At 63.8% G+C, this 228937-nt stretch carries 188 protein-coding genes, 4 tRNA genes, 5 pseudogenes and 1 riboswitch; of the genes and pseudogenes, 83 read left to right on the top strand and 114 right to left on the bottom strand.

Annotated elements, in window-relative coordinates:
• Nucleotides 1-78: 78 nt before the first annotated feature.
• Nucleotides 79-277, bottom strand: a riboswitch (cobalamin riboswitch).
• A gap of 45 nt (nucleotides 278-322) precedes the next feature.
• On the bottom strand, nucleotides 323-1204 hold the full coding sequence (locus ACNFHO_RS13555; protein ID WP_054893919.1) for a LysR substrate-binding domain-containing protein: 882 nt from the start codon (nucleotides 1202-1204) through the stop codon (nucleotides 323-325).
• Nucleotides 1205-1367: 163 nt separating this feature from the next.
• On the opposite strand from ACNFHO_RS13555, the gene ACNFHO_RS13550 reads away from it, so the two are divergent.
• Nucleotides 1368-2015, top strand: a complete 648-nt coding sequence (locus ACNFHO_RS13550) for an ankyrin repeat domain-containing protein (protein ID WP_125930169.1) — start codon at nucleotides 1368-1370, stop codon at nucleotides 2013-2015.
• 206 nt (nucleotides 2016-2221) lie between these two features.
• On the opposite strand, the gene pobA is transcribed toward ACNFHO_RS13550, so the two are convergent.
• Nucleotides 2222-3406 carry a 4-hydroxybenzoate 3-monooxygenase gene (gene pobA / locus ACNFHO_RS13545; RefSeq protein WP_416766648.1) on the bottom strand — a complete coding sequence of 395 codons (1185 nt, stop codon included), beginning with the start codon at nucleotides 3404-3406 and terminating at the stop codon, nucleotides 2222-2224.
• Between the two features lie 165 nt (nucleotides 3407-3571).
• On the opposite strand from pobA, the gene ACNFHO_RS13540 reads away from it, so the two are divergent.
• The 5 genes from ACNFHO_RS13540 to ACNFHO_RS13520 all read left to right on the top strand — a co-directional run bounded on the left by ACNFHO_RS13540 (nucleotide 3572) and on the right by ACNFHO_RS13520 (nucleotide 7781).
• On the top strand, nucleotides 3572-4456 hold the full coding sequence (locus tag ACNFHO_RS13540; RefSeq protein ID WP_063544460.1) for a helix-turn-helix domain-containing protein: 885 nt from the start codon (nucleotides 3572-3574) through the stop codon (nucleotides 4454-4456).
• Between the two features lie 53 nt (nucleotides 4457-4509).
• Nucleotides 4510-4902 carry a MerR family transcriptional regulator gene (locus ACNFHO_RS13535; protein ID WP_054893249.1) on the top strand — a complete coding sequence of 131 codons (393 nt, stop codon included), beginning with the start codon at nucleotides 4510-4512 and terminating at the stop codon, nucleotides 4900-4902.
• A gap of 20 nt (nucleotides 4903-4922) precedes the next feature.
• Nucleotides 4923-5822: a hydroxymethylglutaryl-CoA lyase gene (locus ACNFHO_RS13530; protein ID WP_416766647.1), complete on the top strand. Its 900-nt coding sequence runs from the start codon at nucleotides 4923-4925 to the stop codon at nucleotides 5820-5822.
• A gap of 120 nt (nucleotides 5823-5942) precedes the next feature.
• Nucleotides 5943-6842, top strand: coding sequence for a LysR family transcriptional regulator (locus tag ACNFHO_RS13525; RefSeq protein WP_125930170.1), 900 nt, complete (start codon nucleotides 5943-5945; stop codon nucleotides 6840-6842).
• Between the two features lie 144 nt (nucleotides 6843-6986).
• A complete protein-coding gene (locus ACNFHO_RS13520) occupies nucleotides 6987-7781 on the top strand; it encodes a class II aldolase/adducin family protein (protein WP_416766646.1) in 795 nt (264 codons plus the stop codon).
• 39 nt (nucleotides 7782-7820) lie between these two features.
• Here the strand turns inward: ACNFHO_RS13520 and ACNFHO_RS13515 are convergent, their stop codons facing one another.
• Together ACNFHO_RS13515 and ACNFHO_RS13510 are read right to left on the bottom strand one after the other, a co-directional pair.
• Nucleotides 7821-9281, bottom strand: a complete 1461-nt coding sequence (locus tag ACNFHO_RS13515; RefSeq protein WP_065863457.1) for an aspartate/glutamate racemase family protein — start codon at nucleotides 9279-9281, stop codon at nucleotides 7821-7823.
• A 13-nt stretch (nucleotides 9282-9294) separates the two neighbouring features.
• The gene (locus ACNFHO_RS13510; protein ID WP_112898000.1) at nucleotides 9295-10578 is read right to left on the bottom strand and encodes a dicarboxylate/amino acid:cation symporter; all 1284 of its coding nucleotides are present in this window, start codon (nucleotides 10576-10578) and stop codon (nucleotides 9295-9297) included.
• A gap of 181 nt (nucleotides 10579-10759) precedes the next feature.
• On the opposite strand from ACNFHO_RS13510, the gene ACNFHO_RS13505 reads away from it, so the two are divergent.
• Complete coding sequence (locus ACNFHO_RS13505; RefSeq protein WP_416766645.1) at nucleotides 10760-11662, top strand: LysR substrate-binding domain-containing protein; 903 nt, start codon at nucleotides 10760-10762, stop codon at nucleotides 11660-11662.
• Between the two features lie 50 nt (nucleotides 11663-11712).
• Here ACNFHO_RS13505 and ACNFHO_RS13500 read toward each other — a convergent pair whose 3' ends face one another.
• From ACNFHO_RS13500 to ACNFHO_RS13475, 6 genes are read right to left on the bottom strand one after another with little or no spacing between them, the layout of a single operon-like run.
• The gene (locus tag ACNFHO_RS13500; RefSeq protein ID WP_416766644.1) at nucleotides 11713-14691 is read right to left on the bottom strand and encodes an autotransporter outer membrane beta-barrel domain-containing protein; all 2979 of its coding nucleotides are present in this window, start codon (nucleotides 14689-14691) and stop codon (nucleotides 11713-11715) included.
• 45 nt (nucleotides 14692-14736) lie between these two features.
• The gene (locus ACNFHO_RS13495; RefSeq protein ID WP_416766643.1) at nucleotides 14737-15723 is read right to left on the bottom strand and encodes an alpha/beta hydrolase; all 987 of its coding nucleotides are present in this window, start codon (nucleotides 15721-15723) and stop codon (nucleotides 14737-14739) included.
• 60 nt (nucleotides 15724-15783) lie between these two features.
• Nucleotides 15784-24381: an amino acid adenylation domain-containing protein gene (locus ACNFHO_RS13490; RefSeq protein ID WP_416766642.1), complete on the bottom strand. Its 8598-nt coding sequence runs from the start codon at nucleotides 24379-24381 to the stop codon at nucleotides 15784-15786.
• A 12-nt stretch (nucleotides 24382-24393) separates the two neighbouring features.
• Nucleotides 24394-36786, bottom strand: coding sequence for a non-ribosomal peptide synthase/polyketide synthase (locus ACNFHO_RS13485; RefSeq protein ID WP_416766641.1), 12393 nt, complete (start codon nucleotides 36784-36786; stop codon nucleotides 24394-24396).
• Nucleotides 36786-47789: an amino acid adenylation domain-containing protein gene (locus ACNFHO_RS13480; RefSeq protein WP_416766640.1), complete on the bottom strand. Its 11004-nt coding sequence runs from the start codon at nucleotides 47787-47789 to the stop codon at nucleotides 36786-36788. The genes ACNFHO_RS13485 and ACNFHO_RS13480 overlap by 1 nt, the downstream gene beginning before the upstream one ends.
• Before the next feature lies 1 nt (nucleotide 47790).
• The gene (locus ACNFHO_RS13475; protein ID WP_416766639.1) at nucleotides 47791-63273 is read right to left on the bottom strand and encodes a non-ribosomal peptide synthetase; all 15483 of its coding nucleotides are present in this window, start codon (nucleotides 63271-63273) and stop codon (nucleotides 47791-47793) included.
• A 576-nt stretch (nucleotides 63274-63849) separates the two neighbouring features.
• Between ACNFHO_RS13475 and ACNFHO_RS13470 the strand changes: the two genes are divergently transcribed.
• The 8 genes from ACNFHO_RS13470 to ACNFHO_RS13435 are packed head-to-tail and all read left to right on the top strand — an operon-like array spanning nucleotide 63850 to nucleotide 69931.
• On the top strand, nucleotides 63850-65046 hold the full coding sequence (locus tag ACNFHO_RS13470) for a PepSY-associated TM helix domain-containing protein (protein ID WP_054893236.1): 1197 nt from the start codon (nucleotides 63850-63852) through the stop codon (nucleotides 65044-65046).
• Nucleotides 65043-65585: a hypothetical protein gene (locus tag ACNFHO_RS13465; RefSeq protein ID WP_054893235.1), complete on the top strand. Its 543-nt coding sequence runs from the start codon at nucleotides 65043-65045 to the stop codon at nucleotides 65583-65585. The genes ACNFHO_RS13470 and ACNFHO_RS13465 overlap by 4 nt, the downstream gene beginning before the upstream one ends.
• The gene (locus tag ACNFHO_RS13460; protein WP_054893234.1) at nucleotides 65585-65905 is read left to right on the top strand and encodes a hypothetical protein; all 321 of its coding nucleotides are present in this window, start codon (nucleotides 65585-65587) and stop codon (nucleotides 65903-65905) included. Before ACNFHO_RS13465 ends, ACNFHO_RS13460 begins: the two co-directional genes overlap by 1 nt.
• Nucleotides 65902-66471, top strand: coding sequence for a DUF6162 family protein (locus ACNFHO_RS13455; protein WP_063544435.1), 570 nt, complete (start codon nucleotides 65902-65904; stop codon nucleotides 66469-66471). The genes ACNFHO_RS13460 and ACNFHO_RS13455 overlap by 4 nt, the downstream gene beginning before the upstream one ends.
• Before the next feature lie 16 nt (nucleotides 66472-66487).
• Nucleotides 66488-67390 (top strand): metal ABC transporter substrate-binding protein, encoded by a 903-nt coding sequence (locus ACNFHO_RS13450; RefSeq protein WP_416766638.1) that lies wholly within the window; start codon nucleotides 66488-66490, stop codon nucleotides 67388-67390.
• A complete protein-coding gene (locus tag ACNFHO_RS13445) occupies nucleotides 67387-68133 on the top strand; it encodes a metal ABC transporter ATP-binding protein (protein ID WP_063544434.1) in 747 nt (248 codons plus the stop codon). Before ACNFHO_RS13450 ends, ACNFHO_RS13445 begins: the two co-directional genes overlap by 4 nt.
• Nucleotides 68133-69032, top strand: coding sequence for a metal ABC transporter permease (locus ACNFHO_RS13440; RefSeq protein WP_054893230.1), 900 nt, complete (start codon nucleotides 68133-68135; stop codon nucleotides 69030-69032). Before ACNFHO_RS13445 ends, ACNFHO_RS13440 begins: the two co-directional genes overlap by 1 nt.
• Entirely contained in the window at nucleotides 69029-69931 is a 903-nt protein-coding gene (locus tag ACNFHO_RS13435; RefSeq protein ID WP_054893229.1) for a metal ABC transporter substrate-binding protein, read from the top strand. The genes ACNFHO_RS13440 and ACNFHO_RS13435 overlap by 4 nt, the downstream gene beginning before the upstream one ends.
• A gap of 100 nt (nucleotides 69932-70031) precedes the next feature.
• Here ACNFHO_RS13435 and ACNFHO_RS13430 read toward each other — a convergent pair whose 3' ends face one another.
• Nucleotides 70032-70949 carry an AraC family transcriptional regulator gene (locus tag ACNFHO_RS13430; RefSeq protein WP_112897990.1) on the bottom strand — a complete coding sequence of 306 codons (918 nt, stop codon included), beginning with the start codon at nucleotides 70947-70949 and terminating at the stop codon, nucleotides 70032-70034.
• Nucleotides 70950-71283: 334 nt separating this feature from the next.
• Here ACNFHO_RS13430 and ACNFHO_RS13425 point away from each other — a divergent pair, with 334 nt between their 5' ends.
• Nucleotides 71284-72018 carry an SDR family oxidoreductase gene (locus ACNFHO_RS13425; RefSeq protein ID WP_054893227.1) on the top strand — a complete coding sequence of 245 codons (735 nt, stop codon included), beginning with the start codon at nucleotides 71284-71286 and terminating at the stop codon, nucleotides 72016-72018.
• 96 nt (nucleotides 72019-72114) lie between these two features.
• Here ACNFHO_RS13425 and ACNFHO_RS13420 read toward each other — a convergent pair whose 3' ends face one another.
• From ACNFHO_RS13420 to nikR, 3 genes are all read right to left on the bottom strand, one after another.
• A complete protein-coding gene (locus tag ACNFHO_RS13420; RefSeq protein WP_416766637.1) occupies nucleotides 72115-72666 on the bottom strand; it encodes an AAA family ATPase in 552 nt (183 codons plus the stop codon).
• 64 nt (nucleotides 72667-72730) lie between these two features.
• Nucleotides 72731-73282, bottom strand: coding sequence for a GNAT family N-acetyltransferase (locus ACNFHO_RS13415; RefSeq protein ID WP_416766636.1), 552 nt, complete (start codon nucleotides 73280-73282; stop codon nucleotides 72731-72733).
• Between the two features lie 96 nt (nucleotides 73283-73378).
• Nucleotides 73379-73798 (bottom strand): nickel-responsive transcriptional regulator NikR, encoded by a 420-nt coding sequence (nikR, locus tag ACNFHO_RS13410; RefSeq protein ID WP_063544420.1) that lies wholly within the window; start codon nucleotides 73796-73798, stop codon nucleotides 73379-73381.
• A 142-nt stretch (nucleotides 73799-73940) separates the two neighbouring features.
• On the opposite strand from nikR, the gene nikA reads away from it, so the two are divergent.
• From nikA to nikE, 5 genes are read left to right on the top strand one after another with little or no spacing between them, the layout of a single operon-like run.
• Nucleotides 73941-75458, top strand: coding sequence for a nickel ABC transporter substrate-binding protein (nikA, locus tag ACNFHO_RS13405; RefSeq protein WP_416766635.1), 1518 nt, complete (start codon nucleotides 73941-73943; stop codon nucleotides 75456-75458).
• Between the two features lies 1 nt (nucleotide 75459).
• On the top strand, nucleotides 75460-76401 hold the full coding sequence (nikB, locus tag ACNFHO_RS13400) for a nickel ABC transporter permease subunit NikB (RefSeq protein WP_416766634.1): 942 nt from the start codon (nucleotides 75460-75462) through the stop codon (nucleotides 76399-76401).
• A complete protein-coding gene (gene nikC, locus ACNFHO_RS13395) occupies nucleotides 76398-77243 on the top strand; it encodes a nickel ABC transporter permease subunit NikC (protein WP_416766633.1) in 846 nt (281 codons plus the stop codon). The genes nikB and nikC overlap by 4 nt, the downstream gene beginning before the upstream one ends.
• Nucleotides 77244-78014: a nickel import ATP-binding protein NikD gene (gene nikD / locus ACNFHO_RS13390; protein WP_416766632.1), complete on the top strand. Its 771-nt coding sequence runs from the start codon at nucleotides 77244-77246 to the stop codon at nucleotides 78012-78014.
• Nucleotides 78011-78826, top strand: coding sequence for a nickel import ATP-binding protein NikE (nikE, locus tag ACNFHO_RS13385; RefSeq protein WP_416766631.1), 816 nt, complete (start codon nucleotides 78011-78013; stop codon nucleotides 78824-78826). Before nikD ends, nikE begins: the two co-directional genes overlap by 4 nt.
• 54 nt (nucleotides 78827-78880) lie before the next feature.
• Here the strand turns inward: nikE and ACNFHO_RS13380 are convergent, their stop codons facing one another.
• The 3 genes from ACNFHO_RS13380 to ACNFHO_RS13370 all read right to left on the bottom strand — a co-directional run bounded on the left by ACNFHO_RS13380 (nucleotide 78881) and on the right by ACNFHO_RS13370 (nucleotide 82849).
• The gene (locus ACNFHO_RS13380) at nucleotides 78881-81292 is read right to left on the bottom strand and encodes a TonB-dependent siderophore receptor (RefSeq protein ID WP_416766630.1); all 2412 of its coding nucleotides are present in this window, start codon (nucleotides 81290-81292) and stop codon (nucleotides 78881-78883) included.
• A 124-nt stretch (nucleotides 81293-81416) separates the two neighbouring features.
• Entirely contained in the window at nucleotides 81417-82337 is a 921-nt protein-coding gene (locus ACNFHO_RS13375; RefSeq protein ID WP_414155284.1) for a FecR domain-containing protein, read from the bottom strand.
• Complete coding sequence (locus ACNFHO_RS13370; RefSeq protein ID WP_112897982.1) at nucleotides 82334-82849, bottom strand: sigma-70 family RNA polymerase sigma factor; 516 nt, start codon at nucleotides 82847-82849, stop codon at nucleotides 82334-82336. The genes ACNFHO_RS13375 and ACNFHO_RS13370 overlap by 4 nt, the downstream gene beginning before the upstream one ends.
• Before the next feature lie 239 nt (nucleotides 82850-83088).
• On the opposite strand from ACNFHO_RS13370, the gene ACNFHO_RS13365 reads away from it, so the two are divergent.
• A complete protein-coding gene (locus ACNFHO_RS13365) occupies nucleotides 83089-84315 on the top strand; it encodes an MFS transporter (protein ID WP_063544401.1) in 1227 nt (408 codons plus the stop codon).
• A 42-nt stretch (nucleotides 84316-84357) separates the two neighbouring features.
• Here ACNFHO_RS13365 and ACNFHO_RS13360 read toward each other — a convergent pair whose 3' ends face one another.
• The 7 genes from ACNFHO_RS13360 to ACNFHO_RS13330 all read right to left on the bottom strand — a co-directional run bounded on the left by ACNFHO_RS13360 (nucleotide 84358) and on the right by ACNFHO_RS13330 (nucleotide 90173).
• On the bottom strand, nucleotides 84358-85410 hold the full coding sequence (locus tag ACNFHO_RS13360; RefSeq protein WP_416766629.1) for a DUF1615 domain-containing protein: 1053 nt from the start codon (nucleotides 85408-85410) through the stop codon (nucleotides 84358-84360).
• A gap of 26 nt (nucleotides 85411-85436) precedes the next feature.
• Complete coding sequence (locus ACNFHO_RS13355) at nucleotides 85437-85988, bottom strand: hydrolase (protein WP_416766628.1); 552 nt, start codon at nucleotides 85986-85988, stop codon at nucleotides 85437-85439.
• Nucleotides 85989-86049: 61 nt separating this feature from the next.
• Nucleotides 86050-86769: a thioesterase II family protein gene (locus ACNFHO_RS13350; RefSeq protein WP_054893212.1), complete on the bottom strand. Its 720-nt coding sequence runs from the start codon at nucleotides 86767-86769 to the stop codon at nucleotides 86050-86052.
• A gap of 3 nt (nucleotides 86770-86772) precedes the next feature.
• Nucleotides 86773-86994, bottom strand: coding sequence for an MbtH family protein (locus ACNFHO_RS13345; protein WP_054893211.1), 222 nt, complete (start codon nucleotides 86992-86994; stop codon nucleotides 86773-86775).
• A 182-nt stretch (nucleotides 86995-87176) separates the two neighbouring features.
• Entirely contained in the window at nucleotides 87177-88595 is a 1419-nt protein-coding gene (locus tag ACNFHO_RS13340; protein ID WP_054893210.1) for a short-chain fatty acid transporter, read from the bottom strand.
• Between the two features lie 188 nt (nucleotides 88596-88783).
• On the bottom strand, nucleotides 88784-89440 hold the full coding sequence (locus ACNFHO_RS13335) for a CoA transferase subunit B (RefSeq protein WP_054893209.1): 657 nt from the start codon (nucleotides 89438-89440) through the stop codon (nucleotides 88784-88786).
• A 34-nt stretch (nucleotides 89441-89474) separates the two neighbouring features.
• The gene (locus tag ACNFHO_RS13330) at nucleotides 89475-90173 is read right to left on the bottom strand and encodes a CoA transferase subunit A (protein ID WP_054893208.1); all 699 of its coding nucleotides are present in this window, start codon (nucleotides 90171-90173) and stop codon (nucleotides 89475-89477) included.
• A gap of 121 nt (nucleotides 90174-90294) precedes the next feature.
• Here ACNFHO_RS13330 and ACNFHO_RS13325 point away from each other — a divergent pair, with 121 nt between their 5' ends.
• Nucleotides 90295-91206 carry a LysR family transcriptional regulator gene (locus ACNFHO_RS13325; protein WP_054893207.1) on the top strand — a complete coding sequence of 304 codons (912 nt, stop codon included), beginning with the start codon at nucleotides 90295-90297 and terminating at the stop codon, nucleotides 91204-91206.
• A gap of 310 nt (nucleotides 91207-91516) precedes the next feature.
• On the opposite strand, the gene argE is transcribed toward ACNFHO_RS13325, so the two are convergent.
• Together argE and ACNFHO_RS13315 are read right to left on the bottom strand one after the other, a co-directional pair.
• The gene (gene argE, locus ACNFHO_RS13320; RefSeq protein ID WP_416766627.1) at nucleotides 91517-92677 is read right to left on the bottom strand and encodes an acetylornithine deacetylase; all 1161 of its coding nucleotides are present in this window, start codon (nucleotides 92675-92677) and stop codon (nucleotides 91517-91519) included.
• Nucleotides 92670-93347, bottom strand: a complete 678-nt coding sequence (locus ACNFHO_RS13315) for a DUF1028 domain-containing protein (protein WP_054892748.1) — start codon at nucleotides 93345-93347, stop codon at nucleotides 92670-92672. The genes argE and ACNFHO_RS13315 overlap by 8 nt, the downstream gene beginning before the upstream one ends.
• 281 nt (nucleotides 93348-93628) lie before the next feature.
• Between ACNFHO_RS13315 and ACNFHO_RS13310 the strand changes: the two genes are divergently transcribed.
• Both ACNFHO_RS13310 and ACNFHO_RS13305 read left to right on the top strand, forming a co-directional pair.
• The gene (locus ACNFHO_RS13310) at nucleotides 93629-94948 is read left to right on the top strand and encodes a flavin-containing monooxygenase (RefSeq protein WP_416766626.1); all 1320 of its coding nucleotides are present in this window, start codon (nucleotides 93629-93631) and stop codon (nucleotides 94946-94948) included.
• Nucleotides 94948-95364 (top strand): RidA family protein, encoded by a 417-nt coding sequence (locus ACNFHO_RS13305; RefSeq protein ID WP_063544388.1) that lies wholly within the window; start codon nucleotides 94948-94950, stop codon nucleotides 95362-95364. The genes ACNFHO_RS13310 and ACNFHO_RS13305 overlap by 1 nt, the downstream gene beginning before the upstream one ends.
• 64 nt (nucleotides 95365-95428) lie before the next feature.
• Here the strand turns inward: ACNFHO_RS13305 and ACNFHO_RS13300 are convergent, their stop codons facing one another.
• The 4 genes from ACNFHO_RS13300 to ACNFHO_RS13285 form a co-directional block, all read right to left on the bottom strand.
• On the bottom strand, nucleotides 95429-96334 hold the full coding sequence (locus tag ACNFHO_RS13300) for a LysR family transcriptional regulator (RefSeq protein ID WP_416766625.1): 906 nt from the start codon (nucleotides 96332-96334) through the stop codon (nucleotides 95429-95431).
• A 152-nt stretch (nucleotides 96335-96486) separates the two neighbouring features.
• Nucleotides 96487-98880 carry a TonB-dependent siderophore receptor gene (locus tag ACNFHO_RS13295; RefSeq protein ID WP_416766624.1) on the bottom strand — a complete coding sequence of 798 codons (2394 nt, stop codon included), beginning with the start codon at nucleotides 98878-98880 and terminating at the stop codon, nucleotides 96487-96489.
• 67 nt (nucleotides 98881-98947) lie between these two features.
• Nucleotides 98948-99895 (bottom strand): FecR domain-containing protein, encoded by a 948-nt coding sequence (locus ACNFHO_RS13290; RefSeq protein ID WP_416766623.1) that lies wholly within the window; start codon nucleotides 99893-99895, stop codon nucleotides 98948-98950.
• Nucleotides 99892-100407 (bottom strand): sigma-70 family RNA polymerase sigma factor, encoded by a 516-nt coding sequence (locus ACNFHO_RS13285; RefSeq protein ID WP_416766622.1) that lies wholly within the window; start codon nucleotides 100405-100407, stop codon nucleotides 99892-99894. The genes ACNFHO_RS13290 and ACNFHO_RS13285 overlap by 4 nt, the downstream gene beginning before the upstream one ends.
• Before the next feature lie 212 nt (nucleotides 100408-100619).
• On the opposite strand from ACNFHO_RS13285, the gene ACNFHO_RS13280 reads away from it, so the two are divergent.
• The gene (locus ACNFHO_RS13280) at nucleotides 100620-101741 is read left to right on the top strand and encodes a mechanosensitive ion channel family protein (RefSeq protein WP_151923966.1); all 1122 of its coding nucleotides are present in this window, start codon (nucleotides 100620-100622) and stop codon (nucleotides 101739-101741) included.
• 15 nt (nucleotides 101742-101756) lie between these two features.
• Here the strand turns inward: ACNFHO_RS13280 and ACNFHO_RS13275 are convergent, their stop codons facing one another.
• The 3 genes from ACNFHO_RS13275 to ACNFHO_RS13265 form a co-directional block, all read right to left on the bottom strand.
• The gene (locus ACNFHO_RS13275; RefSeq protein ID WP_416766621.1) at nucleotides 101757-102770 is read right to left on the bottom strand and encodes a hypothetical protein; all 1014 of its coding nucleotides are present in this window, start codon (nucleotides 102768-102770) and stop codon (nucleotides 101757-101759) included.
• On the bottom strand, nucleotides 102767-103384 hold the full coding sequence (locus ACNFHO_RS13270; RefSeq protein WP_416766620.1) for an FMN-dependent NADH-azoreductase: 618 nt from the start codon (nucleotides 103382-103384) through the stop codon (nucleotides 102767-102769). Before ACNFHO_RS13270 ends, ACNFHO_RS13275 begins: the two co-directional genes overlap by 4 nt.
• Nucleotides 103385-103473: 89 nt before the next feature.
• On the bottom strand, nucleotides 103474-103905 hold the full coding sequence (locus tag ACNFHO_RS13265) for a GNAT family N-acetyltransferase (protein WP_063544377.1): 432 nt from the start codon (nucleotides 103903-103905) through the stop codon (nucleotides 103474-103476).
• A gap of 93 nt (nucleotides 103906-103998) precedes the next feature.
• Between ACNFHO_RS13265 and ACNFHO_RS13260 the strand changes: the two genes are divergently transcribed.
• The 3 genes from ACNFHO_RS13260 (at nucleotide 103999) to ACNFHO_RS13250 (ending at nucleotide 106850) form a co-directional block, all read left to right on the top strand.
• Nucleotides 103999-105456: a PLP-dependent aminotransferase family protein gene (locus ACNFHO_RS13260; RefSeq protein ID WP_416766619.1), complete on the top strand. Its 1458-nt coding sequence runs from the start codon at nucleotides 103999-104001 to the stop codon at nucleotides 105454-105456.
• 150 nt (nucleotides 105457-105606) lie between these two features.
• Nucleotides 105607-106095, top strand: coding sequence for a DUF1097 domain-containing protein (locus ACNFHO_RS13255; protein WP_112897971.1), 489 nt, complete (start codon nucleotides 105607-105609; stop codon nucleotides 106093-106095).
• Nucleotides 106096-106364: 269 nt separating this feature from the next.
• A complete protein-coding gene (locus tag ACNFHO_RS13250; protein WP_416766618.1) occupies nucleotides 106365-106850 on the top strand; it encodes an autoinducer binding domain-containing protein in 486 nt (161 codons plus the stop codon).
• 182 nt (nucleotides 106851-107032) lie between these two features.
• On the opposite strand, the gene ACNFHO_RS13245 is transcribed toward ACNFHO_RS13250, so the two are convergent.
• The 14 genes from ACNFHO_RS13245 to ACNFHO_RS13180 all read right to left on the bottom strand — a co-directional run bounded on the left by ACNFHO_RS13245 (nucleotide 107033) and on the right by ACNFHO_RS13180 (nucleotide 116364).
• Nucleotides 107033-107108, bottom strand: a tRNA-Gly gene (locus ACNFHO_RS13245).
• Between the two features lie 4 nt (nucleotides 107109-107112).
• Nucleotides 107113-107188: transfer RNA gene (locus tag ACNFHO_RS13240), tRNA-Glu, on the bottom strand.
• A gap of 92 nt (nucleotides 107189-107280) precedes the next feature.
• Nucleotides 107281-107356: transfer RNA gene (locus ACNFHO_RS13235), tRNA-Gly, on the bottom strand.
• A gap of 64 nt (nucleotides 107357-107420) precedes the next feature.
• Nucleotides 107421-107981 carry a CDP-diacylglycerol--glycerol-3-phosphate 3-phosphatidyltransferase gene (gene pgsA / locus ACNFHO_RS13230; RefSeq protein ID WP_054892720.1) on the bottom strand — a complete coding sequence of 187 codons (561 nt, stop codon included), beginning with the start codon at nucleotides 107979-107981 and terminating at the stop codon, nucleotides 107421-107423.
• 33 nt (nucleotides 107982-108014) lie between these two features.
• Complete coding sequence (gene uvrC / locus ACNFHO_RS13225) at nucleotides 108015-109838, bottom strand: excinuclease ABC subunit UvrC (protein ID WP_054892719.1); 1824 nt, start codon at nucleotides 109836-109838, stop codon at nucleotides 108015-108017.
• A gap of 6 nt (nucleotides 109839-109844) precedes the next feature.
• Nucleotides 109845-110483 (bottom strand): UvrY/SirA/GacA family response regulator transcription factor, encoded by a 639-nt coding sequence (uvrY, locus tag ACNFHO_RS13220; RefSeq protein WP_054892718.1) that lies wholly within the window; start codon nucleotides 110481-110483, stop codon nucleotides 109845-109847.
• A 63-nt stretch (nucleotides 110484-110546) separates the two neighbouring features.
• Entirely contained in the window at nucleotides 110547-110936 is a 390-nt protein-coding gene (locus ACNFHO_RS13215; protein WP_416766617.1) for a helix-turn-helix domain-containing protein, read from the bottom strand.
• A gap of 143 nt (nucleotides 110937-111079) precedes the next feature.
• The gene (locus ACNFHO_RS13210; protein ID WP_063546703.1) at nucleotides 111080-111529 is read right to left on the bottom strand and encodes a GNAT family N-acetyltransferase; all 450 of its coding nucleotides are present in this window, start codon (nucleotides 111527-111529) and stop codon (nucleotides 111080-111082) included.
• A 16-nt stretch (nucleotides 111530-111545) separates the two neighbouring features.
• Nucleotides 111546-111944, bottom strand: a complete 399-nt coding sequence (locus tag ACNFHO_RS13205; protein ID WP_063544348.1) for a DUF488 domain-containing protein — start codon at nucleotides 111942-111944, stop codon at nucleotides 111546-111548.
• Between the two features lie 145 nt (nucleotides 111945-112089).
• Nucleotides 112090-112785, bottom strand: coding sequence for a glutathione S-transferase N-terminal domain-containing protein (locus ACNFHO_RS13200; protein WP_063546701.1), 696 nt, complete (start codon nucleotides 112783-112785; stop codon nucleotides 112090-112092).
• 114 nt (nucleotides 112786-112899) lie between these two features.
• Nucleotides 112900-113673 (bottom strand): OmpA family protein, encoded by a 774-nt coding sequence (locus ACNFHO_RS13195; RefSeq protein WP_416766616.1) that lies wholly within the window; start codon nucleotides 113671-113673, stop codon nucleotides 112900-112902.
• Nucleotides 113674-113684: 11 nt separating this feature from the next.
• Entirely contained in the window at nucleotides 113685-114074 is a 390-nt protein-coding gene (locus ACNFHO_RS13190; protein WP_416766615.1) for a DUF4398 domain-containing protein, read from the bottom strand.
• Between the two features lie 299 nt (nucleotides 114075-114373).
• Nucleotides 114374-114871 carry a PaaI family thioesterase gene (locus ACNFHO_RS13185; RefSeq protein ID WP_063544342.1) on the bottom strand — a complete coding sequence of 166 codons (498 nt, stop codon included), beginning with the start codon at nucleotides 114869-114871 and terminating at the stop codon, nucleotides 114374-114376.
• Nucleotides 114872-114978: 107 nt separating this feature from the next.
• The gene (locus ACNFHO_RS13180) at nucleotides 114979-116364 is read right to left on the bottom strand and encodes an amino acid permease (RefSeq protein WP_112897967.1); all 1386 of its coding nucleotides are present in this window, start codon (nucleotides 116362-116364) and stop codon (nucleotides 114979-114981) included.
• A 289-nt stretch (nucleotides 116365-116653) separates the two neighbouring features.
• On the opposite strand from ACNFHO_RS13180, the gene gcvA reads away from it, so the two are divergent.
• Together gcvA and ACNFHO_RS13170 are read left to right on the top strand one after the other, a co-directional pair.
• Nucleotides 116654-117550 carry a transcriptional regulator GcvA gene (gene gcvA, locus ACNFHO_RS13175; RefSeq protein WP_063544338.1) on the top strand — a complete coding sequence of 299 codons (897 nt, stop codon included), beginning with the start codon at nucleotides 116654-116656 and terminating at the stop codon, nucleotides 117548-117550.
• Nucleotides 117551-117660: 110 nt separating this feature from the next.
• On the top strand, nucleotides 117661-118911 hold the full coding sequence (locus tag ACNFHO_RS13170; RefSeq protein ID WP_416766614.1) for an aspartate aminotransferase family protein: 1251 nt from the start codon (nucleotides 117661-117663) through the stop codon (nucleotides 118909-118911).
• A 3-nt stretch (nucleotides 118912-118914) separates the two neighbouring features.
• On the opposite strand, the gene ACNFHO_RS13165 is transcribed toward ACNFHO_RS13170, so the two are convergent.
• Nucleotides 118915-119217: a hypothetical protein gene (locus tag ACNFHO_RS13165; RefSeq protein ID WP_063544334.1), complete on the bottom strand. Its 303-nt coding sequence runs from the start codon at nucleotides 119215-119217 to the stop codon at nucleotides 118915-118917.
• 220 nt (nucleotides 119218-119437) lie between these two features.
• On the opposite strand from ACNFHO_RS13165, the gene ACNFHO_RS13160 reads away from it, so the two are divergent.
• From ACNFHO_RS13160 to fusA, 3 genes are all read left to right on the top strand, one after another.
• Nucleotides 119438-119797, top strand: coding sequence for a DUF3757 domain-containing protein (locus tag ACNFHO_RS13160; RefSeq protein WP_063544332.1), 360 nt, complete (start codon nucleotides 119438-119440; stop codon nucleotides 119795-119797).
• Nucleotides 119798-119873: 76 nt separating this feature from the next.
• A complete protein-coding gene (locus tag ACNFHO_RS13155; protein ID WP_063544330.1) occupies nucleotides 119874-120302 on the top strand; it encodes a hypothetical protein in 429 nt (142 codons plus the stop codon).
• A gap of 71 nt (nucleotides 120303-120373) precedes the next feature.
• Complete coding sequence (gene fusA / locus ACNFHO_RS13150; RefSeq protein ID WP_416766613.1) at nucleotides 120374-122485, top strand: elongation factor G; 2112 nt, start codon at nucleotides 120374-120376, stop codon at nucleotides 122483-122485.
• Between the two features lie 67 nt (nucleotides 122486-122552).
• Here the strand turns inward: fusA and ACNFHO_RS13145 are convergent, their stop codons facing one another.
• Together ACNFHO_RS13145 and ACNFHO_RS13140 are read right to left on the bottom strand one after the other, a co-directional pair.
• Nucleotides 122553-123995: a SulP family inorganic anion transporter gene (locus tag ACNFHO_RS13145; RefSeq protein WP_416766612.1), complete on the bottom strand. Its 1443-nt coding sequence runs from the start codon at nucleotides 123993-123995 to the stop codon at nucleotides 122553-122555.
• 133 nt (nucleotides 123996-124128) lie between these two features.
• The gene (locus ACNFHO_RS13140; protein ID WP_416766611.1) at nucleotides 124129-125838 is read right to left on the bottom strand and encodes a S8/S53 family peptidase; all 1710 of its coding nucleotides are present in this window, start codon (nucleotides 125836-125838) and stop codon (nucleotides 124129-124131) included.
• A 181-nt stretch (nucleotides 125839-126019) separates the two neighbouring features.
• Between ACNFHO_RS13140 and ACNFHO_RS13135 the strand changes: the two genes are divergently transcribed.
• From ACNFHO_RS13135 to nuoN, 15 genes are all read left to right on the top strand, one after another.
• Nucleotides 126020-126754, top strand: coding sequence for a secretin N-terminal domain-containing protein (locus ACNFHO_RS13135; protein WP_416766610.1), 735 nt, complete (start codon nucleotides 126020-126022; stop codon nucleotides 126752-126754).
• A 495-nt stretch (nucleotides 126755-127249) separates the two neighbouring features.
• Nucleotides 127250-128575 (top strand): isocitrate lyase, encoded by a 1326-nt coding sequence (gene aceA / locus ACNFHO_RS13130; protein WP_065864346.1) that lies wholly within the window; start codon nucleotides 127250-127252, stop codon nucleotides 128573-128575.
• Between the two features lie 708 nt (nucleotides 128576-129283).
• The gene (locus tag ACNFHO_RS13125; RefSeq protein WP_003251427.1) at nucleotides 129284-129697 is read left to right on the top strand and encodes an NADH-quinone oxidoreductase subunit A; all 414 of its coding nucleotides are present in this window, start codon (nucleotides 129284-129286) and stop codon (nucleotides 129695-129697) included.
• Nucleotides 129698-129707: 10 nt separating this feature from the next.
• Complete coding sequence (locus ACNFHO_RS13120; RefSeq protein WP_029614113.1) at nucleotides 129708-130385, top strand: NuoB/complex I 20 kDa subunit family protein; 678 nt, start codon at nucleotides 129708-129710, stop codon at nucleotides 130383-130385.
• Between the two features lie 79 nt (nucleotides 130386-130464).
• Complete coding sequence (gene nuoC, locus ACNFHO_RS13115) at nucleotides 130465-132246, top strand: NADH-quinone oxidoreductase subunit C/D (RefSeq protein WP_054892703.1); 1782 nt, start codon at nucleotides 130465-130467, stop codon at nucleotides 132244-132246.
• A gap of 2 nt (nucleotides 132247-132248) precedes the next feature.
• Nucleotides 132249-132746, top strand: coding sequence for an NADH-quinone oxidoreductase subunit NuoE (nuoE, locus tag ACNFHO_RS13110; RefSeq protein ID WP_416766609.1), 498 nt, complete (start codon nucleotides 132249-132251; stop codon nucleotides 132744-132746).
• Complete coding sequence (nuoF, locus tag ACNFHO_RS13105; protein ID WP_416766608.1) at nucleotides 132743-134107, top strand: NADH-quinone oxidoreductase subunit NuoF; 1365 nt, start codon at nucleotides 132743-132745, stop codon at nucleotides 134105-134107. Before nuoE ends, nuoF begins: the two co-directional genes overlap by 4 nt.
• 132 nt (nucleotides 134108-134239) lie before the next feature.
• Complete coding sequence (gene nuoG, locus ACNFHO_RS13100; RefSeq protein WP_416766607.1) at nucleotides 134240-136954, top strand: NADH-quinone oxidoreductase subunit NuoG; 2715 nt, start codon at nucleotides 134240-134242, stop codon at nucleotides 136952-136954.
• Nucleotides 136951-137958 carry an NADH-quinone oxidoreductase subunit NuoH gene (gene nuoH, locus ACNFHO_RS13095; RefSeq protein WP_016488222.1) on the top strand — a complete coding sequence of 336 codons (1008 nt, stop codon included), beginning with the start codon at nucleotides 136951-136953 and terminating at the stop codon, nucleotides 137956-137958. The genes nuoG and nuoH overlap by 4 nt, the downstream gene beginning before the upstream one ends.
• Nucleotides 137959-137969: 11 nt before the next feature.
• Nucleotides 137970-138518 (top strand): NADH-quinone oxidoreductase subunit NuoI, encoded by a 549-nt coding sequence (nuoI, locus tag ACNFHO_RS13090; protein WP_011534620.1) that lies wholly within the window; start codon nucleotides 137970-137972, stop codon nucleotides 138516-138518.
• Nucleotides 138519-138528: 10 nt separating this feature from the next.
• On the top strand, nucleotides 138529-139029 hold the full coding sequence (nuoJ, locus tag ACNFHO_RS13085) for an NADH-quinone oxidoreductase subunit J (protein ID WP_054892700.1): 501 nt from the start codon (nucleotides 138529-138531) through the stop codon (nucleotides 139027-139029).
• 3 nt (nucleotides 139030-139032) lie between these two features.
• Nucleotides 139033-139341 (top strand): NADH-quinone oxidoreductase subunit NuoK, encoded by a 309-nt coding sequence (gene nuoK, locus ACNFHO_RS13080; RefSeq protein ID WP_023631349.1) that lies wholly within the window; start codon nucleotides 139033-139035, stop codon nucleotides 139339-139341.
• Complete coding sequence (gene nuoL / locus ACNFHO_RS13075) at nucleotides 139338-141191, top strand: NADH-quinone oxidoreductase subunit L (protein WP_054892699.1); 1854 nt, start codon at nucleotides 139338-139340, stop codon at nucleotides 141189-141191. The genes nuoK and nuoL overlap by 4 nt, the downstream gene beginning before the upstream one ends.
• Nucleotides 141192-141249: 58 nt before the next feature.
• A complete protein-coding gene (gene nuoM / locus ACNFHO_RS13070; protein WP_054892698.1) occupies nucleotides 141250-142782 on the top strand; it encodes an NADH-quinone oxidoreductase subunit M in 1533 nt (510 codons plus the stop codon).
• A 7-nt stretch (nucleotides 142783-142789) separates the two neighbouring features.
• Entirely contained in the window at nucleotides 142790-144259 is a 1470-nt protein-coding gene (gene nuoN, locus ACNFHO_RS13065; RefSeq protein WP_054892697.1) for an NADH-quinone oxidoreductase subunit NuoN, read from the top strand.
• Nucleotides 144260-144337: 78 nt separating this feature from the next.
• On the opposite strand, the gene ACNFHO_RS13060 is transcribed toward nuoN, so the two are convergent.
• Nucleotides 144338-146134, bottom strand: a complete 1797-nt coding sequence (locus ACNFHO_RS13060) for a glycoside hydrolase family 15 protein (protein ID WP_416766606.1) — start codon at nucleotides 146132-146134, stop codon at nucleotides 144338-144340.
• 162 nt (nucleotides 146135-146296) lie between these two features.
• Between ACNFHO_RS13060 and ACNFHO_RS13055 the strand changes: the two genes are divergently transcribed.
• Entirely contained in the window at nucleotides 146297-148129 is a 1833-nt protein-coding gene (locus ACNFHO_RS13055) for an SLC13 family permease (RefSeq protein ID WP_416766605.1), read from the top strand.
• Between the two features lie 146 nt (nucleotides 148130-148275).
• On the top strand, nucleotides 148276-149694 hold the full coding sequence (locus ACNFHO_RS13050; protein WP_416766604.1) for a diguanylate cyclase: 1419 nt from the start codon (nucleotides 148276-148278) through the stop codon (nucleotides 149692-149694).
• Nucleotide 149695: 1 nt separating this feature from the next.
• Here the strand turns inward: ACNFHO_RS13050 and ACNFHO_RS13045 are convergent, their stop codons facing one another.
• Nucleotides 149696-150454 (bottom strand): sulfite exporter TauE/SafE family protein, encoded by a 759-nt coding sequence (locus tag ACNFHO_RS13045; protein WP_054892693.1) that lies wholly within the window; start codon nucleotides 150452-150454, stop codon nucleotides 149696-149698.
• Between the two features lie 100 nt (nucleotides 150455-150554).
• Here ACNFHO_RS13045 and ACNFHO_RS13040 point away from each other — a divergent pair, with 100 nt between their 5' ends.
• Nucleotides 150555-151454, top strand: a complete 900-nt coding sequence (locus tag ACNFHO_RS13040; RefSeq protein ID WP_153773024.1) for a LysR family transcriptional regulator — start codon at nucleotides 150555-150557, stop codon at nucleotides 151452-151454.
• A gap of 126 nt (nucleotides 151455-151580) precedes the next feature.
• Here the strand turns inward: ACNFHO_RS13040 and ACNFHO_RS13035 are convergent, their stop codons facing one another.
• The 3 genes from ACNFHO_RS13035 to ACNFHO_RS13025 all read right to left on the bottom strand — a co-directional run bounded on the left by ACNFHO_RS13035 (nucleotide 151581) and on the right by ACNFHO_RS13025 (nucleotide 153142).
• A complete protein-coding gene (locus ACNFHO_RS13035) occupies nucleotides 151581-151775 on the bottom strand; it encodes a hypothetical protein (RefSeq protein ID WP_151923991.1) in 195 nt (64 codons plus the stop codon).
• Between the two features lie 479 nt (nucleotides 151776-152254).
• Nucleotides 152255-152608, bottom strand: coding sequence for an SH3 domain-containing protein (locus tag ACNFHO_RS13030; RefSeq protein WP_054892690.1), 354 nt, complete (start codon nucleotides 152606-152608; stop codon nucleotides 152255-152257).
• 42 nt (nucleotides 152609-152650) lie between these two features.
• Entirely contained in the window at nucleotides 152651-153142 is a 492-nt protein-coding gene (locus ACNFHO_RS13025) for a GNAT family N-acetyltransferase (protein WP_112897956.1), read from the bottom strand.
• A gap of 251 nt (nucleotides 153143-153393) precedes the next feature.
• On the opposite strand from ACNFHO_RS13025, the gene ACNFHO_RS13020 reads away from it, so the two are divergent.
• The 8 genes and pseudogenes from ACNFHO_RS13020 to ACNFHO_RS12985 all read left to right on the top strand — a co-directional run.
• Nucleotides 153394-154425, top strand: a complete 1032-nt coding sequence (locus ACNFHO_RS13020; RefSeq protein ID WP_416766603.1) for an alpha/beta fold hydrolase — start codon at nucleotides 153394-153396, stop codon at nucleotides 154423-154425.
• Between the two features lie 155 nt (nucleotides 154426-154580).
• Nucleotides 154581-154733: a hypothetical protein gene (locus ACNFHO_RS13015; RefSeq protein WP_193217453.1), complete on the top strand. Its 153-nt coding sequence runs from the start codon at nucleotides 154581-154583 to the stop codon at nucleotides 154731-154733.
• A 117-nt stretch (nucleotides 154734-154850) separates the two neighbouring features.
• Nucleotides 154851-156164, top strand: coding sequence for an EAL domain-containing protein (locus tag ACNFHO_RS13010; RefSeq protein WP_416766602.1), 1314 nt, complete (start codon nucleotides 154851-154853; stop codon nucleotides 156162-156164).
• 162 nt (nucleotides 156165-156326) lie between these two features.
• Complete coding sequence (locus ACNFHO_RS13005) at nucleotides 156327-156971, top strand: response regulator (protein WP_416766601.1); 645 nt, start codon at nucleotides 156327-156329, stop codon at nucleotides 156969-156971.
• A 2-nt stretch (nucleotides 156972-156973) separates the two neighbouring features.
• Nucleotides 156974-159430 (top strand): ATP-binding protein, encoded by a 2457-nt coding sequence (locus ACNFHO_RS13000; RefSeq protein WP_416766600.1) that lies wholly within the window; start codon nucleotides 156974-156976, stop codon nucleotides 159428-159430.
• 53 nt (nucleotides 159431-159483) lie between these two features.
• Entirely contained in the window at nucleotides 159484-159726 is a 243-nt protein-coding gene (locus ACNFHO_RS12995) for a hypothetical protein (protein ID WP_151923995.1), read from the top strand.
• Nucleotides 159723-159956 carry a hypothetical protein gene (locus ACNFHO_RS12990; protein ID WP_151923996.1) on the top strand — a complete coding sequence of 78 codons (234 nt, stop codon included), beginning with the start codon at nucleotides 159723-159725 and terminating at the stop codon, nucleotides 159954-159956. Before ACNFHO_RS12995 ends, ACNFHO_RS12990 begins: the two co-directional genes overlap by 4 nt.
• Before the next feature lie 76 nt (nucleotides 159957-160032).
• A pseudogene (locus ACNFHO_RS12985) lies at nucleotides 160033-160197 on the top strand (integrase); the annotation flags it as partial.
• Nucleotides 160198-160546: 349 nt separating this feature from the next.
• On the opposite strand, the gene ACNFHO_RS12980 reads toward ACNFHO_RS12985, so the two are convergent.
• Both ACNFHO_RS12980 and ACNFHO_RS12975 read right to left on the bottom strand, forming a co-directional pair.
• Nucleotides 160547-165706: a YadA-like family protein gene (locus ACNFHO_RS12980; RefSeq protein ID WP_416766599.1), complete on the bottom strand. Its 5160-nt coding sequence runs from the start codon at nucleotides 165704-165706 to the stop codon at nucleotides 160547-160549.
• Nucleotides 165707-166219: 513 nt separating this feature from the next.
• Nucleotides 166220-171346 (bottom strand): YadA-like family protein, encoded by a 5127-nt coding sequence (locus ACNFHO_RS12975; protein ID WP_416766598.1) that lies wholly within the window; start codon nucleotides 171344-171346, stop codon nucleotides 166220-166222.
• 510 nt (nucleotides 171347-171856) lie between these two features.
• Here ACNFHO_RS12975 and ACNFHO_RS12970 point away from each other — a divergent pair.
• The gene (locus ACNFHO_RS12970; protein ID WP_416766597.1) at nucleotides 171857-172054 is read left to right on the top strand and encodes a hypothetical protein; all 198 of its coding nucleotides are present in this window, start codon (nucleotides 171857-171859) and stop codon (nucleotides 172052-172054) included.
• A gap of 138 nt (nucleotides 172055-172192) precedes the next feature.
• Nucleotides 172193-172378 carry an Arm DNA-binding domain-containing protein gene (locus ACNFHO_RS12965; RefSeq protein ID WP_414155255.1) on the top strand — a complete coding sequence of 62 codons (186 nt, stop codon included), beginning with the start codon at nucleotides 172193-172195 and terminating at the stop codon, nucleotides 172376-172378.
• Here the strand turns inward: ACNFHO_RS12965 and ACNFHO_RS12960 are convergent.
• Together ACNFHO_RS12960 and ACNFHO_RS12955 are read right to left on the bottom strand one after the other, a co-directional pair.
• Nucleotides 172355-172868 (bottom strand): annotated as a pseudogene (locus ACNFHO_RS12960) (ABC transporter ATP-binding protein); the annotation flags it as partial. The gene ACNFHO_RS12965 and the pseudogene ACNFHO_RS12960 sit on opposite strands and share 24 nt — an antisense overlap.
• 175 nt (nucleotides 172869-173043) lie before the next feature.
• Nucleotides 173044-173985, bottom strand: coding sequence for a helix-turn-helix domain-containing protein (locus tag ACNFHO_RS12955; RefSeq protein WP_063544297.1), 942 nt, complete (start codon nucleotides 173983-173985; stop codon nucleotides 173044-173046).
• Nucleotides 173986-174324: 339 nt separating this feature from the next.
• Between ACNFHO_RS12955 and ACNFHO_RS12950 the strand changes: the two genes are divergently transcribed.
• The 10 genes and pseudogenes from ACNFHO_RS12950 to ACNFHO_RS12905 form a co-directional block, all read left to right on the top strand.
• Nucleotides 174325-174507, top strand: a complete 183-nt coding sequence (locus tag ACNFHO_RS12950) for a hypothetical protein (protein WP_063544295.1) — start codon at nucleotides 174325-174327, stop codon at nucleotides 174505-174507.
• Nucleotides 174507-175565 (top strand): phenylacetaldoxime dehydratase family protein, encoded by a 1059-nt coding sequence (locus tag ACNFHO_RS12945; RefSeq protein WP_063544293.1) that lies wholly within the window; start codon nucleotides 174507-174509, stop codon nucleotides 175563-175565. The genes ACNFHO_RS12950 and ACNFHO_RS12945 overlap by 1 nt, the downstream gene beginning before the upstream one ends.
• 92 nt (nucleotides 175566-175657) lie before the next feature.
• Nucleotides 175658-176524, top strand: coding sequence for a transporter (locus tag ACNFHO_RS12940; protein ID WP_063544291.1), 867 nt, complete (start codon nucleotides 175658-175660; stop codon nucleotides 176522-176524).
• 36 nt (nucleotides 176525-176560) lie between these two features.
• The gene (locus ACNFHO_RS12935; protein WP_063544289.1) at nucleotides 176561-177085 is read left to right on the top strand and encodes a group I truncated hemoglobin; all 525 of its coding nucleotides are present in this window, start codon (nucleotides 176561-176563) and stop codon (nucleotides 177083-177085) included.
• Between the two features lie 189 nt (nucleotides 177086-177274).
• Entirely contained in the window at nucleotides 177275-178789 is a 1515-nt protein-coding gene (locus ACNFHO_RS12930) for an amidase (protein WP_063544287.1), read from the top strand.
• Between the two features lie 87 nt (nucleotides 178790-178876).
• The gene (gene nthA / locus ACNFHO_RS12925) at nucleotides 178877-179458 is read left to right on the top strand and encodes a nitrile hydratase subunit alpha (protein WP_063544285.1); all 582 of its coding nucleotides are present in this window, start codon (nucleotides 178877-178879) and stop codon (nucleotides 179456-179458) included.
• Between the two features lie 39 nt (nucleotides 179459-179497).
• Nucleotides 179498-180160, top strand: a complete 663-nt coding sequence (gene nthB / locus ACNFHO_RS12920; protein WP_063544283.1) for a nitrile hydratase subunit beta — start codon at nucleotides 179498-179500, stop codon at nucleotides 180158-180160.
• Nucleotides 180157-181413, top strand: coding sequence for a GTP-binding protein (locus tag ACNFHO_RS12915; protein WP_416766596.1), 1257 nt, complete (start codon nucleotides 180157-180159; stop codon nucleotides 181411-181413). The genes nthB and ACNFHO_RS12915 overlap by 4 nt, the downstream gene beginning before the upstream one ends.
• 14 nt (nucleotides 181414-181427) lie before the next feature.
• Nucleotides 181428-182441 (top strand): annotated as a pseudogene (locus ACNFHO_RS12910) (PAS domain-containing protein); the annotation flags it as partial.
• Nucleotides 182421-182711, top strand: a pseudogene (locus tag ACNFHO_RS12905) (methyl-accepting chemotaxis protein); the annotation flags it as partial. The pseudogenes ACNFHO_RS12910 and ACNFHO_RS12905, both read left to right, overlap by 21 nt.
• 729 nt (nucleotides 182712-183440) lie before the next feature.
• On the opposite strand, the gene ACNFHO_RS12900 reads toward ACNFHO_RS12905, so the two are convergent.
• Nucleotides 183441-183680: a hypothetical protein gene (locus ACNFHO_RS12900; RefSeq protein ID WP_416766595.1), complete on the bottom strand. Its 240-nt coding sequence runs from the start codon at nucleotides 183678-183680 to the stop codon at nucleotides 183441-183443.
• On the bottom strand, nucleotides 183649-183942 hold the full coding sequence (locus ACNFHO_RS12895; RefSeq protein WP_416766594.1) for a hypothetical protein: 294 nt from the start codon (nucleotides 183940-183942) through the stop codon (nucleotides 183649-183651). The genes ACNFHO_RS12900 and ACNFHO_RS12895 overlap by 32 nt, the downstream gene beginning before the upstream one ends.
• Before the next feature lie 104 nt (nucleotides 183943-184046).
• Here ACNFHO_RS12895 and ACNFHO_RS12890 point away from each other — a divergent pair, with 104 nt between their 5' ends.
• A complete protein-coding gene (locus ACNFHO_RS12890) occupies nucleotides 184047-184709 on the top strand; it encodes an SOS response-associated peptidase (protein ID WP_416766692.1) in 663 nt (220 codons plus the stop codon).
• Here the strand turns inward: ACNFHO_RS12890 and ACNFHO_RS12885 are convergent.
• The gene (locus ACNFHO_RS12885; RefSeq protein ID WP_186669005.1) at nucleotides 184703-184909 is read right to left on the bottom strand and encodes a hypothetical protein; all 207 of its coding nucleotides are present in this window, start codon (nucleotides 184907-184909) and stop codon (nucleotides 184703-184705) included. The genes ACNFHO_RS12890 and ACNFHO_RS12885 overlap by 7 nt on opposite strands.
• A gap of 29 nt (nucleotides 184910-184938) precedes the next feature.
• Here ACNFHO_RS12885 and ACNFHO_RS12880 point away from each other — a divergent pair, with 29 nt between their 5' ends.
• Complete coding sequence (locus ACNFHO_RS12880) at nucleotides 184939-185061, top strand: hypothetical protein (RefSeq protein ID WP_416766593.1); 123 nt, start codon at nucleotides 184939-184941, stop codon at nucleotides 185059-185061.
• A gap of 149 nt (nucleotides 185062-185210) precedes the next feature.
• Here ACNFHO_RS12880 and ACNFHO_RS12875 read toward each other — a convergent pair whose 3' ends face one another.
• From ACNFHO_RS12875 to ACNFHO_RS12825, 11 genes are all read right to left on the bottom strand, one after another.
• Nucleotides 185211-185570: a hypothetical protein gene (locus tag ACNFHO_RS12875; RefSeq protein ID WP_416766592.1), complete on the bottom strand. Its 360-nt coding sequence runs from the start codon at nucleotides 185568-185570 to the stop codon at nucleotides 185211-185213.
• Between the two features lie 66 nt (nucleotides 185571-185636).
• On the bottom strand, nucleotides 185637-185882 hold the full coding sequence (locus ACNFHO_RS12870) for a hypothetical protein (RefSeq protein ID WP_416766591.1): 246 nt from the start codon (nucleotides 185880-185882) through the stop codon (nucleotides 185637-185639).
• A 92-nt stretch (nucleotides 185883-185974) separates the two neighbouring features.
• On the bottom strand, nucleotides 185975-186337 hold the full coding sequence (locus ACNFHO_RS12865) for a hypothetical protein (protein ID WP_416766590.1): 363 nt from the start codon (nucleotides 186335-186337) through the stop codon (nucleotides 185975-185977).
• Entirely contained in the window at nucleotides 186334-186981 is a 648-nt protein-coding gene (locus ACNFHO_RS12860; protein WP_416766589.1) for a glycoside hydrolase family 19 protein, read from the bottom strand. The genes ACNFHO_RS12865 and ACNFHO_RS12860 overlap by 4 nt, the downstream gene beginning before the upstream one ends.
• A 59-nt stretch (nucleotides 186982-187040) precedes the next feature.
• The gene (locus ACNFHO_RS12855; RefSeq protein ID WP_416766588.1) at nucleotides 187041-187319 is read right to left on the bottom strand and encodes a tail fiber assembly protein; all 279 of its coding nucleotides are present in this window, start codon (nucleotides 187317-187319) and stop codon (nucleotides 187041-187043) included.
• The gene (locus tag ACNFHO_RS12850) at nucleotides 187316-187672 is read right to left on the bottom strand and encodes a hypothetical protein (RefSeq protein ID WP_416766587.1); all 357 of its coding nucleotides are present in this window, start codon (nucleotides 187670-187672) and stop codon (nucleotides 187316-187318) included. The genes ACNFHO_RS12855 and ACNFHO_RS12850 overlap by 4 nt, the downstream gene beginning before the upstream one ends.
• On the bottom strand, nucleotides 187672-188439 hold the full coding sequence (locus ACNFHO_RS12845; protein ID WP_416766586.1) for a hypothetical protein: 768 nt from the start codon (nucleotides 188437-188439) through the stop codon (nucleotides 187672-187674). The genes ACNFHO_RS12850 and ACNFHO_RS12845 overlap by 1 nt, the downstream gene beginning before the upstream one ends.
• Nucleotides 188440-189449: 1010 nt before the next feature.
• Nucleotides 189450-193079: a phage tail tip fiber protein gene (locus tag ACNFHO_RS12840; protein ID WP_416766585.1), complete on the bottom strand. Its 3630-nt coding sequence runs from the start codon at nucleotides 193077-193079 to the stop codon at nucleotides 189450-189452.
• A gap of 60 nt (nucleotides 193080-193139) precedes the next feature.
• The gene (locus tag ACNFHO_RS12835; RefSeq protein WP_416766584.1) at nucleotides 193140-193742 is read right to left on the bottom strand and encodes a tail assembly protein; all 603 of its coding nucleotides are present in this window, start codon (nucleotides 193740-193742) and stop codon (nucleotides 193140-193142) included.
• Nucleotides 193743-194251: 509 nt separating this feature from the next.
• Complete coding sequence (locus ACNFHO_RS12830; protein ID WP_416766583.1) at nucleotides 194252-194461, bottom strand: hypothetical protein; 210 nt, start codon at nucleotides 194459-194461, stop codon at nucleotides 194252-194254.
• A 129-nt stretch (nucleotides 194462-194590) separates the two neighbouring features.
• Entirely contained in the window at nucleotides 194591-194845 is a 255-nt protein-coding gene (locus ACNFHO_RS12825; RefSeq protein ID WP_416766582.1) for a DUF2513 domain-containing protein, read from the bottom strand.
• Between the two features lie 262 nt (nucleotides 194846-195107).
• Between ACNFHO_RS12825 and ACNFHO_RS12820 the strand changes: the two genes are divergently transcribed.
• Nucleotides 195108-195407: a hypothetical protein gene (locus ACNFHO_RS12820; protein WP_416766581.1), complete on the top strand. Its 300-nt coding sequence runs from the start codon at nucleotides 195108-195110 to the stop codon at nucleotides 195405-195407.
• A gap of 43 nt (nucleotides 195408-195450) precedes the next feature.
• Here the strand turns inward: ACNFHO_RS12820 and ACNFHO_RS12815 are convergent, their stop codons facing one another.
• The 24 genes from ACNFHO_RS12815 to ACNFHO_RS12700 form a co-directional block, all read right to left on the bottom strand.
• Nucleotides 195451-196083, bottom strand: coding sequence for a hypothetical protein (locus ACNFHO_RS12815; RefSeq protein ID WP_416766580.1), 633 nt, complete (start codon nucleotides 196081-196083; stop codon nucleotides 195451-195453).
• A 100-nt stretch (nucleotides 196084-196183) separates the two neighbouring features.
• The gene (locus tag ACNFHO_RS12810; RefSeq protein WP_416766578.1) at nucleotides 196184-196372 is read right to left on the bottom strand and encodes a hypothetical protein; all 189 of its coding nucleotides are present in this window, start codon (nucleotides 196370-196372) and stop codon (nucleotides 196184-196186) included.
• A gap of 785 nt (nucleotides 196373-197157) precedes the next feature.
• Nucleotides 197158-197427 (bottom strand): hypothetical protein, encoded by a 270-nt coding sequence (locus ACNFHO_RS12805; RefSeq protein ID WP_416766577.1) that lies wholly within the window; start codon nucleotides 197425-197427, stop codon nucleotides 197158-197160.
• A 25-nt stretch (nucleotides 197428-197452) separates the two neighbouring features.
• A complete protein-coding gene (locus ACNFHO_RS12800; protein ID WP_416766576.1) occupies nucleotides 197453-198208 on the bottom strand; it encodes a C40 family peptidase in 756 nt (251 codons plus the stop codon).
• 2 nt (nucleotides 198209-198210) lie between these two features.
• Nucleotides 198211-198960, bottom strand: coding sequence for a phage minor tail protein L (locus tag ACNFHO_RS12795; protein ID WP_416766575.1), 750 nt, complete (start codon nucleotides 198958-198960; stop codon nucleotides 198211-198213).
• Complete coding sequence (locus tag ACNFHO_RS12790) at nucleotides 198957-199295, bottom strand: phage tail protein (protein WP_416766574.1); 339 nt, start codon at nucleotides 199293-199295, stop codon at nucleotides 198957-198959. Before ACNFHO_RS12790 ends, ACNFHO_RS12795 begins: the two co-directional genes overlap by 4 nt.
• Nucleotides 199295-202750: a phage tail tape measure protein gene (locus tag ACNFHO_RS12785; protein ID WP_416766572.1), complete on the bottom strand. Its 3456-nt coding sequence runs from the start codon at nucleotides 202748-202750 to the stop codon at nucleotides 199295-199297. Before ACNFHO_RS12785 ends, ACNFHO_RS12790 begins: the two co-directional genes overlap by 1 nt.
• 3 nt (nucleotides 202751-202753) lie before the next feature.
• Nucleotides 202754-203005 carry a DUF1799 domain-containing protein gene (locus ACNFHO_RS12780; RefSeq protein WP_416766691.1) on the bottom strand — a complete coding sequence of 84 codons (252 nt, stop codon included), beginning with the start codon at nucleotides 203003-203005 and terminating at the stop codon, nucleotides 202754-202756.
• A gap of 62 nt (nucleotides 203006-203067) precedes the next feature.
• Nucleotides 203068-203451 carry a phage tail assembly chaperone gene (locus ACNFHO_RS12775; RefSeq protein ID WP_112898612.1) on the bottom strand — a complete coding sequence of 128 codons (384 nt, stop codon included), beginning with the start codon at nucleotides 203449-203451 and terminating at the stop codon, nucleotides 203068-203070.
• A 9-nt stretch (nucleotides 203452-203460) separates the two neighbouring features.
• Entirely contained in the window at nucleotides 203461-204120 is a 660-nt protein-coding gene (locus ACNFHO_RS12770; protein WP_112898613.1) for a phage tail protein, read from the bottom strand.
• A gap of 97 nt (nucleotides 204121-204217) precedes the next feature.
• Complete coding sequence (locus ACNFHO_RS12765) at nucleotides 204218-204841, bottom strand: hypothetical protein (RefSeq protein ID WP_416766571.1); 624 nt, start codon at nucleotides 204839-204841, stop codon at nucleotides 204218-204220.
• A 195-nt stretch (nucleotides 204842-205036) separates the two neighbouring features.
• The gene (locus tag ACNFHO_RS12760) at nucleotides 205037-205474 is read right to left on the bottom strand and encodes a phage tail terminator-like protein (protein ID WP_112898615.1); all 438 of its coding nucleotides are present in this window, start codon (nucleotides 205472-205474) and stop codon (nucleotides 205037-205039) included.
• Complete coding sequence (locus ACNFHO_RS12755; protein ID WP_416766570.1) at nucleotides 205471-206145, bottom strand: hypothetical protein; 675 nt, start codon at nucleotides 206143-206145, stop codon at nucleotides 205471-205473. Before ACNFHO_RS12755 ends, ACNFHO_RS12760 begins: the two co-directional genes overlap by 4 nt.
• A 2-nt stretch (nucleotides 206146-206147) precedes the next feature.
• The gene (locus ACNFHO_RS12750; protein WP_416766569.1) at nucleotides 206148-206540 is read right to left on the bottom strand and encodes a hypothetical protein; all 393 of its coding nucleotides are present in this window, start codon (nucleotides 206538-206540) and stop codon (nucleotides 206148-206150) included.
• A 3-nt stretch (nucleotides 206541-206543) separates the two neighbouring features.
• Nucleotides 206544-206921, bottom strand: coding sequence for a hypothetical protein (locus tag ACNFHO_RS12745; protein WP_416766568.1), 378 nt, complete (start codon nucleotides 206919-206921; stop codon nucleotides 206544-206546).
• A gap of 3 nt (nucleotides 206922-206924) precedes the next feature.
• The gene (locus ACNFHO_RS12740) at nucleotides 206925-207365 is read right to left on the bottom strand and encodes a HeH/LEM domain-containing protein (RefSeq protein WP_416766567.1); all 441 of its coding nucleotides are present in this window, start codon (nucleotides 207363-207365) and stop codon (nucleotides 206925-206927) included.
• Between the two features lie 47 nt (nucleotides 207366-207412).
• Entirely contained in the window at nucleotides 207413-208390 is a 978-nt protein-coding gene (locus ACNFHO_RS12735) for a major capsid protein (RefSeq protein WP_416766566.1), read from the bottom strand.
• A 3-nt stretch (nucleotides 208391-208393) separates the two neighbouring features.
• A complete protein-coding gene (locus tag ACNFHO_RS12730) occupies nucleotides 208394-209167 on the bottom strand; it encodes a hypothetical protein (RefSeq protein WP_416766565.1) in 774 nt (257 codons plus the stop codon).
• Between the two features lie 101 nt (nucleotides 209168-209268).
• Complete coding sequence (locus ACNFHO_RS12725) at nucleotides 209269-209859, bottom strand: hypothetical protein (RefSeq protein WP_416766564.1); 591 nt, start codon at nucleotides 209857-209859, stop codon at nucleotides 209269-209271.
• Nucleotides 209860-209882: 23 nt separating this feature from the next.
• Nucleotides 209883-210977: a minor capsid protein gene (locus tag ACNFHO_RS12720; protein ID WP_416766563.1), complete on the bottom strand. Its 1095-nt coding sequence runs from the start codon at nucleotides 210975-210977 to the stop codon at nucleotides 209883-209885.
• Nucleotides 210904-212355: a DUF4055 domain-containing protein gene (locus tag ACNFHO_RS12715; protein WP_416766562.1), complete on the bottom strand. Its 1452-nt coding sequence runs from the start codon at nucleotides 212353-212355 to the stop codon at nucleotides 210904-210906. Before ACNFHO_RS12715 ends, ACNFHO_RS12720 begins: the two co-directional genes overlap by 74 nt.
• A complete protein-coding gene (locus ACNFHO_RS12710) occupies nucleotides 212355-213650 on the bottom strand; it encodes a terminase (protein WP_416766561.1) in 1296 nt (431 codons plus the stop codon). The genes ACNFHO_RS12715 and ACNFHO_RS12710 overlap by 1 nt, the downstream gene beginning before the upstream one ends.
• A gap of 7 nt (nucleotides 213651-213657) precedes the next feature.
• The gene (locus ACNFHO_RS12705; protein ID WP_416766560.1) at nucleotides 213658-214134 is read right to left on the bottom strand and encodes a DUF2280 domain-containing protein; all 477 of its coding nucleotides are present in this window, start codon (nucleotides 214132-214134) and stop codon (nucleotides 213658-213660) included.
• Between the two features lie 31 nt (nucleotides 214135-214165).
• On the bottom strand, nucleotides 214166-214789 hold the full coding sequence (locus tag ACNFHO_RS12700) for a putative metallopeptidase (protein ID WP_416766559.1): 624 nt from the start codon (nucleotides 214787-214789) through the stop codon (nucleotides 214166-214168).
• A 375-nt stretch (nucleotides 214790-215164) separates the two neighbouring features.
• On the opposite strand from ACNFHO_RS12700, the gene ACNFHO_RS12695 reads away from it, so the two are divergent.
• Nucleotides 215165-215623, top strand: coding sequence for a hypothetical protein (locus ACNFHO_RS12695; protein WP_416766558.1), 459 nt, complete (start codon nucleotides 215165-215167; stop codon nucleotides 215621-215623).
• Nucleotides 215624-215861: 238 nt separating this feature from the next.
• On the opposite strand, the gene ACNFHO_RS12690 is transcribed toward ACNFHO_RS12695, so the two are convergent.
• The 16 genes from ACNFHO_RS12690 to ACNFHO_RS12615 form a co-directional block, all read right to left on the bottom strand.
• A complete protein-coding gene (locus ACNFHO_RS12690) occupies nucleotides 215862-216053 on the bottom strand; it encodes a hypothetical protein (protein ID WP_416766557.1) in 192 nt (63 codons plus the stop codon).
• Entirely contained in the window at nucleotides 216050-216175 is a 126-nt protein-coding gene (locus ACNFHO_RS12685; protein ID WP_416766556.1) for a hypothetical protein, read from the bottom strand. The genes ACNFHO_RS12690 and ACNFHO_RS12685 overlap by 4 nt, the downstream gene beginning before the upstream one ends.
• Before the next feature lie 56 nt (nucleotides 216176-216231).
• Nucleotides 216232-216495 carry a hypothetical protein gene (locus tag ACNFHO_RS12680; protein ID WP_416766554.1) on the bottom strand — a complete coding sequence of 88 codons (264 nt, stop codon included), beginning with the start codon at nucleotides 216493-216495 and terminating at the stop codon, nucleotides 216232-216234.
• A gap of 1 nt (nucleotide 216496) precedes the next feature.
• Complete coding sequence (locus ACNFHO_RS12675) at nucleotides 216497-216820, bottom strand: peptidase M48, Ste24p (protein ID WP_100413161.1); 324 nt, start codon at nucleotides 216818-216820, stop codon at nucleotides 216497-216499.
• An 81-nt stretch (nucleotides 216821-216901) separates the two neighbouring features.
• Nucleotides 216902-216975 (bottom strand) — tRNA-Ser (locus tag ACNFHO_RS12670).
• A 91-nt stretch (nucleotides 216976-217066) separates the two neighbouring features.
• Nucleotides 217067-217324 carry a hypothetical protein gene (locus ACNFHO_RS12665; RefSeq protein ID WP_416766552.1) on the bottom strand — a complete coding sequence of 86 codons (258 nt, stop codon included), beginning with the start codon at nucleotides 217322-217324 and terminating at the stop codon, nucleotides 217067-217069.
• A 109-nt stretch (nucleotides 217325-217433) separates the two neighbouring features.
• On the bottom strand, nucleotides 217434-217697 hold the full coding sequence (locus ACNFHO_RS12660) for a hypothetical protein (RefSeq protein WP_416766550.1): 264 nt from the start codon (nucleotides 217695-217697) through the stop codon (nucleotides 217434-217436).
• Between the two features lie 124 nt (nucleotides 217698-217821).
• Complete coding sequence (locus ACNFHO_RS12655) at nucleotides 217822-218508, bottom strand: hypothetical protein (RefSeq protein ID WP_416766548.1); 687 nt, start codon at nucleotides 218506-218508, stop codon at nucleotides 217822-217824.
• Nucleotides 218505-219107 (bottom strand): recombination protein NinG, encoded by a 603-nt coding sequence (locus ACNFHO_RS12650; RefSeq protein WP_416766546.1) that lies wholly within the window; start codon nucleotides 219105-219107, stop codon nucleotides 218505-218507. The genes ACNFHO_RS12655 and ACNFHO_RS12650 overlap by 4 nt, the downstream gene beginning before the upstream one ends.
• Nucleotides 219098-219412, bottom strand: a complete 315-nt coding sequence (locus ACNFHO_RS12645; protein ID WP_416766544.1) for a hypothetical protein — start codon at nucleotides 219410-219412, stop codon at nucleotides 219098-219100. The genes ACNFHO_RS12650 and ACNFHO_RS12645 overlap by 10 nt, the downstream gene beginning before the upstream one ends.
• The gene (locus tag ACNFHO_RS12640) at nucleotides 219412-219810 is read right to left on the bottom strand and encodes a recombination protein NinB (protein WP_416766542.1); all 399 of its coding nucleotides are present in this window, start codon (nucleotides 219808-219810) and stop codon (nucleotides 219412-219414) included. The genes ACNFHO_RS12645 and ACNFHO_RS12640 overlap by 1 nt, the downstream gene beginning before the upstream one ends.
• A complete protein-coding gene (locus ACNFHO_RS12635; protein WP_416766540.1) occupies nucleotides 219803-220024 on the bottom strand; it encodes a hypothetical protein in 222 nt (73 codons plus the stop codon). The genes ACNFHO_RS12640 and ACNFHO_RS12635 overlap by 8 nt, the downstream gene beginning before the upstream one ends.
• 169 nt (nucleotides 220025-220193) lie before the next feature.
• The gene (locus ACNFHO_RS12630) at nucleotides 220194-220997 is read right to left on the bottom strand and encodes a hypothetical protein (RefSeq protein WP_416766538.1); all 804 of its coding nucleotides are present in this window, start codon (nucleotides 220995-220997) and stop codon (nucleotides 220194-220196) included.
• Nucleotides 220987-221970, bottom strand: coding sequence for a phage replication protein (locus ACNFHO_RS12625; protein ID WP_416766536.1), 984 nt, complete (start codon nucleotides 221968-221970; stop codon nucleotides 220987-220989). The genes ACNFHO_RS12630 and ACNFHO_RS12625 overlap by 11 nt, the downstream gene beginning before the upstream one ends.
• 1 nt (nucleotide 221971) lies before the next feature.
• The gene (locus tag ACNFHO_RS12620; protein WP_140174336.1) at nucleotides 221972-222283 is read right to left on the bottom strand and encodes a transposase family protein; all 312 of its coding nucleotides are present in this window, start codon (nucleotides 222281-222283) and stop codon (nucleotides 221972-221974) included.
• A 2-nt stretch (nucleotides 222284-222285) separates the two neighbouring features.
• Nucleotides 222286-222498 carry a YdaS family helix-turn-helix protein gene (locus ACNFHO_RS12615; protein ID WP_201212899.1) on the bottom strand — a complete coding sequence of 71 codons (213 nt, stop codon included), beginning with the start codon at nucleotides 222496-222498 and terminating at the stop codon, nucleotides 222286-222288.
• Nucleotides 222499-222585: 87 nt separating this feature from the next.
• On the opposite strand from ACNFHO_RS12615, the gene ACNFHO_RS12610 reads away from it, so the two are divergent.
• The 5 genes and pseudogenes from ACNFHO_RS12610 (at nucleotide 222586) to ACNFHO_RS12590 (ending at nucleotide 225964) form a co-directional block, all read left to right on the top strand.
• Nucleotides 222586-223326, top strand: coding sequence for a LexA family transcriptional regulator (locus tag ACNFHO_RS12610; RefSeq protein WP_416766533.1), 741 nt, complete (start codon nucleotides 222586-222588; stop codon nucleotides 223324-223326).
• Between the two features lie 2 nt (nucleotides 223327-223328).
• Nucleotides 223329-223563, top strand: a pseudogene (locus tag ACNFHO_RS12605) (hypothetical protein).
• Nucleotides 223564-223811: 248 nt separating this feature from the next.
• The gene (locus ACNFHO_RS12600; RefSeq protein ID WP_416766531.1) at nucleotides 223812-224780 is read left to right on the top strand and encodes a hypothetical protein; all 969 of its coding nucleotides are present in this window, start codon (nucleotides 223812-223814) and stop codon (nucleotides 224778-224780) included.
• Nucleotides 224781-224786: 6 nt separating this feature from the next.
• Nucleotides 224787-225374: a hypothetical protein gene (locus ACNFHO_RS12595; protein ID WP_416766529.1), complete on the top strand. Its 588-nt coding sequence runs from the start codon at nucleotides 224787-224789 to the stop codon at nucleotides 225372-225374.
• Between the two features lie 161 nt (nucleotides 225375-225535).
• Nucleotides 225536-225964, top strand: a complete 429-nt coding sequence (locus tag ACNFHO_RS12590; protein WP_125929521.1) for a hypothetical protein — start codon at nucleotides 225536-225538, stop codon at nucleotides 225962-225964.
• Nucleotides 225965-226008: 44 nt separating this feature from the next.
• Here the strand turns inward: ACNFHO_RS12590 and ACNFHO_RS12585 are convergent, their stop codons facing one another.
• Entirely contained in the window at nucleotides 226009-226836 is an 828-nt protein-coding gene (locus tag ACNFHO_RS12585) for a hypothetical protein (protein ID WP_416766527.1), read from the bottom strand.
• 494 nt (nucleotides 226837-227330) lie between these two features.
• Between ACNFHO_RS12585 and ACNFHO_RS12580 the strand changes: the two genes are divergently transcribed.
• Both ACNFHO_RS12580 and ACNFHO_RS12575 read left to right on the top strand, forming a co-directional pair.
• Nucleotides 227331-227516 (top strand): hypothetical protein, encoded by a 186-nt coding sequence (locus ACNFHO_RS12580; protein WP_416766525.1) that lies wholly within the window; start codon nucleotides 227331-227333, stop codon nucleotides 227514-227516.
• Nucleotides 227517-227683: 167 nt separating this feature from the next.
• Nucleotides 227684-228358: a polysaccharide lyase family 7 protein gene (locus ACNFHO_RS12575; RefSeq protein WP_416766523.1), complete on the top strand. Its 675-nt coding sequence runs from the start codon at nucleotides 227684-227686 to the stop codon at nucleotides 228356-228358.
• Nucleotides 228359-228937: the final 579 nt, after the last annotated feature.

Raw genomic sequence — 228937 nt, 5'->3', positions numbered from 1 at the left:
AATGGTGCGGGCATGCGGGACGAAAGCCGCGGCCGACCGGCCGGACTCGCTCGCCACCGGATCACCCCGCCCGGTTGAAAGTCGAAAACGTTGCGAGGCAGGTCTCCTGGCTTGCACTGCACGACGTCCAGCCGTCAGGGCGACGCCTTCCCGCGCGTGGGCGCAGTGGCTATGTCGAACCTGTTCAGTGCTTACAGTTGCGGGGGCAGCCGCGGCTTGTACCGCGTTCCCGTCTTAGCTCCGGCAGCGCCGGAGAACCTCGAAGCGGCAAGGCTACGCAGTGGTGCGCAGGTGGTCAACCGTCTGACGCTGATCGGAGCCTTCAGATGCCATCCCCGGCCAGCAGCTCGGTCAGCACCTGCGCCAGGGCCTTGACCATCACGTCGGCCGTTGGCCGGTGGACGATGACAATCTCGTAGCTGTCCACCTCCGGCAAACCTTGCGCCGCCCCCAGCACCCGGTGCTCGGCGGTGGCCGCACGCGGCGGCAGCAGGCTCACGCCCATGCCGTCGGCCACCGCGGCCTGGATCCCGGACAGGCTGGAGCTGGTGAAGCTGATTCGCCAACGGCGGCCCATGCCTTCGATGGCATGGATCATGTCTTCGCGGTACAGCCCGCGCGGCGGAAAGGTGACCAAGGGTACCGGGTCAAGCTCGAAGGCCGGCATGCGTACGCTGTCGATCCATTGCAGGCGCTCGGGCCAGCAGGACACGCCCTCGCGGCTGTTGCGCCGCTGCTTGAGCAGCACCAGGTCGAGTTCGCCATTGTCGTAGGCCTGGCTCAGGTCGCGGCACAGACCGCTGGTGACTTCCAGCTTGACCTGCGGGTGCAGGCGGCTGAACGCCGACAGCGCATTGGTGGTTCGCCCGCCGACGAAATCTTCGGGCACGCCAAGGCGCACGGTCACACCAACCATGGCCCCGGCCAGGGCCTCGAGCATCTGGTCGTTCAGCGCCAGCATGTGCCTGGCATAGCCAAGCAGCGTCTGCCCGGCGTCGGTGGGCAGCACGTCGCGATTGCCACGCACCAGCAGGCGATGGCCGACCATCTCCTCGAGGCGTCGCACCTTCTGGCTGATGGTCGACTGGGTCGAATGCAGGCGCGCTGCAGCCGTGGTGAAGCTGCCGCAATCGGCGACCACGACGATGGCGCGCAACAGGTCGAGGTCGAACAGAGCCCTATTTGGTTTTACGCTGATGGACATGAGGGTATTCGGTTTTCAAATGACGAGCCTGACTTCTAGCATGGCCCTTCACGGCGGGCAACGTTGATGCATTCGGAAATCCACTACCGGTCATCCAGATAATTCGTTTCAGTCGCCGGCAACTTTTTCCCTAGGATGAGGTTTTGCCTCAGGAGCCCCACGCATGCGCCACACCCTCGCCGCCTGCCTGCTGGCCTTCACCTGCCTTGCCGCCCACGCCGAGACCACCTCCATGGATACCCGCCTGCTTTATGCCGCCCAGCGCGGCGATGCACCTGCCATCCGTCGCTTGCTCAAGGAACCGCTGGCGCTCGACAGCCGCGATGGCCAAGGGCGCACGCCCCTGCTGGCGGCCACCCACGGCAACCATATCGACGCGGCCAAAGTGCTGATCGAAGCCGGCGCCGATGTCAACGCCAAGGACAACATCCACGACAGCCCCTACCTGTATGCCGGTGCCCGCGGCCTGAACGAGATCCTGCGCCTGACCCTGGCCCACGGCGCCGACCTCGCCAGCACCAACCGCTACGGCGGCACCGCGCTGATCCCGGCGGCCGAGCGTGGTCATGTGGAAACGGTGCAGATACTGATCGACGCGGGCGTGGACGTGAACCACCTCAACCGGTTGCACTGGACCGCCTTGCTGGAGGCAGTGATCCTTGGCGACGGCGGCCCACGCCATGTGGACATCGTGCGTCGGCTGCTGGCGGCAGGCGCGGACCCTGCGATTGCCGACAAGGACGGCGTGACGGCGCTGGAGCATGCGCGGGCACGCGGGTATGCCGAGATGGTGGCGTTGCTGGAGCGTTGATGAAGCGCTGGTCGGTGGTAGGTGAAAGACAGTTGGCTCCCACAGGTAACACCACCGTATTCAGACGCTATGGGGCCTCTTGTGGGAGCGGGCTTGCCTGCGAAAAATACTCCGCGCTGCCTGGCACGGGCTACGCCCGTGTTCGCGGGCAAGCCCGCTCCCACAGGGGGATTGGGCTGGACTTTAGATTTTGAGGGGGGCAGTTGCTACACCTCCTCGTACGGCAAGCCCACATAATTCTCGGCAATGTTCACCAGGCCTGCCTCGGACGACAGGAAGTACTCCCGGTCGGCCTCCTGCATCTTCTGGTCCCAGGCATCCTTGTGCTCGCCAAAATCATGCAGCAGCTGGGTCATGAACCAACTGAAACGCTCGCCCTTCCAGACCCGCCGCAGCGCCAGCGGTGAGTAGCGCTCCAGCAGGTCGGTGCGACCTTCGCGGTAGACCTTGACCAGGATGCGATACAGATAGTTGACGTCCGAGGCTGCCAGGTTCAGGCCCTTGGCCCCGGTCGGTGGCACGATATGCGCCGCATCCCCCACCAGGAACAGGTGCCCGTACTGCATCGGCTCGACCACCAGGCTGCGCAGCGGCGCGATGCTCTTTTCCAGCGCGGGGCCGGTGACCAGGCGCGCGGCGACGTCCTCGGGCAGACGCGCCCTGAGTTCGTCCCAGAAACGCGCATCGGGCCAGTTCTCCACCCGCTCGTCCAGCGGCACCTGCAGGTAGTATCGGCTGCGGGTTGTGGAGCGCTGGCTGCACAACACGAAACCACGATCATGATGCGCATAGATCAGCTCGTGGTTGACCGGCGGGGTATCGGCCAGCAACCCCAGCCAACCAAACGGATAGACCCGCTCGTACTGCTTGAGCACGCCCTGTGGAATGCTCTGGCGCGAAACGCCATGAGAACCGTCGCAACCCGCGATGTAATCGCACTCGACGCGGTGCAACTGGCCGTCCTTCTCGTAGGTCACGTAGGGCCGCTCGTCCTTGAGCCCGTGCGGCTGCACGTTGCTGGCACCGTACACGATCGGCGCCCCGCTCTGCTCGCGGGCCTGCATGAGGTCGCGGGTGACTTCGGTCTGGCCGTACACCATCACCGTCTTGCCGCCGGTCAGGGCCTTGAGGTCCAGGCGTTGGCGGCGCCCTGCCACCAGCAGTTCGACACCCTCGTGCACCAGCCCTTCACGGTCCATGCGCGCCGACACCCCGGCTTCGCGCAGCAGGTCAACGGTGCCCTGCTCCAGCACACCGGCGCGGATACGGCCAAGCACGTACTCAGGGGTCTGGCGTTCGAGAATGAGCGTGTCGATGCCCGCCTTGTGCAGCAGTTGACCAAGCAGCAGGCCAGAAGGGCCGGCGCCAATTATTGCAACCTGGGTTTTCATTGTTGTTGTCTCGCCTTGTCGATGCCGTACTGGCGGCAGCCGGCATACGTTATTCGGGTTAGCCCCTGCATTTTTACTGGCGCAAAAAGCTGAAAAGGTGTCATATCCGATGGAAAATCTGCACTTTTCAAAATTCCGTGCGATCAGCGCACAGGTGTCCCGACCATGAAATCCTCCCTTCCCGGCGTACCGCTGTTTCAGCTCTATGGCGAGAACCACGCCTGGCCCGGCACCGATCTGCTGCACTGCGAATCGATCCCCGCACGCAGCCGCCTGCACCACTGGGAGATCAAGCCGCACCAGCATGCGGAACTGTTCCAGTTGCTCTACGTGCAGCGCGGGCACGCGCTGGTGGAAATAGAAGGTCGACGCAGCGAGATCCACGAGGCGGCGATCCAGGTAGTGCCACCGCTGACGGTGCATGGCTTTCGCTTCAGCGCCGACATCCAGGGCCATGTACTGACCTTCGGTACGGCGCTGGTGGCCGACCTCGAGCAACGCCTGGGAGCACCACTGGCGGTGCTGGCATCGGCGGCCTGCTACCCGCTGGGCCGCGACCGCACGCGCCTGCGCGGGCTGATCGACACCTTGCAGCAGGAATACCAGGGCAGCGCACCCGCTCGCGCCGCCATGCTGCAGGCGCTGGTGACCGCCCTGATGGTGTGGATCAGCCGCCGCCAGCAACTGGGCCAGGCACCGCGTAATCGCGACGAGCGCGACCGCCACCTGCTCGGGCACTACCTGCGCCTGGTCGAAGCGCATTACCGCCAGCACCTGTCGGTCGATGAGTTCGCTGCACGCCTGGGCATCACCAGCCTGCAGCTCAACCAGCTGTGCCGCGCGCTGAGCGGGCAGACCGCGCTGCAGGTGATCCACCAGCGCCTGCTGCTCGAAGCGCGGCGCAACCTGACCTACACACGCATGAGCATCGGCCAGTTGTCCGACAGCCTGGGTTTCAGCGATCCCACCTACTTCGCACGCTTCTTCAAGCGCCTCAGCGGCCAGACGCCCAATGCCTACCGACGCAGCGGCACTGCGCAATCACCTTGACGTATACGTCAACCTGCCTTTAGCTTACTCACATTCCACCCCCGAGCCCGAGCATGAGCAGCCAGACCTACAGCATCTCCGACCTGTCCCGCGAGCTGGACATCACCACCCGCGCCATCCGCTTCTACGAGGAGCAGGGTCTGCTGAGCCCCGAGCGTCGCGGCCTGGAGCGTATCTATTCGGCGCGTGACAAGGTGACCCTCAAGCTGATCCTGCGCGGCAAGCGCATCGGCTTCTCGCTGGCCGAATGCCGCGAGCTGATCGAGCTGTACGACCCCAGCGGCGGCAACCTCAAGCAGCTCACCAGCATGCTGGCCAAGATCGCCGAACGCCGCGCGCAACTGGAGCAGCAGATGCTCGATATCCAGCAGATGCACCTGGAGCTGGACACCGCCCAGGAGCGCTGCGAGCAGGCGCTGGCCGCCACCCTGAACAATAACCGCTGATTCGCCACAGGAACCCCGCCATGTCATTGCCCGCACACGTGCGCCTGGTCGAAGTCGGCCCGCGCGACGGCTTGCAGAACGAAGCCCAACCCATCAGCGTCGCCGACAAGGTGCGGCTGGTGGACGACCTCACCGACGCCGGGCTCTCCTACATCGAGGTGGGCAGTTTCGTCTCGCCCAAGTGGGTGCCGCAAATGGCTGGATCGGCCGAGGTGTTTGCCGGTATCCGCCAGCGTGCCGGGGTGACCTACGCAGCCCTGGCGCCGAACTTGCGCGGTTTCGAGGATGCACTGGCAGCCGGGGTGAAGGAGGTGGCGGTGTTCGCCGCGGCGTCCGAGGCGTTCTCCCAGCGCAACATCAACTGCTCGATCAGCGAGAGCCTGCAACGCTTCGAACCGATCATGGACGCCGCGCACGAGCACGGTATCCGGGTCCGCGGCTATGTATCCTGCGTGCTCGGCTGCCCTTATGAAGGCAAGGTCAGCGCCGAGCAGGTCGCCCCGGTCGCCCGGGCCCTGCACGACATGGGCTGCTACGAAGTGTCGCTGGGCGACACCATCGGCACCGGCACCGCCGGCGATACCCGACGCCTGTTCGAGGTGGTCTCGGCGCAGGTGCCGCGCGAGCAGCTTGCCGGCCACTTCCACGACACCTACGGCCAGGCCCTGGCCAATGTCTATGCCAGCCTGCTCGAAGGGATCAGCGTGTTCGACAGCTCGGTGGCCGGGCTCGGCGGCTGCCCCTACGCCAAGGGCGCCACAGGCAACATCGCCACCGAAGACGTGCTGTACCTGCTGCAAGGGCTCGGCATCGAGACCGGTATCGACCTGGACAAACTGGTCGCCGCCGGCCAGCGCATCAGCGACGTGCTGGGGCGTGCCAACGGCTCGCGGGTGGCACGGGCGCGCAACGCCCGCTGACGCTCGCCACGGGCGGCGAAGGCCGCCCTGCTTGCCTCGCTCGTCGAACTGTGACAATCCCGACCATCAGGATTATGCTCTGCGGGTATGTCCTCCAGTCTCAATATGTGAGCGCCGAATATGAAAATCGATGACATGGACGCCTTCGTGGCCGTCATCCGTTGCCAGTCGACCAACCTTGCCGCCGAAGCGCTGCAACTGACGCAGCCGGCCATCACCCGGCGCGTGCAGAACTTCGAGGAAGACCTCGGCGCCACCTTGCTCGACCGTAACACCAAGCCACTCAAGCCCACGCCCATGGGCCTGCGCGTGTACGAGCAGTGCAAGGCCATCCTGCGTGAAATCGACGCCCTGCGCGAACTGGTGGCCAACGATGGCGCGCCGTCCGGCACCCTGCGCCTGGGCGTGCCGCAGACACTGGGCGACGTGGTGCTGCTCGAGGCCCTGGCGCAGATCCGCCAGGCCTACCCAGAGCTGCGCACCCAGGTCACCAGCGGCTGGGGCAGCAGCCTGATCGCACGCATGGAAAACGGCGAGCTGGATGCCGCTGCGGCCCTCTTCCCACCGGGCAAGATCTTCCCCGAGGGCATCGCCAGCCATTCCATCACGCGTATGCCGTTGCGGGTGGTCGCGGCCAAGGGCAGCGCCGGCAAGCGCAGCTACAAGTTGCGCGACTGCTATACCCGCGGCTGGGTGCTCAACCCCGATGGTTGCGGCTTTCGCGCCGGGCTGCAGCGCGCATTGAGCGAACAGGGGTTGTCACTGTCGATCAACCTCGAAACCTTCGGCACCGAGTTGCAACTGGGGCTGGTCGCCAACGGCCAGGGCCTGGGCCTGGTGCCCGAACCGCTGTTGCTTGCCAGTCGCCATCGAGACCTGCTGGATATCGTCAACGTCAGCGATTTCAAGCCGCAAGTCGACCTGTGGCTGTTCCATCCACGCTACCTGGGCAATCTCCAGGAGCCGGTGGAGCTGTTCGGCGCCGTGGCAGGCACCCGCCTGAACAGCGCAGCGAGCTGACCCGGCTAAATGATCACCCTGCATAAAAACAAAAAAGATAATTCTTAAAACGAATAATTAGCATAGAACCAAAAAGACTTTTACAGCGTTGCGCCAGACGCCTACGGTCCTGTTCACACCGTACTGCTTGCACTGGAGCACCGCATGAGTTCACTGTCCGTCGTACCTCCCAGCCAGGAGGCCGTGCGCCTACGGGTCAGCGCCGAGGAATGGGAGGTGCGGGTCAAGCTCGCCGCCGCCTATCGCCTGGCGGCCCTGTTCCGCTGGACCGACCACATCTACACGCATTTCTCGGCACGGGTTCCCGGCCCGGACGAGCACTTCCTGATCAACGCCTTCGGCCTGCTGTTCGACGAAATCACCGCGTCGAACCTGGTCAAGGTGGATGTCGACGGCACGATCATCGACGACCCGCTGGGCCTGGGCATCAACCAGGCCGGCTACGTCATCCACAGCGCCATCCACCGCGCCCGCCCCGACCTCAAGGCCGTACTGCACACCCACACCCGCGATGGCGCGGCGGTCTCTGCCCAGCGTGACGGCCTGTTGCCGGTCTCCCAGCATGCCCTGGCCTATTACAGCCGCCTGGTCTATCACGACTACGAAGGCGTCGCGCTGGACCTGGATGAACAGCAGCGCCTGGTGGCCAACCTGGGGCAAAGCAATATCCTGATCCTGCGCAATCATGGCCTGCTCACCGGCGGCATCAGCGTCGAGCATGCCTTCCGTGAGCTGCACGGCCTGGAGCGCGCCTGCAACATCCAGATCGCCGCACAGGCGGGTGGCAACGACCAACTGCAGTACGCCTCCCCGGCGGCGATTGCCAAGGTGCATGAGCAGTCGAAGCGCTTTTCCGACGGGCTTGGCGAGGGAATCCAGCGGCACTGGGATGCGTTGATCCGGCAACTGGATCGCGAGGGGCGCGATTACCAAAGCTGACCACAGCCCCTCCTGCGGCAGCGGGCATGCCCGCTGCGCTTACCTCAGCCCTCGCGCCAACGCCACGCAGCGGCGCGCCAGCACGTCGGTCGGGTCCACCAGTGCCACCTGCACCCCGTCGATGGGGAAGCCATCGGCCTGGGCCAGAATCAACGGCAATTCGGTACAACCCAGGATCAACACCCGCGCGCCCTGCCCGACCAGTTGCCCGGCGCCGGCCAGCAGGTCATCCCGACACTGCCCTTCGGTAAATCCCGCCTTGACGCCTTCCTCACCATAGATCGCACGCATCACCCGCGCCTGCGCCGCATCGTCCGGCACCAGCAACGACAGGCCGACGCGTTCGGCCGCCGCGTGATAGACCCCACTCTGCAACGTGCCCGAGGTCGCCAGCAGCCCCACCCGCACCTCACGACCATAGCGGTGCAGAATGAAATCGATGGTCTCGCTCAGCATGTTGACGATCGGCACCGCCAGATGCTCCTGGATCCGCTCGACATAGGCATGCGCGGTGTTGCACGGGATCGCGATGGCATCGGCGCCCTCCTCTTCCAGGCGGCGACAGGTCGAGTACATCGCCACGGTCGGGTCGGCCTCCTGGCGCAGCAGGTTGGCGGTGCGATCGGGAATCTGCGGGTTCTGTTCGACCACCATCCTGATATGGTCCTGGTCACGCCCGGCCGGGGTGTTCTTCACTACCTTGCCCATGAAATCCACGGTCGCCGCCGGCCCCACGCCACCGACGATCCCCAGCTTGAACGGTGCAAGGCTGGGCACCGAATCGGTGGCGCTGGCGAAGTCGGCATACACCTGGTTGGCATCGACGCAGTGAATGCCACGGCGCATCAGCTCCGGCGCCAGCAACGACAGCTCGGTCATGCCCGGCAGCAACAGCGTCGCGCCCTGGCCCTCGAGCTCCAGGCAAACCTGATGCAGCAGCTCCAGCGCCACCCCATCCAGATGTCCGGCCTTGATGCCTGCAGGCCCGTACACCGCCTCCATCAACGCCGCCTGCTGCACCGGCGAGGGATGGATCAGCTCGTAGTCGTCGGCAAGATGCCGCTCGAACAACCCCGAAGCGCGCACATAGTCCGAAGCCAGCACGCCCAGGCGCGCACCGGGCGGGGCGATGTGCGCCACATGGGCCTTGAGCGCCGCCATCAGGTCGACGATGGCGATCTGCAGCTCGGCGCGCAGTTCGTCGATGAAGGTATGGCTGGCGAAGCACGGCACCAGCACGGCGTCGGCACCGCTGTCGGCATAGCCCTGGCAGACCTGGAACACGTAGAGCTTGCGCGAGGTCATGCTCGCGCCCGCGCTGAGCGGCAACGCCAGGTCCTTGAACGGGTGCTGCTCGAACAGCAGGTGGTAGCGGCCCTGTTCGGCCAGCAGGGGCTGGCTCTTGAGCAGCTTGAGGAAAAGATCGCCACCGGCCAGCGAGCCGAGGCCACCGATGATGCCGAGGGTGCGCGCGTTGGCGGTCTTGCGTGGGCTTTTCATGGGACGGTCCGGATCAGGCGTGGGTGGCAGGTTTCAGCGCAGGTTCGACAGGCGTCGGGGCATCCTCATGGCGCCGTTCGAGGTCGGCGATCACCGCCGTGGCGATGCTGTTGCCCACCACGTTGGTCGCGGTACGGCCCATGTCGAGGAACTGGTCGATCGCCAGGATCAGCAACAGCCCGGCCTCGGGCAGGTGGAACATCGGCAGCGTGGCCGCGACCACCACCACCGAGGCCCGCGCCACCCCGGCCATGCCCTTGCTGGTGACCATCAGGGTCAACAGGATCAGCACTTGCTGGGTGAAGCTCAGCTCGATGTTGTAGGCCTGGGCGATGAACATGATCGCGAAGGCCTGGTACATCATCGAGCCGTCGAGGTTGAAGGAGTAGCCCAGCGGCAGGACGAAGCTCGACACGCGCTTGGGTGCACCGAATTTCTCCAGCGCATCGATGGTCTTGGGGTAGGCCGATTCGCTGCTCGCAGTGGAGAACGCCAGCAGCACCGGCTCGCGGATCAGCTTGCCCAAGGTGAACACCGGGCGCCCGAGGAAACCGTAGCCCACCGCGAACAGCGCCAGCCACAGCAGCAGGATGCCCAGGTAGAACTGGCCGATCAGCTTGCCATAGTCGAACAGCAGGCCGATGCCCTGGGTGGTGACGGCAGCGGCCAGCGCGGCGAAGACGCCGACCGGAGCGAACATCATCACGTAGTCGGTGATGCGGAACATCACCTTGGCCAGCTCGTCCACCAGCTCGCCGATGCGGGTGTTGCCACGTTGCTTGACGAACGCCAGCGCCAGCCCGAAGAACAGCGAGAACACCACGATCTGCAGGATCTCGTTGTTGGCCATGGCTTCGGCGATGCTGCGCGGGAACACATGGCTGATGAAGGTCTTGAGGCTGAAGTCCCCGGCATTGACCGCCACCGCGCTCACTGCCTGGCCCGACTCCACGCTCAGGTTCAGGTGGGCGCCAGGCTGGAACAGGTTCACCAGCAGCATGCCCAGGGCCAGGGAGAACACCGAGGCGCTGACGAACCAGATCATCGAGCGCAGGCCGATGCGCCCCACCGAACCGGAATTGCCCAGGCTGCTGATCCCTGCGACCAGGGTGGCGAACACCAGCGGGGCGATGATCATCTTGATCATGCGCAGGAAGATATCGGTGACCAGGCTGAAGTAACCGGCAATCTGCTTGGCGGCGTCGGCGGAGCCTGCGTAGGTGTTGCACAGCCAGCCGACGACGATGCCGAGCAGGATCGCCACGGCGATGTAACGGGGTAGTTTCTTGTTATTCATCTCGACCTCTGTCTGTCGAATGCGGGAGGGACAGCAACAGGCTACGACGCACGGCCGGGGCAGTTGATGAGGATGCGCGATGGGTTCATGCGTAATTCGCATAGTTGTCGAATGGCGGTGAATTCGCGGCGAAGCGAGGATAAAATCCGGCATTGAACCGCGCCCCCACAGGCCCACCACCATGCAGACCAAATGGATCGATGACCTGCTGGCCATCGCCGAAACCAAGAGCTTTTCCCGCGCGGCCGAGATCCGCTGCATCACCCAGTCCGCGCTGTCGCGACGCATTCGCTCGCTGGAGGAATGGGTCGGCGTCGAGCTGGTCGACCGCAGCACCTATCCGGTGCAACTGACCGCCGCCGGCAAGACCTTCTGCGACGAAGGCCGAGACGCGCTGTCGATCTTCCATGACCTGCGCTCGGCGCTGCGCCGCGGCGAGCGCATGCCCGGGCGCTCGATCCAGGTGGTGGCCGGGCACACCCTGTCGATGACCTTCCTGCCCACCTGGTTCGCCGGTTTCCAGCGGCGCTACGGCTACTTCAATGCGCGGGTGCTGGCCGCCAACGTGCAGGAGGCGGTCATCGCTCTGGCCGAAGGCAGCTGCGACCTGATGATCGGCTACAGCCACCCGCGTGCACCGATCATCCTCGACCCCGACAAGTTCGTCGGTCTGCGCCTGGGCAGCGATGCCTTCTTCCCGGTGTCGGCGCCCGACGCAGATGGGCGCCCGCTGTTCGCCCTGCCGGGGGCAGCGGGCAAGCCCATCCCCTACCTCGCCTACACCTCTACCTCGTTTCTCGGGCGGGTGGTGGATGTGCTGCTGCAGGGCAACGCGCAACCTCACCTCAAGCGCTTCTACGAAGCCGACATGGCCATGCACCTGATGCGCATGGCCCGCGAAGGCTATGGCATCGCCTGGCTGCCGGAGTCGGCGGTCGAGGAGGAACTGGCCAGCGGTCGGCTGGTGCGCGCAGGCGGGGACGAGTGGAGCGCGGAACTGGAAATCTGGTCATTCCGCTCGATCGGCAACAGCAACCCGACCATGCTCGAGCTGTGGAAGTCGCTGGAACACGACCTGCGCTGAAACGCTGCCGGGGCCTTTGCGGCCCCGGCTTCAGGTGTATCGACGGGCGATCAGAACGTCAACTGCCATTGCCCCATCACGGCGTGGTTGCGCGCATTGCTGCCCAACTCGCCGTTGTAGCCCAGGCCCACACTCTGCCGTGCACTGAGCCCCAGCTCCAGCCCGGCCTCGACGATCAGGCTGTCACGGTCCAGCGCACTGCCCTGGACGCTGAACGCATCGCCGCCGGCCAGGAACGCCTGGCGCGTGCGGGTGTCGAGGTTGCCATAGGTGTGGCGCCAGCCCAGGCTGGCGCGGGGCGTCAGGCTCATGCCGTTGTCCAGTTGCCCCAGGTGTGCGATGCGCACGCCGAAGGTACTGGTGACGTTGTCCTGCGTGTCGGCATCCACCGCCAACGCAGCATCGCCGCCCTTCTCGCGGTAGCTGTCGCGGTGATAGCGCTGGTAGCCCAGGTTGGCGAAAGGCTCGGCGCTCAAGCGCCCACTGCCCAGGGCATAACCCAGCTCGGCGAAGGCCTGCTGGCTGTCGGCATCGTAGTTGCCCTTCAGCCGCTCATCGAAGCCATCGAAGGCCACGCTGCGCTTGCTGTCGCCGTCATGGCTGCTGTACGCCGCGCCCAGGCGCAGGGCCAGCGGGCCACTCTGGCGTTGGGCGTAGAGGCCGGCATGCCAGCTGCGCACCTTGCCGTCCAGGCCGCTGGCGTCCAGGCGGGTGCGCGAGTAGCCGCCCAGCACGCCCAGGCGCCAGTCGCTGCCCACCGCCCAGTCCAGGCCCATCACCGCGCCGCCGGTGCGCTGTTCCAGGCTGCTGGCGCCGTGGCTGCCATCGACCTTGCCGTAGCTGCCCAGCGCCTGGCCCCACACTCGCCCCTGGGCGTTCGGGTCGTTGAGGTTGCGCACGCCCTGGGGCAGGCCGGTGGCGGCGAGCACCGGGGTGTCCTGCTGATCCAGGCCCACCAGCAACCCGGCATTGCTGCCCATCGATTGCAAGGCGCCGAGCATGGTGCTGCCCACCTGGGCGCTACCGGCCAGGGTGGCCGCAGCGAGGCTGGCGGTGTTGCTGCCCGACAGTTGTTCGATGGCATTGCCCGCGCTGGCGTTCGAGGTATTGAGCAGCGCACTGTACAGCGCACTGCCGCTGCCCAGGCTCGCCAGGCTGCGCGCCGCAGCGCCAGCGTTGGCGCTGCGGGCGAACTGGTCGAAGGCGACGTCGTTGCGGGTGTAGGTCAGGCCTACCGACTGGCTGCTGTAGCTCAGTTTCGGGGTGAGGAAGGCGTAGTCGCTGGTGACCTGGCCAAAGGTGCCGTTGATCGCACCGGCGTTGAGCACGGTGTACTGGCTTTGCCAGGGGTACTGGCCAGGCGTCGGCTGGATGCGCAGGGTGGCACCGCCCAGATTGGCGGTACCGGTGACGGTGATCGGCGCGCTGCTGCCGTCGGCGTTGACGCCATAGACCAGGCTGGCGCCCGAATCGAACTTCAGGTCGCCCTTGACCGTGGCCACGCCCAGCCCGGTGTTGGTCAGCATCGTGCCCCTGACGTCGAGGCCACCGACCACACCACCGCCCGCGTAGGTCGCCCCCCGGTCTACCCGCAAACTGCCGAGCACGCGGCCCTGGTTGACCAGCGCCGCGCCCTGGGTGATCTCGCCACCCTGGCTGAAATCGTTGACGCTGCTCAGCGTCCAGGTGCCCCCGGAGACCAACAGCTTCTCGAAGTTGGCGCTGTTGCCGAACTGGCCACTGCCCTCGAGCTGCAGCGTATCGACGCCATCGCCCGCATCCACCAGGCCATTGAACACCCCACCGGTACGCACGATCAGACGATCGTCGCCACCGCCCATGCTCAATGCCAGGCCGTTGCCGCCGCTGATGGTGCCGCTGTTGATCACGGTGTCATCGAAGTTGCCGACCAGCTTGATGCCGAAGCCGCGCTCGCCACGAATGGTGCCAGCGTTGTCGATGGTGGTGGCGCCGACACCCGAGCCTTCGGCACCGTCGTCCACCAGGATGCCGTTGTCGACGCTGCGGATCAGGCCGGTGCTGATGTTGGTGACCGTACCGCCACCCATGGCGATGCCTTCGCTGCCGTTGGGCCGCCCGCCGCTGTCCACGCCCTTGGCGCCCAGGCCCTGGATGGTGCCGGCGTTGTAGACGTGGCCGATGAAGTCGATATCGACGCCGTCGCCATCGCCATTGATCTTGCCGTCGGCGATGGCACCGGTGATGGTGCCCCAGTTGTACACGGTGCCGGTACCGTCGGAGCCGAAGCCCGAGCCGTTGCGCCCGGTGACGCTGGCACCGGCATAGTTGTAGAGGGTGGCATCGGTCTTGAGGTCGACGCCGTGACGGTCGGCACTGATGCTGCCGTAGTTGTACACGGTGACGCCGGTCGAAGTGCCGATCTTGATGCCGTCGTATTTCTGGTCCAGGCCCTTGGCATCCTGGGGCGCGGTGTCGGTGTAGATACGCCCGTAGTTGGTGATGGTGGCGTTGGAGCCGGTCTTGATCGCGTCGTTGCCCACGGCGTGGATCACGCCGCTCGCCTCGTTCACCAGGGTGGTGCTGAAGCCTGGGTTGTTGAGGGCCTCAAGATCGATGGCCTGGCCATCGTTGATGGACTCGATGGTCCCGGCGTTGCTGATCTTGAGGCTGCCGCCCGCGCTGGGGTTGGTCTGGAAACGGATACCGTCGTTGGTACCCTGGATCAGCGCCCCGGCGCGGTTGGTGATGACGAAGAAGCTCTGGTCGGTGCCGCCATCCTTGGTGTCGATACCACGGGCCACGGTGGAGCGAATGATCCCGGCATTGTCGACGCTGACCGTGGTGCCGCTGGTCTGCTTGGGCAGGATCACCCCGTCGTCGGCACCCGAGACGATGCTGCCAGTCGGCGTCACCTTGAGCGTGTCGCCCTTCTTGAGTTCCAGCGTGCTGGTACTGGCATTGCCAACCTGGTAATCGGTGGCATTGGCGGCCAGGGCAGCACTGGCCAGGGCGACACACAGGGCCAGACGGTGCGGCGTGAAATGCATGTTGGGGCGACCATTGTGATTGTTGATGGCCGGCCAATATGGCTATCAGATATTACCGTTTGATTGACAACCCGCGCCGACCGCCTTCAACCAGCGCCCCACTTCGGCATAAATCCCCTCCACGGCCTCGACCATCCCCTGCATCCGCAGGAAATCGTGGGTCAGTGCCTCTTCCACCCGCCACTGCAGCGGCACGCCGGCCTTTTCCAGGGCGTGCGCCCAGGCAACACCTTCATCGAGCAACGGATCATGCCCGGCCAGGGCCATCCAGGTGGGCGCCAGCCCTTCGAGCGCCGTCAGGTGCAACGGCGACACCCGCCAATCGAGGCGCTGCGATGGGTCACGCACGTAGTGCCGGTAGAACCATTCCAGGGTTTCGCTCTCGAGCAGGTAACCCTCGGCAAATTTCCCATGGGACGGCCGCTGGCAACTGATATCGGTGACCGGATAAAACAGCAACTGCGCCAACGGACGCAACGCCGCCTTCTCCGGCTGCTGCGCGGCCACGGCGGCGACGACGATGGCCAGGCTGGCCCCGGCGCTGTCGCCACTGACCACCACCCGGCGGGCATCCAGGCGCTGTGCCTCGCCGTGTTCCACCAGCCAGCGGGCACTGGCCAGGGCATCGTCCGCAGCCGCCGGGAAGGGTGCTTCCGGCGCCAGGCGGTAGGCTGGCGCGAGGACCGCAAAATCGCTGCATATCGCCAGGCGGCGACATACCGCATCGTGGGAGTCCAGGCTGCCGACCACATAGCCGCCACCGTGAAAATACAACAGCACCGGCTGCAGACCGTCCACCGGCGACTGCCGACGGTACAACCGTGCCGACAGCGGTTGGCCGTCACCATCCACCATCTGCAGGTGCTCGACCTGCAGGTCATCAGGCGGGCTGGGGTCGAGCACCTGGGAGCTGCGCTCGAATTCGGCACGGGCCTGCTCGACGCTCATCTGGTGCATGGGTTGGCTGGCACCGGTCAGTCGGCCCAGTTCGACCAGTTCGAGAAAACCGGCCAGGTCAGGATGCAGAGACATTGGGAAAATCCTCGGAAGACGCGATACGGGCGCCCGCCTGTGCGGCGGGCGCCCGAGGTTTCAATGACTGAACGTCGGGGCTAGGCTGTCGCGGATATCCGCCAGTACGCTGGGGTGCTGCAGCAATTCGAAGTGCCCTGCCGCCACCACCGCACTGGCCTGGCACTGCCCGAGCGCCGCCTCGAAACTGGCACGCTCGCGGCTGCCGACGCCTTCGCCCCACCAGCAGCGCGCTTCGGCCGCCACCGCAGGCAGGCTATGCAAGGCCTCACCCAGGGCTTTCAGGCGCATGGCCACGACGAAGGTGTGGGCCAGGTCCTGTGCCTCGATCCGGGCATACACCTCAGAGGTACTGCCCTGCTCGCGCAGTTGCCCGATCTGCACCGCCAACGCATCGGCGTCCAGTTGCGTCAGCGTTGCGGGGTCGAGCGCCGCTGCGGGCGCATCGCCCAGGGTGACCGCCACGAAACCGTGGAAGTCGTCACGCCAGTCGCCGCCCGGTGCGGCCAGCCCCGGCAGGTAACTGTCCACCAACCCCAGCAGGCTGACTTCGCGGCCGAGGCGGATCAGCTCGGCGGCCACCAGCACCGCCAACGGCCCACCCAGCGACCAGCCCAACAGCCGCAGCGGCCCTTCGGGCTGCTTGCGCAGCACGACCTGGGCGTAGTCGCCGGCCATTGCCGCCAACGAGCTGTCCTGCCACTCGCGGTCCAGCAGCATGCGGCATTGCAGGCCATAGACCGTGCATTGCCCATCCAGGTGGCGGGCCAGTGGCTCGTAGTCGAACACCGTGCCGAAGCCGGCATGCAGGCAGAACAGCGGCGAGCTGCCGTCGACGATACGGTTGAGCGCCAACAGCGGATCCGGCGCCTGCGGCTTGCGTTCGCTGCCGCACAGTTGGGCGATGGTCGGTTTGCTCATGATGTCGCGCAGCTTCAGGCTCAGGCCCAGCTCAGGTGCCGCGCGGACCTTGCCCAGCACCTTAAGCACGCGCAGCGAGTCGCCGCCCAGTTCGAAGAAGTTGTCGGTGATCCCCACCTGGTCGAGCTCCAGCACCTCCTGCCAGATACGCACCAGCGCCTGTTCCTGCGGCGTACTGGCCGGCACGTGCTCACGCGCCTTGAACTGCGGGTCAGGCAGGGCCTTGCGGTCGAGCTTGCCATTGGCGCTCAGCGGCAGCGCTGCGAGCAGTATGATCTGCGCCGGGACCATGTAGTCCGGCAGTTCATCGGCCAGGTGCGCACGCAGGCTTTCGGCCAGGTTGTCACCCGCCTCGGCCACCACGTAGGCGACCAGTTGCTTGCTGCCATTGACCTCCCGCGCGACCACCACGGCATCGCGTACCTCGGCCCGCCCACGCAGGCGCGCCTCGATCTCGCCCAGCTCGATACGGAAACCGCGGACCTTGACCTGGTTGTCGAGGCGGCCGAGGTAGTCGAACACGCCATCGGCGCGACGGCGCACCAGGTCGCCAGTGCGGTACAGACGCCCGCCCGCCTGCCCGAACGGGTCACAGACGAAACGTTCGGCCGTCACGTCCGGACGTTGATGGTAGCCGCGCGCCAGACCCTCACCGCCGATGTAGAGCTCACCGGCAACCCCGTCCGGCACCGGATTGAGTGCAGCGTCCAGCACATACAAGGTGCGCTCGCCGACGCGGGTGCCGATCGGTGCGTACACCGCCTCGCACGGTTGGTTGGCCGCAACGCGCCAGAGCAGCGGCGTGACCACGGTTTCGGTCGGGCCGTAGCCATTGGTCAGCGCCTGCGGGCGCAGGTTGCGGCGCACCAGGTCGTAGTTGGCCTGCGCCACCGCATCGCCACCGAAGCAGTAGATGCGCACTGCCGGCGGCTCGCGGCCTTCGGCGTACTCGGCCAGTTGTTGCAGGTAGGCCGGCGGGAAGCAGGCGATGTCGATGCGCTCGGCATGCAACGCTCGCCAGGTCTGTTCGGGCGTCCACAGTTCGCCCGGACGGATCACCAGGCAACCGCCATTGCTCAGGGTCGACAGCCAGCGCTCCTGGGCGCCATCGAAGGCGAACGACATGAACAGCAGCTCGCGGGTGCGCGCGTCCATTTCGTAGCGCTCGGCGATCGCCGCGCAATGCATGGCCAGTGGGCCATGGGTGACCGCCACGCCCTTGGGCTTGCCGGTCGAACCCGAGGTGTAGATCAGGTAGGCCAGGTTGTCGGGCGACACCGTCGCGGCGCCACGGGTGATGCCCGCAACGTCGAGGTCAAGGCTGTCGAGGGTCAGCCAGTTCACCCCCTCGCGTTGCGGCAGGCGCGCCTGCACGCTGTGCTCGGTGAGGATCAAGGCAGCGTTGCTGTCCTGGAGGATCCAGTCCAGGCGCTCGCGGGGGTAGTCGATGTCCAGCGGCACATAGGCGCCACCGGCCTTCATCACGGCGTAGAACGCCACCACCATGTCCACCGAGCGCTGCAGGGCCACGCCCACCCGCACTTCCGGGCCGACACCCTGCGCCACCAGCAGCTCGGCCAGGCGGCTGGCCCGCTGTTCGAGTTGGGCGTAGGTCAACTGGCGACCGGCACACACCAGCGCAACCTGCGTCGGGCGCTCGCGGCTGTGGCGGGCGATCTGCTCGCCCAGCAGCGCCGTCGGCGCCTGCCCACCCAGGCGGTTGGCTTCGACCAACTGCCGCTGCCCGGCCTGATCGAGCAGGCCGAGATTGCCAAGCCGAGCCTGCGGCTGGTCGAGCATCGCCTGCAGCAAGGTCTCGAAGCTGGCGAGGATCTGCTCGACGCTGGCCGGCGTGAAACGCCCGACCAGATAGAGGAACTCGATCTTCAGGGTCGCGCCCAGGTGCACCGCGAGGTCCATGGCGTAGTTGGTCACGTCACGCGTGCTCACCTGGCCGAACTGCAACTGTTGGTCCTGGGCCTGGGCGAGGCGCTCGTCCACCGGATAGTTCTCGAACACGATGATGCTGTCGAACAGGCCACCGGCGCCCTGCCCGGCCCAGCGCTGGATATCGGCCAGCGCCGTGTGCTCATGGTCGCGCACCTCCAGGTTCCAGGCCTGCAGGGCCTGCAGCCATTGGTCCAGCGGCTGCTGATCGGACAGGGTCTGGACGATCGGCAAGGTGTTGATGAACAGGCCTAGCATTTCACCCGAACCTGCCAGCTCCGCCGGGCGCCCGGCCACCGTGGCGCCGAAGCACACTGTCTGCTGCCCGGTATGGCGCTGCAACAGCAGCAGCCAGGCCGCCTGCACCAGCGTGTTGGGGGTCACCCGCAATTGCTGGGCGACCTCGCGCAGGCGTTGGGTGCGTGCGCCATCCCAGTCCAGGTACAGCGCCGCATGGCCTTCAGCCTGCGCATCGGCCGGCAACGGCAGGCTGCTGCTGAGGCTGGTCGGCCCCTCCAGCCCTGCCAGGCGCTCGCGCCAGAAGGCTTCCTGACGCGCTGCCGGCTGCGCGCGCAACCAACCGATATAGTCGCGGAAATGCCCGCGCTTGGTGGGCAGCGGATGCCCGGCATAGCACTCGAAGACCTCGCCCATCAGGCGCGAATTGGACCAGCCGTCCATGAGGATATGGTGGCTGGTCCAGATCAATTGGGTGGTGTCGTCATCCAGGCGCACCACGCTCAGGCGTGCCAGCGGCGCCTCGAGCAGCTCGAAGCCACGTGCACAATCCTCATCGGCCAGCGCCTGCAAGGCGCCTGGCTCGACGGTGCGCTCGCGCCAGTCCAGGCAGCGCGCCGGCAGGCTGCCCTGGCGGTAGACCACCTGCAGCGGCTCGGCCAGGTGGCTGGCGGTCCAGAAGCCGGTACGCAGGATCTCGTGGCGCGCCACCACCTGCGCCCAGGCGGCGATGAACGCCTCGGCGTCGAGACCCTTGACCTCGATGCTGGTCTGGTTGATGTACAGGTTGGCCGCCGATTCCTGGGTGTGGAACAGCATGCCCAGCTGGGTCGGCGATAGCGGGTAGATGTCCTCGACCTGCTCCAGCAGGCCTGGGAAGCGCTCGAGCTGGGCCTGATCGAGCCCGCACAGCGGGAAATCCGAAGGCGTCGCGCCGCGCACCGGCAGTTCCACGCAGTGGCGCACCAACGCGCCAAGCTGCTCGATGTAGCGCTCGGCCAGGGTCTGAATCTCGTCGGAGGCGAACTGCGCACGGCTGAAGATCCAGTTCAGGCTCAGTTCGCCGCCATACAGCTGGCCATTGACCGTCAGCCAGTTGCCCAGCGGTGCATCCTCGCCCTGCTCCGCCCCGGCAGACTCGTTTGCCGGGGTGAACAGCGCACCATCGTCCACGGCGAAACTGCCATCGAACTGGCCCAGGTAGTTGAAGGTCACCCGCGGCTGCGGCAACGCCGCGAGCAGCGCACGCACCTGCGGCTCGCCGTAGTAACGCAGCGCCCCGAAACCGACGCCGCGATGCGGAATGGCGCGCAGTTGCTCCTTGACCTGCTTGATCGAGGCCCCCAGCTCGGCAGCCGGCGTCAGGCACACGCTGAACATCGAACTGAACCAACCGACCGTACGGGTCAGGTCGATGTCGTCGAACAAGGCTTCGCGCCCGTGCCCTTCCAGTTGCACCAGGGCGTGCTCGTCACCGGTCCAGGCCACCAGGGTGCGCGCCAGGGCCGTCATCAACAGGTCGTTGATCTGTGTACGATAGGCCGCAGGCGCCTGCTGCAGCAATTGTCGGGTCAGGGCCGCGTCCAGCCGCACCTGCACCGTGGCGGCGTCGCGATTGAGCAGAGGTTGCGTCGGCGCGGCTACAGGCCAGTGCACCTGCACCTCGCGCAGACGCTCCCAGTACGCAAGCTCCGCCTGGCCCTGCTCGCTGTGCGCATAGCTTTCCAGGCGCTCGGCCCAGGCCTTGACCGAGCTGGTGCGTGGCCCGAGGTCCGGTGCCTGGCCAGCCAGGCTCTGCTGGTAGGCGCTTTGCAGGTCGTCGAACAACACCCGCCACGACACGCCATCGACCACCAGGTGGTGGATCACCAGCAACAGGCGCTGGCTGTCGTCGCCAAGGGTGACCAGCACGGCGCGGACCAGCGGGCCGTTGGCCAGGTCGAGGCTGCGCTGCACCCGCTCACCCAGGGCTTGCAGGGCGTCGGGCTGTACCCCCTCGACCCGCTCCAGCAACGTACCGACCGTGGTCACCTCACGGAATTGTGCCTGCCAATTCCCGTCCACCTCGGTGAAGCCCAGACGCAGCGCGTCATGCTGCACCAGCAGCGCCTGCAAGGCGCGCTCCAGGGCATCGGCGTCCAGCGCCCGGGTCGGCTGCAGCAACACCGATTGGTTCCAGTGTGCGCGCTGCGCCAGCGGCAAGGCGAAGAACGCCTGCTGGATCGGCAGCAGCCCCGCCCGGCCGGTCACCGGCCCCTGCTCGGCCTCCTGGCCCCCGGCCTCGATGCGCACTGCACCGGCCAGGCCCTGGATGGTCTGGTGGCGGAACAGGTCCTTGGGCGTGAAGCGGATACCGGCCTGCCGCGCGCGGCTGACCACCTGGATGGAGATGATCGAGTCGCCACCCAGTTCGAAGAAGTTGTCGTTGACCCCGACCTGCTCCAACTTGAGCACGTCCTGCCAGATCCCGGCGAGGGTCTTTTCCACGGCGCTCTGCGCCGCGACATAGGCCTGTTTCGACTGGCCGACCGCAGGGTGCGGCAGCGCACGACGTTCCAGCTTGCCGTTGGGGCTTAGTGGCAATTGATCGAGCAGCAGCAGGTGCACCGGCACCATGTAGTCCGGCAGCACCGCACCCAGGCGCTCGCGCAGGGTGACGCGCAAGGCTTCGGCCGCCGCGTCGTCCGCCACTGGCGTGCTCGGCACCAGATAACCGGCCAGTTGCAGGCCACCGGCACCCGGCACCGCCAGCACCACGGCTTCGCGCACTTCGTCCTGCTCCATCAGCCGAGCTTCGATCTCGCCCAGCTCGATGCGCAGCCCGCGAATCTTCACCTGATGGTCGATACGCCCCATGTACTCGATCACCCCGTCGGCGCGGTAGCGCGCCAGGTCGCCGGTGCGGTACAGCCGCTCGCCGTCGCCGAAGGGGCTGGCGACGAAGCGTTCGGCGGTCAGCCCCGGACGACGGTGATAACCCCGCGCCAGGCCGGTGCCGCCCAGGTACAGCTCGCCTACCACACCCACCGCCACCGGACCGAGGCCGGCATCCAGCACGTAGGTCTGCAAGTTGGCGATCGGCTCGCCGATCGGCACGCTGTCGCGGCCTTCTTCGCGGCAGGTCCAGTGGGTCACGTCGATGGCCGCTTCGGTCGGGCCATACAGGTTGTACAGCCCGGCATTCGGCAGCTTGTCGAACACTTGGCGCTGGGCATCCACCGGCAGCGCCTCGCCGCTGCAAACGATACGGGTCAGGCTGGCGCAGCCCGCCACCGCCGGGTCGGCGACGAAGGCCTGCAGCATCGACGGCACGAAGTGCAGCGTGGTGATGCGCTCGCGGCGAATCAGCTCGATCAGTTGCGCCGGGTCGCGGTGCAGCCCCGGCGCGGCGACTACCAGGCAAGCGCCGGTCATCAGCGGCCAGAAGAACTCCCACACCGACACGTCGAAACTGAACGGGGTTTTCTGCAACACCCGGTCCCCGGCAGTCAGGCCATAAGCCTGTTGCATCCAACACAAACGGTTGGTCAGCGCACGATGGCGGTTGCCCGCGCCCTTGGGCTTGCCGGTGGAGCCGGAGGTGTAGATGACGTAGGCCAGGTTCTCGCCAGTGACCTCGATCACCGGCGCCTGCTCGGCATAACCGCTCAGCGGCTGGTCGAGCAACAGGCACTCCAGGCCCTGCGGCAGCGGCAACTGCTCGCGCAGGTGCGACTGGGTCAGCAGCAATTCGATGCCGCTGTCCTCGATCATGTAGGCCAGGCGCTCGCGCGGGTATTCCGGGTCCAGCGGCACGTAGGCGCCACCGGCCTTGATCACCGCCAGCAGCGCCACGACCATTTCCACGCTGCGCTCGGCCGCCACGCCCACCAGCACGTCCGGGCCCACGCCCGCCGCCTGCAGGCGGTGCGCCCACTGGTTGGCCAGGGCATCGAGCTGGCGGTAGCTGAGCTGACGTTCGCCGAACACCAGCGCCGTGGCGTCCGGCGTGGCCTCGACCTGACGCTGGATCAGCGCCTGGACGCTGTGCTCCAGCGGGTACTCGACCGCCGTGGCGTTCCAGCGCGCCAGGGTGTCGCGCACTTCGTCGGCAGCGATCAGCGGCAGGTCGTCCAGCGTGCAGTCGAGGTTGGCGACCATCGCCTGCAGCAGGTTCTGCCAGTGCCGGGCCAGGCGCTGCGCGGTCGCCGGCTCGAACAGGTCCAGGGCGTAGGTGAACTGCGCATCCAGCGCATCGCCCTGCTCCAGAATGTTCAGGGTCAGGTCGAACTGGGCGGTATGGCCCTCGCTCTTGAGGTTTTCGATACGCAGGCCGGACGCCTGGGCGCCGTCACCGCCAGCGCCCAGCGCCGCGCCACCCTGGTGATTGAACATCACCTGGAACAGCGGGCTGTGGCTGAGGGTACGCTGCGGGCGCAGTGCTTCGACCAGTTGCTCGAACGGCAGGTCCTGGTGCGCCTGCGCGCCCAGGGCATCGGCCTTGACCTGCTGGAGAAACGCCCGCACGGTCGTCTGCCCCGAGATCTCGACGCGCTGCACCAGGGTGTTGACGAAGAAGCCGACCAGTCGCTCGGTCTCCATGCGATTACGGTTGGCCACCGGCACGCCGATGCGCAGGTCGCGCTGGCCACTGTAGCGGTACAGCAAGACCTGATACGACGCCAGCAACAGCATGAACAGGGTGACGCCCTGCGCCTGCGCCACACTGCGCAGTTCACGGCACAGCTGCGCCTCGAGCTTCACCTCCAGGCTTGCGCCGCGCAGGCTCTGCTCCGCCGGGCGCGGATGGTCGAACGGCAGCTCGAGCACCGGATGCTCGCTGCCCAGGCGTTCGGTCCAGTAGGCCAACTGACGCTCCTGCTCACCGGCCTCCATCCACTGGCGCTGCCACAAGGCGTAATCGGCGTACTGCACCGGCAGCGCCGGCAGTTGCACGGTCCGCCCTTCGCACGCGGCGGCGTACAGCTGGACCAGCTCGTCGATCATCACCTGCATCGACCAGCCATCGGTGACGATGTGGTGTTGGGTGAGCACCAGCACATGCTCCTGCTCGCCGAGCCGCAACAGCTTGACCCGCAACAGCGGGCCGGCCTGCAGGTCGAAGCGGCGCTGGATCTCCTCCTCGACACACGCCTGCAACTGCGCCTGGCGTCGTTGCGGCGCGTCGTCGAGGGCCAGGGTCTGCTGCTCGATCCCGGCCCAGTTCGGCGCATCGATCACCTGCAGCACCTGCTCGTCATCCTGGACGAAGCGGGTGCGCAAGCTTTCATGACGGGCCACCAGCGCGGCAAAGCTGGCATCGAGCGCAGCGATGTCGAGCGCGCCCTGCAACTTCAGGGCGGCACTGATGTGATAAGCACTGCTCTCGGGGCTCATCTGCCAGAGGAACCACTGCCGCTCCTGGGCATAGGACAGCAGTTGTGGTTCCTCGGGCTGACGCTTGAACACCGGCGCGACGCTGAACAGATTGATGTTCTTGTGCTTGAGCATCACCGCCAAGGCCTTGCGTTCCTTCGGCGACAGCTCGCCCACCCTTTCAATCAACGCTTTCACACCGGTTCCCCTTCACTCAGAAATTAGCTTCTCAAGCTCATCTCCTGTTAAACGTTCCAGGGCCTCCAAGGATTTAGCCAGTTCATCCATCAAAGGATCGTTGCCCACATCCAGTGCTTGCACCGAAGCACTGAACTCGCCCAGGTGCCGCGCGTTGAACAGGGTCTTGAGCGGGACCTCGATGCCCAGGTGCTCGCGAATCCGCACGATCACCTGGGTCGCCAGCAGCGAATGTCCACCGAGGGCGAAGAAGTCATCGTCCAGACCCACCTGCGGTACTTGCAGCACGTCCTTCCAGATCTGCGCCAGTTGTTGTTCGCGCTCGCTGCGCGGTGCCACGTAGCGGGCCTGGGCCAGCTCCGGAGACGGCAGCGCACGACGTTCCAGCTTGCCGTTGGGGCTCAGCGGCAATTGATCGAGCAGCAGCAGGTGCACCGGCACCATGTAGTCCGGCAGCACCGCCCCCAGGCGTTCGCGCAGAGTGGCGCGCAAGGCTTCGGCCGCCGCGTCGTCCGCCACTGGCGTGCTCGGCACCAGATAGCCCGCCAGTTGCAGGCCACCGGCACCCGGCACCGCCAGCACCACCGCTTCGCGCACTTCGTCCTGCTCCATCAGCCGAGCTTCGATCTCGCCCAGCTCGATGCGCAGGCCGCGAATCTTCACCTGATGGTCGATACGCCCCATGTACTCGATCACCCCGTCGGCACGGTAGCGCGCCAGATCACCGGTGCGGTACAACCGCTCGCCGTCACCGAAGGGGCTGGCGACGAAGCGTTCGGCGGTCAGTCCCGGACGACGGTGATAACCGCGCGCCAGGCCGGTGCCGCCCAGGTACAGCTCGCCTACCACGCCCACCGCCACCGGACCGAGACCGGCGTCCAGCACGTAGGTTTGCAAGTTGGCGATCGGCTCGCCGATCGGCACGCTGTCGCGACCCTCTTCCCGGCAGGTCCAATGGGTCACGTCGATGGCCGCTTCGGTCGGGCCATACAGGTTGTACAGCCCGGCATTCGGCAGTTTGTCGAACACCTGGCGCTGGGCATCCACCGGTAGCGCCTCGCCGCTGCAAACGATACGGGTCAGGCTGTCGCAGCCGGCCACCGCCGGGTCGGCAACGAAGGCCTGCAGCATCGACGGCACGAAGTGCAGCGTGGTGATGCGTTCGCGGCGAATCAGCTCGATCAGTTGCGCCGGGTCGCGGTGCAGCCCCGGCGCGGCGACCACCAGGCAAGCGCCGGTCATCAGCGGCCAGAAGAATTCCCACACCGACACGTCGAAGCTGAACGGGGTTTTCTGCAACACCCGGTCCCCAGCAGTCAGGCCATAGGCCTGTTGCATCCAGCACAAGCGGTTGGTCAGCGCACGGTGGCGGTTGCCCGCGCCCTTGGGCTTGCCGGTGGAGCCGGAGGTGTAGATCACGTAGGCCAGGTTCTCGCCAGTGACCTCGATCTCCGGCGCCTGCTCGGCATAACCGCTCAGTGGCTGGTCGAGCAGCAGGCACTCCAGACCCTGCGGCAGCGGCAACTGCTCGCGCAGGTGCGATTGGGTCAGCAGCAGTTCGATGCCGCTGTCCTCGATCATGTAGGCCAGGCGCTCGCGCGGGTATTCCGGGTCCAGCGGCACGTAGGCGCCACCGGCCTTGATCACCGCCAGCAGGGCCACGACCATTTCCACGCTGCGCTCGGCCGCCACGCCCACCAGCACATCCGAGCCCACGCCCGCCGCCTGAAGGCGGTGCGCCCACTGGTTGGCCAGGGCATCGAGCTGGCGGTAGCTGAGCTGACGTTCGCCGAACACCAGCGCCGTGGCGTCCGGCGTGGCCTCGACCTGACGCTGGATCAGCGCCTGGACGCTGTGCTCCAGCGGGTACTCGACTGCGGTGGCGTTCCACACTTCCAACGGCAAGGCACGCTCATGGGCGTCGAGCATCGACACCTCGCCCAAGGCCCGTGTGGCCGACACGGCCAGGCCTTCCAGCAGCAGGCCCAGGTGCGCGGCCAGGCGCTCGATGGTCGCCGCCTCGAAGCTGTCGCCGTCGTAGCTGTAGTGCAGCAGCAGGCTCGCCCCCTGGTTGACCGCCAGGGTCAGCGGGTAGCTGGTCTGCTCGTGGTTGCTCACCGCGTCGAAACGCAGCGCCTCGGGCGCAGCCTGCTCCAGCACTTCGGAGACCGGGAAGTTCTCGAACACCAGCAGCGTGTCGAACAGGGCGCCACCGCCCTGCCCGGCCAGGCGCTGGATCTCGTACAACGGCGCATGCTCGAACTCGCGCAGCGCCAGGTTGCGCGCCTGCACGGCCTGCAGCCAGTCGGCCACGGTCTGTTGCGGGGTCGGCGTGGCGACCACTGGCAAGGTGTTGATGAACAGCCCCATCTGCTGCTCCATGCCCGGCAACTCCGCCGGGCGCCCGGCCACCGTCGCGCCGAAGCACACGCTCGCCTGGCCGGTGTAGCGCTGCAACAGCAACAGCCAGGCCGCCTGTACCAGGGTGTTGAGGGTGACTTTCTGCTCACGGGCAAAGTTCGCCAGGCGCGCAGTGACGGCCTCGTCCACGGCGATACGGTAGTCGCCATGGGCGGCGCCGGCCGCGCGGGGCTCCTGGCGGATGGCACGGGCCAGGTGGGTCGGCTCGTCGAGCTCCGCCAGTTGCTGGCGCCAGAACGCCTCGCACGCCTCGGCGTCCTGCGCCTGCAACCAGGCGATGTAGTCGCGGTAGCGCCCGACAGGCGCGGCGACCGCCTCACCGGCGTAGCGCGCCAGGACTTCGCCGAGCAGCTGCGAATGGCTCCAGCCATCCATCAGGATGTGATGGTGGGTCAACAACAGGTGATGACGGCCCGGCGCCGTGGCGATCAGTTGCACTCGCAGCAGCGGCGCCTGCTCCAGGTCGAAGCCCTGGGCACGCTCGGCCAATGCCAGTGCATCCAGTGCGCCAGCCTGGTCGGCGCGGCCCTGCCAGTCGTGCAGCGCGAACGGCACTTCGACCTGGCGTGCCACCACCTGCAGCGGCTGGCTGAGCCCACCTTGCCAGAGGAAACCGGTACGCAGAATGTCATGGTTGAGCAGCGTAGCCTGCCAGGCATCGCGGAAACGCATCGGCTCCAGCCCGTCGATGTCCACACGCATCTGGTTGACGTAGTCGCCGCTGGCCTGCTCGTAGAGGCTGTGGAACAGCATGCCCTGTTGCATCGGCGACAGCGGATAGAGGTCCTGAATGGTCTGCGCCGCCACTGGCAAGGCGTCCAGCTGGGCCTGGGACAAGCGGGCCAGTGGCACGTCCGAAGGGGTCAGGCCGCCCGCCTGCGGTTGGCAGCAGTGCTCGATCAAGGCCAGCAACGCCTGGGTATAGGCATCGGCCAGGGCCTGGATGGTGTGGCTGTCGAAACGTGCGTCGCTGAAGGTCCAGCCCAGGCTCAACTCGCCATCGAACACCTGGCCGTTGACGCTCAGCGCGTTGGCCAAGGGCGCGTCGGGGTGTTGCTCGGCGCCACGGGCCTCGTCGCAGGGCAGCCAGAACGCCGCCTCGCCGCTGGCGAAACTGGCATCGAACTGGCCCAGGTAGTTGAAGGTGATCGACGGGGTCGGCAGGCCGGCCAATCGCTCGCGCACCTGCGGCGCGGCAAGCTGCGACAGCACGCCAAAGCCCAGGCCTTTGTCAGGGACCGCGCGCAATTGCTCCTTGATCTGCTTGAGCGAGTCGCCCAGGCCTGTGGCCGGGGTCAGGCGCAGTGGGAATACACTGGTGAACCAGCCGACGCTGCGGGTCAGGTCAAGGTGCTCGAACAGGTCTTCGCGGCCATGGCCTTCCAGCTGCACCAGCGCATGGGCCTGGCCGGTCCAGGCGCAGACGACCTGGGCCAGGGCGGTCAGCAGCAGGTCATTGACCTGGGTGCGATAGGCGGCCGGTGCATCCTGCAGCAAGCGGCGGGTCTGCTGCTTGTCCAGTCGCGAGTAGAGCGTGCTGCCGTCGCGATTGCGCTGGCCGCCATCGGCACGGTCCCAGGGCAATTCGGCGCTCAGTTCGCGGCCCTGGGCCTGCCAGTACTCCAGTTGTTCCAGCGCATTCGTGCCGGCGTGCTGGCGCAGTTGCTCGACCCAGTCACGCTGCGAGCTGGTCTTGCCGGGCAGAGCCAGGGGCTTGCCGCTGCTCAGTTGCTCGAAGGCCAGTTGCAGGTCTTCGAACAGGATGCGCCACGACACCCCATCCACCGCCAGGTGGTGGATCACCAGCAACAGGCGCTGGCTGCCGTCCGGCAGGTCCGCCAGTACGGCGCGCAGCAGCGGGCCATCGCCCAGCGACAGGCTGCGCTGGGCCGATTCGGCCAGGGCTTCCAGTTCGTCGGCAGTGTTCAGGGTACGCTGCCAGAGCAGTTCGGTCGGCTGCTCGCCGAGCGGGCGGTAATGCGCCTGCCAGCCGGCCTCGCTTTCGGTGAAGCTCAGGCGCAGCGCATCGTGGTGCGCGACCAGCGCCTGCAATGCCTGCTCCAGGTAACCCGCGTGCAGCGGCTGGGCAGGCTTGAGCAACACCGACTGGTTCCAGTGATGACGCTCGGGGATATCGGTGTCGAAGAACGCTTGCTGGATCGGCAGCAGCGGCATCTCGCCAGTCAAAGGGCCCTGCTCGATCAGTTGCGCACCCTCGCCTTCCTGGGCAACGGTCGCCAGCCCTTGGACGGTCTGGTGCTGGAACAGCGCCTTGGGCGTGAAGCGGATACCCGCCTGACGCGCCCGGCTGACCACCTGGATCGAGATGATCGAATCGCCGCCCAGTTCGAAGAAGTTGTCGGTCACGCCAATCGGCGAAACCTTCAAGACTTCCTCCCAGATCACCACCAGGCGTTTTTCCAGCACGCTGCGCGGCGCTACCTGGCGCGTCGGGGCAGTTGCCTGCGGCGCGGGCAGCGCCTTGCGGTCAAGCTTGCCGTTGGGGGTCAGCGGCAGACGTTCGAGGAACAACCAGTGGGTCGGCACCATGTAGTCCGGCAGGGTCTGTTGCAGGTTGGCTTTCAACACACTGCGCAATTCGCTTTCGTCGGCGCCAAGGTCATTCGCCACCACGTAGGCGACCAGTTGCTGAACGCCATTGAGCTCGACGGCCAACACCGCCGATTCGCGCAACAGGCCCTGGGCCTGCAAACGCGCTTCGATTTCACCCAGCTCGATACGCAGGCCGCGTACCTTCACCTGATGGTCCACACGCCCGGCGTACTCCAGCACGCCGTCTTCGCGGTAGCGCGCCAGGTCGCCGGTGCGGTATAGCCGCGAGCCGTCCGCCGCGAACGGGTCCGGCAGGTATTTCTCGGCGGTCAGCCCCGGACGCAACAGGTAGCCCCGGGTGATGCCCTCGCCTGCCAGGTACAGCTCCGCCGTCGCCCCGACCGGCACCGATTGCAGCTCGCCGTCCAGCAGGTAGCTGGCGGTGTTGTGCAACGGGCGGCCGATGTTGGCCTGCCCGCCCGCTTCGCGGCGGGTCCAGGTCGAATAGGTGGTGTCTTCCGAAGGGCCGTAGAGATCGTAGACATGCTGGATGTGCTCCAGCGCGTAGAGCGCCTCCACCACCGACTGCTTCAGCGGCTCACCCGCCAGGTTGACGATGCGCACGCTCGCCGGTATCTGCCCGGCACGCAGCAGCGCGCTGGCCGCCGACGGCACGCTGTTGATCAGGCGCACCCGATCCCGCGCTGCCAGTTCAGGCAGCTCCAGGGCATTGCGCGCCCCCACGATGAAACCGCCACCGGCCAGGGTCACGAACAGCTCCCACACCGACAGGTCGAAGCAGATCGAGGTGCTGGCCAGCACGCCTTGGATGTCCGCCTGGCTGTAGACCTGCTGCGACCAGGCCACCAGTGCGGCGACGTTGCGATGAGCAATGGCCACGCCTTTCGGGCGGCCAGTGGAGCCGGAGGTGTAGATCACGTAGGCCAGGTTATCGGCCACGGCGCGGGCTGGCAGGTCACTGTCGTCGCCGTCCAGATTCAGCTCATCGAGCAGCACGCTCGCGAACGCGCCATCGACCGCCAGTGCATCGAGCACCGCGCGTTCACTGATCAGTACGCGGGCAGCGCTGTCGTCGAGCATGTAACTGACGCGCTCGGCCGGATAGTCCGGGTCCAGCGGCACATAAGCACCACCGGCCTTGAGCACCGCCAGCAGCGCCACCAGCATCGACATGCCGCGCGGCAAGGCCACGCCGACCCGCACTTCGGGGGCGACACCCAGGCTCACCAGGTGGCGGGCCAGGCGGTTGGCGCGGGCATTGAGGGTGGCGTAGTCCAGTTGCTCATCGCCCCAGATCGCGGCCAACGCCTGCGGCGTGCGACCCACCTGGGCTTCGATCAGGCGATGGATGCACTGGCTGCGGTCGAAGTCCAGGCCATTGGCGTTCCACTGCCGTTCGATACGGGTCCGTTCACGGCCCTCCAGCAAGGTCAACTGGTGCAACGGTGCCTGAGCGTCGGCACAGAACTGCTCCAGCAGGTGCAGCAGGTGACGCGCCACGCCCTCGACGGCGCTGTCGCGCAACTGCGTGCGGTCGTAGTTGAAATGCAGCGTCAGCTCCCGCCCAGCGGCCACCGCCAGGGTCAGCGGGTAGTTGCTTTGCTCGTGGGCACGTACCGCGCTGAAGCGCAGGCTCTGGTCGCCGCCCTGCTCCAGGGCCTCGGCGATGGGGTAGTTCTCGAACACCAACAAGGTGTCGAACAGGCCCTGGCTACCCTGCTCGGCCCACCGCTGGATTTCGAACAACGGTGTGTGCTCGTGCTCGCGCAGGGCCAGGTTGATGCCCTGGACCGTCTGCAACCACTGCGCCAGCGTTTCCTGTGGATCGGGCCCGGCGATCACCGGCAGGGTATTGATGAACAGACCGATCTGCTGCTCGATGCCCTTGAGCTCGGCCGGGCGACCCGCCACGGTGGCGCCGAAGCACACGCTGCGCTGCCCGGTATAGCGCTGCAACAGCAACAGCCAGGCGGCCTGCACCAGCGTGTTGACGGTGACCTTGTGCTGGCGCGCCAGCACGCCGAGGCGCGTCATGGCCTGGGCATCGAGGCTCGCATGATGGTCGGCATAACCGCCCTGCCCGCCAGGCTGCGGTGCCGGCAAGGCACGCGACAGCCAGGTCGGGGCCTGCAGGCCGTCCAGTTGCTGGCGCCAGAACGCCTCGCGGGCCTGCGCCGGCTGCCGCTGCAGCCAGCCGATGTAGTCGCGGTAGTGCCCGGACGGCGCCGCGATGGCCTGGCCGGCATAGCGCTGCAGAACTTCGCCCAGCAATTGCGCGGTGCTCCAGCCGTCCATCAGGATGTGATGGCTGGTGAAGATCAGGTGATGGCTGTTGGCACCGTTGCCCACCAGCAACAGACGCAGCAACGGCGCCTGCTCCAGGTCGAAACCTTGCTCACGGGCTTCGCGTGCCAAGGCATCGAGCCGTGCACTGTCCGGCACTTGACCATCCCAGCGCACCTCGGTGAACGGCACCTGCACCTGACGCTGCACCACCTGCAGCGGCCGGGTCAGCTCGCCCTGCCAGCGCAAGCCGGTGCGCAGGATCGCGTGGGCCTCGATGGTGGCCTGCCAGGCGGCCCGGAAGCGCACCACATCCAAGCCCTGCACATCGGCGCGCATCTGGTTGATGTAGTCACCGCCCGCCTGGTCATAGAGCGAGTGGAACAACATGCCGTGCTGCATCGGCGACAACGGGTAGATGTCCTCGACGGTGCTGGCGTCCAGTTGCAGCGCATCCAGGCCGGCCTGGTCCAGCTCGGCCAGCGGCACATCGGACGGGGTCAGCCCGGCGTGGCCGGCCTCGGTGCAGTGCTCGACCAGGGCGCTGAGTGCCTCGCGGTAGGCATCGGCCAGGCCTTGCACAGTGGCGACTTCGAGCATCTGCGGACTGAAGGTCCAGCTCAGGCTCAACTGGCCGTCGTACACCTGGCCATTGAGGGTCAGCCAGTTGCCCAGTTGCGCAGCATCGCCCTGCTCGCGGCCACGGGCCTCGCCACTGGGGCGCAGCACTGCCTGTTGCGGGTCGAAGCTGGCGTCGAACTGGCCAAGGTAGTTGAAGGTGATACGCGGCTGCGGCAGCGCCTGCAGCGCCGCACGATCATCGGCGCTGCCAAGGTAACGCAGCACGCCGAAGCCCAAGCCCTTGTCGGGCACTGCGCGCAGTTGCTCCTTGACGCGCTTGATCGCGCTGTCCAGGTCGGCGCAGTGATCCAGGCGCACCGGGAACAGGCTGGTGAACCAGCCAACGGTACGGGTCAGGTCGATGTCGTCGAACAGCTCCTCGCGGCCATGGCCTTCAAGCTGTACCAAGGCACTGTCGCTCCCGCACCAGGGCGCCACGACCCGTGCCAGGGCGGTCAGCAGCAGGTCGTTGACCTGGGTGCGATAGGCCGCCGGTGCCTCTTGCAGCAGGCGCCGGGTGGTCTCGGCATCCAGCCGGGTGTGCACGGTGTGGGCCAGGGCGTTGGCCAGCGAGCCCTGCGGGTCGTTCACCGGCAAGTCGCGCGGTGCGCCGGCCAGTGCCGTCTGCCAATAGGCCATCTGCCCGCGCATATCGCCCTCGGCCGCAGCCGCCAGGCGCTCGGCCCAGGCCTTGAGCGAGCTGGTCTTGGCCGGCAGCACGCACGGCTGGCCAGCGTCCAGTTGCGTCAGCGCCTGTTGCAGGTCATCGAACAGGATGCGCCAGGAAATACCATCGACCACCAGGTGGTGGATGACCAGCAGCAGACGTTGGCTGCCGTCGGCGAGCTGCGCCAGCACCGCGCGCAGCAGCGAACCGTCCTCCAGCGCCAGGCTGCCCTGCGCGCGGTCGGCCAGGGCCTCCAGCGCAGCGTCGTCCTCGGCCTCGGCCTGCCACAGCAAGGCCGACTGCTGGTAGAGCGCCTGCATCGCCTCTGGGGTTCGGAAGTAGGCGCCCTGGGCGCCGAACGACAGGCGCAGGGCATCGTGGTGGTTCACCAGTTGGCTCAGGGCTGCGGTCAGCGTCTCGACCGACAAGGCGCGGGCGGGCTTGAGCCAGACCGACTGGTTCCAGCGCGCAGGTTCTTCAGGCAACGCGGCGAAAAACGCCTGCTGGGCCGGCAGCAGCGGCAGGCTGCCGTGCACCGGGGCCTGGTCGATGACCAGCCCCTGCCCGCCCAGCTCGGCGACCTGGGCCAGGGCGCGGATGGTCTGGTGCTGGAACAGTTGTTTGGGGGTGAAGCGAATACCCGCCTGCCGCGCACGGCTGACCAGCTGGATGGAGACGATCGAGTCGCCGCCCAGTTCGAAGAAGTTGTCGGTCACACCCAGCGCCTGGCACTTCAGCACGTCCTGCCACAGCGCGTGCAGGCGCAGTTCCAGGTCGTTGGCCGGTGCGACCTGCTCGCTGCCCGCGTTGGCTTCAGGCAGCGGCAACGCCTTGCGGTCGAGCTTGCCGTTGCTGGTCAGCGGGAACGCGTCCAGCAGCAACAGGTGGTTGGGCACCATGTAGGCAGGCAGCTGCCCTTGCAGCGCCTCGCGCAGGGCCACCGCCAATGGCTCGTCCTGGCCCGGTTCGGGCACCACGTAGGCCAGCAACTGCTGCTCACGCGCCAGCACCAGCGCCTGTCGGACACCCGGCAGCGCGACCAGGCGCGCCTCGATCTCGCCCAGCTCGATGCGCAGGCCGCGGATCTTCACCTGATGGTCGATACGCCCGAGGTAGTCGATCACCCCGTCGTCGGCCTGGCGCACCAGGTCGCCACTGCGGTACAGGCGCGCGCCGGGTCGGCTGGAGAACGGATCGGGGACGAAACGCTCGGCGGTCAGCGCCGGGCGCTGGTGGTAACCGCGCGCCAGGCCTTCGCCACCGATGCACAGCTCGCCGGCGGCGCCCGCCGGACACACCTGCAACGCCTCGCCCAGCACGTAGGCGCTGGCATTGTCGATCGGCATGCCCAGCGGCACTACCGCCCCTGACAGCACGGCCGGGACTTCGCACGCGGTGCTGTCGATGGTCGCCTCGGTCGGGCCATAGAGGTTGACCAGGCGCCCTTGCCAGCGCTCGCGCAGCTGTGCACACAACTGCGCACTCAGGGCCTCGCCGCCGCACAGCACGGTGCGCAGGCTGGCCAATTGCTCAGGGCGCGCCTGCGGCAGCATCGCCTGCAACAGCGACGGCGCCGATTGCAGCACGGTGATGCCGTGCGCCTGAACTTGCTCCCAAAGTTGCGCCAGCGACTCATCCTGCCCCGGCGCCGCCAGTACCAGGCGCGCGCCGCAGATCAGCGGCAACCAGAACTCCCACACCGACGCATCGAAGCTGATCGCGGTCTTCTGCAGCACGCGGTCCTCGGCCGTCAGCGGCAAGCACTCGCGCATCCATGCCATGTGGTTGCCAAGGCCGGCATGCCGCACCGCCACGCCCTTGGGCTGGCCGGTGGAGCCGGAGGTGTAGATCAGGTAGGCCAGGTGCTCGCCATCCACCGCAACCTGCGGCGCGATGAAATCGCCATCCTGCACCGCGCTCGCAGGCGCGAGCGCCAGCACGTCCAGGCCCTGCGGCAGTGGCAGTTGCGTCAGCAGGGCTGGCTGGGCGAGCAGCAGGCCGATGCCGCTGTCGTCGAACATGTAGGCCAGGCGCTCGGCAGGATAGGCCGGGTCGAACGGCACATAGGCCGCACCGGCCTTGAGCACGGCCAACAGCGCCACCACCAGCTCCAGGCTGCGTTCGGCAGCGATGCCCACTCGCACCTCGGGACCGACGCCACGGGCGATCAGCTCACGTGCCAGACGATTGGCCCGCGCGTCGAGTTCGGCATAACTGTACTGCTGCCCGGCGCAGACCACGGCGACGGCCTGCGGCGTGCGCTCGGCCTGGGCCTGCACTTGCAGGTGCACCGGGCGGGCATCGGCATGCACCACCTGCGGCCCCTGGGCACGCAAGCGCACCTGCTCGGTTTCGGCGGCGCTCATCAGCGCCAGCTCGGCGCAACGCTGGTCAGGCTCGGCGACGATGGCCGCGAGCAGCGTTTGCCAGTGAGCGACCAGGCGCTGCACGGTGCCGCGCTCGAACAGGTCGGTGGCATAGGTGAAGGCGGCGATCAGCGCGTCGTCGGACTCATGGGTTTCCAGGGTCAGGTCGAACTGCGCGGTGGGGTTGTCCCAGGCCACCCCTTCGACGCGCAGGTCACTGCCAGGTGCGGCCTGGGCCTGGCCGCGCGCCGGGGCACTGCGCTGGTGGTTGAACATGACCTGGAACAGCGGCGCATGGCTGAGGCTGCGTTGCGGTTGCAGGGCTTCGACCAGTTGCTCGAACGGCAGGTCCTGATGCTCCTGGGCGCGCAACGCGGTGTGCTTGACCTGCTCGAGGAAGGCGCGGAACGGCTGCTGCCCGTCGATCTCGGCGCGCAGCACCTGGGTGTTGACGAAGAAGCCGAGCAACCCCTCGGTTTCCGGGCGGTTGCGGTTGGCCACCGGCACCCCGACACGGATGTCGTGCTGACCGCTGTAGCGGTGCAGGAACAGTTGGAAGCTTGCCAGCAACAGCATGAACAGGGTCGCGCCCTGCCCCTGGGCCAGGCTGCGCAGTTGACGGCTGAGGTCGGCATCGAGGCTCACCTCCAGGCGCTCGCCACGCAGGCTCTGCACTGCCGGTCGCGGACGGTCGCCCGGCAGCGCCAGCAGTGGCTGCTCGCCACCCAGTTGCTCACGCCAGTAGTGCAACTGGCGCTCGCGCTCGCCGGCTTCCATCCAGTGCCGCTGCCAGATCGCATAGTCGGCGTACTGGATCGGCAGCGCCGCTGCCACTGGGACCTGCCCCTGGCTGAATGCACCGTAGGCCCGCACCAGTTCGCCGATCATGATCTGGATCGAGGCGCCGTCGGCGATGATGTGGTGCTGGACGATGGCCAGCACATGGTCGTGCTCACCCACCTTCAGCAGGCTGGCACGCACCAGCGCGCCGTCGAACAGGTCGAACACCTGCTGGGTCAGGGCTTCGACCCGGGCCTTGATGCAGGCATCCAGCGCCGCATCGCCCGGGGTGCCGGAAACCAGTTGCTCATGCGCCAGGGGTAGCCCCGCGGGCGGCAGGATACGCTGGCTCAGGCGCCCGTCCTGCTCGGCAAAGCGGGTGCGCAGGCTTTCATGGCGCTGCTCCAGCCAGTCGAGGCTGCGCTGCAGGGCGTCGATGTCCAAGTGGCCGCGCAGACGCAGCACGGTCGCCAGGTTATAGGCGGTGCTGCCAGGGTCCATCTGCCAGAGGAACCATTGACGCTCCTGGGCGTAGGACACCGGCAGCGTGTCGAAGGCTGACTGCACCTGCGGGATCGGCAGGTTGGCCGGGGACACCCCCTCCGCCAGCATCTTCTCCAGGTACAGGCGGCGCTTTTCCAGCGGCAGGGTAATGAAGCGCTGCGCGATTCTCAGGGCTGCTTGGGTTTCCATCAAACTTCCTCCATTTCGTCAAGCAGCCATTCGAGCTTGCTCAATTTCGATTCATCCACCACCTGCCCACCTGCCTGGCCCAGCGCCTCGGCGAACTGCTCCAGCACCGGCGCCTGGAACACCAGCTGCGGCGACAGCTTCAGGCCCAGCGCCAATTGCAGGCGCGAGACCACGCTGACGGCCAGCAACGAATGCCCGCCCAACTCGAAGAAGTGGTCGTGCACCCCGACCTGCTCCAGTTGCAGCACCTGCTGCCAGACCTCGGCGACCTGGCGTTCCAGGTCGGTACGTGGCGCCTGGTATACCTGGCGTGAAGCGCTGGCGTCGACGGCCGGCAAGGCCTTGCGGTCGAGCTTGCCGTTGGGGGTCAACGGCATGCGTTCAAGCACCTGGATATGCGCCGGCACCATGTAGACCGGCAGCCGCTCGGTCAGGCACTGGCGCAGCGCCTCGCGCAGACCGTCGCTGCCCGCCTCGGCGGCCTCCAGCGGCACCACGTAGCCCACCAGCTGTGCGCCGCCCGCGCCGTCGCGGGCAATCACCACGGCCTCGCGGACCTGCGGATGGTCCTGCATCAGGGCCTGGATCTCGCCCAGCTCGATGCGGAAGCCGCGGATCTTCACCTGATGATCCAGGCGTGCGAGGTACTCCAGGGTGCCATCGGCCAGGTGGCGCACCAGGTCGCCCGTGCGGTACAGCCGCGAGCCATCGTCGGCGAACGGATGTGGCACGAAGCGCTCGGCGCTCAGTGCCGCGCGGCCGTGGTAGCCGCGGGCCAGGCCCTCGCCACCGATCAGCAGCTCACCGGCCACGCCCGGCGCCACCGGTTGCAGATCGGGGCCGACGACGAACAAGGTGGTATTGCCGATGGCCTCGCCCAGCAGCGGTGCCGGCTGTGTGGCATCCAGGCGTCGCCGTGCCGACCAGATGGTGGTCTCGGTGGGGCCATACAGGTTCCACACTTCGCCCCCTAGGGCGAGCATGCGCAGGCTCAGTTCCGGTGCCAGCGCCTCGCCCCCGCAGAGCATGCGGCAACCGCGCAGCAGCTCGGCCTGCGGGTTGTCGAGCAGCATGCGCCAGGTCGACGGCGTGGCCTGTACCACGTTCACGGCCTGCTCGCGCACCACCTCCAGCAGTTGCTCGGGATCGCGTGCAGCCTGGCGATCCACCAGCACCACACGTGCGCCGCGCACCAGCGGCAGGAAGATTTCCAGGCCGAAGATATCGAACGAGAAGGTGGTCAGCGACAGCACCCGGTCTTGCGCCTGCAACCCTGGCGCTGCCGCCATGCTGTCGAGGAAGTTGCCAAGCCCCCGGTGCGGGACCATCACCCCCTTGGGCCGCCCGGTGGAGCCGGAGGTGTAGATCACGTAGGCCAGGTGGTCGTCAGCCACCGCTACCTGCGGGTCATGTGCCGCCAGCGCGTCCAGCGCATCCGACTCCGCTGCCAGCAGCATCTGTTGTACGCCCTGAGGCAGGGTGCGCCGTTCGGCCAGGTGGGGCTGGGTCAGCAGCAGGCCGATACCGCTGTCCTGGATCATGTAGTCCAGGCGCTCTTCGGGGAAGTCCGGGTCCAGTGGCACGTAGGCGCCACCGGCCTTGAGCACGGCCAGCAGTGCGACCAGCATTTCCAGGCCGCGGTCCAGGCACAGCCCCACCAGGCGGTCTGGCCCCACGCCCCGGGCGATCAGCCCATGGGCCAGGCGATTGGCGCGCAGGTTGAGCTCGGCATAGCTGATCGATTCAGCGCCATGAACTGCGGCGATAGCCTGGGGCTGGGCCTGAGCCATGGCCTCGAACTGGCGGTGCACTGGCAGCCAGGTCACATCGTGTCCGACCTGGCCGCTCCAGTCGTGCAGCACCTGGCGGCGCAGGGCCGCTGGCAGGCTGTCGACCTCGCCCAGCGGGCGTTCGGCATCTTCGACCAGGGCGTCGAGAATCTGCGCCAGTTGCGCTGCCAGCCCAGCGATCTGCGCCGGGGTGAAGCACTGCGGGTCGAAGCTGTATTGCAGGCTCAGTTGCTCGCCGGCGTTGACCAGCAGGGTCAAGGGGTAGTTGGTCTGTTCGAGGTTGTCGATGGCGCCGAAGCGCAGGCCATCCGGTGCACGCGCCTGCAGCACGTCCGACACCGGGTAGTTCTCGAACACCAGCAGGCTGTCGAACAGGGCTTCACCGCCCTGCCCGGCCCAGCGCTGGATATCGAACAGCGGCGTGTATTCATGCTCGCGCAGACTCAGGTTCTGCGCTTGCAGGCCCTGCAGCAGGCTGGCAACACTGTGCTGGGCATGCAGGGTCAGCGCCACCGGCAAAGTGTTGATGAACAGGCCAACCTGCTGCTCGACCCCCGCCAGCTCCGACGGGCGCCCCGCCACCGTGGCACCGAAGCACACGGTCTGCTGCCCTTGGTGGCGCTGCAACAGCAGCGCCCAGGCCGCTTGCAGCACGGTGTTGAGGGTGACTTTCTGCTCGCGGGCAAATGCCGCCAGGCGCGCGCTGCGCTGGGCATCGAACACCTGGTCGTGCTGGGCGTGGGCCTGCTCATCGCTGGCAGGCGTGGCGCCACGGAACACTTGGGCCAACAGGGTCGGCTCGTCCAGCTCGGCCAGTTGCGCGCGCCAGAAGTCCTGGTTGCCCTGCTGATCCTGGCGAGCCAGCCAGTCGATGTAGTCGCGGTAGCGTCCGCGCGGCGCCTCCTGTGCCTGGCCGTTGTAGTGCTGCAGCACTTCGGACAGCACCTGCGCGTGGCTCCAGCCATCCATCAGGATGTGGTGATAGGTGTAGATGAAGTGGTGACGGCCTTGGCCAAGGTCCACCAGCAGCAGACGCAACAGCGGCGCACTGGCCAGTTCGAAGCCCTGCTGGCGCTGGGCATCGGCCAGGGCCTGGAGGGCCGGGGCTGGCGCGTCCAGGTCACGCAGGTCATGGACGCTGAAAGGCACCTCGACCTGCTGGCGAACCACCTGCAGCGGCTGGGCCAGATCGCCTTCCCAGACGAAGGCGGTGCGCAGGATGTCGTGGGCCTGCACCGTGGCCTGCCAGGCGGCATGGAAGCGCTGCGGGTCCAGGCCATCGATGTCGACACGCATCTGGTTGATGTAGTCGCCGCTGGCCTGCTCGTAGAGGCTGTGGAACAGCATGCCCTGCTGCATCGGCGACAGTGGGTAGAGGTCCTGGATCGTCTGCGCCGCCACCGGCAGGGCATCGAGCTGGGCCTGATCGAGCCCGGCCAGGGGGAAATCCGAGGGCGTCACGCCGGCGACGCCGACCGTGCAGCAATGGCCGACCAAGGCCACCAGCTCGCGCTGGTAGTCCTCGGCCAGACGCTGCAGCGTGGCGATATCGAAGCGCTCGCGGCTGAAGGTCCAGCTGATCTGCAAGCGCCCGTCGAACACCTGGCCGTTGAGGTTGAGCCAGTTGTCCAGCGGCGCCTCGGGTGAATGCTCGGCGCCACGGTTCTCCCCGGCAGGCAGCCAGGCAGGCGACTCGTCGGCAAAGCTGGCATCGAGCTGGCCGAGGTAGTTGAAGGTGATGCGCGGGGTCGGCAGCGCACGCAGGGCGTCGCGCACCGAGGCGTCGCCCAGGTGACGCAGCACACCGAAGCCCAGGCCGTTATCAGGGATCGCGCGCAGTTGCTCCTTGATCTGCTTGAGCGAGTCGCCCAGGCCTGCCGCCGGGGTCAGGCGCACCGGGAATACACTGGTGAACCAGCCGACGCTGCGGGTCAGGTCGAGGTGCTCGAACAGGTCTTCGCGGCCATGGCCTTCCAGTTGCACCAGGGCGTGGTCGTGGCCAGTCCAGCGGCAGATCACACGGGCCAGGGCCGTCAGCAACAGGTCGTTGATACGGGTGCGGTAGGCGGCGGGCGCCTGCTGCAACAGTTGGCGGGTCTGCTCGGCATCCAGTGTGCTATGCACCGTCACGCCGTCGCAGTTGCGATTGGCGCCGTCCAGGCGCTGGCACGGCAGGCTGTCGTGGGCGCCTTCTAGGGTTGTACGCCAGAAGTCCAGCGACTGCTGCAGGCGCGAGCTTTGCGCGGCGCGTTGCAGTTCGCCGGCCCAGTCGCGCTGCGAGCTGGTTTTGCCCGGCAGGGCCAGGGGCTTGCCGCTGCTCAGTTGCTCGAAGGCCAGTTGCAGGTCTTCGAACAGGATGCGCCACGACACACCATCCACCGCCAGGTGGTGGATCACCAGCAACAGGCGCTGGCTGCCGTCCGGCAGATCGGCCAGTACGGCGCGCAGCAGCGGGCCATCGCCCAGCGACAGGCTGCGCTGGGCCGATTCGGCCAGGGCTTCCAGTTCGTCGGCAGTGTTCAGGGCGCGCTGCCAGAGCAGCTCGGTTGGCTGCTCGTTAAGCGGCCGGTAATGCGCCTGCCAGCCGGTCTCGCTTTCGGTGAAGCTCAGGCGCAGCGCATCGTGGTGTGCAACCAGTGCCTGCAATGCCTGCTCCAGGTAACCCGCGTGCAGCGGCTGGGCCGGTTTGAGCAGCACCGACTGGTTCCAGTGGTGACGCTCGGGGATATCGGTGTCGAAGAACGCTTGCTGGATCGGCAAAAGCGGCATCTCGCCAGTTAGCGGGCCCTGCTCGATCAGTTGCGCACCCTCGCCTTCCTGGGCCACGGTCGCCAGCCCTTGGACGGTCTGGTGCTGGAACAGCGCCTTGGGCGTGAAGCGGATACCGGCCTGACGCGCCCGGCTGACCACCTGGATCGAGATGATCGAATCGCCGCCCAGCTCGAAGAAGTTGTCGGTCACGCCAATCGGCGAAACCTTCAGCACTTCCTCCCAGATCGCCACCAGGCGTTTTTCCAGCACGCTGCGCGGTGCCACCTGGCGTGCCGGGGCAGTTGCCTGCGGCGCGGGCAGCGCCTTGCGGTCAAGCTTGCCATTTGGCGTCAGCGGCAGGCGTTCGAGGAACAACCAGTGGGTGGGCACCATGTAGTCGGGCAAGGTCTGCTTGAGCCAGGCCTTGAGCGGCTCGGCATTGTCGTGCAGCGCGGAGGCGACGACATAACCCACCAGCTGGGTGCTCAGCTCGCCCTGATGCGCGATCACTGCCACTTCACGCACGTCGGCATGAGCCTGCAAACGCGCTTCGATTTCACCCAGCTCGATACGCAGGCCACGTACCTTCACCTGATGGTCCACACGCCCGGCGTACTCCAGCACGCAGTCTTCGCGATAGCGCGCCAGGTCACCGGTGCGGTACAGCCGCGAGCCGTCCGCCGCGAACGGGTCCGGCAGGTATTTCTCGGCGGTCAGCCCCGGACGCAGCAGGTAGCCACGGGTGATGCCCTCGCCTGCCAGGTACAGCTCCGCCGTCGCCCCGACCGGCACCGATTGCAGCTCGCCGTCCAGCAGGTAGCTGGCGGTGTTCTGCAACGGGCGGCCAATGTTGGCCTGGCCACCCGCTTCGCGGCGGGTCCAGGTCGAATAGGTGGTGTCTTCCGAAGGGCCGTAGAGGTCGTAGACATGCTGGATGTGCTCCAGCGCGTAGAGCGCCTCCACCACCGACTGCTTCAGCGGCTCACCCGCCAGGTTGACGATGCGCACGCTCGCCGGTATCTGCCCGGCACGCAGCAGCGCGCTGGCCGCCGACGGCACGCTGTTGATCAGGCGCACCCGATCCCGCGCTGCCAGTTCAGGCAGCTCCAGGGCATTGCGCGCCCCCACGATGAAACCGCCACCGGCCAGGGTCACGAACAGCTCCCACACCGACAGGTCGAAGCAGATCGAGGTGCTGGCCAGCACGCCTTGGATGTCCGCCTGGCTGTACACCTGCTGCGACCAAGCCACCAACGCGGCGACGTTGCGATGAGCAATCGCCACGCCTTTCGGGCGGCCAGTGGAACCGGAGGTGTAGATCACGTAGGCCAGGTTATCGGCCACGGCGTGGGCTGGCAGGTCACTGTCGTCGCCGTCCAGCGTCAGCTCATCGAGCAATACGCTCGCGAATGCACCGTCCACCGCCAGTGCATCGAGCACGGAGCGTTCGCTGATCAGCACGCGGGCGGCGCTGTCGTCGAGCATGTAGCTGACACGCTCGGCCGGGTAGTCCGGGTCCAGCGGTACGTAGGCGCCACCGGCCTTGAGCACTGCCAGCAGCGCTACCAGCATCGACATGCCGCGCGGCAAGGCAACACCGACCCGCACTTCGGGGCCGACACCCAGGCTCACCAGGTGGCGAGCCAGGCGGTTGGCGCGGGCATTGAGGGTGGCGTAGTCCAGTTGCTCATCGCCCCAGATCGCCGCCAACGCCTGCGGCGTGCGACCCACCTGGGCTTCGATCAGGTGATGGATGCACTGGCTGCGGTCGAAGGCCAGGCCGTTGGCATTCCACTGGCGTTCGATGCGCTCGCGCTCGCTGTCCTCGAGCATCGCCAGCTCGCCGACGCGCTGCTCTGGCGCTGCGACGATCGCCTGCAACAGGTTCAGCCAGTGCTGCGACAAGCGCTCGATGGTCTCTGGCAGGAACAGGTCGGTGGCGTAGGTCCAGATCGCCGACCACGCCGTACCCGACTCGAATGTATTGAGGGTCAGGTCGAACTGCGCGGTGTGGCTGTCCCACGCCAGCGCCTCGACCTGCAGGCCCGGCACCTGCACCATGGACGCCTCGGCGGCGCGCTCGCCCTGGTGGTTGAACATCACCTGGAACAGCGGACTGTGGCTCAGGCTGCGCTCAGGGTGCAGGGCCTCGACCAGTTGCTCGAACGGCAGGTCCTGATGGGCCTGGGCTTCCAGGGCGCTGTCGCGGACCTGTTCGAGCAGGCGGGTGAAGGCCATGCCCGGCTCGACCTCGGCGCGCAGGACCTGGGTGTTGACGAAGAAGCCGATCAGGCGCTCGGTCTCCAGGCGGTTGCGGTTGGCCACCGGCACGCCGACGCGGATATCACCCTGGCCACTGTAGCGGTGCAACAGCACCTGGAACGCGGCCAGCAGCAGCATGAACGGCGTCACCCGCAGCTCACGCGCCCGCTGTTGCAGGCCCTGGGCCAGGTTGTCCGGCAGCGCCAGCGCAAGCTGCGCGCCACGGAACGACTGTTCGGCCGGGCGTGGATGATCGGTAGGCAGTTGCAGGAACTGCTCGCCGGCAAGGCGTTCGGTCCAGTAGCCGAGCTGACGCTCGCGCTCGCCGGCCTCCATCCACTGCCGCTGCCAGATCGCATAGTCGGTGTACTGCAGCGGCAATACCGGCAGCGTGGGCGCTTCGCCCTGGCTGAAGGCGGCGTAGCATTGCACCAGTTCCTCGACCAGCACCTGCATCGACCAACCATCGGAGACGCTGTGATGCTGGGTGACGACCAACACATGGTCGTCCTGCGCCACACGCAGCAGGCGCACACGCAACAGCGGCCCCTGCTCCAGGTCGAACACCTGGGCCACCTCGGCCTGCACCCGTGCGGCCAATTCGGCCTCGGCGACCGTTTCGATCGGCAGCGCCAGCGGTACGGCGGCGTGAATGTGCTGCTGTGCACCCTGCGGCGTCTGGACGAACGTGGTACGCAGCGACTCGTGACGCGCCAGCAGGCTGTCGAAGCTGCGCTGCAACGCGGGCACATTCAGCGCGCCGCGCAGGCGCAAGGCGCTGGGGATGTTGTAGGCGCTGCTGCTCGGGTCGAGTTGCCAGAGGAACCACTGGCGTTCCTGGGCGTAGGACAGCGGCGCCAGCTCGCCACGCGGTACTGGCAGCAGCGCAGGCTGTGCGGCGTCTGCGGTTGGCGTGAGGCTGGCGACGAACGCCTGCAGGGTGGTCTGTTCGAACAGAGTGCGCAGCGCCACTTGCAGGCCCAGCCCGTGACGCAGGCGCGACACCACCTGGGTGGCCAGCAGCGAATGCCCGCCCAGGGCAAAGAAATCGTCCTGCAGACCGACCCGCTCGACCTCCAGCACCTGCTGCCAGATTTGCGCGACTTGCTGCTCCAGCGCCGTGCGCGGGGCCTGGTAATCCTCCTGGCGCAGGGTCGGGGCCGGCAGCGCCGCGCGGTCGAGCTTGCCGTTGAGGGTCAGCGGCAGGCTGTCCAGGCACAGGATATGCGCTGGCAGCATGTATTCCGGCAGGTCGGCCTTGAGGCCGCTGCGCAGGCGCTCGACAAGCGCCGACGCCTCGCCGCTGCCCTGCTGCGCCACCACATAGGCCACCAACTGCGTACCGGCACTGCCGTCGCGAGCGAGCACCACCGCCTCGCGCACGCCCGGCAGTTGCAGCAAGCGGGCCTCGATCTCGCCCAGCTCGATGCGGAAACCACGGATCTTCACCTGCTGGTCGATACGACCGACGTACTCGATCACCCCGTCGTTGCGGTAGCGCGCCAGGTCACCGGTGCGGTACAAGCGCCCGCCATTGCCGAACAGGTCGGGCACGAAGCGCTGGGCGCTGAGGTCGCTGCGGCGATGATAGCCGCGCGCAAGCCCGGCTCCGCCGACATACAGTTCGCCGATGCATCCCGGCGCGACCGGCTCCAGCTGGCCGTCGAGCAGGTACCAGGACAGGTCGTCGATCGGCTCGCCGATCGGGCTGCTGGCCGCCCCTTCGAGATCACGCGGGCTCAGCGGACGGTAGGTGACATGCACGGTGGTTTCGGTGATGCCGTACATGTTCACCAGGCGCGGCCCCTGCGCAGCGAAATGCCCGTACCACGGGCGCAGCGCCTGCACCTCCAGGGCCTCGCCACCAAAGATCACCTGGCGCAGGGCACCGAGCTCGGCGGCGTCGCGCGTGCAGGCCACCTGCATCAGTTGCTTGAACGCCGAAGGGGTCTGGTTCAGTACCGTGACGCCTTCGCGGTGCAGCAGCGCATGGAAATCCTCGGTGCTGCGGCAGGTCTCGTGCGGCACGATCACCAGGCGCCCGCCATGCATCAGGGCGCCAAAGATCTCCCACACCGAGAAGTCGAAGGCGTAGGAGTGGAACAGCGTCCAGACATCGTCGGCACCGAAGTGGAACCAGCGCTCGGTGGCGGCGAACAGGCGCATGACGTTGTCATGGGGCAGCAGCACGCCCTTGGGCTGGCCGGTGGAACCGGAGGTGTAGATGACATAGGCGAGCTGGCGCGGATCGCAGGCCAGCTGCGGCGCGCCGGGGTCGGCAAGCGGCTGTGGCGACAGCGGCTCCAGCATCAGCTGGCGCACGTCCTGCGCACCCTGCACACGTGCCGCCAGGTGCGGCTGCACCAGCAGCAGGGTGATGCCGCTGTCGGCCATCATGTAGGCCAGACGCTGGGCCGGCGCGCTGGGGTCCATGGGCACATAGGCAGCACCTGCCTTGAGCGTGGCGAGAATGGCCACGATCATTTCCAGGCTGCGCTCGACCACCAGGCCGACCCGCACCTCAGGGCCGACACCCTGCGCCAGCAGGCGATGGGCCAGGTGGTTGGCCTGGGCTTCGAGCTGGCCGTAGCTGAGCTGGCGATCATCCAGCGTGACCGCGATGGCCTCGGGACGCAGGCGCGCCTGCTCCTCGATGCGCTGGTGAATGCACTGCTGCACCGGATACTCAGCCGGACGCGGATTCCACTCGGCGATGATGTCCGCGCGCTCCTGCGCAGTGAGCAACGGCACCTGCACCAGGGGCGTATCCGGCGCTGCGACCATCTGCCCGAGCAGTTGCAGCCAGTGCCGCGCCATGCGCTCGACGGTGGCCCGCTCGAACAGGTCGGTGGCGTAGGTGAAGGCTGCCGACAGCTGCTCGCCAGCCTCGGCGGTGTCCAGGGTCAGGTCGAACTGCGCGGTGACCGTGCGCACGTCCAGCCCCTCGATGTGCAAGCCCGGCAGGCGCAGCGCCGAGGCACCATCGCCGCCAAGGTGGTTGTGCATGACCTGGAACAGCGGATTGACCCCGGCATTGCGCTCCGGCGCCAGGGCCTCGACCAGTTGCTCGAACGGCAGCGCCTGGTGAGCCTGGGCGCCGAGCACCGCCGTACGCACCTGCTGCAGCAGTTCACGGAAGGTATTCTGCGGGTCGATGCTGACATCCAGCACCTGGGTGTTGATGAAGAAGCCGATCAGCGCCTTGGTATCGGGGTGCTGACGGTTGGCCACCGGCACGCCGACGCGGATCTCGCGCTGGCCGCTGTAGCGGTGCAACAGCAACTGGAAGCTGGCCAGCAGGAGCATGAACGGCGTCATCCCCTGCGACTGGGCCAGGCTGCGCAGGCCTCGCTGCAACTCGCCCGGCAGCGTTACCGCCAGGCGTTCGCCGCGATGGCTGGGCTGCTGCGGGCGCGGGTGATCGAGCGGCAACTCCAGCACCGGTTGCTCGCCGCCCAAACGCGCAGCCCAATAGCCCAGCTGGCGTTCGCTCTCCCCCGCCTCCATCCAGGCCTGCTGCCAGATCGCGTAGTCGGCGTACTGGATCGATGCCGCCGCCAACGTAGGTTCGCCACCGCCGCTGAAAGCCGCATAGGCGTGTACCAGTTCCTCGACCAGCACCTGCATCGACCAGCCGTCGGAGACGATGTGGTGCTGGGTCATTACCAGCACATGGTCGTCATCGGCCAGACGCAGCAGGTCGACCCGCAACAGCGGGCCCTGCTGCAAGTCGAACAGCGCCTGGGTGCGGACCTCGACGAAGTCGCGCACGGCCTGCTCGGTATCGGCGCCGGCATCAACGGGCAGGTGCTGCAGCGGCAGCTCGAAGGCCGATGCCGGCGCCTCGATCACCTGGCACACGCCCTCGGCCGTCTCGACGAAGCGTGTGCGCAGCGATTCGTGCCGCCCCAGCAGCCACTGGAAGCTGCGGGCCAGGGCCGGCACATCCAGCGTGCCCTTCAGGCGCAGGGCACTGGGGATGTGGTAGGCACTGCTGTGCGGCTCCAGTTGCCAGAGGAACCACTGGCGCTGCTGGGCGTAGGACAGCGGGATAACATCGAGGCCTTCACGGGCCGCCGGGATCGGCAACTGCCCCAGGGTCAGGCCCTTGCCGGCCAGCTTTTCCAGGAAGGCCCTGCGCTGTGACAGCGGCAACCTGATGAATCGCTGAACCAGCGCGATGTTATCCATTACAGCCATCTCAGTTCGTCTCCAACTCGGTGAGGAAGTCATGCATATCGCTCAGATCCTGCTCGAGATCGGTGGTCCGCAACCCTTCCAGCGCTTGCGCATAGCCCTGCAGGTCGTCGGCCTGGAAGATCAGCTCCAGTGGCACCTGTACCTGCAGTTGCGCCTGTGCGGCTGCCGTGGCTTGTGTCGCCAGCAGCGAATGCCCGCCCAGTTCGAAGAAGTTGTCGTCACGCCCCAAGCGGTCGACCTTCAGCACCGCAGCCCAGATATCGGCGATGGCGCTTTCCAGCTCGCCTTGCGGCGCGCGGTAGTCGCGTTGCATCAGGCTGGCATCCGGGGCTGGCAGGGCCTTGCGGTCCAGCTTGCCGTTGGGTGTCAGGGGCAGTGCGTCGAGGAAGACCAGATAGGTGGGGACCATGTAACCCGGCAGTGTCTCCTTAAGACGAACGTTGAGCTGCTCGCGCAATTTAGCCTCGCCGAGCGCCAGGCCTTGCGCGCTGGCCAGCACGTAGCCCACCAGTTGCGGGCCACCGACGCCAGGGCGGGCCAGCACCACCGCTTCACGCACGCCGTCCTGGGCCTGCAGGCGCGCCTCGATCTCACCCAGTTCGATGCGGAAGCCGCGGATCTTGACCTGGTGATCGACCCGTCCCAGGTAGTCGACCACACCATCGGCGCGCTGGCGCACCAGGTCGCCACTGCGGTACAGGCGTGCGCCCGGCACACCGTAAGGGTCCGGAACGAAGCGCTCGGCGGTGAGCGAGGGGCGGTGCAGGTAGCCGCGCGCCACCCCGGTGCCGCCGAGGTACAGCTCGCCCGCGACACCCTGGGGCAGCAGCGCCGCCGAGTCGTCGAGCACGTAGGCACTGCGGTTGCCGATGCGGCTGCCGATCGGCGCATAGGCCGCCTGGCAACGTTCGGCGCGGCCGGCTTTCCAGATCAGCGGGGTGACCACGGTTTCGGTCGGGCCATAGCCATTGATGATGTGCTCGGGCGCAAGCACGGCCTTGACCAGCTCGAACGCGGCTTCCGGCACCGCGTCGCCACCGAAGCAGTAGATGCGCACCGGCGGCGGGTTGCCGTGCTCACGCACGTGTTCGGCCAACTGCTGCAGGTATACCGGCGGGAATGCAGCGACCGTGACGCCATGCCGGTGCATGGCCGCACTGGCCTGCTCGGCGGTCCACAGTTGCGGATCGCGAATCAGCAGGCGGCCGCCGTGCAACAGGCAGGTCAGCCAGCGTTCATGGGCACCGTCGAAGGCGAACGACATGAAGTGCAGCTCGCAGTCGCGTGCGCTCATGGCGTAGCGCTCACCGATCGCCAGGCAGTGCATGGCCAACGGGCCATGGGCCACGGCAACGCCCTTGGGCTGGCCGGTGGAGCCGGAGGTGTAGATCACGTACGCCAGGCCCTCGGCGTGCACCGGGCGCTGCGGCGCGCTGCTCGGCAGCGAGGCGCTGGCCAACTGGTCGATGCACAGGGTCGCCACGGTTTGCGCGGCAGGCAGGCGCGCCAGCAACTGCGAATGGGTGAGCAACAACGCCATGCGCGAGTCCTGCATGAGGTAGGCCAGGCGCTCTTCGGGGTACTCCGGGTCGAGCGGCACATAGGCCGCGCCGGCCTTGAGCACCGCCAGCAACGCAACCAGCATCTGCGGGCCACGCTCCAGCGCCACCCCCACCAGCGCCTCGGCGCCCAGCCCTGCCTCGATCAAGCCATGGGCCAGGCGGTTGGCCTGCTGGTCGAGTTCGGCATAACTCATTTGCTGCTCGCCGAACAACACCGCCACCGCCTCCGGCGTGCGCTGCGCCTGGGCCTCGAACAGCTGGTGCACTGCACGAGGCGAATCGAAGCGTGCATCGACGTGATTCCACTGCTCCACCAGTTGCGCACGCTCCTGCCCGGTGATCAGCTCCAGCGCGCCGATGGCCTGGCCTGGAGCCGCCTCGAGCAGTTGCTCGAGGACCTGGCGCAGGTGCCCGGCGACCTGCACGATGCGCGCATCGTCGAACGCTTCGCGCAGGTAGCTGTAGTGCACCTGCAGGGTCTGCTCCAGAGCTATGGCCAGGGTCAGCGGGTAGTTGGTGCGCTCGTGGCTGTCGATGGCGCCGAAGCCCAGGGCGGGCACCTCGGCCTGGCGCAGGGCCTCTGCCACCGGGTAGTTCTCGAACACCACCAGGGTGTCGAACAGCGCCTCGCCGCCCTGCCCGGCCCAGCGCTGGATATCGTACAGCGCGGTGTGCTCGTGCTCGCGCAGGGCCAGGTTGTACTGCTGCAGCTCGGCGAGCCATTCGCCCAGCGCCTGCTCGGCACGCACCTGCGCCACCACCGGCAAGGTGTTGATGAACAGCCCGACCTGGCGCTCGATACCGACGATCTCCGCCGGACGCCCCGAAACCGTGGCGCCGAAGCACAGCGCCTGCTGGCCGGTGTAGCGCTGCAGGAGGATCAGCCAGGCGCCCTGCAACAAGGTGTTGACGGTCACCTTGTGACGGCGCGCCAACTCGCCCAGGCGCTGGGTGAATGCGGCATCGAACTGCTGGTAGTGATCGCCAAACGGCGCTTGCGCCACGGCTTCGCGGCGCACGAAGGCCTGGGCCAGTCGGGTCGGGGCCTCGAGCACACTCAGTTGCTCGGTCCAGAAACGCTCGCTCAGCCCGGCATCCTGGGCCTGCAGCCAGGCCAGGTAGTCGCGGTACCGCCCGACATGGCCGATCTCGCGGCGCGCGGCGTAGCGCTGCAGCACCTCACCCAGCAGCTGCGAATTGCTCCAGCCGTCGAGCAGGATGTGGTGATGGGTGTAGATCAGATGGTGACGCTCATCAGCAGTACGCACCAGCACCAGGCGCAGCAGCGGCGCGCGGGCAAGGTCGAAGCCCTGGGCCTGTTCCTCGGCCGCCAGGCGATCGAGGGCGGCGGCCAGGTCCTGGTCGCCACGCAGGTCGAGCACGCGGAACGGCACCTCGACCTGCTTGTGCACCAGTTGCAGCGGCCGCTCGACATCGCCCTGCCAGAGGAAGACGCTGCGCAGGCTGTCGTGGGCGTCCAGCGCCTGCTGCCAGGCCTCGCGGAAACGCGCCGGGTCCAGGCCGTCGATGTCCACCCGCATCTGGTTCACGTAGTCGCTGGCGTCCTGCTGGTACAGGCTGTGGAACAGCATGCCCTGCTGCATCGGCGACAACGGCACGATGTCTTCGATCTGCCGCGCAGCGACCGGCAGCGCATCCAGTTGCGCCTGGGCCAGCGGGTAGAGCGGGAAGTCCGAAGGTGTCACGCCTGCTTGGCCAGGCTGGCAGCAATGCTCGACCAGGGCCTGCAACTGCTCGGCGAAATCGCGGGCCAGGGCTTGCAGGGTGGCGTGGTCGAACATCTGCGTGCTGTAGGTCCAGCTCAGGTCCAGTTCGCCGTCGTACACCTGGCCGTTGATGCCCAGCCAGTTGGCCAGCGGCGCCTGGGCGCTCTGCTCGGCGCCACTGGCCTCGCCGCTCGGGCTGAACAGCGCGCCATCGTCGGACTGGAAGCTGCCATCGAACTGGCCCAGGTAGTTGAAGGTCACGCGTGCCACCGGCAAGGCCTGCAGCGCTTCACGGGTCGCGGCATCGGCGAAGCGGCGCAGGGCGCCGAAGCCCAGCCCTTTGTTGGGCACGCTGCGCAACTGCTCCTTGATCTGCTTGAGCGAGTCGCCCAGCGCTTCGGCCGGGGTCAGGCACACCGGGAAGACGCTGGTGAACCAGCCCACGGTACGGGTCAGGTCGAGGTGCTCGGCCAGTTCTTCACGGCCATGGCCTTCGAGCTCCACCAGCACGCTGCCCTGCCCGCTCCAGCGGCACAGGGTGCGGGCCAGGGCGGTCAGCAGCAGATCGTTGACCTGGGTGCGATAGGCGGCGGGCGCTTCCTGCAGCAGACGCTGGGTCGTGGTTTTGTCCAGGCGCGTATGGACCATCGCCGCATGGGCGTTGTCCAGCACCGCCGTTGGTGCGGCGCACGGCAACTCGGCGGCGCCCTGCAGGCGTTGCTGCCAGTAGCCCAGCTCAGCGCTGTGCTCGGTGGCGTAACGACGCAATTGCTCGGCCCAGTCGCGCTGCGAGCTGGTCTTGCCCGGCAGGGCCAGAGGCTTGCCGCTGCTCAGTTGCTCGAAGGCCAGTTGCAGGTCTTCGAACAGGATGCGCCACGACACACCATCCACCGCCAGGTGGTGGATCACCAGCAACAGGCGCTGGCTGCCGTCCGGCAGATCGGCCAGCACGGCGCGCAGCAGTGGGCCATCGCCCAGCGACAGGCTGCGCTGGGCCGATTCGGCCAGGGCTTCCAGTTCGTCGGCAGTGTTCAGGGTGCGTTGCCAGAGCAGCTCAGTCGGCTGCTCGCCGAGCGGGCGGTAATGCGCCTGCCAGCCGGCCTCGCTTTCGGTGAAGCTCAGGCGCAGACCATCGTGGTGCGCAACCAGTGCCTGCAACGCTTGCTCCAGGTAACCCGCATGCAGCGGCTGGACCGGCTTGAGCAGTACCGACTGGTTCCAGTGATGACGCTCGGGGATGTCGGTGTCGAAGAACGCTTGCTGGATCGGCAGCAGCGGCATCTCGCCAGTCAACGGGCCCTGCTCGATCAGTTGCGCACCCTCGCCTTCCTGGGCCACGGTCGCCAGCCCTTGGACGGTCTGGTGCTGGAACAGCGCCTTGGGCGTGAAGCGGATACCCGCCTGACGCGCCCGGCTGACCACCTGGATCGAGATGATCGAATCGCCGCCCAGTTCGAAGAAGTTGTCGGTCACGCCAATCGGCGAAACCTTCAGGACTTCCTCCCAGATCGCCACCAGGCGTTTTTCAAGCACGCTGCGGGGTGCTACCTGGCGCGCCGGGGCAGTGGCCTGCGGCGCGGGCAGCGCCTTGCGGTCGAGCTTGCCGTTGGGGGTCAGTGGCAGACGTTCGAGGAACAGCCAGTGGGTCGGCACCATGTAGTCCGGCAAGGTCTGCTTGAGCCAGGCCTTGAGCGGCTCGGCATCATCGAGCAATGCCGCAGCAGCGACATAGCCGACCAATTGCGTACCCAGTTCGCCCTGACGGGCGACCACCGCCACTTCACGCACCTCGGGGTGCGCCAGCAGGCGTGCCTCGATCTCCCCCAGCTCGATACGGAAACCACGCACCTTGACCTGATGGTCGATACGCCCCAGGTATTCGATCGACGCGTCTTCGCGGTAACGCACCAGGTCGCCGGTGCGGTACATGCGCCCGCCTTCACCGGTGAACGGGTCGGCGACGAAGCGCTCGGCACTCAGCCCTGGCCGGCGCAGGTAACCGCGCGCCAGGCCCTCGCCGGCCAGGTACAGCTCGCCCGCCACACCCACCGGCTGCGGCTGCAGATGGCCATCCAGCACATAGGCGGCGGTGCCCGGCAGCGGCCGGCCAATGCTGGCCCGGCCGTTGGCCTGGCGCAGCACGCAGGTCGAATAGGTGGTGTCTTCGGACGGCCCGTAGAGGTCGTACACGCGCTCGATACCCGGCAGCGCATACAGCGCATCCACCAGCGACTGTTTCAGCGGTTCGCCCGCCAGGTTGATGGTGCGCACACTGGGCGGAATCGCCCCGGCCTGCAGCAGCGCGGCAATCGCCGAAGGCACGGTGTTGATAAGGGTCACGCGCTCTCGCGCGGGCAGCTCCGGCAGCGCCAGGGCGTTGTCGGCGAGGATGAAATGACCGCCGCCGGCCAGGGTCACGAACAGCTCCCAGACCGACAGGTCGAAGCAGATCGAGGTGCTCGCCAGCACGCCTTGCAGGTCGTCCTGGCTGTACAGCCCCTGGGCCCAGCACACCAGCGCCACGGCATTGCCATGGGTGATCGCCACGCCCTTGGGCAGGCCGGTGGAGCCGGAGGTGTAGATCACGTACGCCAGGTGCTCGGCATCGTCATGCTGGACCGGCGCATGGGTCGGTTGCAGCGCCAACTGCGGGTCGTCATCGAGCAACAGCAGCGACTGGCCTTCGCTGATCACCGACGCCAATTGCGCGGCCTGATCGGCCTGGGTCAGCAGCAGGTGTGCCTGGCTGTCGCCGAGCATGTGCGCCAGGCGCTCGCGCGGGTAGGCCAGGTCCAGCGGCACATAGGCGCCACCGGCCTTGAGCACCGCCAGCAGGGCCACCACCAGTTCGGCGCTGCGCGGCAGTGCCACGCCCACCCGCACTTCCGGACCGACACCCAGGGCGCGCAGGCGATGGGCCAGGCGGTTGGCATGCGTGTCGAGCTCGCGGTAGCTCAGCTCACGCGCGCCGCAGATCAGCGCCAGGGCCTCGGGGGCCTGCGCGGCGCGGGCCTGGATCAGACCGTGCAGGCTGGCGTGGGTCACCGGCGGCAGCGCTGCCGAATTCCACGCCTCAAGCATGCGCTGCTGTTCATCGGCGGCCAGCAGCGGCAGCCGCGCCACCGGGCACTGCGGGTCGTGCACCACGGCCTGCAGCAGGTGCTGCCAATGGTTGGCCAGACGCTCGATGGTGGCGTGGTCGAACAGGTCGGTGGCGTAGGTCAGCGACACTTCGATGCGGGCCTCGACCTCGGTGGTGTCCAGGCTCAGGTCGAATTGCGCGGTGCCGCTGTCCCAGCTGAGCGGTTCGAGCGTCAGGCCTTGCAGGGAGGTCGCGGTGGCAGGCGTCACCTGATGGTTGTGCATGACCTGGAACAGCGGGCTGTAGCTCAGGCTGCGCTGGGGCTGCAGGGCGTCGACCAGTTGCTCGAACGGCAGGTCCTGGTGGGCCTGGGCGCCGAGCACGGCCTGGCGTACCTGTTGCAGCAATTGATCGAAACCGGCCGCGCCATCGACCTGGGCCCGCAGCACCTGGGTGTTGACGAAGAAGCCGACCATCGACTCGGTCTCGGCCCGGGTGCGGTTAGCCACCGGTACCCCGACGCGGATATCGGACTGGCCGCTGTAGCGGTGCAGCAAGGCCTGGAACGAGGCCAACAGGTAGACGAACAGGGTCACGCCCTGGGCGCTGGCCTGCTCGCGCAGCGCTGCCACCAGCGGCTCGGCCAGGCTCAGGTCGAGGCGCGCGCCGCGCTGGCTCTGCTCGGCAGGCCGCGGGCGGTCGAACGGCAGCTCCAGCACGGGTTGCTCGTCGCCCAGTTGCTCACGCCAGTAGGCCAGTTGCCGAGCGCCCTCGCCCGCCTCCAGCCATTGGCGCTGCCACTGGGCGAAGTCGGCGTACTGCAAGGCCAGGGGCTCGAGCGCCGCGGCCTCGCCACGGCAATGGGCGAGGTAACGCGCCTGCCACTGCTCGACCAAGAGTTGCATCGACCAGCCGTCGGAGACGATGTGGTGCTGGGTCATCACCAACACATGGTCCTGTTCGCCCAGCACCAGCACGCGAACCCGCAGCAACGGCGCCTGGAACAGGTCGAACGGACGACGAATCTCGCGTTGTACTTCGCGGCGGATGGCCGCCTCGTCGGCCTGCGCCTCCATGGCCTGGTAGTCGATCGCGAAGGTCAGCGCCGGGGCGATGACCTGACGGACCTCGCCGTCCTCTTCGACGAACGCGGTACGCAGCGAGGCATGGCGATCCACCAGGTCCTGCACGCTGCGCGCCAGGGCGTCGCGATCGAGCACGCCGCGCAGGCGCAGCGCCGCCGGAATGTGATAGGACGCACTGTGCGGCTCCAGTTGCCACAGGAACCACTGGCGCTCCTGGGCGTAGGACAACGCCAGCGGCCGGTCATGGCCCACACTGACCAACGCCGGCCCCGCCTCAGCGGCCTGGGCCTGGCAGGCCTCGGCGAACGCCTCAAGCACCGGCGCCTGGAACAGCACCCGCACCGGCACCTCGCGCTGCAATTGCTGGCGAATGCGCACCACCACCTGCATGGCCAGCAGCGAATGCCCGCCACGCTCGAAGAAATGATCGGCCAGGCCGATCTGCGGCACGTCCAGCACCTGGGCCCAGATGTCCGCCAGCGCCGCCTGCAAGGCATTGCGCGGGGCGATATAGGCAGCGCTGCTCGCGTCCGCCTCGGGCAGTGGCAAGGCTGCGCGGTCGAGCTTGCCGTTGTTGTTCAGTGGCAATTGCTCCAACACCACGAGGTGCGCCGGCACCATGAACTCCGGCAGCGACTGGCGCAACGCGTCGCGCAGCGCGGCGACGAAGGCCGTGCGCGCATCGCCCTGCACTGCCTCGCTGGCAACCGGCACGACGAAGGCCACCAACTGCGCCCCCTGGCCAGTCGCCTGGGCGATCAGCGCAGCAGCCCGCACCCCCGGCTGGGCCTGCAGGCAGGCTTCGATCTCGCCCATTTCGATGCGCATGCCGCGAATCTTCACCTGGTGATCGATTCGCCCGACATACTCCAGTGCCCCTTCGGCGTTGTAGCAGGCCAGGTCGCCACTGCGATAAAGCCGTGCGCCCGGCTCGCGGGCGAACGGGTCGGGCAGGAAGCGTTCGGCCGTCAGGCCCGGACGCTGGTAATACTGCTGGGCCAGACAGGCCGGGGCGGCGATGCACAGTTCACCGACCGCGCCGGCCGGCAACAGCTCGCCAGCACCGTCGAGCACATAGAGGGCGCGGCCAGCAATGGCCCGGCCAATCGGCACGCCGTGGCTGTCGCTGGCATCGCCCAGGCGGCAGGCATGCACGCTCGAGACCACGGTGGCCTCGGTCGGGCCATAGGTGTTGATCAGCGCGACCTCGCCAAGGCCCGCAGCGTGCCAGAGGCGCAGCCCTTCCACCGACATCGCCTCGCCGCCGACGTGCACCTGGCGCAGTGCGCCCAGGCCGCGGCCCGGCTGCGCGGCGCACTCTTTGGCCAGCAGGTACCAGTAGGCCGCTGGCAGGTCGGCCAAGGTGACCTCGTGCTGCACGATGTGCTCGGCCAACTGCTGCACATCCCACAGCGCCTCGCCCCGCATCACCAGCGCCGCCCCCAGGGCCAGCGGTGGATAGCACTGCTCGACGAAGCCGTCGAAGCTGAAGGTGGCGAACTGCAGCACGCGGTCGTTGGCGCCCAGGTGCGAATACTGCGCGCCGCTCTGGCAGAACTCGCGCAGGGCGGCATGGCTGATGGCGACGCCCTTGGGCCGGCCGGTGGAACCGGAGGTGTAGATCACGTACGCCAGGTCCTGGGCGTGAGGCTGCACGAGCGGGTCATGCTCGGGCTGCACCTCCAGCGCCAGCTCGCCGGTCACCAGGCGCGGCACCTCGGGTGGCAGGCTCAGGCCCTGCAACAGGCCGTCGTCGCACAGCAGCAAGTCGAGCTGGCTGTCTTCGATCATGTAGCGCAGGCGCTCATCCGGGTAGGCCGGGTCGAGCGGCACGTAGGCTGCGCCACTCTTGAGCACGGCCAGCAGGCTGACGATCAGTTGCGGGCTGCGGCGCAGGGCCAGGCCGATACGTTTGCCCGGGCCCATGCCCTGGGCGATGAGCAGGTGCGCCAGGCGGTTGGCCTGGCGATTGAGTTGGCCATGGCTGAGCGAATGGCCCTCGCACGACACGGCAAGAGCGTCGGGGCTGCGCGCGGCCTGGGCGGCGATGCGCTGGTGCACCAGCGGTGTGGCAGACAGGTCGATCGCTTCGCCCTGGCTGTGCGCCAACACCGCCTGCTGCGTGGTGTCATCCAGCAGGCGCAGGCTGCCCAGCGCGGCCGAGGGTTGCTCGATCATCTGCTCGAGCGCCTGGCAGAAAGCGGCGCACAACTGCTCGACCTGCGCAGCATCGAAGTGTGCCAGGTCGTAGGCGAACTCCACGCTCAATCGCGCGCCCAGCTCGATGCCAAGGGTCAACGGGTAATGGGTGCGCTCGTGATTGCGCAGCGCACCCACCTGCAACCCGGCCGGCGCGCCATCACGCAGGGCCTCGGCCACCGGGAAGTTCTCGAACACCATCAAGGTGTCGAACAGCACGCCGCCCTGTTGGCCGGCCCAGCCCTGGACCTTGTACAGCGGCACATGCTCGAACTCGCGCAGGTCGAGGTTGAACGCCTGCAGCGTTTCCAGCGCCTCGCCGACCGACTGGCCAGGTGCTGCGCTGCACAGGACCGGCAGGGTATTGATGAACAACCCCAATTGCTCCTCGATCCCCGGCAATGGCGCCGAACGCCCACTGACGGTTGCGCCGAATGCCACGCAGGCCTGGCCGGTGTGACGTTGCAATACCAGGCCCCACGCCGCCTGGAACAGGGTGTTGAGGGTGACTTTGCGCTGGCGGGCGAACTGCCCCAGGCGCTCGGCGAAGGCACCGTCGAATACATGCAAGTGCTCGCCACTGCCCTGCCCTTGCGCCCGACGCAACGCCGAGGCCAGCAAGGTCGGCCCCTGCAACGGCGCCAGTGCGGCCTTCCAGAAGCGCTCGCCGGCGTCCACGGGCTGGCGTTGCAACCAGCCCAGGTAGTCGCTTAAACGCCCGCTGGCGGCGGCCACCGGTTGCCCGGCGTAGGTCTGGATCACCTGGGCCAGCAGGCTGGCATTGCTCCAGCCATCCATGAGGATGTGATGGCTGGTGTAGATCAGGTGCCAGCCACCGCCCTGCTGCGCCACCAGTTGCAGGCGGAACAGCGGTGCCTGGCGCAGATCGAAGCCGCGAAGGCGTTCGCCGGCGGCCAGGGCATCGAGGTCGTGCACGCCTTCCAGCACCTGCAGCGGCAGGTCGAGATGGCGCTGCACCAACAGCTGCGCCTCGCTCAAGCCTTCCCAATGCACGCTGGCGCGCAGGATCTCGTGGCGCGCCATCGCCTCGCTCCAGGCCTGACGCAAGCGCGCGGGCTCCAGCCCCTGGATATCCAGGCGCAGCTGGTTGATGTAGGCACCGGCCTCGGGCTCGTACTGGGCGTGGAAGAACATGCCCTGCTGCATCGGCGACAGCGGATAGAGCGCTTCGATAGCGCTGGCATCGACCGGCAGCGCGTCGAGCTGCGCCTGGTCGATGCGTGCGAGCGGGAAGTCGGACGGCGTCGCCTGGCCGGCCGGGGTTTGCAGGCAGTGGGCGATCAGTTGCGCCAGCTCGTCGCTGTAGGCCTGGGCCAGGCCTTCGACGGTGGCGTCATGGTACATCTGGCCGCTGTAGCCCCAGCGCAGCGACAGCTCACCGGCATAGACCTGGCTTTCCAGAGTCAGCCAGTTGGCCAAGGGGGCCTCGGGATCCTGGGCCTGGCCGCTGCGCTCGGTGGCGGGCGCCCAGAGGGCCTGGGCATCGAACTGCTGGTCGAACTGCCCCAGGTAGTTGAAGGTGATGCGCGCAGGCGTGACCTGGCCGAGCGCCTGGCGCTGGGCCTCATCGCCCAGGTAGCGCAGCAGGCCGTAGCCCAGCCCCTTGCCCGGCACCGCGCGCAACTGCTCCTTGACCGCCTTGATCGAGGCGCCCACATCGTCACTGACGCTCAGGCGCACGGGGAACAGCGTGGTGAACCAGCCCACGGTGCGCGACAGGTCGACATCCTCGAACACCTCTTCGCGACCATGCCCTTCCAGCTGCACCAGCACCGCTTGCTGCGCGCTCCAGCGCGCGACCACCCGAGCCAGCGCGGTCAGCAGCAGGTCGTTGATCTGGGTGCGATAGGCGGCCGGGGCAACGTGCAGCAACTGACGGGTCAGCTCGGCGTCCAGGCGCGTTTCCAGGGTGCGGCCATGGCGGTTGAGCGCGGCGCCCTGGGGCATGTCGCACGGCAGGTCATGCTCGACACGCTGGGCGCACCAGTAGTCCAGCTCGCCGGCCTGCTGCGCGGCCAGCGCAGGCAGCCGCGCGGTCCAGGCCTGCCAGGCGCTGGTCTTGGCGGGCAGCGCCTGTTGTGTGTAGGCGTGCTGCAAGTCTTCGAGCAGTACGCGCCAGGACACGCCGTCGACCACCAGGTGGTGGATCACCAGCAGCACGCGCTGGCTGCCATCGGCCATTTGCACCAGTACCGCGCGCAGCAGCGGCCCGTCGGCCAGGTCGAGGCTGCGCTGGGTGGCGTCGCAGAGCGTCGCCAGCGCCTGGGCATCGGCGGCCGTCTCTTCGCGCAGCAGCCCGGCGGGCAGCGCACCGTGCTCGGCTTGCCAGTGGCCATCGCGCAACTGGAAGCGCAGGCGCAGGGCGTCATGTTGCTCGACCAGACGCACCAGCGCCTGCTGCAGGCGAGTGCCATCCAGAGCCTGGCGTGGCGTCAGCAGCAGCGACTGGTTCCAGTGCGCCCGTGCAGGCACCGCCTGCTCGAAGAAGGCGCGCTGGATGGGGGTCAGCAGCGCCGGGCCCTGCACCGCGCCCTGCTCGGCCTGCACCTGCGTCGCACGCCCGGCAGCGCCAGCCAGGCCGCGCAGGGTCTGGAACTGGAACAGGTCACGCGGGCTGAACTGCAAGCCTTGGCGCCGGGCGCGACTGACCACCTGGATGGCGATGATCGAGTCGCCGCCCAGTTCGAAGAAGTTGTCGTCCAGGCCGACCTGTTCGACCCCGAGCACCTCGCTCCAGACCTGCGCGAGGATCTGCTGCACCGGCGTTTGCGCGGCCACGTAGGCGCCGCGTGGCGCCGCATCGGGCTGCGGCAGCGCCTTGCGGTCGAGCTTGCCGTTGGGCGTCAGCGGCAGGCGCTCGAGCGGCATCAGGTGGGTGGGCACCATGAACTCGGGCAGCGCCTGCAACAGCCAGTCCTTGAGCCCCTGCTGCCAGCCATCGGGCTGTTCGTTGAGCACCAGGTAGGCCACCAGCTGCTTGCCGTCCAACGCCAGCACCACGGCCTCACGCACCCACTCATGCTGGGCCAGGCGCGCCTCGATCTCGCCCAGCTCGATGCGCAGGCCGCGAATCTTCACCTGATGGTCGAAGCGGCCGAGGTATTCGATCACGCCATCGTTGCGCTGGCGCACACGGTCGCCGGTGCGGTACAGGCGCTGGCCAGACACGAAAGGATCGGCGACGAAGCGCTCGGCCGTCAGGCTCGGGCGGCGGTGGTAGCCTCGGGCCAGGCCGACACCCCCCAGATAAAGCTCGCCGGAAACACCGGGGGCAACCGGCTCGAGGCCGGCGTCGAGCACGTAGGTGCGCAGGTTGGCGATCGGCTGGCCGATCGGTACGCTGTCGCGACCTTCGTCGCGGCAGGTCCAATGGGTGACGTCGATGGCTGCCTCGGTCGGGCCATACAGGTTGTAGAGGGCTGCGCCCGGCAGGCGGGCAAACACCTGCAACTGGGCATCCACCGGCAGGGCCTCACCGCTGCAGACGATACGTCGCAGGCTGCTGCAGGCTTCGACACCCGGCTCGTGGATGAACGCCTGGAGCATCGAAGGCACGAAATGCAGGGTGCTGACCTGGAAGCGGCGGATGGTCTCGATCAAGCGTGCCGGGTCGCGATGTTCACCTGGCGGGGCCACTGCCAGGCGCGCGCCGGTCATCAGCGGCCAGAAGAACTCCCACACCGACACGTCGAAACTGAAGGGCGTCTTCTGCAGCACGGTGTCGTCGGCGCCGATGGCGTAGGCCTCCTGCATCCAGTGCAGGCGGTTGGCCAGGGCCCTATGGCTGTTGCCAGCGCCCTTCGGCCGTCCGGTCGAGCCGGAGGTGTAGATGACGTAGGCCAGTTGCTCGGGGTCGATATCCGCTCTCGGGGCACTGGTGGGCTGCTCGTCCAGCGGCAACCGGTCGAGCGCCACGCACTGCACGCCCTGGGGCAGCGGCAGGCTGTCGAGCAGTGCCTGCTGGGTCAGCAGCAGGTCGATGCCACTGTCCTCGATCATGTAGGCCAGGCGTTCTGCGGGGTACTCCGGATCCAGCGGCACATACGCAGCACCGGCCTTGAGGATGCCCAGCAGCCCCACCACCATTTCGACGCTGCGCTGCACGCTGATGCCGACCAGGCTGTCGCCCCGGGCACCCTGGGCGCGCAGGTAGTGGGCCAACTGGTTGGCGCGGGCGTCGAGCTGGGCGTAGCTGAGCGCGTGCTCGCCAAACACCAGGGCCGTGGCCTGCGGCGCGCGGCGTGCCTGGTCTTCGAACAACTGGTGCACCGGGCGTTCGAGCGGGTAGTCACGGGCGGTGGCGTTCCAGTCCTGGAGCACGGTGGCAAGGCTGACGTCATCGAGCATCGGCACCTGCCACAGCGCTTGCTGCGGCTGCTCGACCAGGCCCCGCAGCAGGGCCTGCCAGTGCCGGGCCATGCGCTCGATGGTGGCGGCATCGAACAGGTCGCTGGCATAGGTGAAGGCTGCGTGCAGCACCCCACCTTGCTCGTAGGTGTCGAGGCTGAGGTCGAACTGGGTGGTGCGGCTGCGCCATTGCAGCGGCGCCAGTTGCAGGCCGGACGCCAGGGTGACGGTGGTCAGGTCGGCGACCTGCGGCTGGTGGTTGTACATCACCTGGAACAGCGGTGCGTGGCTGAGGCTGCGCTCGACCTTGAGCGCCTCGACCAGGCGCTCGAACGGCAGGTCCTGGTGCGCCTGGGCGCCCAACACGGTCTGACGTACCGCTTGCAGATAGGCCAGCACGTCCTGTTGCGCTTGTGGCTGCAGGCGCAGTACCTGGGTGTTGACGAACAGCCCGATCAGCCCCTCGACCTCGGCGCGGTTGCGGTTGGCCACCGGGCTGCCGATGCGCAGGTCGCATTGGCCGGTGTAGCGTTGCAGCAGCATGCCGAAGCTGGCGAGCAGGACCATGAACAGCGACAGGTTGTGCTGGCGGGCAAAACCGCGTACCTGCTCGGTCAGTGCCGCGTCGAGCGGGAATGACTGGCGGCTGCCGCTGAAGCTGGGGGTGGCCGGGCGGGCGTGGTCCAGCGGCAGCTCCAGCACCGGCTGCTCCTCGCCCAGCTGGGCCTGCCAGTACTGCAACTGGCGCTCCATCTCGCCCGCTTCGAGCCAGCGGCGCTGCCACAGGGCGTAGTCGACGTATTGGATGGGCAGTGCTGGCAACTGCGGTGCCTGGCCTGCAGCAAAGGCGTCATAGGCGCGGCTGAACTCATCGATCAGCACATTCATCGACCAGCCGTCGGAAACGATGTGGTGCAGGGTCAGCAGCAGTACGTGCTCCTGCGCATCGAGGTGCAGCAGGCGCACCCGCAGCAGTGGTCCGTGCGCGAGGTCGAACGGGCGTAGCGACTCGGTTTCGGCTTCGGCACGAACCTGTGCCTCACGCTGGTCGACGGCGAGATTGCGCAGGTCGACGCGCTCGATGTTCACGCGGGTGAGCGGGCGATGGGCCTGCTCCAGGCGATCATCGGCCTGGGGTTCGAAGACGGTCGTCAGGCTTTGGTGACGGGCCAGTACGGTGGCGAAGGCCTGCTCCAGGGCGGCGGCGTCCAGTTGACCTAGCAGGCGTACGGCGCCTGGGAGGTTGTAGGCGCCGCTCTGGGGGTCCATCTGCCAGAGCACCCACATGCGTTGCTGGGCGTAGGACAGCGCCTGGCGGTCTGGGGCCTCGACACCGGCGGGGATGGGGAACTGGGAAAAGTCGATGCCCTCCTTGGCCAGGGTCTCGAGGAACACGCGGCGCTTTTCCAGCGGCAGTTCAATGAAACGGCGGGCCAGTTGCAGGGACTTCTCGGGATTCATCAGATTGCTTCCGTACGAGTGGGGTATCGGGCGGGGCCCGGCTATCCCTACGAAACGGATACATCTTGCAAAAAGTTAGGTTTTGGGGGGCGCTGGGGGTGCTTGTTTCGCGTGAATATTCGATTTGGGGGGCGACGCGGAGTCACCTTTTCGCCCTTACGGCGACCTACTTTTTTTCTTGGAAAAAAGTAGGCAAAAACCGCCTGCTCCCACATACGGCCCCTGCGCTGCGCTCCGGGGTTCCCTCGCGCCGGCGCCTTCCGGGCCTTCGCGGACTCCGACTTGCTGCGCAAGTCTACTTCTCGCGACTTCGGCGGGACGCCGAAGGGCGCTGCGCGCCAGGGCCCTACAGACGCCTCTGCTCGGCCTCCTGAGGTCGCGATGGGTGGTGGCTGGGATATCGCGCGCTTAGAAGCAAGGGCAAGGGCAAGGGCAACAGCAAGAGCGGGAGGGGTGAGGCTTGAAACATTTGCTTGCATTTGAGGCTTCAGGTTTTTGATTCTCATTCGTCCTATTAATTGCAGCCTTCAAGGTTGAGACGAAACTCGACCGCAATTTTCCTCAGAAGAACGAGTGATGGCCCGACAAATTAAAAAATCCAAGTCCAAACTGTGGTTTCTGGTGCACAGTTGGCTTGCCCTGCCGATCTGGTTCTTTGTCCTGATCGTCTGCTTCACCGGGATGCTTGCGGTGGTCAGCCAGGAGATCGTCTGGCTGGCGAACCCCGACGTGCGTGCCAGCCAACCGGACGACAACGCCGAGCGGCTGAGCTTCCAGCAGGTCTTGAGCGCGTTGAACAAGGCCGAACCGGACATGGCGGTGCGCTTCATCAGCCAGCCGGATGGCTCGCACTTCGCCCTCGAAGCGGCAGTCACCTATCCCGACGGCACGTCGCCGACGCTCTACGTCAACCCCTACACCGGCGCCATCCAGGGCAAGACCCCCGACTTCAACTTCCAGGCCTTCACCCGCGCGCTGCACGGCTGGTGGCTGGTGCCGTTCACCAACGGCTATAGCTGGGGCTGGTACCTGGTGTCGTTGCTTGGCCTGCCGATGCTCGCTTCGCTGGTCACAGGGCTCGTGGTGTACAAGAAATTCTGGCGCGGGTTCTTCAAGCCGGTACGCACACAGCACGGCTCGCGGATCTTCTGGGGTGACCTGCACCGCCTGGCCGGGGTGTGGTCGATCTGGTTCATCGCGGTGATTTCGATCACCGGCACCTGGTTCCTGATCCAGGCCATTCTCGGCGACAACCACGTCACGATTTCCACCGAGCCGATCGTGCCGGTCATCGCTCGCGAACAGGTGCCACAGAGCCCCGACGGCAATCCGGTGCCGCGTATCGACCTGGACGAGGCCGCCCGCATCGCCCAGGAGGCCATCCCCGGCCTGGATATCAGCTTCATCACCCTGCCGGCCACCGCCTACAGTCATATCAGCATGGGCGGGCGTGGCTGGTACCCGTTGATGTTCCAGACCGCCGAGGTCAACCCGTACACACGCAACGTCGACAGCCAGTTCCTGCTCGGCGACCGCTCGACCCTGGAGTTCGTCACCGAATCCATGCGCCCGCTGCACACCGGTGACTTCGGTGGCCTGCCGATCAAGCTGATCTGGTTCTTCTTCGGCCTGGTACTCACCCTGATGGTGCTCAGTGGCCTGCTGATCTGGACCAAGCGCACTGCCCAAGCGACCGCCGCAGCGCTCAAGCGCAGCGAGCGCCCGGCACGCGTGCGCAGGCATGAAGACACCCCCGTGGAGGCCCAGCCATGAGCCAGACCCAGACTCAAACCCTGCCGCCCAGCGGCCTGAAGCAGTGGTGGCTGAAATGGCGCTTCCACTTCAACATCCTGCTGATCCTCATCCCGCTGGGCTTCATGCCCAAGTACTTCGCCGATGCCAGCCTGTTCCGCGGCGACAGCGGCCTGGGTGCCAACGTAGTCAAGGATATCCAGGTCGACCGCTGGCGCCTGGACCTGGCCGAGTTGCGTGACGAAGCGCCACGCGCCGACGGCCCGGCCGGGCACTTCAAGGTGTTCAACGCCGCGCTCTGCCAGACATGCACCGAGGGCGCGAAGGCCATCTACCTGCGCATCGGCAAGCCGCGCAACCTGCGCGCCGCAGGCTCGATCTTCTTCGGCTCGCCCTACCGCATGAGCACCTCGCTGCCGATCCCACCGCGCACCCGTCCCGACGCCGAGATCTGGATCACCATCGAAGGCTGGGACGGCAGCATGCACCAGGCATCCGTACCGCTGGCCAAGGCATCGCCGGCCACCGTCGCCTGGCTCGAGAAACAAGGAGGCAAATGATGAAACACCTGTTGCGCAGGCTTGCCCTGCCCCTGCTGACCTTCACCGCCCTGCCGGCATTGGCGCACAACCCGATGTGCGACTGCGTATCGGTGGCGGGCGATCAGATCACGTGCACCGGCGGCTTCTCCGACGGTAGCGGCGCGCCGGGCGTGACGCTGGATGTGATCGGCTACGACGAGCAAGTGCTGGTCGGCGGCAAGCTCGGCGACGACTCGACCCTCACCTTCAAGCGCCCCGACGGCGAGTTCTACGTGCTGTTCGACGCCGGCCCCGGCCACGTGGTGGAAGTCGACCATGCCGATATAGGCGCGCCATGAGCCGCGCCCAGGTCATCCGCCCGGCCGGCGCCGGGCATGAAACCCTCTATGTACTGCTGGCTGCGCTGCTGATCGCCGCCCTCGCCGCGACCGTGGTCGGCCTGCGCGGTGAACGGGTCGACGAACAGACCATCGCCAGCCACCAGATCGACGCTCGCCGTGACCTCAACGCCGCCGAACAGGGCGTCTACACCGACCTGCACGTGGCCACCGAGGAAATCCTCGCGCTGCGCCAGGAAAACGGCCAGGCGCCCGCTGTGCAGGCACTGGCCGATGATGCGCTGCCGCCCTTCGTCGACGACACCAGCAGTGCCAGCCGGGGCCGCCATCAGTGGCAGTGGCTGGCCAGTGGCGCCTACCTGGGCTCGAGCCAGGACGCCGACGTTGCCGGCAGCTTCCTGCTGATCCTGCCGCAGGCCGACACCGCACCGGCCCAGGTGTGGCTGCGCCGCGACCGCAGCACCCGGGCCCCCGACGATCTCGGCCAGGCCGCGCTGATCGCCGCCGGCTGGCAGGAAATCGTCAGCCACTACGACGCCGGGGTCACCCGCGAACACCGTCACTGAACCCAAGGACCGCGCCATGCTCCGCTCCGCCCTCGCCTTTCTCCTGGCCTGCCTGCTCCCGGCACTGGCCCTGGCCGACAGCGGCAAACCGCTGCGCATCGGCATCACCCTGCACCCCTACTACAGCTATGTGAGCAATATCGTCGGCGACAAGGCCGAAGTGGTGCCGCTGATTCCCGCAGGCTTCAACCCGCATGCCTATGAGCCGCGCGCCGAAGACATCAAGCGCATCGGCACCCTGGACGTGATCGTGCTCAACGGTATCGGCCACGACGACTTCGCCGATCGCATGATCGCCGCCAGCGAAAAACCCGACATCAAGACCATCGAGTCCAACCAGAACGTCCCGCTGCTGGCCGCCACCGGCATCGCCGCGCGCGGCGCTGGCAAGGTGGTCAACCCGCACACCTTCCTGTCGATCAGCGCCAGCATCGCCCAGGTCAACAACATTGCCCGCGAGCTGGGCAAGCTCGACCCGGACAACGCCAAGTTCTACACCCAGAACGCCCGCGCCTATGCCAAGCGCCTGCGCCTGCTGCGCGCCGAAGCCCTGGCCAAAGTCACCGAGGCACCGGGCGCGGAGTTTCGCGTGGCGACCATCCACGCCGCCTACGACTACCTGGTGCGCGACTTCGGCCTGGAGGTCACAGCAGTGGTCGAGCCGGCTCATGGCATCGAGCCGAGCCCGGCGCAATTGAAGAAGACCATCGATCAGCTCAAGCAGCTCGATGTGAAGGTGATCTTCTCGGAAATGGACTTTCCCTCCGCCTACGTCGAAACCATCGAGCGCGAATCCGGGGTGAAGATCTATCCGCTGACCCACATCTCCTACGGCGAATACACCGCCGACAAGTACGAGGTGGAGATGAAGCGCAACCTCGAGACCGTGGTCAAGGCCATCCAGGAGAACCGCGCATGACCGCCGCGGCCAACCTGGTCAGCGCCCAAGGCCCGCGCATCGACTTCGCCGGCATCGACCTCACCCTTGGGCGCACGCGCATCCTCGAGCAGGTGAGCTTCAGCGTTGCCGCCGGCAGCGTGCATGCCATCGTCGGCCCCAATGGTGGCGGCAAGAGCTCGTTGATCAAGACCCTGCTCGGGCAGATGCCGCACCAGGGCCAGTTGACCCTGCACTGGCCCAGCCAACGCGAGGTGATCGGCTATGTGCCCCAGGCGCTGGAGTTCGACCGTGGCCTGCCGATGACCGTCGACGACTTCATGGCCGCCATGTGCCAGCAGCGCCCGGCGTTCCTCGGGCTGTCGCGCCGCGTGCGACCCGACATCGACGCCGCCCTGGCCAAGGTCGGCATGCTCGACAAGCGCAAGCGGCGCATGGGCGCGCTGTCCGGCGGCGAGCGCCAGCGTGTGCTGCTGGCCCAGGGGCTGATCCCGGAGCCGCAACTGCTGGTGCTGGACGAACCCATGTCGGCGCTGGATGAAGCCGGTATCCAGGTGTTCGAGCAACTGCTGCACGGCTGGCGCCAGGCCGGCACCACGGTGCTGTGGATCGAGCACGACCTTGAAGCGGTACTGCGTCTGGCCGACCGCGTCACCGGGCTGAGCCGCAAGCTGCTGTTCGACGCCCCGCCCGCACAGGCCCTGACCCCGGAGCGCCTGCTCGGGCTGTTCTCCGTCCACCCGCGCAGCGAGAGCCTTGCCTGATGAGTTATGAAGCCTTCCGCCAACTGGTCCAGCAATGGGCCACCGCTGGCTACCTGCCCGAGGCCCTGGCCTATGGGTTCGTGATCAACGCCCTGATCGCCGGCCTGATGATCGGCCCGGTGCTGGGCGGGCTCGGCACCCTGGTCGTGGTCAAGCGCTTTGCCTTCTTCTCCGAGGCCGTCGGCCACGCCGCCCTCACGGGCGTGGCCATCGGCATCCTGCTCGGCGAGCCCTATACCGGGCCCTACGGCAGCCTGTTCGGCTACTGCCTGCTGTTCGGTATCCTGCTGAACTTCCTGCGCAACCGCACGGGCCTTTCACCAGACACCCTGATCGGCGTGTTCCTCTCCGTCTCGCTGGCCCTGGGTGCCAGCCTGCTGCTGATGCTGGCCGGCAAGATCAACGTGCACATCCTCGAGAACGTGCTGTTCGGCTCGGTGCTCACCGTCAGCCCTCACGACCTGCTCGTACTCGGTATCGTCGCCGTACTGGTGCTGGCCCTGGCCCTGCCGCTTTACAACCGCATCATTCTCGCCAGCTTCAACCCACAGCTGGCGGCCGTACGCGGCGTGGCGGTGAAGACCCTCGACTATCTGTTCGTGGTGCTGGTGACCCTGGTGACCGTGGCCTCGGTGAAGGTGATCGGCGCCATCCTGGTCGGCGCGCTGCTGGTGATCCCCGCCGCCGCCGCGCGCCTGGTCAGCCAGTCGCTCAAGGGTTTCTTCTTCGCCTCGGTGCTGATCGCCACCCTCAGCACCTTGCTCGGCATCCTGCTGCCGATCGTCTTCGACCTGCCCGTGCCCTCCGGCGCTGCAATCATCCTGGTGGCCGGTGTGTGCTTCGCCCTCGCGGCCCTCGCCCGCGCCCTCGTCCCCCGCCTGCAAGGAAACCCGGCATGAACCTCACGCTCAAACGCCTCACCCTGGCCCTGGTCCTGGCCGGCGCGCCCACCCTGACGCTGGCCGCACAGCCCGCCAGCAGCGCCGCAGCCACGCAAGTGCTGACCACCCTGCCGGTGACCCACAGCCTCGCTGTCGCGTTGCTCGACGGCACCTCGGTGCAGCTCAAGCGCGCGGCACCGGCCAACCTTCCGGCCAGCCGCCAGCCGTCGTACTTCGAGGGACGTGGTGGCGCCAGCCTGCAGAAGGATGCACGGCAGGCCACGGCGGTGATCGGCGTGCGCTCGATCTGGCATGACGACCCGCTCTATCCCATGGCGCGGCGCAGCAACATCCGTATCGTCGAGATCGATGCCGCACGCCCGGTCGATGGCGCCCTGCCCGGTATCGCGGTGGATGGCGACAATGCGTTCGCCAGCTATCCCTGGTTGAACCCGATCAACCTCGGACGCATGGCGGATGTGGTGGCCAACGACCTGGAGCGCCTGTCCCCCGCCGACAAGGACAAGATCCAGGCCAACCTGGCCGGGCTCAAGCGACAGATGCTCGAGCTGACGTCCAGCAGCCAGACGCGCCTGGCCGAGGCGGATAACCTCAGCGTGGTGAGCCTGTCGGAGCGGTTGGGGTATCTGGCCAGCGGGTTGAACCTGGATGTGGTGTCGCAGGCACTGCCGGCAGATGGCAAGTGGGACGAAGCGGCGCTGAAGGCGCTGGGAGAGACGCTCAAGACGCAGGATGTGGCGTTGGTGTTGCACCATCGTCAGCCTGAACCAGAGGTGCTCAAGGTGATCGAGGCGGCAGGCGCCAGGTGGGTGGTGGTCGACAGCGATCCGGAGGATACGGTGGCGGGGCTCAGGAACTCTGTCGACGCGGTGGTGGCCGTATTGGTCAAAGGGTGACGCAACGCCTGCTTTGACAGATCAGAGCATGGACCGGCGATCGCTTCGTACAAGCCAAGGCCGAGCACTGGCACCCGCTGCTCGGCCCGCAGTGGCATCTTCATGAGGGCCGCCGGGCCAGGTTTATGTCCCGAGACGGCGCACACCCAAACTGGCGGCTGTACTCGCGACTGAACTGTGACGGGCTTTCATAGCCGACCCGGTAACACGCGCTCGACACATCCAGCCCCTCCCCCAACATCAGCCGCCGGGCCTCCTGCAGGCGCAATTGCTTCTGGTACTGCAACGGGCTCATGGCGGTGACGGCCTTGAAACGGTGGTGCAAGGTCGAGCTCCCCAGGTTCGCGATCCGCGCCAGCTCTTCGATGCGCAGCGGCTGGGTGTAGTGGTTGTTCAACCAGTCGATGGCCTTGCTCACGCGCCGGGTCTGCGAGTCGCCCATGGCCAGCTCGTACAGCCGACGCCCATGCACGCCTCGCAGCAGGCGGTAGTGCAGTTCGCGCAGTGCCAACGGCGCGAGCATGCCGATATCCCGTGGCGACTCCAGCAACCGCACCAGGCGCAACATGGTTTCCAGCAGCGACACATCGATCTGCTCGAGAAATAACCCGCGCTCGGGCTCATCCGGTACGCCCGCAGGCGGCGCATCGGCGATCACCTGGGCAAGCTCGGTCGGCTCGAAGTCCAGGCGAATGCACAGGTAAGGCGCCTGCGCGCTGGCCGTCAGCACCCGACCAGACACCGGTAGCGTCACCGATACCACCAGGTAGTTGAGGGGGTCGTACAGATAACGGTCCTCGCCCAGGCCCACCTCTTTCTGCCCCTGCACGATCAGGCACAGCGCCGGTTTGTGCACGGTATGGATGATGTCTGACGGCGCATCCATTCGAATCACATGCAGCGGCGCGATGGCGGTTTCGTAAACGCCCGGAGCGGTAAAGCGCTCGGTCAGCGAGCGGACGAGTTCACCACGGTACAAGGCAGTGGTTTGCAGGAGAAAAGCATCGTTATGCGCCATTCAAGGGCTCTCGCATGTTGGAATTCGGCGTTGTATCACGGTCTTGGTGTGACGGCAGACCATGGGGCTACCTGGCGGCGTCGCCAGGGCCTGGCACCCATTGTCCCCCGCGAAAAACACCTGCGTTAGGTCGAAACTGCCGTCGAGTTGCCTGATCCTTCCGTTCCGGCGCGCAGCAGCGGGGCTGTGCGGATCACCGACACGAATAGGCAAAGGTCGCGCAGGTTTCGGCACGCATCGTACCGCCTCTCAACCTTAGTCTTTTCTCCGTACCCAGCAGGAATGTCTGCTCTCCCTGCAGACGCCTGAACCTTCATGTACAGGAGATACGCACATGTCCAACATCAACGACAAAGTCGTGCTGATTACCGGCGCCAGCAGCGGCATCGGTGAAGCCGCCGCCAGGCTGATCGCCGCCAAGGGCGCTCACGTGGTACTCGGCGCCCGCCGTATCGATCGCCTGCAACAGCTGGTGAGTGAAATCCGCGCCGAAGGCGGCTCGGCAAGTGCCCGCGCACTGGACGTGACCGACCTCGACTCCATGCACGCCTTCGTCGAATTTGCCAAGGCGCAGCATGGCAAGGTCGATGTGATCATCAACAATGCCGGGGTAATGCCGCTGTCGCCACTGAGTTCGCTGAAGGTCGAGGAATGGAACCGGATGCTGGACGTCAACGTGCGCGGCGTACTGCACGGCATCGCCGCGGTGCTCCCGGGCATGGAAGCGCAGGGGCATGGTCAGGTCATCAACATCTCGTCGATCGGCGGGCTCTCGGTCTCCCCCACCGCCGCCGTGTATTGCGCGACCAAGTACGCCGTCCGGGCGATCTCTGATGGCCTTCGCCAGGAAACCGACAAGATCAGGGTGACGGTGGTGTGCCCTGGGGTGGTGGAATCGGAGCTGGCCGACACCATCACCGACGACACTGCCCGCGAGGCCATGAGGACGTTCCGGCGCGTGGCGCTGGAGGCCGATGCGATTGCACGGGCGCTGGTCTATGCCATCGAGCAGCCGGATGATGTCGATGTCAGTGAGCTCGTGGTGCGGCCGACTGCCAGTCCTTATTGAGGACGCCTGAGCGAAGGGGTGTGGGTCGACGGGGTGGATGCGGAAAGCTGTTCATGAGGCATCCGCCGCCTGTTACAGGCTATCGAGCCGATCTGCTCAGCGCTGCTGACTACACCGCTCAACCCGCCCCTTCAGCGGCTCCATGCTTGCGAGAAAAGCCTTGGTATCCCGGTTGGAGCGCAAGCACACCACCCGGCAGCCCACGGGTGCGCTCGCCGCAAGTTGCTCCATCTTCATTCGCGCCGAGCGTCTGGTCTGCCACATGAACGTGAAGAACGCCGGCAAGTTGGCCAGCCGCTCCGGGCAGTCGTGCGGCAGGTCCGGCCGGGACTGCCCGTGATAACGCAGCGCTCTGCTCAGCACCCGCCAGAAGCGCAGCGACGCCGAACGATCGATCCAGATCAGAAGATCCGCACGAGCCAGTCGATTGCTCCAGGTGGTTGAATGGCCGCCTTCGAATATCCAGCGATCACGCGCCTCGACCTCATGGCACAACCGTGTCTTCTCGTCTCGGCTTCGCTCGACCCAGCCGGGCTGCCAGTGAATGGTGTCGATGTGCACGACCGGCAGCCCCGTGCATTCGCCTAGTTTGCGCGCCAAGGTGCTCTTCCCGGAGCCGGGTTGGCCGACAATCATGATCCGTTGCATCGAAGCTCCTTTTCGCCATGCCTGTTGAATGGGGCGCGCGATTCTACGGAAATGTCCGGCAGCGTCAACCCAAGGAGCGGGCAAGCCAATCACGGCGTGTCATCTCCCATATCTCGACCTCAAGCGGCCCGGAGACGAAATGCCCGTCGCGCCTGTCCACCAGGCGCATGCCTTCATGCTCCGACACTTTCCGAGAGGCGTGATTGGCAACGGCCTTGGGCACCTGCATGACGGGGCGAGACAATGTCTCGAACCAATAGGCGTTGACCACCCGGCAGGCTTCGCGCATGTAGCCCTGCCCCCACCACTGCGGCGCAAGCCAGAAACCCCGGTTGTTTCCAGGTTCGTCGTACAGGCTGATGCTGCCGATGATGGGTTGCTCTGCGCCGCGCAGGCGGATCATCCAGTGCCATTCACGGCCCGCCGCCATGGCCGGTAACGCCATGTCACGCACGTAGACCAACGCGCCGTCTTGCGGATAGGGCCAGGGCACACGGCGATCGAGATAACGGACCACCTCCCACTGGGGAAACAACTGCTGGATCGCTGGCGCGTCTTCCAGTTGAAGGGGGGTGAGCACAAGGCGTTCTGTATACAGCGTCGCGAGGCAATCCATGGCGTTCGTTCCTGAGTACCGTTATGCCGGGGCCTTGATGGTCCGGGATCGAACCGCCGGTGTCGAGCGCAGAAGGGATGAGTCAGCTCGACGCATTCATCGCGTCGTTGCAGGGGGCAGTGGCGCCGGTATCACTTGCACCTGTCCATGCTCCACCCCGCGCTCGACCATCAATTGACGCGACAACTCGCCGATACGACCACTGGGGCCCTGAAGCACCGAAACCTCCAGGCAATGTCCTGCATCCAGGTGTACGTGCAGCGTCGAGCGAGTCAGGTCGTGATGCGCGTGCAACGTCTGGTTGAGGCGCTTGGGAAGCTCACGCGTGGTGTGGTCATACAGGTAGCTGACCACCGCCACGCATGGGTCATCTTCCGGCAAGGCTTCGGCTTCGCGCAGGCCGTTGCGCAGCAGGTCGCGGATGGCCTCCGAACGCCCTTGATAGCCCTGCGTTTCAACCCGTCGATCGATCAGACCGAGCAGCTCTTCATCCAGAGTGATGGTGATCCGTTGCATTTTCACTTCCAGTAAGATGATTTTTTATAGACATCATACCCACCGCTCTTTAGCCTACGGCCTCCATCGAAGTGGGGGACGCAGTGTGAAGCAGCAGCCTGGCAAACGAAAGCCTGCCCTGTGGGGCATTGTTCTTCTCGCGATGAGCGCCTTCGCGCAGGCCGCCGCCCCCACGGCGCCGGGTCAGACACTGGTGTACTCCTGGCCGGTCAACGCCGGCCCCATTGACCCGCGCGGATATGCGCCGAATCAAATGTACGCCCAGGCCATGGTCTACGAACCGCTGGTGCGCTACACCCACGCGGGCACCGTCGAGCCGTGGCTGGCGACGGGCTGGAAAGTGTCCGAGGACGGCAAGACCTACACCTTCACCTTGCGCGACGGCGTGCGTTTCAGCGACGGTACGCCGTTCGATGCCGCGGCCGCCAAGGCCAACCTGGATGCGGTCCTGGCCAACAGCCAACGCCACCGCTGGATGGAGCTGGTCAGCACCCTCGACCATGTCGAGGCCCCCGATCACCTGACCTTGCGCCTGGTGCTCAAGCACCCTTACTACCCGACGCTGATGGAACTGGCCCAGGTCCGCCCGATGCGCTTCGGCGCCCCTGCAGCCAAGCCCGGCCAGCCAGTCGGGACCGGGCCCTGGATGCGGGTCGAGTCGCGCCTGGGCGAGTTCGACCGCTTCGTGCGCAACCCTTTCTACTGGGGGCCGCAACCGGCCTACGGCGAAGTCATGGTGAAGGTCATCCCCGACCCCAACAGCCGCGCCTTGGCCTTGGAGGCCGGTGAAATCGAGCTGATCCAGGGTGCCGCCGGCGAGATCAGCGCCGCCACCTTCGTGCGCCTGCGCGACCAAGGCTACGCCCCTGCCCTGTCGACGCCGTTGGCTACCCGCACGCTGGCCATGAACACCGGCCGTGGCGCCACGCGCGACCTGGCGGTGCGCCAGGCGATCAACGAGGCGGTGGACAAGCAGGCGATCATCGACAAGATCCTCTACGGCCTGGAACCGCGGGCTGACACCCTGTTCGCCAGCAACATGCCGTACTCGGACATCGGCCTGAAACCTTATCCATACGACCCTGCACAGGCCAGGCAGGCGCTGGAGTCCGCAGGCTGGACACTGGCTCCCGGTGCCAGCGTGCGCAGCAAGGGCGGTGAGCCGCTGTCGATCGAGCTGGTGTTCCTCGGCACCAGTGCCTTGCAGAAAAGCCTGGCTGAAGTCCTGCAGGGCGAGTTGGCCAAGGTCGGTATCCATGTCGAGTTGCGGGCCGTTGAAGAAGGCGCCCTGGTGCGGCGCCAGCGCGAGGGTGACTTTGACATGATCTTCGCCGACACCTGGGGCGCCCCGTATGATCCGCATTCGTTCGTCAGCTCCATGCGTTATGCCGGCCACGCCGACTACATGGCCCAGCGGGGGCTTGCGATGAAGGATGAACTGGACCGGCGCATCGGCCAGGTGCTGGCCAGCACCGACGAGCAACAACGCGCCGAGCAGTACCGCTTCATCCTGACCACCCTGCACGAGCAGGCGGTGTACTTGCCCATATCCCACCTCACCGCCATCAGCGTGCACCGCGATTCGGTCGATCACGTCGAATTCGGCAGCACCTTGTTCGATGTGCCCTTCGAGGCCATGACCCCCAAGCAGGCCCACTGACATGCTGCGCTACATTCTGCTGCGCCTGGTATTGCTGGCCCCGGTGATGCTCGGTGTGTCGCTGCTGGTGTTCGTGTTGCTGCACCTGGGCAGCACGGACCCGGCTCTGGATTACCTGCGCCTGTCGCACATCCCGCCGACAGATGCGGCCATTGCCGAAGTGCGCCATGCCCTGGGCCTGGATCGGCCCTTGTACGAGCAGTACCTGAACTGGCTGTGGAAGGCGTTGCACCTGGATTTCGGTGTTTCCTACCTGACCGGCCGACCGGTACTGGACGACCTGTTGTACTACCTGCCGGCGACCCTTCAACTGGGCGGACTGGCGCTGGCCTGCACGTTGTTGCTGTCGATCCCGCTGGGGCTCATGGCCGCGCGCTGGCAGGGTCGCTGGCCCGACCATGCAGTCCGGGCGGTGACCTTCCTGGGCGTGTCGATGCCCAATTTCTGGCTGGCATTCCTGTTGATCGCACTGTTCTCGCTGTCGCTGGGCTGGCTGCCGCCGCTCGGTCGAGGGGGCGCCGGGCACCTGGTGATGCCAGTACTGGCCATTGCCCTGATGTCGATGTCGATCAATGCTCGCCTGCTGCGCGCCAGCCTGCTCGAAGCCAGCGGCCAGCGCCATGTCACCTACGCCCGCGCCCGCGGCCTGGCCGAACGCCGGGTGTGGCGCGACCACGTGCTGCGCAACGCCTGGCTGCCGTTCGTCACCGCCACCGGCATGCACGTGGGCGAACTGATCGGCGGTGCACTGGTGATCGAGACCATCTTCGCCTGGCCCGGCGTGGGGCGCTTTGCCGTCTCGGCGGTGCTTAACCGCGATTTTCCGGTGATGCAGTGCTTCACCCTGCTGCTGACCGGCCTGTTGATGCTCTGCAACCTGGTCGTGGACGTGTGCTACGCCTGGCTCGACCCACGCAGCCGGCTGGAGGGCGCACGCGCATGAGTACGCTCTGGGCAATTCGTCGGCCGGCCGTGCCCGGCCATGCGGGGCTGGTCCTGGGCCTGGTGCTGGTTGGCCTGCTGGCGGTACTGGCCCTGTTCGGCCAATGGCTGACTCCGCACGACCCCGATCTGGTCGACCTCGGCCAGCGCCTCATGCCACCCGATGCCAGCCACTGGCTGGGCACCGATCACCTGGGCCGCGACCTGCTGTCGCGCTTGATCGTCGGTACCCGCCTGTCGCTGGGCAGCGTGATGTTGACCCTGGCCCTGGTACTGGCGCTCGGGCTCGCCGTGGGAGGCCTCGCGGGCTTTGTCGGCGGGCGCACCGACCTGCTGCTGATGCGCCTGTGCGACATGTTCATGACCTTTCCGACCCTGGTGCTGGCGTTCTTCTTCGTCACGCTGCTCGGTACCGGCCTGACCAACGTGATCATCGCCATCGCGTTGTCCCATTGGGCGTGGTATGCGCGCATGGTGCGCGGCATGGTGATTGCCCAGCGTGGTCGTGAATACGTGCTGGCCTCGCGCCTGGCCGGTGCCTCGCGCAGCACCCGCCTGCGCCAGCACGTGCTGCCGAACATCGCAGGCCCCCTGCTGGTACTGGCGACCATGGACATCGGCCACATGATGCTGCACGTCTCGGGCCTGTCGTTTCTCGGCCTGGGTGTGGCACCGCCTACGGCCGAGTGGGGCGTGATGATCAACGATGCCAAGGAGTTCATCTGGAGCCACCCCCACCTGCTGCTGTTGCCGGGGCTGATGATCTTCTTCTCGGTGATGGCCTTCAACCTGCTGGGCGACGCGCTGCGCGACCGCCTCGACCCGCCCCGGGAGCACCACTAGATGATGCCAGCGACCCTCGAAATCCAGGACCTGCGCATAGCGTCCCACGCCGGTTTGCTGGTGCATGGCGTCGACCTGCAGTTGCGCCGCGGCGAGATCTGCGCTCTGGTCGGGGCCAGTGGTTCGGGCAAATCCCTGAGCTGCCTGGGCATGCTCGACCTGTTGCCTGCCGGTCTTGTGCGTACCCAGGGCCAGTTGCTGCTCGACGGCCAACCGGTGAGCGCCGCCCAGGTGCGTGGCCGCCTGGCCGGCCTGGTGCTGCAGAACCCGCGCAGTGCCTTCAACCCGGTAAGCAGCATGGCCAGCCACGGGCTCGAAACCCTTCGCCAGCACGGTATCACCGGCGCCGCCGCACGCGAGCGCATGGCCGACTGCCTGGCGGCCGTGGGCCTGACGGATCACGCCCGCGTGCTGCAAGCGTTCGCCTTCCAGCTCAGCGGCGGCATGCTGCAGCGCATGATGATCGCCTTGGCGCTGATGGCCGAAACTCCGTTCCTGCTGGCCGACGAGCCCACCAGCGATCTCGACGCGGTAAGCCAGGCACGCTTTCTCGACGTGCTGATGGAGCTGGTTGGACGGCATGGCCTCGGGGTGCTGCTGGTGACCCATGACATGGGGGTGGTGGCGCGCTGCGCCGATCAGGTAGCGGTGATGGATGCCGGCCACATCGTCGAGCGCCAAGCCGTGCATGCACTGTTCGAACGCCCTGCCAGCGACACTGCTCGCACCTTGCTCGAAGCCCATCGAATCCTCTGCGGGAGCCAAGCATGAGCCTGCTGCATGTCCAGCAACTGAGCCACCGCTACCGCACCGGCGGCTTGCTGCGCAAACGCGGCTGGCTGCAGGTGCTCGACGGTATCGACCTGCAACTTCAAGCGGGCGAATCCATTGGTTTGCTGGGCTGCAGCGGCAGTGGCAAAAGCACCCTCGCCCGCCTGCTGCTCGGGCTCGAAACTCCGAGCCAGGGGCAGGTCACCTTCGCCGGGCAAGCGGTAAGCCAACTGCGCGGCGAACAGGCACGAGCCTTCCAGCGGACCGTGCAGTTGGTGTTCCAGGACGCGCCGGGGGCATTCAATCCACAGCGCAGCATCGGTTGGAGCATTGCCGAGCCACTGCGGCACCTGAGCGATCTGAGTGAGGCAGCCCAACGCCTGCGGGCCATCGAGCTGCTGGAGCAGATGGGCCTGCACGCCGAGCATGCCGAGCGCTTGCCACAGCAACTGAGCGGCGGCCAGCTACAGCGCGCCAACATCGCCCGGGCGCTGGCAATCTCGCCAAAGCTGGTGGTGCTCGACGAGGCGCTTTCGAACCTGGATCGCGTGCTGCAGCTGCAACTGCTGCAACGGCTCGACACACTGCGTCGCGACAACGGCACGGCTTTCCTGCTGATCAGCCATGACCTGAGCCTGGTGCGGTACTTCTGCCAGCGGGTTGTGGTGCTTGACGCAGGGCGCATCGTCGAAGATCGGGCCGTGGAGGGTGAGCTGTCGTTCGAGCATCCCGCAGGGCGTCAGTTGCAGGCCGCCGTACTGCCCGAACGCCCGGCAAGGCGGGGCGCTCAGGTCAGCAGGTCAACTGCGTGAGGCAGTGCGCCAGATGATCACGCGGATCAGCATCGGTTGCCTCAAGGGGTCATATCAGAACGCATACACCAGCGTGGCCGTTGCGCTGCGCGGCGTGCCATACCAGCCCCGCGAGCCGATCGCGGTGTAGTACTTCTCGTCGAACAGGTTATTGAGGTTCAAGGACACGCTGGTCTGCGGCGTGAAGGCGTATTGCGCCATTACGTCGACGATGCTGTAGGCGCCTTGGGTGAAGGTCTCGTTGTTGGGCCCGGCGTCCTTGTAGTACTCCATGCCCTGCCAGCGCACTCCCCCGCCAACCTTCAACTGCGGCAGCGACTGCAGGCGATAGCTGGTGAACAGCTTGAGGGTATCGCGCGGTACTTCGGTGAGCAGGCGATCGCCATCGGCGTTCTTGCTCACCGCGTAGGTGTAGCTCGCGGAGACTTGCCAGTCAGGCAGGATCTCCCCCGTCATTTCCATTTCGAAACCACGGGTCTTGGTGCCGGACTCGGCGCGGTAAGCCTGGTTGCCATCCGGGGCAAGGTTGCTGCCGTCGGCCACGGCGAGATTATCCTGGTGCACTTCGAAAACGCTGAGCGCGGTGGTCAGGCGCTTGTCGAAGAACTCACTCTTTATACCCAGCTCGTAGTTCACGCCTTCGAGCGGGTCGAGGTAGTTGCCGCCCACATCCTTGCTGTTCTGCGGCTTGAAGATAGTGGTGTAGCTGGCGTAGGCCGACCAGTTCTCGGCCAGGTCGTACACCAGCCCGATGTATGGCGTGACGACGCCGGTTTCGCTGCGCGAGGTCCGGCGGGTCGCCCCGCTCGAGAGGTTGGTGTTGGCTTCGTCACGTTTCCAGTCGATCACCCGCGCACCGGTAATCAGCGACAGGTCATCGGCCAGGCTCCAGCGCACCGAAGCCACCAGGCCATCCTGGGTTTCGTCCAGCGCATCGCGCGACGACTTGGTGTGGATGGCATCCGGAACCGCCAGCGAGCCGTCCCAGGTATGGATGTTGTCGATGGTCTGGAAAGACCAGAGCGGATAACCGTCATTGCGGTAATACGCCCGGTAATGACTGGCGCCCACATACGCCTGGTGCTCGCGCGACAGCAACTCGAAGGGGCCAGAGGCAGAGAGATCGAACGACGTCTGCCGGGGGTCCCCCGCCCAACGGCCGGTCCAGGTACTGATGCCGCTGCCGTCGGGGTTTACGGTGCCGTTGGCGGCGGTGGCGAAGGCGTCGTCATAGCTGCGGCGGCTGTGCTCGGCGTTCAGTTTCAGCTGCCAGCCGTTGTCCAACTGGTGCTCCAGGGTGGTGAACAGGGTTTTCGTGCGGCGCTTGTGATAGCTCCAGTCGGACGCCGAGTTGAACGAGCGCGAAGGCTTGAAGTGGCTGCCATCGCTATTGAACATCGGGAAGCCATGGTTGCCCGCGCCGTCGTTGTCCATCTCCTGGTATTCGGCGCCTACGGTCAGCATCGTGCTGTCGGTGACATCCCACTCCACCACGCCGTAGGCCACCTGGCGCTCCAGCGATTGGCGGTCGATATGGCTTCGGCTGTCGGTGGTCGACGCCACGAAGCGCCCACGGACATGGCCGCTTTCGGACAGCTTCCCGGACACGTCCAGCTCGGTGCGATAGTTGTCCCAGGAACCGGCCTTGAGCGTCAGTTTGCGCTGGGTCTGCAGCGTCGGTTTCTTGCGAATCAGGTTGATGGTAGCGCCCGGATCACCGGTACCTGACATCAGCCCCGTGGCGCCGCGAACCACCTCGACGCGGTCGTAGCTCACCATATCGGCCAGGTCGTCACGAAAACCGTAGCTGTCAGGCCGATTGACGCCGTCGACCTGGTAGCTGCCCACCTGGAAACCACGGACATAAATGTTGTTGCCGTCACTACCGGCCGGCCCCATGCTGTCGACGACCACACCAGGGGTCTGTTCAAGCACCTGGGCAACGTCCGTCAGGTTCTGGTCTTCGATCCGCTGGCGGGTGACCACACTGATGGACTGGGGCGTCTCGCGTGCCGACAGGCGCAGGCCGGTCGCGGTGCTCGCCGAGCCCGTCGCATAGCTGCCAGTACCCTCGGTCGTGCTGCCCAGCCCCGTGGCATCGATGCTGGTGGCCCCCAGTTCCACCGTGCCTTCGGCTGGCGCCTTGCTCAGCACGTAGCGCTTCTCGCCCATCTGCTGGATCCGTAATCCGGTACCTTGCAGCAAGTGGGCGAAACCCTGCTCCAGCTCAAAGCTTCCGTGCAGCCCCGATGACCGCAGGCCATCCGCCTCTTCGTGGCTGAAGCTGATGGTCACGCCGCTGGCCGCGGCGAACTGGCTGATCGCAGCGGCCAGGCTGCCAGCGGGAATATCGTAGTGCTGTGGGGCAGCCCAGGCGGTCGAAGTCGCCAGTGCGGCGCTGCACAGGCTCAGCGCGAGGGTCGCCTGGCGAATGCTGCTGGCTAGCGAGGAACGGCGTGCGGACATGAGATTGGGGTTCCTGATCTGGTTGGCATGGGCGCGCCAGATGCGCGCTCCCTCAAGGGCCGAGCCAGCAAAAGAAATCTGTTACCCCGAGGCAAAAAAAATTCGGGCAACGCCTATGACCCGCTTACCCCAGCCCGGAGGGCTCCAGGCGCACCCAGTAGTCGGTCATGCGTCGGACGCGGATCGGCAAGGCGTCTTCCAGGCTGGCCAGCGCAACGTTGGTGTCATCGAGGTTGAAGGCGCCGGACAAGCGCAGCCCGGCGACCTCCTTCGAGCAGCCGAGATAACCAGGCCGGTAGCGGGCCAAGGCCTGCACCACATCACCCAAGCGCCAATCGACGCTGACCAGCATGCCCTGGACCCAGGCCTGGGCATCGGGCTCCATCGGTCGCAGCGGCCCGAAACTGTCGGCAGTGAAGCTCAGGCTGTAGCCGGTATCGATGCGCAGCCGTTGCGACATGCGCTTGGCTTGCACCTCCACGGCCTGGGTGGCCACCGTGACATGACTTACGCCAGCGTCCTGGCGCACGCTGAAGCGGGCGCCAAGGGCCAGGATGTCACCTTCGGCGGTGCACACGCTGAGCGGACGCGGATCCTGGGCAGTGTCCACCAGAATCTCGCCCTGGCGCAGTTGAATCAGGCGCTGCCCGGCGTCGAACACGACGTCCACCCGGCTGTCAGTGTTGAGGTCCAGCCGCGTACCGTCGGCAAGCGTCAATTGCCGCCGCTCCCCCACCCGAGTCCAGTAATCGGCACGCCAGGGCGAGACCCGATAGCCCTGCCACCCCACCGCCCCGACCCCGAGCAGCAGCGCCAGGGCCTTCACCGCGGAACGTCGATCCCAGCGTGCGGTCTGCAGCGTCTGCGCCGCACCACGAGGGGCGTTGCCCAGGCGGTACTGCAATTGCTCCAGGCGTGCCCAGGCTTCGGCATGACGGTTGTCGGCGGCGTACCAGGCTTGCCATTGGACGCGGGTGGCTTCATCGACGTCGCTGTCGTGCAGGCGCACATACCAGTTCACAGCATCGGCTAGAATGGCCTTCATGCGTCGTCGATCAGCAAGCAATGCATCAACCCACGGGCCAGGTGCTTGCGCACGGTGCTGACCGAAACACCCAGCCGGGCGGCGGCTTTTTCGTAGCTCAGGCCGTCAAGCTGTACGGCCAGGAAGATCGCCCGCGTGCGCTCGCCGAGACCATCGAGCATACGATCGATGGCCACCAATGTTTCCAGCACGGCAGCACGGGTTTCGGCGCTGGGCGCATAGTGCTCGGGCTGTTGCGCCAAGGCTTGGAGGTAGGCGCTTTCCAGGCTGCGACGCCGGTAGAGATCGATGACCAGGCCGCGAGCGATGGTCGCCAGATAATGCCGTGGCTCGTTGAGCATGCCTGCACTGCGCGCCAGCAACACCCGGATGAACGTGTCCTGGGCCAAGTCCGCAGCATCGGCGGCGTTATTCATGCGCTGACGCAACCAGCCGTGCAGCCAGCCGCTGTGCTCGCGGTACAGTGTTTCCAAACCCATGTGCGCCGCGCCGCCAGCTACAACGGTGGACATCACGCCCCTCCCCGAAAAAGATTATTAAATGCAAATAAGAACATGTCGCAAGTGTACTCAGTGAAGGGGCGATTGGGAATGCCGCGCTGGATGAGGTGAGCCGAGCGATCCATCGATCACACTGATGATTACTATCGAACGGCCTGCCTATAGGCCTTTCGGAACCCACTTCTATAATCGCCCTCCTATTTTCCCGCCTCCTGCGCCTGCTCCAGGCGACAACACTTGGAATCCGTACCATGCCAAGCGTCAATCAGGCCCCCGATGGCCTTCTTGAACATAACCAACAGAGCGTCAAACAGCAGTGGCTGGCGATTCTCTCGGTCGCCGTGGGCGCCTTCGCCCTGGTGACCAGTGAATTCCTCCCGGTAGGCGTTCTCAACGATGTGGCCAGCGACCTGGGCATCAGTGCCGGGCAAGCCGGCCTGATGGTCACCCTGCCCGGTATCATGGCCGCCCTCGCCGCTCCGCTGCTGTCGGTGGGCATCGGTGCCATGGACCGCCGCTACCTGCTGATCGGCCTGACGCTGATCATGATCATCGCCAACTCGGTGGTGGCCTATGCCAGCGACTTCAGCCTGCTGCTGTTCGGCCGCGTGCTGCTGGGTATCAGCATCGGTGGCTTCTGGGCCACGGCCATTGCCCTGAGCGGGCGCCTGGCGCCCAAGGGGGTGGGCGTGGCCCAGGCGACTTCGATCATCATGGTCGGGGTCACCCTGGCCACGGTGCTGGGCGTGCCGGTCGGCACCTGGCTCAGCGGCCTGATGGGCTGGCGCATGACCTTCCTGGTGACCGCCCTGCTGGGTGTGCCGGTGCTGCTCGCGCAGGTCTTCCTGCTGCCACGGCTCAATCCCGACAAGGCCATCCGCATCAGTGACCTGCCGGCGCTGTTCATCAATCCGCTGGCACGGGTCGGCCTGATCGCGGTCTTGCTGATTGGCCTGGCGCACTTTGCCGCGTACACCTATGTCGCACCGTTCTTCAAGCAAAGCTCGGGCTTCGACGGCGCAACCATCGGCTCGCTGTTGCTGCTCTACGGCGTCGCGGGCGTCATCGGCAACCTGTTCGCCGGCTTCGCCGCCAACCGCAGCGTGCGCTACACCCTGCTGCTGGTGGCCTTGCTGATCGGCATCAGCACCGCACTGTTCCCTTACTTCGCCACCGGCATGACCGGCGCGGTGATGCTGATCGCACTGTGGGGCTTTGCCTTCGGTGCCTTCCCGGCCTGTGCCAGCATCTGGATGTTCGTGGTCGCGCCCAAGGATGTCGAACGCGGCATGCCGCTGTTCGTGGCCATGTTCCAGGTGATCATCGCACTGGGCTCGTTCTTCGGTGGGCGGATCGTCGACCAGCTGGGCAGCTCGGTGCTGCTGAGCCTGGCCACGGCGCTGGTCGGTTGCGGATTCGTCACCGTGCTGGTACTGGGGCGTAACGTCAGCAACAGCCTGGCAGCCCAGCCTGCCTGAGCCTTGCAGGGGCTGCGTTGCGGCCCCTGCAGCTTGCGTCGGTCAACGCGTCATACAGCGCTGGTAGCGCTCGTCCACCCTCCCCGCAAACCACGCCGTGGTCAGCTTGCGGGTGATCTTCGGGCTCTTGAGCACGATCCCCGGCAGCACCGCACGTGGCAGTGGCTTGCCCGCCTTGGCGTCAGCGAGGGCAAATACGCCGCGGTACAAGGCGCTGTCCTCGAGCGCCAGGCTGTTCTCCAATTCCAGCTGGCTGCGAATCTGTGGATTGCGCAGCCCCAGCTTCACCCCAAGGCTGCGCGCCGCGCGCTCGGTAGTGCCTGGCAGGATCGCACCCGGCGCGATCAGGTCGCCGTCCAGGGCCAACTCTGCACCCGTCACGCGGTTCAGCGCCGCCTGGAATGCCGCGTTGCGGCTGGCGTACCAGCCTGCGTTGAAGTCGGCGAAGCGGTACAGCGGCCGCTCATAGTTCGCGGGATAGCCCAACAAGTGAGCGATGCCGAAGTACAGGCCGCCGCGACGGCTGAATACCTCCTGGCGAATCGTGCCCTGGCGCTGGTAGGGATAGTCCTTGGCATGGCGTTCGGCAAAGTCGATGCTGACCTGCATCGGCCCGCCGGTACGCACCGGGTTGAGCCCACCGAGCAACTTGTCGCCCAGCGGCAAGCCGGCGATGAAATCATCGAACAGGGCGCTGAGCTGCTTCTCGCTGCGTACCGCCAGCAGGCGCTGCTGGTAGCTCTGGCCGTTCGCCGAAGGCGTCGCCAGGGCGCCATCGACCAGTAGCCTGGGGATGTGCAGACGCGCGGCGCGACGGTCGATTTCCTCGCGGGCGATGCGGCCCAGGTTGGGCACCTGGGGGTCGGCGGTGAAGGTGGACTCCTGCTCGGTCACCGCCAGCACCGCGCACAGGTTGCTACGGCTGGGCGCGATGCCCTGGGCGGTGAACGCGACCTGGATGTCCTCGGCCCAGCCCTGGCGGTCCTTGACCGAGGCAGGCAGCAGGCGCATGAGCTGGGCGCGGACCTGGGCAGGGTCGACTTCGGGCGCCTCCTCGCGGCGCCCGGCACAGCCTTGCAGCAGGGCCAACAGCATCAGCCCAGCGCCCAGCAGCCGCGGGTTCAGGATGGGTCACCGACGATGTAGGTCTTGCTGATATGGCGGAACAACGGGTGGCTGGCACTGCCCAGCAGTTCGAACAGCACCATCTCGCGGGTGACGATCTGCGCCCCGGCGTCGCGCATGCGCGCAAGGCCTGCCGCCTTGTTTGCCGGGGTGCGGCTGTCGCAGACGTCCTCGACCACGAACACCTGCTTGCCCAGGCCCAGCAGGCCAAGCACTGTCTGCAGCACGCAGACGTGGGTTTCCATGCCACAGACGATCACCTGCTCGCGCGCCAGCAGGCTGGCGGGCAGGCATTCGGCGGCCACGCAGGAAAAGTGCAGCTTTTCGACGATCTCGGCCCCTGTAGCCGCGGCCTTGAGTTCGGCCAGGGTCGCGCCCAGGCCCTTGGGGTACTGCTCGGAAATCACCGTGGGCAGTTCGAGTTCGGCGGTGGCGGCGAGCAACCCGCGGGCCCGCGCGCGGGTGCCCTCGGGGTCGCTCATGGCACCGATGAGGCGTTCCTGGATATCGACGACCAGCAGCGTGGCCTGGCGGGGATCGATCAGCATGGGGACAACCCTTGTCCTGTGGGAAAGCCCCCAGCCTCCCCCAGGCAAAGGCCTACGTCAATCATGCCGAAAGTCGATGAGGTTCCAGAGAGGCGGCCAGCAGGCTCAGCACCCGGTCTTCGTGCTCATGGATGAAGAAGTGCCCGCCGGGGAAGACCTCCAGCGAGAAATCGCCCAGGCTTTCGCGACGCCAGGCCAGCAGTTGCTCTTCGCTGGCGCGGTCGGCCTCGCCGCCCAAAACATGCAGCGGGCAGTGCAACGGCGCGCGTTGGCGATAGTCGTAGCGGCCGCACATGAGGAAATCGGCGCGCAGAATCGGCAAGGTCAGGCCCATGAGCTCTTCGTTGGCCAGCACCTCCTCGGGGGTGCCCTGCAACTGGCGCAGCTCGTCGATCAGCTCGGCATCGGTCTTGGCTTCGCGCCAGCCCTTGCCGTCGTAGTCCTCACGTCGGGTCGGTGCCGCCGTGCCGCAGGCAAACAGTGCGACCGGCGCCTTGCAACCCAAGGCTTGCAGCTCGTGGGCCAGCTCGAAGGCGAGCAGCGCGCCCAGGCTGTGCCCGAGCAGCGCATAGGGCGTGCTCGCCGCCAGGCGTTGCTCGCTGGCCAGTTGCCGGGCCAGTGCCTGCATGTCGGTTTGCAGCGGCTCGCCCAGGCGCGCGCCGCGCCCGGGCAACTCCACCGGGCGCACCTGCAACCAGGCCGGCAGCTTGCGCCGCCAGCGGCTGTAGACCATGGCACTGGCGCCCGAGTACGGCAGGCATAGCAGGTTGAGTGCAGTCACGCCTTACTGCACCGCAGCTTCGGCCATCTTCTGGCGCAGGCTCAGGGGGCGCATGTCGGTCCACACTTCATCGATGTAGGCCAGGCAGTCTTTCTTCAGGCCACTCTTGCCTGCGGCGCGCCAGCCGTTGGGGATCGCCTTGTAGTCGGGCCAGATCGAGTACTGTTCCTCGTGATTGATCACAACCTGGAACACGATGTCGTCGCGGTCGAAAACGGAAGTCATTGCCTGTCTCCTTGGGGTGATGATGGCCCGGTCCGCCTGGACGCAGGGCAGCTCTCAGGAAAACGAAGGGAGACGGGGGAAAATTACGCTTTTTTCACGGATCGACATACAAGGACGTCGAGCGGCGGGCAGCGCTTGCGGGCCATTGCGGACCGCAAGCGCGGTAGTGCGCGATGACGCGGCTACGGCATCACTGGCGGCACGTACTGCAAGGTGGTGCCCAGCGCCCAGAGCAGCACCAGCACCAGGGGCACGTGCACCAGCAGTTGCACGAAGGAGAAGCCGATCAGGTCACGCGCCTTCAGGCCCAGCACACCCAGCAACGGCAGCATGTAGAAAGGGTTGATCAGGTTCGGCAGCGCCTCGGCGGCGTTGTAGATCTGCACCGCCCAGCCCAGGTGGTACTGCAGGTCGTTGGCCACCAGCATCACGTAGGGCGCTTCGATGATCCACTTGCCGCCGCCAGACGGAATGAAGAAGCCCAGCACCGCCGAATACACGCCCATCAGCAAGGCATAGGTGTCATGGGTGGCGATCTGGGTGAAGAACACCGAGATGTGGTGCGCCAGGGTCTGTGCGTCGGCGCCCTTGACCTGGGTGAGGATGGCGGCGATCGAGCCGTACAGCGGGAACTGGATCAGCACGCCGGTGGTGGTCGGCACCGCACGGGCCACGGCGTCGAGGAAGCTGCGCGGACGCCAGTGGAGCAAGGCGCCCAGCATGATGAACAGCAGGTTGTAGGTGTTCAGCCCGGAGATGGCGGTGATCGCAGGCTTGGTGGCGAACTCCTGGTACAGCCAGCCGGCCGCCAGGGCCACCAGCAGCAGGATCAGGATCGGGCTGTGCTCCAGCCACTCGCCGGGGCGGGTGCGCTGCGGCGCAGGTGGGGCGGTGAAGGTCGGATCGACACCACAGTCCTGGGCGCTGCGCGCACTGTTCGGTCCGGGCGCGGTGGCGTAGGCGACGACCAGCGAGACGATCACCAGCGCGGCCAGCATCACCCCGGACTGCCAGAGGAAGATGGTCTCGGTGAACGGAATGACGCCGGTGATCGACAGGATCGACGGCGGCAGGCTGGCCGGGTTGGCCTGCAACTGTGCAGCCGACGACGACAGGCCAAGCGCCCACACGGCACCCAGGCCCAGGTAGGCAGCAGCGCCAGCGGCGCGGTAGTCCATCTTCAGGTCCGTGCGACGGGCCAGGGCACGCACCAGCAGGCCGCCGAACACCAGCGAAAGGCCCCAGTTGAGCAAGGAGGCGAGCATCGAGATCAGCGCCACCCAGCACACCGCCGAGCGGCCGTTCTTGGGCAGGCGCGCGAGGCGGTCGATCAGGCGCGCAGCAGGCGGCGAGCTTGCGACCACATAGCCGCCAATGACCACGAAGGCCATCTGCATGGTGAACGGGATCAGGCTCCAGAAGCCGTCACCAAAGGCCTTGGCGGTGTCGGTGGGCTTGGCGCCCATGGCCAGGGCCCCCAGGCACACCAGCATCACGGCCAGGGCGGCGAACACCCAGGAGTCGGGGAACCAGCGTTCGGCCCAGTTGGAGCAGCGCAGGGCGAAGCGGGCGGAGCGGCTGTCTTGGATTTCAGCGGCCACGAGTGTTTTCCTTTTTTGGTCTTATTGGTGGATGTTGCTTGTTTATCAACGCAAAACCCCTGTAGGCGCGGGCTTGCCGTGGGAGCGGGCTTGCCCGCGAATACGTTGGTGAATGTACCGGCGCATTCGCGGGCAAGCCCGCCCCTACAACTGGCCCGCCCTCACAGGGGGGAGGTAAAGCAATAGCGTTAGAACGTCATCTCTTTCACATCGTCCGGCACGATCAGCTTGCCGGCGGTTTTCTCGACGATCTCCTGGACGCTCACCCCGGGCGCGGTCTCGCGCAGGATGAAGGCGCCGTTCTCGATCTCGAGGTAGGCAAGGTCGGTAAGCACCTTGCGGATGCAGCCAGCGCCCGTCAGCGGCAGGCTGCAACGTGGCAGGAGCTTGGACTCGCCGTCCTTGGAGGCGTGGGTCATGGTGACGATGATGTTTTCGGCGCCGGCCACCAGGTCCATGGCGCCACCCATGCCCTTGACCAGCTTGCCGGGGATCATCCAGGAGGCGATGTTGCCCTCCACGTCCACCTCGAAGGCACCCAGTACGGTGAGGTCGACATGGCCGCCACGGATCATGGCGAAGGATTGCGCCGAATCGAAGATCGACGCGCCACGGCGGGCGGTCACGGTTTGCTTGCCGGCGTTGATCATGTCGGGGTCGAGGGTGCTCTCGGTGGGGAACTCGCCCATGCCGAGCAGGCCGTTCTCCGATTGCAGCATCACGTCCATGTCGGCGGGCACATAGTTGGCCACCAGGGTGGGGATGCCGATGCCGAGGTTGACGTAGTAGCCGTCCTTCAGTTCACGGGCGACGCGTTGAGCCATCTGTTCGCGGGTCAGTGCCATGGTCAGGATCTCTTTGTTGTTCTGTGGACGGCGCTCAGGCCTTGACGGTGCGCTTCTCGATGCGCTTCTCGAAGGTGCCGACGATGACCCGGTCGACGAAGATTCCCGGCGTGTGGATCTCGCTGGGCAGCAGCACGCCCGGCTCGACGATTTCCTCGACCTCGACCACGGTGATCTTGCCGGCGGTGGCGGCCAGCGGATTGAAGTTCTGGGCGGTGTTGCGGTACACCACGTTGCCGTAGTGGTCGGCCTTCCAGCCCTTGACGATGGCGAAGTCGCCGGTGATGGATTCTTCGAGGATGTACTTGCGGCCGTTGAACTCACGCACCTCTTTGCCTTCGGCGACCGGGGTGCCGTAGCCCGTGGCGGTGTAGAAGGCCGGGATACCGGCACCGCCGGCGCGCATCTTCTCGGCCAGGGTGCCTTGGGGGGTGAGCTCCACTTCCAGCTCGCCGCTGAGCAACTGGCGCTCGAACTCGGCGTTCTCGCCGACATAGGAGGCCACCATCTTGCGGATCTGCCGGTCTTCGAGCAGCACGCCCAGGCCGAAGCCGTCGACGCCGCAGTTGTTGGAGACCACCGTCAGGCCCTTGACCCCGCGGCGCTTGATCTCGGCGATGAGGTTCTCGGGGATGCCACACAGGCCGAAGCCGCCGGCCAGTACCGTCATGTCGTCGGTCAGGCCTTCGAGAGCCTGTTCATAGGTTGCTACGCGCTTGTCCAGTCCGGCCATGCTGATCCGCCTTTGTAGTTGTTTGAGCGTGTGGAAGGCATCTTCACCGCTGGCGACTGATTTGTTAATTTTGTTTTCGTCATCGATTGATAACTTTTGCAAAACAACCTGCGGACCCGCCATGAACGTCAAGCAACTGCGCGCCTTCGTCACCGTGGCCAAGTACCAGAGCTTCGCCCAGGCCGGCGAACACCTGCACATTTCGCAACCGGCACTGAGCCTGACCATCAAGGCGCTGGAGGACAATCTCGGCGGCGCCCTGCTCACCCGCACCACACGCAGCGTCAGCCTCACCGCCGAGGGCGAGGTGCTGCTGCCGCTGGCCCGGCGCCTGCTGGCCGACTGGGACGATACCGAGGAAATGCTGCGCCAGCGCTTCACCCTGCAACTGGGGCGGGTGTCGGTGGCGGCGATGCCGGCCTTTGCCGGCAACCTGCTGCCGCAGTCACTGAAGGTGTTTCGCCAGCGCTACCCCAAGGTCAACGTCACCGTGCACGACGTGATCAACGAGCAGGTGCTGGAACTGGTCCGCCACCGCCGCGTCGAACTGGGCATAGGTTTCGAGCCCGAGCGCAGCGATGCCTTGCAGTTTCACCCGTTGTACCTGGACCGCTTCGTCGCCGTGGTGCCGGGCGATTCACCCTTGGCGCAGCAGCCCCAGGTGAGCTGGCGCGAACTGTTGACTCATGACTTCATCGCCCTGCAACGCCCGTCGGCGGTGCGCCTGCTGCTCGAGCAACACCTGGCCGCCGAGCATGGCCGGCTGGCGGTGGCCTTCGAAAGCCACCAGTTGTCCACGGTCGGGCGCATGGTTGCCAATGGTTTGGGGGTCAGTGCCGTACCGGCGCTGTGCATCAACCAGATGCAGGAGCTGGGGGCGCGCTGCGTACCCTTGGTCGAGCCCACTGTCGAGCGGCGCATCGGGGTCATCGCCCTGAGCGACCACAAGTTGTCTACTGCAGCGCAGGCGTTGCTGGATGTGTTGCTGTCACATACCCGTGCGCCGGAGGTGTGTTCGCATGGGGTTGCGTGAGGGCTGAAAGGTGCTTGCCTGAGGTTTTTCAGCGCCTATGAGATCGAGCGCCGCCCGCGCGGCGCTTCGCGGGCAAGCCCGCTCCCACAGTTTGTTTCGGGCCAATGAGTCCTGTGGCATTTTCGCGCCCCCCCTTTGGCGTACGGCGCATTACCGAGTCGTACACACTAGGCGGTCGCGCGCCTGTGGCACAGGCATAACTGGCCCAAAACAAACGTGGGGGCGGCGGTTCGGCGCTCCGACTTGCCCGCGAAGCGCCGCGCGGGCGGCGCTCGATCTCACAGGCGCTGAAAATCTTTCGGCAAGCACCTCACTTACCAACAAGATAATCACGCAGGCGCAGCAACATCGCATCACAACCCTGCAGTTGCACGACGCTGACGAACTCGTCCGGCTTGTGCCCCTGATCCATGCTGCCCGGCCCGCAGACCACGGTCGGGATCCCCGCCTGATCGAACAGCCCACCTTCGGTGCCAAAGGCCACGGTGCCGAAATCTTCCGAGCCGCTGAGCAGCGCCACCAGGCGCGCTGCTTCGCTGTCTTCGGGCGTTGCCAGCCCAGGGTAGGCACTGAGCGGCTTGAGGCGGATATCGCTGGTTTCACTGACGGCACGCATGCGTGGCAGCAGGTCGGTTTCGGCGTAGGTCTGCAGGCGCTCGGCCACGACCTTGGCTTCAAAGCCCGGCAAAGCGCGCACCTCGAAGTCGAACTCGCACTCCTCAGGCACGATGTTCAGCGCCCGGCCGCCCTTGATCACGCCAGTCTGCACGGTAGAGAACGGCGGATCGAAGCGCGCGTCATGGTGCTCGGGACGGCCAAGCTCGCCGCCGATCTCGCCCAGCTTGCCGATCAATTGCGCTGCGTATTCGATGGCATTGACACCATAAGGTGCATAGGCCGAATGACAGGCGGCGCCGTGCACCTGGCAGCGCATGGCCAGCTTGCCCTTGTGCCCGAGCACGGGTTTGAGCTCGGTGGGTTCGCCGATCAGGCACAGGCGTGGCTTGTTCGGGCGCTGTTCGAGCGCCTCCAGCATCGAGCGCACACCGAGGCAGCCGACCTCTTCGTCATAGGAGAATGCCAGGTGCACCGGCGTCTTCAGCGGCTGGGCGAGAAACGCCGGCACCGCCGCCAGCACCGAGGCGATGAAGCCCTTCATGTCGGCCGTGCCACGGCCATACAGGCGACCATCGCGCTCGCTCAGGCGAAACGGCTCGACGCTCCAGGCCTGGCCGTCCACCGGCACCACATCGGTATGCCCGGACAGCACCACGCCGCCACGATCGGTCGGGCCGATGGTGGCGAACAGGTTGGCCTTGGTGCCCTCCTCGTTGAGGAACAGTTCGCTCTCGACCCCCAGCCCCGCCAGGTAATCGCGCATGAAACCGATCAGTTCGAGGTTGGAATCGCGACTGACCGTGGCAAAGCCGATCAGGCGTTCCAGCACCGCGCGGCTGGTGAGATCACTCATCGCCCGGCACCCCGTAGCTGGGTGCGGTGGTCGGGTTCAGGGCGCGGGTGACGTAGTCCTGCATCTGTGGGCGATAGGCCTGCCACAGGCGGTCGAGTTCGCCGATCGGATCGTGCTCGGCCCAGTCCACACGCAGGTCCACCAGCGGCCAGGTCAGCTCACCGGCGATCTTCAGGGCGGCCGAGTGCACAGGGCCTGCCTCGCCACCGGCGGCCATGGCCGCGTGCATCGCCGCCAGCAAGCGATCGGCCAGGTGCCCACCGGCCTGCTCGAACGCGTGCACCATCGCCTCGATCACCTGCGGCGAGGCCAGCAGGTTGCCCGCGGCGGCACACTGCTCGCCGGCGACCGCGTTATGTACGCCGAGTGCTTCTTTGCCGGTGAACAGCGCGACCTGGCCGTGGCTGTCGATCACCGTCACCTGGCGGTACTCGCTCCAGCCGTTGGCGCTGAGCACCCGGTCCAGCGCTGCGGCAGGCGGCAACTGGCCCTGCTCGAGGGCGTCGAGGATCTGCGGGCCGAGGGCCGGCAAGGTGATGTTCTGCGTCGCCACCGCCCCGACCCCGGCGCGCACCCACGGGCAGCGGGCACCGACGGCGATGCTGGACGAGCTGATGGCGATGCCGACCTGGCCGGTTTCCTGGCAGCGGCCGATGATGGAGAAGGTCATGGTGCAGCTCCTTTCTGGGTTTACCGGCATTCTCGGCAAGCCCTGGCGGCGGCGAAACGAGCATTTTGCTTGGCAATGGCGAGGAAAAAACTGGGCACCGCGGGTTTGCTGGGCAAATCTGCCGGGCTGCTCGCTGCAGCGCTGCCACCCTTCGCCAATTTATCGGCAAGCCCCAGCTAAATACTATTTTCGCGAAATTCCGTGCATCCCTAGTCTGGCCCCAGGTAACGGCGGTCCTCCAAAACCGACCTGACAAAAACCGCCTGAACAAGGGCTCGGACATGACACTGAACAATCTCGAAATCGACACCCTCGTGGTCGGCGCCGGCCAGGCCGGCGTGGCCATGAGCGAACACCTGAGCAAACTCGGCGTGCCGCACCTGGTGCTGGAACGCAACCGCATCGCCGAGGCCTGGCGCACCGGGCGCTGGGACTCGCTGGTGGCCAACGGGCCAGTCTGGCACGACCGCTTCCCTGGCCTTGAATTCGACCTCGATGCCGACGCCTTCGCTGGCAAGGACCAGGTCGCCGATTACTTCGAGCGCTACGTGCGCAAGTACAACCTGCCCGTGCGTACCGGCATCGAAGTCAAGCGCGTGGTGCGCAACAGCGACCGCCCGGGCTTCACCATCGAAACCAACGAAGGCGTGATCCGCGCCAACCGCGTGGTCGCCGCCACCGGGCCGTTCCAGAAACCGGTGATCCCGGCCATTGCGCCAAAGGATGAAAGCCTGCACCAGATCCACTCCGCCGCCTACTACAACCCGCAGCAATTGCCTGAAGGAGCGGTGCTGGTCGTCGGTGCCGGGTCTTCCGGGGTGCAGATCGCCGAAGAGCTGATGCGCGCCGGGCGCCAGGTCTACCTCTCGGTCGGTGCCCACGACCGCCCACCACGCGCCTACCGCAATCGCGACTTCTGCTGGTGGCTGGGCGTGCTGGGTGAATGGGACGCGGAAATCGCCAAGCCAGGCCGCGAACACGTGACCATTGCCGTCAGCGGTGCCCGTGGCGGCCATACCGTGGACTTCCGCGCCCTCGCCCACCAGGGCATGACCCTGGTCGGCCTGACCCAGTCGTTCGAAGACGGCGTGGTGCGTTTCCAGGACAACCTGGCCGACAACATCAACCGCGGCGACGAGAACTACCTGGCCCTGCTCGATGCCGCCGATGCCTACATCGAGCGCAACGGCCTGGACCTGCCCGAAGAGCCCGAAGCGCGCCAACGCCTGGCCGACCCGGACTGCGTCAGCAACCCGCTGCTGGAACTGGACCTGGCCAAGGCTGGTGTCACCAGCATCATCTGGGCCACCGGCTACGGCGTGGACTTCAGCTGGCTGCAGGTCGACACCTTCGACGCCAACGGCAAACCCCAGCACCAGCGCGGCGTGGCCCGCGAGCCGGGGGTGTATTTCCTCGGCCTGCCCTGGCTGTCGCGCCGCGGCTCGTCGTTCATCTGGGGCGTATGGCACGACGCCAAGCACGTCGCCGGCCATATCGCCACCCAGCGCACCTACCTGGCCTATCGCGACCGCGACCAGCGCGCAGCGGATGAACAGCCACACACCTCGATCAGCAACGTCAGCACCCTCGGAGCCCACTGATGCCTACCCATACCCGCATCCGCATGTTCAACACCAAGGCCACCTACCCCAACCAGACCCTGGACAACGACCTCTGCCAGGCCGTGCGCGCCGGCAACACCATCTATGTACGCGGCCAGGTCGGCACCGATTTCGAAGGCCGCCTGGTCGGTCTCGGCGACCCCCAGGCGCAGGCCGAGCAGGCGATGAAAAACGTCAAGCAACTGCTTGAAGAGGCCGGCTCCGACCTGTCGCATATCGTCAAGACCACTACCTACATCACCGACCCACGCTTCCGCGAGCCGGTGTACCGCGAAGTCGGCAAGTGGCTCAAGGGCGTGTTCCCGATCTCCACCGGGCTGGTGGTAGCGGGTCTGGCGCAGGCTGAGTGGTTGATGGAAATCGATGTGATCGCTGTGGTGCCGGATGAGCAGTAAGCACTGATTGCCACCGCGGTGTTCTGTTCGCGGCGGTTCGGGTAGCCGAACCGCCGCGAATCGTTTACAGCTTCGCCAACTCTTCGCGACAGAACTCGACGAACAACTGCGCAGGCTTGGTCAATTGCACACGCTTGAGGTGCGCCGCCGCCAGCCCCGACAACGCCACCGGCTCGTCGATATCCAGTGTCACCAGGCGCTTGCCATCGTAGGTGAAGGGTGAATGCGGCCGGGTCACCAGCAGCGAAAAACCGAACCCCTGCCCTACCATCCCGCGCACCATCTCGATCGATGGCGAACTGAAGACGATGTTCGGCGTCAGCCCCATCTCGTTGAACAGGCTGACGAAGTAGGTACGGCTCGGCGCAACGTCGAGCAGGATCATCGGCTCCGGGCACAGGTCGCGCAGCGAAACCTGGGCCTGGCTGGCGAAGCGGTGCTTCTCGGGCAGCAGCACATAGGGCTTCTGCGGCGGCATCAGCGGCTCGGCCTCGATGGTGCCGTCCAGGTCGTGGTCGTAGAGAAACGCCAGGTCGAAGGTGCCGGCGGTCAGCCCCTGGATCAGCTCCTGCTGCTCACCGTCACGCAGGCGGATGTCGACACCGGGGTAGCGCTCGCGAAACCCTGCGATCAACCGTGGCAGATAAAGCGGCGCAACGGTCTCGAAGCAGCCAATGTCGATCTGCCCGGCCACCGTATCGTTGTCGGCCAGGGCGTTCTGCTCGAACTCGTGGGACATCTGCAGCAGCGCCTTGGTCTTGGCGTAGAAGCGCTTGCCGCTGGGGGTCAGCGACACGCCCTGGGCGTGGTGACGAATGAACAACTGCACACCGAAGCTCTCTTCCAGGCTCTTGATCGCGGTGGAGATCGACGGCTGGGCGATGTACAGCTGGCGCGAAGCCTCGGCAACACTGCCGGCCTCCACGGTGGTGACGAAGTACTTGAGTTGTCGCAAGGTGTAGGAAGCCATGGGCACCTCTGGGGCGCCGTGGGCGGCGCGCGGAATTTTCCTCTCACCTTACCTTAGTGGCTGGCGTGCGTGCGGCCAGTGCAGCCTAGGATTTGCCTGGGGGCTGAGCATATTTTTGCTCGCTTGTTGCCCGCCCCCAGGGCAACGGTCCCTCAGAACCCGACCGTCGCCGACAGCAGCCAGGTTCGCGGGGTCGACAGGGTCAGGCCGGTGGCGGTGCCGTCGGGGACGTTGGCCGAGGCCCAGTAGGTCTTGTCCAGCACATTCTCGACGCTGGCCCGCAGGGTGACGTCCTTGTCACCGAGCTTGAGCGCGTAGCGCGCGCCCAGGTCATAACGCTGCCAGGCGTCGACCTTCTGCCGGTTGGCGGCATCCAGGTACTGGTTGCCGGTGTGGATGACACGCGCGCTGAGGGTCAGCCCGTCGATGGCCGGCAGGTCCCACTCAACGCCAAGGTTGGCATTGACCACCGGCGCGCCGATGGCCCGGTTGCCATCGTTGCGGCCATTGGCCGTGCGGGTCTGCTCGGCATCGAGGAACATCGCCCCACCCAACACCCGCACCCCGTCCAGCGGTTCGCCGAACAGGCTGATTTCCAGGCCCTGGTTGCGCTGCTCGCCGTCGGCGCTGAGGTTGTTCTGGGCATCGGTGAAGTACGACGGTTTCTCGATGCGGAACAGGCTGACCGTGGTGCTGAAACGCCCCATGTCGTACTTGGCGCCGACCTCCAGTTGCTTGCTGCGGTAAGGCGCGAAGACCTTGCCGGCGTTGTTCGCCGTTTCCGGTGCCACCTGGCCCTGGGTCAGGCCCTCCATGTAGTTGAAGTACAGCGACAGCTGCTCGGTGGTGCGCCACACCAGGCCCATGGCCGGCGAGGTGGCGCGCTCGTTATAGCGCTGGTCGGGCTCGCCGGGCTCGGAGCTGTCGACCTCGACACGCTGAAAGCGCGCGCCAAGGGTGAGCAGCACGGTGTCGTCAGCGAAACTCAGGGTATCGGCCAGGGCCAGGCTCGACAGCACGGTGTTGGTGTGGGTCGGGTTGTCGTCGGCCAACGGCGCGCCCGGTGCGGGCAAGGTCACCGGGTCGAACAGGTTGCTGACGCCGTTGGCATAGCGCGCACCGCTGTTGTCGAAGGTCAGGTCGAAGCGATTGAGGCTGATATTGAGGGTATGGCCGACCGCACCGGTGTTGAACCAGCCGCGCACGCCGACGGTGCCGGTAACCACGTCCTCCTCGCGCTGGAAGGCGCGCGGACTGACGGTGAAGCGCCCAGCTTCGTTGACCACCTGCACGGCATGGCGCATGAAGTCGTAGTCGCCCTTGCGCGCACCCAGGGCGCCCAGCAGCATCCAGTTGTCGCTCAGGTCGTACTCGCCGCGCACGGCGCCGAAGGTATCCTTGGCCCGCGAGTAGCTCCAGGGCTGGGCGAAATTATGGTGAACATCCTTGGCATCCGGCACCTTGAGCCCTGCGGCAAGGCCCACACGCTCCATTGGCGCATCCACGTCACGCGCCTGATGGCCGATATCCAGCGACAGGCGAGTGCGCTCGCCTTTCATATCCAGGCCCAGCACGGTCGCCTCGCGGTCCATATGCTGGTGATCCCATTCGGTGTCGCCGGCCTGGCGCACCGCATTCAGGCGCACGCCAAAGCGTTGATCGTCACCGAAGCGTCGACCGATGTCCAGATGACCGCCCCCTTGTCCCGCCGAGGCGTACAGCGCGGTGAACTCGGTCAGCGGCGTCTCGCCAGCGCGCTTGGGCTCGATGTTCACCCCGCCGCCAATGCTGCCGTTGGGCGCCAGGCCGCCAAGCAGCGCACCTGGCCCCTTGAGGATATCGACCCGCTCGACCATCTCCATGTCGATCGAGTAGGTCGGCAGCACGCCATACAACCCACCGTAGGCGACATCGCTGTTGTAGAGGCTGAAGCCGCGCACGGAGAACTGTTCGAAGCGCCCGCCTGCCGGGTTGGTGCTGCGCACCGAGGGATCGTTGGCGACGACATCGGCAAGGGTACGGGCCTGCTGGTTCTGCAATATCTCGCGGGTGTAGGAGGTCATGCTCAGGGGCGTCTCCATGTAGTCACGCTCGCCCAACATGCCGAGGCTGCCCCGTCGTGACACCTGGCCGCCGGCATAGGCGTCTGCTGCCGGCGCGGCGCCCTGGCCATGGACATTGATGTCGGGGAGCACATGCGCGCCCTCGACCGGCGCGGCCTGCCGCACCAGGGTGAAGCTACCGGGCCCTGCCGAGACCAGTATCAGGCCTGAGCCCTGCAGCAAGGCAGCGAAGCCCTCCTCGACCCCGTATTCGCCGGCAAGCCCCAGGCTGCTGCGCCCGGCGACCAGCGCCGGGTCCACCGACAAGCTGACCCCAGCCTGGCCAGCAAAGCGTGTCAGCACGGCGCCAAGGCTGCCGCCCGGCACCTGATAGCTGCGCCGCGCTTCATCGGCCCAGCCAGACGCGGGCAGCCCCAGCGCAAGCAGCAGGCCAGCGCGCCTCAGGTGCAGGGATAACGGGCGAAGCAAAGGGGTGCGGGACATCCGGAACGCTCTCAGATCAGGGGTGGATACCCTTGATGACAAGCGGGCGCCAGAAAAGGGACAGCGGTCAGGCAATTTTCTTGCGCGGGGTCAGCGACACCCAGTAGCGGGTGCGGTAGTGCACCTGAAGCGGCAGGCTCGCCGCCAGCAGGGCCAGAATGCGGTCGGTGTCGTCGAGCTGGAATGTACCGGTCACCGCCAATTGCTCCAGCGCCGGATCCCAGCGCAACAGCCCGGGGCGGTACCGATCCAGTTCACGCAGCAGATCGCCCAGGGGCTGGTCGTCAACGATCAACAACCCCTGCTGCCAACCGGGCAGTTGGGCATCGAACGGCTGGCTGGCGGTCACCCCGGAGGCGCTCAGCGTCGCCCGCTGACCGGCCTCCAGGCGGACCGCCGGCCCGGCCAGCGGTTGCAGGCTGACCTGGCCACGGGTGACCGACACCACACAGCCCTGCGCACGCTCACGCACGCACACCCCAGCCCCCTGCACGCGCACCAGACCGTCGCGGGTCTGCACCTGCAGCGGGCCAACGGCGTCGAGGGCAATCTCGCCCTGGACCAACTGCAACCAGTGGCGGCCTTCGGCGAAGTCCAGATTGACCGCAGTCGCGGTGTTTAGCTGCAACCGGCTGCCATCCGGCAAGGTCAAGCCGCGGCGCTCGCCCGTGGCGGTACGCAGGTCGGCACGCCAGCCGTCCAACGGCAACTGCCGATAACCCAGCCAGGCCAGCGGCAGCAGCGCGCCAACACCCAGCATCTGCCCCAGCACGCGGCGGCGATCTGGATCGGGGCGGTCCAGGCAAGCCACCGCCAATGGCGCCGGTACCTGGGCGAAGCGCTGGCGCAGCCCCTCGGCCTTCTGCCACAAGGCTTCATGGGCGGCACTGCGGGCTCGCCAGCGTTGCAGCGCAGCAGCCTGCTCCGTGTCGAGCTGGCCGGCATCCTGCAAGGCCAGCCACTGCGCTGCCTCACGGGCCAACTGGCGTGCGCCGACCTCCGCCGGGGCGCTCACAGGTCCACCAGCAGGCAGTGTTCGTATGCCTTGGCCATATAGCGTTTCACCGTACGCTCGGACACCTCCAGGCGCCCGGCGATGCTGGCGTAGTCCAGCCCTTCGAGCTGCGACCAGAGAAAGGCCCGGCGTACCACGGCAGGCAGGCCATCGAGCAGGTCATCCAGGGCCTGCAAGGTTTCCAGCAGCAACCAGCGCTGCTCCGGTGACGGTGCAAGCGCCTCGGGCAGGTTGGCGAGGGCGTCCAGGTAGGCCTGCTCGAGGCTGCGCCGCTTGTAATGATTAACCAGCAACCGACGCCCGACCGTCAGCAGGTAGGCCCGTGGCTCGCGCAGGCTCGGCACGGCCTTGGCCTGCTGCGCCGCGAGGACCCGCAGGAAGGTGTCGTGGGTCAGGTCCGCCGCCGTCCAGGCATCGCCCAGGCGCCGGTGCAACCAGCCTTGCAGCCAGCTGCGATGGTCGCGATAGAGGGTGTTGAAGCTGGATTCGGGTGCCGCGGCGGGGTCGGACATTCGGAGGCACACTGGTGAAGGATGAGATACGAATGCGAGTGATTCTAATTATTTCTCATGCGCTCGCCAAGGTGCTCTGCTGTGATCCGCCCGCGAAGCGGCGGTAAGAGCCACCGGCAAAATCCGATTAAACCCTCATCTACCTCTCCCTTCTAAACAGTTTGTGCCCCACGGCACACCCTGCAATCAACACCACCTCGGAGGGGGACCCGATGGACGAACGATTTCTGCAGTTGCTGACCACCACCACGGTATTCGGCATCTCCATCCTCAACCTGCTGCTGGCCCTGACGGTGACCGTGATCACCTTCCTGGTGACGCGCTGGGCGCTGAGTTTCCTCAAGCGCCGCGCCCGCCAGTGGTCCAGCCATGACGGGCAGCTCAGCAAGCTCATCACCCAGGTACTCGAAGGCACCAGCAACTTCCTGCTGATGCTCGCCTCGCTGCTGGTCGGCCTTGGCGTGCTGGACCTGCCGGAACGCTGGCTGGACCGGGTCGGCAGCCTGTGGTTCGTGGTCGCAGCCTTGCAGATCGGCCTGTGGGCCAACCGCGCGATCGCCATTGGCCTGACCCGCTACTTCGCCCGCCACGACACCGGCAACACCTATCGTGGCAGCGCGCTGGCGACCCTGTCGGGCTGGGGCGCGCGGGTGCTGCTGTGGTCGGTGGTGCTGCTGGCGATGCTGTCGAACCTGGGCGTGAACATCACCGCCTTCGTCGCCAGCCTTGGCGTCGGCGGCATCGCCGTGGCCCTGGCGGTGCAGAATGTGCTGGGCGACCTGTTCGCCTCGCTGTCGATTGCCGTCGACAAACCGTTCGAGGTCGGCGACTTCATCGTCATCGGCTCGCTCGCCGGCACCGTGGAGAACATCGGCCTGAAGACCACACGCATCCGTAGCCTCGGTGGCGAGCAGATCGTCATGGCCAACGCCGGCATGATCAGCAGCACCATCCAGAACTACAAGCGCCTGCAGGAGCGACGCATCGTCTTCGAGTTCGGCCTGTCGTACGACACGCCCACGGAGGCGGTGAAAAAGGCCCCGGCGATCGTCGAGGAGTCGATCAAGGCCCAGGGCCAGGTGCGCTTCGACCGCGCCCACCTGCGTGGCTTCGGCAAGGAGGCGCTGGAGTTCGAGGCCGTCTATATCGTCCTCGACCCCGGCTACAACCTGTACATGGATATCCAGCAGGCGATCAACTTCCAGTTGCTCGAGCGCTTCGCCAAGGTCGGCGCCAAGTTTGCCGTCGGCGCGCGCTCGATCAAGGTGACGGGCTTGCCGGAGGCCTCGAACCAGTTCACGCAGGTCAGGGGCCGAGACTCGCTGGGGAACTGAACGCCGCCCCCGGCGCTACAGCCTCACCCCGCACATCCCGGCGATGATCGCCAGCGCAATGGCCGCGCAGGCGAGCAAGCCACTGCGCCAGATCAGACGCACGGTCCGCTCCTGCACGCCGTGCGCCTGCATCACCACGCGCAGCCCCAGCAGCAGGTGCACCAGGACCAGAAACACACCCAGGGTGTAGTGCGGCACCAGGCGGATGTTCCAGGGATCGAACAACAGGCCGGTGGGCGCGCCGGTGGCGAAATTCCAGTCGGTGGGAATGCCCAGGTAGGTGCGGGCGTAGATGAACACCGAGTTCATGTGCCCAAGCACGAACAACGACAGGAACACCCCGGACGCCACCTGCAAGGTGCGCAGCCGATCCTGTACCCGCGCGCTCCAGCGCCAGGCCAGGTGCAGGCCGCTGACCACCTGGAAGACGAAGGCCATCACCAGCAGCGGTTCGATGAAGCCTGCCCGGTAAACGGTACGGCCGAGGTCCATGACCTGGGCGTGCAGCTCAGGCCCGACCAGCCCGGTCAGGTGATTGGCCAGGTGGAACAGCACGTACAGGCACAGAATCGCACCACTCACACCGTGGGCCACGCGCCAGCGACCGAGGCCCCCGGTGACGAATGCCCCCGCCTGCTGCCGCCCGCTCAGCAGCGCAAGCGTAGCCAACCCCAGCCACAGCACGCACCACACCAGCGGATCGGGTAGCGTGCTGCCCAGCAGCGCCTGCACCACGCCGAGAAACACATACAGCGTCGGCGCAGCCACGCTGGCATAGGCGAACCGGCGCACGCCCACCGACACCTCGGCACGCCCGGCCACCAGCAATCCCGGAATCGGTACCGTGAAGGCGAGTGCAAGCGCAATCACCGCGCCGATGCCATCCAGGCCGCTCGGCTCGCTGACATAGGCGTGGAACAGCATCAACAGAAACGGATACACCAGCACCGCCACCAGCGCTACGGCCAGCGGACTGCGGCTGCCCCGGCGCTCGAGCGCCAGCGGTGCGGGTTGTTCGACAAGGGTCATGGACGTGCCCTCCCCTCAGCCAGGCTGTCCAGCAGCCGCTCATGCTCGACGCGCAGTTGCGCAGGCTCAAGTACCGCGGTGCCCTGCAAAGCCAGGTAATGCACCGAATGCAGGCCGATGCAGGCAAAGGCGGCGCTCAGGTAGGGGGTGAGAAAGTCGGGCTGGCTGGGACGCTCGCCGCTGAAAAAACCGCCGGCAGCGATCGCCACATGCACCGGGCGATCGACGAGCAGGCCGGTCTTGCGTCCCTCGGCTGTACGACCGATGGTGCGTCCGACGCGCAGTACCTGGTCGAGCCAGGCCTTGAACACCGATGGCACGGTGAAATTGTGCATCGGTGTACCGATCACCAGCACGTCGGCGTGCTCGACTTCCACGATCAGTTGCTCGGACAGCGTCATGGCCGAGCCAGCCAGTGCCTCCTGCAGCGCCTGGGGCGATTGCAGGCCGTCGGCGTAGGCTGCCGACGCATGGGCGATGGGCGCCAGGCCCAGGTCACGGCGGGTCACCCGCACCTGGGGCATGTCTTTGGACAAGTGGGCGACAAGCGCTGCCGAAAGCGCCCGGCTGTAGGAGTTGGCCCTGGTGCTGCAATCGATATGCAGAATATTCATGCGGGTGTTCCGAACAGGGGCTTGCGGATGCAGGCCAGTGGACACGGGCTCATCGGTAGTCTCCGGGAGTGGGAAAAACGAAATGCCGGCTACAGGGCCTGGCTGAAGTGCATGGCCTTGGCCAGCAGGCCCTGGCGGAAATAGAAACGCTGGCCCAAGGCGTTGCCCAGCGCGGTATCGAGCACCAGGTGCGCGCAGCCCTGTGCCCGGGCCTCCTCGCGCAAGGCATCGATCAGGGCCGCGCCGAGGCCGTGGCTGCGGGCCTCGACGCTGGCGACCAGGTCATCGACATACAGGAAGCGTCCGTAGAGCAGGTTCTCCTGCAACCGGTAACCGGCCAGCGCCTTGGCCTCCTCGCCCTGCCAGGCCGCCAGCAGGCGATAGTTCTGGCCGGCCTGGCGCCGTACCTGGTCAATGAACGCGGCGGTATCGGCAAGATGGGGTCGCAGTTCGCTCATCACTGCAAAGCAGGCTTGCAACTGCGCGTCGGTTTCAACGTGGGCCAGGCGAAAGGTATTCATGGCATGTGTCTCTTGAGGTCTGGCCGCCACTCTAGGAAGATCATGACCTACCTCACAGGTGCAAGACTCGCTCAATTGAATGGGACATGCCCCATGGACCTGCAGCAGCTCAAACCCAGCCGCGAACATACCGCGCCCATCTACCTGCAGCTCTACCAGCGCTATCGCGAAGCGATTGCCAAAGGCAAGCTGCGAGCGGGTGACCGAGTGCCCTCGGTGCGCAGCCTGGCCAGTGAGCTGAATCTGGCCCGGGGCACGGTGGAGATGGCTTACCAGATGCTGGTCGGCGAAGGCTATTTCATCACCCGCGGAGCGGCGGGCACGAGGGTTGCGCCAGGACTGTGCAAACTGTCCGGCAGCGCCCAGATCAACCTCGAGCAGGCTGCACCTTCGCCGCAGCAGAAACAGGACCCACGCACCGAGCTGCCGCCCTTCCGCCTCGGGCTGCCAGCCTTGGATGCGTTCCCGCGCAAGACCTGGGCGCGTCTGGCAGCGCGTCACCTGCGCGGCCTCGACAATCCGGCCATGATCACACCACCGCCCGCCGGCCATACGCAATTGCGGCGCGCCATCGCCACCTACCTGGGCATTTCCCGCGGCATCAACTGCAGCCATGAGCAGGTGTTCGTCACCAATGGCTACCGTGGCGCGCTCGACCTGGTATGCCGAACCCTGCTGCGCCCCGGCGACCTGGGCTGGTACGAAGACCCGGGCTACCTGCACGCGCGCCAGTGCCTGGAGCACCTCGGCATGCGCCTGCAACCGGTGGCGGTGGACCGCGACGGCCTGGATGTCGCGCAAGGTCGGCGCCTGGCGGCGCAGGCGCGGTTCGCGGTGGTCACACCGACCCACCAGAGCCCAATGGGCGTGGCGCTCAGCCTGCAGCGGCGACTGGACCTGCTGGACTGGGCCATGGGCGCCGATGCCTGGATCGTGGAGGACGACTACGACAGTGAATTCCGCTATCACGGCCGCCCCCTGCCTGCGCTCAAGAGCCTGGACCGCGAAGGGCGCGTGCTCTACACCGGCACCTTCAGCAAAGTGCTGTATCCCGGCCTGCGCCTGGCCTATCTGGTGGTGCCGATTTCCCAGGTCGAGCGCTTCAACCACAGCGCCTGTCACCTGCCAGGCCCTGGGGCCATCGCGCCGCAGGCGACCGTGGCGCAGTTCATGGAGCAAGGCCACTTTGCCCGCCACCTGAACAAGATGCGCAAGCTGTACGCCTCCCGTCGCGGCTACCTGGTCGATGCCTTGCAGGAGCGCCTGGGCACACGCCTGAGCGTGCAACAGCAGGCCGGAGGCATCCATGTGCTGGCGCATATCCTGGATGCAACCGACGAGCGCCTGCTCGCCTCCAGCGCACGAGCGGAGGGCATGGCGCTGCACGCACTGGGCGAGTGGCGGGTCCAACCCTCGCCAGAGCAAGGGCTGCTGATGGGCTTTGCCAATTTCATCTGCGCCGAAGACGCGATGGCAGCGGTAAGCCAGTTGGAAGCGGTGTGGAAGGCGCTGGACGACACAGGAAGGGTCAAAACACACAGAAACAAATGAACATCTTTTGTTTCAATTTCCAAGCACAAACAAATTCTTACAATTGATTTGTTAATGTAAATGGAATTAACAAGCTCTTGCTCAGGTGATTATCCCGCTGGGGAATCGGACCAGAATCCGGCTGTCAACCTACCCCACAGGAACCACACGATGAGCAACCTTCCCGTTTCCCGCAGCCACTACCTGACCGTCACCCTGGTCGCAGCGGTCACCGCCGCCGCAGCCTCCGCCACAGCCCTGGCCATGCAAGTGCCGGTCTGGGCCATGTTCATCGGCTGGATCGCTTTCTTCACCCGCGGCCTGACCACCCGCTCGACATTGGAGAACCTGGGCTGCGTCTGGCTCGGCCTGGTCTTCGGCGCGTTGGCGGCAGCAGGCGTGGGCCTGCTCGCGCCGAGTGTCGGCGCATTGCTGGCGATCCCGATGGTGGTGTTCCTGGTGGCAGTCATCGTGGTCAGCCTGCGCGGCCTGCCGGTGATGAACAACCTGCTGTGCTACTTCCTGGGCCTGGTGGCCTGGTTCGCCGCACACCTTGAGCCGTCGCTGGAGAGCCTGGCGCACATGGCCGGCGCCAGCACCCTCGGTTCGCTGGCAGGCTGGATCTCGCACTACAGCCCACGCAAGATCTTCGTGGCCTGACCTGGCCCGGGAGCCAGAGGCAGAGCGCGCGGTGTTCTGTTCGCGGGCCAGCGGACGAGGCGATTGCCGAACTAGGCCTAACAAAGGCCGTTGGTTTATGCACGGAATGTGCTACCCGAAAAAATGAAAAAATGGAAGTAAACGCTATGTTTATTTAGTCGTATATATTTCCCACTCTATAGTTGAAAAATTTACTCGGAATTCGGGCAGCGCCTCCACCCGCCGCCCTGCAGTAGCGTCAATCAGGAGCGACACCACAAGGAGGTTCGATGCTCAACCGAACAGCGGAGGACTGGCAACGTCTGGGCCACCTCCCGACGCTACTCGCAGCGTTGCCCGCGCTGGTGCGCGAGCTAGGGTTTCACTACTACCGTTTCAGCTTTGCAAGCTGCACGCATGCGGTCAGCGCAGGCAATCTGGTAACGGGCTCGGAAGCGATTATTCAGGCCGCGCTGGATTTGCGAGCCCATCACCTGCAGCGCTCAAACATCCCGTTGATCTGGGAGCCCAAGGCCTTCGCTACAGCGCCCTCGCTCTGGGCCCAGGCCCAGCGCCTCGGTCTTCGCCACGGGTGGCTACAGCCTCTGCATGAAGGCGTTGCCCACAGCTGCCTGGCGCTGTTGCGGCCTCACGTCAGCGTGTCTGCTACAGAGCATTATCAGAACGTAGCATCAGCGCTCTGGCTGGGTGAATTCCTCCACCGCACGGCAGCGCAAAGTGATGCAGCGCTCAAGTCCAATCGCGGGTGCGTTTGAACATCCCGCATACACGCGAGATGAGCGCGACCGCGCAAGCCCGAATTTCATGGACTAATTTCTGGACTCAATAAGTCCGGATGCTCATGGATGGGAGTGGCTTTGACTGAAACGAAAAAAGACGCCGAAGCGTCTATTTTCAACTATCTACAGACTTCCATGGAACTCTGTAGATCGATATTTGGAGCGGGAAACGAGACTCGAACTCGCGACCCCGACCTTGGCAAGGTCGTGCTCTACCAACTGAGCTATTCCCGCAAAATGGCGTCCCCTAGGGGACTCGAACCCCTGTTACCGCCGTGAAAGGGCGGTGTCCTAGGCCACTAGACGAAGGGGACATACCCAACGCTTTTCAGCGCACCAGCTATAAAGCCTTGCGGCTTGCACTGGATTTATTTCCCAGCCCTGCCTCAGGCAGCACCGTGAAAATTGGAGCGGGAAACGAGACTCGAACTCGCGACCCCGACCTTGGCAAGGTCGTGCTCTACCAACTGAGCTATTCCCGCGTCGTGATGGGTGCCATTCTAGCGAACTGCCAGGGAAGGTCAACCCCTTGATTCAAAAAAAGTTTTACTTCTGCTCGGAGCCTTCGCGCAGGTGCGGCCAGGCCGCCAGCAGGTAATGCACCATCGACACCAAAGTCAGGCCTGCGGCCACCAGCAACAGCCCGTAACCGAGTGCGACCCAGAAGGTCAGCACCGGCGGATTGCCCAGCAGAATGACCAGCGCCAGCATCTGCGCGGCGGTCTTCCACTTGCCCAGGTTCGACACCGCCACATGCGCCCTCGCCCCCAGCTCGGCCATCCACTCGCGCAGAGCCGATACCACGATTTCACGCCCGATGATCACCGCTGCGGGCAGCGTCAGCCAGAAGTTGGCGTGCACCTGCACCAACAGTACCAGCGCCACGGCAACCATCAGTTTGTCGGCGACAGGATCCAGAAACGCCCCGAACGGCGTGCTTTGCTGAAGACGACGGGCCAGATAGCCATCGAGCCAGTCAGTTGCGGCGGCGATGGCGAACACGCTGCTGGCGGCTACGTAACTCCAGTGATAAGGCACGTAGAACAGCAGAATGAAGATCGGGATGAGCAGGACGCGTAGAACGGTGAGCAGATTTGGAATATTCATCGGTACGACTGGCTGCGAGTTGAACCCGGCATTCTACTCGCTATGCAGGCTCGCATAAATCGACTCGGCAAGCTTTTTACTGATGCCGGGTGCCTTTGCAATCTCGTCGACACTGGCGCGGTTGAGCTCCTGCAGGCCGCCAAAATGTTTCAGCAAGTCTCGACGGCGCTTCGGTCCGACCCCTGCGACGTCTTCGAGGCTGGACGTACGGCGCGCCTTGCCGCGACGTGCGCGGTGGCCAGTGATAGCAAAACGGTGCGCCTCATCACGAATCTGCTGAATCAGGTGCAGTGCCGGAGAGTCGCCCTTGAGGGTGAATTCGTGGGCTACATCGTTGAGATACAACGTCTCGAAGCCGGCCTTGCGGGTCACCCCCTTGGCCACCCCGAGCAAGGTGAGGTCACTCAGCGCCAGCTCCTGCATGACTTCACGGGCCATGTTCAACTGTCCCTTGCCGCCGTCGACCAACAACACATCGGGCAACTTGCCCTCGCCGTCCTTGATTCGCCCGAAACGGCGAGTCAGAGCCTGGTGCATGGCAGCATAGTCGTCACCGGCAGTGACACCTTCGATGTTGAAACGGCGGTAGTCGGACTTGAGCGGGCCTTCAGGGCCGAACACCACGCACGAGGCCACCGTAGCCTCGCCGCTGGAGTGACTGATGTCGTAGCACTCCAGGCGCTGCGGCACCTCCGGCAGGTTGAGCACCTGAGCCAAGGCCTCGAAACGTGCGGCCATGTGCTGGCGATTGGCCAGACGAGCGTTGAGCGCCTGCTCGGCGTTGGTCACGGCCAGTTGCTGCCAGCGCGCCCGAGTCCCTCGGACTCGGTGACTGATGGCCAGGTCGCGACTGCGCAAGGTCTGTACTGCTTCAGTGATGGCCTGAAAGTCCTCGTGGACCACATTGACGATCAGCTCTCCTGGCAGTTCTCGCTCGGCGTTGCCCAGGTAGTACTGGGAAAGGAAGGCCGCCATCACTTCGGACACCTCCTCCTCGATACCCACCTGCGGGAAGAAGTTCTTGCTCCCCAGCACGCGCCCGCTGCGGACGCTGATCAGGTGCACACAGGCCCCGCCCGGGTTGACGAAGGCGGCGATGACATCGACGTCACCGGAGCCGCCTTCCATGTACTGCTGGTCCTGGACGCGACGCAACAAGGCGATCTGGTCGCGCAGCTCGGCGGCCTTCTCGAAATTCAGCGCCATGGCGGCCTGCTCCATCTCGGCGTTGAGCTCATTGCCCAACTGCTGGCTACGCCCCTCGAGGAACATCACCGAATGCCGTACGTCTTCGGCATACTCCTCGGGCGTGACCAGGCCGACGCACGGTCCCTTGCAGCGCTTGATCTGGTATTGCAGGCACGGCCGGGTGCGGTTGGCGTAATAACTGTCCTCGCACTGACGCACCGAGAAGGCTTTCTGCAGCAGGCTCAGGCTTTCACGGATCGCCCCGGCGCTGGGATAAGGGCCGAAGTAGCGGCCCTTGGCTTTTTTCGCGCCACGATGTATGCCCAGGCGTGGGAAATCGCCGTCGGAAAGAAAGACGTAAGGGTAGGATTTGTCGTCCCGCAACAAAATGTTGTAGGGCGGACGCCACTCCTTGATCAGCGTCTGCTCGAGCAGCAGCGCCTCGGTCTCGTTCGCGGTAATGGTGGTTTCGACCTGAGCGATGCGCCCCACCAGGGCGGCCGTTTTCGGCGCCAGGCCAGTCTTGCGGAAGTAGCTGGCCAGACGCTTCTTGAGGTTCTTGGCCTTGCCCACGTAAAGCAGCCGGGACTCGGCATCGAACATCCGGTACACGCCTGGGCGACCGCTGCAGGTCGCCAGGAACGCGCTGGCATCAAAGAGTTGGGACATGGGGGATTACAGGCTTGCGTCAACCATACCGTGGCGAACGGCCAGCAATGTCAGTTCGACGTCGCTGGTGACCGAGAGTTTTTCGAAGATCCGATAACGGTAAGTATTGACGGTCTTGGGGGACAGACACAACTTGTCTGAGATGATCTGCACTTTCTGGCAGCCGACAATCATCAGGGCAATCTGGATTTCCCGCTCCGACAGCGCATCGAACGGTGACCCCTGGGGCTGGAACGATTTGAGCGCCAGCTGCTGGGCGATCTGCGGGCTGATGTAGCGCTGCCCCGCGAAGGCCAGGCGGATAGCCTGGACCATTTCGTCGAGCCCCGCGCCCTTGGTCAGGTATCCTGCGGCGCCTGCCTGCAGCAAGCGCGTGGGAAACGGGTCTTCCTCGCATACGGTGACGGCGACCACTTTGGTATCCGGGTGACTGCGTAGCAATTTGCGCGTGGCTTCCAGGCCACCGATTCCGGGCATCTTGACGTCCATGAGGACTACGTCAGGTTTCAGCTCACGGGCAAGCTTGAGGGCGGCTTCGCCCGAATCCGCCTCGCCGACCACTTGCAGCCCATCGATATCGGCCAGCATGCGCGTGATACCGGTACGCACCAGATCGTGATCATCGACCACAAGTACCCTAATCAAGCAGACACCTCGTCATGGGGGCGATTGGATCCGGCCACCTTAACAAAAAATTTCATCACGAACCTAGCGCAAAGCGTCATTGGCATATGCCTGGCGGTCTACCCTTCGCAGGCGAGTCTTTTCGTAGCTTTCGTTATCTGCCGCCAGACGCCCGAGCAGGTGCCAGATCGCTGCCCGATCGGCTGAAGTCAGCCGTCGCAACATACCCAGCACCCGGCTCTCATCGCCACTGAGGCATTCCAATGGCGCAGGCGTGCGCAGGCCGCTGAGTACGTACGCAGCATCGACGCCCTTTGCGGCGAGCGCCGCCAGATAATCGATGCGTGGCGTGCGCTCCCCACTTTCGTACTTGCCTTGGGCGTTTGGCTCGACACCCCCGATGTCGCCGAACACTCGCTGGGTCAATCCCAACCGCTCGCGCTCTTCCCTCAAACGCAGACCGAATCCTTTCATTCGACTCCCTTCCTCTCTCGATCAGATAGCCCTGGGCGCGTCCGGCCCCCAGGCGAATAGCCACGAATCCAGTTGGCACTATGCACATTGGATCCAACCAACACAAGCTACTATTACGGCACTTGTCTAAACCTGTACCGACATCAAGACCTCGCGCCCGTGACCATGACATTGCGCTGCATACGAACGAAACAGTCGTCCTCCCCTATTTCGACAAAGCCCGACCGTGCGTAGAGTCGCCTGGCCGGGTTACTGCGGAACACCATCAGGCGCAGTAACGGCAAACGACGTTGCGCTGCCCATCCGGCCAACTGCCCCAGCACCCAGGAGCCAACGCCGTGCCCGCGGTACTCGGGCAGCAGGTGCAGTTCGCGAATGAACAAAGCCTGGCGGTCCTGACTGAGGCTGCAGAAACCCAGCACTTGCTCTTCCGCCTTCACCAGCCACTGCTCGCGCCAGCTCCAAGCTTCGTCAAATGCCTCTTCGATCCATAACAGGTCGAACTCGCGGTAGTACGGGAGCATGGCGCGCCGCGTCAGATCGCGGGCGAAGGTACGACAGCCTGCGGTAGCCGGAACAAGTTCAAGTGATATTTGAGTCATAGCATCTCTATCCGCCTGGCTCCTGGGCATAACACACCGGTGAACTGCCCGGCCCCCTTCGCTCGAGCTCTTCTTCCAGCCAGTCGGCGAGCACCCGGGCATTGTTGTGCGCAGTATCCTTGCCTGCGAACAACAGGGTCAGGGTCCCCTTGGCCGCCAGATCCAACAGCGGATACCAATGCTCAGGATGGGCCGCCAGTTCGGCACGGTAGTGCTCGGAAAAACCGGCAAAGTCCATATCCCCGGCATGAAACGCCCTGCGCAGCGCATCCGACGGTGCAACGTCGCGCAACCACTGCCCGTGCAAGGCATCCTTGCGCATATTGCGTGGCCACAAGCGATCGACCAGCACGCGCTGTCCGTCCTCAGGCGAAACCGATTGGTACACGCGCTTGCAACAGATCATCGAATTTTCCGGCGCTATTTTCACCTTCAGCCTACGACTAACATTGACCAAGGTCACGCGACAGCCATTCGATCAACAACAGACAGCCGCTGCGCAACCCTCGCCCGGGGCAAAAAAAGAGGCCGCGCGGGCGGCCTCGATCAAGTCAACCCGGAATTTTCAGCCCACGCTGCACCGCAGGACGTTCCAGGAATTTCGCCAGCACTCGCTGCACTTCCTTGAACGCCTCGAAGCCCACCAGATCACGGGCGTCGTAGCGATCCACCAGATTGCGCACCCAGGGGAAAATGGCGATGTCAGCGATGCTGTACTCATCGACCATCCACTCACGGCCCTTCAGGTGACGATCGAGCACACCGAGCAGACGCTTGGATTCGTTGACGTAGCGATCACGCGGACGCTTGTCCTCGTAATCCTTGCCGGCGAAGAAATGGAAGAACCCCACCTGGCCGAACATTGGCCCAATGCCGCCCATCTGGAACATCAGCCACTGCAAGGTCTGATAGCGCTGCGCGGGGTCCTGGCTGAGCAACTGGCCAGTCTTCTCCGCCAGGTACTGGAGGATCGCCCCTGACTCGAACAGCGGCAATGCCTGCCCGCCGGGACCGTCGGGATCGAGAATCGCAGGGATCTTGTTGTTGACGCTGAGCGAGATGAACTCGGGTGTCAGCTGATCGTTGGTCTCGAAGCTAACCTTGTGTACCTCATAGGGCAGGCCGATCTCTTCGAGCATGATCGAGACCTTGACGCCATTGGGTGTGGCCAGCGAGTAGAGTTGCAGGCGCTCGGGGTGCTGCGCCGGCCACTTCTGTGTGATGGGAAAAGCGGACAGATCGGTCATGGTCGATTCCGAATGCGAAGGGATCATCACTCTAGAACCAACGTCAAGGTTTGACCATGGCCTTCCAGATATCGAAAGTGACGCCCCCACACGGGTGCGCCACTTGTCGCTGGATCAATAGCGTGGCAGAACAGGCTGGGCGTCGTTGGAGATGACCACTTCGACGCGCCGGTTGAGCTGGCGCGACTGTGCATCGTTATTGCCTGCCACCGGATACTCCTTGCCGTAGCCGGCAGTGACCATACGATCACCGGCCACGCCTTGGCGACGAAGGGCATTGGCCACCGCCGCCGCGCGCTGCTCGGACAAGCGCTGGTTCAGGGCATCGCTGCCAGTCGAGTCGGTGAAGCCTTCGATCAGCACCTTGCGCTCTGGATTTTGCTGCAGGTAGTGCGCGAGTTGCTGAATGTTACGATGGCTGCCGCCACGCAGCTCGGCACGCCCGGTGTCGAACAGTACATCGCCGAAGGTGATGACCGTACCACGGTCGCTGGGTTTGGCATTGAGGCGCTGCAACGCCTTGAGCTGTGCGGTCCGCACATCCAGACGCGCCAGGGTGCGCTGAGCTTCGATGCCCTGCAGGCCAGTTTCGGCCTGACGCAGCAAGATGGTCTGCTCGGCGGTTTCGATCCTGCGGTTGGCCAGATAGGCGAGCTGAGTCACCTCGGCGCTCTTGCGGTCCTTGAGCGAAGCTTGCTCGGCTCGTCCCAGAGCGCTGAAGGCCTCACGGGTTTCCAGCGCAGCAACACGACTCGACTCAGGCTTTGCCTGGAGCACCGAATATGCCTCCCGCGCTTCGATCAACCCAGGGTTTTCCGGGGTGGTGCCACAACCGGCCAGCATCAGAGCCACAACCGATACACCCGGCAGCAGATGGAATTTCGACATGATGGTTCTCCTCAGCGGGGGGTAGCGATGGCTTGGGGGGCGTCGAGCAATTCCTGCTTGAGCACCTCGATGCCTTGGCGCGCAGTGTCAAGCTGCGCCTGGGTCTTGCGAGCAGCAGCCTTGCGCTCGGCCAGCCGGGCATCAGCCTCTGCCTGCTCGGCGAGTATCTTCACCTGAGCGGCATCCATCTCACCCAGTGCGCGCTCCATGGCGTTGAGTTTGTCCTGGGCGGCACGCATCTCCGCCGGCGCGTACTGCGTGGCGTCGGCAGAGACCGCCCGGTTGACCGCGCTACGAGTCAGCTCGATCTGCTCGCTGGGCATGAGCGAACTGGCGCAGCCACCCAGCGCCAGGAGCAGGCCGGCAGCTGGCAGGAAATTGATATTGAATCGGGCAGGCATTGAACAACTCCTCGTGAGTTGACGACACGCGAACACAGGGCTCCCGCCGTGTTCGCGCGGTGATGGTCGAAAGGTCCAGAGGGTACGGTCGATGTTCGCGGTGCGGGCTGGTTCAGCCGCCACGAGAGGGGAGCAATCGGTGAGAAACGTAGAACATCTATGACAGTCTCTTGGAAAAGCCGTGCAAGACTATTCCGCAGATATTGAACGCCACATAGGAACTATCCGAACCAACCACGGGTAATTTTCGACAACCCGCAAGCTGCATCGGGTAGCCGATGGCTACCCGCCCCTAGGGTTCAGCTACGCTCGTGCGCCTGCCGCTTGAGCTTTTCGGTGTCGACACGCACGAACACCGAATCGGCGCGGACGGTCAGCACGTCCCCGGCCCAGACCTCACAGATGACTCGGCTCTTGCGCCCGACCTCACCTTCGACCCTGGCCTTGAGCAGCAACTCGACACCCATGGGCGTAGGTTTGAGGTAGGTCAGGCTGAGGGTGCCGGTGACACAGTCAATACGCGGCAAGCTGCCCGGCTCGCGCCCTTCGGCCCGGTAATGGTAGGCCATTGCGGTCCAGTTGGAATGGCAGTCCACCAGCATCGCCAGCAGGCCACCGTAGACCAATCCGGGCCAGCCGATGAAGCCGCTGTCAGGTGAGTGCCGGCACAGCAGGTGCACGCCGTCGCTGTCCCAGTGGCTCTGGATATGCAGGCCACTGGGGTGGGAACAACCGCAGCCATAGCAGGAGCCTTCGGGCGCCGCCAGTTGCTGGAGGGAGAGTGCTTTCTCGTTCATACGCTTCCTGTGCTTGTTGGAATGGGAAGGATGGCGGGAGGATGGTAGCGCTCCCCCCCCTTCCTTGTGCACTCACCTGCAGCGGCAACACAGGATGAGCGCAAGCCTCAAACGACTTGCACCCGACCAGCCCTCTCTCGCCGCCGTGTCACGGAAATCAGCAGGATCACCGCGGTAACCCCGGCCGTCATCAGGGTTTCGTAGCGATAGGCATCGCTGAACAGCATGTACCCCAGCACCAGTACGATAGTCCCGATCACCAGCCAGGTGAGCCATGGGAACAACCACATCTTCAATGCAAGCTCCGTCCCCTCACGCTCAGCCCGCGCACGCATGCGCAGTTGCGAAACAGCAATCACCAGGTACACCAGCAGGGCGATGGCCCCCGTGGTCGACAACAGGAAACCGAACACCTTGCCCGGGAACACATAGTTGACGAAGCAGCCGGCGAAACCCGCCAAAGTCGAAAGGATCACTGCTACGGTCGGCACACCAGCCCCGGAAATACGCCGGGTCATGCTCGGCGCCTCACCGCGAGCGCCCAACGAATAGAGCATCCGCGAGGCCGTATAGAGCCCGGAGTTCATGCAACTGGTCACCGCCACCAACACCACCAGATCGACCACCAGCTTGGCGCCCGGCACATTGAGCACCTCCAGGACGCGCTGGAACGAGCCCACGGCCTTGAGCCCCGGATCGTTCCAAGCTACCAGCGACACCACCAGGAAGATCGACGCCAGGTAGAAGATAGCGATGCGATACACCACAAGGTTGGTGGCACGACGGATCTTCTCCTTGGGGTTGGCGGTTTCATCGGCGGCAATGGTGACGATCTCGGCACCGAAGAACGAGAAGATAGTGATCAGCACGCCCCCCAGCACCGTGCCGAAGCCATTGGGCATGAAACCTCCGTTGGCCCACAGCTGGCTGACGCCGGAGACCTTGGCCAACGGCCAGACGCCGAACAGTGCCAGGCTGCAGATGATAATGAAGGCGAGAATGGCGACCACCTTGATCAACGCGAACCAGTACTCGAAGGCGCCGAAGTTCTTCACGCTGACCAGGTTGGTCCCCGACAGCAGTACCATGATCAGGAAGGCGAATAGCCAGGACGGCACATCGGGAAAATAGGCATGGAGGATATCGGCGCCAGCGATCGCCTCGACCGGGATGATCAATACCCAGAACCACCAGTACAGCCAGCCGATGGTGAAACCGGCCCAAGGTCCGATGGCCTCGGTGGCGTAGGTGGAAAACGAACCGCTGTTGGGGTTGGCGATGGCCATTTCGCCAAGCATGCGCATCACCAGCAGCACCAGCAGGCCGGTCATGGCATAGGAAATGAGGATCGCCGGGCCTGCCGTGGCGATGGCGTTGGAGGAGCCGATGAACAGGCCGGCACCAATGATGCCTGCGATGGAAATCATGGACACCTGGCGCGAAGTCAGGCCGTGCTGCAGCGAACGCTGTTTCTTTTGTTGTGACGATGCCATGGGGAACCCTCTGATGGGTCGGCCGCCGCAAAAGGCGGCGATGAGTCTGAGCAGATTTTGTTGTAGGTCTGTGCTGTTGTTTCTTGTTGTTGTGCAGTTTTCGCTGTCACTGCGCACAGGACAGGAAGTTGGAGTAAGGGGTGTTTTTTCTCTTGCCTCTCCATCGGGTTGTAATCGTTGATCCAGGTCAGTATTAATCTATAGGCGTGGCTCAACAAACGACCTTTTAGAAACACATGATTCCGTTTTGGAATGCATTTCTTATTTTTCCTGCCTGGTAACGCCTGTCATGTCCAAACGCCTGATGCCCTCCACCACCGCCCTGCAATGCTTCGAGGCAGCCGCCCGCCACCTGAGCTTTACCCGTGCGGCGCAGGAGTTGCACCTCACCCAGAGCGCGGTGAGCAAACAGGTCGCACAGCTCGAGGACATGTTGTCCCACCCGCTGTTCCAGCGTATTCGCCGACGCCTGCACCTGACCCCGGCAGGCGCGCTGTACCTCACCGAAGTGAACAAGATCCTCACCCAGATCGACATCTCCAGCCGCTACATCCTCAGCTACGGCGACGAGACCGAAGTCCTGCGCATCGCCACCCAACCCACCTTCGGCGCGCGCTGGCTGGTGCCACATCTCAAAGGTTTCGGCGAACGCCATCCACGCATCCACCTGGACGTCCGTAACGAACTGGAGCCATTCGACCTCGTGCAGGCCAAGGTCGATATCGCGTTCTTCTTTGGCCAGGGCACATGGCCCGGCGCCACCTGCCTGGAGCTGTTCAGCGAGGAGGTGGTGCCGGTGTGCGCACCACAACTGTTGCAGGCACATGCGTTCGGCAGTGCCCAGTCGCTGACCGAGCACCGTCTGCTGCAATGCGCATCGAGGCCCGAAGCCTGGCACGAGTGGTTCCTTGGGCTGGGGCTGCACAGCCAGAACAGCTACCACGGACCACGCTTCGACACCTTCTACCTGTGTATCCGCGCAGCCATCGCAGGCTGCGGAATTGCCCTGATTCCGCGTTATCTGGTGGCCGAGGAACTGAGCGAAGGCAAGCTGGTGGTACCGTGGAATCATCCGGTGGCGAGCAATGGCCGGCACTTCATGGCCCATGCCGAGCATGCGGCCGAGGTGCCCAAGGTGAAGGCCTTCGTGGAGTGGATCCTGGAACGGGCAGCTGAAGAGGGTTAAAAGTCGAACTTCGAGAATCCAAGGAATGATCCCAATCGAATAATTCGTTTGCCGAACACACATTCATCGCGCTTGGATAATAAGAAATTCGAACAAGGTTCCGTGCGTCCATGAATCAGGAAAGTATCAGCCAGTCCATCGCCATCGTTCACCCGATCACACTTTCCCATGGCCGCAACGCCGAAGTATGGGATACCGACGGCAAGCGCTATATCGACTTCGTCGGCGGTATCGGCGTGCTCAACCTGGGACACTGCAACCCGGCAGTGGTCGAGGCCATTCAGCACCAGGCCGCCCGCCTAACCCACTACGCCTTCAACGCGGCTCCCCATGCGCCTTATCTTGCCCTCATGGAGCAACTGAGAGCGTTCGTTCCAGTGAACTACCCGCTCGCCGGCATGCTCACCAACAGCGGCGCCGAAGCCGCGGAGAACGCGTTGAAGGTGGCCCGTGGCGCCACCGGCAAGCGCGCGGTCATCGCCTTCGACGGCGGCTTCCATGGCCGCACCCTGGCCACCCTCAACCTCAACGGCAAGGTCGCCCCCTACAAGCAACGCGTGGGTGAGCTGCCGGGGCCGGTCTATCACCTGCCCTACCCCAGTGCCGATACCGGCGTGACCTGCGAACAGGCACTCAAGGCCATGGAGCGGCTGTTCAGCGTCGAGCTCGCGGTCGAGGATGTCGCAGCCTTCATCCTCGAACCGGTGCAAGGCGAAGGCGGCTTCCTCGCGCTCGACGCCACCTTCGCCCAAGCCCTGCGCCGCTTCTGCGACCAGCATGGCATTCTCATCATCATCGACGAGATCCAGTCCGGTTTCGGACGCACCGGCCAGCGCTTCGCCTTCCCACGCCTGGGCATCGAACCGGATCTTCTGTTGCTGGCCAAGAGCATCGCCGGCGGCATGCCGCTGGGAGCAGTGGTCGGCCGACGTGAACTGCTGGATGCCCTGCCCAAGGGCGGGCTTGGCGGCACCTATTCAGGCAACCCCATCGCCTGTGCCGCGGCCCTGGCCAGCCTGGCGCAGATGAGCGACGAGAACCTTGCCACCTGGGGCGAGCGCCAGGAGCAGGCCATCGTGAGACGCTTCGAACACTGGAAGGCCAGTGGCCTGTGCCGTTACCTGGGGCGCCTGACCGGCGTTGGCGCAATGCGCGGGATCGAGTTCGTCAACCCCGACGGCAGCCCGGCGCCTGCGCAACTGGCCAAGGTAATGGACGCTGCACGAGCCAAGGGGTTGCTGCTGATGCCCAGTGGCAAGGCCCGCCACATCATTCGCCTGCTGGCGCCGCTGACCATCGAAGCCGAAGTACTCGAGGACGGGCTGGATATTCTCGAACAGTGCCTGGCCGCACTGGACTGAGACTCAGAGCCCCAGTTCTTCTGGCGTGAGCATGTCGGACTCGAAGGCGATCCAGCCGCCTTCGAGCTCGGCATGGCCGTTGACGATCGGGCCGTAGTAAGTCAGGCCGTTCTCAAGCGTGACACAGATATGCGTGGCCGACTTTTCAGGAGCCGCGAGCGTACCGACGAAATGCACCTTCTTCAGCGTTTCGGTCACCGCCTCGAGACCGATGCGCATGCCGGGATTCTCCGAAGCCTCGGCGTCCCCGCCACGGTCTTCGGCGCTGACAGTCACAGTGGCGATGTAGGGGTACTTGGTACTCAAGCGGGGTTACCTCGATCAGATGGAGTGGCAGCTGTCGCCAGGGCCCGTCAGGGTACGGCAGCACGAACAGGACCGCGAGCGAATAATACGCCTTGGGCCCTGAGACGCCCTCCCCACAACAGATATCTCCTACGCAATCACAGCCTTGAAGCTGATTATGGGGTAGATCGCCTACCTCTAGGATGGCGCCTTCAACCTACACTGAAGAAGGCATTATCCAATGCGCAAGACCCTGATGTTGTTCCCGGCGCTGGCCATGCTGATGGTTGCCGGCCACGCGGCAGCACAGAGCTGCCCTGCAGCCTCCGAAATCACCCAGAAGCCTCTCGACGGCGGTGGCTACGCCTATCAAGCCCCCGGCGGCTGGAGCGGCGACAATCCGTTCGCCGACCAGGACGACCTCAAAAGCTTCAAATTCACCGCCGTCAAGTTGAAGGAAAACGTGGTGCTGTGTGACTACGAGGCGGACGCACTGGGTGGCGCGCGCATGGCATTGCGCGAATCCAGGCAGCCAGACAAGGGCAACTGGAACGACGGCTTCTGCAAGTCGGCCAACCCCGTCGACTGCACCTTCAAGTAAGCCTGAAAGTTGGTCCTTGCATGCCTCGGCTGGTATTGTGCCCGCCGAGGCATGCCCCACCACACGAGGACCCAGAGTGAGCGCCGAAGAACCCCTGATCGCCGACCTGTTCGAGGTCGACAAACGCCTGACCCTCAAGCCCGTCGTGGACTTCAACACCTACCTGCGCAACGCCTTCGGCGACGGCGCCTGCCGCTGTCATCGCTGCGTCGAGCTGAACGGCGACGAAAGCAGCTACAGCCACCGCCACACCTTCGAGTTCGATGGCCGCCCGATGCATCGGCGCTTCGCCAACACCGCAGGCAGCGATGTATTGCAAGCCTTGAAGAAAGCCTGGCTGTCGTACACCAAGAACGACCTGCCCCTGCTCGGCCAGCTCGATCTGCACACCCTGCGCACCTTCACCGAAACGAACCTGCATGAGCGGCTGCTGGCCCTGCTCCCGGCCAGCGGCCTGGCGCGCGAGGTCGATGGCACTTGGATACTGCAAGCCCAGGCCGACTGACAGCCCGGCGGCGCAGCAGGATTCTCCCCGTCTGCTACCGTGGGAGAATCCTCACCTGCAGGTGACCTGCCATGGCCCGCACTACCCCCATCGAGCTGTACCGCAATATCGGCATCGTCGCCCACGTCGATGCCGGCAAGACCACCACAACGGAACGCATCCTGTTCTACACCGGGGTCAACCACAAGATGGGCGAGGTCCACGATGGCGCCGCGACCATGGACTGGATGGCGCAGGAGCAGGAGCGCGGCATCACCATCACCTCGGCGGCGACCACGGCGTTCTGGCAAGGCTCGACCAAGCAGTTCGCCGACAAATACCGCTTCAACATCATCGACACCCCCGGCCACGTCGACTTCACCATCGAGGTGGAGCGCTCGCTGCGCGTGCTCGATGGCGCGGTGGTGGTGTTCAGCGGCGCCGACGGGGTCGAGCCGCAGTCCGAGACGGTGTGGCGCCAGGCCAACAAGTACCACGTGCCACGCTTGGCCTACATCAACAAGATGGATCGCCAGGGGGCAGACTTCCTGCGCGTGGTGAAGCAGATCGATCAGCGTCTGGGCCACCACCCGGTGCCCATCCAACTGGCCATCGGCAGCGAAGAAAACTTCATCGGCCAGATCGACCTGGTGAAAATGAAGGCCATCTACTGGAACGACGCCGACCAGGGCACCAGCTACCGCGAAGAACCGATTCCCGCCGAACTGCAGGCCCTGGCCGACGAATGGCGCGCGCACATGGTCGAGGCCGCGGCCGAAGCCAATGACGAACTGACCCTTAAGTTTCTTGAAGGCGAAGAGCTGAGCATCGACGAAATCAAGGCCGCCCTGCGTCAACGCACCATCGCCAACGAGATCGTACCGACCATCCTTGGCTCCTCGTTCAAGAACAAGGGCGTGCCACTGATGCTGGACGCTGTGATCGACTACCTCCCCGCCCCCAGCGAAATCCCTGCAATCAAGGGCACCGACCCGGACGACGAGGAAAAGCACCTCGAGCGCCATGCCGACGACAAGGAACCGTTCTCCGCACTCGCCTTCAAGATCGCCACCGACCCCTTCGTCGGCACCCTGACCTTCGCTCGCGTCTACTCCGGCGTACTCAGTTCCGGCAATGCGGTGCTCAACTCGGTCAAGGGCAAGAAGGAACGCATCGGCCGCATGGTCCAGATGCACGCCAACCAGCGTGCCGAAATCAAAGACGTGTGCGCGGGCGACATCGCCGCGCTGATCGGCATGAAGGACGTGACCACCGGCGACACCCTGTGCGACATCGACAAGCCGATCATCCTCGAGCGCATGGACTTCCCGGACCCGGTGATCTCGGTCGCGGTCGAGCCGAAAACCAAGGCCGACCAGGAGAAGATGGGGATCGCCCTGGGCAAGCTCGCCCAGGAAGACCCCTCGTTCCGCGTGCGCACCGACGAAGAGACCGGGCAGACCATCATCTCGGGCATGGGCGAGCTGCACCTGGACATCATCGTCGACCGCATGCGCCGGGAGTTCAACGTCGAAGCCAACATCGGCAAACCACAGGTCGCCTACCGCGAAAAAATCCGCAACACCTGCGAGATCGAAGGCCGCTTCGTCCGACAGTCTGGCGGACGCGGTCAGTATGGCCATTGCTGGATCCGCTTCGCCCCGGGCGACGAAGGCAAGGAAGGCCTGGAATTCATCAATGAGATCGTCGGCGGCGTGGTGCCACGCGAGTACATCCCGGCGATCCAGAAAGGCATCGAGGAACAGATGAAGAACGGCGTGCTCGCCGGGTATCCGCTGATCAACCTCAAGGCCGCAGTGTTCGACGGCTCCTACCACGACGTCGACTCCAACGAAATGGCCTACAAGATCGCCGCATCCATGGCGACCAAGCAGCTGTCTCAAAAAGGCGGCGCGGTGTTGCTGGAGCCGGTGATGAAGGTCGAGGTGGTAACGCCCGAGGAATACCAGGGCGACATTCTGGGCGACTTGAGCCGTCGCCGCGGGATGATCCAGGATGGTGACGAGACGCCCGCCGGCAAGGTGATTCGCGCCGAGGTGCCGTTGGGCGAGATGTTCGGCTACGCCACCTCGATGCGCTCGATGACACAAGGCCGGGCCAGCTTCTCTATGGAGTTCACGCGCTATGCAGAGGCGCCGGGGAGTATCGCCGATGGCATCGTGAAGAAGAACCGAGGGGAATAGCCCAGGCGACCTCATCGCGGGGCCCCGACTTGCCCCGCGATGGCGTCGGTCTCGCCGACTCAGAACCTCAAGGCTGCTCGCCTGCCCGCCGCAACAGCTTCTTGCACCGCTCCGACAGATGCACAACGCGCAGGTGCTTGCCCGCACGGGAATACCGCTCGCGCAGCGTCTTCAACGCGGCGATCGCCGAGTAGTCGACGAAACTCAGGTGCTTGCAGTCCAGCGTCACGCTCTGCGGATCCTGCGCCGGATCGAACTGCTCGAGAAACGGTGTGGTCGAGGCAAAGAACAAGGTGCCATGCACCTGGTAAATCTTGCCGCCCTGGCCATCCTCGTGGCTATCGGCATACAGCTCACGAGCATGCTGCCAGGCGAAGTTGATGGCCGCGATGACGATCCCGAACAGCACCGCGGCGGCCAGGTCCGTCAGTACCGTGACCACCGTCACGGCAATGATCGCCAACACATCGCTTTTCGGCACCTTGTGCAGTACTCGCAGCGACGCCCAGGCAAAGGTCTGCTGCGCCACGACGAACATCACCCCAACCAGTGCCGCCAGCGGAATACGCTCGATCAGCGGCGACAGGAACAACACGAACAGCAGGATCATCACCCCCGCCACCACCCCCGACAACCGACCGCGGCCATTGGAACTGAGGTTGATCACGGTCTGGCCGATCATCGCGCAGCCGCCCATGCCACCGCACAGCCCCGACACCATGTTGGCCGCGCCCAGCGCCACACATTCACGATCAGGGAAACCGCGGCTCTCGGTAATCTCATCGGTGAGATTGAGGGTCAGCAAAGTTTCCAGCAGACCGACCATGGCCATCACCAGCGCATAGGGGGCGATGATCTTGAGCGTCTCGAGGTTCCAGGGCACCTCCGGCCAGGCCAGTTGCGGCAGGCCGCCGGCGATGTGCGCCATGTCGCCGAGGGTGCGGGTCGGCAGCGCGAGCAGGTAGACCAGCAGGCCCACACCGACAATCGCCACCAGCGCTGGCGGCACCGCGCGGGTCAGCTTCGGCAGTACGTAGACCACCAGCATCGTCAGGGCTACCAGACCGACCATCAGCAGCAGCGGCTTCCCGCCGAGCCAGTGCTCGCCGTCCTTGAAATGCTCGAGCTGGGCCATGGCGATGACGATGGCCAGGCCATTGACGAAGCCAAGCATCACCGGGTAAGGCACCAGCCGCACCAGCTTGCCAAGGCGCAGCACGCCGAACAGGATCATCACGATCCCGCCAAGCAGCACCGTGGCCAACAGATACTGGGCACCGTGCTGCACGACCAGGGCGACGATCACCACCGCCATCGAGCCGGCGGCGCCGGAGATCATCCCTGGGCGACCGCCAAACAACGCGGTCAGCGTGCAAATGATGAAGGCACCGTAGAGCCCCATCAGCGGATTGAGGTGCGCCACCAAGGCGAAGGCGATGCACTCGGGCACCAGGGCGAAGGAGGTGGTCAGGCCAGCGAGGACGTCGGCGCGAAGTCGGGCGGGTTTCATGTAGATCCTGTGAAGTGTCCAGTCTGGGCGACAGCGCGCGGGTGCACTGGGTGACCCCAATCACACGAGCGGAAGCAAAATCGAGGGGCGCGATGTTACGGAATTTGTCTGACAGCGGCCACCGCCGCTCTGCTCAGCGCACCCGCTCCCGGCTCTGCACCGCGAGATCCAGCGCGCGCTGCATGTCCAGCCGCGCCGAGCGGCCCAGGTCAGGGTCATTGAGACGACCATTGCGCTCCGACGGCAGGATCGGCGCCGTCAGGTCCTCGGCATCCATCGCCTCGAAGTCCTGTTCAGAGCCCATGGTCAGGGCACTGCGGCGCAGCAACATACGCACCTGCTCGGGCGTAAGCTGCGGATTGATCGACAACATCGCTGCCACCGTCGAAGCCACCAACGGGGTCGCGTAGGACGTACCGCAGTGCGGCTTGCCAGCATCGGCAGGTTGCAGGCAGGCTGCTGCACTGACATCCACACGCATGTCGACGTTGGAGCTGCGGCGCTTGACCACATGCTGCGGATCGTCAACCGCGGTGTCGCGCTCGCTGCGTTGATGCCCACCCACCACCAGCAATTGCTCGGTCACGAACGACGATGGCAAACGGTATTCATCGGTGCCAGACCATGACGAGCCGTTGCCCGCCGAATTGACCACCACCACATCCGGGTGCTCGCTGCGCAGCCACAGGAAGAATTCTTCAAGCAACTCCTCGTAGCCACTCATGGCCAACCCCGAGCGCACCAGCGAATCGACCTCGTCGCCCTCCACGCTTCTGGCGCCGACGCGGTGGATACCCCAACTCCAGTTGAGCACCCGTACGCCGTCCTCGACCAGGTTGACCGACGCGGCGATATTGGCGGTGATACCTGCATCCGAGTTGCGCTCGACGATCACCTCGAACCCGGGGCTGGCCTTGCCCAGGCCGCTGAGAAAGCCACCTGCCACCCCCTCCCCGCGCCCGGCCAGGATACCGGCGACGTGGCTGCCGTGGCTCTGCGCACGTGCGCCGTCGCGGCCATAAAGGCAGGTCTGTCTTGGCCCGCAGGCGCCGCGATAAGCCTGAAAGGGCGCAGCGTCGAAATCCAGCTCGCGCTCGATCACGCCCACGCGTATCGGCTGTACCGGCACGTTCGAGGCCGGGACCCGGCGCTGGTAGTAGTACAGGGCATCCGTGAAACGATTGGCCGCCCACTCATCGGCCTGGTCGATGACCGTAGCCTTGCCGCCCTCGCCTTCCTCACCTCGCTCCGGCGCCGACTCCTCGACGATCACCGCATCCACGCTGAGCTCGCTGCCCATGCGCAGGATCATCGCATCGCGCTGTACAAGATCACGTACCGGCAGCCGCAGTTGGTAGACGTTCAACGGCGGGATCGCCCCCACCACCTGCGCACCATATTTGTCGGCGACACGTTGCGCCTCCTCGCGCCCGTTGTGCTTTTCCTCGATCAGCAGGCTGACCAGGTCGAGGTAGGTGGTCAGGCCGTCCATGTTCCTGGCCACCTCGTGCGGGCCTGCGGCGACCACATGGCTGCGCTGGCGAGTGAGCCAGACCGGATTGCTTTTCTGCCCGCCGACCTGCAGCCACAAAGGAGCGCTCGGACCGGGCTGGTCGAGCGTGAACTCGAGCCTGTCGCCCTCGCGCAGCACGGCATTGGCAGGCAAGGCCCGGTCCCCCAGCCACACCTGTGGAGCCTGGTGCTCCAGACCTTGCGCGCGCAGGCACCAGTGCTGCGGGGCTTCGGACAGTAAATCGCCGCAGCGCTGCAACTGCTGGATGCGCGGCTCGGCAATGGCACTCTGTCCAAGAGCAAGTAACAACAAAGGTAGGTAGCGCTTCATGCCGAGGGTCTGCCATGGTCTTTTTGCTGCGACCCCAGCGCTCAGGCGATGGTTCAGCTGTTGACGGTAGCCCGCGAAAGCTCCGCAGCTGCGCTGCAAATTTCAAATCCCTGTGATCCAGACACGGCACAATGCTGGCAAATTTGCCATCATGTCTATTCAACCTGCGGAGACCACGAACATGCCGCTACGCCCCCTTGTCACCGCCCTGCTGCTGGCGGCCAGCCTCACCGCACAGGCGACCACCGAAGTCGTGCCGCTGCAGCACCGCAGCAGCGCCGAGCTGCTGCCGACCGCCCAGTCCTTTCTTGGAAAGGACGGAACCGTCAGCGCCTTCGAGAACAAATTGATCGTCAATGCCAGCCCGGAACGCATCGACGACCTGCGCGCCTTGCTACAGCAGTTGGACACTGCGCCCAAACGCCTGCTGATCAGCGTCGACAACAACGACAGCAACTACCAGGACAACCGCGGCAACGCCCGGGTCATCCAGTACGGCACCAGCAACCGCGAAGGCGGCCTGCAGCAGATCCAGGCCAGCGAAGGCCAGCCGGCGCTGATCCAGATCGGCCAGAGCATCCCCATCACCAGCACCTCGACCGATGGTTACGGACGCATCCAGAGCGACACCCAGTACCGCAATGTGACCCAGGGTTTCTACGTCACGCCGAGCGTCAGCGGTGAAACGGTTCGTCTGCAAATCAGCACCAATAATGATCGAATGAGCCAGGAACGCCAGGATGTAGTGAAGGTGCAGAGTACCGACACAACTGTCTCTGGCAGGCTCGGCGAGTGGATCACCTTGGCGGGGTACAACCAGCAGAGTCAGGCCGACAATAGCCCTTCGGCCCTCACCTACAGCACCCAGCGCGGTGAAAACATGACGCTACGCGTCAAAGTCGACCTTCTCGACTGATCCCAGGCCGTTCAAGGCCTCGACCAAGGGCCTTGAAACTGACTGCAGAGTCGCATTAGACCAAAGATGTAGTAAGCCAAAAAAAGCACTACAAAACATTTGACAGGCTCTTTTCGCCAAGGGCATGATGGCCTCGCTCCCGCTAATCAGGGGCCCTGGCAAGGGCCTTCGGGACGCCCTCCCGACACCCCTGGAGGCGTCCTGTGTCTATACGGCCCACAAGGCGGTTCGACGGGATTGCGACTGCAACGAAGAAGTTGTCCCGAGGGACGGAAGCGCATCACCGCAGAACCGGCAATCGACGTCGCACCGCAGCAAGGCATCCACGAGCCGAGCTGCAGGGGACACCTTCGCCTGAACTGCACCCCCTTCCCCTTCGAGCCTTCCCCGTTCGCCGCCGCACTCCCCCGGACAGGACAGCCGCCAGGCCTCTGATTCCGCGCCCTGAGCATCCGCACAACTACACTCAAGATCGATGCGACGAGGTTTATTTCCATGGCACTGACACGCGAACAGCAAATTGCAGCCCTCGAGAAAGACTGGGCCGAAAACCCGCGCTGGAAAGGCGTGACCCGTACCTACACCGCCGCCGATGTCGTTCGCCTGCGTGGCTCCCTGCAGCCAGAGCACACTTTTGCTCGTGAAGGCGCAGAAAAACTGTGGAAGCTGGTCACCCAAGGTGCCCACCCGTCCTTCCGGCCCGAAAAAGATTTCGTCAACTGCATGGGCGCCCTCACCGGCGGCCAGGCCGTACAGCAGGTAAAAGCCGGCATTCAGGCTATCTATTTGTCCGGCTGGCAGGTAGCCGCCGACAACAACTCGGCCGAGTCCATGTACCCTGACCAGTCGCTGTACCCGGTCGACTCGGTACCGACAGTGGTCAAGCGCATCAACAACGCCTTCCGCCGCGCCGACCAGATCCAGTGGAAAGCCGGCAAGAACCCAGGCGACGATGGCTACATCGACTACTTCGCACCGATCGTGGCTGACGCCGAAGCCGGTTTCGGCGGCGTACTGAACGCCTACGAGCTGATGAAGAACATGATCGAGGCAGGCGCCGCTGGCGTGCACTTCGAAGACCAGCTGGCCTCGGTGAAAAAATGCGGCCACATGGGTGGCAAGGTACTGGTGCCAACCCAGGAAGCCGTACAGAAGCTGGTGGCCGCGCGTCTGGCCGCTGACGTTGCGGGCGTACCGACCATCATCCTCGCCCGCACCGACGCCAACGCGGCCGACCTGCTGACCAGCGACTGCGACCCTTACGACCAGCCGTTCGTGATCGGCGAGCGTACCCGTGAAGGCTTCTACAAGGTACGTGCCGGCCTCGACCAGGCCATCGCCCGCGGCCTGGCGTACGCTCCGTACGCCGACCTGATCTGGTGCGAAACCGCCAAGCCGGACCTGGACGAAGCCCGTCGCTTCGCCGAAGCGATCAAGAAGGAATACCCGGACCAACTGCTGTCGTACAACTGCTCGCCATCCTTCAACTGGAAGAAGAACCTGGACGATGCCACCATCGCCAAGTTCCAGCGCGAACTGTCGGCGATGGGCTACAAGCACCAGTTCATCACCCTGGCCGGCATCCACAACATGTGGCACGGCATGTTCAACCTGGCGCACGACTACGCCCGCAACGACATGACCGCCTACGTGAAACTGCAAGAGCAGGAATTCGCCGACGCCAGCAAGGGCTACACCTTCGTGGCGCACCAGCAGGAAGTGGGCACCGGCTATTTCGACGACATGACCACCGTGATCCAGGGTGGCGCTTCGTCGGTGACGGCACTGACCGGTTCGACCGAGGAAGAGCAGTTCCACTGATAGTGGATTGCTGACAGAGGCCCGGGGCTTGAGAAAGCCCCGGGCTTTCTTTTGCTTGCTGCCCCCACCACTCCCTCCCCCTGCAGGCGCCTGATGTCCTGACGACAAGGCAAACCCCGAGATCAGGACTATGCTTGAGGCAGCACAGCAAGCAAGGACTGCCACATGCCTCGTCCAAGCCAACGCCTGGATGCCCCCTATATAAAGAAGCACAGCCCGTATCCGGCTTGCTCGATTGCGCTTCCTTGCCATTGCCGCCCGCCCCCTTCGCCCCGCTATTCGCCGAAACATTGACCCAGAGCGGTACATGAAAACGCTGCAACTGCTAGAACGAGAGTTTTTCTCATTTGCAAGTGACAAGATTGCGAATTGAACTAGACAGGTATCAGATGGCTCGGCAAACAGCGGCTCAGCCAAATGATATTAATTATCATTATTAAATTGAAGACTCGTTACGCCAACCAAGAAACATAATTAACAAATCTGATTGGAATGCCCGAAAATCAAGGCTTTCAGCGATTTACGAAAGATTTTTGTTCTTAATCCTACGAATAATTTTGCACTGGAAATTTTACTTGCCGTGGGTTTACCCATAAAATCAGCGCGATTGATTCAGCTGCGACATTTGGTCACTGCATCAGCGACACCGCGTCGCCGCTCTACTTATTTCAGACTGCAGAGCTGGGTCTCTGTATAAGGATTTCAAGCATGTCCGATTCGGCAGGACTCATCGCCCACAACTGGGGCTTTGCCATCTTCCTCCTGGGTGTCGTCGGCCTGTGTGCCTTCATGCTCGGCCTGTCCAGCCTGCTCGGCAGCAAGGCCTGGGGCCGCGCCAAGAACGAACCCTTCGAATCCGGCATGCTGCCCGTTGGCAGCGCCCGCCTGCGCCTGTCCGCCAAATTCTATCTGGTCGCGATGCTGTTCGTGATCTTCGATATCGAAGCCCTCTTTCTCTTTGCATGGTCTGTGTCCGTCCGCGAAAGCGGCTGGACCGGATTCGTCGAAGCTCTCGTTTTCATAGCAATTCTGTTGGCAGGTCTTGTCTACCTATGGCGCGTCGGTGCTCTTGATTGGGCTCCCGAAGGTCGCCGCAAGCGGCAAGCGAAGCTGAAACAATGAGGCTTTGGCAATGCAATACAATCTCACCAGAATCGATCCGGATGCGCCCAACGAGCAGTACCCGGTAGGTGATCGGGAAACCGTCACCGACCAACTGCTCGAAGACCAGGTCCACAAGAACATCTACATGGGGAAACTCGAAGATGTGCTGCGTGGGGCAGTCAACTGGGGTCGCAAGAACTCCCTCTGGCCGTACAACTTCGGCCTGTCCTGCTGCTACGTGGAAATGACCACGGCCTTCACGGCACCCCACGACATCGCCCGCTTCGGCGCCGAAGTCATCCGGGCCTCGCCGCGCCAGGCCGACTTCATGGTCATCGCCGGTACCTGCTTCGTCAAAATGGCGCCGATCATCCAGCGCCTTTACGAGCAGATGCTCGAGCCCAAGTGGGTCATCTCCATGGGTTCGTGCGCCAACTCCGGTGGCATGTACGACATCTACTCGGTCGTTCAGGGGGTCGACAAGTTCCTCCCCGTGGACGTCTACGTGCCTGGCTGCCCGCCGCGCCCCGAGGCTTTCCTGCAAGGTTTGATGCTGTTGCAGGAATCGATCGGCCAAGAACGACGCCCGCTCTCCTGGGTGGTTGGTGATCAAGGTATTTATCGTGCCGAGATGCCTGCCCAGAAAGACCTGCGTCGTGAACAGCGCATTGCGGTAACCAATCTGCGCAGCCCCGACGAAGTCTGATCCAGCGACCTGCCGCCCGCTCCCCAAGGAGCCGGCGGCCTGGCTTCATTCTCAACGTTGACCCAAAGCGACCGAGACCATGACAGCGGACACCGCTATTTTCATTCCGCCCTACAAGGCTGACGACCAAGATGTGGTCGTCGAACTGAACAACCGCTTTGGCGCCGAAGCATTCGTCGCCCAGGAAACCCGCACCGGCATGCCCGTACTGTGGGTCAAGCGCGCCCAGCTCAAGGAAGTGCTCAGCTTCCTGCGTGGCGTGGCCAAGCCCTACAGCATGCTGTACGACCTGCATGGCGTCGACGAGCGCCTGCGCACCCAACGCCGCGGCCTGCCTGCCGCCGACTTCAGCGTGTTCTACCACCTGTTGTCGGTCGAGCGTAACAGCGACGTGATGATCAAGGTGTCGCTCAGCGAGGGCGACCTGAACCTGCCGACCGTGACCGGTATCTGGCCGAACGCCAACTGGTACGAACGCGAAGTCTGGGACATGTTCGGCATCGACTTTGCCGGCCACCCGCACCTCAGCCGGATCATGATGCCGCCGACCTGGGAAGGTCACCCGCTGCGCAAGGACTACCCTGCCCGCGCCACCGAATTCGATCCGTACAGCCTCACGCTCGCCAAGCAGCAGCTTGAAGAGGAATCGGCGCGCTTCAACCCCGAGGCCTGGGGCATGAAACGTCAGGGCGCCAACGAGGACTACATGTTCCTCAACCTCGGCCCCAACCACCCTTCTGCCCACGGTGCCTTCCGTATCGTCCTGCAGTTGGACGGCGAAGAGATCGTCGACTGCGTCCCGGACATCGGCTACCACCACCGTGGTGCCGAGAAGATGGCCGAGCGTCAGTCCTGGCACAGCTTCATCCCCTATACCGACCGTATCGACTACCTCGGCGGGGTAATGAACAACCTGCCGTACGTCCTCGCGGTCGAGAAGCTGGCCGGTATCCAGGTGCCGCAGAAAGTCGACGTGATTCGCATCATGCTCGCCGAGTTCTTCCGGATCACCAGCCACCTGCTGTTCCTGGGTACCTATATCCAGGACGTCGGCGCCATGACCCCGGTGTTCTTCACCTTCACCGACCGCCAGCGGGCCTACACCGTGATCGAGGCGATCACCGGTTTCCGTCTGCACCCGGCCTGGTACCGCATCGGCGGCGTTGCCCACGACCTGCCGCGCGGCTGGGACAAGCTGGTCAAGGATTTCGTCGAATGGCTGCCCAAGCGCCTGGACGAATACACCAAGGCCGCCTTGCAGAACAGCATCCTCAAGGGCCGTACCATCGGCGTTGCCGCATACAACACCAAGGAAGCGCTGGAGTGGGGTACCACCGGTGCCGGCCTGCGCGCCACCGGGTGCGACTTCGACCTGCGCAAAGCCCGTCCCTACTCCGGCTACGAGAACTTCGAGTTCGAAGTACCGCTGGCCCACAACGGCGATGCCTATGATCGCTGCATGGTCCGTGTCGAGGAGATGCGCCAGAGTATCCGCATCATCGACCAGTGCCTGCGCAACATGCCGGAAGGCCCGTACAAGGCGGATCACCCGCTGACCACGCCGCCACCGAAAGAGCGCACCCTGCAGCACATCGAGACCCTGATCACCCACTTCCTGCAAGTCTCGTGGGGCCCGGTCATGCCGGCCAACGAGTCGTTCCAGATGATCGAGGCGACCAAGGGCATCAACAGTTACTACCTGACGAGCGATGGCGGCACCATGAGCTACCGCACCCGGATCCGTACCCCGAGCTACCCGCACCTGCAGCAGATCCCTTCGGTGATCAAGGGCAGCATGGTCGCGGACCTGATCGCGTACCTGGGCAGTATCGACTTCGTTATGGCTGACGTGGACCGCTAAGCATGAACAGCACGCTTATCCAAACCGACCGTTTCGCCCTGAGCGAAACCGAGCGCTCGGCCATCGAGCACGAGATGCACCACTACGAGGACCCGCGCGCGGCGTCCATCGAAGCCTTGAAAATCGTGCAGAAGGAACGCGGCTGGGTGCCGGACGGCGCCATCTACGCGATCGGCGAAGTGCTGGGCATCCCTGCCAGCGACGTCGAGGGCGTGGCCACCTTCTACAGCCAGATCTTCCGCCAGCCGGTCGGGCGCCACATCATTCGCGTGTGCGACAGCATGGTCTGCTACATCGGCGGCCACGAATCGGTCGTCAGCCAGATCCAGAGCGAACTGGGCATCGACCTGGGCCAGACCACCGCCGATGGCCGCTTCACCCTGCTGCCGGTGTGCTGCCTGGGCAACTGCGACAAGGCCCCCGCGCTGATGATCGACGACGACACCTTTGGCGACGTGCAGCCTGCAGGCGTCTCCAAACTGCTGGAGGGTTACGTATGACCATCACTTCCTTCGGCCCGGCCAACCGCATCGCGCGCTCGGCTGAAACCCACCCGCTGACCTGGCGCCTGCGTGATGACGGCGAGCCGGTCTGGCTGGCCGAGTACGAGTCCAAGAACGGCTACGCTGCGGCCCGCAAGGCCCTGGCCGACATGTCCGCCGACGACATCGTGCAAAGCGTCAAGGACTCCGGCCTCAAGGGTCGCGGCGGCGCAGGCTTCCCCACGGGCGTGAAGTGGGGCCTGATGCCCAAAGACGAATCCATGAACATCCGCTACCTGCTGTGCAACGCGGACGAAATGGAGCCCAACACCTGGAAAGACCGCATGCTGATGGAGCAACAGCCCCATCTGCTGGTCGAGGGCATGCTGATCAGCGCCCGCGCGTTGAAGGCCTACCGTGGCTACATCTTCCTGCGCGGCGAGTACACCACGGCAGCGAAGAACCTCAACCGTGCCATCCATGAAGCCAAGGCTGCAGGCCTGCTGGGCAAGAACATCCTGGGCTCCGGTTTTGACTTCGAGCTGTTCGTGCACACCGGTGCCGGCCGCTACATCTGCGGCGAAGAAACGGCACTGATCAACTCGCTCGAAGGCCGCCGCGCCAACCCACGCTCCAAGCCGCCCTTCCCTGCCGCTGTCGGCGTGTGGGGCAAGCCGACCTGCGTGAACAACGTCGAAACCCTGTGCAACGTCCCGGCCATCGTCGCCAACGGCAACGACTGGTACAAGTCGCTGGCCCGCGAAGGCAGCGAAGACCACGGCACAAAACTGATGGGCTTCTCCGGCAAGGTGAAGAACCCGGGCCTGTGGGAACTGCCATTCGGCGTGACCGCCCGCGAGCTGTTCGAAGACTACGCCGGCGGCATGCGCGACGGCTTCAAGCTCAAGTGCTGGCAGCCAGGCGGTGCCGGTACCGGCTTCCTGCTGCCAGAACACCTGGATGCACAGATGTACGCCGGTGGCATCGCCAAGGTCGGCACCCGCATGGGTACGGGCCTGGCCATGGCGGTCGACGACAGCATCAACATGGTCTCGCTGCTGCGCAACATGGAAGAGTTCTTCGCCCGTGAGTCGTGCGGCTGGTGCACACCATGCCGTGACGGCCTGCCATGGAGCGTGAAGATGCTGCGCGCCCTGGAGAAAGGCCAAGGCCGCGCCGAAGACATCGAGACCCTGCTGGGTCTGGTCAACTTCCTCGGCCCAGGCCGCACCTTCTGTGCTCACGCACCGGGTGCCGTGGAGCCGCTGGGCAGTGCCATCAAATACTTCCGGTCCGAGTTCGAGGCCGGTGTCGCGCCCGCTAGCGCTGCCGACACCCTGCGCCCGAACCTGGCCAAGCCGATTGTGGTCGGCGCATAACAAGATGAATCGCGGGTGGTCCGTGCCACCCGCCAGCTTGCAGGCCGGCCCGAACGATTCGTGGCCGGCCGCAAGCTCACCGATTTCCATTAGCCACGCCTGCTCACGCGGGCCAACGAAGAACTTTGAACCATGGCCACTATCCACGTAGACGGCAAAGCGCTCGAAGTCAACGGTGCAGACAACCTGTTACAGGCCTGTCTGTCGCTCGGCCTCGACATCCCTTATTTCTGCTGGCACCCGGCGCTCGGTAGCGTCGGCGCCTGCCGGCAATGTGCGGTCAAGCAGTACACCGACGAGAACGACACCCGTGGTCGTATCGTCATGTCCTGCATGACCCCTGCCTCCGACGGCACCTGGATCTCCATCGACGATGACGAGTCGAAGGCGTTCCGTGCCAGCGTCGTCGAGTGGCTGATGACCAACCACCCGCACGACTGCCCGGTGTGCGAGGAAGGCGGTCACTGCCACCTGCAGGACATGACGGTAATGACCGGCCACAACGAGCGCCGCTACCGTTTCACCAAGCGTACCCACCAGAACCAGGACCTCGGCCCGTTCATCGCCCACGAGATGAACCGCTGCATCGCCTGCTACCGCTGCGTGCGCTACTACAAGGACTACGCAGGCGGTACCGACCTGGGTGTCTATGGCGCCCACGACAACGTGTACTTCGGTCGCGTTGAAGACGGCGTGCTGGAGAGCGAGTTCTCTGGCAACCTGACCGAGGTCTGCCCGACCGGCGTGTTCACCGACAAGACCCACTCCGAGCGCTATAACCGCAAGTGGGACATGCAGTTCGCCCCGAGCATCTGCCACGGCTGCTCCAGCGGCTGCAACATCAGCCCCGGTGAGCGCTACGGCGAACTGCGCCGCATCGAGAACCGCTTCAACGGCTCGGTGAACCAGTACTTCCTGTGCGACCGTGGCCGCTTCGGCTACGGCTACGTCAACCGCAGCGACCGTCCACGCCAGCCGCTGCTGGCCGATGGCAGCAAGCTGGGCCTCGACGCCGCGCTGGACAAAGCCGCTGACCTGCTGCGCGGCCGTACCATCGTCGGCATCGGCTCGCCGCGCGCCAGCCTCGAGAGCAACTACGGCCTGCGCGAGCTGGTCGGCGCCGACTACTTCTACTCGGGTATGGAAGCCGGTGAGCTGGCCCGCGTACGCCTGGTGCTGGACGTGCTGAACAACAGCCCGCTGCCGGTGCCGACCCTGCGCGACATCGAAGACCACGACGCCGTGTTCGTACTCGGCGAAGACCTCACGCAAACCGCCGCCCGCGTCGCCCTGGCTGTTCGCCAGGCCACCAAAGGCAAGGCCGAGGCCATGGCCGAAGGCATGAAGGTGCAGCCATGGCTCGACGCCGCGGTGAAGAACATCGGCCAGCACGCGCTGTACCCGCTGTTCATTGCCTCGCTGGCCGAGACCAAGCTCGATGACGTCGCCGAGGAATGCGTACACGCAGCCCCTGCCGACCTCGCCCGCCTGGGCTTCGCCGTGGCCCACGCCATCGACCCGAGCGCACCCGCCGTCGAAGGCCTGGACGCCGAAGCGAAGGCGCTGGCCCAGCGCATCGCCGACGCCCTGGTCGCCGCCAAGCGCCCACTGGTAGTTGCCGGTACTTCGCTGGCTGACGCCGCATTGATCGAAGCCGCGGCCAACATCGCCAAGGCGCTCAAGCTGCGCGAGAAGAACGGCTCCCTGAGCCTGGTCGTGCCTGAGGCCAACAGCCTTGGCATGGCCATGATGGGTGGCGATTCGGTCGATGCTGCACTGGACGCCGTCATCACCGGCAAGGCCGACGCCATCGTCGTGCTGGAGAACGACCTGTACACCCGCGTGCCGGCCGCCAAGGTCGATGCTGCGCTCGCCGCTGCAAAAGTGGTGATCGTCGCCGACCACTCCAAGACCGCCACCAGCGACCGCGCCGATCTGGTCCTGCCCGCAGCGTCCTTCGCCGAAGGCGACGGTACCCTGGTCAGCCAGGAAGGCCGCGCCCAGCGCTTCTTCCAGGTGTTCGACCCGCAGTACCTGGACAGCAGCATCCAGATCCACGAAGGCTGGCGCTGGATGCACGCCCTGCGTGCCACCCTGCTGAACAAGCCGGTCGACTGGACCCAACTGGACCACGTCACCAGCGCCTGCGCCAACGCCGCACCGCAACTGGCCGGCATCGTCAACGCAGCGCCAAGCGCCGCGTTCCGCATCAAGGGCATGAAGCTTGCGCGTGAGCCGCTGCGCTACTCGGGCCGCACCGCCATGCGCGCCAACATTAGCGTTCACGAGCCGCGCACGCCGCAGGACAAGGACACCGCGTTCGCCTTCTCGATGGAGGGCTACTCGGGCTCGGCCGAACCGCGCCAGCAAGTGCCATTCGCCTGGTCGCCAGGCTGGAACTCCCCGCAAGCCTGGAACAAGTTCCAGGATGAAGTCGGTGGCCACCTGCGTGCCGGTGACCCTGGCGTGCGCCTGATCGAATCGCAAGGCGATCGCCTGAACTGGTTCAACACCATCCCGGCTGCCTTCAACCCGGCGCGTGGCACCTGGACTGCCGTGCCGTTCTTCCACCTGTTCGGCAGCGAGGAGAGCTCTTCGCGTGCTGCACCGGTACAGGAACGCATCCCGGCGGCCTACGTGGGCCTTGCCAAGTCCGAGGCCGACCGTCTGGGCGTCAACGACGGCGCACTGCTGAGCCTGACCGTCGCGGGCGTTTCGCTGCGCCTTCCACTGCGCATCAATGAAGAACTGGGCGCTGGCCTGGTGGCGTTGCCCAAAGGCCTGGCCGGCATTCCGCCCGCCATCTTCGGTGCATCCGTCGAAGGCCTGCAGGAGGCAGCACAATGAGCTGGTTCACCCCCGAAGTGATCGATGTGATCATCCAGGTCGTCAAGGCTATCGTGGTGCTGCTCGCCGTGGTGGTCTGCGGCGCCCTGCTCAGCTTCGTCGAGCGCCGCCTGCTGGGCTGGTGGCAAGACCGCTACGGTCCGAACCGTGTCGGCCCGTTCGGCATGTTCCAGATCGCCGCCGACATGCTGAAGATGTTCTTCAAGGAAGACTGGAACCCGCCCTTCGTCGACAAGATGATCTTCACCCTGGCGCCGGTCGTGGCCATGAGCGCCCTGCTGATCGGCTTCTCGATCATCCCGATCACACCGGGCTGGGGCGTTGCCGACCTGAACATCGGTCTGCTGTTCTTCTTCGCCATGGCCGGCCTGTCGGTCTACGCCGTGCTGTTCGCCGGCTGGTCGTCGAACAACAAGTACGCCCTGCTGGGCAGCTTGCGGGCCTCGGCGCAGACCGTGTCGTACGAAGTGTTCCTGGGCCTGGCGCTGATGGGCGTGGTGGTACAGGTGGGCTCGTTCAACATGCGCGACATCGTGGAATACCAGGCCCAGAACCTGTGGTTCATCATTCCGCAGTTCTTCGGCTTCTGCACCTTCTTCATCGCTGGCGTCGCCGTGACTCACCGTCACCCGTTCGACCAGCCGGAAGCGGAACAGGAACTGGCCGACGGCTACCACATCGAGTATGCCGGCATGAAATGGGGCATGTTCTTCGTCGGTGAGTACATCGGCATCATCCTCATCTCGGCGCTGCTGGTCACCCTGTTCTTCGGCGGCTGGCACGGCCCGTTCGGCATCCTGCCGCAACTGCCGTTCCTGTGGTTCGCATTGAAGACCGCGTTCTTCATCATGCTGTTCATCCTGCTGCGCGCCTCGATCCCGCGCCCGCGCTATGACCAGGTGATGGACTTCAGCTGGAAGTTCTGCCTGCCGCTGACCCTGATCAATTTGCTGGTGACCGCTGCGATCGTGCTCTACAACACGCCAGCCGTCGCGGCCCAGTGAGGATTTGACCCATGTTCAAATATATCGGCGACATCGTTAAGGGCACCGGCACTCAGCTGCGCAGCCTGGTGATGGTGTTCTCCCACGGGTTCCGCAAGCGCGACACCCTGCAATACCCCGAAGAGCCCGTGTACCTGCCGCCACGCTATCGCGGCCGCATCGTCCTCACCCGCGACCCCGACGGCGAGGAGCGCTGCGTAGCGTGCAACCTTTGCGCGGTGGCCTGCCCGGTCGGCTGCATCTCGTTGCAGAAAGCCGAGACCGAGGACGGCCGTTGGTACCCGGAGTTCTTCCGCATCAACTTCTCGCGTTGCATCTTCTGCGGCCTGTGTGAAGAGGCGTGCCCGACCACCGCGATCCAGTTGACCCCGGATTTCGAAATGGCCGAGTTCAAGCGTCAGGACCTGGTGTACGAGAAAGAAGATCTGCTGATCTCCGGCCCCGGCAAGAACCCTGACTACAACTTCTACCGTGTTGCGGGTATGGCCATCGCTGGCAAGCCGAAAGGCTCTGCGCAGAACGAAGCCGAGCCGATCAACGTGAAGAGCTTGCTCCCATAAGGACAGAAAGATGGAATTCGCTTTCTACTTCGCATCCGGGATCGCCGTGGTCTCCACCCTTCGGGTGGTGACCGGCACAAACCCCGTGCACGCCCTGCTCTACCTGATCATTTCGCTGATCTCCGTGGCGATGATCTTCTTCTCCCTGGGTGCGCCGTTCGCCGGCGCCCTGGAAGTGATCGCCTACGCTGGCGCCATCATGGTGCTGTTCGTCTTCGTGGTGATGATGCTCAACCTGGGGCCGGCGTCGGTCGCCCAGGAGCGTGGCTGGCTCAAGCCGGGCATCTGGGCAGGGCCGGTGATCCTCGCCGCCCTGCTGCTGCTGGAGCTGCTGTACGTGCTGTTCGCCAATCCGAGCGGCGCTGCCATCAGCGGTACCACGGTTGACGCCAAGGCCGTCGGCATCAGCCTGTTCGGCCCCTACCTGCTGGTGGTCGAACTGGCCTCGATGCTGCTGCTGGCCGCGGCCGTCACCGCCTTCCACCTGGGCCGCAACGAGGCGAAGGAGTAAATCATGGGTGCTATCCCTCTCGAGCATGGTCTGGCGGTCGCCGGCATCCTGTTCTGCTTAGGTCTGGTCGGCCTGATGGTCCGCCGCAACATCCTCTTCGTGCTCATGAGCCTGGAAGTCATGATGAACGCCGCAGCCCTGGCGTTCATCGTCGCCGGTGCCCGTTGGGTCCAGCCCGACGGTCAGGTGATGTTCATTCTGGTGATCAGCCTGGCAGCCGCCGAGGCCAGCATTGGCCTGGCAATCCTGCTGCAACTGTATCGCCGCTTCCACACTCTCGACATCGATGCTGCCAGTGAGATGCGCGGATGAACCTTCTCTTCCTGACTTTCGTCTTTCCCCTGATCGGCTTCCTGCTGCTGTCGTTCTCGCGCGGGCGGTTCTCTGAGAACCTGTCCGCCCTGATCGGCGTCGGTTCGGTCGGCCTCTCGGCCGCGACCGCCGCCTACGTGATCTGGCAGTTCAACGTCGCGCCGCCTGAGGGCGGTGCGTACAGCCAGCTGCTGTGGCAGTGGATGTCGGTGGACGGCTTCGCGCCGAACTTCACCCTGTACCTGGACGGCCTTTCGGTCACCATGCTCGGCGTGGTCACCGGCGTGGGCTTCCTGATCCACCTGTTCGCCTCCTGGTACATGCGTGGCGAAGCCGGTTACTCGCGCTTCTTCTCGTACACCAACCTGTTCATCGCCAGCATGCTGTTCCTGATCCTGGGCGATAACCTGCTGTTCATCTACTTCGGCTGGGAAGGTGTAGGCCTGTGCTCCTACCTGTTGATCGGTTTCTACTACAGCAACCGCAACAACGGTAACGCGGCACTGAAGGCCTTCATCGTCACCCGCATCGGCGACGTGTTCATGGCCATCGGCCTGTTCATCCTGTTCGCCCAACTGGGTACGCTGAACGTCCAGGAACTGCTGGTGCTGGCACCGCAGAAATTCCAGGCGGGCGACACCTGGATGGTCCTGGCCACCCTGATGCTGCTCGGTGGTGCGGTCGGTAAATCGGCCCAGCTGCCGCTGCAGACCTGGCTGGCCGACGCGATGGCTGGCCCGACCCCGGTTTCGGCACTGATCCACGCCGCGACCATGGTCACCGCAGGCGTCTACCTGATCGCCCGTACCCACGGCCTGTTCACTCTGGCGCCGGACATCCTGCACCTGGTTGGCGTAGTAGGTGGCATCACCCTGGTACTGGCCGGCTTCGCCGCGCTGGTGCAGACCGACATCAAGCGTATCCTCGCCTACTCCACCATGAGCCAGATCGGCTACATGTTCCTCGCCCTGGGCGTTGGCGCATGGGATGCGGCGATCTTCCACCTGATGACCCACGCCTTCTTCAAGGCCCTGCTGTTCCTTGCCTCCGGTGCGGTGATCGTTGCCTGCCACCACGAGCAGAACATCTTCAAGATGGGCGGCCTGTGGAAGAAGCTGCCACTGGCCTACGCCAGCTTCGTGGTCGGTGGTGCTGCCCTGGCCGCCCTGCCGATCCTGACCGTGGGCTTCTACTCCAAGGACGAGATCCTCTGGGAAGCCTTCGCCAGCGGCAACACCAACCTGCTGTACGCAGGCCTGGTCGGCGCGTTCATGACCTCGCTGTACACCTTCCGCCTGATCTTCATCGCCTTCCACGGCGAAGCGAAGACCGAAGCCCACGCTGGCCACGGCATCAGCCACTGGCTGCCGCTGGGCGTGCTGATCGTGCTGTCGACCTTCGTCGGCGCCTGGATCCACCCGCCGCTGGCAGGCGTGCTGCCTGAGAGCGCCGGTCACGCCGGTGGCGAAGCCAAGCACTCGCTGGAGATCGCCTCGGGCGCCATCGCCATCGCCGGTATCCTGCTGGCTGCGGTGCTGTTCCTGGGCAAACGTCGCCTGGTCACCGCGATCGCCAACAGCAGCATCGGTCGCGTCCTGTCGGCCTGGTGGTTCGCCGCCTGGGGCTTCGACTGGATCTACGACAAGCTGTTCGTCAAACCTTACCTGCTGATCAGCCACATCCTGCGCAAGGACCCGGTTGACCGCGGTATCGGCCTGATTCCTCGCATGGCTCGCGGCGGCCACGTCGCCATGAGCAAGACCGAGACCGGTCAGCTGCGCTGGTACACCGCCTCTATCGCCGTAGGTGCCGTGCTCGTGCTCGGCGCCGTGGTAGTGGCCGCGGTATGACCATGAATATTGCGAACCTCGCGAACCTTGCGACTCTGCGAAAGGAAACGAACCCGTCATGATTCTGCCTTGGCTGATCCTGATCCCCTTCATCGGCGGCTTCCTGTGCTGGCTGGGTGAGCGCTTCGGCGCCACCCTGCCGCGCTGGATCGCGCTGCTGACCATGTCCCTGCTGCTCGGTATCGGCCTGTGGCTGTGGGGCACCGGTGACTACACCCTCGCCCCCGCTCCGGGCGCCGAACCTGCCTGGGCTGTGGAATACAAAGTCCAGTGGATCCAGCGCTTCGGCATCAGCATCCACCTGGCCCTGGACGGCCTGTCGCTGCTGATGATCCTGCTCACCGGCCTGCTCGGTGTGCTGTCGGTGCTGTGCTCGTGGAAAGAGATCCAGCGCCACGTCGGCTTCTTCCACCTCAACCTGATGTGGATCCTCGGCGGCGTGGTCGGTGTGTTCCTGGCGCTGGACCTGTTCCTGTTCTTCTTCTTCTGGGAAATGATGCTGGTGCCGATGTACTTCCTCATCGCGCTCTGGGGTCACAGCTCGGCAGATGGCAAGAAGACCCGGATCTACGCGGCGACCAAGTTCTTCATCTTCACCCAGGCCAGCGGCCTGATCATGCTGGTGGCGATCCTTGGCCTGGTGCTGGTCAACTACAACGCCACCGGGGTGATCACCTTCAACTACAGCGACCTGCTCAAGGCACAGCTGCCGCCAGGTGTCGAATACCTGCTGATGCTGGGCTTTTTCATCGCCTTCGCGGTCAAGCTGCCAGTGGTTCCGTTCCACTCCTGGCTGCCTGACGCCCACGCCCAGGCGCCGACTGCAGGCTCCGTCGACCTCGCCGGCATCCTGCTGAAGACTGCGGCCTACGGCCTGCTGCGCTTCGCCCTGCCGCTGTTCCCGAACGCCTCGGCCGAGTTCGCGCCGATCGCCATGACCCTGGGCCTGATCGGTATCTTCTACGGTGCCTTCCTGGCCTTCGCCCAAACCGACATCAAGCGCCTGATCGCCTTCTCCAGCGTCTCGCACATGGGCTTCGTGCTGATCGGTATCTACTCCGGCAGCCAGCAGGCCCTGCAGGGTGCGGTGATCCAGATGCTGGCCCACGGCCTGTCGGCTGCGGCGCTGTTCATCCTGTCCGGCCAGCTGTACGAGCGCCTGCACACCCGTGACATGCGCCAGATGGGCGGCCTGTGGCACCGCATCGCGTATCTGCCAGCCATCAGCCTGTTCTTCGCCGCCGCGTCGCTGGGCCTTCCGGGCACCGGCAACTTCGTCGGCGAGTTCCTGATCCTGATCGGCAGCTTCGCCCACGTGCCTTGGATCACCGTGATCGCCACCACCGGCCTCGTGTTCGGTTCGGTCTACTCGCTGATCATGATCCACCGCGCCTACTTCGGTCCGGCCAAAGCCGACACCGTGCTGGCCGGCATGGACGGACGCGAGCTGATCATGGTGCTGGGCCTGGCGGTGCTGCTGATCGTGCTGGGCGTCTACCCGCAGCCGTTCCTCGACACCTCTGCCGCCACCATGAGCGGTGTGCAGCAGTGGCTCGGTTCCGCTTTCACTCAACTCGCTTCGGCCCGGTAAGAGCGCTATGGAATTCACCACTCAACACTTCATCGCATTGGCGCCGATGCTGATCACCACCATCACCACGGTGGTGGTGATGCTGGCGATCGCCTGGAAGCGCAACCACTCGCAGACTTTCCTGCTGTCCACCGTGGGCCTGAACCTGGCCCTGCTGTCGATCCTGCCGGCGCTGAAAGTCGCACCGCTGGCGGTCACCTCGCTGGTGACCATCGACAAGTTCGCCTGCCTGTACATGGCGATCATCCTGGTGGCCACCCTGGCCTGCGTTACCCTCGCCCACGCCTACCTGGGCGAAGGCTCCAAGGGCTTCCCGGGCAACCGTGAAGAACTCTACCTGCTGCTGCTGATGTCGGCGCTCGGTGGCCTGGTGCTGGTCAGCGCCAACCACCTGGCAGGCCTGTTCATCGGCCTGGAGCTGCTGTCGGTGCCGGTCTATGGCCTGGTAGCCTATGCGTTCTTCAACAAGCGCTCGCTGGAAGCCGGCATCAAGTACATGGTGCTCTCGGCTGCAGGTTCGGCCTTCCTGCTGTTCGGCATGGCCCTGCTCTACGCCGATGCCGGCGCCCTGACCTTCGACCAGCTGGGCAAGGCCCTGGCCGCCACCAGCATGCCAAGCCTGCTGGCCCAGCTGGGCCTGGGCATGATGCTGGTAGGCCTGGCCTTCAAGCTGTCGCTCGTGCCTTTCCACCTGTGGACGCCGGACGTGTACGAAGGTGCCCCGGCACCGGTCGCCGCCTTCCTGGCCACCGCCAGCAAGGTTGCGGTATTCGCCGTGGTCGTGCGCCTGTTCATGCTCTCCCCGGCCGCCAGCAGTGGCGTGCTGAGCACCGTACTGGCAGTGATCGCCGTCGCCTCGATCCTGGTCGGTAACCTGCTGGCGCTGACCCAGAGCAACCTCAAGCGTCTGCTGGGTTACTCGTCCATCGCCCACTTCGGTTACCTGGTCATCGCCCTGGTGGCGAGCAAGGGCCTGGCACTGGAGGCCATGGGCGTGTACCTGGTCACCTACGTGATCACCAGCCTGGGCGCTTTCGGCGTGATCACCCTGATGTCCTCGCCGTACGCCGGTCGTGACGCCGACGCGCTGTACGAGTACCGCGGCCTGTTCTGGCGCCGTCCGTACCTGACCGCGGTACTGACCGTGATGATGCTGTCGCTGGCCGGTATCCCGCTGACTGCAGGCTTCATCGGCAAGTTCTACATCATCGCCACCGGCGTCGAATCGCACCTGTGGTGGCTGGTTGGTGCTCTGGTGATCGGCAGCGCCATCGGCGTGTACTACTACCTGCGGGTCATGGTGACCCTGTACCTGGTAGAGCCGAACCTGCGTCGTCACGATGCGCCGCTGAAGTGGGAACAGCGTACCGGCGGCGTCATGCTGCTGGCCGTTGCGATCCTGGCCTTCGTGCTGGGTGTATACCCGCAGCCGTTGCTGGAACTGGTTCAGCAGGCTGGCCTGCACCTGGTGGGCTGATCCGTTCTGCGCTGTATCAAGACACCCCGCCTCGGCGGGGTGTCTTGTTTCTGGCACCGGTAAGACCGGCCACCGCCTTCAACCACAGCGAGCACGGTCCCGCGCCGGGCATTCAGCTCGGTGCAGATTCAACGCGGTATTGATAATGCCGATGTGACTGAACGCCTGGGGAAAATTCCCCAGCATTCGCTGCCCGAGCGGATCGTACTGCTCGGCCAGCAGGCCCACGTCGTTGCACAACCCGGTCAGGCGGTCATACAAGGCCTGCGCCTGGGCCTGACGCCCCAGCAGCACATACACGTCAGCCAACCAGAACGAACACACCAGGAAGGTCCCCTCCCCAGGCGCAAGGCCGTCGCTGCAACTGTCGCTGTCGTAGCGCAGCAACAAACCATTCTTCAGCAGACGATGCTCGATCTGTTCCAGCGTCCGCAAGAAACGCGGATCTTCCGCTGGCAGAAAACCGGTCAGGGCAATCTGCAGCAGGCTGGCATCGAGCTCGCTCGAACCATAGGCCTGCACGAAGTACTGCCCACCAGCGTCCAGCCCCAGCTCGCACACCTCTCGGTGAATCTGCTCGGCTACGTGACGATAATGCCTGCCACGTTCGCGATCTTCCTCGGTGGTTTCAGCCAGACTCGCCGCACGATCGAACGCGACCCAGGCCATCACCTTCGAATGCACGAACTGTTGGCGACCGCCACGCACCTCCCAGATTCCTTCGTCGGGCTCGCGCCAGATGCGTTCCACATACGGCATGATCAACCGGGCGATTGCGGCACTGCGAGGGTGGCGGGGCAGCCCGCCCTTGATCGCCTGGGCCATGGCATCGGCCACCTCACCATAGATATCCAGCTGGCGCTGCCCAGAGGCTGCGTTGCCGATGCGCACCGGGCTTGAGCGTTCATACCCGGCCAGCCAGGGCAAGGTGAACTCGGCCAGGTCGCGCTCGCCTGCCAGGCCATACATGATCTGCATCTGCTCCGGATTACCGGCCACCGAGCGCAGCAGCCATTCGCGCCAGGCCTGCGCTTCATCGAAGTACCCCAGGTTCATGAACGCCAGCAGGGTCATGGTGGCGTCCCGCAACCAGCAATAGCGATAGTCCCAGTTACGCTCGCCACCAATGCGCTCGGGCAGCGAAGTGGTGGCCGCGGCGACGATCCCGCCGGTGGGCGCATAGGTCAGCGCCTTGAGGGTTAGCAGCGAGCGACGCACCAGGGCGCTGTGCGGCCCCATGTCAGGGCAGCGGGCAGCGAAGTCCTGCCAGAGCTCCAGGGTGCGTGCGAGCGCCTGATCAGCGTCGAAATCCGGCGTGTCGGGCAGGTGCGAGGGTTGATGACGCAAGGCGAACACCTGCCGCTCGCCCGCGCCCACATGAAAGCGGCAGACGCTGTGATGGTCCATTGCATGCAACCCGACCGTGCTACGCAGGATCAGCCGGTCGGGGCCGGCAACGGCACTGAGGGTCAGTGGATCGAGCCGCTCCACCCAGGGAACACTGCGGCCATAGTCGAAGCGCAGCACCAGATCGAGCTCGAATCGGGTCTGCCCCGAAAGACCTTCGACGATGCGTAGCACGGCGTTGTCTTCACCCAGGGGCATGCAGTCGAGTACCCGGGCACGGCCGCTGGCAGTGGTCCAGGTGGTTTCCAGTACCAGGGTATCGCCCAGGTACTGTCGGCTGCACTGCTCCACCGGGTCACTGGGCGCCAGGCGCCAGCGACCATTTTCTTCATTGCCGAGCAAGGCGGCGAACACCGCCGGGGCGTCGAAACGGGGCAGGCACAGCCAGTCGATCGAACCATCGCGGCTGACCAGGGCTGCGCTACGGCAGTTGCCAAGCAGGGCATAGTCTTCGATGTGCGCGGGCATTGGAGCTCCTTGGATTGAGGCTTGGGTTCGCTCTGTTGTTTGTGACCACAACCGAGCACGCTTTGCGCCCCTCGCCCGAATCCTGCAGTACATCAACGACGTCGCCCCCCTGGCCTGCTACTGTTCTCCCCAGCCCCAACCCGTGAAGGATCACCCTGCCCCATGTCTTCCGACCTGCTCCTGGTCCTCGGCCTGCTGGCCATCGTCGTCACCCTGTTCATCCTCAACCGCCCCCGCATGGATGTGGTTGCCCTGTTGGTGATCCTGTTTCTGCCGCTGTCCGGCATCCTCACCGTCGAGCAGGCCCTGGCCGGCTTCAGCGATCCCAACGTGGTGCTGATCGCCGCGCTGTTCGTGATCGGCGAAGGCCTGGTGCGCACCGGCATCGCCTACCGCATCGGCGACTGGATGAGCGAGCGCGCCGGCAACAGCGAGGCACGCTTGCTGGTGCTGTTGATGGTCGCAGTTGCCGGGCTTGGCTCGGTAATGAGTTCGACCGGGGTGGTGGCGATCTTCATCCCGGTGGTGCTGAGCATCGCTGCGCGTCAAAAGCGCTCGCCAAGCCGCCTGATGATGCCGCTGAGCTTCGCCGGCCTGATCAGCGGCATGCTCAGCCTGGTGGCGACGCCACCGAACGTGGTGGTGCACAGCGAGCTGGTACGCCATGGGCTGGAGGGCTTCAACTTCTTCAGTTTCACCCCGTTCGGCCTGGTCATCCTGGTGCTGGGCGTGGGCTACATGTTGCTGACCCGCCGCTGGCTCAACGGCGAGGTGCGCAAGGACGGCCGCAGCGAAAGCCGTCGCACCCTGCTCGACCTGGTGCTGGACTACAAACTCAGCGGCCGCGAGCGGCGGCTGCGCATTCGTCCACATTCGCCGCTGATCGGCCATACCCTTGGCGAACTCGAATTACGTACCCGCCATGGCGCCAATGTGGTCGGCATCGAGCGCCAGCACAAATTCACCACCCGGGTGATCGCCGCCGACTCCGGCACCTTGCTGCAACAGGGCGATGTGCTGCTGCTCGACCTGTTCGCCAATCGCGACGATCTGCGCAGCCTGTGTCAGACCATGCAACTGGAACCCCTGCACTTTAAGGCCGCCTACTTCATCGATCAATCGCAGGAAGTGGGCATGGCCGAGGTCTCGCTGCCGCCCGGTTCGCAACTGATCGGCAAGACTATCCTGGAGCTGGCCTTTCGCAGTCGCTACGGCCTCAATGTGGTCGGCTTGCGCCGCGAGCAGAACGCGGTCGATGAGCAACTGGTGGAAGAGAAACTGCGCCTGGGCGATACCCTGCTGGTCATCGGCCCCTGGAAGGCCGTGCGCCAGCTGCAAAGTCAGCCGCGCGACTTCCTGGTACTCAGCCTGCCAGCCGAAGTCGATCAGGTGGCGCCTACGCGCGCCCGTGCTCCGCACGCCTTGCTGAGCCTGGCGGTGATGGTCGGACTGATGGTCAGCGGCCTGGTACCCAATGTCCTCGCTGCGCTGATCGGCTGCCTGTTGATGGGCGCCGGGCGCTGTATCGACATGAACAGCGCCTACCGCGCGATCCATTGGCAAAGCCTGGTACTGATCGTCGGCATGCTGCCCTTCGCCCTGGCCCTGCAGAAGACCGGCGGCATCGACCTGGCCGTCACCGGGCTGGTCGGCCTGCTCGGCGGCGCCGGCCCGCTGGCCATCCTGGCCTGCCTGTTCGCCCTCACCGCAGTGATCGGGCTGTTCATCTCCAATACAGCTACGGCAGTGCTCATGGCTCCGGTTGCAATCAGCACGGCGCAACAGCTGGGGATGTCACCGTACCCCTTCGCCATGACCGTGGCCCTGGCCGCCTCGGCAGCCTTCATGACGCCGGTGTCCTCGCCGGTCAATACCCTGGTGCTCGGCCCGGGCCAGTACCGCTTCGCCGACTTCGTCAAGATCGGTGTGCCCTTCACCCTGCTGGTGATGGGAGTGACCGTGGTGATGGTGCCCTGGTTCTTCGGGTTGCAGTGAGCCGGCTGAAAACCTGTACCAAACCTGAAATATCAGGGAGGATCGGCACAAACTAATATCCAATTGACATCAATTCGTTTCATGAACCACACTGCAAGCCATGTGTCCCAGGTGTTCGCTGTAGTCGTCCTGGATTACGTTCCCGCTTGTCGGTCGAGCCCATGGTGTTTTCAGCCCAGTCGCGCCTGCTGCCTCCGTTGATCCTGTTTGGCCTGACCTTCGCCCTGACGCTGGGCGGTATCCTGGCCAGGCCGATCGAATCCCTGTCGCTGTTCTGGCCGGTCAATGCGGTGTTGGCCGGGGTTCTGCTGCGCCATCCCCGCCAGGGCAGTCTCCTGGGCGTGGCCCTGATGTACCTGGCGATGGTCAGTGCCGACATGATCTGTGGCAGCGAGTGGCGCCCGGCCCTGTGGTTCAACCTGTGCAACGTCGGTGCGATCGTCACCTTCTGGCGTTTGTTAGCGCACTTGCCCCGCTCCCACCGGCGCCTGCGTACACCTCACGGCGTACTGCGCGTGTTCGCTGCCTGTGCCGCAGGGGCCGTGGTGGCTGCGAGCCTCGCCTGCGTGATGGCCGCGCCCTGGTTCGATCAGTCATTGCGCACCACCTGGCTGGCCTGGTTCAGCGAACAGTTCTCCACCAGCGTACTCGTGCTGCCGATCATGCTCACTGCGCCGTCGCTCCCGGCCCTGGTGCGCAGCGGAGGGCTGCCTGTGCGACTGGCACCCTTGCTGGTGCTGCTGGCGTCGCTGGTGCTCAGTATCGTTTTCGGCGGCCCTGGCGCAATCGCCTTCCCCATTTCTGCGCTGCTGTGGTGCGCCCTGAGTTACTCCCCCTTCATGCTTTCGTTGCTGACCCTGACAGCGGGTAGCACCCTCATCGTTGCCGTAGCCCAGAACCTGATGCATTTCAGCGTGCCGCAGAGCGAGCCTGGCGTCACTGCGCTGATGTCGGCTCGCCTGGGCATCGCCATGCTGGTGCTTGGGCCGCTGGTGGTGGCCTGCGTGAGTAACGCCAACCGCGCCCTGCTGTCGCGCCTGGCGCACCAGGCGACCATCGATCACCTGACCGGCGCCCTGACCCGCAGCGCCTTCACTCGCCAGGCCAACGCCCTGCTCGAAGGCCGGCAGCAGCATGCCCAGACGCTGCCGCTGACCTTGATGATGCTCGATATCGACTACTTCAAGGCCATCAATGATCGCCATGGCCACGCCGTCGGCGACTACGTCCTGCGCCAATGCGCCAGGGCACTGCAGGACAAACTGCACGATGGCGAACTGTTCGCACGCCTGGGTGGCGAGGAGTTCGTCATCGTCATTCCGGGGCTGGCTCCTGAACAGGCCGCGTTCACTGCCGAGCGTCTGCGCCGGGCCGTGCAGGACCTGCAGATGGTGCAAGGCGAGGTGCCACTGCGTATCACCGTGAGCATCGGTGTCAGTGGCTGCAACGATAGCCAACCGATAGCCGACCTTGATGCCTTGCTGGCCGACGCCGACCAGGCGCTGTATCGCGCCAAGGCCCATGGCCGCAATCGTGTCGAGCAGGCCCAGCGCCAGGTCGTCTGAGTCAGCCGATCAGGTCCCACGAAAGCTTGCCGATCAGCACGCACAGCAGCACCAGGAACAGCCCGCGCACGAACCCTGCCCCCTTGCGTACCGCCAACCAGGTACCCGTCAAAGCCCCCAGGATGTTGAACACCGCCATCGGCAATGCAATGGCCCACAGCACGTTACCCGAGGGCACGAAGAACACCAGCGCTGCAAGATTGGTGGCGATGTTCACAAGCTTGGCCGACGCCGAGGCGTGGAGAAAATCCAGGGCGAAAAAGCGGATGAACAGGAAGATCAGGAAGCTGCCCGTGCCAGGGCCGAACAGACCGTCATAGAAACCGATGGCACCGCCGATCAGTACCGCCAGGCACTGTTCCCTGCGGCCGATGCGCGTCGGTGTGTGCACGGCACCGAAGTCCTTCTTGCAGAACGTGTAGATCGCCATCAACACGATCAGCACCAGCACCGCTGGGCGCATCACACTGGGAGGGACCAACGACACGGTCGCAGCCCCGACGAACGACATCACGAAGGCACTGGCCATCGCCGGCACGATCAGCCCCCAGTCGAGGCTGACCTTGCGAATGAACGAGCGCGCAGCGAAAGCCGTGCCGCACACCGACGCGAACTTGTTGGTGCCTAGCAGCGCTGCCGGTTGAGCACCGGGCAACACATTGAACAATGCAGGAATCTGGATCAGCCCGCCGCCGCCGACCGCAGCATCGATCAATCCGGCAGCGAAGGCGAACAGGGACAACAGGACGATATCCGTCATTTGAAAGGTTCCAGGCAGGGAGAGCGTGCGCAAAGCCTAATCAAATGGCAGCACCTGTGTTGAAATGCCATATTGCACAAACCGCAATGAGGAACTCGCCATGGCACTGGACATGCTGCGCGAAATACAGGCCTTCGTCAGCGTCGCCCACAAGCGCAGCTTCGTCGCCGCCGCCCGCGCGCTGGGGCGCTCACCCAGCGCCGTAACCCGCGCGGTGCAGGCACTGGAGGACAACGCTGGCACCCGCCTGCTCAATCGCAGTGCCAACGCTGTGACCCTGACCGAAGCCGGTGAGCACCTGCTGCCACATGCACAGCGCTTGCTGGAGGTGCAACGTGATGCCGCCGATGAGCTGGCGGCGCTGAGCGGTTCGGCACAAGGCTGGATCCGCTTCGCAGTGCCCGAACTGTTAGGCCAGAAAGTACTGCCAGCGGTACTCGCAGACTTTTCCCAGCGTCACCCCCAGGTAACCCTGGACGTACAGTTCGTCGACCAAGCCCTGGACCCGGTGCAAGGCAAATTCGATTTCGTCGTGCGCGGCGCCTTTCCCCAGTCAAGCGAACTGATCGGCTACCCACTGTGGAACTACCGCCGCCACCTGTACGCCAGCCCGGCGTACCTGCAGCAACACGGCTTGCCACTGGAGCCAGAGGAGTTGAGCGGCCATGCGCTGATCCTGCACACCGCTCCCCGCATCCTCAAGGCTTGGCATTTCTGCCGCGACGGCCAGATCACCAGCCTGCGACCACGTCCGCGCCTGCGCCTGTCCGCTGGCACTGCGGTGTATCAAAGCGCGCTGGCAGGCGCCGGCATCGCCCGCCTCGCCGACTGGCTGGGCGAGCCACAAGTGCAGGCCGGGCGCTTGCTGCGGGTATGTCCGGCGTATCACCTGACCTCCAGCAGCGGCCAGGATCCACAGATGCATGCGCTCTATCCGCCAGGCGAACAACCGGCTCGGGTCCGTGAACTGCTGCAGGCGCTGCGGCATGCACGTCCCTGACCCTCAGATGGTGCTGTACAAATTCTGCTCAATTTAACAAAGGCCGCTTCACTCCTGGCTTGTAGCGTTTTATCCACAGACCTACCCACGTTTTTTGTGGACAGAATTCCGAGGCCAGATAACGACTTATCGCACACGCACCAGTGCAGCATTGGCCAGCTTGACCAATTCGATCCACTCGCCAACGTTGATCGCCCCGGCCTGCTCGAGTCGTTCGGCACAGACCAGTGCCTGCTCGTAATCCCGTTCGCTGGCGATACCTGTGCCAACGAACCGCTCCCGCCACTCCAGCATCGCTGCAGTGCCCTTCTTGCTTTCCATGTACGACTCCGAGACAGGTGGGCTGCCGTCAAGCCAAAACTCCAGATACCCCCACGCTCAGGGGCCGAAAACGGCCGCGGGAGATTACACGAGCGGTCATCAAACAAGAATAAATATCAACAAGAAGCCGACGGAAAGTCGATGAGAGGCGTAGCAGGAGGTAAAACGCATCGAGCCCGTCTCACGGGTAGACGGGCTCGGGAAAGTTGGACGGGCATTTCAGCCCGGCGGGATGGTACCCAGCAAGCCGATCAGGATCGTCAGCATCAGGAAACCACCCAGGAACAACGCAAGCTTGCCCATTGGAACCTCGACAAAGTGGGGACTGAACGGCAGAGCTGCCCGTCAGGGATACGGTGCAGCCGCGCTTGCCCAGCGCATACCGCTTCGTACGGCTGGGCTTGAGGGGCATTGTCAGGCCTTGGCTGATACGGTTACAGATTCAGGTTGCTGGAAAAAAAGCATATCAGATTGGTCGTTCAGTCCATCTGTCGCAACTTTTCCAACGGCAACCACCCCAGTTCACCGTTGCGCTGGCGCCGGCACCAGAGCCAGCCGTTCAAACGCCGCAGCCCCACCATCACCTGTCCGGGATCAGCGTCCAGCTCATAGGCCGAGTACGACTCCAGTGCCCGCCCCTGGCCAACACCGAGCCGCTCGATCAGTTGCCCCGGTACCCAGCCTGGCTCTTGCCCCTCACAACTGCACAGGTACCAGTCCTGCCAGTCTTCCTCGCCCTCGTAACGCTGCCCGATCTGCAACAACGTCCCTCGGGCGAAGCTGATGGGTCGAGGGTATTCACTGCGATGGCTTTCGATCACCACGTATTTCATATGCCGCTCCCTGGCTATAGAAGAATCAGTCCTGGCAGTCGTTCAGAGGCTCATGACCATTTCATGCCAAGCCATGCCACCGTGATCGGAGCTGGAAGGTTTCACGTACTCGTATCCCATCTTTTCGTACAACCCTACATGCTGGTCTTTGCACATCAGGTGAATGGTCGCCTTGCCACGTTCACGCATCTGCGTGATGAAGCGCGTCATCAGTTGCCCGGCGAAACCACGCCCCTGAAACGACGGATCGACCACCACCGACATGATCACCACATTGGGCGCCTGGGCATCGTGCCCGACCAGTTCCTTGAACGCCTCATCGGACATCACCACCTCATGGGCACAACCACTGTTGATGAAGCCCACCACTTGACCGTCCTGTTCCAGGACCAGGAAACCCTCCGGGTACTGGGCGATGCGCGTGGCAATCTTCTCCCGCGTGGCCGCTTCGTCACCTTCGTAGGCAGTGGTTTCGATGTGATAGCAGCGGTCCACATCCGAAGGCGTGGCGGGGCGGAAAACAGGCGTATTCATGGGGCAGGTCCGTGTCTCGATAAGCAGAGGACGACATCCTAACCGCAGCGGCTCAGCTTCGCACCGCGATCACACGTCACACCTCGCTTAACCGAGCATTACCTGTGCCCCCCGCTTTTGTATGTTTACGTATCAAAACCCAGCGCAGATACGTAGGAAAACCACACCCAACGTCATCAGACACATCCTTGATACACCCCGACATTTTACTGGTGCCACCCCCGCCCCACGGCCAAGCCAAGGAAATGTCCATGTCCAGCCCTCACCGTTTCAGATACCCAGCTCTGCTCGCCGCCGTACTGATGCCGCTGAGCCTCGTTGCCACAGGCGCAGCCTTCGCCGCCGACCCAATGCCTGCCGCCCCAAGCACGCAAACCGCTCACGACACCTTTGGCCCGCTCAAGCACATCAAGGCCGGCGTGCTGGATGTCGCCTACGTCGAACAGGGCCCCGCCGACGGTCCCGTAGTCATCCTGCTGCACGGCTGGCCCTATGACATCCACAGCTTCGAAAGCGTTACGCCCCTGCTCGCTGCCAAGGGCTATCGCGTCCTGGTGCCCTATGTTCGCGGCTACGGCGACACCCGCTTCCTCTCCGACAAGACACCTCGCAACGCTCAACCCTCGGCCCTGGCCAGCGATGTGATCGCCTTCATGGACGCCCTGCACGTGCAAAAGGCCGTGCTCGCCGGCTTCGACTGGGGTGCGCGCAGCGCCGACATCGTCTCGGCCCTGTGGCCCGAACGGGTCAAGGCACTGGTCTCGGTCAGCGGCTATCTCATCAGCAGCCAGGAGGCCGCCAAGGCCCCGCTGCCGCCCAGTGCCGAGCTGCAATGGTGGTACCAGTTCTACTTCGCCACCGAGCGCGGCCGTGCCGGATATGAAAAGAATCGCCATGATTTCGCCAAGCTGATCTGGCAGCTCGCCTCGCCGAAGTGGGCATTCGATGATGCCACCTTCGATCGCAGTGCCAAGGCGCTGGACAACCCTGACCAGGTGGCGATCACAGTCAACAACTACCGCTGGCGCCTGGGCCTGGCGCAGGGCGAGACCCAATACGACCCGCTGGAAGCGAAACTGGCCAAGTTCCCCGCAATCACGGTACCGACCATCACCCTCGAAGGCGACGCCAACGGCGCACCACATCCGCCGGCAGACGCCTATCGGCAACGTTTTACCGGGAAGTACGAGCATCGCCTGCTGACCGGCGGGATTGGCCATAACCCACCGCAGGAGGCACCTGCTGCCTTCGCACAGGCGGTGGTGGACGCCGACCACCTTTGACCGGCCCTGGCTCATCCACAAACAAAAGCCCTGGCGTGCCAGGGCTTTGTGCGCAGGACAACAGGTCATCAGGACAATAAAGGTCAATGGCCTGTGGCAGGTCGGAATCCCAGCAGTGCTTTGGCCCGGGTATTGGACGCGCCCCGGATCGCTACATGATGAAACGCCTGTACCGCAGCCAGCGTGACGAACTGCTCAGCGCCTTGAAAAAAAGGCCACTGAGCGCCGACATATGCACTGCCGGGCTGGCGGTGCTAGCGGCGGATTCTGCGCAGCGCATGTCACATCGACCATCGGCCTACTCCTAAAAATGAGCCGTCTGGCCTGCCGGCAGCGCGGCAGCGACTCCGCCTCGCACAGGCCTTTTAGGCCCAGTCTTATGGAGTAGCTAATGGCCAATTGCTCAAATGCCAACAGGTCAACCAATGAGCAACTTCAAGATGGCAAACCCCGTCATCGCCACCGCGCCCGCTTCCCGGACCCGCGTGGTCATACTCAGCAACGATAACCACTACGCACTGCGCATGATTGCCCGTCTGGGTGACAGCGAGCTGTTCCACATCGAGCATCTCGACTCGCTGAACAGCCTGATGACTCGCCTGCGCAAGCAGACGGTGGACATCATCATGGCCGAGATCCATGCCAACCAGGTCGACAGCCTCATGCTCCCATGCTGGGTCAGTGAGATGAATACGTCCGGTCGCCTGTGCAGCATTCCGCACATCGTCTGGACAGCACAGAGCGTCCCGGGCCCCCTTACAACCGAGCCGGACACGGGTAATGAGCACGACTGGCAAGAGTCGCTAAATGGTATATCCACCACCGCGCTGGCGTCCCATGCCCGCCTTGCCGAAGCCGCAGGCGTTCACGTCGAGATCGTCGGCGAGAGTGATCCCATCCAACTGCCGCAGGTACTCGAGAAGCTCGCAGGCACTGGACATCCCCGGCCGCAAAGCGCCCAGCCGGAAAAGCTGGAAAACCTGATCGGCGAGGATGATGTTGTCACTGTACTGGCCACGGGCGAGGGACTACGGGTGGTTTTGCAGCCCCAATACGACCTGACCAGCCGGCGAGTGGTCGGCGCCGAAGCATTGGTCCGCTGGCGGCATCCGCGATACGGTGAGGTGCCGCCATCCATTCTGATTCCATTGGTCAATCAGTTGGGACTCGACCTGTTACTGTTCAGCTATATCGAAAAGTCGGTGATCGAAATCCTGGGCACCCTTGATCGTCATGGGCTGGATATCCCCATCGCCATCAATGCATCGGCCCGCACACTCTGCGCTGCGGGGCTGGCCACGCGGCTGGCGGACAAGATGCTCAAGGCAGGACTGCCCCCCCGGCGCCTGAAAATCGAACTGACCGAAGAGATGGCAGCGGACAACGAACTGGCACTGTCAGCCTCGATCACAGCCTTGCGTGCGAAAGGTTTCAAGGTCTCGCTAGATGATTTTGGGGCCGGCGCCGCGACCCTTGCGCTGTTGGCTCGCATACCTTTTGACGAAATGAAAATCGACGGATCGCTGGTCCGGGCCGTGGGGCAGTCTTCACAGTCAAGCGAGATCATTTCCGGCATCGTCGGCCTGGCGCGATTGTTCAACCTGAACCTGGTCACCGAGGGCATAGAAGACGCCGCTAGCATCGAGTTACTCAGCCGTTTGGGTTGCCGAACCGGACAAGGGTTCGCCCTGGCACGCCCTCTGGAGCGAGATGCGTTCGTCGATATGCTTCTGCCATAGTGGCAGCACCTGTACAGGCCGTCATATCCCGCGTGTGCAGGAGGACCCTGTGTTCATTTATCTGCTTGCCCAGGCACTGGTATCGGCCATGTTCATAGTCTTTAATCTTACGGTCGCTTGACCTTTATCGAGTGTTCATTGGCATCTATGAAACCCCTACGTGTGGCACTGCTTGACGATCACGCCGTCGTTCGGCACGGCCTTGTCAGTCACCTTGGCGAGGAGCCCGGCATTGAAATTGTCGGAGTCTATGAAAACAGCCGCGAACTGCTGCGAGGCATGGCTGCCACCTCGGCGCAGGTACTGTTGCTGGATTTTGCTTTGGGACGCGACGAGCTCGATGGTGTTTCGCTGATACGCGCCCTACGTGCGCGCTTCCCTGATTGCCGGATCCTGGTGCTGTCAACCCACCACGAATCAGCCACCGTTTCACTTGCATTGCGAGTGGGTGCCCGTGGCTTCGTCGGAAAAGGCGAAGACCTCTCGGGCCTGGTCAAGGCCATTCGCACCGTCGCCTCAGGTGCAATCTACCTCAGCGCAGATATGTCCTACCAGGTGGCGGACGCCATCCGTCCGGTTGACACGGCCCAGCAACCGATCAGCGACAATGCGCTCGATCGCGCCGGATTGTCGGCACGCGAGCAGGAGGTGATCCGCTGTTACCTGGAGGGCATGACGGTGACCGAGATAGCTGACAAGTTCAAACGCAGTATCAAGACCATCAGCGCCCAGAAAGCGACTGCCTTCCGCAAGCTGGGTGTCACCTCCAACAACGGCCTGTTCAAAATCATGAAGACCCTGGACTGACGATGCACGTCCGTTGCCATCTGCGCACCTGGCTTCTTCTTGCCCTGTTATGCACCCCCAACGCCTGGGCCCTGGAGAACGATCCACCGGTGCCGTTTGCGCTCACCGCCGAGCAAGGCGCCTGGATCGCAAAGCATCCGGTATTGCGCGTTGCCGTGGTCGAAGACTTGATGCCCATCGAATACATGGAAAACGGCCACCTCCGAGGTCTTTCCGCAGAATACTTGCAATTGATCGCAAGCAGGACAGGCATGCGCCTGGAATACATCCCGGCCCATTCGGTACAGGAGCGCGCCGAAATGCTGGCGACCGGCAAGGCCGACCTGATCTCAGCCGTGCACCTCAATGGTCCCAGTGGCCAGGATCCGCGCTTGCGTCATACCAGTTTCTACCTGAACACCACTGCAGTAGTGGTCATTCGCGCCACTCATCCGCCCATTATCGGTCTCGACCAACTCAATGAACTGACCGTGACCGTGCCCTTCTCCGATCGCTACCGCGAGGTTCTCGATATCAAGGCACCGAAAGCCCGCACCATCATCGGAGGCAGCGCGCTGAACATGCTGCAGCAGGTGGCTGATGGCACCGCAGACGCCGCGATAGCTACAGAGGCCTACCTCGTGCCCTTCCTGTACCGGCAGTTTCAGGGCCAGCTACAGATTGGTGGCGTCGTGGCCGATATGGGCTCGAAGCTCGCTATGAGCACGCGTGCCGATGACACAATGTTATTCGGGATCATCCAGCAGGTACTGGACTCGTTGAGCCTCGAGGAAACCCGAGAGCTGCACGCAAGTTGGATCGAAGGGCACGCAACGCCAGAGATGGGGCTACATGAGCTCACTGACCACTATCCCCATGAAGTCGCCCTGACTGCACTGGTGGTGCTGATGTTGGCGGGCCTGGCGTATCAAGCCCATCGCCAGCGCCAGCGGGCGGTGAGTAACGAACGAGAAAAGGCCATGTTCCTGGCGGTGATGAGCCACGAAATTCGCTCACCGATTAACGCGGTCCTGGCTTCTGTGGAGCTGTTGCACAACACGCCGCTGGACCGCACGCAACAGCACTTCGTGCAACTGGCCAGTAACGGCGCGCAGTCACTGCTGACGCTGCTTGACGATGTGCTCGACATCTCAAGGCTTGAGGCTGGCCAGGTGAAACTTGAGCCGGTGCCCGTGAACCTCGCCAACCTGATCAGAAACGTAGTCGATCTGCACAGCTTGCGTGCCCGTGAACGGCATCTGTCGATCAGCGTTGTGGGGCCTGTTGATCCGCCCCTGCTGATGCTGGATGACACCCGCCTGGCGCAGGTGCTGCACAATTTGCTGTCCAACGCGATCAAATTCACCGAACAGGGCGGTATCGAGGTGGCCTACCTGATCGCCGACACCGACACCCCTTCACTCAAGCACATCCGTTTGACGGTAACGGATACCGGCATTGGTATCAGCGCCGAGGCTCAGCAGCGGCTGTTCCAGCCATACAGTCAGGCGGCGCGTACACATCGGCGCTCCGGCGGTACTGGCCTGGGGCTCGCTATCTGTCGTGATTTGCTGCAGTTGATGAGCGGTGGCATCACCCTCGACAGTACGCCGGGCCAAGGCACGCGCATGGAGTTGTCGCTGCCAGCCGAGCTGGCCTCGGCCGGCGCACTGGAAAATCACCTGAAAACCTTGCCTCCTCGTGCGCCGGCGGCAACCACACAGAACCTGCGCATATTGGTGGTGGAAGACACCGTGGCCAACCAGGCGGTACTCAAGGCCCAGATCGAGGGTTTCGGCTGTACGGCGGTGATTGCCAAGGATGGCGCTCAAGCCATGGATTGTTTCGAACAAGGCACCTACGACCTGATCCTGATGGACTGCGACCTGCCCGACCAGGACGGCTATTCGCTGACCCAGATGTTCCGCATGATAGAGCACGACGCTGCCCAGGCACGCTGCCCGATCATCGCGATTTCCGCGTCTACCGGCAGCGAACATGTCAGCCGCTGCTTCGATGCCGGGATGGACGGCATCCTGGGTAAGCCGATCAGCGTAGGTAAACTGCAGGACGCCATAGAGTTGTGGTGTGGCGTGCAACTGACGCTGATCCCACACCCCTTCTCCGAAGCCGACAGGATGAGCGACGTGCGCATCCGCGAAGCCTTCGAACAAGACCTGCTCGCCCTGCTCGAAGCCATTGCCCTCTGCCAACTGGAGCCTGCCCTGCATGCCGCGCATCGGCTGCATGGCGCGGCGCTGAGTATCGAGTGGCCCGCCGTGGCGTGCGAGGCCGCTGAACTGGAAGCCCTGCTCAAGGCCGCCAGGCCCTGGCACGACCACGCTTACCGCGCAACATTGCGCGCCCTGGTCCTAGCGCTACGCAGCACCAACAACCCCAAGCAATCGCCTGCGGCGGCGCAAAGTCCTGCAACTGAAATTCGGACCAGTCCTATTGGTTCACCGGGCGCGCAAGGCTAAAACCGTCTCAGGCCACCAGGCCGCTCTCTGTCATGCGCAACCAAAGGCGACCCATGAGTTCCATTCACTGCATCCAGCACCTGCAACTGCGCCTGATTGAGTCGGCGTCGGTCAACGAAAGCTGTGCCACCGATTTGCTGTTAATCCTGCGCAAACTCACCAGCGCGGAGGCCAACAGCGTCAACGGTATTATCAGTTTGTTGCACAGCGAAGCCGATGCGCTGAGGAGCCTGTCGATAGGCATCACCCAGCGCTACGCCCACCGTGCTGAGCTACTGACTGTGAACCACCAATGAGTTCAATCGACAGTCTTTACCTGGCTCACTTGCTACAAGATCGGATATCGCGGACCGCCTTCATCATCGAAAGCTGTATCGTCGACCTCCATGAGTACCAGGCCGGCGTACCCGAGGAATACGCCGAGACCATCCTTTATGTGATCGACTTGTTGCAGGAGGAAGCGCAGCGGCTCAACGAATTTTCAAAATTGCTGGTACGCAGCAGATGCCTATTCTTTGAGTATTGAGACGTATCGATTCGACTGTTGCGCGCTCGATGGGCATCTGTCTGCTGGCGGTATCTTGTAGGGTCTGACCCGGGCGCTGATGCAGCAGAAAACGCAGCGACCTGTGCAGTTCGAGATAACTGACAAGCACGATCTGCTCTCGCGACCTGAATACATCGGGCCCAGCTACGCAACGAGGACTACCTTTGTGCATACATCAGAGCATCTATCTACTCGTCAATACGCTCGTATCGTCAAAGGCTGAGTGAAAGCCGTAGGCCTTGATCCGGCGATGTATGCCACACATCCGTTGCACGTGTGAACGTTAACTGCAGTATCTGGCAGTTTTCATCATATTTTCTTGCTCAGTAAACCTGGAAGATACGCATAAGCCTCTCAAGCTTTACGTGTACGTCGTGCACAGCAGTTTCTGTATTGGGCAGAATAATCACCGATACTGCGTTTATGGCGTAACGAACCTCCATATGAATTAGACGGGGCAGGACGTCCAATCGCCCGGCTACGATGACCCATGAGGCAAGCTGTGCTTGGGGTTGCCTTTCTTGCTGTCTGATTTACCAGCATTCAGGCTCACCCCAGCAACCGAACGATTACCAGTGGTAACCCAATCCTAGGTTTATTCCGAAGTCACCACGCGCAGTACCCGCCCCCACAGCGCTGTAAGTCCATTGGCCGCTCGCCGACCGGGCGTTTAGCCCGACTGCCAGGGCCGGTTGCCCTTCATAGACCGCGGTGGCCATGGCCAGCATCGACTTGCCCGCCGACGATGCTGCTGGCAATGCGGCCATGGCCATCGCCGAAGCCACACCCGCATAGACATCCTGACGCAAGTACCCCAATTGGCGGTCGGTATAGGCGTTGGCCTGATGGAGCGTGCGGTTGGCGGCCTGGCTGGAAAGCCGCGTGGTTTGCCTCAGGTTGACCGCATCGGTACGATGGGCCGCGTCGGCCACATGGGTCACCTGACGCTCAGCGCCCCTTGAACCCACCGCCACGCTATTGGCTCGATCCGCCTGGGAGCCCGTTCCCAGGGCAACGCTGTTATCCCCATTGGCCTTCGCTTCGCTACCCAGGGCGCTGCTACGCGTGCCCTGGGCGACCGCACCGGCACCGGTGGCAACGCTGTGCTCGCCCGTCGCCCGGGCATTACTGCCCAGCGCCACGGCCCGGCTACTCGGCGCGACGCTGGCCTTGTCGCTGCCATCGCCCTGGCTGTCCACCGCCATGACGGCAGCCTGCCGGCCAAGCTGCCGAACCTGCTGGTTCGTCGCATCGAGCTGGCGCCCGGTGACCGCATCGGTACTGTCCGTACCAAGCGCACCGTCCTGCACCCCACCCAAGGTACGCGGCCCCTGGTTCCCGGCAATATCGACGCGGGTTCCGTCAGTCCCCTTGGCAATCTGGATATCGCGGCTGGCCGGGGCCTGCCGGACCAGCCCCACTTCTCCGGCCGCCACCTGCGCACGCACGTCGCTAGCGTCGGCGCTGGACTTGTCCGCCTTGTCGTTGGCCGCTACCAGCGAATCGTCCAACGCCGTGATGGCCTGCCCCACGTTACTAGCGGCGACCGGCGACGGCGCGCCATCCGCGCCCACGCCCGTCACATTGAAGGTGGGCACGTTGAGTGTGTCGTCGGGATTGACCGCTGCCCCGTCACCCAAAGCGTAGGCCAATGCCTGGTTTCCATCACGTGCAGCGTCCCGGATACGACCGAGCACCGTTTCCCCGTTTTCCAGCCCTTGCAACTGGCCAGCAGAGCGCTCGGCAAGCTGGCTGGCCTGTCCGGCCGTGGCCTGCGCCAGGTCAGCGGTCTGGCGGGCATCGGCGGCGGATGCCTGTGCCTGGTCAGCGGTACGCTGGGCCCCCTCGGCGGTGCCATGCCCGTCATCGGCCATCGCCATGGCGCCAGCGGCTGTAACCCGGGCTTGCTCGGCGACTTCTCGAGCATGTTCGGCGGTGCCCTGCGCCTCTGTGGCCACGCCTTCAACGGCGTCGAGCTGGCTCATGTTCACTGCATCGGTTGCGGCCAGACCCTCGGCGAGGTGAGTGATACGAGCAGGGGTAGCCCGCTGGTCATCACGACCGGCACTGTAGGTAGCGCTGGCTTCGTCCCACAGCAGACTGCCATCACGCAGCCTGTCAGCGTGCTGGGCCAATGCTCCAAGCGCCTCGCCTTGACCTTCTAAGGCACCGCTGAGCGTCGCAACGTTGCCGTCCAGCGCGCCGAGGGCAGCGCCGATGTCGTCATGCGTCTGCGTCGACGGCTGGACGCTACCATCCTCGGCGACCTGGCCAATGGAATAGGACGGCGCGGTCGGTTGGCCGTCGGCTCCTACCGTCGAACCGCCCCCCAGCACCTGCGCCAGAAACTCGCTGGCCGAATCCGCCGCCCCCTTGATCGCACCGTTGATGCGTTCGACCACGGTTTCGCCGGCGCCAATGCCCTGCAGCTGGCCGGCCGCCGTGTCGGCAGTGGCCTTGGCAGCGTTGCCAGTCCCCTGGGCGGCCTCGGCAGCCTGCTGGGCAGTCGAGGCCGACCGCAGTGCGGTGTCGGCGGCGCCCTGCGCAACCGCCGCACGTTCATTGACCGTGGAGGCCGTGCCCCGTGCAGTGTCCGCTGTACCTTGCGCGGCTTCGGCAGAGCGCCGCGCGTCACCAGCGGCGTTCAGTGCGCTGTCAGCCGTTGCCTGGGCACGTCCCGCCGCCTGCCGGGCGCCGGTTGCGGCACTCAGGGCGCCGTCGGCACTCGCCTGCCCGGCATCGGCCGATTGCTGGGCATTCGCCGCCAAGCCCAGGGCGCTATCCGCCGTGCGCTGTGCCCCCTCGGCGGTTTGTTGTGCCGTGGCGGCCGAGGCCGAGGCGTTGTCAGCGGTTCGTTGAGCATCACCCGCCGCCTGCTGCGCAGTGGAAGCTGCCGTCAGTGCACGATCAGCCGTGCCCTGGGCCGCGTCGGCGGAACCTTGTGCGGTGTCGGCTGCGCTGAGCGCCTGATCGGCGGAGCCCTGGGCCACGGTGGCGGCCTGCTGCGCGGCAGTGGCCGAGGTCATTGCGGTATTCGCGGCCCCCTGTGCGCCCGTCACCGCTTGCTGAGCTGTTGCGGCCGCGGCCTGGGCGTTATCCGCCTGGCCTTGTGCGGCGTTCGCGGCCTGTTGAACCGACGAGGCCGACGCCAGGGCCCTATCGGCCGTCTGCTGGGCAGCCGTCGCGGTCTGCTGGGCCGTCGATGCCGAGGCCTGGGCCGCATCGGCGGTGCTTTGTGCAGAGGCGGCATGCTGCTGGGCGATGAATGCCGCGCTGACGGCTGCATCGGCCGTTTCCTGGGCGGTTTCTGCGGCGCCCTGGGCCGTTGCGGCGGTAGACAACGCACCCTCACCGGTGGCCTGGGCTGCCTCTGCGGCCTGCTGCGTCGCAGCAGCCGATGTCTGGGCCGCCCGGGCAGTGTGCTCGGCGGCGTCGGCGGTCTGCCGCGCCGCCTCTGCAGCGGTGGCGGCGGAGCCGGCCGTACCTTGTGCGGCATCGGCCGCATGCTGGGCACGGGTGGCGGCACTCAGGGCCGTGTCAGCGGTGCCCTGTGCGCCTTCGGCGGTCCGCTGCGCAGTGGCTGCGGAAGCTTGTGCTCGGTTGGCCGTGCCTTGGGCGGCCTCGGCGGCCACTTGGGCATTGAGCCCGGCCTGCCTGGCCGTGTCGGCAGTGCGTTGGGCCCCGTCCGCCGTGCCCTGTGCAGCTGTTGCGGTGTCCTGCGCCATCGCAGCGGTGCGTTGGGCGCCATCGGCCGTTGCCTGGGCCTGGGTGGCTGCGGTCTTCGCTGCCTCGGCCTGTTGCCCGGCGGTATCCACCGCGCCGCGCGCTTCGCTAACGGCGTTCGTGGCCGCTTCGGCGTGGGCCTGGGCAACCGCGGCATCTCTCTTGGCTTCATGGCCGCGCTCGTCAGCCTGGCTGGCAGCGGCGCGCGCGCTGCCGGCAGCGTCCTGGGCGTTGCGAGCAGCATCTGCAGCCGCGCTCACCGTACCTTGCGCCGCCTCTAAAGCCTCCTGGGCCTTGACCACCGCTCCTGCTGCGGCAGCGGCGGTGTCACGCGCGGCGGTGGCAGCCTGGCCAGCTTCACCGGCGTCACGTTCGGCCTGGGCGGCTGTCGTTTGTGCCCGGCTTGCCACTGCCTCGGCATCGGTTGCCGTGCGGTGCACGCCGTCGGCCAGCGTCTTGGCCGCGTCCGCGGCACGCTTGGCGGTGAGTGCCGATGCCTCAACGGTATCCAGTTGTCCCTTGTTCACCGCGTCGGTGTCGGCCTCGCCCGCAGCCAGGTCGACGATACGGTTCTGTGCAGTGTCGCCACGGGCGGCGCTGTAGGACTGCGTTTCCGGGTTCCAGCGCAGCCGGTTGTCGGGGGCCCACTGATCGACTTCGATTGCCGTCTCGAAGGCACGGTCGAAAACCGCCCCCAGGTTCTGGTCGGTGCTCTTGTACGAACGGTCGAGGGCCTTGAGCGCGCCCAACAGGCTGCTCGGCTGATTTTCGCCTGGTGCCAGGCTGGTCAGCGCCAGCGGCGGCACCACCAGCTTGCCATCCTGGGCCCCCATGCCCGTGCCCAGTGCATCGGCCACGGAGCGGCTGACCACCAGCTCGCGCTCGCCCAGCCGGCGAATGGCGTCGTAGCCGACGAACAACTGGGCGCCATTGACGGCGTCGGTACTGGTCGGGTTGACGCTTCCGGGCGCCACGTAAATCAGTTGGCGCCAGCGGGCCACATCTCCCAGGGCGACCGTGCTGATGGCATGGGTCCGGTCAACGCTGTAGGTCTGGCCATTGAGCGTGACGGGCGCCACCTCACGAAGCGCGCCGACCAATCCCACCGAAAAGCTGCCCAGAGCAACGCCATCGCTGTCCCGGGCGCGGGAGGTGTAGCCCACCGACAGGCTGTTGGTACCACTGGCGATAGCCGAACGCCCCAGTGCCACGGCGGCGCTCCCCGATGGCTGGGCAAAACGGCCGCCTGCAAAGGAAGAATCGCCGCGGGCAATGGCGAGAGAACCCGCAATGGTGGCGGCTTCGCCAACGGCATTCGCGGCCGAGCCGAACACGGTAGTATGGGCATTGTTACCAAAACTGCGGTTGCCGAAGACTACCGCGTAAGGGCTATTTACTTCAGGGCTTTTTACTTCTGATTCCTGCCCAAACGCAATGCTATGGAGCATCGAGCTCACAGCGCCGCGGCCAATCGCCATACCGCCGCCGCTGGCCGAAAAGTCGATGGCTCGCCCCTCTGGTGTTTTCCCTACCTGCCCGATGGCCAGGTTGCCGGCCGCATCCCCCAGCATCAGCCGGCCGCTGTTGACATACAGCTCACCGCCCAGGGACATCGAGGTCGCGCCAACGCCGGCATCCGGACGGTAGATCAGTACGCTGCCGGTCTGCCCGCTCTTGCTGCTGGCATTGCAGTTACCGGACCGATCCTTGAACGTGAAGGTGCCGCTGCGCAGCTCACTTTCGCTGAGACGCCAGATTCCTTCCTGGGGATCATTGAAACTCGTGCATTCCCCGTCGGGGTTCGCATTGATATGCACGCCATTGCCCGCCTCGGCCGCGGCCATGCCCAGCAGCGCCGAGATACCGCTCAGGGTCAACAGCCCGAGCGCCTGCCAGTCCCGTGGCACACTGCTGATGTCGTTGCGGTGAAGCGCACGGATGATGGCGCGAATCGGGTTGAGTGGAACAGCACGCAGACAAACAGCCTGCAAAACGAGGCGTGACATGACTTTCACAATAACGAACCCTGTGGCAGTAACTGGTGCGCACAAGCGCTACGGCAACCCGGCGGCTTGGGCAATTTCCATACGGCTGACCCGACTGCCCGCGCGAATGGCGGGCAGCGATTTCGAGAGCGGATTGTGACGAGCGTCATGTATTGACGACATCGGACTACTCCTAAACCGGAGCAACGATCCTGATTCGTCATGCGGTGAACAAGGCGTACCGCCAGGCATCTTTTTGTGGCGGAGCAGGCGGCGTGAGGCAGGCGTTACCAGGCCGCCTCGCCTTAGGTAGGCCTGGTCTTAGTGTCGCGGCGTCTTAGGGTCTGTATGAAAAGCCTTGAGACGAAGGTCAGGCAAGGCGAAAACAGCCGAGGAAGCGGAGTTTACGGATTGTAAATGAGCATTCCGAGGCTGTTTTCAACGCAGCATCACCGAGTATCAAGGCTTTTCGTACAGAGCCTAGCAACGAGAAGGGAACAGGCGAGCACGGGGCTCGCCTGGCCCGTCAGGGCTTTACCATTCGTATCCCACACCGACCGCCAGGCCGACGTTGCCCTTGGCGCTGCCAGAACCGTTGGCCTTGTAGGCCCAGGTGCCGTCTTCGCTGCGGCCAGAGAGGCCGACCGCCAGGGCCGATTGCCCTTCGTAGACGGAGGTGCCCATCGCCACCATCGAACGGCCCGGCGACGAGGTGGCCGGCAGGGCGGCCATGGCCATGGCCGAGGCGATGCCGGCGTAGGCATCCTGGCGCAGGGCGCTGATCTGCCGATCAGTATGGGCATTGGCCTGCCGCAGCGTCTGATCGGAGGCCCGATTGGCGATTTGCGTGGCCTGCTCCAGATTGACCGCATCGGTGGCCTCAGTAGCAGCCCCTAAGTGGGTGATCTGCCGCTCCGCGCCCGCCGAGCCCACCGACACGGTATTGACCCGATCTGCCTGGGAGCCCGCACCCAGGGCCACGCTATTGTCCGCGCTGGCCCGGGCATCGGCACCAAGCGCGGTAGTGCGCGCGCCCTTGGCTGCGGCCCCCGCGCCGCTGGCCACGCTGCGCTCGCCCGTGGCACTGGCATTGGCACCCACGGCCACGGCCCGGCTCCCCGGTGTGACGCTGGCCTTATCGCTTCCATCGCCCTGGGTGTCCACCGCCATGACCGATGCCTGCTGGCTGAGCTGCCGAACCTGCTGGTTCGTCGCGTCGAGCTGGCGACCGGTGACCGCCTCGCTACTGCCCGCGCCGAGCGCACCGTCCTGCAATCCGCTCAAGGTACGAGGCCCCTGGCTACCAACGATATCGACGCGGGTGCCGTCGGCGTCTCGGGCGATCTGGATGTTGCGGCTGGCGGGATCCTGTCGAACCAGCCCCACTTCACCCGCCTCCAATTGCTCGCGCAGGTTGCCGACGTCGGCGCTGGCTCGCTCGGCCTTGCCATTGACGGTCACCAGCGAGTCGTCCAGCGCCTTGACCGCTTCGCCCACACTGCCGGCCTGTTTCTGAGCGGGGGCGGTCCCGTTCTGGCCAAGATCCGTCACGGTGTAACCCGGTGCATTGAGCGTGCCGTCCGGGTTCACACTGGCGCCGCCACCCAGTGCATCGGCCAGGGCCTGGTTGGCGGCGCGGGCGGCTTCCTGCAGGCGACTGATGACCGTCTCGCCCTCACCCAGCCCTTGCAGCTTCTCGGCAGCGCGATTGGCCAGCTCACCCACCTGGTCGGCGGTGGCTTTCGCGGTGTCGGCAGCCTGACGCGCGTGGGTGGCACTGGTTTGTGCCAGATCGGCGGTACGCTGAGCCCCATGAGCGCTGCGCTGTGCCTGAGTAGCAGCACTCACGGCGGCATCGGCCGTGCCCTGCGCCTGTTCAGCAGCGCCTTGCGCGGCGCCGGCGGCATCCCGGGCTACGCTGGCCACGCCCTCGACAGTGTCGAGTTGGCTCTTGTTCACCGCATCGGTCGCCGCCGTACCCGCGGCCAGGCTGGTGATACGGGCCGGGGCAGAACGCTGCTCGCCACGACCGGCGCTGTAGGTGCCGCTGGCTTCGTCCCACAACAGGCTGTCGTCACGCAGGCCCTGCACATCCTGCCCCAGGTGCTCGAGAGCCTGCCCCTGGGCCTGTAGAGCCCCGCCAACCTTGGCGACATTGCCATCCAGCGCACCCAGGGCATCGCCGACATTGCCGTGTACCTGTGTCGACGGCTGGACGCTGCCATCGTCTGCGATCTGGCCAATGGCGTAGGACGGTGCGGTCGGCTGGCCATCGGCCCCCACGGTCGAACCGCCTCCCAGGACCTGCGCCAGAAACTCGCTGGCAGAGTCTGTTGCGCCCTTGATCGCGCTGTTGATCCGCTCGACCACGGTTTCCCCGGCGTCCAGACCCTGGAGCTGCCCGGCAGCGGTGTCGGCGGTGGCCTTGGCGGCATCCGCTGTGCCCTGGGCGGCATCGGCGCTGCCCTGGGCCGTATTGGCGGCAGTCAAAGCGCGGTCAGCTGTGTCTTGTGCGGTGCCGACAGCTTGTGAGGCCTCGTTGGCCGAGCTCAACGCCGTATTGGCGGTGCCCTGCGCAGCATCTGCAGCCTGCTGCGCCGTGGAAGCTGCCGTCAATGCGGTATTGGCAGTGCCCTGGGCCCCGTCCGCAGCCTGCTGCGCATCGGTGGCGGTGGTCAGCGCAGTGTTGGCGGTGTCCTGGGCCGCCTGGGCAGCCTGGTGCGCATCGGATGCCGCATTCATGGCTGTAGTGGCTGTACCTTGGGCAGACTCCGCCGCCTGCTGGGCGTCAGCGGCTGAGGCCAAGGCGCTGGTGGCGATGCCCTGGGCTGCTTCTGCGGCCTGCTGCGCACCGGATGCGGTAGACAGCGCGGTATTGGCGGTGCCCTGCGCAGCATCGGCGCTGTTCTGTGCGCGGGACGCCGAGGCCTGTGCACTGTCGGCCGTACCTTGCGCACGTTCTGCGGCCTGCTGGGCGCCGGACGCAGCGGTCAGGGCGCTGTCGGCCGTGTCTTGTGCGGTTGCCGCGGCTCGCTGCGCATCCGACGCCGAACCCAGCGCCTGGCTGGCAGTGCCCTGTGCGGCGTCAGCGGCTTCCTGGGCCGTGGCGACAGCTTCCAGGGCGGTATTGGCAGTGCCTTGGGCGGCCTCGGCGCTGTTTTGCGCCACGGACGCGGAGGCGAGAGCGGTGTCGGCTGTGCCTTGCGCACCCTCTGCCGCGCTCTGGGCATCGGCTGCCGAAGCCAGCGCGGTGTTGGCGGTACCCTGGGCGCCTTCGGCAGTCTGCTGGGCACTGGACGCGGCAGCCTGTGCACGGTCGGCCGTGCCTTGGGCAGCCTCGGCACGTTGCTGGGCACCGACCGCCGACGCCTGGGCGGTATTGGCCGAACCCTGCGCGCTGTCCGCGGCCTGCTGGGCGCCAGCAGCGGCGCTCAGCGCATTGTCGGCCGTGCCCTGGGCGCCCTCGGCGCTTTGCTGCGCACCGATTGCCGCCGCCAGCGCCGAATCCGCCGTGCCTTGCGCGGTATCTGCGCTGCGCTGGGCCGTGGCGGCAGACTGCTGGGCCCGGTCGGCGCTGCCTTGCGCACCTTCTGCGGTTTGCTGGGCCGTGGTCGCCGTATTCAGTGCCGCGCCGGCAGCATCACGGGCCGTGTCGGCGGTCTGTTGCGCGGTGGTGGCCGCACCCAGTGCGGTATCGGCAGCCCCCTGGGCAGCCTCGGCGGTTCGTTGTGCAGCACCTGCGGAATCTAGGGCTGCGCTGGCAGTACCCTGGGCGGCCTGGGCAGCCTGTTGCGCCTCGGATGCACCCGTTTCTGCGGCACTGGCGGTGCTCTGCGCACCGTCGGCAGTCCTCTGGGCATCGGCCGCCGAGCTCAGGGCGGTACTGGCAATGCTCTGAGCATCCTGAGCGGCATTTTCTGCCTCGGCGGCGGTCCTCAGGGCCGTCGTGGCCGTGCCCTGGGCGGTTTCCGCGGCCCGTTGCGCCGTGGCAGCCGAAGCCGCGGCGCCTCCGGCAGTGCCCTGGGCCTGCTCGGCGACAGCCCGCGCGCTGGCGGCTGCCTGCTGCGCAGCACCGGCACTGCCCTCGGCCGCCACTGCGGCTCGTTGGGCATTGTCGGCGCTGGCCTGGGCCGCGAGGGCCGTGCCCTGGGCGGTTTCCGCCGCCTGCTGCGCAGCGGCAGCCGTCTGCTCGACCGCATCCAGCTGGCCTTTGTTCACCGCATCAGTAACGGCGACGCCAGCCTCGACATGGTTGATCCGATTCTGCGGCCGCTCGCCCTGGCTGGCAGTGAACGCCTGCTGCTCGGGGTCCCAACCCAGGTAGCGTTCGAGGGCCGCAAGGCGGACTTTCTCCGCCGTGTCCCTGGCCAGTGCATCGACATCGTTCAAGGCATTCTGCGTCCTTTTATGGGCCTGATCCAACGCCTTGATCGCCCCGACCACGGACGTTGGCTGGGCCACACCCTGACCGAGGCTCGTCAGTGCCATGGGGGCCAGGGTCACCTTGCCGTCCTTGAACTGGGTGCCCTCCCCCAGCGCATCGGCCACCGACTGGCTGGCGGCCAGTTCACGGTCGCCAAGCTTCTGGATGGCATCGTAGGCCACGAACAACTGAGCGCCATTGACCCCGTCGGTGCTGCTCGCCGTGACCGAGCCAGGCGCCATGTGGATCACCTGCCGCGTCTGGTTGGCGTTACCGATACTGACCACGCCCATGGCGGACGCGCTGTTGGGGGAATAGGTGGTGCCATTGAGCGTGACCGGGCTCACCGTTCGCAGCCCGTCGGTCACCGCACCACTGCCCAGGGCCACGCCATACTGGTGCCTCACGCTGGCGTTCGCCCCCAGGGCTACGCCTTCGTTGCCACTGACGCCTGCCGCCGTGCTCGCACCACGGCCCAGGGCCACGGAGTTGTCCCCTTGTGCGTTGGCATCGCGCGCCCCCGCGAACGAACCACCGCCACTGGCGGAGGCACCGGTGCCCACTGCGGTCGCTCGATCCCCGGAGGCCGAGGCGGACGCGCCGAGGGCCGTGGCCATATCACCGGAGGCATTGGCCTGATAGCCGAACGCATGGCTGGTTGAACCCGAGTTTTTCGCTTCGTAACCCACCGCCATGCCGAAGGCGCCAGACGCCTGGGCGCCGTGGCCGATAGCGGCGGCATCGAAGACCGCCTGGGTGCGCTCGTTACCGATCGCCATACTACCGCTCGCCTGTCCAAGCGTCAGGCGGCCAGCATTGACGAAGAGCTCACCGCCCAGGGTCAGCGAAGTCGCCCCGGTGCCGGATACGCCTGCCGGACGATAGAACAGCACGGAGTCGGTCTGGGTGCCCTTGCGCGCAGAATTGCACTTGCCCGTGTTGCCATCCCTGAAGGTGATATTCGCCTCCAAGGTGGCCGGGGTTTCGGCTTGCGGGTCATTGAGGCTGACGCATTCGCCGTCGGCGTTGGCATTGACGTGGATACCATTGCCAGCATAGGCGCTGCCGATGCCCAGCAGCGCGCTGATCCCGGTCAGGGTCAGCAGCCCGAACATCGGCCAGACGCCGGACAGACGACCCGTACCGGCCGGGCTGCCATAACGGGAGCGAACGAAGTGACGAATCGGATTGAGGGGGGCGGAACGCAGGAAAGCGATCTGCAGGGCTGAACGCGACATGACTTTCACGATGACTCACCTGTAACACGTTTGCGTGGAGCGCCGGGCTGCCATGGGGCACTGTCGACATCTGCCGACACGTTGCGCGTACACGTCTGTGGAGAAGCCCGCCGTTGCCGCGAGCCCAATTGAGTGACGGTGAATTCTGGGTAACACGTCGCGCTGGAGGTATCGGACTACTCCTAAATTCGAAGCCAATCCTTTCAAACGTTAGGTAGCGGTGAAGTACGGCCCGTGCCTTTTAGGGTCTGTATGAAAAGTTTTGAGACGAAGGTCAGGCAAGGCGAAAACAGCCGAGGAAGCGGAGTTTACGGGTTGTAAATGAGCATTCCGAGGCTGTTTTCAACGCAGCATCACCGAGTATCAAAGCTTTTCGTACAGAGCCTAGTCTCAATCTTACGTTTCTCGGCAAGGGTATATGGCTCGCCATACCTGCCGCTGACTGACGACGGCAAACGTATCAAGGCACCGATGCTTCGCCACCGATAGGACGAGGCCAGGGAGCAAGCCGTGAAAGAAGCGGTCGCCGCTGGTGACCAGGCGCTGGTCGGCGGTACCAGCCAATTGCAGTTCCGCGACATTCGCCCGAAAGCAGCCTCGGAAATCACCGATGTCGACGACGCCAGTCTGCTGCTACGCCACACCAAAGCTGACATCACAGAGCGGGTCTATCGCCGAGTTGGAGGCCTGGCAAAACCCACCAAATAGGGAAAGTTTCGGAAGCGCTGCCAAAAGAAACCATTCCCTAGGGTGTTCCCATCTAGATTCCGCCCAGTTCCGCCTGTTTCCAGGCTGCGAGTGGGGGACCAACTGGGGGACCGGAGTTAGAGATCGGAGGTCACCACCATGCCCAAGCTCACCGCGAAACTCGTAGAAAACCTCAAGGATTATGGCAAGTACGATGATGGCGATGGCCTGCGCCTTGTCATTCGAAAGTCTGGAAAAGCTTGGGTGCTGCGTTACCAGCGTGCAGGCAAGCGCAAGGAAATCGGCTTGGGTCCCTACCCCCACTATGGGCGCCAAGCCCAGTGAGGGCTCATCCAGAAGCAGAAGCTTCGGTCTGCTCATCAACGCTCGTGCGATTGAGAGCATCTGTTGCTCGCCCCCGACATCGTCATAGCGCGTTGATTACGGCGCTCCTTCAATCTCGGGAACAACTCGAACATACGCCGAACGTCCTCATCTGCATGCTTCTCTCCGATAGGAATGGTGCCCATCATGAGGTTCTCTTCCACCGTCATGTCGGGAAAGACACGGCGTCCCTCCGGTGACTGAGCGATGCCGTTGGAGGCGATGTAATGAGAGCTCTTCTGGGTGATATCGGTGCCTCGATAGAGGATCTGGCCGGCGCTCACCCTTGGTTGTCCGAAATGGACATGAGCAGCGTAGATTTCCCGGCGCCGTTAGATCCGATCGAGCTGATCGTTTCGCCTTCATTGATGGAAAGCGACACTTTCCGTAGAGCTTGAATTGGGCCGTAGTGCACGTCGATTCCGCGCAGCTCCAGAATAGGTTGGCTCATACTAGCTCCTCCTCGTCGGCGCCGAGGTAGGCCGCGATCACCTATAGGGAACCATGCGCAAACTCAGCGACGCCTACATACGCACTACGACTGAACCTTGCAAATACACAGAGAGTGAAGCGCCCGACCTGTACAAAAAAAGCCATCGACGTCTCGCCTCTCACATCTGCAATCTTCAAACCCCACTCCCCCGCAACAAGGTATGTGGCGCCACCCCAAATGCCTTCCGGAACGCATGACTGAAATGTGAAAAATCGGAAAAGCCAAACTCCAGCGCCGCCTGGGAAACACTCCTTACCTGGCCACACTCAATCGCCGTCCGGCTAGCGTTCAGCCGCTCCTTCCAGATCTCGGCGACCGGTGACTTCTGGTGCCGGGCAAACGCCCGTGTCACCGTCCGTGTCGACACGTGATGCGCCACAGCAATCGACTCAAGCGACAGTTCAGGCTCCGTCAAATGTCGCTGAATGTAATTCATGATCCGCCCATAAAGATCAAGCTCTTGATGAATAGTCTTCAGGTCCTGTAGCTCCAGGCTAAGCACCAGTAGATCAGTGATGGTGTTGCAATAGCGCCGGGAGATCCCTTCATCCTGTAACAGCGCTACTGAACTGACCGCCTGGCCGATCATCTGCCGCAGCGGGATAACGCCGGGGCGGGCTTCGTCCAGCACCAACGCGGTAAAGTCGCCAATGCGGGGCAGGCGTTGGGCAAGCAGTGAGCGGGGGATGCGGATCAGATGGTTTTCGGTACCACCGAGGCTGAAGCGGAACGGTTGGGTTGCGTCGTAAAGAAACAAATTGCCAGCGCTGAGGCCAGCTTTGCGGGTGTCTTGTTCAATTTCGCCGTGGCCGTTGAGGGTGAAACCGAGCCATATATCGTCGGCAGGGTCGCTGCGCAAATGCTTCTCGGAGCGCACCCAGTGGTGCAGCGGCGACGACAGGGTGGTGATGTCCAGAGGGCCAATTCCGTTGACCTGTAGCACACCTTCGAAATCGCTCTGCGACGAGGGTTTACTGTCTGCCGACAGGCAATGGCGGCAGACCACTTCTCGCCAGTAATCAAAGCGGCGAGCGGGCGAAACGGCAAGGGTGGAATAATGGTTGGTCTCAGCCATGATGGCGCTCACCTTGATGCAACAACGGGGGAAAACGGTGATTGTTACCGTGGGTGATACAGGCAATAAATACGCCAGCGGCTGGCGTTGGCGCGAAAGTGTCTACCGCGGGATTGCGCAAACGTGTGGCTGTCGACAGCATCAACTCCCCTCCCCATTTCAGGGCAAAAGTCCGGTTTTGCGTAGTGCGCCGCACCCTCTTGGTTCGTGCTCCGACGGGTGTTTTGGCGCTGTCTTTTCCAACCAAACGGTTGTCCTTGCGAACAAAGCGGGGCTGGTCAGTCGTGCCTAACTTTGACCTTACGGCAACTCAGCAACCCATGCCGATGAGGTGAGCCCATGCAATTCAAACAACAGCAAGTGGCCGATGAGTTCAGGTGGCTGCACATGCGTGACCTGGCGCCCGAGGAGTTCTTGTCGTGGCTGCTCGAATGGGGGGCCTGTGCAGTGCGGGCCCGGCTGGCGAATGCCTGTTTTGAAACTGAGCGTGTGCCTGAACCTAGAACAACAAGGAGCCTGTGATGGAGTCTGCAATCGACAAACACCTCAAGTGCCCGCGCACGTTATCGCGCCGGGTGCCTGATGACTACCAGCCGCCCTTTCCGATGTGGGTGGGCCGTGCTGATGAGCAGTTGACTCAGGTGGTGATGGCTTACCTGGGCGTGCAATACAAAGGTGACGGCCAGCGCGAGCAAGCCTTGCAGGCGATGCGTGACATCGTTGCCAGCTTCAGCCTGGCCGACGGCCCGCTGACTCACGACCTGACCCACCACACCGACAACAGCGGCTACGACAACCTGATGATCGTCGGCTACTGGAAGGACGCCGGCGCCTATTGCCGCTGGGTGCGCTCGGCCGGGGTGGAGGGCTGGTGGAGTTCGCCGCAGCGTTTGAATGATGGGCTGGGTTATTACCGCGAGATCTCTGCACCGCGGGCGGAGCAGTTCGAGACGTTGTATGCGTTTCAAAGCGACTTGCCGGGCGTTGGCGCGGTCATGGACAAGACCAGTGGCGAGATCGAAGAGCACGGTTACTGGGGCTCGATGCGCGACCGTTTTCCGGTGTCGCAAACCGACTGGATGAGCCCTGACGGCGAGCTGCGGGTGGTGTCTGGCGACCCGGCCAAGGGCGGCCGGGTGGTGGTGGTTGGCCACGACAATATCGCCTTGATTCGTTCGGGCCAGGATTGGGCCGCGGCGGAGGCGGCGGAGCGTTCGTTGTACCTGGATGAGATCTTGCCGACCTTGCAGGACGGCATGGACTTCTTGCGCGACAACGGCCAGCCGTTGGGCTGTTACAGCAATCGCTTCGTGCGCAATATCGATGCCGACGGCAACTTTCTCGACATGAGTTATAACATCGGCCACTGGCGCTCGGTGGAAAAACTCGAACGCTGGGCGGAATCACACCCGACTCATTTGCGCATCTTCGTCACGTTCTTCCGAGTGGCGGCGGGGCTGCAGAAGTTACGCCTGTACCACGAGGTGTCGGTGTCCGATGCAAGCAGCCAGGTGTTCGAGTACATCAACTGCCACCCGCACACGGGCATGTTGCGTGACGCGCAAGTAAGCACCAACTAACAAAAGACTCCACGTTTAGCCCTGCACCTGCCGTTACTACGGCAGCGGGGCTCTTTTTGCCCGCGTTTGGGCTCACGATAAGGACTTGGTCCATGAAACAGCTCCGTTACCTGATGCTCGCAGCGGCCGCGCCGTGCCTGTCTGTGCAGGCAGTTGAAGTTTCGCCGGGGGATTACGAAGTGCTGCCGGCGGATAAAACCATCGGAGTGGTGTATTACCAGCACTCCACTACCGACAGTGCCTACGCCCAGGGCCACAAGGCCAGTTCGGACTTCAACCTGACCTCCGACGTTGGCATCCTGCGTTTGCTCCACGTTTATAAACTGACCGACCGGCTGACCATCGAGCCGCAGTTTTTACTGCCGTTCGGCCACGTTTCCAGCGGCGGTGACGCCTCGGCGCTGGGCAGCACCAGCGGTATCGGCGACCTCATCCTGACCGCGCCGCTCAAGTACCGCTTGAATGAGGCCAACGACACCGTTGGTGCCACAGTTTATTTGATCGCCCCGACCGGTAACTACGACCGCAAAGACGCGCTCAACCTGGGCGAAAACCGCTGGAAGGTCGACTTGCAGGCAGCGTACATCAAGCACTTCGACGAGAAGTGGGCGGTCGACGTGGTCGGTGATGCGATCTGGTACGGCGACAACGACGACTTCGGTGCCAACTCGGTTCGCCGTGAACAGGACATGTCCTACGCAGCGCAGTTGATGGGGCGCTACATCATCGACCCGGGCACGTCCCTTGCCCTTGGTTTTGGCCACACCTGGGGTGGTGAAAACAAAATTGATGGCATTTCCCAGGATGACCGCGGCGAGACCACCAACTTCCGCGTCACCGCCACCAAGTTCTTTACCGCTCAGGACCAGCTGCAGATGCAACTGGGGCGTGACCTCGCGGTAGAAAATGGACCGAAAGAGAACTTCCGTCTGAACCTCAGGTATGTCCGGGTCTTTTAACCGCCTATATAACCTCGGCCGAAATGGAGCATTCACATGACTGACCAAAACGCATCCACCGAACAACAACCTTCGCTGTACACCCGCCTGGGCGGCTACGACGTGATCTACCAGTTTGCCGGCGCGGTATTGCGCAAGACCATGGCCCACCCGGCGATTGGGCATATCTGGGCGCATATGTCCGAGTCGACCTTTCAGAAAGAGCACATCAACTTTGTCGACTTCCTCTCCCAGCACTGGGGCGGCAGCGCCAAGTACCGCGGCCGCGACATGGTCACCGCCCACCGTGGCATGGGCCTGACCGAGGTGCACTGGCAAGCCACGCTGGACTGCCTGGAGGAATGCTACAACGACTACAACCTGGCGCCGGAGCTGCGCAAAGAGGTCAACGACTTTTTGGTCAAGTTCAAGCCGGCGGTGATCGGCAGCCCGTCCTACCGCGACGTGGTGCTGGCCAACCCTGAAATGGACCCGGCCAAGGGCATGAAGAGCGTTGGCGTGGTCTGGCCCGCGCGCGATGAAGCGGCAGCACAGGCAGCGGTACCCAGGCTTGAGTCGTAACACCGCTCGGCCACATAGATGGGGCCCAGCACCTGGCGCAAGGTAGTCCTTCTCAACCAAGCGACTGTCCTGCTCAACCAAGTGCCGCCCGCATGCTGGCGCTAGCTTAGTAGCAAGCCCAGCCACGGCGGGCCTTTCGCATAGCCATTTGCCAGGCCCTGAGGCCTGGCATCGGAAACAGGACACACCATGGCCATCACCCGCCCGACGCTCGAACAACTGCAGGCCCTCGCCACTCGCCTGCATCTGCAACTGACCCCCGAGCAAGCCAGCGAATACCTGGCGCTTATGCAGCCCAGCCTGGACGCCTACGACCTGGTCGACGAGCTGCCCGACTTCACCCCGCTGGTGCGCTACGAGCGCACCTCCGGTTATCGCCCGTCCAGCCTCGAAAACCCTCTGAACGCCTGGTACTACCGCACCGAGGTGATGGGCGCCAGCTCTGGGAAGCTGCTCGGTAAAACCGTTGCCCTGAAAGACAACATCTCCCTGGCCGGTGTGCCAATGATGAATGGCGCCGCGCCGCTGGCTGGCCATTTGCCAGCGTTCGATGCCACCGTGGTGACCCGTTTGCTCGACGCCGGGGTGACCATCCTCGGCAAGGCCACCTGCGAGCACTACTGCCTGTCTGGCGCGAGCCATACTTCAGACCCGGCCCCGGTGCACAACCCACTGCGTCCGGGCTTCAGCACCGGTGGCTCGTCGTCGGGCAGTGCGGCGCTGGTGGCGGCTGGCGAAGTCGACCTGGCAGTGGGCGGCGATCAAGGCGGCTCGGCGCGTATTCCTGCGGCGTGGTGCGGCATTTATGGCCTGAAGCCGACCTTCGGCCTGGTGCCGTATACCGGGGTGATGGCGGTCGAGGCGACCTTCGACCATCTCGGCCCGATGACCAACAACGTGCGCGACAACGCTCTGATGCTGGAAGTGATGGCTGGCGCCGATGGGCTCGATCCACGCCAGGGCGCGCCTGAAATCGACGCTTACAGCCACTACCTTGATCGTGGCGTGGATGGCCTGCGTATCGGCATCCTTCAGCAAGGCTTCGAGCTGGCCAACCTCGACCCGCGGGTTGCCAAGTCGGTGCGCAGCGCCATCACTCAGTTTGAAGCGTTGGGTGCGCTGGTCGAGGAAGTCTCAGTGCCCGAGCACGCCTTGGCCGGCGCGTTGTGGGGCCCGATCGGCTGCGAAGGCCTGACCATGCAGATGATGCACGGCAACGGTGCAGGCTTTAACTGGAAGGGCCTGTACGACGTCGGCCTGCTCGACAAACAGGTCAGCTGGCGCACCCAGGCCGACGCCCTCTCGCCTTCGCTCAAGTTATGCATGCTGGTCGGCCAGTTTGGCCTCGACCACTACCACGGCCGTTACTACGCCAAGGCGCAGAACATCGCCCGCTTCGCCCGCGCCGGTTACGACAAGGCGCTGGAGCAATACGACCTGCTGGTGATGCCGACCGTGCCGATCATCGCCCAGCCGCTGCCGAAGGCAGATTGCTCGATCACCGATAACGTCTCGCGGGCATTGGAAATGCTAGGTAATACCGCCGCCCAGGACATCACCGGCCACCCGGCCATGTCCATCCCCTGCGGTTTGGTCGACGGCTTGCCCGTTGGGCTGATGCTGGTCGGCAAGCATTACGCCGAGGGCACCATTTACCAAGCGGCGGCGGCATTCGAAGGTGCGGTGGACTGGCGCACGCTGTAAGCAAGCGCCAGCCGCTACGCCCCGGCAACACAACAACTAGAACAGCAACATCATTCAACAACCGCGCTGAACGAGAGGAGTAATCCCATGACGGCAACATCAACCCCGGGTGAGCGGGCGCGGGCACTGTACGCAGTGCTCAAGAACAAGGACCTGATCCCCGAAGGCTATATTGAGCAGCTCACCCAGCTGATGGAACACGGCTGGAGCCCGGACAACGGCGCGCGCATTGTCGCCAAGGCCTGGGTCGATCCGGCCTTCCGCGAGCTGCTGCTCAAGGACGGCACCGCCGCCTGCGCGCAGTTCGGTTTCACTGGGCCGCAGGGCGAATACATCGTTGCCCTGGAAGACACCCCAACGCTGAAAAACGTGATCGTCTGCAGCCTGTGTTCGTGCACCAACTGGCCGGTGCTGGGCCTGCCGCCCGAGTGGTACAAGGGCTTCGAATTCCGCGCGCGGCTGGTACGGGAGGGGCGCACGGTATTGCGCGAGCTGGGCACCGAGTTGCCGGAACACGTGGTGATCAAGGTCTGGGACACCAGCGCTGAAAGCCGTTACCTGGTGCTGCCACTGCGGCCAGCGGGCTCCGAGCACATGAGCGAAGAGCAGCTACGCCAACTGGTCACCAAGGACGTGCTGATCGGCGTCGCCCTGCCGTGTGTTGGCTGAGCAACACGCCCAACCCCTTACCCTTGCGGAGTGTTCAAAATGGATGGCTTTCACGATCTCGGCGGTTTCCAGGGCTTTGGCAAAGTGCCCCACCGCATCAACAGCCTCAGCTACAAGCAGGTGTTCAAGCAGGACTGGGAGCACCTGGCCTATAGCCTGATGTTCATTGGCGCCGACCACATGGGCAAGTTCAGCGTCGACGAAATCCGTCATGCCGTGGAGCGTATCGATGTGCGCCAGCATGTCGGCACCGAGTATTACGAGCGCTATGTCATCGCGACCGCCACCCTGCTGGTCGAGACCGGCGTCATCACCCAGGGCGAACTGGATGAGGCCCTCGGCTCGCACTTCAAGCTGGCCAACCCGGCCCATGCCCAAGGTCGTGAGGCGATCACCGGGCGCCCGCCATTTGAAGTCGGCGACCGGGTCATCGTGCGTGATGAATACGTGGCCGGGCATGTGCGCATGCCGGCCTATGTGCGCGGCAAGCAAGGCGTGGTGCTGCACCGCACCACTGCGCAGTGGCCGTTCCCGGATGCGATTGGCCACGGCGACCGCAGCGCAGCGCATCAACCGACTTACCACGTCGAGTTCCGGGTAAAAGACCTGTGGGGCGATGCCGCCGACGATGGCCTGGTGGTGGTCGACCTGTTCGAGAGCTATCTGGACAAGGTCGACAGCCCGCAAGCGGTGCACGCATGACTGCCGGCGCCCAGGCAGGCCGACTGCCGGTGACGGTCCTTTCCGGCTTCCTCGGCGCGGGCAAGACCACCCTGCTCAACCATATCCTGCGCAATCGCCAGGGTTTGAAAGTGGCGGTGATCGTCAACGACATGAGCGAGGTCAACATCGACGCCGCCGAGGTGCAACGTGATGTAACGCTGCACCGTGGCCAGGACGAGTTGATCGAGATGAGCAACGGCTGCATCTGCTGTACCCTGCGCGCCGACCTGCTCGAGCAGATCAGCGCGCTGGCGCGCCAGCAGCGTTTTGATTATCTGCTGATCGAGTCCACCGGCATCTCCGAGCCGATGCCGGTGGCCGAGACCTTTGCCTTTCTCGACACCGAAGGTTTCAGCCTCAGCGAACTGGCGCGGCTGGACACCTTGGTCACCGTGGTTGATGCCAGCCAGTTTCAGGCGTTGCTCGACTCGCCGGAAACCGTCGAGCGCGCCGACGCCGCGGCGCCGCGGCGCCCGTTGGCTGACCTGCTGATCGAGCAGGTCGAGTACGCCAACGTTATTCTAGTGAACAAGTGTGACCTGATAGAGGACGCGCAATACCAGACGCTGCGAGCGGTGCTGGCCGGGCTCAATCCCCGGGCACAGATTCTGCCGGTGGTGGCTGGCAATGTGGAACTGTCAAGCATCCTCGGCACCCAGCTGTTCGACCTGCCCAGCCTGGCGGTCGCGCCCGGTTGGATGAAGCAGATGGACGCCGACGACACTCCGACCGCCGAGTCGGACACCTACGGCGTGACCTCGTGGGTCTATCGCGAGCGCGCCCCGTTTCACCCGCAACGCCTGCTCGAATTTCTCTCCCGCCCGTGGAGCAATGGCCGCCTGCTGCGCAGCAAAGGCTACTTCTGGCTCGCAAGCCGCCACCGTGAAATCGGCCTGCTGGTGCAAAGCGGCAAGCAGTTCCAGTGGGACTACGTCGGCCATTGGTGGCACTTCATCGACCCGTCGCAGTGGCCGCAGGACAAGTACCGCCTGCAGGGGATCATGGCCAAGTGGGACAGCGTCGTCGGCGATTGCCGGCAAGAGTTGGTGTTCATTGGCCAGGACCTGGATACCGCAACGTTACAACGCGAGCTCGATCACTGCCTGTTGAGCGCAGACGAAATCGCTACCGGGCCATCGGCCTGGCCAGCACTGCCTTGGGCGAGCAGCTTTGACAGCCTCGCCTTGTCGACCAGCCAGGCGCAGGTATTACCGGCTGCTGCCGCTATCTAGTTGGAGATGTAGCCATGCTGTTTTTTAATCGCACCAGTCGCTGGATACTGACCCCCCTCGCCGACCGCCTCGACCAGCCCGACCAGCCGAGTACGCCGCTGTCGTCGCGCAACCCGCTGCTGCGGCGCATCCTCACCGGCGTCGAGCAGCTGCTCCAGGAGCGGCGCACGCTCAAAGAGCAAGCTCGCGAACTCGCCGCGCAGGTGAGCCAACTGCAACAGCACCTGGCTGATCGCGACGAATGTGCGCAGCAGTCGCAAGCGCGCTGGACGCTGGTCACCAAAGGTGCGGATGCGTTGTTCTGGCAACTGCATCTGACTGCCACAGGCATGCCTGCGCCAACGTGCGCGATGCACTGGACGGGCTCCGCCTCGATCCATGCACCGCATCTGCCCGAGCTGGGTCAGTGGCACGACCAGCTGCATCCGGCTGATCGCCACGCCCATCAGCAAGCACTGGCCCGGCACCTCGCCGACCGCAGCGGCCGCACACGGTTCGAGCTGGACCTGCGCATGAAATTCACCGCCGGCGGCGATTATCGCTGGTGCCGGGTCAGCGGCAGTTCGCTGCGTGACGGCAACGGCGTTGCCATCGCCACAGCGGGTACGCTGCGGGACATCCATGAGCAACAGCTGCACATTCAGGAGCTGGAGCTGGCCGCCGAGCGTTTTGACATTTCCCGCGAGATGCTCCACGACGGCCTGTGGGACATCGAAGTCGTCGCCGGGGACCCGGCTAACCCGAGCAACACCATCTGGTGGTCGTCGCAGATGCGCCGGCTGCTCGGCTGCACCACCGTCGAAGAATTCCCCAACACCCTGGAAAGCTGGACCTCACGCCTGCACCCCGACGACAGTGCCCGCGCCATCGCGGCGTTTGTCGCCCATGTCGACGATCGCAGCGGCAACACCCCGTTCGATGTCGAGTACCGGCTTCGTCACCAAAACGGCGCCTACCGGTGGTTCCGCGGTCGCGGGCAAACCCGCAGGGCTGCGGACGGCGCGCCGTTGCGGGTAGTCGGGGCTATAACTGATATTCATGCTCGGCATGAGGAAAGCACCATCCGCGAGGCACAGGCGCAACAGCATCAGGTGATGCAGGAAACCTTAGGCAAATTGACCCACATCGTCGCCACCATCCAGGGCATCGCCAGCCAGACCAACCTGCTGGCCTTGAACGCCGCCATCGAAGCCGCCCGTGCAGGCGAAGCCGGGCGCGGTTTTGCGGTGGTAGCCGACGAGGTGCGCAAACTCGCAACCCGTACAAGTCAGGCAACTCAGCAAGCCGCGCAGATGATCGACAGCTGACCCGCGCAAGCGCCGCGTTAAATGTTCAGCCAGGAAGCGCTCGGGTGGAAGGCCACCAATGCACCTTTTCAGAGGCAAGTGTAATGGCTCGACACCTACGCTGATGCTGTGTTCAGCACCAACAGTGTGAAAGCTGTGAGAAAGTCTGGAAAAGGTGGGATTCAGGGTCGTAATGCTCAGGAATGTCACCAGACTCCAGACCTACGCCACCAACTTTTGGGGCCGCGCTTGTCGGCGACGGGACGCGAAGCGGCTCCAATATTTAGGCGCCAGGTCGATAGCTGCTAGCAATAGCCAAGCATATCTCCCACCTACGCTGCCTTCGATAGATCGCCCCTTCCTAACGTGAGTCATTAGGCAGCACGTCCATCACAATCCACAGTAAACCAGTGAAAGCGACGCTAATAATGGGGGACCAGATGGGGGACCCAAAACGCTTAGGCACAAAAAAGCCCTGAAAAATCAGGGCTTTAATGAGAATTGGTGGCGGAAGCGTAGAGATTCGAACTCTAGGATAGTTGCCCATCGACGGTTTTCAAGACCGTGGTACAAGTGCCCTAATCATGGGGCGCAAACACCAAAATCGATTCCAAAACAAAGGCGAAATGGCTCGGCTACAGCCCGCATTCTATAAAGGTCGCCGTTTCAGTTTTGGAACCGATTTTCACCCCTTTCTTTGGCGTTCTGCCACCCCGTCAGCCGTCCTGGCTGGCGTCACTCTCACTCCGCTTCACGCTCAGCATGAGCCCATAGTCTGGCCGCCTCGGCGAGCTCCAGCATCTCGACCAGCGCACCAGCATCAACGACCTGTCGGCGATGCGCTGAAATGGCCATTTCGGTCATCACCGCAGAGCGCCCGTCTGGATCGGTGATCATCGCCATCTGGTCGTTGAGCGCATCCATCCAGGGCTGCGGGATTCCCGCCGCGCTACTGCGCACGACACCACCACGATTGCGCATAGAGCACGCCATCCACCTCCTCAACACCCGTGACGTTCATTCCGCCTTGAGCCATCCCGGTCACGCACGCGTCGTGTAGCCGCGGGATAACGTCAGGACCTGGGGTTGGGTTGAATACCCATGCGCCCAGGCACTGCCGTCCGAGCACTGAACTGTGTCCGTACTCGATGTGAACGTCAGCGCGAATCGGCTGGATCTTCGTGAGCTGTCCATTGGGGATCGCAACGCCGCGCACTCGGCGGCGAACAAGGAGGAAGTACATACGGCACCAATACTGTATATCGATACAGTATTTGAGCATTGCACTCGCAGCTCGCGCCAGTACCGCCTGGCGGACTATGCTTGCTCGAGCAGGAGGGACGGGAAATGTGTGGACGGCTGACCCAGTACAGAGGCATTCACGACTTCGTTGAAGTACTCAGCATGCCGGATGTCTGGAGAAACAACGTCGGGGATCAGGCGCTGCTGCGGTACAACGTTGCGCCTACTACGCCCGTTGCCGTGCTGCGCGTCGATGAGGACGGCCCGCGGGCGGACTTTGTGAGGTGGGGGTGGCGACCACATTGGGCGACCGATCGCGCCGCGCCAATCAATGCCCGCGTCGAGAAGGTCGCTCACGGCCCGTTCTTCCGGGCCATCTGGCCGCATCGGGCTATTACGCCTATCGACGGCTGGTACGAGTGGGTTGATGAGGGTGGCCCAAAGAAGCAGCCGTACTACATCCGGCGGCGGGACGGCCAGCCAGCGCTATGCGCCAGCATCGGTCAATTCACCGGCAACGAGCACGACGGCTTCGTTATCATCACAGCCGACGCCCAGGGCGGGCTTGTTGACGTGCACGACCGCCGGCCAGTGGTGCTGGAGCCGGAACTGGCGCGAGAGTGGATTGCAGCCGGGATGCCCAGCGAGCACGCAGAACAGATGGTGCTGAACCTGGGGGAACCAGCCGAGGCATTCGAGTGGTACAAGGTCAGCACAGCCGTAGGGAACGTGCGGAACCAGGGGCCTGAGCTGATAGCGCCTCAGTGACGACTCAGCGGCGCTCGCCCCATGGCATCTGAGTGGTACTCATGAGCCGCCTTGATCTGCGATTCCAATATCAGCCGCAAGCGCTCCACTTCCTGCGCAGGCAATCCAGCCTCTTGTGCCTCAAGATGGCGCCTCATAGCCTCCTCGACATCCTTGTAGACCTGATGGTCTGGCATCACGACTTCGCGCTTGTCTTTCATGCTCGCCTCCCTGGCGATCAGTGGATGATATGAGGCGCCTTGCCGGTAGCGATGAGCTGATGCTCAGTCACCTGGCGGTAAAGCCGATCGGCCAATACTCGGTGCCGCTCGACATCCTCGGGGGGCTCACCATCAGCCACGGCCTGCTGTAGGCGTCGATTGGCGTCGAGCGCCTGGCGAAGCAACTCTTCACCGGCGGCGACCATTCCTTCAAGCGTTCGCTTCACTGACCTACCCCGATGGCTTTGTCAGGCCATTATAGGACGCTTCACAGGCCAGGCCGGCTATTCGGGCTTTGTAATCAGGCCGTCTTGGATCTAAGCCTGTCTTGATCGGTTGGTTTCGCGGTCGCTGCACCAACAGTGAATTTTTCGGAGAAGTGATTCAGAAATGTCTCGATCAGGTGCCCGTGGTAGAAAGAGTACACCTCAGGATCTACCACCTCCCCTGCAGGCGGAACGACGTTGAACACGAGCCTGTCCTCATACTTAGGATTGGCTTTGAAGTATGCTTTCTTACCCCAGCGAGACTTGTGCGTATAGAAGCCCTGATGGGTTCTTTCCCAAGTAGTAATAGAGCCCTCACGCTCTTCTTGGTCAATCTTCCCGTCAAAGGCTTTGAGTAGTGCCGCTGGGGTCTGCGTAAAAAAACGAACTGCCATGTCAGATCTCCTATAGTGAATAGCCTTGATATCATATGACCATCACTCAGGAAATAGTGTTTTAGCCTAATTGCAGGCATTCACCGCCGCCCCCAGCAGGCTCTCGTACCCGACACGCTGGCGGCGCTCAGCCAGTAGCGCACGCACCTTCACTTCCAGGCTATCGGACTTACGCAGGCCGGCAGCCGCCCACGGCGGCACGGCAACATCAGGCGCGCGGCACGGCACCTGCACGGGCACCTCGACGCGCACGTACTGCACCTGCGGCTCAGTGTGGCTAGCGCACCCGGCTAGAGCCAGGACACCCACCATCCCGCTCCCAGAGGCAAGGCCACGGATTACCTGGCTTACAGCCTGGAAAAAGCCAATCTCACACCCGCGGAATCGCCAGTTGCCCACCAGCATCATAAGCCAAGCTCCTTGTCGATGATCGAGGAAGCGGCGGCACACTGATCGCCACCGGTGCGCTCCTGCTGCAGGCGGTTCGCCGCCGCGTAGTCGTCCTGGGCGCTGGCCATAGCCTCACTCACCGCTTTCTCTGCCCTGGCCTGGCGCTCGTTAGCGGCCAGTGTCAGGTCGCCCAGGGCCTTGCCCTGCTCCTGCGCCAGGCCGGCCAAGTTGTCGCGCTCCGCGGCGCACTGGGCGGCCTGGTCCTGCTCAGTATCCAGCAGCGGCCGGAAGTGGTTTGTGGTTGCCCAGGTGCCGACGGCAATGCCGAGCAGGATCAGCAGGCCGGCGCCGGCGAGGCGAATCAGCCAAGCGTTCATGCCAGCACCCGCACAGCCAGGTCATAAAGCGCTTTCCGCTCAGCTGCGCCATGCGGCACGCGCCCAGGCTGACCGGTGTTGATAATGCTGCCGATATCGCTGATGCGGGCGGCGTCGGCCAGATCGTTCAGGCCGCGCTGTGACCACCACCAGGCTGCCGACTGCGCAGCGTGCTCGGGCTGCTCGAGCAGCTCAGGTTGTTCGAGCAGGGGCAGACCCAGGGCCTGGCCAGCGGCGCGGTAGTTGTCGCGACCGGTCAGCTGGATCAGGCCGCGACCGCGGAATCGCCAGCCATCGCCGGACGACTCAGGACCGTTGCCCATCCGGCCGCCGTATACGGCATTGCCCAGGCGCTCAGGCTTTCCGCCCAGTTCGTCCGCCCGCGGCACAAGGGATCGCCAGCGGCTGCCAGCAGGAGATGCCTGTCCAATCTGACGAATACGATCGGCGCGGTAGTTCAGGCTCTCCACCAGGTTGCGCAGCTGGCCAGACTCGTGGCCTACCTGGGCGAGGAAGGAAGCGATGCGCAGGCGGCTATCGATCTTCCAGCGCTGCATCGCGCGGTTCAGTGCGGGCACAAAAATGCCCGCGACTGGGCGGGCATTTGGGAGTATCTGCAGCAGCTGCTGCTCAGTGATCGGCATTCGGGTTCTCCAGGCGAAAAAATACCGCCATGCGGCGGTTGTCTGTCGGATGTGTAGATTTATGCGGGCGGCACTGGCCAGTCGATTGTTGCGGGGTACCCAGGCTGATCAGGCAGACGATTGAGCCCGATGCGGTACCGCTTCCACTCCTTGAGCAACGCCGCTTCCGCTTCGGTTGCATCTTCGAGGTCGACTGCATCCTGCAGCGGAGCAATGGTGGCATCAGCAATGGATCGCAGGCGAGATGTTTCGCCCCCGACCCAGGAAAGCCGATCTGCTGCTTCCTTATCTGCCTTCATTTCGGCGGTTATCATCTTGCTCCAGTCGATGTTGCTCATCGTGTGACTCCCACCTCTACAGGATATTCTTCAGTTTGGCTTGAATCTGCCGGAGTGCCGTACAGCGGCAAATCTACTTGACCGTTATGGTTAGTGACCCGGATCGGCTGCGGGAATTTGGTAGCTTCGGGTGCGTTAGGGCCATAAGGAAGACGCAGGGCTACAGTCAAGACACCTTCGACCTTCTCTACCGGACCGCAGAACCAATCTGAATCGATCGCTTCGCACGGCAAGGTTGCGCCATCGGCAAGAGGTGATAGATCGAAGACCTCGCCGTTTACAATCAATGCGTCACCGTCCCTGGACAGAAACAGAGTCTCATCCATTCGCGTCGGATATAGTGTGATGATCATTAGAGCCATCGTCCTATGGTTATGTAACGAACGACAAAGTTCTGCGCCACTCCGCCGTTGCGGACGATTATGGTGAATTGAGAGCCACTGGAGGGGTAGCAGTTCGTAACGCCGTAGTGGTCGTTACTCGCGTTAGGGCCAACCAGCGCGAACGGCGTGAAAACACCATATGCATAGGCTGCAGGAAGATTTACGGCATATGTGTTGGATACGCTATTTGCTGGAAACGATGGCGTTTGAATATTGACACCCGCTGACGTGCAGATCATTGTCCCGTCCGCAAATTTGACGTATCGCCCGTTGGCATTGCTTCCGGCCTCCATTATTGCCCCGGTCGGGACGCCTCCAGAACTCGAAACGGTCCCAAGGATATTAGCAAATGCAGCAGTCCCGAGGTCCGTAAGGAAAACTTCCCGCCCCCATACGCTCCATGTCGAGTTTCCGACGTTAAAGGCCCGCCCCGCACGACGGCCAGAAAACATATCCACAGCGTGTTGGACAACGTAGCCGCCAACGGTCACGACGTGGATCAATATGAAAGTCATGTTCGGCGGTCTGTTGGCAGCTGAACCGCTGGCCGCGTTCCACCAACCTTCGGTCATTGCCAGATTGCAATCATCGTTAGGGACTGGTCGGCCGATGGGGGCAGAAACCCCAATAGTGTCCAAGAACTGGAAGTTGTTGTTGATCCTCGTGAACGCGGTGCGCGGATCATCACCGTCCAGGGCCGAGGGCGGCGTGCCGAGATTTACCTGTTGAAGTGCCATCGAAGCCTCATTCAGTCGAAGTTGGTGACGTCCACGATCATCATCGTGGGGGCTGCCATTGGTGGAGAGTTCGGTGGTGGCGGAGTACCACCGCCACCCGTGGGCCTTGAGGAAATGGGAAGCTCACCCACGGCGCAAGAACTGGGGCCGACCGTGATCCCGTATGACATTTGCACCCAATAGGGAACACCCGCCTGGGCAGCCCCAACCCCACGTTTAGGGAAATGACCAAGCCCAGCCGCAAACCTTCGGGATGTGCTCGGCCACGGAACAGAAGTACCTGGGCCGGCATTTCGGGAGATTCCGCTGACCCGTAGAAAGTTGCTGTCAGAGTCGAAAGTGAGAACGCCTGCCTCGCTGAAGAACTGCAACCCCGAGGTTGAAGGCACGATTTCCTGATCAGCGAAGCCGTATATGCGTAGAGCTACTTGCGCCGAGACTTTAAACCTCCAGGTGGTTCCAACCTTCGACCAGAGGGCAACAAAAACAGGGGTGTCAGAAGAAAAAAACAAGCTTCTGACATTGCTTGGAACTGCAATATCAAAGTAATACCCAACGGACACAAACGGCCCGGTATTTGCTGTAAAGGGTCCAGCATATGACGTTCGAAACGCGAGAGTCGCAACTCGGACCTCCGCGTCTATTTGGAAAACGCCGTCATCAAACCAGATGGTTCCACCTGCTGGCATCAGTAAGTTCCCACTGAGATACTGACGTTTCTTCTCGGCACTGGCTGGCCAGTCAGTGGGTTATTGAAGTCCACGTATGCCCACGACAAGATGGCACCCGATATCGAAACGTTTGGATAGGCATATGGATTGGCAAGTGTCAGATCAGCTGAGTCGTCCTCCACGAAGAAAAATGGTTCACCTCCGGCCACAAGGGAAGGAACTGAAATTGACCCATTTGCGCCACCTGTTGAAAAAGTTGCGGTGATGCGGCCGATGCGAGTTGTCGCATCCAGCCGCAAGTTCCCAGCAGCGTCCCAAGTCTGCAAACCTATAGGCATATCACCCCCAGATACCGAGTCTCATCCGCATACGCGCCGTGTCGTACACCGTCAGCAGCTGATGAGTGATGTTCATCCGTCCGAGCCCAGGACGAATCCCGTTGATCTCAAACTCATTCGTGACGAAGTTGATCCTCATTCCTTGCTGGCCAGGAATGTAATTCGCACTCTTGAGCTCGCCAGTGATGATCAGGTTGATGATGTCGGCTTGGTTGATGATCGCGCTGTTCATGAACACCTGGCCGTTGTTGATCGCGAAGACTGACTTCGGCGTGCCTCCTGGCTGGTGCATGACGGAGAACAGGTTGGCCAGGAAGACGATCATCGATTGCATTCCCTCCGGGGTGTTCTCGACCGAAACGCCCATCCCCGCGCCGTAGTAGACGCCGTTCACGTCAACGCCAACCTTGATGTTGCGCGTCGCGCGAATGTCGCCATCCAGTTCAACCAGGGCCTCGGCGTTATCCTCTACCATCGCCTTGGTGTCGCCCACCTGTGCAGTCAGGGTATCGTTGTCACGCGCCAGCGCGGACACGTCGTCTGTGAGCGTCTCCACGGTGCGAACTACTCGCGCCAAGTTGCCGCCGACCTGCGCCTTGACCTCGTCGACCTGCTTGGCGATCGCCATGTCTGCTTGCGCGAACGCCGAGTAGATCGACCAAGCCCCAGCGTGGGAGCCAGTTTCGCCCGCGCGCCAGCCCTCGGTCGCGCCTGCCATCTTGGGCGAGACAGCCGCCTCTACGCCGAGAATTCGGCTCGCCATGGCGGTGAGCTCGCCATTGATCTCCTCTACGCTGGTCTCGACGCCATCCACGCGCACCGCCAGAGCTGTGACCATTTCCCCAAGAGACGCATAGTCGCCCAGGTACTCCCAGAATCCGGAATCGCCCACCGGGGTTCCCGCTAGTACATCAACTTTCGCCCGGTACAGCTTGCCGTCGTGCTTGACCAGGGTTCCGGCCAGGTATGGCTGATCTTGCTTCCACTCTTCAGCGCCAGCGAGGTCAGCGAGCTGAGCCGACAAGGAGTCGATCTGGACCTGCAGCGCCTTGTCACCCTCCTTGAACCGCTCGTTGACCGACCCGGGGCCGTCCCCGCCGATCTTCCCGATTTCACTGAGCAGCTGCTGGCCGAGGTGGCTTTCGGTGATCTTCCCGTCCAGGTACTCGAGCACAGCCGACGAGTCGGCGCTCGACTGACCATAGACCCAATCCGACCACGGACCGATGTTGCCGGTACGGTCTACCAGACGACCTCGGAAGTAACGCACCACCGCCGCGGCCATGCCCGAGTGCAGGTAGGTCGGCGTCGGATAAGCGAACTGCCCTAATGGAAGCGGGTTCTGTCCGGTAGGCTCCGATGCCATCTGGATCTCGGTGTAAGCCGTGTCATCAGCACCAGGCTGGAATCCCCAGTTCAGCCGAATTGCAAATATCTCAGACGTTGTATTCATGAACGCCAAGGCTGGAGGCGCACCTTCTTTTCCTTTCAACTCGGTCAACATCGAGTCGCACCAAGGCGATGTGATGTCGAACGCGCTCACCGCCCGAACACGCGCAAGGTAGGCGCCAGCGTAGATGCCCGTCACGTCCACTGACGTGGTGCCCACTCGCTGCAGGCGAATCCAGTTGCCGTTGTTCCTGCGCCACTCCACGTCGTATGCGACCGCGCCCTCCACTGCCGGCCATGCGATCGTCATCGTGCTGACGGCAATGCCCTGGTCGACGGCGTAGCCAGAGGTCAGGGTTACGCTCGCCGGCGGTGGCACCGTTGTCACAGGGATAACGCTGATCGGCCGCTCCTCGAGCTTGGCGCCGGTGTCGATTGCTGCGAACTTGGTGGGGTTGAACTCCAGCGCGGTGAACTCGTACTCGCCCTCAGTGGTGCGCACGCGCTTGAGCACACGGAACAGCTGGACGGCCAGGTCTTCGTAGTCGATCGCCCACTGCAGTTCAGGCTCTGGCTGCAGGGCATAGGCAGTGGTCACCGTCACAGCGCGACCACTCACCGACTGCACCGTCCTGCCCTGGGCGGTACCATTCGGCAAGTTGATGATCAGGCGGTCACCGGCCTTGATAGGCGTGTCACGATCCAACGTCACGACACGGCCTGCGGCTGCAGAGATGCGGCCACCATTCGGGCGCCCGGCGACCAGCTCATCAGCAACCGGGATGACGAAACCAGGCAACACGTTTGCGCCTTCCATCCCGGTCTTGAACGAGACCGTGCGGTCCTGGTTGTTGCTCAGCAGCGCCCACTTGCCGCGGCGCTGGGCCTCGCTGGCACGAGTGCAGCCGATAGCGGAGATTTCAACGGGGCGATCCCGGTAGCGGCGCTGCAGTGCAATGTCGGTGACCGGTATTACGTCCGTGTCGTAGTTGTTTGCCGGGTTGTCGTAGCTCACCAGGGCGCGGCTGTAGTGCGTGTCGCGGCCCGCGCCGCCGTAAACGAAGTCGCCGCCGATCACGTTCGACCGAGTGAAGACGTAGTCAATGTCCTGCGCGCGAGGCATGTCGGCCTGCATGTACAGCGAGCCCTGCGCCCAATAGACCATCCCCCGATAGATCGCCGAGAGGTCGCGCAGCAGCGTCCAGGCCTCTGCCTTCCCTTGGAGGTTCAGGTCGCACAGGTAGCGAGGCTCCTGGCCGCCCAAACCGTCCGGCACCAGCTGGTCGCAGTACTGGGCGATGCGGTACATCTCCCACTTGTCGACCATCCATGGCTGGATTCGCTTGCCCAGGCCGAAGCGGTCATTCACACACAGGCCGTAGGTGGCCCATACCGGGTTGTTGGTCCAGGCCTGTTTGAAGGTGCCATCCCAGATGCCAGCGTAGGTTCGGGTCTCCGGGTCATAGTTGCTCGGTACCGGCCAGCGCTGCGCCTTGCAGTTGACCGTCACCGCTGGGATGTTCTGGAACTGCTCGGCGTTGAACTCGATGTACAGCAGCGCGGTGTTCGGATAGCGCAGCTTCTGGTCAATGATCTCGGTGTAGCCAGCGATCACCATCTGATCAGCAATCGTGCCGCTGTTGGCGTTAGGCGTGATGCGGCGAACACGGAAGGCCCAGCCGGAGGTGGCTGGAGGTAGGTTCACAGACTCGGACCGCTGGTAGCCATTGGTGGTCTTGCCGTCCACGGCTGAACGCAGGGATTCCACGAACGCCCCACCGTCGGTGGAAACATCGATGGCGTACTCGATCCGGTAACCATTGGTGTTACCGCTGCTGTCCTGGCTGGCCAGGCGCTGCCATGAGAACCGGACACGAACCCGCGAGAGCTGCAGGTTACTCAGCGTGCGCGTGAAGGGCGTGTCGCTGCGGAGCTCGACGTTCACCGTCGTCTCGTTCTCGATCGCTGGAATACCCTGGATGTAGTCCTGCTCGATCGAGCCTGGGCGCCACTCCCACTTCACGCCGGGGAAATTCACGTTGCCGCTGGCATTCATGATCGGCGTGTTGTCGAGGTAGATATCGCGGTCGGTCGGCGTACCGTCGAACTCGCCCTCGCCCACTGCCAGCAGGATCTTGGCGATGTTCGTCGATCGTAGACTGTCCGGTGCTTCGACCGGGTTCTTCGGCTTCTTCTCGCCGCCCTTGGCGCCGGTGACTTCCGGCAGGAGTGCTGCGCCCATGCTTTCCTCCGGGCAATAAAAAACCGCCCGTAGGCGGTTGATGGTGATGCGCTATGACAGCTAGGCCTTGTCCTCGGCGTAGACCGATGCGGATATGATCGCCCCGCCCCAGCGGCGCTTCCCAATGCAGATCGGTACCGGGTTACCGCTGGCCGTGGTGTTCTTGGCGCTGCCAAAGGCATACGAGGGTAGGTTCTCGGGCGCGCCACTCATGGATAGCCCTTTGGCTTGAGGGCTGAGCATCTGGATGACGCCTCCGAGCGCCATTGACCCGCCACCCATACCAACTGCAAGCGCAGTAGCCGCAGACCATCCGAGGGGGTTCCACCATGCCAAAGCAACAATCGCGACACCGATGATGGTCTGGATCAGGCCTCCACGCTTGCTACCGCTGACGACGGGCGCAATACGAATTTCCCCATCCCCGGCGAAGCAGAGCTCCTCTTTCTTGAGATTCCTTGAGCCTCGGAAGACTGCGAACTCAACCCCTTCGCTTTTGGCCGTTATGAGAAACCTTTCAAATCCCGGAATCTGCACGCAGAGCGCCTTGATCGCCTCCGCTGGTGATCGCACGGACAGCCTGAAAGACCGCCCGAACTGCCTGAGTTTTCCGTACAGCACCACCGTGGTAACCGGCTGATATTCGATTGCAAGAGCCGCCATTATTTTCTCCAGACAATAAAAAACCACCCGAAGGTGGTTTGTGAGTAGCAGGACCAATCTATCAGGTGCAGCCTTTGACGCCAGCGGTAACGCGGTCTAGCGGCGACTGCCAGGTCCGGTAGAAGTGGTATTTGACCAGTGACCCCTTTCCGCTCGGGATAATATCTACCAAGTGGAGCGGTGACTGAGCGTCTGGTGCCAATACCGAATAGCGGTTTCCGGAGGTTTGTAGAACTCCGCCAATGCTCGCCCCCAGCACTGTTGTGTTCTGCCAGGTATCGCGAATGCATTCCGCAACTGCCATCGGAGTCTTCGATGACTGAAGCTCCAATTGTGGTGGGTTACTCCGGGTATCCCTAACACTCGCGCAGCCCCCCATTACCATCAAAGCCGCTGCAGCGATCACAATCCGCATGTAATCCCTCCCTATCGATGCGGGAAATCTATCACCATCAACAGGAAGGACCAAAAAACCGCGTTGGACTGGGCTTCCGGTCGATGTGTAGGTGTCACAGAGACCGCAGCTCGGTGAACGCCTTGGCGATGCAGTATGGGATGACAGCCCATGCCAGACCCATAGCCGCAGCGGCGGCCTCTTGCGGCGCGCTAGTTGCCGCGTGCATCCCAGTGAAGCCGATGATCGCACCGATCAGCGACATGATGATAGTGACAACCCACATGAATTTGGCCACTTGCAATCTCCATTTGCTGCTTGCCATGGCGAAGACCCTGGCGCTTGATTGGGCGACGAATGTACTGATTGCACGCATAGAGTGTCAATTTGCCACGACACCGCGCAGCCTCACAACCAGAAGCAAAAAGCCCAGCGTGGGGCTGGGCTCGCCGGTTTATAAGGACAACTCCAAGCCCAGGCGCTCTTTTAGCAACTGCTTGCCATATGCCTTGCCAAGCTCTAAGAGCACACCAAGGCCGGCCACACCTGCCTTTTCGGCCCCCTCCTTCGTTCTCCGCCATACTTCGGGGTCACGAACAGTGTCGAGAAACTCGTGCCCTTTGTAAGTCAATCGCTTCGGCTGCCATTCGAAATGGTTTATCCCGCCAAGACTTATCCCCGAAAGAAACCCTGCTTCATCCAGCAGCATGACGTGGTAGGAGACCCTTTGGCTGTCCGTCCTTCAATGGCTAACTCCATCCAGCCATGTGCTTCGTCATGAGCCTCAACTACAAGCAATATCTCCCGCACCAGTTCCTTATCAAGCTTCATAGGGTATTCCTCCCTTGAAAACGCGAACTGTAGCGCGAGACTGGCCAGGTATCCAGTGTGGATGAAAAGCCAGTAACCGGCTCGGCGGGCGACATAGTAGCGTTGTGCCTCTGAATGACTTTACAGAGTTTGGAGGTCCAGTGACGCTGTTCAAAAAAGCTATGCAGCTGATTCGAAATGAAAGCAAGCGGCCATGGTCGGAGGTCAATAGCTGGGCACTAGCTCTGATAGGCGGGCCCAGTTTTCTAGTCGGCAGCTTCTACCTATGGAAAGTACAAGAGGTTGCGCCAGAAATCCTGCACGCTACAGAGCAAGTCGGGGTTACATCATTGGGTCTCGCTGTTTTTGGCATCCTAGGCGTGATGCTCATTGGTTCCTGGCATTTTCTGACTATTGCCAAACGTTGCTCTGAGGTACTTCGGCAGCGCCATTACAAGTAATTCAAGCCCGGCCAAGTGTCGGGCTTTTTGTCTCAGGCCTAACTTAATCCTGGGCCATCAGTTCCAGCAGTCTCCGCGAGCCGCCCCAGTGGATCGCAACGTCAGCCTCCTGTGAGATGAGAATTCCGCGTCCTCTTAGATAGGTGACGCTTGCCAGCACCTGGTTAACAGCATCGGAAACTGTTTCGCTAGACGGTATCGCGTACCGTCCTTGGGGAAACAAGCTTTCTACGTGAGCTCGATCATCGCTCGGCGTCTCTGGCGGAAAGGTAAAGATGGTCCGGCCTGGCTCGAGGCCAGAAAACCCCTGGTTTTCATGAGCATAGAAAGCCGCAACCACCCCTCTGCTCATAGGAATAGACATCCTCCAGCTGGACCGGGGAATCCATGATCGAGCCAGCTCAGGGCTTCGCTCGCTGAACAGGTCTTGTTCTTCCTGAATTATCGAGAGCATGGCCTTTACATCTGCCGGCGCTTCGCCCGCAAATCGTTCCTTCACTGGCTGTATCAGGTCAGCCCAGCCCGAAGCCGTGATGAATCCATGCGGCGTTTCGGTGATTTTCTTGACGCGTTGCTCGGACAGCTCCGATCGACCGTCTTCATAAACCGAAAATGTACCGCGGTCTGCGCATAGGACCACGCAGTCGTCCATGCTGATCATCACGTTGTAGGTCATAGGCTATCCCCCGGCTAAGTGGCAGCCTCGCAATCTACCACGGCTAGGCGACGGTGCGCGCCAGACGCAAAAAGCCCAGCGCGGGACTGGGCTTTCGATCTCACTCCTCTTCGTCAGGGTTTGGCCCAACGACTTCCAAAGCGTGCGCTTCGGCCTCGGCCATCAGATCAGGATCGACCTCATCCTCGCTCAGACCAGAACAACCGGCACCATTCAGATACTCCTGGACAGCATTACTGAACGCAACCTCCCAATCGGAGGATTCGTAATCTTCATCATACTTCGACATAATATGAGTCTCGGCTTTTTCGAAGATGGCAATCTACCATCAATAGCTTCAAACACAATGGTGCGTTCAATGCGCATCATCAGCGTGACTGTCCGCCCATACACCCTGCGCGGATTCTAGGTGTCGACAGCCCCCATCGATCACGTCTTGTAAATTCGATTAAAACGCGTCTTTCCACGATAAAGTCGCATGCAAAATTTGCGAGCCCAATACCCACAAGTAAGAAAGGCTGCTCCGAATACTATCCAGAGCACTGTCGAGTTGGTTGTGATCAATGCATGAACGCCTTTCGCAGCCCACCAGCCAGCTATGACGCTGATGATCGTGAAGAAAATTACAACACCCCGAGGTGTGCCGTAGCGGATCTCAGCTTGACACCCCCTGCATACACTGGCGCCCCAGGGCACAGAGTTCATGCAGTGAGGGCAATCTACTGTCGTGGATGAGGTCATGGATCAATCCTTTGAGGGCTTGCAGAAAAGGCGCTGAGTCTAATGCCAGGCGGTGGATACGTGCATCCTGTGCAGGCATCCAGCGTGTACGGAAAGCCAGTAACTGGATTGGATCCATGCGTAGTAGCGTTGTGCCTCCCCCAAACGAGGAGCAGCACTGTGAACAATGATGTGATAGCGAGACTCAAGAAAGATCCAGATAACTCTGGCTCGGTGTTGGGGTGGGGTGTGTATCGCATGGCGCCGTGGGATCTAAAAGGCGTTTTTGAAACCAAGGAAGACGCTCGACTTCAGGCGGAATCCGCAGGTGAGGGTTACGTGGTGGCCTTCGGCTCACACAGGGTAGGCACCGACGACTTTGTCGGTGGTCATCCCGAGTAACCCGGGTTTCATCTCGATGCTGCCAGGGCCAGAGGCAATCACTGCACTGAGCCCCGGCTTGCCTTTGTAGCAGCGCCGGAAGTGCGTGGTTTTACCAGAGAAAACCACACGATCAACTTCGACGCCATCATCAAGGATGGCCACCTCAGAGCATGCTCCGCACCGCACGCCTTTTCTCGTCAAGAACAGATCGCTGATCGTCAACAAATAGTTCTGCTGCATGCTCTTCTCCTGCGGCCTGGCCGCTTCACTTCGCATCTCGATGACGCAATACAAGGCGCGTCCGGTCGAGCCAAGGCCCGCCGAACACGATGATTTCTGATGGCCTGCCGTACAGGTGGTGCAGCAGGAATGGGCCTGGGCCGAACACCTCAGCCTGCTCGCTCGGCAGGCCTGGGTCTGAGCCCAGATAGATCCCGGCATGGTTCGGGTGCACGGTGCGCCCCACGGCCATGACGATCATGTCGCCACGTTGTGGCCGGTCAACCTGGTAGAACCCAGCCTGCTCGTAGAGTTGCTCGTACAGGCTCGGGTTGTCTGCTTGCTCCCACCAACCATCCTCTCGGGCGTAGGCCGGGAAATCCAACCCCCACTCGCGCTGGTACCAGTCCGCGCAGACCTGCCAGCAGTCCCAGGCGCCGTGCACGAATGGACGACCCAGCAGCGCGGTCTCGCCGGTCGGTGTGATGGTCCGCAGGTCGCCCTCCGGCCACGACAGAATGTGCCAGGGCAGCCCTGTGGCTTCGCACATGGCCAGGTCACGCGGGGACGGCCTGCTGGTGGCGTCAGGGTGCGAGTGCACGATGCCGATCACCTGGCCCTGGTCTTCTGCCTCGGCGTACTGCTCGGCCGCGATCCGAAATTCCTCGGTCGGCTCGGTGGCCACGTTTTGGCATGGGAAGTAAACCTGCTTGCGGCCAACCGCCAGCAGCAGCCCACAACACTCGCGCGGGTATTCCGCCGCGGCGTGCGCTTGCACGGCAGCAAGGATGTGTTTGCGCATGCTCAGCTCCGAACGATCAGGGAGACGGCGGGAAAGCCGCCAAAGGGCAGAGGGTTGCCCACGCCGAAGCGTGGGACGCACCCGGTACCCAGGCAGCCGTCGCATTCGTCCAGCTCAGGGTTGTCGGTCAGGTTGCCGTCTTTGTCGCGGTACGGACCGGTGTAGCCACAGTTCGGCCCCCGGTACCCGTTGGTCATGGCCCAGTGGCACAGTGTGCTCATCTGCCGCCCGATGGTCTCCCCGCCAACGTCACCTGGGCTGGCCAGTTCCCAAGAAACCATCTGGCCGTTCTCCGACACTTTCTGGTCGATGTACCAGACCTCGATGCTCTCCTGGGTTGGGTCTGCCCCGGGGTTGCCGGCCGGGAAGTTCGCCGCGTCCAGAAACTGACCGAGCGTATTCCGGATGGTCAGCTTGAACTCGAGCAGGTCGGCGAAGGCGAAGCACAGCGCGGTGATTCTGCCGTTGACGTTGCCGACCGATATCGTCGGGCGTACAGCGGTACCGTCCGAGTTTGCCTCAATGCCCTCAACCTGCAGCGGCCAGGCGCCGTACTCCTCACCCTGCCACCAGATCGATTTCGCCGGCAGATGGTCGGCGTCGGCGCCAGCGGCTGCGAGTTCCTGCGCAGTGTGCGGAATGGCGTGGCCATGAAAGCGCAGCACATCAGCGCCGAAGTCAGAGCCGTCCAGTTCGAACAGCAGCACCTCGGAGCCTGGCTCAAGCTTCTGGATCTGTGAAATCAAACTCATGGGTGAAAGACCCTCTCGAGAGTCGCCGAAACCTTGAACCGCCCCCCTCCAACAGGGGCAGGTTTCGGATCCTTGCAGGTGAACAGCCCCAGTTCGCCGAGCGGAGTGGTCCAAAGAAAGGCCTTGGCGCCGCCGTGCCGGTCGAAGAATTCCATGATCTTGAGGGTCTGAGCCTTGGTGGCGATCACAGTGACTGGGTAGCTGTCCTCCTTGTTATTTGGGCCGTCGCCTACGGTCTGTCGGTACCCGCTGCCAAATTTAGACTCGCGAACCCGATACGTGATTTCAGGCGTTTCTCCGCGCTGAGTAGTCCAGGTGAAAGTTTCTATTGCCATCAGCGCCTCCCCGTGGTGTTTCGATAGCTAACCCCGCCGGGCCGCCACGAATCGGCAACGGCCTTTTCGGCTGCGAGCTGAACTTGCTTCTGCATGTTCTGCTGGAGCAATGTTGGATCGAGCTGCATTCCCTCCCCGCTTCGATCTTCCATGACTAGACTCACTGGCGCCGAGAGGCTGATCGAGGTTCCGGTACCGCCAATAGCCCTAACGCCAAGCTGTCCGCCCGCAGTTCGTGTCAAAGGCATAACGGCTTCGTCCCCCGCCTCACCCATCACCCCAAGCCTTCCGCCGGCCATGCCGAAAGCCGTTGGGGTGCTCACAATTGAATTGGTGAATGCGCCGCCATCGGCGAACATTTGCACGCCCTTCGACCAGGCGCCACCAAGAGCCTGAGGGAAATAGGCACTGGAATATCCCGCTTGCGACGCGCCGAGGTTTGACGACACGGCGCCCGGCGAACCTGCAGCCATTCCGTTACCACTTCCACCGCCAAAGTAGGCAGAGGCTGCAGACACTCCCAAGTTGACCAAGCCTCCGAGAAGCCCCGAAGCTGCCCGTCGCGCGGCGATACGAGCCATGTCAGCCACGACTGACTTCGTGAAGTCGGCGAAAGACAACTTGCCGGTAATGGCAAAGTTCACGGCCGCGTCCTCCATCGAACTGAAGGCGTTGGTGAACAATGACCTTGTCTGCCCGGCGACATCCCGGGCCTGTTCCAGGTAGTTCTGGAAGGCCGACGCTGCCCCCTTGCGCCAGTCACCCTGGGCGACGGTCATCTGGTCGTAGTTGGCGATGGTGGTTTCCTGCAGATCCTTCTCGGTCTTGCTCAAGGCTGCCAGCTTCTGGTTGTACTCATCGAGGCTCATGCCTCGGGAGCCGTCGCCGTACTGGTTTGCCAGATCCAGACGCTGCTGGTTCATACGGTCAGTGATTGCGTTCTGCTGGTCCTGCAAGCCACGCTGGCGGTCGCCAAGCCCAAGACCGTCAGCGGAGCGCTGCCCCTGCAACCTCAGCGCCAGAACCTGCTGATCGAGGGCATCGGTGTAGGTCTGCACTGCCCTTGCCTGCTTGGCCAGTCGGCCCTGCTCGTTGGTCGCCAGCACGGCAAGCTCGGTGTCGGCGTCCTTCTGAGCTTTCACCATGGATGCGCGGGCATCGGCGATCTTCTGGTCGAGTTGGACTCGCTGCTGGGCGCTGGTACTGCTCCGCCCTTTTGCCTCCTCCAGCGCCTTGATCTCTGCCTCGTAGGCGTTCGTGACCTCGGCCTTCTGTTGCTCGATGATCGCGGCGCGCTGCGAGGCATAGGACTCCTGCGAGACAAGCCCAGCCTTCTGCGCCGCGTCCAGTTCCTTCTGATAGTTCTTGTACTCAGCGAGGACGGCGTTCAAAGCGTTCTTTTGGTCATTGAAACCAGAGAGGTCAACAGGCGCGGTGCGCCCGGCAGGATCCTTGAACTGCTTGGCGATATCGGCCTGTACCCGGTTGATGTTCTCGGGCGTGAGGCGCTCATCGTTCGGATTGACCTTGCGAATCGCGTCCAGAGACTTGTTGTACTCCTTCAGCGCATCGGCGCGCTTCTCGGCGTTGGTCCTGGCGGACTTCTCAAGCGCGTCGATCTTGCCGATTGCCATAATGGCCGCCTGCTGCCGCTGGGCATCCAGCTCTTGAGCCCTCGCAATGGCTTGCTGCGTGTCTCGCTGCTGGATGAGAGCTTTGAGCTCAAGGTTGGCGTCGGTCAGCTTTTTCTGCGCTGCGGTGTCGTCAGGATCACCGTTCACCGCACTCTGCGCCGCCGCCAGGCGCTGCTGCGTCTCGACGATACGACTCGCGATGTCCTGGTCGCGGCCAATGTTTTTGATCGAATCTACGGTGGCAGCAACCTCGCCCCGCAGGGCTTTCCAACCGCGCTCCCAGATCGACAGGTTCTCGGTGACCTCCTTGCTGCGGTTTTTGATGGTATCGACGTAGGTGTCGGTGAGCAGCTTGGCGGCCCCGATGGTGTCGCCCTGCTCCTTCAAGGCAACCATCTGCGAGTAGGTCGCAGCGGTGAGGAAGTTGTACTGCTCGTTCAGATCCTTGGCTGCAGCCACCGGATCCTTGCCGATCTTCACGAACTCGGCCACGGTCTCCTCGACCGCCTTGCCAGTCGCTGAGCGCCATTCCAGGGCCGCCTCGGTGATCTGGACGAAGCTGTCAGAGGCGATCTTCCCGCTACCGGCCAGCTGGGTGAGCACCTCCGCCGCGGCGCCAGTAGTGCCGACGGTCGCAGCCACCTGCCGCGCCATTCCCGACATCTGGTCTGCCGTCGTTCCGGCGGCGTTGCCAGTTTTGATCAGCTCCTTTTGGAAGCCGACCGCCTCCTCACTGCCCGAGTAGTAGGCGTAACCGAGGGTGGCCATCGCAGCAGCCGCGACAGTGAACGGGTTCACCAGACCCATGACATAGCCACCGAGGGCCTTAACGGCCGGACCGACGCCGCCGAACATGTCCTTGAGCTGCCCGCCCTGCTGCAACAACACGGTGAGCGGCGCCTGTCCGCCTTGCAGGGACACCACGATGTCGGTGAACTGCGCCGGCACGCCGCGTAGTGCCGCAGCCGTGGCCTTGGCCGACATGCCAGTTTTGTTCAGCGCAGTATCGGCGCCGCCCAGTGCAGTGCGCGCCTGGTCGATCTTCGTCTGGTACTCGCCGAAAGTCTCCGCATCGAGCGCGCCGCTCGTGCGGAAGCCCTTCAGCTTCTGCTCCATCTGGTCCAGCCGACTCATGGCCGCGATGGTCGGGTCGATCTTGCCCAGCAGCTCCTCAAGGGCCTGCCCTTCCTCCCGATGCGCGCCGGCAGCCTTCTTCGCCGCCTCCGCCTGGCGCTCCTCGGTAGCGATCAGCGCCTGAGCCCGACTGTTGATGGCTGCCTGGCGGCTAGCACTCGCCGACAGCACGGCATTCGCCTGGGCGGTGACCTCGGCGCTCTGCTCGGTCGCCCGGTTCAGCGACTGTACGTACTGGCTAGCCTCCAGCGAGGCCTTGGCCACGGCCAAGATCCTGGCCTGCTGCTCGTCGGCGGACTCGGCAGCGCGCCGGCCAGCCTGGGCGCCAGCATCCGTGGCACTGGTGAGCGCCTCCTGCACCTTGCCCGCCTGCGCGGCCTCGGCCCGAAACGCCCCCATGTTCGCCGCGGCACTGCTGAACGCCGTAGAAGCGCTGGTAACGGCGCGCCCCACGGTGGCCATCTGCTGCGCCAATTCTGTCTGCTTGGCGTTGAGCGCCTGCAGTTCCTGCACAATCTGCCGAGTATCACCCTGCAGGCTTCCCAGGGCGGTCTCCCAGGCACGCCCGGTTCGCCCGGCCGACTCCTCGCTGCGCTTCCCGGCGTCGGTCAGCTGGTCGAGATTGTCCTTGGCCTCAACGGCATCCCCGGAGTCGATCTGAAGACCGAGAGAGGCAATGGTGGTCATGATCTACTCCATCGATTCGGCCATGACGGCCAAGGCCTCAACCTCCATGACACGGAGATCGGGAAAAATGTCGGTGAGGTCGCGGCGCTTGATACCAAGCATCGAGGCTGTTGAGGGGATGGCGGTGTAATCCAGGCCGGAGGGGCCGCCGGGGCCAACCCTCCACTGAGTTCCCAGGGCATCGAGCAGGCGGAAGGCTGGCCATACATCTGGCCAGACCTCTACCACCTCCTCCTCGATGTCATTTAGGGTCAGCCCCAGCGCCGCCAGTTGCTCGGCGGAAGGGCCGCGCTCATAGCAAGCCCGGGCCGCCGCTCTCAGTTTCCCAAGCGGGCCGGGCTGTAGGCGGCCTGGAAGGCATCGACGACCGCCTTCGGCGCGCCGGTGCAGGTGCGCACCAGATCGGTGATGGCCTCGGCGCTGAACTCGTCCTCCAGGTCCCAGCCAGTGACGATCTCGCCCAGCTGTTCGGCTTGCAGGGCGATTTCACCAGTGGTGACCTCCTCCCACGTCGCCCCGTCCTTCTGGGCCTTCTCCGCCCAGGCGTCGCGCGCCTTGTTCCAGCGATCGAACATCGCGGACAGGGCCACGCGGTCCATGTAGCGGAACTGGAACTCAACGGGCGCCGGCTCGGCGCCAATGCGCGGAACCTGCACCACGGCAGCGAAAGTGGGGTTTTGCGCGATCTTGATCTTCGCCATGAGAGTTCCTTACGCGCCGGCCAGGTAGCGAAGCGAGCGAGCCGACAGGCCGACACTGATGGTTCGGGTCATCACGTTGTTCCGCTCCATGGTTGGGTCGGGAGTGATGCTGACGTAGCCCGGGTACAGGATCTGATCGCCGTTGCGGAGCTTCATGCGGATCACTGCCAACTCCTTCGAGGCGTCGTAGCCTTCAACCGCCTCAACATATGCGGCAGTCGGCTGGTCCTCGACCACGATGGACAGGTTGGTGGGGTTCCGGTTGGTGGGGAACTGCTTGTCATCGTCGTCTTCCAGGTACCCCACGGTCGCATACTGTTGCTCGCCGCCCGAGGAGGTGAACGAGGTGACCTTGGATATCTGCACCCAGTCCGAGACAGGAAGCACAGAGCCTACGCCAGCGCCGGCGGTGAAGCGCTCTACATTGCTGGTATCCAGGCCTCCCAGAGAAAATGCGTCGGCAGCGACATTGGATGCCTTTACTGCACGGTCATTGATCAGCGCCCAACCGGAGCTGACCAAGAGAACATCGCCGTTCTGGATGGTGTGATCGGCTGAAGTCGCCACGGGCGGTTTCGCATTGGTCAGCGCCGTGAATGGGACGGCAGAGCCGATGACGCGTGCAATCTCCAGCACTGCGCCGTTCGGCAGCGGGAAGCGTGCGGCCATGGTGTTTTCCTCTTGGGTAGAAACGAAAAAGCCCGCACGCGGCGGGCTTGATGGATAAATAGGGTCTTGCAGTGGTATCACCCCGGAAGGCATCGGGCTACTGGATGTTGCACAATCCTTTTTGCAGGACGTCCTCAGCGTTTACATTAGGCCAGCCTGGGAACGTCATTGTTTGTGAGCGATTGGAAATGACCGCATTCGCCAAGAACGGGTGCGCTTTCTTAACAACCGCAATCGCGTTTGAGTAATCATCTTTTCCGTATAGACACATAAATAGCGAGTTAGCGTGAAAACTGCCAATATATGCTACCTCACCAGGCTTTACGGTGAACTCAAGTTTCTTGTTTTGCTTCACACTCAGACCGTCATAATAGGTGTAGTACCAGTGCGTCAACTCATATGTGCCTGCAGGCACTTCGTATACAAAGCTATTTCCCAGCACATTACTCTTTAGTATGTCGTCGCCAGTGACTTCATTTTTCCGCCCTAGCGTATCAAGAGATATACGGGTATCCACCGCATCTTTATTGGGGTCTTGATATTTCAGCATAACTTTAAGCCCATGGGGCTGCGTGAGGAAAGCTTCGGAAACAAAGCCGACAATTACAGCCTTATTAGGATCGAGAGGCTTAGTTTCGTCCGCACGCTGAATTAAATTTAAACTGCTCGCGCAAGCACCAAGCACCATAAAACTCAAGAGCAAAAACATCCTTACCAACATCTAAAGGTCCTTATTCGCTTAACTGGTTCGACCCAGTGGATTTTTAGTTTTAAAGAGACGGCCTTATTGTACGGTGCCGAGCTCAGCGGCATGTTGCCTTAGATATCGGAAATAGAAAACACGTAATGTTCTACTAAGGCGCGCTTTTGCAGGCGAGCTTGAGACCCAAAATCCTGGAAATCGCTTGGCTCCTTGCTACTCCCTTGCGCGGGAGAGAACTGATGAGTCAGCTACGCCGCGGTAGGTGAAGCTGGCCGGGACCGTGTAGGTCGCCGACTCGGTGATGGCTGGGCCCTGGCCAACCGGTTCGGTGACCAGGCCCTCGAAGCCGTTGCGGCTGAGTTCCGAGTCCACGCGGAAGAGGCTCGAAAGCTCATCGACCAGGCTCTCGGCGGTAGCCAGTGGCTGGCCAGCCGGGCAGACGATGCTCACTTGGTAAACGCCGGAGTACTCGTAGGCATCGCCGCCCAAGTAGCGGCACGTGGTTCCCGCCGGCAATTGGAACGCCTGCAGATACGTTTCGTCAGCCCCGGCCTCGAATCCTTGCTCGAAGTTCGCGACCCGGATCGGGCGCGCCGTGGCCCAGGCCATCAGCTTGATCTCGATGGCCTGTCGGGCGAGTGCCTGGCTCATATCTGGTTGTTCCTGATGGCTTGATCGACGATCGCTTGGAATTTGGCCAGGGTCACCCGGACCATGCCATGCGGTGCCTGAGTTGAGTGGCCATATTCCAAAGGAACGGCATAGGGCAAGTTGTTCACGATGTAGGCGGTTTGCCCGATGGTTAGCGCCTGCACCTGGGCAATCAGGTCGGCAATCGCCTGGCTGCCAGATGGATCAATGCGGTCGAGTTCTTCGGTAGCCGGTGAATCGATGGAGAACTGCCAGTTGCCCCGGAAGCGGCCGCCAACGTAGCCCCGGCCAGCCACAAGGCCATTGGTGGCGAAGTTCTGCTCGCGCTCGGTCTTTGTCAGGGGCTTGGCATACTTCACGCCCTTGCGCAGCTTGCCAGCCTCGGTGAAATTGTCCTGATTCAGGTTGATCAGAGTGTTGCGGACCGTGGCCTTGAAGTCGTAGTCATCGGCGGCTCTGTTGGCCTTGGTGCGTTGAGCGACGTTGGCCGCCCAAATTTCCGGATTTCCCACGGGCGACATGCGGATGACGCTGCTGCCGATCTCGATCACGACCTCGCGGAAGGTAGCGTCAAGCGCTTGCTCGGCCTGCTCGGCGAATGCCCGGATAGCCCCGGCGAATCCACCCTGTTTCCCGCCGTAACGCTGGGTCATGTGTGAGCCGCGTGGCATGGTTACTTCCTCAATTGGACTGTCCAGGTGGCTTGAGCAGGATCTTCGGACACGTTCAGAGCCCGATATCCGCTCACCTGGTCGCCGATCTTGGGCGCTGCAGGGGCATCGGTGACGGCGCCAGCCTGCCCCTCGAACAATTCGTTCTGCAGCACCAACAGCTTCACGTCCTCGGTTTGGATGCGCGAGCCGTCGATCTCCTTGGCCAGGTAGCTGCCGAACACACCGCGGCCGGTGTAGTGGAGCGTTGAGGCTGGAACTGTGCCGCCGATGGCTGGGTCATACCCGCCCTTGATGGTGCGAGTACCCGCTACCGGCTTTACTGCGTCGGCAAGGCCTTCTGGATCGTCGAACGCTTCCGCCAGTTCGGCCTGGAGTTCTTCGCGCATGCCCATGGGTCAGATCCTCTTGAGCATCACGGTGCCAGACCGACGGATCCAGGGGGCGATTAGGTCCAGGGCAAAGTTCTCTCCGGTTGAGCGGTCCATGGAGCCAGCGACATAGGTCTTGCTGGTAGACGTGCCAGCCTGTGCCGAAACCGTCTTGCTCTGCACCTCGCGCTGGGTGTCCTTGTAGAGCTGGCCGGCCGCAGCTAGCTTGGCCACCTGCGCGCCGGCAGTCACGATTGCATCCGGCACCGGATCTGGCACCGGGCGCTTGATCTTGGCCGTTAGCCAGGCGTTGGCCATGGTCACGGCAAGGCCTGCATCACCGGTACCCGCCCAGTCCGGACCGAGCTTCTGGTCAACATCAGCGACGGTGATGAAGTCGGTCATGGCTTATTCCTTCGACGGGATCAGGGCCTGCAGATCGGGCTTGTTGAGGGCGGGATCGAAGGCGATGCCCTGGGCCGTCAGCCAGGCCTTCAACTGCGGGACCTTCATCTTGCGCGGGTCGGTCTCGTCGTCGCCGCCGTCCTCGCCCTCGATCGCTTTGTCGATCTCAGCCTGGCTGCTGACCGGGGCATAGCCGTTCGGCGGGTAGGCCGAAGCCTTATAGCCCTGCTCAAGCCACTGAGCGATGGTCGGTCCGTCCAGGCGCAGGCCTTCCTCGATCTCGCTGACGCTGATGCCTTGGCGCTGGTAGGCCTCAGTGATGTGAGGGGCATCGCCCTGCACGGCCACCGAGGTAGCGCCGTCGATCACGCCGAAGAACTGGTCCAGGCGGCGATAGCAGGTGCCGCGCTCGCTGCCCGGCGTGTTGGAGTAGATGACTTTCATGCTGATCTCCTGCGCAGGGCGCCAGGACGGCGCCCCGCATCATGGGGTCAAGGGGTGGCGGTGCCACTGATGACCGCGGCGAACGGAACCTGCTTGCGGTCGAAGACGCGCTTCCAGTTCGCTGCTGCGGCATACTGGGCGGCGGTCGGGCTCAGGTTGCGGTTCTCGCTACCCTGCCAGCTGAAGCCGGCCGGCTGCAGGATGTAGGTCTTACGCTCCCACAGGACTTCGGCACCACCGCCGTTGCCGCCATCTGGCTTGCGCTGCATCTCGACCGGCATGTGCGGGTCGCCCTCGCCGTAGCCGAAGGCACCCTGGCCGAAGAACAGCGACAGGTACTGGCCCGGCGCGTAGGTCAGGGCGTCGTCCATGAAGACTGGCTTACCCAGGTAGGTAGCCAGGATGATCTTGCCCTGCGAGTCGCGCAGGTATTCGATCATGTCCTGCTTGACCATCTGGTTCATGACCACCGAATGCACGCCGATCGCGGCAAACATGTCGGCGGCGTCGCCTGCGGTGAACGCTGCGTCCTGGAAGGCATTGGCGCTGATCGAGGCGCCCGAGTCCTTGACCATGTCACCGCCGTTCTGGGCGATGTTGGCGGCGATGATGCCCCGCCCAGCCCCCATCAGGTAACGCTGCCACTGGCGGGTCCAGTAGGTGCCGAAGCGGTTGCGGATGTGCTGCATCGGCTCTGAGTTGGCCAGCTCAGCAGTCAGGTCGGAGACGCCGTAGCCTTTGTTGAGGTACAGGGTCCGAGCGCGCATGCTGCCCTGCTCGGCCTTGCCGACGGCACCCAGGTCGTCAGGGTCGTCGTTGGAGATGTTCGGCGCCTCGTCGGCATCGAGATCCTGCCAGTAGCTGATCTCGGAAGTGCCTTGGCCGTTCTTCGCGATGTTGTCCAGGGTGGCCGAGCGGGTGATGATGCCCGACTCGTAGACGGCGGTCTTCTCTGGAGAGTTCACCGGCTCCAGAGTGCCGTAGTAGTCGGCAACGAAGATGTCCGACAGTTGGGTAGATGCCATGGGTTAGGTTCCTCGGGTGGCTTGGAGTTTTTTGAATGCTTCGGGGTTGTCACGAGCCATCGCTGCACGCTCGGTCTCGGTGTACTCGCCCCATTTCTTCGTGGCCTTGCCACCATTGTCGCCGGTCTGTCCGGCACCCTGAGCCCTTGGCCACAGGTGGGATGCGGTCTCGCGCAGCGATTCCGCCCATTCGAGGGGGGACAGCGGAGTCTTGCCGTCCTTCCCGTACACGACTTCGCCGGCACGGTCAGTGGCAACGGGCTCGCCGTCCTCGCTCAATTTGAAGGTACCGCGGGCGCGGAGGATGATGTCCTCGGCAGCCTCAGGCAGCGCTCCGGCCTTGATGGCAGCAGCGCGAATCGAGTCGGCCAGCACCTTGTCGCTGTACTTGGCAGCGAAGGCCTCGGCCTTGTCCGCACGCTCGTTGGCGGCCTTGACCTGCTTGTCCAGGTCGGTGCGCAGGCGCTCGGTGCGGCGGCTGATAACTTCGTCCAGCTTGCCCTCAGCAATCAGCTTGGTCTCTTCGTCTTGGCCGACCTTGGCCAGCAGGCCCTTGACAGCGTCGATGTCTAAGCCATCGAACTGGCCTTTCAGCTTATCGAGCTCGGTCTTGATGGTCTTGTTGGAGCCGATCAGCTCGGCATTCTTGGACTTGAGGCCCGAGACCTCGCCGTCCAGGAATTTCTGCACCTCGCCGCCAAGTGCTGCTTTCAGTGCGGCGGTTTGGGTTTCGTCGAGGGTGAGGCCGTGGGCGGCCGGGTCGAAGTCAAAAGGCATGTGGCTATCCCCTTGGGATTGATTGGCCCGCCTGACGGGCATAAAAAAGCCCCGACAAGTGCCGAGGCTACAAATAACGAGATGAATCTGGCGTATTCAAATCAGGTAGATGCAGGCGTCTCACGGAAAGCTTCCCGCAGCGCAGCCTTAGTCTCCTCCAGTACGGCAGCGTGGAATGACCCGAGAGTGGTCTTGACTTGGATTTCCAAATCTTCCAAGTCATCAAAATTTCTCACTGCGTTAATTGCAATGGTTTCGAACATGTCTGGAACCGTTACGAACTGAAGGTTTTCCGCGTAGTTCAAGGACTGTGGCAACGAGGCATTCTGCCCTTCGAAAACGAACCGTTTAATGGGGAGAATTGTGTCGGTCTTAGGCGAGTAGAACCCGACACCAACAACCCGTGCTGGACGCTTGCCTTTTGATACCACTGAAATAACCCACCGCCTTTCCTGCTGGATTTGTTCGATCACTAAGTCTTCGACATCTTCCTTTCGATGCGAGTGTGTCTGCCACAACGCAACTGCAACGGCCGAGAATGCTCCGGCTCCTGCTACCCAGTCTCCCACGCTACCCCATGCGATCACATAGCGTACCGTGGAGGTCGGGTTCATGTTGATTCCGATGGTCACGCCCGCCAGCGCGCAGAGTACGCAAGCGAAGACCGCCCCCAACCATAAAAAGTATTTCATGCGGCCTCCTATAGAAGGCCGCGTTATATCAACCCTGAGCGCTCAAACGCTAGCGGTTCTAATTCCTTGAGCTGGTCCAGCGTCAGCGGCTTGAAGTTCTTGTCCAGCTGCAGAGCGGCGAAGCGCTCGGCAGTCAGGCCGCCATCGCGGAACAGCTTGCCACGCGCCGGCCCCAGCGCAGCGTCTTGGAACGCCGATGGCTGCGTCTTGAGCCACTGGTAGTAGCTCAGGCTTGCCGAGACCTGCGCGCTTCCATCCGCGCCAACGGACGCCCGTGTGGCGCCTTGCCCGAATAGCGCCGACAGCCTGGTGATCGGCGTGATAGTGGTTCGGCAGTGGATGTGGAATGGTGGCACAGGCCCCTTGCCCATCTCGTACTCGCGGCCATCCAGGCTCCTGCACTGCGCGCTGGTCTTCCTGTCCAGGGTGGCGACGATCCGATATCCAGGTACCACCTCGGCATTCGCCCTGAGCGTTTCCATGCGCGCGGTGGTGGCCACATGCTGGACTGCGGTCTGGACGACTGCCCGAGCACTTCGGTTCGTGACCGCAAGCACGCCGTCTGTAAAATTCTGCGCCGTGGTGCCGCGAATGGCCTGGGTAATCTCGGCGTTGGTCTGGCCCTGCATGACACCCATCCGGATGGCGTTGGTTACCCTGTCCGCTTCGATGCGGGTCCAGCCGCTCAGGAACGGCTTGAGCAGCTTGCCGCCATCGACGCCAGAAACCTGCAGGGGCTGCGTGTTGATCGCTGCCCTGAGCAGCGAGTCTACCGGCATTACTGCATCGATCAGCAGCGCCTTGGCCAGGCTGCGGCCTTCGAACGCCGCCTCGTACTGCGCGATGTCCACCAAGTCGGACTGCATCCGGTCACTGAAGGCCTTATAGATCTCCAGCAGCTTGCCACCTAGCCGCCCCAGAAATTCCTCCAGCCGGCTCCGGCCGTAGGTGGTCAGCTCCTTGCGGGTGAGTTGGTCACGGACATGGCTGTCTGCCCGGCGCAGGTAGGTTTCGAACTTCTTGACCTCACCAGCCTTGAGCCGCTCAAGCAGTACCGAGTGGCGGCTTACCTGCTCCAGCAGCTTCTCGTCCGCCGTTTGCTCCGGTTTCGTCGCCATCGTCTTTGTCCAGGTTGACGCCGCCCGCGCCGTGCTCGTCGCCGATCAGCTCGGCCTCTTCGTCGTAGGGGCGCTCGGGAAGCTTCCCGGTGGTGAGGTATTGCCAGTAGGTCTCTGCACTGATGGTGCCGGCCATGACGCTCTTCTGCAGCTCGGCCAGCACCTGGGCGTTGACCTCGGGAATCACGAACTCAGGTTTGACCGTAAAGACGACCTCGTCCGGGTTGAATCCGGTCCACTCTGCGGCATACCGCAGGGCCTGCTCGATGGCCTCCGCCGCGGTGATGACGATGCTGTGCAGCGTGGCGTGCTGGTCGTTCTGCCTGGTCTTGCGGGCCTCGCCCGACTCGGTACCGGACACGTCCATGACCTTGGCGCCAGCCTCAAGGGCCGCATTCTTCTGGTCTTCCATCGCCGTCCGGACGGCTTCAATGCCGGCGCCCTGGAACTCCAGATAACCGCACTGGCCGTTAGGGCCGAGATCCCATGCCGCAGACGGCCCTGTCACGCTAAGTTCCACGCTCTCGTCCAGGCCGGACACCCACGGTTGCGGGTGGCTGGTCTGGTGCAGCGCCGTGAAGTAGTCGGCGCTGAGCTGGTACGACTTCAGCGCAGCCCGAGCCATTGTCAGCAGCGGGACTTCGTCCACATCTGGCGAGTTGTCGGTGGAGCCACAGTAGATGACCGGGATGTAGTCCAGGCCGCGCACCAGGTTGTTGCTGCCGTCGACGGTACCCAGGGGGCGGTCGTCTTCGATCAGCTCACCAGCCTCATTACGCACGCCAGTGCGGCAGACCGAGCCGTCCATGTAGAACTCGCGGTAGACCGTCTCGCACTCGTGGCTATAGCGATCCTGCTCCTTCCGCCTGAACTCGCGGAACACCGATAGTACAAGGTCCTGACGACCACCTTGGTCGGCGGTGTCCCAGTTGATGGCGTTGCGCACTGCATAGGTGGCGAAGTACGGCTGGCCCGCGTCGTCAATGTTGACCACCAGCGGCACCCGGCCATGGGAAATGGCCTGGCGCACTATCCTCAGGAACAGTTGGGTCAGGCCGAAGCCGTCAGCCGTGGCGTTGCCCTCCAGCCCCTTGAGGCCCGCGGGCAGCTTCACCTCCGGGATCAGTCGAGAGACCAACCCCATCATCGAACGTAGCGAATCCCGCACCCAGTGTTCGTATTGAGCCCGGGCGGTGTAGTTCTGATACAGGTAGGCGTTGCCGGCGCCGTCCAGCTTCTCGGCCTCGACCATGCCGCTGGGCTTGGGCAGGTTCCGCGGGCTGCGTTTGATGGCGCCCTCGCCCTCCAGGGCGTCGTCCATCATCCGCCACTCTTCGATGTGAGCGTCGTAGTCTGGGTTGGTGGATTGAACAGGCATTACGCCAAACCTCCGATGCGGCGGGTGCCGGCGGACTGAGTTTTGATCGGGAACCGCTTGGCGATGAAATAGCCCGCGGCGTCGTTCATGTGGTCGTGACCCTTCTTCGGATCTTTGTCCGGCTCACCCTTGTCGGTGTAGGTTTGTCGCTCCAGGCACTGGGTCAGCTGCGGGCACTGGTCGATGTTGACCTTCAGGCGCCGCTCCCCGTATGTGTTGAGGAACATCGAGTTCACCGCGTTGATGCGATCCTTCACACCGGGGTTCTGCGAATCGACCACCACGGTGAAGCCGGCCTTCTTGAGCAGGGACAGGTCGGATTCGCTGGCGTTCTTGCTGCTGGTGTTCTGGCCGCTGGCGTCCGGGTAAACGGAAACGCTATGACCCGAGAACCGCACCTTGATCTTCTCGATCATCTCCGGCGTATCGCGCACCGAGTGGAACTCGTCGAGCGCCAGTGGCAACCCGTCACGGACCACGTACACAACCGCGGCCATCTTCATTACGTTGAAGTCCATGCCAATGTGTATGGCCTCGCCTGGCTTGATTCGCTCGCTGGTGCTGCACTCAGCCCGGTCGAAGGTGTAGTAGACGACCCCGGCATAGTTTTCGAAACCGGCCTCGTACTCCTGGCGGAACGTACGGGGGTCCATCTTGCGGCGAGCGGCATCCAACTCTTCAGCCGGGACGTTACCGCCCTGCAGCGAGGTGTACTGCCAGCTCTTGTGGTCAGGCTCACCGCCTGGCTGCCCATCGCGATAGGTGTCGTAGCAGTGATTGAAGCCCTTAGGAGTGCCGATCCGCAGCGCATGTCCGCCCTTCCTCGACTCCCCTGTCTGGGGGATCGTGTACTGGCAGGTGGAAAGCATTGGCCTGAGCACTTCTTCCCAGGCCGCCCAAGGGCAGTCCGCCCATTCATCCACCAGGACGAAGAACAGGCCTGAACCCCGCAGGTTGTCGTAGTTGTCGAGACCGACCACGCGCATGACGTGGCCGGACTTTAGTGTGATCGAGCACTCGGTCTCGTTCGGCCGGGCTGCGCGCCAGGTCTCGGGTATCGCCTGCTTCAGCCGGCGCCAAAAGACCCGCTTGGCCTGCTTGAACGTCGGCGCGCCATACCAGATCTCGTCCTCGACGCTCACACCCCACTCTGCAGCCAGGCGGGCCGCGCGGCGCATTTCAGCTTTGCCGAGGAACGTCTTGCCGAACCGCCGACCGCAGACCGCATCGCGGAAGCGCGCCTCAGGCTGAAAGCCCCAGACATAGATGTTCGCCTGCTTTGGCGTCAGCTTCACCGGTGGGTCATAGGTACGGGGTAGTCGGGACACCTTCGTCTGGCTCCAGCTTGTACTCAGCAACGGCGTGCTGCTGGTCCGCCTGGGAGCCCAGGGGCTTGTCTAGTTCAATCTTGCGGTTGACGTACATGTCGCCGCATTCCTTGGCCGCCTGCTCGTACAATTGAGCGGTTAGGGCCAGGTTGCGCATGTTCTCAGCCTTCTCAGCCATTCGGCCAAGACCCCGGAGCCGGAACGCCCTGTTGGCGATCGGTATCTCTGCCGTCTCCTCGCGGAAACGCTTGCGGGTGTCCTCGAACAGGGTCCGCCACTTGGCTGCCAGGTTGGCGCCAGCTCGCTTGGTTGGGTCGTGCTGCTCCACCTGCTGGCGGGTCACATCGATGTTGAATTCTTGCTTAACGGCTTGTGAGACCTGGGTGGGCGTGTCAAAGCACGCCAAAGCCTGAACGATGAAGGCTTTCACATCGCTTTTCAGGGCTGCCATAGGTTAGATTCCGTCTCATGCCTGTCTCACATCAGGCCGACTTGAGCAGACAGGTTCCGCAGGCCCTCGCAATGTTGATCTTGGCCACCTCAGGCGGCCGGCTTGCAGCGTCGATAAGCTGCTGTACGTCTTCGCTTGCACCGTAGCGCTTCACCACTCCAACGAACTCTTCGACGTCGTGGCCGCGCATTTCAAGCTTGGGCAGGCCATCCTGGGTGAACTTGGGCGCGCCGTACTCATCGGTCGCCTGGGCGATGTGGTAGAGCTCGTGTTCGACCAGGGCGCAGAACTCGGCGTCGGTGCACTGGGCGCAGTAGTCGGCTGCCAAGGTGATCAGGTAGGCCGGCTCCTCGCCGAACCAATCCCGCATCTGTTGCTCTTGCCGGGCCTTCTGCCATCCACCTGCGCGGAACATCAGCTGCTCGGCCTGGCCTAGCACCACCCTTCCCTGCTTGGCGAATCCAGAGGATGCCCAAAGCACTCCAATGTTGGCGTCGATCAGGTGAGAGTGGTCTTCGTTGTGGATACTGCCAGTGTTAGCCAGGATCTGGCGGCTGACCCAATCCCACACTTCAGGAGCTGGCACCAGACGTATTCCGAAATCAGAGAGCTCTGAAAGCCCAAGCAGTGATTGAGGAGGAATAGGTCTTTCCATCGGTCACCTGACATTCAAAACGCGCACGAATCAATTTCAGACCGCAAAGCGGGGCGAATACGGCCCTCACGGAAGAGTTAACCGCGGAGGATAGGAGGCTCACACAGTAAGTGGAGTTACGACATGCAAAAAACAGAAATTGCCTTGGTCTTGATCCTCAGCATGGTCGCGGCTTGGCCATGGCTAAAAAAGCTCTTCACCTGGAAGTCAGCACTGATACTCGCCCTTGGAGGGGTAGTCCTCTGGCAAATGGTTAAGGCTTAGTCAATTAGAAACCCGGCTCGGAAGGCTCGTTCGATCGCCTCCCAGTCGGGCTGCTTTGTTGTCATTCAAATACCAACGCTGTATGAATACGATTTTTTGAAGGAGATTCTCATGGCTTCGAATATGGAGCGCTTTGACCTACTAACAGGGGCCGTTTTTGCTCAGCTCTATGAATCATTCCCTGAACCGGTGCTCCTCGACCCATATCATTTCCTGGCGCAAATAGCGCCTGAAGGACAGGATCAGGATGTTCAGAACGAACAAGCTTTCGGCGCTATCGAGTTCTTCGGTCACACCATTGACTGGCTGACACGAACTGGGTACCTGACCCACACAACAACAGTGCGGAGGGAACTGTCGATTTTTGAGGACTGCGTCCTCACAGCGAAGGGGCTTGAAGTTCTAAAGGCTCTACCGGACAGCGTAACTGGAAAGAATTTCGGCTCTCTGTTACAGGACGCCGCGAAAAACGGCGTACTGGATACAGTCAAATCTCTCGCCGGGAAGGCCCTTGCCGTCGGCGCGAGCATGAGTTACTCCGCGGCCGCGTCTTGGATGGCGAATCCTTAAGTCATTCCTTCTCCAGCAACACATCAATCATTTTCTGCTCCGCCAGCCTAAAAAGCGCTAGGGCCTGAAGATCATCAGCAGCCGGACCGATGCCGAAAGCCATGACCTTCCCTCCAGAAAAGCGCTGGGCTACGGCACCGATTGCGCACGGGCCGATGTTGCCCTGCTCTAGGTCGTCGGCGATCTTGCTTAGCGCCTTGACCGTGTCGCCCCCCCTCTCGCTGGAACTCGACGACCTTCACGATGACACCATCTTGTGGGTCTCGGCATGGGCGTGCGCGTGCAGAATGGCGGCGACCAGGCCCTGAGGGAGGCCAGCGCGCTTGGCATCATCGATAGCCTTGGCCACTGCTGCATCCAGGTCATTGGTTGCAGCTACCACATCCGCCGGTAGCGGCAGGACGTGGCGGAGTCGAGTTACGTTGCTCATGCCAGCACCACGCGAATGTGCGAGAAGACCCAGATCAGGCCCTCGATCAAAGCCCAGCCGGCTATAGCGCACATCAGGCCGAACATGATGAACGCTCCGGTCATGTCGGGAAATTGGCCCATCTGCATGTCCTCAGGCTCGCGCCACGAAACGGCGCATCTCAAATTTGTGGCGCGGATCAGCCGAAGACGTGACCACGGCGCGCCCAGGCATAGGCAACAACCCCAGCGTGCAGCATCACGCCGAATGGGTTTACCCAGTGACCTTGCAGTGCGGTGACGAATGCCCCGAACCCGCCAATGGCGACAAGGTAGAACGCAACGCTCAACAGTGGCTGATCAACCGGGCGCACCTTGCGCAGGTAGTCACATGCAGCGACCACCACCAGAACGCACAGGAACACGTCCAGCGCGGTAAGCGCTGAAACCAGGATGCTGTTCATATCAGGCACCTCGCGCCGTGACGAACGACCCCATGGCAGCCTTGATTGCCGGGATGATGTTCATCGCTGTGAGGCCCAGTACGAAGGCTACGCCGCACAACAGGTCATCAGTGACAGCGAGCTCGAGCTTGGGGGCAAGCCAGGCGGTGACAGGCTGCGTCAGGTAGACCGAGAAGCCGAATCCGGTAGCGACCGCGGTAGCAGCCTGGAACCGAGTCAGGTCCTTGAGGAAACCGAGCGATAGGATCGAGCCGATGAAGGCAGCCATCACCACCCCATACTTGCCCAGCACTACGCTGGCGGCTGTGCTTGTTGGTTCAGCCATAGGGGTGTCCTTGGAATAAAAAAACTTGCTTGAGACCCTCATTAGGGCGCGGGTAAGTGCGAGGATCAGCACACAGCGAATTGGAGCGGGTAGAGGGAATCGAACCCTTCTTTACTCAGCATGGAAGGCTGGCGACGAAACGTACGCTTACCCGCAGAAACGAAAAAGCCCAGCGCAATGATGGCTGGGCTATAAATCCTTCACGCCGCACGACAGACGAGGGATCGGCGAGTCGCTGTCTTTCGATTAAGAATCTTCCTGCTTTTTCCTTAGCAAAGCCCTGACCTTAGATTCAGGCTCCGGCTCGGCCTCCGCAACATGCAGTAATTCGAGCTCAGTAATAGCGTTTGCTGCATCAATTGCCGACAAGTAAACGCCATAAATTCGACCGTTATGGAATACAACCCAAAACCATGACGATTCAGGGCAAAGATTTCTGGCGGTTTTCTGCCACTTCTCGCTCAGATCATCGATATGAAGTCTATTCGTCCATAAATCAAGCATGCGCCAACCTCCGTTATCACGAAGACGGGATGTTGCCTGAATTAGTCTCTAACGGATACCGCACCACCAAAAACCCGGCGCTTGGCCGGGCTTTCAGTGCGGCCTGCGATCAGACCGATTTGATGAACGCGTTCCACTCATCGATGGCCTCGTCGGCCGCCGAATTATGCTTGCGGACGGCGTCCCGCTGCTCCTCAACAAATTCCAGCATGCAGGACTTGTACTCCTCGACATCGCTCAGGAATTGCTCTCGCTCGTACGCATCTTCGAATTCGTAGGGGATGATCGGCTCGCTGCAATCATGCGAAGGCTGCATGAAGTCGGCATTGACGAAGGAGGAGAAAATGGCAAGAAGCAGGAGCGGCGTTCGCATATCCTTTGCCTCGCAGCAAAAAGCCCGACTGGACCGCCGGGCTTTGATAGCCACTCCTCAATACGCGCAGGAATGACAGGATGGGGATAATTTCGCTCAGTCGCTCACTGATGTCAATAGGCGATTACGCGGCATGACTCAGAAGCAGGCCTTCAGCCTCCAGGATCTGCTGAACCTGAGTCATCGCCTCATCGACCATCCCGTTGAGTTTTTCGTGGATGTCGGCCCGCCACCGGCGCCTGGTCGACTCTGGGGCTGCATCGAGGTCCCAGGTGTTCATGTCGTAGAAGCTGTCAGGGAGGATCAGAACATCTTCCTCTAGCGCTTCGACGCGCTTTCGCTCCGACGCTCCCACAGCCACTGCGGCACGAATAAGGGCCTCGCGGCGCCACTCAGGCAGATCCAGAGATATGTCTACCGAAACCGACTTGGTGCCCTTACGGCCAGCACCTGGAAGCTTCGGTATGGCCCAGGCAGTGACCGCCTTGAACACAAACAGCGGCTTGGCCGGGCTCGCGATAAGCGGCTTCACAGCGGCGATCGCCTGCACCTTCTTCGCCTTGCTGGTGCTGTACTTCGCCACCAGTGCATCCCAATGGCGCGGAATTAGCTGATGGTGGATGCGCGCCGCCAGCCAGTAGTCGACCTGTGTTCGGTCCAGATCGCCACCGCCGGACGACAGCGAAGCGAGGCAGCCACCCTCCTCCTCGTTCGGGTTGTACAGCTTCTGCCAGGCCTGGCCCTTCGCCGCGCCCTTCTCGCCTGCCGCCAGGGCGGCAACCACTGCTCCGGATACGCTCGAGTAGATCATGCTGCTGCCCTCCTAAGGTCTTTGAGTTTTTGCCTGTACAGCGCCTTGATGGCCTGCAGGTCTTCGATGGTCAGGCGCAGGGCCTTATGAGGGCCTTCCAGCCACTCGACCTGGTCTACACCGATGCGCTTCACCAGCCGGATGCGGTACTCGACCGCGTTACCCGACAAGTTGCGGTTGCACTTCACGCACTGCCGGTGGACGTTCAGCGGCTCGAACCGGAGTTCCGGGCAGGCTCCCACCGACCGGTAATGGCCGGCGTCCCAGCGGCTGCCAGTGATGAGGTCGTGGTCGCTCGGCAGCGAGTCGCAACTGATGCACGGCAGGCCGGCGTCGCGCTCGCGGATGTAGGCGTTGAACGCGGCTTGGGTTTCGGCAATGTGCTCTCGGCGCGTCTTGAGCTTCTCCCGGCGCTCCTGCAGGTCTTGGCGGGCCTGCTTGGTGATGGCCTTGGCGGCGACCTTCTGCAGCTTCGGGTCTTTGGCCGTGGCTCGAGCACAGGCCATGCTGCACACCTTCTGCGTGGTCATCGTCGGGTGGAAAGGCTTGCCGCAGCCCGGCGCGCGGCACTTCTTCGGTTTGATCTCGGCTACGCGCATGGCTCGGCCTCCTTGGCTTTCTGCTGCTCGGGAGAGAAGTCGCCGCGCAGGGGCATGAGGAACTGCTCTCTGCATGGCCCTTCGGAGGTCGTCACGCCGCGCTTGTCGGTGTACTGGCCATCAGTCAGCCGAACGAGCCAGATACGGTTCTCCTCGACGTTGTCTACCCAGCCGCCAGACTCAAGGAAAATCACTCGGTCATCCCCAAGGTATTCAATCAGCTCCACCGTTCTACCCAGCGTCTCGTATGCCGAGAGGGTGCCGACGATCAGCGCCAGCTCGCCCGGCTTGAATTGATGGCTCATCAGTACTGCCCTCCCCACCGATCAGGCTCAGTCCAGCGCACACCGTGCTCGGCGCCGAAGGCGTGCATCACTTCGAACAGGTCGCTGAACCACTTCTGCGACTGCTTGCGGGTCGAGACGCCCAGAACGACGAAGCCGCCGTCGATCCCCGGCACTGCGTCTTGCTTTTGCACCGCCGCGCTGAAGATGTGCTTCCAGTCCTCGTCAGTGAGCTTGCGGCCGTACCACTCCACCTGCTGGGAGACGTCACGGAGCATGGCCCACATCTTCCGGTTGCAGACGTCCGGGCGCTTCTCGTCCTTGATCACCACAACCTTGGGCTTGGTCAGGTCGATGGCGTGCAGGGCGCCGTATAGGCGGCTGAGGTCATGGGTGCTGCGAATTGCGAACTCAGGCATTGGCCACCTCCTGCAGCTGCTTCTCCGCGGCACGCACCCTGGCGGTGAGCTGGCTGATCTCATCCAGCAGCCCCAACGCCACCTCCTCCACTGTCGTCTGGTCGAGGAACTCGTCCAGGGCGTCCGTGTGGCGCTCGAGGGCATCGCTGCCAGCTCGCCAGGAGACGACCACCGACCACAACAACGGCTGGAGCTTTTGCTTGTCGATAGTCATGCGCGGCCTCCTTGCAAGCGAATGGTTAACTCAGCCATACCGCCCCCTTGATCAATACTTTTCGGATTTATAAAATCTCGCGCAACGGCCTCAAGCCCGCGGAAACCTTGCGGAAAAGTGTCATCGCGGGTGAGAGGTCGATCAGTTTTCCTGCTCAAGATTTCACTCTTCACACCTCCTCCCCGGCCGGCTGAACGGCGTGCTTGATGTTCAACTGAGTAATGGCAGCGCGTGTCTGCCGCTTGCGTAGGTAGGTATCGACGCGGCGGCGCTGGACTTCCTTCGCGCGCGCTTGGTCCTTCTTGGCCTGGGCGGCCTCGATGATGCAGCGCACCTCAGCGAGCTTTTCGCGCACCTTGGGGCTGGCCTTGGCCTTCACCCGGCCAGTGATCAGGCCTGCGATGGCGCGACCATCTTCAGTGGGATGAGCAATTCGCAGGTGCTCCAGATGCTTGGCTCCCACCTCTTGGCTGATAAGCTTCGAGCGCACCGCCGATTCGATGGCGATCACGCGACGGGAAGCGTCATAGCCCAGAGAGACTTCCCACTTGGCTGATAGCGCCGCAGCCCGGGCGGCGATCACCAAGCGCTCGTAGGCACTCATGAAGGCCATACGGGCGCCGACCTTGTCGCCAGCCTCCAGCACAGGACCGGACGCAGTCATGGCCTGCCGGATCTCGGCAGTCATCACCACCGTCTCGCTTTCGTCGCTGGCCGAGAGCGCGATGGCCCAGGCTTCGTCCTTGCCAGGGTGACCATCAGCGGCCTGCGCTTGCTTGAGGATCGCGGAAACGGTCAGGCGCCCACCTTCACGGCGGCAAGTGCGAAGGGCATCGGACAGCACGCCCTCGCTGTACTCACGCAGGTCCTCGACCATCAGCAGCGCAGCGCCCTGGGTGAGCTGCTGGCCCATCAGCTCAGCGGTGGCGAACAGGGACAGCAGCAGTTGGTCTTGCTGGTCTTCACTCAGCATGGGTTGCAGCCCTCTTGGCTCGCAGCGCTTCCAAGGCCTGCTCGGCAGCGCTGTAGTTGGCTTGGGTTTGCTCAATCTGGCGGGCAGCAGTGCCGGTCATCTGGCGGTTGGTCACCCACTGGGTGTGGTATGCCTCGGCGTTCTGGAGCAGGTCGCCAAGGCTGTGCATGCGGTTGACCAGCTTGCTGTCGTTGATCCGGACGAAGTAGGCGGCGACATGGTGGGCAACTTCGACGCCCAGGCGGTCGACCAGCTGACCGATCTGGCCACCGGCCTTGGCGTTCCACACCGGCCATGCCCCATGACGATTGCGGTAGGCCATGGCGTAGTTGGCCCAGGCCTTGAAGGTTTTGCATGTCGGGTCTTTCGGCCCCGGCATGTCGGCTGGGATTTCGCATCGCGGTGCAGCCGAAGAAACCAGCATCAGCGCGGCAGGTTGCGACGGCGCAGCCGGGGCCTCCTGCACACTGTGACTGGTACCCTGATTGGTATCCTGATTACTGGTATCCTGATTTGTCGGAGATTTTTCCGACCCTGGCTCGGATTTTTTTCCGACCTTGCTCGGAAATTTGTCCGACCTTGCTCGGAGATTTTTCCGAGGTGCAGGATCGGATTTTTTTCCGACCTTCTCTTTCATGGTCGGATATTTTTCCGACCCGTCCAGCTTCTTGTTCCACTCCTTGCCCTTCTCGGTCAACTGAACAAGAGTGATGTTGCTGGTGCTGGAAAGGTTGATCAGGCCGGCACCTGCAATCGCCTTCAGCAGGCGGTAAGCGGTATCCGGCTTGTCGGTGAGCAGCGGCAGCTCCTCTACGATCTTCGCCTTGCTCAAGGCGTAGAAATCACCATTGTCCGTCTTGACCAACGTGGCCCAGCTTGGGCACTCGTAGACGAACGCGAACAGCAACGCCTGCTGGGCATTCAAACCCCAGTCGAGCGCCTTCGCCTGATTGATCGTGACGGTGAATTGCATGTCAGTCCCACCCCAGTGGGCCCGGCCGCTTCTTCTCGGCCTTGAGACCGATTCTGGCCATGGTCTCCAAAGCGGAAAGGTACTCTGCAGTCACGACTACTGCAGTCTGTGGGACAACACGAAGGCCCAGCATCGCCTGGACTTTCGCCCAGCGCTGGTACTCACCGTCATTCCAGCGGGAAACCGTCGACTCGCTGCAACCCGTTTCCAGGGCAATGCGCTTTTGGCTGACCTGTGCAACCCGCTGCAAGATCAGGGTCTCGATCTCTCGGGCGATGTCACCCTCGCTGAGGCTTAATTGGCTCTCGGACATGGTCACGCCACCATCTCTGCTCTGACCAGCGCAGGACAAAGCTCCACGGCTGAGAAAAGACCCTCAGTCTCGGCTTGCGCTCGCAGAGCTGTAACAGCGCTCATGCCATGGCGACCGGACACCCAACCGGAAACTGTCCCCTGCTTTACCCCTAACGATTTAGCGGTCTTAACCTGGCCACCGAAATGGTCAACAAGGCGATCGTAAATGCTCATCGAAAACCCTCCTTATAGGATTTCCTATAAATCTACACATAGGAACACCTGTTTGCAAGGTTATCGGACCACCTATATAAGAATCGAATGAACTACAGCCAACGACTCAAAGCCGCTCGCAAGCACGCCAAGCTGACCCAGGCCGAGCTATCAAAAGCCGTGGGAATTACCCAGACATCCATATCCGACTTGGAGAGGGGTAAATCAGCATCGTCTACATTTAGCGCCAGCATCGCTCGCATCTGCGGTGTCAGCGCTCTATGGCTTGAAACTGGCGAGGGCAGCATGACAGTCGATGACACTGGTTCTGCTGGATATCCGTCACAGGGCCCCGCATCAAGCGAGACAATCAACATCGAAGGCCTGCCCGCCCCGCTGGCCCATAAGATCAAAAGCTACCGAAGCCTGGTGGATGTACCCCGCTACGACATCGAGGGATCCATGGGTCCAGGCTCGGAGCCTCCCGACATCAACATGGTTGTTGAGCACATGAGCCTGGATGCGAATTGGGTACGCCAGAACCTGACCTATACCAAGCTGGAGAACCTGAAGCTCATTTCAGGCCGTGGTGATAGCATGGCGCCGACGATCCGCAGCGGTGATGCGGTGCTCGTAGATGCTGGGGTCAACTCGGTTGAAGACGATGCCATCTACTTCTTCCTCATGCGCGGGAAGCTGCAGATCAAACGGATACAGCGGGGCCTGGACGGGCTGACCATCATCTCTGACAACGGGCAGTACCCGCCAATCGAGGTGCCGGGCGATCGCGAGACGGACATCACCGTTCTGGCTCAGATCATCTACTGGTGGACCGGGCGGAGTTTCTAGCCATGCCCCTAACCCAGCCCAACCAAGACCTCCGCCGCGACCTTCGGGCCTAGCCTCCGACCTAAAATGGTAAGCCGTCGAGCTGATGCGAATAGCGGTTCGCCTGAGCGAGGCAGGAAACGAGGCTGACGCCCAGGCAGTAATCAGGATCTGCCAGGTGATGCAGGCTGGGGAGGATCGGTTGGTGGGTATGGGGATGAGGTGAAGGCGGGAAGGATGGAGCGGCAAGGGAGTTAGCTGTACGCGGACAAAAGAAGCAGGCAGAGATCCGCGATTTTAACTTCAATTAGATTTCTGAAATAAAGCTGCTAAAGCGATTGGATGTCGCAAACTCAAAGATACAAGCCTGTATACCATTCACAACCGATGCAGACACAGGGACAGTTACAATGTCTAACGGAAGAAAAACGATAACTATACACTATAGAAAATTCGTTAGGCCGGATCGCTCAAGGTTCACACTTGAAGAAATGGTCCGCTCTGCGATGGATTACCCAATCGATGGTGGAATCCAGCTAAAACATCGGTACCTTGAGCGTCTGCGTGAAGATGGTACAGACAATTATTTCATAAATTTGTATCAAGACTCTGCACAAAGCCTGGGGTTTGTTTTTGGCGACATATTGCATTTCTCAAAAGGACATCTGCAAGCTCTCGCTAAAACTGCAGACCAAAATGCGCAATCAGTACCAGTGCAACAGCTAAAAGCCCCCGAGCAATCAGAGTACGTCCATTCGCAAATGTTTTGGATGATTAAGGGTGACCATGCTTTTGTAGTTCAGAGTATGTCTCTTAAATCTGCTGACCTGGAAGCATATCTTTCGTGGCTTCTAAAAACAAAATCCAACACTCTCGACCTGAACGATACGGTGACACTCTCCTCAAAATTCGATATAGATGATGTCGGGGGCGAGCTTGCAGATATACAAGAGATAGTAATCGGCGGCGTGGCCACTCCGCCACCTTTGAAATTTGAATCTGACGCACCACAGCCAACTACCGTTGAAAAAATCAGCGAGGTAACTCAGCATGGCCAGATCGACACAGGAAGAACTACTGGGTGGGCGACCGCGCGGAAAATCCTAGCCGAGCTTTTGGGTGGAGATGCCAATGTCACGTCTCTTATGCAGTCGGTACCGCCAGATGCCGAGCTCGACGTGCAAGTGCACATTGGCTTCAAAACTAAAAAACGAAAAATTGATCGTGTAGCCCTGACGCAGCTCGAAACCGGCCTGCGTAATCTTCCAGATAGCCAGTTACAAGTTAAAGCCAAGGGTGGCAAAGTAGGAAGCGATGGATCAATTCGCCTGCACCACAACGCATCCATAAAACTCATAAAAGCGATGGATGGAAATAACGAGATAATTGGATCGCTTTTAGACCCAGCAGACGTAATGCGTGCTACAATTGAAGCATATTCTACGTTTGTAGCTAACGGGAAAATCCCGGAGTGACCGATAATGCGGCAGTCAACCAAAAGGAAAATAGCATCATTAATGCTGCCTTTGCTTGCAGGGGCTGCTGCCGCTCAATATACACCACTATCCTTCTGGTATGATATGAAGGAAGGACTTATTGCGTTTCTTGGATTCCTTGCCGCGTCACTAATGCAAGTAATGCCAATCACAGCCAACTTTGTCCAAACAGACAAATTAAATCCATCCGAAGCGAAAAAGATAGTGGACTCGCTAACTCGCCAGCAGCACTATTGGATTGGATTATTGAGTGCGACAATAGCAGCACTGTTAGCGATTATAATATTTTCTGCGCTAAAGTCGCCACTAGAAACATACACCAAGACATGGCACGGGTTGTCCTATTCTAGCATTGGCTGCTTCTTCATTGCCTACTTGTTTTGCTTTGTATTAATTAAGATGCTCGGATTATTTGAAGGCATGCTATCCCTGCATAACTTAAGAGCAGAGCTAGTGATTATTTCAGCCGATCGAGCGGCGGCTGAAAAGAAAGATTCAATTCAGGCGAGCGCAGGCGAGATTCGCCCGATGCTTCCTGAGGGCTACGGCGCGATAGCTAAACCACCGCAGTAGCCCGCCTCGGCGGGCTTTTTCATGCCTGGCGATTTCGCGCGCATGTACCCAGCCTACGGCTCCAGCCCCTAAGCAGATGAGTCAATATGCCATCATCTGCGATAAAATCCCCCTCCTCCCGCGGCGTGCGGGAAAGTCGAGAAAATCAACAAGGGTCATGGATGTTCGCGCTTCGTACTCTGGTGGCTGCTGCCGTTATCGCAATGACAACCGGCTGCGCCACAGGGCTCAACTCAACACAAGAATCAGAGCTCGCCAAATACCGGGCCAATAACATGGCTGTACAGGAAAAGAGCCCAGGAGGTGCTGCTGCGCTGGGCCTTCTGCCGGGTGGCGGATCGTTCTACGGTCGTTCGTACGGGTATGGCGTGGTGAACCTACTGTTCTGGCCTGTCTCGATCCTCTGGGATCCAGTCAGCGGCTACAATGCAGCGGAGTCCATCAACTACCAGGCGACCAGGGCGCATGTGGCCAGCCTGAAGCGGCACGATATGGATCTGCTCGACACCAGGCTGTCGACCAAAGAGATCGATTTGGAGCGATATACGCTCGAGAAGCGCAAGGTGGATGACAAGTACTCCAGCCTCTGATGCTGCGAACGGAAGCCCGCCTAGCGCGGGCTTTTTTGTGGGCGTTAAGCCTTCCCTCCGTAGCGCTCCCAAGCCAAGAGCATATCTTTCATGGCGCGTTTTTGAGCGTCCGGAAGGGTAAAGTCATTGTAGTACTGCTTACCGTCGAACCTGATGGTCACCTTTTTGGCGTCTGCAATTTTTCTCAGCATGGCCTTGTTCTGGGCAACAGTGTCCGACCACTCCCAGATTCCGCCATAACCGTTATCTCGCTCGAAGTCGAGGCTGCCAAGCTGGAATGTCTGATCGTCAGCCTTGATCGTTACGCTTTGGACGAATAGCCAGCTATCAGAATGGTATTGGAGCTTCAGCCTCAACGGCATAACCCTAGAGTTCTCGCCTTCCAGTCCGAAGTACAGAGAAAGATGGGTGTTCGTAGTGGGGATTGACTTGTGGGAAACCCAGGTTATCCCTTTGATCTCATCGGTATTTTTCTTCAGTTTTTTATCCAGCTCGGCGAGGGCAAGCCTCGTCTCCTCTGCTTTCTTTGCCTCTGCTGCCAACCTTTCGTTTTCCGCAGCCTTTTCTTCGCGTGCGATGGCGTCGAGCAGAGCTTTTGCCGTAGCCGCCTCTGGTTTCTCCGGATGACGTGCGACCAGGTCTTGCAGGCCTAACTTCGCAGCCGCGTTATCTCCTGCGGCCTTGGCGTCCTTCGCTCGCGCCAGCAGTCTTTGAGCCCCGTTTTTTTCAGCATCCAGTTCCGCCTTGAGGGCGACTACCTCGGACTGCAGCTTGCTTACTTCTCCTTGAAGCTGCTCAGCCATTTCCCTGTCGGCATTCCCGCATCCGGCAAGCGCCAACCCAACAGCCAATGTCAAAACCGCCCTCTTCATCGCCAGAAACTCCTTGTGTGGTTGGATGACTCTATCAAAACGCCATCACCCACACGACACCTTGGCATGACCTTAAGGCGTGGTTTTGTGGGTGAGCGAAATTTATAGGAACACCTATTGACCGTTAAAATAGGACCTCCTATATTTCAACCCATCGAGACGGCAAGCCACCCAGCCACTCGGGAGGCCCTCAAGCCTCACCGCTCTTTAACAGCCAGCGCCATGCCCGACTACCCGGCCCAGCCGGTTAGGTCACTCCCGGCTCCATCGGTGGGAGGTCAGTAAACCGATGAACAAAACCGCACTTGCCTCTACCGGCGACCGGCGATCCGACAGGCCCGAAAGCCTGCCCACGCGCAGCCCACTGCGACGGCGGACGAGGTGTTGACCGAACTGAGTGAATGACCTGGTAAGCGGGTGCGGAGAAACACCACGAGATTCACTGAAGCACCTGGGCGACCGGGTGCTTTTGGAATCCACTGGAGGAACACGACATGCACCTGAAAGACCAAGGCTTCAAGTTCTGCATCAGTCCGGACAAAAAGCAGGGCCAATGGCTGCACCCAACCGTGTTCAAGGTCATGCACCCCGACTGGACCGGCGTAACGGAATGGCCTACCGAGCGGCTGGTTGCCTATCTCAAGCAAGCGCCGCAGCAGCAAGAGCTGTTCGTGGCATGACGATTTCACTGGCTGGCCTGGCTACAGGGTCAGTTCAGCCCAGACGATACGCCCAGCTACGCATCCCTCTGCGCACTCCGAGAGTGCCCAGAGGGATGCGGGCGCCCGCATCACGGTTGGAAGGCAATCGTGCCAGGCCAATGATTTTATCGTCAGGAGAACACCCCATGACCGTAAACATCAGCAATCTAACGATCACCACGCCCGTACCAGTATCTTCGACAAATCCAGTCGCCCTTGAGGTGAACGGCGCTGTAGCAATCGCCCAGCTCCCGAGCGTCTTGAAGGTTCTGAGTGACGGTTCTATCCAATTTTCGGCTCCCACCAAGGGCGCCTCGAGCAAAAGCACCCATCGGACCCGCTGCGAGTGGTCTGAGACTACAAACTGGTCCCTGGCCAGTGCAGCAAACCACCGCAATCGTCAGGAGATGGCCCTTACCAAGGTCAACTCTGCCCAGAAGGTCGTGATCTCGCAGTTGCATGTGCGAGGCGATGACGGCCCACCGGTTAAGGTGTTCTGGAACAAGGGCAACATCACGATGGGCTTCCGCACAACCTATAACCTGGCCACGCCGGTGAACACGACTGTGCTGAAAGGCGTCCCGATCGGGGCGAAATTCACCGTTTCCATCGACGTCACGACCCAGGGCTTGGTGACCGTTTCGGCGCAGTGTAACGGGGTGTCGGGCTCGTCAGGCGCCCTGCAGCTCGACGACACCTGGGACTCGCATCTCTTCGAGTTCCACGGCGGAGTCTACAACCAGATCGACTACACCGAGGCCACGCCAGCCGAGGATGGCTCAATCTGCATCATCAGCAGCCTCTCGCTGACCCACCGCTGACCTACCGACAGCCTGTCGTTAACTGCCCGATGCCCTGCTCCCCATCGCAGGCTGCATTGGGGTGTGATCTGTGAGACGTGGCCGCTGAAACCCAAGCGCTTAGATGGATGCGCCGAAACGCGGAAACGGGGCGCTCAATACCAGATCACACCCCGATGCATCTTCAAAGCAGTCAAAAAAATTGAATCAGCTAATTGCCTGCTTGGTCAGGAATTATGAACGCAGTAAATCTGACGAGGTAACAGCAATGACTATCCAGGCAGAGACACTCGCTCAACTGACCAAAGCTCTCCAAGAGCGCGGCATGAAACTCGTAACAGACGTTGCATTTACCAGAGCGCCATATCGGCAAAACCATCGGTGGATCTGCATCGTCGAGTAGCAATTCTATTTGCCGGCGGCTCGGGCTAAGACCCCACCGCCGGCCCCGACACATAGCGTCAACGACACACTACCTAGATCCACCCCCCTTCCCTTCACATACGACCGCATTGGCAGGCGCCAGGCCACCTTTCACGGTGGGTTTGGTCACCCGCGCCTGGCTCCTGACCAATGCGGCCGCACAACCAATCTGGAGGA

It is taken from the genome of Pseudomonas sp. NY15374 (assembly GCF_048068255.1).
Classification (GTDB): Bacteria; Pseudomonadota; Gammaproteobacteria; order Pseudomonadales; family Pseudomonadaceae; genus Aquipseudomonas; species Aquipseudomonas machongensis.
Note: the sequence above shows the minus strand (reverse complement) of the source record. Positions and strands in the feature narration are given on the sequence as shown.

What these genes read in the sequence shown, in the direction of transcription:
- ACNFHO_RS13555 (WP_054893919.1), bottom strand. Translation starts at nt 1,204, where the DNA reads ATGTCCATCAGCGTAAAACCAAATAGGGCTCTGTTCGACCTCGACCTG.
- ACNFHO_RS13550 (WP_125930169.1), top strand. Translation starts at nt 1,368, where the DNA reads ATGCGCCACACCCTCGCCGCCTGCCTGCTGGCCTTCACCTGCCTTGCC.
- pobA (WP_416766648.1), bottom strand. Translation starts at nt 3,406, where the DNA reads ATGAAAACCCAGGTTGCAATAATTGGCGCCGGCCCTTCTGGCCTGCTG.
- ACNFHO_RS13540 (WP_063544460.1), top strand. Translation starts at nt 3,572, where the DNA reads ATGAAATCCTCCCTTCCCGGCGTACCGCTGTTTCAGCTCTATGGCGAG.
- ACNFHO_RS13535 (WP_054893249.1), top strand. Translation starts at nt 4,510, where the DNA reads ATGAGCAGCCAGACCTACAGCATCTCCGACCTGTCCCGCGAGCTGGAC.
- ACNFHO_RS13530 (WP_416766647.1), top strand. Translation starts at nt 4,923, where the DNA reads ATGTCATTGCCCGCACACGTGCGCCTGGTCGAAGTCGGCCCGCGCGAC.
- ACNFHO_RS13525 (WP_125930170.1), top strand. Translation starts at nt 5,943, where the DNA reads ATGAAAATCGATGACATGGACGCCTTCGTGGCCGTCATCCGTTGCCAG.
- ACNFHO_RS13520 (WP_416766646.1), top strand. Translation starts at nt 6,987, where the DNA reads ATGAGTTCACTGTCCGTCGTACCTCCCAGCCAGGAGGCCGTGCGCCTA.
- ACNFHO_RS13515 (WP_065863457.1), bottom strand. Translation starts at nt 9,281, where the DNA reads ATGAAAAGCCCACGCAAGACCGCCAACGCGCGCACCCTCGGCATCATC.
- ACNFHO_RS13510 (WP_112898000.1), bottom strand. Translation starts at nt 10,578, where the DNA reads ATGAATAACAAGAAACTACCCCGTTACATCGCCGTGGCGATCCTGCTC.
- ACNFHO_RS13505 (WP_416766645.1), top strand. Translation starts at nt 10,760, where the DNA reads ATGCAGACCAAATGGATCGATGACCTGCTGGCCATCGCCGAAACCAAG.
- ACNFHO_RS13500 (WP_416766644.1), bottom strand. Translation starts at nt 14,691, where the DNA reads ATGCATTTCACGCCGCACCGTCTGGCCCTGTGTGTCGCCCTGGCCAGT.
- ACNFHO_RS13495 (WP_416766643.1), bottom strand. Translation starts at nt 15,723, where the DNA reads ATGTCTCTGCATCCTGACCTGGCCGGTTTTCTCGAACTGGTCGAACTG.
- ACNFHO_RS13485 (WP_416766641.1), bottom strand. Translation starts at nt 36,786, where the DNA reads ATGGAAACCCAAGCAGCCCTGAGAATCGCGCAGCGCTTCATTACCCTG.
- ACNFHO_RS13480 (WP_416766640.1), bottom strand. Translation starts at nt 47,789, where the DNA reads ATGGCTGTAATGGATAACATCGCGCTGGTTCAGCGATTCATCAGGTTG.
- ACNFHO_RS13475 (WP_416766639.1), bottom strand. Translation starts at nt 63,273, where the DNA reads ATGAATCCCGAGAAGTCCCTGCAACTGGCCCGCCGTTTCATTGAACTG.
- ACNFHO_RS13470 (WP_054893236.1), top strand. Translation starts at nt 63,850, where the DNA reads ATGGCCCGACAAATTAAAAAATCCAAGTCCAAACTGTGGTTTCTGGTG.
- ACNFHO_RS13465 (WP_054893235.1), top strand. Translation starts at nt 65,043, where the DNA reads ATGAGCCAGACCCAGACTCAAACCCTGCCGCCCAGCGGCCTGAAGCAG.
- ACNFHO_RS13460 (WP_054893234.1), top strand. Translation starts at nt 65,585, where the DNA reads ATGAAACACCTGTTGCGCAGGCTTGCCCTGCCCCTGCTGACCTTCACC.
- ACNFHO_RS13455 (WP_063544435.1), top strand. Translation starts at nt 65,902, where the DNA reads ATGAGCCGCGCCCAGGTCATCCGCCCGGCCGGCGCCGGGCATGAAACC.
- ACNFHO_RS13450 (WP_416766638.1), top strand. Translation starts at nt 66,488, where the DNA reads ATGCTCCGCTCCGCCCTCGCCTTTCTCCTGGCCTGCCTGCTCCCGGCA.
- ACNFHO_RS13445 (WP_063544434.1), top strand. Translation starts at nt 67,387, where the DNA reads ATGACCGCCGCGGCCAACCTGGTCAGCGCCCAAGGCCCGCGCATCGAC.
- ACNFHO_RS13440 (WP_054893230.1), top strand. Translation starts at nt 68,133, where the DNA reads ATGAGTTATGAAGCCTTCCGCCAACTGGTCCAGCAATGGGCCACCGCT.
- ACNFHO_RS13435 (WP_054893229.1), top strand. Translation starts at nt 69,029, where the DNA reads ATGAACCTCACGCTCAAACGCCTCACCCTGGCCCTGGTCCTGGCCGGC.
- ACNFHO_RS13430 (WP_112897990.1), bottom strand. Translation starts at nt 70,949, where the DNA reads ATGGCGCATAACGATGCTTTTCTCCTGCAAACCACTGCCTTGTACCGT.
- ACNFHO_RS13425 (WP_054893227.1), top strand. Translation starts at nt 71,284, where the DNA reads ATGTCCAACATCAACGACAAAGTCGTGCTGATTACCGGCGCCAGCAGC.
- ACNFHO_RS13420 (WP_416766637.1), bottom strand. Translation starts at nt 72,666, where the DNA reads ATGCAACGGATCATGATTGTCGGCCAACCCGGCTCCGGGAAGAGCACC.
- ACNFHO_RS13415 (WP_416766636.1), bottom strand. Translation starts at nt 73,282, where the DNA reads ATGGATTGCCTCGCGACGCTGTATACAGAACGCCTTGTGCTCACCCCC.
- nikR (WP_063544420.1), bottom strand. Translation starts at nt 73,798, where the DNA reads ATGCAACGGATCACCATCACTCTGGATGAAGAGCTGCTCGGTCTGATC.
- nikA (WP_416766635.1), top strand. Translation starts at nt 73,941, where the DNA reads ATGAGCGCCTTCGCGCAGGCCGCCGCCCCCACGGCGCCGGGTCAGACA.
- nikB (WP_416766634.1), top strand. Translation starts at nt 75,460, where the DNA reads ATGCTGCGCTACATTCTGCTGCGCCTGGTATTGCTGGCCCCGGTGATG.
- nikC (WP_416766633.1), top strand. Translation starts at nt 76,398, where the DNA reads ATGAGTACGCTCTGGGCAATTCGTCGGCCGGCCGTGCCCGGCCATGCG.
- nikD (WP_416766632.1), top strand. Translation starts at nt 77,244, where the DNA reads ATGATGCCAGCGACCCTCGAAATCCAGGACCTGCGCATAGCGTCCCAC.
- nikE (WP_416766631.1), top strand. Translation starts at nt 78,011, where the DNA reads ATGAGCCTGCTGCATGTCCAGCAACTGAGCCACCGCTACCGCACCGGC.
- ACNFHO_RS13380 (WP_416766630.1), bottom strand. Translation starts at nt 81,292, where the DNA reads ATGTCCGCACGCCGTTCCTCGCTAGCCAGCAGCATTCGCCAGGCGACC.
- ACNFHO_RS13375 (WP_414155284.1), bottom strand. Translation starts at nt 82,337, where the DNA reads ATGAAGGCCATTCTAGCCGATGCTGTGAACTGGTATGTGCGCCTGCAC.
- ACNFHO_RS13370 (WP_112897982.1), bottom strand. Translation starts at nt 82,849, where the DNA reads ATGTCCACCGTTGTAGCTGGCGGCGCGGCGCACATGGGTTTGGAAACA.
- ACNFHO_RS13365 (WP_063544401.1), top strand. Translation starts at nt 83,089, where the DNA reads ATGCCAAGCGTCAATCAGGCCCCCGATGGCCTTCTTGAACATAACCAA.
- ACNFHO_RS13360 (WP_416766629.1), bottom strand. Translation starts at nt 85,410, where the DNA reads ATGCTGTTGGCCCTGCTGCAAGGCTGTGCCGGGCGCCGCGAGGAGGCG.
- ACNFHO_RS13355 (WP_416766628.1), bottom strand. Translation starts at nt 85,988, where the DNA reads ATGCTGATCGATCCCCGCCAGGCCACGCTGCTGGTCGTCGATATCCAG.
- ACNFHO_RS13345 (WP_054893211.1), bottom strand. Translation starts at nt 86,994, where the DNA reads ATGACTTCCGTTTTCGACCGCGACGACATCGTGTTCCAGGTTGTGATC.
- ACNFHO_RS13335 (WP_054893209.1), bottom strand. Translation starts at nt 89,440, where the DNA reads ATGGCACTGACCCGCGAACAGATGGCTCAACGCGTCGCCCGTGAACTG.
- ACNFHO_RS13330 (WP_054893208.1), bottom strand. Translation starts at nt 90,173, where the DNA reads ATGGCCGGACTGGACAAGCGCGTAGCAACCTATGAACAGGCTCTCGAA.
- ACNFHO_RS13325 (WP_054893207.1), top strand. Translation starts at nt 90,295, where the DNA reads ATGAACGTCAAGCAACTGCGCGCCTTCGTCACCGTGGCCAAGTACCAG.
- argE (WP_416766627.1), bottom strand. Translation starts at nt 92,677, where the DNA reads ATGAGTGATCTCACCAGCCGCGCGGTGCTGGAACGCCTGATCGGCTTT.
- ACNFHO_RS13315 (WP_054892748.1), bottom strand. Translation starts at nt 93,347, where the DNA reads ATGACCTTCTCCATCATCGGCCGCTGCCAGGAAACCGGCCAGGTCGGC.
- ACNFHO_RS13310 (WP_416766626.1), top strand. Translation starts at nt 93,629, where the DNA reads ATGACACTGAACAATCTCGAAATCGACACCCTCGTGGTCGGCGCCGGC.
- ACNFHO_RS13305 (WP_063544388.1), top strand. Translation starts at nt 94,948, where the DNA reads ATGCCTACCCATACCCGCATCCGCATGTTCAACACCAAGGCCACCTAC.
- ACNFHO_RS13300 (WP_416766625.1), bottom strand. Translation starts at nt 96,334, where the DNA reads ATGGCTTCCTACACCTTGCGACAACTCAAGTACTTCGTCACCACCGTG.
- ACNFHO_RS13295 (WP_416766624.1), bottom strand. Translation starts at nt 98,880, where the DNA reads ATGTCCCGCACCCCTTTGCTTCGCCCGTTATCCCTGCACCTGAGGCGC.
- ACNFHO_RS13285 (WP_416766622.1), bottom strand. Translation starts at nt 100,407, where the DNA reads ATGTCCGACCCCGCCGCGGCACCCGAATCCAGCTTCAACACCCTCTAT.
- ACNFHO_RS13280 (WP_151923966.1), top strand. Translation starts at nt 100,620, where the DNA reads ATGGACGAACGATTTCTGCAGTTGCTGACCACCACCACGGTATTCGGC.
- ACNFHO_RS13275 (WP_416766621.1), bottom strand. Translation starts at nt 102,770, where the DNA reads ATGACCCTTGTCGAACAACCCGCACCGCTGGCGCTCGAGCGCCGGGGC.
- ACNFHO_RS13270 (WP_416766620.1), bottom strand. Translation starts at nt 103,384, where the DNA reads ATGAATATTCTGCATATCGATTGCAGCACCAGGGCCAACTCCTACAGC.
- ACNFHO_RS13265 (WP_063544377.1), bottom strand. Translation starts at nt 103,905, where the DNA reads ATGAATACCTTTCGCCTGGCCCACGTTGAAACCGACGCGCAGTTGCAA.
- ACNFHO_RS13260 (WP_416766619.1), top strand. Translation starts at nt 103,999, where the DNA reads ATGGACCTGCAGCAGCTCAAACCCAGCCGCGAACATACCGCGCCCATC.
- ACNFHO_RS13255 (WP_112897971.1), top strand. Translation starts at nt 105,607, where the DNA reads ATGAGCAACCTTCCCGTTTCCCGCAGCCACTACCTGACCGTCACCCTG.
- ACNFHO_RS13250 (WP_416766618.1), top strand. Translation starts at nt 106,365, where the DNA reads ATGCTCAACCGAACAGCGGAGGACTGGCAACGTCTGGGCCACCTCCCG.
- pgsA (WP_054892720.1), bottom strand. Translation starts at nt 107,981, where the DNA reads ATGAATATTCCAAATCTGCTCACCGTTCTACGCGTCCTGCTCATCCCG.
- uvrC (WP_054892719.1), bottom strand. Translation starts at nt 109,838, where the DNA reads ATGTCCCAACTCTTTGATGCCAGCGCGTTCCTGGCGACCTGCAGCGGT.
- ACNFHO_RS13215 (WP_416766617.1), bottom strand. Translation starts at nt 110,936, where the DNA reads ATGAAAGGATTCGGTCTGCGTTTGAGGGAAGAGCGCGAGCGGTTGGGA.
- ACNFHO_RS13205 (WP_063544348.1), bottom strand. Translation starts at nt 111,944, where the DNA reads ATGATCTGTTGCAAGCGCGTGTACCAATCGGTTTCGCCTGAGGACGGA.
- ACNFHO_RS13200 (WP_063546701.1), bottom strand. Translation starts at nt 112,785, where the DNA reads ATGACCGATCTGTCCGCTTTTCCCATCACACAGAAGTGGCCGGCGCAG.
- ACNFHO_RS13195 (WP_416766616.1), bottom strand. Translation starts at nt 113,673, where the DNA reads ATGTCGAAATTCCATCTGCTGCCGGGTGTATCGGTTGTGGCTCTGATG.
- ACNFHO_RS13190 (WP_416766615.1), bottom strand. Translation starts at nt 114,074, where the DNA reads ATGCCTGCCCGATTCAATATCAATTTCCTGCCAGCTGCCGGCCTGCTC.
- ACNFHO_RS13185 (WP_063544342.1), bottom strand. Translation starts at nt 114,871, where the DNA reads ATGAACGAGAAAGCACTCTCCCTCCAGCAACTGGCGGCGCCCGAAGGC.
- ACNFHO_RS13180 (WP_112897967.1), bottom strand. Translation starts at nt 116,364, where the DNA reads ATGGCATCGTCACAACAAAAGAAACAGCGTTCGCTGCAGCACGGCCTG.
- gcvA (WP_063544338.1), top strand. Translation starts at nt 116,654, where the DNA reads ATGTCCAAACGCCTGATGCCCTCCACCACCGCCCTGCAATGCTTCGAG.
- ACNFHO_RS13170 (WP_416766614.1), top strand. Translation starts at nt 117,661, where the DNA reads ATGAATCAGGAAAGTATCAGCCAGTCCATCGCCATCGTTCACCCGATC.
- ACNFHO_RS13160 (WP_063544332.1), top strand. Translation starts at nt 119,438, where the DNA reads ATGCGCAAGACCCTGATGTTGTTCCCGGCGCTGGCCATGCTGATGGTT.
- fusA (WP_416766613.1), top strand. Translation starts at nt 120,374, where the DNA reads ATGGCCCGCACTACCCCCATCGAGCTGTACCGCAATATCGGCATCGTC.
- ACNFHO_RS13145 (WP_416766612.1), bottom strand. Translation starts at nt 123,995, where the DNA reads ATGAAACCCGCCCGACTTCGCGCCGACGTCCTCGCTGGCCTGACCACC.
- ACNFHO_RS13140 (WP_416766611.1), bottom strand. Translation starts at nt 125,838, where the DNA reads ATGAAGCGCTACCTACCTTTGTTGTTACTTGCTCTTGGACAGAGTGCC.
- ACNFHO_RS13135 (WP_416766610.1), top strand. Translation starts at nt 126,020, where the DNA reads ATGCCGCTACGCCCCCTTGTCACCGCCCTGCTGCTGGCGGCCAGCCTC.
- aceA (WP_065864346.1), top strand. Translation starts at nt 127,250, where the DNA reads ATGGCACTGACACGCGAACAGCAAATTGCAGCCCTCGAGAAAGACTGG.
- ACNFHO_RS13125 (WP_003251427.1), top strand. Translation starts at nt 129,284, where the DNA reads ATGTCCGATTCGGCAGGACTCATCGCCCACAACTGGGGCTTTGCCATC.
- ACNFHO_RS13120 (WP_029614113.1), top strand. Translation starts at nt 129,708, where the DNA reads ATGCAATACAATCTCACCAGAATCGATCCGGATGCGCCCAACGAGCAG.
- nuoC (WP_054892703.1), top strand. Translation starts at nt 130,465, where the DNA reads ATGACAGCGGACACCGCTATTTTCATTCCGCCCTACAAGGCTGACGAC.
- nuoE (WP_416766609.1), top strand. Translation starts at nt 132,249, where the DNA reads ATGAACAGCACGCTTATCCAAACCGACCGTTTCGCCCTGAGCGAAACC.
- nuoF (WP_416766608.1), top strand. Translation starts at nt 132,743, where the DNA reads ATGACCATCACTTCCTTCGGCCCGGCCAACCGCATCGCGCGCTCGGCT.
- nuoG (WP_416766607.1), top strand. Translation starts at nt 134,240, where the DNA reads ATGGCCACTATCCACGTAGACGGCAAAGCGCTCGAAGTCAACGGTGCA.
- nuoH (WP_016488222.1), top strand. Translation starts at nt 136,951, where the DNA reads ATGAGCTGGTTCACCCCCGAAGTGATCGATGTGATCATCCAGGTCGTC.
- nuoI (WP_011534620.1), top strand. Translation starts at nt 137,970, where the DNA reads ATGTTCAAATATATCGGCGACATCGTTAAGGGCACCGGCACTCAGCTG.
- nuoJ (WP_054892700.1), top strand. Translation starts at nt 138,529, where the DNA reads ATGGAATTCGCTTTCTACTTCGCATCCGGGATCGCCGTGGTCTCCACC.
- nuoK (WP_023631349.1), top strand. Translation starts at nt 139,033, where the DNA reads ATGGGTGCTATCCCTCTCGAGCATGGTCTGGCGGTCGCCGGCATCCTG.
- nuoL (WP_054892699.1), top strand. Translation starts at nt 139,338, where the DNA reads ATGAACCTTCTCTTCCTGACTTTCGTCTTTCCCCTGATCGGCTTCCTG.
- nuoM (WP_054892698.1), top strand. Translation starts at nt 141,250, where the DNA reads ATGATTCTGCCTTGGCTGATCCTGATCCCCTTCATCGGCGGCTTCCTG.
- nuoN (WP_054892697.1), top strand. Translation starts at nt 142,790, where the DNA reads ATGGAATTCACCACTCAACACTTCATCGCATTGGCGCCGATGCTGATC.
- ACNFHO_RS13060 (WP_416766606.1), bottom strand. Translation starts at nt 146,134, where the DNA reads ATGCCCGCGCACATCGAAGACTATGCCCTGCTTGGCAACTGCCGTAGC.
- ACNFHO_RS13055 (WP_416766605.1), top strand. Translation starts at nt 146,297, where the DNA reads ATGTCTTCCGACCTGCTCCTGGTCCTCGGCCTGCTGGCCATCGTCGTC.
- ACNFHO_RS13045 (WP_054892693.1), bottom strand. Translation starts at nt 150,454, where the DNA reads ATGACGGATATCGTCCTGTTGTCCCTGTTCGCCTTCGCTGCCGGATTG.
- ACNFHO_RS13040 (WP_153773024.1), top strand. Translation starts at nt 150,555, where the DNA reads ATGGCACTGGACATGCTGCGCGAAATACAGGCCTTCGTCAGCGTCGCC.
- ACNFHO_RS13035 (WP_151923991.1), bottom strand. Translation starts at nt 151,775, where the DNA reads ATGGAAAGCAAGAAGGGCACTGCAGCGATGCTGGAGTGGCGGGAGCGG.
- ACNFHO_RS13030 (WP_054892690.1), bottom strand. Translation starts at nt 152,608, where the DNA reads ATGAAATACGTGGTGATCGAAAGCCATCGCAGTGAATACCCTCGACCC.
- ACNFHO_RS13025 (WP_112897956.1), bottom strand. Translation starts at nt 153,142, where the DNA reads ATGAATACGCCTGTTTTCCGCCCCGCCACGCCTTCGGATGTGGACCGC.
- ACNFHO_RS13020 (WP_416766603.1), top strand. Translation starts at nt 153,394, where the DNA reads ATGTCCAGCCCTCACCGTTTCAGATACCCAGCTCTGCTCGCCGCCGTA.
- ACNFHO_RS13015 (WP_193217453.1), top strand. Translation starts at nt 154,581, where the DNA reads ATGATGAAACGCCTGTACCGCAGCCAGCGTGACGAACTGCTCAGCGCC.
- ACNFHO_RS13010 (WP_416766602.1), top strand. Translation starts at nt 154,851, where the DNA reads ATGAGCAACTTCAAGATGGCAAACCCCGTCATCGCCACCGCGCCCGCT.
- ACNFHO_RS13000 (WP_416766600.1), top strand. Translation starts at nt 156,974, where the DNA reads ATGCACGTCCGTTGCCATCTGCGCACCTGGCTTCTTCTTGCCCTGTTA.
- ACNFHO_RS12995 (WP_151923995.1), top strand. Translation starts at nt 159,484, where the DNA reads ATGAGTTCCATTCACTGCATCCAGCACCTGCAACTGCGCCTGATTGAG.
- ACNFHO_RS12990 (WP_151923996.1), top strand. Translation starts at nt 159,723, where the DNA reads ATGAGTTCAATCGACAGTCTTTACCTGGCTCACTTGCTACAAGATCGG.
- ACNFHO_RS12980 (WP_416766599.1), bottom strand. Translation starts at nt 165,706, where the DNA reads ATGTCACGCCTCGTTTTGCAGGCTGTTTGTCTGCGTGCTGTTCCACTC.
- ACNFHO_RS12975 (WP_416766598.1), bottom strand. Translation starts at nt 171,346, where the DNA reads ATGTCGCGTTCAGCCCTGCAGATCGCTTTCCTGCGTTCCGCCCCCCTC.
- ACNFHO_RS12965 (WP_414155255.1), top strand. Translation starts at nt 172,193, where the DNA reads ATGCCCAAGCTCACCGCGAAACTCGTAGAAAACCTCAAGGATTATGGC.
- ACNFHO_RS12955 (WP_063544297.1), bottom strand. Translation starts at nt 173,985, where the DNA reads ATGGCTGAGACCAACCATTATTCCACCCTTGCCGTTTCGCCCGCTCGC.
- ACNFHO_RS12950 (WP_063544295.1), top strand. Translation starts at nt 174,325, where the DNA reads ATGCAATTCAAACAACAGCAAGTGGCCGATGAGTTCAGGTGGCTGCAC.
- ACNFHO_RS12945 (WP_063544293.1), top strand. Translation starts at nt 174,507, where the DNA reads ATGGAGTCTGCAATCGACAAACACCTCAAGTGCCCGCGCACGTTATCG.
- ACNFHO_RS12940 (WP_063544291.1), top strand. Translation starts at nt 175,658, where the DNA reads ATGAAACAGCTCCGTTACCTGATGCTCGCAGCGGCCGCGCCGTGCCTG.
- ACNFHO_RS12935 (WP_063544289.1), top strand. Translation starts at nt 176,561, where the DNA reads ATGACTGACCAAAACGCATCCACCGAACAACAACCTTCGCTGTACACC.
- ACNFHO_RS12930 (WP_063544287.1), top strand. Translation starts at nt 177,275, where the DNA reads ATGGCCATCACCCGCCCGACGCTCGAACAACTGCAGGCCCTCGCCACT.
- nthA (WP_063544285.1), top strand. Translation starts at nt 178,877, where the DNA reads ATGACGGCAACATCAACCCCGGGTGAGCGGGCGCGGGCACTGTACGCA.
- nthB (WP_063544283.1), top strand. Translation starts at nt 179,498, where the DNA reads ATGGATGGCTTTCACGATCTCGGCGGTTTCCAGGGCTTTGGCAAAGTG.
- ACNFHO_RS12915 (WP_416766596.1), top strand. Translation starts at nt 180,157, where the DNA reads ATGACTGCCGGCGCCCAGGCAGGCCGACTGCCGGTGACGGTCCTTTCC.
- ACNFHO_RS12900 (WP_416766595.1), bottom strand. Translation starts at nt 183,680, where the DNA reads ATGCGCAATCGTGGTGGTGTCGTGCGCAGTAGCGCGGCGGGAATCCCG.
- ACNFHO_RS12895 (WP_416766594.1), bottom strand. Translation starts at nt 183,942, where the DNA reads ATGTACTTCCTCCTTGTTCGCCGCCGAGTGCGCGGCGTTGCGATCCCC.
- ACNFHO_RS12890 (WP_416766692.1), top strand. Translation starts at nt 184,047, where the DNA reads ATGTGTGGACGGCTGACCCAGTACAGAGGCATTCACGACTTCGTTGAA.
- ACNFHO_RS12885 (WP_186669005.1), bottom strand. Translation starts at nt 184,909, where the DNA reads ATGAAAGACAAGCGCGAAGTCGTGATGCCAGACCATCAGGTCTACAAG.
- ACNFHO_RS12880 (WP_416766593.1), top strand. Translation starts at nt 184,939, where the DNA reads ATGAGGCGCCTTGCCGGTAGCGATGAGCTGATGCTCAGTCACCTGGCG.
- ACNFHO_RS12875 (WP_416766592.1), bottom strand. Translation starts at nt 185,570, where the DNA reads ATGGCAGTTCGTTTTTTTACGCAGACCCCAGCGGCACTACTCAAAGCC.
- ACNFHO_RS12870 (WP_416766591.1), bottom strand. Translation starts at nt 185,882, where the DNA reads ATGGTGGGTGTCCTGGCTCTAGCCGGGTGCGCTAGCCACACTGAGCCG.
- ACNFHO_RS12865 (WP_416766590.1), bottom strand. Translation starts at nt 186,337, where the DNA reads ATGAACGCTTGGCTGATTCGCCTCGCCGGCGCCGGCCTGCTGATCCTG.
- ACNFHO_RS12860 (WP_416766589.1), bottom strand. Translation starts at nt 186,981, where the DNA reads ATGCCGATCACTGAGCAGCAGCTGCTGCAGATACTCCCAAATGCCCGC.
- ACNFHO_RS12855 (WP_416766588.1), bottom strand. Translation starts at nt 187,319, where the DNA reads ATGAGCAACATCGACTGGAGCAAGATGATAACCGCCGAAATGAAGGCA.
- ACNFHO_RS12850 (WP_416766587.1), bottom strand. Translation starts at nt 187,672, where the DNA reads ATGATCATCACACTATATCCGACGCGAATGGATGAGACTCTGTTTCTG.
- ACNFHO_RS12845 (WP_416766586.1), bottom strand. Translation starts at nt 188,439, where the DNA reads ATGGCACTTCAACAGGTAAATCTCGGCACGCCGCCCTCGGCCCTGGAC.
- ACNFHO_RS12840 (WP_416766585.1), bottom strand. Translation starts at nt 193,079, where the DNA reads ATGGGCGCAGCACTCCTGCCGGAAGTCACCGGCGCCAAGGGCGGCGAG.
- ACNFHO_RS12835 (WP_416766584.1), bottom strand. Translation starts at nt 193,742, where the DNA reads ATGGCGGCTCTTGCAATCGAATATCAGCCGGTTACCACGGTGGTGCTG.
- ACNFHO_RS12830 (WP_416766583.1), bottom strand. Translation starts at nt 194,461, where the DNA reads ATGGCAAGCAGCAAATGGAGATTGCAAGTGGCCAAATTCATGTGGGTT.
- ACNFHO_RS12825 (WP_416766582.1), bottom strand. Translation starts at nt 194,845, where the DNA reads ATGCTGCTGGATGAAGCAGGGTTTCTTTCGGGGATAAGTCTTGGCGGG.
- ACNFHO_RS12815 (WP_416766580.1), bottom strand. Translation starts at nt 196,083, where the DNA reads ATGACCTACAACGTGATGATCAGCATGGACGACTGCGTGGTCCTATGC.
- ACNFHO_RS12810 (WP_416766578.1), bottom strand. Translation starts at nt 196,372, where the DNA reads ATGTCGAAGTATGATGAAGATTACGAATCCTCCGATTGGGAGGTTGCG.
- ACNFHO_RS12805 (WP_416766577.1), bottom strand. Translation starts at nt 197,427, where the DNA reads ATGCAGCAGAACTATTTGTTGACGATCAGCGATCTGTTCTTGACGAGA.
- ACNFHO_RS12800 (WP_416766576.1), bottom strand. Translation starts at nt 198,208, where the DNA reads ATGCGCAAACACATCCTTGCTGCCGTGCAAGCGCACGCCGCGGCGGAA.
- ACNFHO_RS12795 (WP_416766575.1), bottom strand. Translation starts at nt 198,960, where the DNA reads ATGAGTTTGATTTCACAGATCCAGAAGCTTGAGCCAGGCTCCGAGGTG.
- ACNFHO_RS12790 (WP_416766574.1), bottom strand. Translation starts at nt 199,295, where the DNA reads ATGGCAATAGAAACTTTCACCTGGACTACTCAGCGCGGAGAAACGCCT.
- ACNFHO_RS12785 (WP_416766572.1), bottom strand. Translation starts at nt 202,750, where the DNA reads ATGACCACCATTGCCTCTCTCGGTCTTCAGATCGACTCCGGGGATGCC.
- ACNFHO_RS12775 (WP_112898612.1), bottom strand. Translation starts at nt 203,451, where the DNA reads ATGGCGAAGATCAAGATCGCGCAAAACCCCACTTTCGCTGCCGTGGTG.
- ACNFHO_RS12770 (WP_112898613.1), bottom strand. Translation starts at nt 204,120, where the DNA reads ATGGCCGCACGCTTCCCGCTGCCGAACGGCGCAGTGCTGGAGATTGCA.
- ACNFHO_RS12765 (WP_416766571.1), bottom strand. Translation starts at nt 204,841, where the DNA reads ATGTTGGTAAGGATGTTTTTGCTCTTGAGTTTTATGGTGCTTGGTGCT.
- ACNFHO_RS12760 (WP_112898615.1), bottom strand. Translation starts at nt 205,474, where the DNA reads ATGAGCCAGGCACTCGCCCGACAGGCCATCGAGATCAAGCTGATGGCC.
- ACNFHO_RS12755 (WP_416766570.1), bottom strand. Translation starts at nt 206,145, where the DNA reads ATGCCACGCGGCTCACACATGACCCAGCGTTACGGCGGGAAACAGGGT.
- ACNFHO_RS12750 (WP_416766569.1), bottom strand. Translation starts at nt 206,540, where the DNA reads ATGGGCATGCGCGAAGAACTCCAGGCCGAACTGGCGGAAGCGTTCGAC.
- ACNFHO_RS12745 (WP_416766568.1), bottom strand. Translation starts at nt 206,921, where the DNA reads ATGACCGACTTCATCACCGTCGCTGATGTTGACCAGAAGCTCGGTCCG.
- ACNFHO_RS12740 (WP_416766567.1), bottom strand. Translation starts at nt 207,365, where the DNA reads ATGAAAGTCATCTACTCCAACACGCCGGGCAGCGAGCGCGGCACCTGC.
- ACNFHO_RS12735 (WP_416766566.1), bottom strand. Translation starts at nt 208,390, where the DNA reads ATGGCATCTACCCAACTGTCGGACATCTTCGTTGCCGACTACTACGGC.
- ACNFHO_RS12730 (WP_416766565.1), bottom strand. Translation starts at nt 209,167, where the DNA reads ATGCCTTTTGACTTCGACCCGGCCGCCCACGGCCTCACCCTCGACGAA.
- ACNFHO_RS12725 (WP_416766564.1), bottom strand. Translation starts at nt 209,859, where the DNA reads ATGAAATACTTTTTATGGTTGGGGGCGGTCTTCGCTTGCGTACTCTGC.
- ACNFHO_RS12720 (WP_416766563.1), bottom strand. Translation starts at nt 210,977, where the DNA reads ATGGCGACGAAACCGGAGCAAACGGCGGACGAGAAGCTGCTGGAGCAG.
- ACNFHO_RS12715 (WP_416766562.1), bottom strand. Translation starts at nt 212,355, where the DNA reads ATGCCTGTTCAATCCACCAACCCAGACTACGACGCTCACATCGAAGAG.
- ACNFHO_RS12705 (WP_416766560.1), bottom strand. Translation starts at nt 214,134, where the DNA reads ATGGCAGCCCTGAAAAGCGATGTGAAAGCCTTCATCGTTCAGGCTTTG.
- ACNFHO_RS12700 (WP_416766559.1), bottom strand. Translation starts at nt 214,789, where the DNA reads ATGGAAAGACCTATTCCTCCTCAATCACTGCTTGGGCTTTCAGAGCTC.
- ACNFHO_RS12695 (WP_416766558.1), top strand. Translation starts at nt 215,165, where the DNA reads ATGGCTTCGAATATGGAGCGCTTTGACCTACTAACAGGGGCCGTTTTT.
- ACNFHO_RS12690 (WP_416766557.1), bottom strand. Translation starts at nt 216,053, where the DNA reads ATGAGCAACGTAACTCGACTCCGCCACGTCCTGCCGCTACCGGCGGAT.
- ACNFHO_RS12685 (WP_416766556.1), bottom strand. Translation starts at nt 216,175, where the DNA reads ATGGGCCAATTTCCCGACATGACCGGAGCGTTCATCATGTTCGGCCTG.
- ACNFHO_RS12680 (WP_416766554.1), bottom strand. Translation starts at nt 216,495, where the DNA reads ATGAACAGCATCCTGGTTTCAGCGCTTACCGCGCTGGACGTGTTCCTG.
- ACNFHO_RS12675 (WP_100413161.1), bottom strand. Translation starts at nt 216,820, where the DNA reads ATGGCTGAACCAACAAGCACAGCCGCCAGCGTAGTGCTGGGCAAGTAT.
- ACNFHO_RS12665 (WP_416766552.1), bottom strand. Translation starts at nt 217,324, where the DNA reads ATGCTTGATTTATGGACGAATAGACTTCATATCGATGATCTGAGCGAG.
- ACNFHO_RS12660 (WP_416766550.1), bottom strand. Translation starts at nt 217,697, where the DNA reads ATGCGAACGCCGCTCCTGCTTCTTGCCATTTTCTCCTCCTTCGTCAAT.
- ACNFHO_RS12655 (WP_416766548.1), bottom strand. Translation starts at nt 218,508, where the DNA reads ATGATCTACTCGAGCGTATCCGGAGCAGTGGTTGCCGCCCTGGCGGCA.
- ACNFHO_RS12650 (WP_416766546.1), bottom strand. Translation starts at nt 219,107, where the DNA reads ATGCGCGTAGCCGAGATCAAACCGAAGAAGTGCCGCGCGCCGGGCTGC.
- ACNFHO_RS12645 (WP_416766544.1), bottom strand. Translation starts at nt 219,412, where the DNA reads ATGAGCCATCAATTCAAGCCGGGCGAGCTGGCGCTGATCGTCGGCACC.
- ACNFHO_RS12640 (WP_416766542.1), bottom strand. Translation starts at nt 219,810, where the DNA reads ATGCCTGAGTTCGCAATTCGCAGCACCCATGACCTCAGCCGCCTATAC.
- ACNFHO_RS12635 (WP_416766540.1), bottom strand. Translation starts at nt 220,024, where the DNA reads ATGACTATCGACAAGCAAAAGCTCCAGCCGTTGTTGTGGTCGGTGGTC.
- ACNFHO_RS12630 (WP_416766538.1), bottom strand. Translation starts at nt 220,997, where the DNA reads ATGCTGAGTGAAGACCAGCAAGACCAACTGCTGCTGTCCCTGTTCGCC.
- ACNFHO_RS12625 (WP_416766536.1), bottom strand. Translation starts at nt 221,970, where the DNA reads ATGCAATTCACCGTCACGATCAATCAGGCGAAGGCGCTCGACTGGGGT.
- ACNFHO_RS12620 (WP_140174336.1), bottom strand. Translation starts at nt 222,283, where the DNA reads ATGTCCGAGAGCCAATTAAGCCTCAGCGAGGGTGACATCGCCCGAGAG.
- ACNFHO_RS12615 (WP_201212899.1), bottom strand. Translation starts at nt 222,498, where the DNA reads ATGAGCATTTACGATCGCCTTGTTGACCATTTCGGTGGCCAGGTTAAG.
- ACNFHO_RS12610 (WP_416766533.1), top strand. Translation starts at nt 222,586, where the DNA reads ATGAACTACAGCCAACGACTCAAAGCCGCTCGCAAGCACGCCAAGCTG.
- ACNFHO_RS12600 (WP_416766531.1), top strand. Translation starts at nt 223,812, where the DNA reads ATGGATTACCCAATCGATGGTGGAATCCAGCTAAAACATCGGTACCTT.
- ACNFHO_RS12595 (WP_416766529.1), top strand. Translation starts at nt 224,787, where the DNA reads ATGCGGCAGTCAACCAAAAGGAAAATAGCATCATTAATGCTGCCTTTG.
- ACNFHO_RS12590 (WP_125929521.1), top strand. Translation starts at nt 225,536, where the DNA reads ATGTTCGCGCTTCGTACTCTGGTGGCTGCTGCCGTTATCGCAATGACA.
- ACNFHO_RS12585 (WP_416766527.1), bottom strand. Translation starts at nt 226,836, where the DNA reads ATGAAGAGGGCGGTTTTGACATTGGCTGTTGGGTTGGCGCTTGCCGGA.
- ACNFHO_RS12580 (WP_416766525.1), top strand. Translation starts at nt 227,331, where the DNA reads ATGCACCTGAAAGACCAAGGCTTCAAGTTCTGCATCAGTCCGGACAAA.
- ACNFHO_RS12575 (WP_416766523.1), top strand. Translation starts at nt 227,684, where the DNA reads ATGACCGTAAACATCAGCAATCTAACGATCACCACGCCCGTACCAGTA.